The sequence below is a fragment of the Fluviispira vulneris genome (assembly GCF_014281055.1).
GTDB classification, from domain to species: domain Bacteria; phylum Bdellovibrionota_B; class Oligoflexia; order Silvanigrellales; family Silvanigrellaceae; genus Silvanigrella; species Silvanigrella vulneris.
The window spans coordinates 346,030-576,715 of record NZ_JACRSE010000003.1 but is presented as its reverse complement, the minus strand read 5'-3'; the positions used below and the strand labels follow the sequence as shown (position 1 = coordinate 576,715).

The 230,686-nt window shown below is 32.1% G+C and carries 180 protein-coding genes, 7 tRNA genes, 2 other RNA genes and 1 riboswitch (2 of these 190 running past the window's edge); of the genes, 106 read left to right on the top strand and 83 right to left on the bottom strand.

Features of this window, described 5'->3' with window-relative positions; genetic code table 11:
- The 6 genes from H7355_RS09290 to H7355_RS16135 form a co-directional block, all read left to right on the top strand.
- Window positions 1-126, top strand: partial view of a motility protein A gene (locus tag H7355_RS09290; RefSeq protein WP_186646776.1) — the 3' portion only. The gene continues 618 nt to the left of window position 1, outside the view; 126 of the gene's 744 nt are visible here — the last part of the coding sequence; the start codon falls outside the window, past its left edge; the stop codon is at window positions 124-126.
- A gap of 65 nt (window positions 127-191) precedes the next feature.
- Entirely contained in the window at window positions 192-977 is a 786-nt protein-coding gene (locus H7355_RS09285; RefSeq protein ID WP_390808228.1) for an OmpA family protein, read from the top strand.
- Between the two features lie 135 nt (window positions 978-1,112).
- A complete protein-coding gene (locus H7355_RS09280; protein ID WP_186646771.1) occupies window positions 1,113-2,024 on the top strand; it encodes a tetratricopeptide repeat protein in 912 nt (303 codons plus the stop codon).
- Between the two features lie 8 nt (window positions 2,025-2,032).
- A complete protein-coding gene (gene tsaD, locus H7355_RS09275) occupies window positions 2,033-3,130 on the top strand; it encodes a tRNA (adenosine(37)-N6)-threonylcarbamoyltransferase complex transferase subunit TsaD (RefSeq protein WP_186646769.1) in 1,098 nt (365 codons plus the stop codon).
- A 288-nt stretch (window positions 3,131-3,418) separates the two neighbouring features.
- Window positions 3,419-6,928 carry an ATP-binding cassette domain-containing protein gene (locus H7355_RS09270; RefSeq protein WP_186646767.1) on the top strand — a complete coding sequence of 1,170 codons (3,510 nt, stop codon included), beginning with the start codon at window positions 3,419-3,421 and terminating at the stop codon, window positions 6,926-6,928.
- Between the two features lie 409 nt (window positions 6,929-7,337).
- Entirely contained in the window at window positions 7,338-8,006 is a 669-nt protein-coding gene (locus tag H7355_RS16135; RefSeq protein WP_186646763.1) for a M15 family metallopeptidase, read from the top strand.
- Window positions 8,007-8,145: 139 nt separating this feature from the next.
- Here the strand turns inward: H7355_RS16135 and H7355_RS09260 are convergent, their stop codons facing one another.
- The 3 genes from H7355_RS09260 to exaC form a co-directional block, all read right to left on the bottom strand.
- Window positions 8,146-8,556 (bottom strand): hypothetical protein, encoded by a 411-nt coding sequence (locus H7355_RS09260; protein ID WP_186646762.1) that lies wholly within the window; start codon window positions 8,554-8,556, stop codon window positions 8,146-8,148.
- 285 nt (window positions 8,557-8,841) lie between these two features.
- Window positions 8,842-9,312: a hypothetical protein gene (locus H7355_RS09255; RefSeq protein WP_186646761.1), complete on the bottom strand. Its 471-nt coding sequence runs from the start codon at window positions 9,310-9,312 to the stop codon at window positions 8,842-8,844.
- Window positions 9,313-9,381: 69 nt separating this feature from the next.
- Window positions 9,382-10,902, bottom strand: a complete 1,521-nt coding sequence (gene exaC, locus H7355_RS09250) for an acetaldehyde dehydrogenase ExaC (protein WP_186646760.1) — start codon at window positions 10,900-10,902, stop codon at window positions 9,382-9,384.
- A 167-nt stretch (window positions 10,903-11,069) separates the two neighbouring features.
- Here exaC and H7355_RS09245 point away from each other — a divergent pair, with 167 nt between their 5' ends.
- A complete protein-coding gene (locus tag H7355_RS09245) occupies window positions 11,070-11,450 on the top strand; it encodes a VOC family protein (RefSeq protein ID WP_186646758.1) in 381 nt (126 codons plus the stop codon).
- A gap of 2 nt (window positions 11,451-11,452) precedes the next feature.
- On the opposite strand, the gene H7355_RS09240 is transcribed toward H7355_RS09245, so the two are convergent.
- The 3 genes from H7355_RS09240 to H7355_RS09230 form a co-directional block, all read right to left on the bottom strand.
- The gene (locus H7355_RS09240; protein WP_315861831.1) at window positions 11,453-11,818 is read right to left on the bottom strand and encodes a GNAT family N-acetyltransferase; all 366 of its coding nucleotides are present in this window, start codon (window positions 11,816-11,818) and stop codon (window positions 11,453-11,455) included.
- 4 nt (window positions 11,819-11,822) lie between these two features.
- A complete protein-coding gene (locus H7355_RS09235; RefSeq protein WP_186646754.1) occupies window positions 11,823-12,251 on the bottom strand; it encodes a hypothetical protein in 429 nt (142 codons plus the stop codon).
- 67 nt (window positions 12,252-12,318) lie between these two features.
- The gene (locus H7355_RS09230) at window positions 12,319-13,221 is read right to left on the bottom strand and encodes a LysR family transcriptional regulator (protein ID WP_186646752.1); all 903 of its coding nucleotides are present in this window, start codon (window positions 13,219-13,221) and stop codon (window positions 12,319-12,321) included.
- A 118-nt stretch (window positions 13,222-13,339) separates the two neighbouring features.
- On the opposite strand from H7355_RS09230, the gene H7355_RS09225 reads away from it, so the two are divergent.
- Window positions 13,340-14,113 carry an SDR family oxidoreductase gene (locus H7355_RS09225; RefSeq protein ID WP_186646750.1) on the top strand — a complete coding sequence of 258 codons (774 nt, stop codon included), beginning with the start codon at window positions 13,340-13,342 and terminating at the stop codon, window positions 14,111-14,113.
- 31 nt (window positions 14,114-14,144) lie between these two features.
- Here the strand turns inward: H7355_RS09225 and ssrA are convergent.
- Together ssrA and H7355_RS09215 are read right to left on the bottom strand one after the other, a co-directional pair.
- Window positions 14,145-14,507: a transfer-messenger RNA gene (gene ssrA, locus H7355_RS09220) on the bottom strand.
- Window positions 14,508-14,620: 113 nt separating this feature from the next.
- A complete protein-coding gene (locus tag H7355_RS09215) occupies window positions 14,621-16,270 on the bottom strand; it encodes an NAD-dependent aldehyde dehydrogenase (RefSeq protein ID WP_186646748.1) in 1,650 nt (549 codons plus the stop codon).
- 424 nt (window positions 16,271-16,694) lie between these two features.
- On the opposite strand from H7355_RS09215, the gene H7355_RS09210 reads away from it, so the two are divergent.
- Window positions 16,695-16,976, top strand: coding sequence for a hypothetical protein (locus H7355_RS09210; protein WP_186646746.1), 282 nt, complete (start codon window positions 16,695-16,697; stop codon window positions 16,974-16,976).
- Between the two features lie 51 nt (window positions 16,977-17,027).
- Here H7355_RS09210 and H7355_RS09205 read toward each other — a convergent pair whose 3' ends face one another.
- Both H7355_RS09205 and H7355_RS09200 read right to left on the bottom strand, forming a co-directional pair.
- Entirely contained in the window at window positions 17,028-17,696 is a 669-nt protein-coding gene (locus tag H7355_RS09205; protein WP_186646744.1) for a hypothetical protein, read from the bottom strand.
- A 26-nt stretch (window positions 17,697-17,722) separates the two neighbouring features.
- On the bottom strand, window positions 17,723-18,262 hold the full coding sequence (locus H7355_RS09200; RefSeq protein ID WP_186646742.1) for a hypothetical protein: 540 nt from the start codon (window positions 18,260-18,262) through the stop codon (window positions 17,723-17,725).
- A gap of 100 nt (window positions 18,263-18,362) precedes the next feature.
- Between H7355_RS09200 and H7355_RS09195 the strand changes: the two genes are divergently transcribed.
- Genes H7355_RS09195 through H7355_RS09185 form a run of 3 tightly spaced genes read left to right on the top strand, consistent with a single transcriptional unit; the run spans window position 18,363 to window position 22,608 of the window.
- Window positions 18,363-19,163, top strand: a complete 801-nt coding sequence (locus H7355_RS09195) for an inositol monophosphatase family protein (protein ID WP_186646740.1) — start codon at window positions 18,363-18,365, stop codon at window positions 19,161-19,163.
- 57 nt (window positions 19,164-19,220) lie between these two features.
- Window positions 19,221-19,826: a hypothetical protein gene (locus tag H7355_RS09190; protein WP_186646739.1), complete on the top strand. Its 606-nt coding sequence runs from the start codon at window positions 19,221-19,223 to the stop codon at window positions 19,824-19,826.
- 28 nt (window positions 19,827-19,854) lie between these two features.
- Window positions 19,855-22,608 (top strand): DNA topoisomerase 3, encoded by a 2,754-nt coding sequence (locus H7355_RS09185; protein WP_186646738.1) that lies wholly within the window; start codon window positions 19,855-19,857, stop codon window positions 22,606-22,608.
- Window positions 22,609-22,625: 17 nt separating this feature from the next.
- Here the strand turns inward: H7355_RS09185 and H7355_RS09180 are convergent, their stop codons facing one another.
- The 5 genes from H7355_RS09180 to H7355_RS09160 all read right to left on the bottom strand — a co-directional run bounded on the left by H7355_RS09180 (window position 22,626) and on the right by H7355_RS09160 (window position 26,625).
- Window positions 22,626-23,186, bottom strand: coding sequence for a hypothetical protein (locus H7355_RS09180; protein ID WP_186646737.1), 561 nt, complete (start codon window positions 23,184-23,186; stop codon window positions 22,626-22,628).
- A 197-nt stretch (window positions 23,187-23,383) separates the two neighbouring features.
- Window positions 23,384-24,634 (bottom strand): aminotransferase class I/II-fold pyridoxal phosphate-dependent enzyme, encoded by a 1,251-nt coding sequence (locus H7355_RS09175; protein WP_186646736.1) that lies wholly within the window; start codon window positions 24,632-24,634, stop codon window positions 23,384-23,386.
- Window positions 24,635-24,685: 51 nt separating this feature from the next.
- Window positions 24,686-25,225: a cupin domain-containing protein gene (locus H7355_RS09170; RefSeq protein ID WP_186646735.1), complete on the bottom strand. Its 540-nt coding sequence runs from the start codon at window positions 25,223-25,225 to the stop codon at window positions 24,686-24,688.
- Between the two features lie 210 nt (window positions 25,226-25,435).
- On the bottom strand, window positions 25,436-26,266 hold the full coding sequence (locus tag H7355_RS09165) for an IS3 family transposase (protein ID WP_315861830.1): 831 nt from the start codon (window positions 26,264-26,266) through the stop codon (window positions 25,436-25,438).
- The gene (locus H7355_RS09160; RefSeq protein WP_186646734.1) at window positions 26,263-26,625 is read right to left on the bottom strand and encodes a transposase; all 363 of its coding nucleotides are present in this window, start codon (window positions 26,623-26,625) and stop codon (window positions 26,263-26,265) included. The genes H7355_RS09165 and H7355_RS09160 overlap by 4 nt, the downstream gene beginning before the upstream one ends.
- 204 nt (window positions 26,626-26,829) lie before the next feature.
- Here H7355_RS09160 and H7355_RS09155 point away from each other — a divergent pair.
- The 3 genes from H7355_RS09155 to H7355_RS09145 all read left to right on the top strand — a co-directional run bounded on the left by H7355_RS09155 (window position 26,830) and on the right by H7355_RS09145 (window position 28,073).
- Window positions 26,830-26,906, top strand: a tRNA-Met gene (locus tag H7355_RS09155).
- Between the two features lie 274 nt (window positions 26,907-27,180).
- Window positions 27,181-27,621 (top strand): hypothetical protein, encoded by a 441-nt coding sequence (locus tag H7355_RS09150; protein WP_130605800.1) that lies wholly within the window; start codon window positions 27,181-27,183, stop codon window positions 27,619-27,621.
- Between the two features lie 14 nt (window positions 27,622-27,635).
- Window positions 27,636-28,073: a hypothetical protein gene (locus H7355_RS09145; RefSeq protein WP_186646733.1), complete on the top strand. Its 438-nt coding sequence runs from the start codon at window positions 27,636-27,638 to the stop codon at window positions 28,071-28,073.
- Here the strand turns inward: H7355_RS09145 and H7355_RS09140 are convergent.
- A complete protein-coding gene (locus H7355_RS09140) occupies window positions 28,070-29,269 on the bottom strand; it encodes a bifunctional 2-methylcitrate synthase/citrate synthase (RefSeq protein WP_186646731.1) in 1,200 nt (399 codons plus the stop codon). The two genes, H7355_RS09145 and H7355_RS09140, sit on opposite strands and share 4 nt — an antisense overlap.
- 91 nt (window positions 29,270-29,360) lie before the next feature.
- Window positions 29,361-29,518: riboswitch (adenosylcobalamin (AdoCbl) riboswitch) on the bottom strand.
- A gap of 95 nt (window positions 29,519-29,613) precedes the next feature.
- On the opposite strand from H7355_RS09140, the gene H7355_RS09135 reads away from it, so the two are divergent.
- Window positions 29,614-31,119, top strand: coding sequence for an MmgE/PrpD family protein (locus H7355_RS09135; protein ID WP_186646729.1), 1,506 nt, complete (start codon window positions 29,614-29,616; stop codon window positions 31,117-31,119).
- Window positions 31,119-32,021 (top strand): methylisocitrate lyase, encoded by a 903-nt coding sequence (prpB, locus tag H7355_RS09130; protein WP_186646724.1) that lies wholly within the window; start codon window positions 31,119-31,121, stop codon window positions 32,019-32,021. The genes H7355_RS09135 and prpB overlap by 1 nt, the downstream gene beginning before the upstream one ends.
- Window positions 32,022-32,152: 131 nt before the next feature.
- On the opposite strand, the gene H7355_RS09125 is transcribed toward prpB, so the two are convergent.
- Window positions 32,153-34,147 (bottom strand): hypothetical protein, encoded by a 1,995-nt coding sequence (locus tag H7355_RS09125; RefSeq protein ID WP_186646722.1) that lies wholly within the window; start codon window positions 34,145-34,147, stop codon window positions 32,153-32,155.
- Between the two features lie 36 nt (window positions 34,148-34,183).
- Window positions 34,184-34,531, bottom strand: a complete 348-nt coding sequence (locus H7355_RS09120) for a DUF423 domain-containing protein (RefSeq protein ID WP_186646720.1) — start codon at window positions 34,529-34,531, stop codon at window positions 34,184-34,186.
- A 223-nt stretch (window positions 34,532-34,754) separates the two neighbouring features.
- On the opposite strand from H7355_RS09120, the gene H7355_RS09115 reads away from it, so the two are divergent.
- From H7355_RS09115 to H7355_RS09100, 4 genes are all read left to right on the top strand, one after another.
- Window positions 34,755-35,684: a ParA family protein gene (locus H7355_RS09115; RefSeq protein ID WP_186646718.1), complete on the top strand. Its 930-nt coding sequence runs from the start codon at window positions 34,755-34,757 to the stop codon at window positions 35,682-35,684.
- Between the two features lie 57 nt (window positions 35,685-35,741).
- Window positions 35,742-36,626, top strand: a complete 885-nt coding sequence (locus H7355_RS09110; protein ID WP_186646716.1) for a hypothetical protein — start codon at window positions 35,742-35,744, stop codon at window positions 36,624-36,626.
- Window positions 36,616-37,017 (top strand): DUF4870 family protein, encoded by a 402-nt coding sequence (locus H7355_RS09105; RefSeq protein ID WP_186646714.1) that lies wholly within the window; start codon window positions 36,616-36,618, stop codon window positions 37,015-37,017. The genes H7355_RS09110 and H7355_RS09105 overlap by 11 nt, the downstream gene beginning before the upstream one ends.
- Before the next feature lie 348 nt (window positions 37,018-37,365).
- The gene (locus H7355_RS09100; RefSeq protein ID WP_186646713.1) at window positions 37,366-38,238 is read left to right on the top strand and encodes a tRNA threonylcarbamoyladenosine dehydratase; all 873 of its coding nucleotides are present in this window, start codon (window positions 37,366-37,368) and stop codon (window positions 38,236-38,238) included.
- 208 nt (window positions 38,239-38,446) lie between these two features.
- On the opposite strand, the gene H7355_RS09095 is transcribed toward H7355_RS09100, so the two are convergent.
- Window positions 38,447-39,367 carry a hypothetical protein gene (locus H7355_RS09095; protein WP_186646712.1) on the bottom strand — a complete coding sequence of 307 codons (921 nt, stop codon included), beginning with the start codon at window positions 39,365-39,367 and terminating at the stop codon, window positions 38,447-38,449.
- A 673-nt stretch (window positions 39,368-40,040) separates the two neighbouring features.
- On the opposite strand from H7355_RS09095, the gene H7355_RS09090 reads away from it, so the two are divergent.
- Genes H7355_RS09090 through H7355_RS09060 form a run of 7 tightly spaced genes read left to right on the top strand, consistent with a single transcriptional unit; the run spans window position 40,041 to window position 60,309 of the window.
- On the top strand, window positions 40,041-43,238 hold the full coding sequence (locus H7355_RS09090; protein ID WP_186646711.1) for a non-ribosomal peptide synthetase: 3,198 nt from the start codon (window positions 40,041-40,043) through the stop codon (window positions 43,236-43,238).
- Window positions 43,225-47,676 carry a type I polyketide synthase gene (locus tag H7355_RS09085; RefSeq protein ID WP_186646710.1) on the top strand — a complete coding sequence of 1,484 codons (4,452 nt, stop codon included), beginning with the start codon at window positions 43,225-43,227 and terminating at the stop codon, window positions 47,674-47,676. Before H7355_RS09090 ends, H7355_RS09085 begins: the two co-directional genes overlap by 14 nt.
- 34 nt (window positions 47,677-47,710) lie before the next feature.
- Window positions 47,711-54,991 (top strand): non-ribosomal peptide synthetase, encoded by a 7,281-nt coding sequence (locus H7355_RS09080; protein WP_186646709.1) that lies wholly within the window; start codon window positions 47,711-47,713, stop codon window positions 54,989-54,991.
- Between the two features lie 11 nt (window positions 54,992-55,002).
- Window positions 55,003-56,118 carry a pyridoxal-phosphate dependent enzyme gene (locus H7355_RS09075; protein ID WP_186646707.1) on the top strand — a complete coding sequence of 372 codons (1,116 nt, stop codon included), beginning with the start codon at window positions 55,003-55,005 and terminating at the stop codon, window positions 56,116-56,118.
- Entirely contained in the window at window positions 56,108-58,774 is a 2,667-nt protein-coding gene (locus tag H7355_RS09070; RefSeq protein WP_186646705.1) for a lyase family protein, read from the top strand. The genes H7355_RS09075 and H7355_RS09070 overlap by 11 nt, the downstream gene beginning before the upstream one ends.
- A complete protein-coding gene (locus H7355_RS09065) occupies window positions 58,771-59,604 on the top strand; it encodes a class I SAM-dependent methyltransferase (protein ID WP_186646703.1) in 834 nt (277 codons plus the stop codon). Before H7355_RS09070 ends, H7355_RS09065 begins: the two co-directional genes overlap by 4 nt.
- A gap of 42 nt (window positions 59,605-59,646) precedes the next feature.
- Window positions 59,647-60,309 (top strand): hypothetical protein, encoded by a 663-nt coding sequence (locus H7355_RS09060; RefSeq protein ID WP_186646701.1) that lies wholly within the window; start codon window positions 59,647-59,649, stop codon window positions 60,307-60,309.
- Here the strand turns inward: H7355_RS09060 and H7355_RS09055 are convergent.
- Entirely contained in the window at window positions 60,205-61,560 is a 1,356-nt protein-coding gene (locus H7355_RS09055) for an MATE family efflux transporter (protein ID WP_186646699.1), read from the bottom strand. The genes H7355_RS09060 and H7355_RS09055 overlap by 105 nt on opposite strands.
- A gap of 202 nt (window positions 61,561-61,762) precedes the next feature.
- Here H7355_RS09055 and H7355_RS09050 point away from each other — a divergent pair, with 202 nt between their 5' ends.
- Entirely contained in the window at window positions 61,763-61,999 is a 237-nt protein-coding gene (locus H7355_RS09050; protein ID WP_186646697.1) for an MbtH family protein, read from the top strand.
- Window positions 61,983-64,313: a penicillin acylase family protein gene (locus H7355_RS09045; RefSeq protein ID WP_186646695.1), complete on the top strand. Its 2,331-nt coding sequence runs from the start codon at window positions 61,983-61,985 to the stop codon at window positions 64,311-64,313. The genes H7355_RS09050 and H7355_RS09045 overlap by 17 nt, the downstream gene beginning before the upstream one ends.
- 101 nt (window positions 64,314-64,414) lie before the next feature.
- Here H7355_RS09045 and H7355_RS09040 read toward each other — a convergent pair whose 3' ends face one another.
- The 8 genes from H7355_RS09040 to H7355_RS09005 all read right to left on the bottom strand — a co-directional run bounded on the left by H7355_RS09040 (window position 64,415) and on the right by H7355_RS09005 (window position 80,879).
- Window positions 64,415-64,717, bottom strand: coding sequence for an RNA recognition motif domain-containing protein (locus H7355_RS09040; RefSeq protein WP_186646694.1), 303 nt, complete (start codon window positions 64,715-64,717; stop codon window positions 64,415-64,417).
- A 190-nt stretch (window positions 64,718-64,907) separates the two neighbouring features.
- Complete coding sequence (locus H7355_RS09035) at window positions 64,908-66,041, bottom strand: tetratricopeptide repeat protein (RefSeq protein ID WP_186646693.1); 1,134 nt, start codon at window positions 66,039-66,041, stop codon at window positions 64,908-64,910.
- On the bottom strand, window positions 66,038-69,193 hold the full coding sequence (locus H7355_RS09030; protein ID WP_186646692.1) for a tetratricopeptide repeat protein: 3,156 nt from the start codon (window positions 69,191-69,193) through the stop codon (window positions 66,038-66,040). The genes H7355_RS09035 and H7355_RS09030 overlap by 4 nt, the downstream gene beginning before the upstream one ends.
- Entirely contained in the window at window positions 69,190-71,637 is a 2,448-nt protein-coding gene (locus H7355_RS09025) for a hypothetical protein (protein WP_186646691.1), read from the bottom strand. The genes H7355_RS09030 and H7355_RS09025 overlap by 4 nt, the downstream gene beginning before the upstream one ends.
- Before the next feature lie 71 nt (window positions 71,638-71,708).
- On the bottom strand, window positions 71,709-72,338 hold the full coding sequence (locus H7355_RS09020) for a hypothetical protein (RefSeq protein WP_186646690.1): 630 nt from the start codon (window positions 72,336-72,338) through the stop codon (window positions 71,709-71,711).
- A 116-nt stretch (window positions 72,339-72,454) separates the two neighbouring features.
- Complete coding sequence (locus H7355_RS09015) at window positions 72,455-73,534, bottom strand: tRNA dihydrouridine synthase (RefSeq protein WP_186646689.1); 1,080 nt, start codon at window positions 73,532-73,534, stop codon at window positions 72,455-72,457.
- Window positions 73,535-73,552: 18 nt separating this feature from the next.
- The gene (locus H7355_RS09010; protein ID WP_186646687.1) at window positions 73,553-76,702 is read right to left on the bottom strand and encodes a BamA/OMP85 family outer membrane protein; all 3,150 of its coding nucleotides are present in this window, start codon (window positions 76,700-76,702) and stop codon (window positions 73,553-73,555) included.
- Window positions 76,689-80,879, bottom strand: a complete 4,191-nt coding sequence (locus tag H7355_RS09005) for a translocation/assembly module TamB domain-containing protein (protein WP_186646685.1) — start codon at window positions 80,877-80,879, stop codon at window positions 76,689-76,691. The genes H7355_RS09010 and H7355_RS09005 overlap by 14 nt, the downstream gene beginning before the upstream one ends.
- 139 nt (window positions 80,880-81,018) lie before the next feature.
- Between H7355_RS09005 and accD the strand changes: the two genes are divergently transcribed.
- From accD to H7355_RS08980, 5 genes are all read left to right on the top strand, one after another.
- A complete protein-coding gene (accD, locus tag H7355_RS09000) occupies window positions 81,019-81,882 on the top strand; it encodes an acetyl-CoA carboxylase, carboxyltransferase subunit beta (protein ID WP_186646683.1) in 864 nt (287 codons plus the stop codon).
- A 23-nt stretch (window positions 81,883-81,905) separates the two neighbouring features.
- Window positions 81,906-83,261 (top strand): bifunctional folylpolyglutamate synthase/dihydrofolate synthase, encoded by a 1,356-nt coding sequence (locus tag H7355_RS08995; protein WP_186646681.1) that lies wholly within the window; start codon window positions 81,906-81,908, stop codon window positions 83,259-83,261.
- On the top strand, window positions 83,258-86,374 hold the full coding sequence (locus H7355_RS08990; RefSeq protein WP_186646679.1) for a hypothetical protein: 3,117 nt from the start codon (window positions 83,258-83,260) through the stop codon (window positions 86,372-86,374). The genes H7355_RS08995 and H7355_RS08990 overlap by 4 nt, the downstream gene beginning before the upstream one ends.
- An 85-nt stretch (window positions 86,375-86,459) precedes the next feature.
- Window positions 86,460-86,536, top strand: a tRNA-Arg gene (locus H7355_RS08985).
- A 116-nt stretch (window positions 86,537-86,652) separates the two neighbouring features.
- Window positions 86,653-87,654 (top strand): M23 family metallopeptidase, encoded by a 1,002-nt coding sequence (locus tag H7355_RS08980; protein ID WP_186646677.1) that lies wholly within the window; start codon window positions 86,653-86,655, stop codon window positions 87,652-87,654.
- Between the two features lie 3 nt (window positions 87,655-87,657).
- Here the strand turns inward: H7355_RS08980 and H7355_RS08975 are convergent, their stop codons facing one another.
- On the bottom strand, window positions 87,658-89,259 hold the full coding sequence (locus H7355_RS08975) for a hypothetical protein (protein ID WP_186646675.1): 1,602 nt from the start codon (window positions 89,257-89,259) through the stop codon (window positions 87,658-87,660).
- Window positions 89,260-89,399: 140 nt separating this feature from the next.
- On the opposite strand from H7355_RS08975, the gene H7355_RS08970 reads away from it, so the two are divergent.
- Window positions 89,400-89,900: a c-type cytochrome gene (locus H7355_RS08970; RefSeq protein ID WP_186646673.1), complete on the top strand. Its 501-nt coding sequence runs from the start codon at window positions 89,400-89,402 to the stop codon at window positions 89,898-89,900.
- A gap of 70 nt (window positions 89,901-89,970) precedes the next feature.
- Here H7355_RS08970 and H7355_RS08965 read toward each other — a convergent pair whose 3' ends face one another.
- Window positions 89,971-91,092, bottom strand: coding sequence for a hypothetical protein (locus tag H7355_RS08965; protein WP_186646671.1), 1,122 nt, complete (start codon window positions 91,090-91,092; stop codon window positions 89,971-89,973).
- 54 nt (window positions 91,093-91,146) lie between these two features.
- On the bottom strand, window positions 91,147-91,800 hold the full coding sequence (locus tag H7355_RS08960) for a peptide deformylase (protein WP_186646669.1): 654 nt from the start codon (window positions 91,798-91,800) through the stop codon (window positions 91,147-91,149).
- Between the two features lie 291 nt (window positions 91,801-92,091).
- On the opposite strand from H7355_RS08960, the gene pnp reads away from it, so the two are divergent.
- Both pnp and H7355_RS08950 read left to right on the top strand, forming a co-directional pair.
- A complete protein-coding gene (gene pnp / locus H7355_RS08955) occupies window positions 92,092-94,215 on the top strand; it encodes a polyribonucleotide nucleotidyltransferase (RefSeq protein WP_186646667.1) in 2,124 nt (707 codons plus the stop codon).
- A gap of 110 nt (window positions 94,216-94,325) precedes the next feature.
- On the top strand, window positions 94,326-94,634 hold the full coding sequence (locus H7355_RS08950) for a hypothetical protein (protein WP_186646665.1): 309 nt from the start codon (window positions 94,326-94,328) through the stop codon (window positions 94,632-94,634).
- On the opposite strand, the gene H7355_RS08945 is transcribed toward H7355_RS08950, so the two are convergent.
- Window positions 94,631-95,440 carry an alpha/beta fold hydrolase gene (locus H7355_RS08945; protein ID WP_186646663.1) on the bottom strand — a complete coding sequence of 270 codons (810 nt, stop codon included), beginning with the start codon at window positions 95,438-95,440 and terminating at the stop codon, window positions 94,631-94,633. The two genes, H7355_RS08950 and H7355_RS08945, sit on opposite strands and share 4 nt — an antisense overlap.
- A gap of 39 nt (window positions 95,441-95,479) precedes the next feature.
- On the opposite strand from H7355_RS08945, the gene H7355_RS08940 reads away from it, so the two are divergent.
- Both H7355_RS08940 and H7355_RS08935 read left to right on the top strand, forming a co-directional pair.
- Window positions 95,480-95,848: a transposase gene (locus H7355_RS08940; RefSeq protein ID WP_186646661.1), complete on the top strand. Its 369-nt coding sequence runs from the start codon at window positions 95,480-95,482 to the stop codon at window positions 95,846-95,848.
- A gap of 567 nt (window positions 95,849-96,415) precedes the next feature.
- Window positions 96,416-96,814, top strand: coding sequence for a hypothetical protein (locus H7355_RS08935; protein ID WP_186646659.1), 399 nt, complete (start codon window positions 96,416-96,418; stop codon window positions 96,812-96,814).
- A gap of 161 nt (window positions 96,815-96,975) precedes the next feature.
- On the opposite strand, the gene H7355_RS08930 is transcribed toward H7355_RS08935, so the two are convergent.
- Complete coding sequence (locus tag H7355_RS08930) at window positions 96,976-97,131, bottom strand: hypothetical protein (protein WP_186646657.1); 156 nt, start codon at window positions 97,129-97,131, stop codon at window positions 96,976-96,978.
- Between the two features lie 249 nt (window positions 97,132-97,380).
- Window positions 97,381-98,958 carry a hypothetical protein gene (locus H7355_RS08925; RefSeq protein ID WP_186646656.1) on the bottom strand — a complete coding sequence of 526 codons (1,578 nt, stop codon included), beginning with the start codon at window positions 98,956-98,958 and terminating at the stop codon, window positions 97,381-97,383.
- Window positions 98,959-99,018: 60 nt separating this feature from the next.
- On the opposite strand from H7355_RS08925, the gene H7355_RS08920 reads away from it, so the two are divergent.
- The 3 genes from H7355_RS08920 to H7355_RS08910 all read left to right on the top strand — a co-directional run bounded on the left by H7355_RS08920 (window position 99,019) and on the right by H7355_RS08910 (window position 100,965).
- Window positions 99,019-100,464 carry an amidohydrolase family protein gene (locus tag H7355_RS08920; protein WP_186646655.1) on the top strand — a complete coding sequence of 482 codons (1,446 nt, stop codon included), beginning with the start codon at window positions 99,019-99,021 and terminating at the stop codon, window positions 100,462-100,464.
- A gap of 77 nt (window positions 100,465-100,541) precedes the next feature.
- Window positions 100,542-100,615: transfer RNA gene (locus tag H7355_RS08915), tRNA-Gln, on the top strand.
- A 179-nt stretch (window positions 100,616-100,794) separates the two neighbouring features.
- A complete protein-coding gene (locus H7355_RS08910; RefSeq protein ID WP_186646650.1) occupies window positions 100,795-100,965 on the top strand; it encodes a hypothetical protein in 171 nt (56 codons plus the stop codon).
- 88 nt (window positions 100,966-101,053) lie between these two features.
- Here the strand turns inward: H7355_RS08910 and H7355_RS08905 are convergent, their stop codons facing one another.
- Window positions 101,054-101,521, bottom strand: coding sequence for a PH domain-containing protein (locus tag H7355_RS08905; RefSeq protein ID WP_186646648.1), 468 nt, complete (start codon window positions 101,519-101,521; stop codon window positions 101,054-101,056).
- Between the two features lie 222 nt (window positions 101,522-101,743).
- On the opposite strand from H7355_RS08905, the gene H7355_RS08900 reads away from it, so the two are divergent.
- Window positions 101,744-102,931, top strand: a complete 1,188-nt coding sequence (locus tag H7355_RS08900; RefSeq protein WP_186646646.1) for an MFS transporter — start codon at window positions 101,744-101,746, stop codon at window positions 102,929-102,931.
- A 126-nt stretch (window positions 102,932-103,057) separates the two neighbouring features.
- Here H7355_RS08900 and H7355_RS08895 read toward each other — a convergent pair whose 3' ends face one another.
- Window positions 103,058-103,480 carry a nucleotide triphosphate diphosphatase NUDT15 gene (locus H7355_RS08895; protein WP_186646645.1) on the bottom strand — a complete coding sequence of 141 codons (423 nt, stop codon included), beginning with the start codon at window positions 103,478-103,480 and terminating at the stop codon, window positions 103,058-103,060.
- A gap of 171 nt (window positions 103,481-103,651) precedes the next feature.
- Here H7355_RS08895 and H7355_RS08890 point away from each other — a divergent pair, with 171 nt between their 5' ends.
- Window positions 103,652-105,967: an alkaline phosphatase family protein gene (locus H7355_RS08890; protein WP_186646644.1), complete on the top strand. Its 2,316-nt coding sequence runs from the start codon at window positions 103,652-103,654 to the stop codon at window positions 105,965-105,967.
- Here the strand turns inward: H7355_RS08890 and H7355_RS08885 are convergent.
- From H7355_RS08885 to H7355_RS08875, 3 genes are all read right to left on the bottom strand, one after another.
- Window positions 105,956-107,041, bottom strand: coding sequence for an NAD(P)H-dependent flavin oxidoreductase (locus tag H7355_RS08885; RefSeq protein WP_186646641.1), 1,086 nt, complete (start codon window positions 107,039-107,041; stop codon window positions 105,956-105,958). The two genes, H7355_RS08890 and H7355_RS08885, sit on opposite strands and share 12 nt — an antisense overlap.
- Before the next feature lie 133 nt (window positions 107,042-107,174).
- Window positions 107,175-107,251: transfer RNA gene (locus tag H7355_RS08880), tRNA-Gly, on the bottom strand.
- Between the two features lie 92 nt (window positions 107,252-107,343).
- Complete coding sequence (locus H7355_RS08875) at window positions 107,344-108,198, bottom strand: type IV toxin-antitoxin system AbiEi family antitoxin domain-containing protein (protein WP_186646638.1); 855 nt, start codon at window positions 108,196-108,198, stop codon at window positions 107,344-107,346.
- Between the two features lie 106 nt (window positions 108,199-108,304).
- Between H7355_RS08875 and H7355_RS08870 the strand changes: the two genes are divergently transcribed.
- The 3 genes from H7355_RS08870 to nth are packed head-to-tail and all read left to right on the top strand — an operon-like array spanning window position 108,305 to window position 114,071.
- Complete coding sequence (locus H7355_RS08870; protein ID WP_186646636.1) at window positions 108,305-110,524, top strand: sulfatase-like hydrolase/transferase; 2,220 nt, start codon at window positions 108,305-108,307, stop codon at window positions 110,522-110,524.
- A complete protein-coding gene (locus H7355_RS08865; RefSeq protein WP_186646634.1) occupies window positions 110,521-113,415 on the top strand; it encodes a sulfatase in 2,895 nt (964 codons plus the stop codon). Before H7355_RS08870 ends, H7355_RS08865 begins: the two co-directional genes overlap by 4 nt.
- The gene (nth, locus tag H7355_RS08860; protein ID WP_222435692.1) at window positions 113,412-114,071 is read left to right on the top strand and encodes an endonuclease III; all 660 of its coding nucleotides are present in this window, start codon (window positions 113,412-113,414) and stop codon (window positions 114,069-114,071) included. The genes H7355_RS08865 and nth overlap by 4 nt, the downstream gene beginning before the upstream one ends.
- Here nth and ychF read toward each other — a convergent pair.
- Window positions 114,061-115,170: a redox-regulated ATPase YchF gene (gene ychF, locus H7355_RS08855; protein WP_186646632.1), complete on the bottom strand. Its 1,110-nt coding sequence runs from the start codon at window positions 115,168-115,170 to the stop codon at window positions 114,061-114,063. The genes nth and ychF overlap by 11 nt on opposite strands.
- 70 nt (window positions 115,171-115,240) lie before the next feature.
- Window positions 115,241-115,369, bottom strand: a complete 129-nt coding sequence (locus H7355_RS16050) for a hypothetical protein (RefSeq protein ID WP_286190703.1) — start codon at window positions 115,367-115,369, stop codon at window positions 115,241-115,243.
- 47 nt (window positions 115,370-115,416) lie between these two features.
- Between H7355_RS16050 and H7355_RS08850 the strand changes: the two genes are divergently transcribed.
- The 5 genes from H7355_RS08850 to H7355_RS08830 all read left to right on the top strand — a co-directional run bounded on the left by H7355_RS08850 (window position 115,417) and on the right by H7355_RS08830 (window position 121,175).
- The gene (locus H7355_RS08850; RefSeq protein WP_186646630.1) at window positions 115,417-115,884 is read left to right on the top strand and encodes a helix-turn-helix domain-containing protein; all 468 of its coding nucleotides are present in this window, start codon (window positions 115,417-115,419) and stop codon (window positions 115,882-115,884) included.
- Window positions 115,885-115,954: 70 nt separating this feature from the next.
- The gene (dnaB, locus tag H7355_RS08845) at window positions 115,955-117,322 is read left to right on the top strand and encodes a replicative DNA helicase (protein ID WP_186646628.1); all 1,368 of its coding nucleotides are present in this window, start codon (window positions 115,955-115,957) and stop codon (window positions 117,320-117,322) included.
- A gap of 118 nt (window positions 117,323-117,440) precedes the next feature.
- Window positions 117,441-119,528 (top strand): HD domain-containing phosphohydrolase, encoded by a 2,088-nt coding sequence (locus H7355_RS08840; RefSeq protein ID WP_286190724.1) that lies wholly within the window; start codon window positions 117,441-117,443, stop codon window positions 119,526-119,528.
- A gap of 11 nt (window positions 119,529-119,539) precedes the next feature.
- Window positions 119,540-120,349 carry a hypothetical protein gene (locus H7355_RS08835; RefSeq protein WP_186646626.1) on the top strand — a complete coding sequence of 270 codons (810 nt, stop codon included), beginning with the start codon at window positions 119,540-119,542 and terminating at the stop codon, window positions 120,347-120,349.
- A 55-nt stretch (window positions 120,350-120,404) separates the two neighbouring features.
- Entirely contained in the window at window positions 120,405-121,175 is a 771-nt protein-coding gene (locus H7355_RS08830) for a hypothetical protein (protein WP_186646625.1), read from the top strand.
- Between the two features lie 3 nt (window positions 121,176-121,178).
- Here H7355_RS08830 and H7355_RS08825 read toward each other — a convergent pair whose 3' ends face one another.
- The gene (locus tag H7355_RS08825) at window positions 121,179-122,165 is read right to left on the bottom strand and encodes a hypothetical protein (RefSeq protein ID WP_186646624.1); all 987 of its coding nucleotides are present in this window, start codon (window positions 122,163-122,165) and stop codon (window positions 121,179-121,181) included.
- Between the two features lie 267 nt (window positions 122,166-122,432).
- Here H7355_RS08825 and H7355_RS08820 point away from each other — a divergent pair, with 267 nt between their 5' ends.
- Window positions 122,433-122,777 carry a MazG nucleotide pyrophosphohydrolase domain-containing protein gene (locus H7355_RS08820; protein ID WP_186646623.1) on the top strand — a complete coding sequence of 115 codons (345 nt, stop codon included), beginning with the start codon at window positions 122,433-122,435 and terminating at the stop codon, window positions 122,775-122,777.
- Window positions 122,778-122,943: 166 nt separating this feature from the next.
- Here the strand turns inward: H7355_RS08820 and H7355_RS16205 are convergent, their stop codons facing one another.
- Window positions 122,944-123,339 (bottom strand): SdpI family protein, encoded by a 396-nt coding sequence (locus H7355_RS16205; protein ID WP_186646622.1) that lies wholly within the window; start codon window positions 123,337-123,339, stop codon window positions 122,944-122,946.
- A gap of 473 nt (window positions 123,340-123,812) precedes the next feature.
- On the opposite strand from H7355_RS16205, the gene H7355_RS08810 reads away from it, so the two are divergent.
- From H7355_RS08810 to H7355_RS08785, 6 genes are all read left to right on the top strand, one after another.
- On the top strand, window positions 123,813-125,060 hold the full coding sequence (locus H7355_RS08810; RefSeq protein ID WP_186646621.1) for an MFS transporter: 1,248 nt from the start codon (window positions 123,813-123,815) through the stop codon (window positions 125,058-125,060).
- Between the two features lie 370 nt (window positions 125,061-125,430).
- Window positions 125,431-126,522: a HesA/MoeB/ThiF family protein gene (locus H7355_RS08805; RefSeq protein WP_186646620.1), complete on the top strand. Its 1,092-nt coding sequence runs from the start codon at window positions 125,431-125,433 to the stop codon at window positions 126,520-126,522.
- A complete protein-coding gene (locus H7355_RS08800) occupies window positions 126,519-127,733 on the top strand; it encodes an MFS transporter (RefSeq protein ID WP_186646619.1) in 1,215 nt (404 codons plus the stop codon). Before H7355_RS08805 ends, H7355_RS08800 begins: the two co-directional genes overlap by 4 nt.
- Before the next feature lie 17 nt (window positions 127,734-127,750).
- The gene (locus tag H7355_RS08795; protein WP_186646618.1) at window positions 127,751-128,893 is read left to right on the top strand and encodes an iron-containing redox enzyme family protein; all 1,143 of its coding nucleotides are present in this window, start codon (window positions 127,751-127,753) and stop codon (window positions 128,891-128,893) included.
- Between the two features lie 410 nt (window positions 128,894-129,303).
- Window positions 129,304-130,302, top strand: a complete 999-nt coding sequence (locus H7355_RS08790; protein WP_186646617.1) for a sigma 54-interacting transcriptional regulator — start codon at window positions 129,304-129,306, stop codon at window positions 130,300-130,302.
- Window positions 130,280-130,744 carry a helix-turn-helix domain-containing protein gene (locus H7355_RS08785; RefSeq protein WP_186646616.1) on the top strand — a complete coding sequence of 155 codons (465 nt, stop codon included), beginning with the start codon at window positions 130,280-130,282 and terminating at the stop codon, window positions 130,742-130,744. Before H7355_RS08790 ends, H7355_RS08785 begins: the two co-directional genes overlap by 23 nt.
- Before the next feature lie 97 nt (window positions 130,745-130,841).
- Here H7355_RS08785 and H7355_RS08780 read toward each other — a convergent pair whose 3' ends face one another.
- Both H7355_RS08780 and H7355_RS08775 read right to left on the bottom strand, forming a co-directional pair.
- Window positions 130,842-131,387, bottom strand: coding sequence for a GNAT family N-acetyltransferase (locus H7355_RS08780; RefSeq protein ID WP_186646615.1), 546 nt, complete (start codon window positions 131,385-131,387; stop codon window positions 130,842-130,844).
- Window positions 131,388-131,587: 200 nt separating this feature from the next.
- Entirely contained in the window at window positions 131,588-133,864 is a 2,277-nt protein-coding gene (locus H7355_RS08775; protein ID WP_186646806.1) for an aconitate hydratase, read from the bottom strand.
- Window positions 133,865-134,087: 223 nt separating this feature from the next.
- Between H7355_RS08775 and H7355_RS08770 the strand changes: the two genes are divergently transcribed.
- Window positions 134,088-134,163 (top strand) — tRNA-Glu (locus H7355_RS08770).
- Window positions 134,164-134,360: 197 nt separating this feature from the next.
- Window positions 134,361-134,437 (top strand) — tRNA-Glu (locus H7355_RS08765).
- Window positions 134,438-134,534: 97 nt separating this feature from the next.
- Here H7355_RS08765 and H7355_RS08760 read toward each other — a convergent pair.
- Complete coding sequence (locus H7355_RS08760) at window positions 134,535-135,485, bottom strand: HAD family acid phosphatase (RefSeq protein ID WP_186646614.1); 951 nt, start codon at window positions 135,483-135,485, stop codon at window positions 134,535-134,537.
- A 55-nt stretch (window positions 135,486-135,540) separates the two neighbouring features.
- Window positions 135,541-136,389, bottom strand: a complete 849-nt coding sequence (gene folP, locus H7355_RS08755) for a dihydropteroate synthase (protein WP_186646613.1) — start codon at window positions 136,387-136,389, stop codon at window positions 135,541-135,543.
- Window positions 136,390-136,718: 329 nt separating this feature from the next.
- On the opposite strand from folP, the gene H7355_RS08750 reads away from it, so the two are divergent.
- The gene (locus H7355_RS08750; RefSeq protein ID WP_186646612.1) at window positions 136,719-137,417 is read left to right on the top strand and encodes a DUF2652 domain-containing protein; all 699 of its coding nucleotides are present in this window, start codon (window positions 136,719-136,721) and stop codon (window positions 137,415-137,417) included.
- On the opposite strand, the gene H7355_RS08745 is transcribed toward H7355_RS08750, so the two are convergent.
- The 3 genes from H7355_RS08745 to tilS form a co-directional block, all read right to left on the bottom strand.
- Window positions 137,397-139,604 (bottom strand): LTA synthase family protein, encoded by a 2,208-nt coding sequence (locus H7355_RS08745; RefSeq protein ID WP_186646611.1) that lies wholly within the window; start codon window positions 139,602-139,604, stop codon window positions 137,397-137,399. The two genes, H7355_RS08750 and H7355_RS08745, sit on opposite strands and share 21 nt — an antisense overlap.
- Before the next feature lie 215 nt (window positions 139,605-139,819).
- Window positions 139,820-141,793, bottom strand: coding sequence for an ATP-dependent zinc metalloprotease FtsH (ftsH, locus tag H7355_RS08740; protein ID WP_286190702.1), 1,974 nt, complete (start codon window positions 141,791-141,793; stop codon window positions 139,820-139,822).
- Window positions 141,794-141,951: 158 nt separating this feature from the next.
- Window positions 141,952-142,995, bottom strand: a complete 1,044-nt coding sequence (gene tilS / locus H7355_RS08735; protein ID WP_186646610.1) for a tRNA lysidine(34) synthetase TilS — start codon at window positions 142,993-142,995, stop codon at window positions 141,952-141,954.
- 210 nt (window positions 142,996-143,205) lie between these two features.
- Between tilS and H7355_RS08730 the strand changes: the two genes are divergently transcribed.
- A complete protein-coding gene (locus H7355_RS08730) occupies window positions 143,206-144,408 on the top strand; it encodes an aminotransferase class I/II-fold pyridoxal phosphate-dependent enzyme (RefSeq protein ID WP_186646603.1) in 1,203 nt (400 codons plus the stop codon).
- Here the strand turns inward: H7355_RS08730 and H7355_RS08725 are convergent.
- The gene (locus tag H7355_RS08725; RefSeq protein ID WP_186646602.1) at window positions 144,394-145,287 is read right to left on the bottom strand and encodes a shikimate dehydrogenase family protein; all 894 of its coding nucleotides are present in this window, start codon (window positions 145,285-145,287) and stop codon (window positions 144,394-144,396) included. The genes H7355_RS08730 and H7355_RS08725 overlap by 15 nt on opposite strands.
- A 121-nt stretch (window positions 145,288-145,408) precedes the next feature.
- Here H7355_RS08725 and H7355_RS16045 point away from each other — a divergent pair, with 121 nt between their 5' ends.
- Together H7355_RS16045 and H7355_RS08720 are read left to right on the top strand one after the other, a co-directional pair.
- Window positions 145,409-145,540: a hypothetical protein gene (locus H7355_RS16045; RefSeq protein ID WP_286190700.1), complete on the top strand. Its 132-nt coding sequence runs from the start codon at window positions 145,409-145,411 to the stop codon at window positions 145,538-145,540.
- Window positions 145,534-145,944, top strand: a complete 411-nt coding sequence (locus H7355_RS08720) for a hypothetical protein (RefSeq protein ID WP_186646601.1) — start codon at window positions 145,534-145,536, stop codon at window positions 145,942-145,944. The genes H7355_RS16045 and H7355_RS08720 overlap by 7 nt, the downstream gene beginning before the upstream one ends.
- A 119-nt stretch (window positions 145,945-146,063) precedes the next feature.
- On the opposite strand, the gene H7355_RS08715 is transcribed toward H7355_RS08720, so the two are convergent.
- Window positions 146,064-146,267, bottom strand: coding sequence for a hypothetical protein (locus tag H7355_RS08715; RefSeq protein WP_186646600.1), 204 nt, complete (start codon window positions 146,265-146,267; stop codon window positions 146,064-146,066).
- Between the two features lie 461 nt (window positions 146,268-146,728).
- Here H7355_RS08715 and H7355_RS08710 point away from each other — a divergent pair, with 461 nt between their 5' ends.
- Complete coding sequence (locus H7355_RS08710; protein WP_130605649.1) at window positions 146,729-147,373, top strand: hypothetical protein; 645 nt, start codon at window positions 146,729-146,731, stop codon at window positions 147,371-147,373.
- Between the two features lie 5 nt (window positions 147,374-147,378).
- Window positions 147,379-147,843 (top strand): hypothetical protein, encoded by a 465-nt coding sequence (locus tag H7355_RS08705; RefSeq protein ID WP_186646599.1) that lies wholly within the window; start codon window positions 147,379-147,381, stop codon window positions 147,841-147,843.
- On the opposite strand, the gene smpB is transcribed toward H7355_RS08705, so the two are convergent.
- Entirely contained in the window at window positions 147,840-148,304 is a 465-nt protein-coding gene (gene smpB / locus H7355_RS08700; RefSeq protein ID WP_315861829.1) for an SsrA-binding protein SmpB, read from the bottom strand. The two genes, H7355_RS08705 and smpB, sit on opposite strands and share 4 nt — an antisense overlap.
- 92 nt (window positions 148,305-148,396) lie before the next feature.
- Here smpB and H7355_RS08695 point away from each other — a divergent pair, with 92 nt between their 5' ends.
- The 6 genes from H7355_RS08695 (at window position 148,397) to H7355_RS08670 (ending at window position 155,801) form a co-directional block, all read left to right on the top strand.
- Window positions 148,397-149,266: a prepilin peptidase gene (locus H7355_RS08695; RefSeq protein WP_186646595.1), complete on the top strand. Its 870-nt coding sequence runs from the start codon at window positions 148,397-148,399 to the stop codon at window positions 149,264-149,266.
- A gap of 17 nt (window positions 149,267-149,283) precedes the next feature.
- Window positions 149,284-151,296 carry an ATP-dependent helicase gene (locus H7355_RS08690; protein ID WP_186646594.1) on the top strand — a complete coding sequence of 671 codons (2,013 nt, stop codon included), beginning with the start codon at window positions 149,284-149,286 and terminating at the stop codon, window positions 151,294-151,296.
- Between the two features lie 24 nt (window positions 151,297-151,320).
- The gene (locus tag H7355_RS08685) at window positions 151,321-152,925 is read left to right on the top strand and encodes a hypothetical protein (protein ID WP_186646592.1); all 1,605 of its coding nucleotides are present in this window, start codon (window positions 151,321-151,323) and stop codon (window positions 152,923-152,925) included.
- 15 nt (window positions 152,926-152,940) lie between these two features.
- Window positions 152,941-153,783 (top strand): MBL fold metallo-hydrolase, encoded by an 843-nt coding sequence (locus H7355_RS08680; protein ID WP_186646590.1) that lies wholly within the window; start codon window positions 152,941-152,943, stop codon window positions 153,781-153,783.
- Window positions 153,784-153,791: 8 nt separating this feature from the next.
- Window positions 153,792-154,649, top strand: coding sequence for a 16S rRNA (cytidine(1402)-2'-O)-methyltransferase (gene rsmI, locus H7355_RS08675; RefSeq protein ID WP_186646588.1), 858 nt, complete (start codon window positions 153,792-153,794; stop codon window positions 154,647-154,649).
- 204 nt (window positions 154,650-154,853) lie between these two features.
- Entirely contained in the window at window positions 154,854-155,801 is a 948-nt protein-coding gene (locus tag H7355_RS08670) for an acyl-CoA desaturase (protein ID WP_186646587.1), read from the top strand.
- Here the strand turns inward: H7355_RS08670 and H7355_RS08665 are convergent, their stop codons facing one another.
- Window positions 155,802-156,707, bottom strand: coding sequence for a DNA adenine methylase (locus H7355_RS08665; protein ID WP_186646586.1), 906 nt, complete (start codon window positions 156,705-156,707; stop codon window positions 155,802-155,804).
- Between the two features lie 162 nt (window positions 156,708-156,869).
- On the opposite strand from H7355_RS08665, the gene H7355_RS08660 reads away from it, so the two are divergent.
- The 3 genes from H7355_RS08660 (at window position 156,870) to H7355_RS08650 (ending at window position 160,016) form a co-directional block, all read left to right on the top strand.
- Window positions 156,870-157,109, top strand: a complete 240-nt coding sequence (locus tag H7355_RS08660; RefSeq protein WP_186646585.1) for a hypothetical protein — start codon at window positions 156,870-156,872, stop codon at window positions 157,107-157,109.
- Between the two features lie 490 nt (window positions 157,110-157,599).
- Window positions 157,600-158,607, top strand: coding sequence for a hypothetical protein (locus H7355_RS08655; protein WP_186646584.1), 1,008 nt, complete (start codon window positions 157,600-157,602; stop codon window positions 158,605-158,607).
- A gap of 98 nt (window positions 158,608-158,705) precedes the next feature.
- Window positions 158,706-160,016, top strand: coding sequence for a site-specific DNA-methyltransferase (locus tag H7355_RS08650; RefSeq protein ID WP_222435691.1), 1,311 nt, complete (start codon window positions 158,706-158,708; stop codon window positions 160,014-160,016).
- A gap of 19 nt (window positions 160,017-160,035) precedes the next feature.
- Here the strand turns inward: H7355_RS08650 and H7355_RS08645 are convergent.
- A tRNA-Arg gene (locus H7355_RS08645) sits at window positions 160,036-160,112 on the bottom strand.
- Window positions 160,113-160,314: 202 nt separating this feature from the next.
- Between H7355_RS08645 and H7355_RS08640 the strand changes: the two genes are divergently transcribed.
- On the top strand, window positions 160,315-161,481 hold the full coding sequence (locus tag H7355_RS08640; protein WP_186646581.1) for a ComEC/Rec2 family competence protein: 1,167 nt from the start codon (window positions 160,315-160,317) through the stop codon (window positions 161,479-161,481).
- Here the strand turns inward: H7355_RS08640 and ligA are convergent.
- From ligA to H7355_RS08625, 3 genes are all read right to left on the bottom strand, one after another.
- Window positions 161,467-163,437 (bottom strand): NAD-dependent DNA ligase LigA, encoded by a 1,971-nt coding sequence (gene ligA / locus H7355_RS08635; RefSeq protein WP_186646579.1) that lies wholly within the window; start codon window positions 163,435-163,437, stop codon window positions 161,467-161,469. The two genes, H7355_RS08640 and ligA, sit on opposite strands and share 15 nt — an antisense overlap.
- A gap of 76 nt (window positions 163,438-163,513) precedes the next feature.
- Entirely contained in the window at window positions 163,514-164,875 is a 1,362-nt protein-coding gene (locus H7355_RS08630) for a helix-turn-helix domain-containing protein (RefSeq protein ID WP_186646576.1), read from the bottom strand.
- Window positions 164,876-164,902: 27 nt separating this feature from the next.
- Window positions 164,903-167,257, bottom strand: coding sequence for a DNA translocase FtsK (locus tag H7355_RS08625; RefSeq protein WP_186646574.1), 2,355 nt, complete (start codon window positions 167,255-167,257; stop codon window positions 164,903-164,905).
- Between the two features lie 49 nt (window positions 167,258-167,306).
- Here H7355_RS08625 and H7355_RS08620 point away from each other — a divergent pair, with 49 nt between their 5' ends.
- On the top strand, window positions 167,307-168,056 hold the full coding sequence (locus H7355_RS08620) for an EI24 domain-containing protein (RefSeq protein WP_186646572.1): 750 nt from the start codon (window positions 167,307-167,309) through the stop codon (window positions 168,054-168,056).
- A 3-nt stretch (window positions 168,057-168,059) separates the two neighbouring features.
- On the opposite strand, the gene H7355_RS08615 is transcribed toward H7355_RS08620, so the two are convergent.
- Window positions 168,060-168,608: a DUF1003 domain-containing protein gene (locus H7355_RS08615; protein WP_186646570.1), complete on the bottom strand. Its 549-nt coding sequence runs from the start codon at window positions 168,606-168,608 to the stop codon at window positions 168,060-168,062.
- A gap of 294 nt (window positions 168,609-168,902) precedes the next feature.
- Here H7355_RS08615 and leuS point away from each other — a divergent pair, with 294 nt between their 5' ends.
- Entirely contained in the window at window positions 168,903-171,356 is a 2,454-nt protein-coding gene (gene leuS, locus H7355_RS08610) for a leucine--tRNA ligase (protein WP_186646568.1), read from the top strand.
- A gap of 104 nt (window positions 171,357-171,460) precedes the next feature.
- The gene (locus tag H7355_RS08605) at window positions 171,461-172,015 is read left to right on the top strand and encodes a hypothetical protein (protein WP_186646567.1); all 555 of its coding nucleotides are present in this window, start codon (window positions 171,461-171,463) and stop codon (window positions 172,013-172,015) included.
- A gap of 9 nt (window positions 172,016-172,024) precedes the next feature.
- Here H7355_RS08605 and H7355_RS08600 read toward each other — a convergent pair whose 3' ends face one another.
- The 4 genes from H7355_RS08600 to H7355_RS08585 all read right to left on the bottom strand — a co-directional run bounded on the left by H7355_RS08600 (window position 172,025) and on the right by H7355_RS08585 (window position 176,120).
- Window positions 172,025-173,575 (bottom strand): DHA2 family efflux MFS transporter permease subunit, encoded by a 1,551-nt coding sequence (locus H7355_RS08600; RefSeq protein WP_186646565.1) that lies wholly within the window; start codon window positions 173,573-173,575, stop codon window positions 172,025-172,027.
- Between the two features lie 4 nt (window positions 173,576-173,579).
- Complete coding sequence (locus H7355_RS08595; protein WP_186646564.1) at window positions 173,580-174,440, bottom strand: HlyD family secretion protein; 861 nt, start codon at window positions 174,438-174,440, stop codon at window positions 173,580-173,582.
- Window positions 174,441-174,574: 134 nt separating this feature from the next.
- Window positions 174,575-175,387: a Cof-type HAD-IIB family hydrolase gene (locus H7355_RS08590; RefSeq protein WP_186646563.1), complete on the bottom strand. Its 813-nt coding sequence runs from the start codon at window positions 175,385-175,387 to the stop codon at window positions 174,575-174,577.
- Window positions 175,388-175,466: 79 nt separating this feature from the next.
- On the bottom strand, window positions 175,467-176,120 hold the full coding sequence (locus H7355_RS08585) for an NUDIX hydrolase (protein WP_186646562.1): 654 nt from the start codon (window positions 176,118-176,120) through the stop codon (window positions 175,467-175,469).
- 225 nt (window positions 176,121-176,345) lie between these two features.
- On the opposite strand from H7355_RS08585, the gene pepQ reads away from it, so the two are divergent.
- On the top strand, window positions 176,346-177,668 hold the full coding sequence (gene pepQ / locus H7355_RS08580) for a Xaa-Pro dipeptidase (protein WP_186646561.1): 1,323 nt from the start codon (window positions 176,346-176,348) through the stop codon (window positions 177,666-177,668).
- Between the two features lie 53 nt (window positions 177,669-177,721).
- Here pepQ and H7355_RS08575 read toward each other — a convergent pair whose 3' ends face one another.
- A complete protein-coding gene (locus H7355_RS08575) occupies window positions 177,722-179,995 on the bottom strand; it encodes an NADP-dependent malic enzyme (RefSeq protein WP_186646560.1) in 2,274 nt (757 codons plus the stop codon).
- Between the two features lie 133 nt (window positions 179,996-180,128).
- Between H7355_RS08575 and H7355_RS08570 the strand changes: the two genes are divergently transcribed.
- From H7355_RS08570 to H7355_RS08550, 5 genes are all read left to right on the top strand, one after another.
- On the top strand, window positions 180,129-180,482 hold the full coding sequence (locus tag H7355_RS08570) for a response regulator (RefSeq protein ID WP_186646558.1): 354 nt from the start codon (window positions 180,129-180,131) through the stop codon (window positions 180,480-180,482).
- A gap of 4 nt (window positions 180,483-180,486) precedes the next feature.
- Window positions 180,487-180,807, top strand: a complete 321-nt coding sequence (locus tag H7355_RS08565; protein WP_186646557.1) for a hypothetical protein — start codon at window positions 180,487-180,489, stop codon at window positions 180,805-180,807.
- A 244-nt stretch (window positions 180,808-181,051) separates the two neighbouring features.
- Window positions 181,052-182,401: a TolC family protein gene (locus H7355_RS08560; protein ID WP_186646555.1), complete on the top strand. Its 1,350-nt coding sequence runs from the start codon at window positions 181,052-181,054 to the stop codon at window positions 182,399-182,401.
- An 8-nt stretch (window positions 182,402-182,409) separates the two neighbouring features.
- Window positions 182,410-183,339, top strand: a complete 930-nt coding sequence (locus H7355_RS08555; RefSeq protein WP_186646553.1) for an efflux RND transporter periplasmic adaptor subunit — start codon at window positions 182,410-182,412, stop codon at window positions 183,337-183,339.
- Between the two features lie 17 nt (window positions 183,340-183,356).
- Window positions 183,357-186,446 (top strand): efflux RND transporter permease subunit, encoded by a 3,090-nt coding sequence (locus H7355_RS08550; protein ID WP_186646552.1) that lies wholly within the window; start codon window positions 183,357-183,359, stop codon window positions 186,444-186,446.
- Window positions 186,447-186,466: 20 nt separating this feature from the next.
- Here H7355_RS08550 and ubiG read toward each other — a convergent pair whose 3' ends face one another.
- The 5 genes from ubiG to H7355_RS08525 all read right to left on the bottom strand — a co-directional run bounded on the left by ubiG (window position 186,467) and on the right by H7355_RS08525 (window position 190,872).
- Window positions 186,467-187,213 (bottom strand): bifunctional 2-polyprenyl-6-hydroxyphenol methylase/3-demethylubiquinol 3-O-methyltransferase UbiG, encoded by a 747-nt coding sequence (gene ubiG / locus H7355_RS08545; protein ID WP_186646551.1) that lies wholly within the window; start codon window positions 187,211-187,213, stop codon window positions 186,467-186,469.
- Window positions 187,214-187,702: 489 nt separating this feature from the next.
- Window positions 187,703-188,887, bottom strand: coding sequence for a 3-oxoacyl-[acyl-carrier-protein] synthase III C-terminal domain-containing protein (locus H7355_RS08540; protein ID WP_186646550.1), 1,185 nt, complete (start codon window positions 188,885-188,887; stop codon window positions 187,703-187,705).
- A gap of 129 nt (window positions 188,888-189,016) precedes the next feature.
- Window positions 189,017-189,469 carry a GNAT family N-acetyltransferase gene (locus H7355_RS08535; protein WP_186646549.1) on the bottom strand — a complete coding sequence of 151 codons (453 nt, stop codon included), beginning with the start codon at window positions 189,467-189,469 and terminating at the stop codon, window positions 189,017-189,019.
- Window positions 189,470-189,605: 136 nt separating this feature from the next.
- Window positions 189,606-190,265 (bottom strand): hypothetical protein, encoded by a 660-nt coding sequence (locus H7355_RS08530; RefSeq protein WP_186646548.1) that lies wholly within the window; start codon window positions 190,263-190,265, stop codon window positions 189,606-189,608.
- Complete coding sequence (locus H7355_RS08525; RefSeq protein WP_186646546.1) at window positions 190,249-190,872, bottom strand: outer membrane beta-barrel protein; 624 nt, start codon at window positions 190,870-190,872, stop codon at window positions 190,249-190,251. Before H7355_RS08525 ends, H7355_RS08530 begins: the two co-directional genes overlap by 17 nt.
- A gap of 75 nt (window positions 190,873-190,947) precedes the next feature.
- Between H7355_RS08525 and rnhA the strand changes: the two genes are divergently transcribed.
- On the top strand, window positions 190,948-191,406 hold the full coding sequence (gene rnhA / locus H7355_RS08520) for a ribonuclease HI (RefSeq protein ID WP_186646545.1): 459 nt from the start codon (window positions 190,948-190,950) through the stop codon (window positions 191,404-191,406).
- Here the strand turns inward: rnhA and H7355_RS08515 are convergent, their stop codons facing one another.
- The 5 genes from H7355_RS08515 to glyS are packed head-to-tail and all read right to left on the bottom strand — an operon-like array spanning window position 191,407 to window position 201,262.
- Window positions 191,407-193,197 carry a hypothetical protein gene (locus H7355_RS08515; RefSeq protein WP_186646544.1) on the bottom strand — a complete coding sequence of 597 codons (1,791 nt, stop codon included), beginning with the start codon at window positions 193,195-193,197 and terminating at the stop codon, window positions 191,407-191,409.
- Window positions 193,198-193,210: 13 nt separating this feature from the next.
- Window positions 193,211-194,785 carry a Ppx/GppA phosphatase family protein gene (locus tag H7355_RS08510; protein WP_186646543.1) on the bottom strand — a complete coding sequence of 525 codons (1,575 nt, stop codon included), beginning with the start codon at window positions 194,783-194,785 and terminating at the stop codon, window positions 193,211-193,213.
- Window positions 194,785-197,112: a polyphosphate kinase 1 gene (ppk1, locus tag H7355_RS08505; RefSeq protein WP_186646542.1), complete on the bottom strand. Its 2,328-nt coding sequence runs from the start codon at window positions 197,110-197,112 to the stop codon at window positions 194,785-194,787. The genes H7355_RS08510 and ppk1 overlap by 1 nt, the downstream gene beginning before the upstream one ends.
- The gene (ribF, locus tag H7355_RS08500) at window positions 197,096-198,061 is read right to left on the bottom strand and encodes a riboflavin biosynthesis protein RibF (RefSeq protein WP_186646541.1); all 966 of its coding nucleotides are present in this window, start codon (window positions 198,059-198,061) and stop codon (window positions 197,096-197,098) included. Before ribF ends, ppk1 begins: the two co-directional genes overlap by 17 nt.
- 3 nt (window positions 198,062-198,064) lie before the next feature.
- Window positions 198,065-201,262 carry a glycine--tRNA ligase subunit beta gene (gene glyS, locus H7355_RS08495; RefSeq protein ID WP_186646539.1) on the bottom strand — a complete coding sequence of 1,066 codons (3,198 nt, stop codon included), beginning with the start codon at window positions 201,260-201,262 and terminating at the stop codon, window positions 198,065-198,067.
- Window positions 201,263-202,204: 942 nt separating this feature from the next.
- On the opposite strand from glyS, the gene H7355_RS08490 reads away from it, so the two are divergent.
- On the top strand, window positions 202,205-202,780 hold the full coding sequence (locus H7355_RS08490; protein ID WP_186646537.1) for a hypothetical protein: 576 nt from the start codon (window positions 202,205-202,207) through the stop codon (window positions 202,778-202,780).
- Here H7355_RS08490 and H7355_RS08485 read toward each other — a convergent pair.
- Window positions 202,742-204,565, bottom strand: a complete 1,824-nt coding sequence (locus H7355_RS08485; RefSeq protein WP_186646536.1) for an ATP-binding protein — start codon at window positions 204,563-204,565, stop codon at window positions 202,742-202,744. The genes H7355_RS08490 and H7355_RS08485 overlap by 39 nt on opposite strands.
- Window positions 204,525-205,634: an ABC transporter substrate-binding protein gene (locus tag H7355_RS08480; RefSeq protein WP_186646534.1), complete on the bottom strand. Its 1,110-nt coding sequence runs from the start codon at window positions 205,632-205,634 to the stop codon at window positions 204,525-204,527. The genes H7355_RS08485 and H7355_RS08480 overlap by 41 nt, the downstream gene beginning before the upstream one ends.
- Window positions 205,635-206,076: 442 nt before the next feature.
- Here H7355_RS08480 and H7355_RS08475 point away from each other — a divergent pair, with 442 nt between their 5' ends.
- The 14 genes from H7355_RS08475 (at window position 206,077) to pgtP (ending at window position 220,511) form a co-directional block, all read left to right on the top strand.
- Entirely contained in the window at window positions 206,077-207,402 is a 1,326-nt protein-coding gene (locus tag H7355_RS08475; RefSeq protein ID WP_186646533.1) for a lipase family protein, read from the top strand.
- Window positions 207,403-207,849: 447 nt separating this feature from the next.
- Window positions 207,850-208,215, top strand: coding sequence for a lipocalin-like domain-containing protein (locus tag H7355_RS08470; protein ID WP_186646532.1), 366 nt, complete (start codon window positions 207,850-207,852; stop codon window positions 208,213-208,215).
- Window positions 208,212-209,336, top strand: a complete 1,125-nt coding sequence (locus tag H7355_RS08465; protein ID WP_186646528.1) for a hypothetical protein — start codon at window positions 208,212-208,214, stop codon at window positions 209,334-209,336. Before H7355_RS08470 ends, H7355_RS08465 begins: the two co-directional genes overlap by 4 nt.
- The gene (locus H7355_RS08460; RefSeq protein ID WP_186646527.1) at window positions 209,317-211,092 is read left to right on the top strand and encodes a sensor histidine kinase; all 1,776 of its coding nucleotides are present in this window, start codon (window positions 209,317-209,319) and stop codon (window positions 211,090-211,092) included. The genes H7355_RS08465 and H7355_RS08460 overlap by 20 nt, the downstream gene beginning before the upstream one ends.
- A 293-nt stretch (window positions 211,093-211,385) precedes the next feature.
- Window positions 211,386-212,111, top strand: a complete 726-nt coding sequence (locus H7355_RS08455) for a CHAP domain-containing protein (RefSeq protein ID WP_186646526.1) — start codon at window positions 211,386-211,388, stop codon at window positions 212,109-212,111.
- A gap of 323 nt (window positions 212,112-212,434) precedes the next feature.
- Window positions 212,435-212,785, top strand: an RNA gene (gene rnpB, locus H7355_RS08450) — RNase P RNA component class A.
- Window positions 212,786-212,861: 76 nt separating this feature from the next.
- Window positions 212,862-214,106, top strand: coding sequence for a methionine adenosyltransferase (gene metK / locus H7355_RS08445; RefSeq protein WP_186646522.1), 1,245 nt, complete (start codon window positions 212,862-212,864; stop codon window positions 214,104-214,106).
- Window positions 214,107-214,201: 95 nt separating this feature from the next.
- On the top strand, window positions 214,202-215,023 hold the full coding sequence (locus H7355_RS08440; RefSeq protein ID WP_186646521.1) for a hypothetical protein: 822 nt from the start codon (window positions 214,202-214,204) through the stop codon (window positions 215,021-215,023).
- Between the two features lie 73 nt (window positions 215,024-215,096).
- Window positions 215,097-216,212, top strand: coding sequence for a DsbA family protein (locus tag H7355_RS08435; RefSeq protein ID WP_186646520.1), 1,116 nt, complete (start codon window positions 215,097-215,099; stop codon window positions 216,210-216,212).
- A gap of 86 nt (window positions 216,213-216,298) precedes the next feature.
- Window positions 216,299-217,078 (top strand): enoyl-CoA hydratase/isomerase family protein, encoded by a 780-nt coding sequence (locus H7355_RS08430; protein ID WP_186646519.1) that lies wholly within the window; start codon window positions 216,299-216,301, stop codon window positions 217,076-217,078.
- 16 nt (window positions 217,079-217,094) lie between these two features.
- A complete protein-coding gene (locus tag H7355_RS08425) occupies window positions 217,095-217,433 on the top strand; it encodes a 2Fe-2S iron-sulfur cluster-binding protein (protein ID WP_186646517.1) in 339 nt (112 codons plus the stop codon).
- A gap of 92 nt (window positions 217,434-217,525) precedes the next feature.
- Window positions 217,526-218,194: an O-methyltransferase gene (locus H7355_RS08420; RefSeq protein ID WP_186646516.1), complete on the top strand. Its 669-nt coding sequence runs from the start codon at window positions 217,526-217,528 to the stop codon at window positions 218,192-218,194.
- 176 nt (window positions 218,195-218,370) lie between these two features.
- Window positions 218,371-218,694, top strand: coding sequence for a hypothetical protein (locus tag H7355_RS08415; RefSeq protein WP_186646515.1), 324 nt, complete (start codon window positions 218,371-218,373; stop codon window positions 218,692-218,694).
- 434 nt (window positions 218,695-219,128) lie between these two features.
- Window positions 219,129-220,511, top strand: coding sequence for a phosphoglycerate transporter protein PgtP (gene pgtP, locus H7355_RS08410; protein WP_186646514.1), 1,383 nt, complete (start codon window positions 219,129-219,131; stop codon window positions 220,509-220,511).
- A gap of 4 nt (window positions 220,512-220,515) precedes the next feature.
- Here the strand turns inward: pgtP and H7355_RS08405 are convergent, their stop codons facing one another.
- From H7355_RS08405 to H7355_RS08390, 4 genes are all read right to left on the bottom strand, one after another.
- Complete coding sequence (locus H7355_RS08405) at window positions 220,516-221,706, bottom strand: multidrug effflux MFS transporter (RefSeq protein ID WP_186646513.1); 1,191 nt, start codon at window positions 221,704-221,706, stop codon at window positions 220,516-220,518.
- Window positions 221,681-222,622 carry a COX15/CtaA family protein gene (locus H7355_RS08400; protein ID WP_186646512.1) on the bottom strand — a complete coding sequence of 314 codons (942 nt, stop codon included), beginning with the start codon at window positions 222,620-222,622 and terminating at the stop codon, window positions 221,681-221,683. The genes H7355_RS08405 and H7355_RS08400 overlap by 26 nt, the downstream gene beginning before the upstream one ends.
- An 88-nt stretch (window positions 222,623-222,710) precedes the next feature.
- Window positions 222,711-223,208: a hypothetical protein gene (locus tag H7355_RS08395; protein ID WP_186646511.1), complete on the bottom strand. Its 498-nt coding sequence runs from the start codon at window positions 223,206-223,208 to the stop codon at window positions 222,711-222,713.
- Between the two features lie 56 nt (window positions 223,209-223,264).
- Window positions 223,265-223,702, bottom strand: a complete 438-nt coding sequence (locus H7355_RS08390) for a bactofilin family protein (RefSeq protein WP_186646509.1) — start codon at window positions 223,700-223,702, stop codon at window positions 223,265-223,267.
- A 118-nt stretch (window positions 223,703-223,820) separates the two neighbouring features.
- Here H7355_RS08390 and H7355_RS08385 point away from each other — a divergent pair, with 118 nt between their 5' ends.
- From H7355_RS08385 to H7355_RS08375, 3 genes are all read left to right on the top strand, one after another.
- Window positions 223,821-224,504 (top strand): hypothetical protein, encoded by a 684-nt coding sequence (locus H7355_RS08385; protein ID WP_186646506.1) that lies wholly within the window; start codon window positions 223,821-223,823, stop codon window positions 224,502-224,504.
- Between the two features lie 64 nt (window positions 224,505-224,568).
- Window positions 224,569-226,110: a penicillin-binding transpeptidase domain-containing protein gene (locus tag H7355_RS08380; RefSeq protein WP_186646504.1), complete on the top strand. Its 1,542-nt coding sequence runs from the start codon at window positions 224,569-224,571 to the stop codon at window positions 226,108-226,110.
- 79 nt (window positions 226,111-226,189) lie between these two features.
- Window positions 226,190-229,054 (top strand): DEAD/DEAH box helicase, encoded by a 2,865-nt coding sequence (locus H7355_RS08375; RefSeq protein ID WP_186646502.1) that lies wholly within the window; start codon window positions 226,190-226,192, stop codon window positions 229,052-229,054.
- Between the two features lie 7 nt (window positions 229,055-229,061).
- Here the strand turns inward: H7355_RS08375 and H7355_RS08370 are convergent, their stop codons facing one another.
- The 3 genes in view from H7355_RS08370 to nusB are tightly spaced (at most 36 nt apart) and all read right to left on the bottom strand, a layout consistent with a single transcriptional unit that may run on beyond the window.
- Complete coding sequence (locus H7355_RS08370) at window positions 229,062-229,454, bottom strand: PilZ domain-containing protein (protein ID WP_186646500.1); 393 nt, start codon at window positions 229,452-229,454, stop codon at window positions 229,062-229,064.
- Window positions 229,455-229,474: 20 nt separating this feature from the next.
- Window positions 229,475-230,215, bottom strand: a complete 741-nt coding sequence (locus H7355_RS08365; protein WP_186646498.1) for a hypothetical protein — start codon at window positions 230,213-230,215, stop codon at window positions 229,475-229,477.
- A gap of 36 nt (window positions 230,216-230,251) precedes the next feature.
- Window positions 230,252-230,686 carry the 3' portion of a transcription antitermination factor NusB gene (nusB, locus tag H7355_RS08360; RefSeq protein WP_186646496.1) on the bottom strand. It continues 9 nt past the right edge of the window, so only the last 435 of its 444 coding nucleotides appear in the window; its start codon lies off the right edge, out of view — the gene reads right to left on this strand; its stop codon occupies window positions 230,252-230,254.

Genomic DNA, 230,686 nt, shown 5'->3' with positions numbered 1-230,686 from the left:
ATAAAAAGAATGTGTCACCATAAAAAAGTTTTTAGAGAAATGGTTGCAACAGGAATTATAGGGATCGCCCAAGGCACAGCGCCGAAAGTTCTTGTTGAACGCTTGCATGGAATGGTTCATCACTAATGCCAAAGAAAAAGAAGTGCCCCGAATTTGAAAACCATGAACGCTGGCTTGTCGCATTTGCTGACATGATGACACTTCTGTTTGCTCTTTTCGTGGTTTTATATGCAATTGCCGTGGTCAATACTTCAAAAGTCAAACAAGTCACAGAATCCATGCAAACAGCCTTTGGTATAAAAGAGGAAATCCCCAAGGAAGAGGGAACGATTCCGCGGGGGCCAACAGCTACAGAGGGAATTTTCCGCTACATCAAAGGCAATACAAGTCGAGAACAGATTCTCCAAAAAGTTATTCGAGAAAGAGCAGCAATTATCTCAGCTCAGGCAAGAAATGTTGAGCAAAAATTATCGGAACGTTTATATGGAACAAAACAATTTCCAGACAGTGCTAAAAAACCTGTGGATAGAGTTATTTATGTAGCTCGAGATCCTGAAGGCATACGTATAACGTTGCTGGCAAGAATCCTTTTTAAACCAGGCGAATACACTCTCACACCCGAAGCCTATAAAATAATCCAATCAGTTGCAGAGGTTCTTAAAGGAATAGGCCGAGTTATTAGGGTCGAAGGGCATACCGACAATATTCCCTACGAGCGCAATGGCATGTCAAACTGGGAATTGAGCACCCTTAGAGCAACATCAGTGACTAAGTTTTTAATCAATACTAAACTTTTTCCAGTTGGCAGTGTATATCCAGCAGGTTTCGCAGAAACTCGCCCCTTAGCTGAGAATGATTCAGCGGAAAATCGCGCTCTCAATCGTCGGGTGGATTTAAAGATTTTGTACGATAACCCCACGGACTATATCCCCCCGGATGAGCAACTTGGCAATGGTGAAAAATCTACCAAAGAATAATGTTTGAGCATGGGTCAAACTGAGTTATATAATATAGATTCAGGGATTGAAGTGTATTTTTTAAATACATAGTAAGCTGATGAACCAAATTAATCCCTAAATTTTTATTTTTAAAAAACCTTTTTGGAGATTTACATGTCTTTTCTTAATATGAAGAAATATGATTTACTTTTTAATTTGACGAGGTATTTACCTTTAAGCAGTCTCAATAAAAAGTCATTTTTATTTTGTTCAATATCCTCTAGTTTATTTTTAACTGGGTGTATGACTTCATCACGTCAAGATCAACTGCAATCGTCTATTAGCCAATTGCAAGGACAAATTTTTCAAATTCAAGAACAACTCAGTAAACGTGACCAGCAGATTACCAATACAACCCAGACAGCTATTTCATCACAAAATGAAGTTCAGAATTTGCAGACTCAAATACAACTCACTCAAGGAAGTGTCGACGAACTCAAAGCTCGTTTAAAAAGAATGGAAGAAACCGCGGGCAGCACCGGCAATGAACAAAATGTTGTTACATTAAGTAATAGTCCTGAATTTGTAGCATTACAAAGACATATAGCACGCATCGATCTTGTTCTCAATACGAGACTCAATAATCCCAAAAAAGGTAAATTACCAGAAAAACTGAAAACCGTTCAAGCAATCACTAAAAGTTTAAAGAATGATCTTGAACAAAACAAATACAAACAACTTATTGACAATTCTACTGCAATATTAAATGCACACGATGCTTCAGACTCTATGCAACAAATTGCTATCGAATACAGAGCAGAAGCTCGTTTTAAAACACAAGATTATAAAAATGCTGTTCTTGATTTTACATCTTATATTGAAAAATTTCCTGATGCTCCGAAAAATGCAAGAGCACTCTTATTAACAGGGGATAGTTATGTTTACTTAAACAATAACTCAATTGCTAAAACTTATTATCAAGAATGCGCAAAAGTTTATGCTAATATGCCTGAAGGAAAAGCTGCTACAAGTCGCTTAGCTAATCTTATGGCACAAACCACTTCATCTCAAACAAAAGCTCAATAATAATTACTATGCAAAATACAATTCTCGCTATTGAAAGTTCTTGTGACGAAACAGCTGTTTCAATCATCAAAATTAAAAAAAATACACAAGGACAAATTGTTTCTTTAAATATTCTTGCCCACGAAGTTGAATCTCAGACGGAAATACACGCTCCTTTTGGCGGTGTTGTTCCTGAAGTTGCTGCGCGCGATCATTTAGCTAAAATCTATGATATCGCTCATAAAGCCCTCAATGTTTCCAAATTAAAAAAAACCGATCTCACAGCTATTGCGGTGACAATGGGGCCTGGGCTTATTGGTGCTCTCATGGTTGGGGTTTTATTTGCCCGTGGTCTTGCCATGTCCCTCAATATCCCACTTATTTCAGTCAATCACGTCGATGCCCACCTTGCTCCCGTGCTCTTATTAAAACAATTTTCTCCAAAAGATGACTTACGCGCATGGCATGATGTCGAAGTTGTTTCGTTTCCTGCCCTTGCATTGACCGTCAGTGGTGGGCATTGTCATTTAAGTTTATTAGAATCACCTAATGATAGAAAAATATTAGGTAAGTGCCTCGATGACGCTTGTGGAGAAGCTTTCGATAAAGTTGCAAAATTGCTTGGTCTCGCTTATCCAGGGGGCCCATTAATAGAAGATCTTGCCAAACAAGCTGAAAAGTCTGGCAACACAAATGATTTTACTTATCCTTCGAAACCTGCGAATAAAGACAATCGCTACAACTTTAGTTACAGTGGAATTAAAACTGCAGTAATGGAATCCATTCGTAAAGAAACAGGCATTAAAAAAGGAAAAATTACAGGTAAAGATCTTAGCAAAGAAAAAAAACAATCCATTGCCTATGCATTTCAACAGGCAGCTCTTAGTCAATTGCTCAATCGAGTTGAGAATGCTCTGGAAGATTTTCCTGAAATCAAAACAGTGCTTGTTGCTGGTGGAGTTGCGCAAAATAAAAAATTCAAATCTCTTTTTGCAAAATTAAATAAGCCAACATTTTTTGCTCCACCTTCTCTCTGTTCCGACAATGCGACTATGATTGCTCTACAAGCAGCATTGAGTGAAAACACAGATGGGTTCACACAACATCCTTTTGCGAAATACACATAAGATATTATAAACTTGACTCTTTTTTAAATATAATTATAATCAAAACTCTTATTTATATAAATAAGAGTTTCTTTTTGCTTTCTGTTCAATTGATCGAGGAGACAAATATGGTCAGTCACAATTTCAACTTCAATATTATTTCAAATATTTTAATAAAATAATTTGGCAATAAACCTCATAAATAAAAAACAAAACTAAACTTTCTTTACTATTAGAAAGTGCATTTTATTCATATTTTATTGCCAATCTTAAATTTAAAATAAATAAACTTTAAATGGACAAAAAAATATGAATTTTATAAAAACTTTGTTTTTTACTTATTTATCATCTTTATTGAACAAGAAAAATTCAAACTGGAGCAACGCGGATCTTCCTCAACTTGATAGTTCATTTTCTAACGAAAACTTCAATAAAATTAAAGAAAATATAAACTATAAGAATAAATTTTTATTTATAAAAAGTCTTCTTTTCTCATGCAAAAAACAAATAATTATTGCATCAATTTTATTGATTTTAAGAATTATCTTTTCAATACTGCCACTTATTGCTCTCTACTATTTCATAACACAAATCACAGATTTTAAAAACATATTTGAAATTGTATTCTCTGCCATATTATTAACACTAGCGACCTTCTTAAATGGCATTATAACATCGCAATACTTTCAAAAAGTATTTCGCATTCAAGCTCTCGCAAAATATTTTTTGAGTAATTATATCTTTCTGAAGATTCCTATATTTTCTCGATTGAAACAAACAGAATCACATATCATCAACAACACGACAAGTGACATTGACAATTCATGTTCTATTGCTTCTAACTCATTTGAATTTATGCATGACACCTGCGTTATTATTGGCTCGCTCATTCTACTCTTCTATTTTTTAGGAGTTACAGCATTTCTTGCAATTTTTATGCTCTGCATATTTATCCCTTTGGTAAATATACTCATATTAAAAACGTCTTTGAATGATGAAAATATTCAAGAAGAAAAAGACAATCGCATACAAGAATTAGGCTCTCTTTATAGTCAAATAAGAAATATTAAATCTTATTTGCTTGAGAAAATATATGAAAATAAAATAAAAAATATAAGAAGAAAAGAAATATATTTACAAAAGAAAAATATTAAATATTTTGCCCTTACTTATAAGTTTATCTCAATCCTTCAGAGTGGCATATGCATTCTAACTTTCAGTCTCTACATATATTTAGACCATGATATTTCCCTTCCGATTCTTTTCACTTGTATAGGATTATTTAAAACCCTTGAGTCTGCTGTTTTTGATGTTTATGAGTATACTAAACTCTATTCAGGCGCAAAAGCATCATTTAATCGCCTTTTTTCTCTTATAAAAAACTCACAAGAAGAAACTGAAGTTAAAGGCAACCATAAAATAAACAATTCTTCATTTGAAATAAATATTATATCAACAAATATAAAATTATCCTTTAAAAAAGGTGAAAGTGTTGCTGTTATTGGAAAGATTGCCTCTGGTAAAAGTTTATTATTAGAGGCAATCGCAAAATTGTATAGTGAAGAGCAAAAAGATATTCCCGATAATAAAATGGCTTTTATGCCGCAGACCGCATGGATAATGAATGCTTCCGTTAAAGAAAATATTCTCCTCGATCGCTCAGACTTAAGTGCTGAAAAGTATATCCAGCTTGCTTGTCTTGATGAAGATTTAAAGAAAATGCCTGAAGGTGAAAATACACTTATTGGAGAAAATGGCGTCAATCTATCCGGAGGGCAAAAACAACGGATTGCTCTTGCTCGCACAGCCGCGTTAAACTCTGAAATTATTTTGCTTGACGATCCCCTGTCGGCCTTAGATAAAGAAACAGCAAAAAAAATATCCCATAAGCTTATTTTTACGTTTTGGAAAAATAAAAGCATTATTATCTCTACGCATAATTTAGATTATTTGCACTTTTTCGATCGCATTATTCTCCTTGAAAAATGCTCCGTTGTTGCAGATGGAACATATGCAGAACTCTTAAATTCATCTACTGATTTTCGCGACTTTATTCAAAGAATTTCAGAGGAAGAGAATGAAAATATCATTCTGAAAGAAGATAACCCACAATTGCTAGACTCAGAACAAAACATGAATCCTGAGATTGAATTTATAAAAAACCCTCTTAAATCTTATTTAAAATATTTAAAGACACTCTTTTATGAGAATAAAAAACTTAAATTTAAGCTATTTTTTTGCATTTTTTCACTTTTTTTATTGGCTACTTTCCTGCCAAAAATGCAAAATCTATGGCTCAGTTTTTGGACATATAAGAGTATAAAAATTCTAGATTTTACTTTTGTAAACGAACTATCAAATATTTTAAATATATCTATATACGCTATAGTTGGACTTTTTAGCTCAATCTGTATCGCTCTTCTAACCTTAATTTGGGGTTATAAAGGCATTCAGGTTTCAGAAAAATTTCATATAAAAAGCCTCAATAAATTACTTTTATCACCGCTTAAATATATCGATCATTTGACAACAGGAAAAGTTATAAACTGTTTTTCTGTCGATCTCTCCGTCCTAGACGCTAAATTGCCAAAAGATTTCCAAAAATTTCTTCTGGTTCTCTGCGAAATTTTCTTTTTTATTTTTACAGTCCTCATAATAAAACCTCTTTTTCTACTCCTCATACTTCCAATCGTTTTCTTGCAAAAAATAATTTTGACAAAATACGTAAATTTAAACAGAGATTTTAACCGAAAAATAGCACTGCCAAAAGCTTCTGCAATAAATATCATTCGAGAGTTTTATCAAGGTCAAAATATTTTAAGCACTGTTAAAAAGAAAAATTGGTATCAAACAAAGTTTCAAAAGTGCTTAGAAGAAGAACTTAGATTGGAAATCACAGAGTTTGACGTCGACATGTGGCACTGTCTTATGTGTTTTTTAAATAACGCGCTTTTGACTCTAGTAGTGACGCTGGCAGGAATTTATTTTGTCATGAATGGCAGTCTGAATGCCGCAATATTAAGTCTAATGACTACCTGGATCATGATTGATGTTATGCATCTGACATTTAACTTTTCCCATTCCTTTTCCGAAGTCGAACAAGGTCTTATATCCCTTGAAAGAGTGCTAGAATTCAACAAAAATAAAAGCGAATATTCGATCGAAATATCTAAAGAAACAAATAAACATTTTATAGAATTCAAAAATGTTTATATGCAATATGACAAACAAAAAGAATATATTCTAAAAGATTTTTCTGTGTCAATCAATCAAGGTGAAACAGTTGGGATCGTTGGAAAGTCTGGATCGGGTAAAAGTTCTATCATGTCACTCCTCCTGAGGTTTTATGAGCATAAGTCTGGCAAAATATTTTTTGCTGGAAAAAGTTTAAACTCTTACACTCCTATGCAAATTCGCACACAAATTGCACTTGTTTTACAAAACCCACAGTTTTTTTCTGGGAGTATTCGCTTTAATCTCGATCCACACAATGCCCACAAAGATGATGCATTGTATGCTCTCTTAGAAGACCTAGAACTTCTTAAGATCATCCAAGCACTGCCAAAGGGAATTGATACCGACATGGCAAATGAAGCATTAAAATTAAGTTCAGGGCAAAAACAAATATTTGCTTTTGCTCGCGCACTGCTAAAACCCGCAAAGCTTCTTTTATTGGATGAACCAAGTGCAAATGTCGATAATAAAAGTGAAAAAATAATTATGAAAAAAATTGAAGAATTAAAAGGAATAAAAACAGTCATCATAATTGCGCACAGAGGAGAAATATTGAATACAGCAAACAGAGTGATTCAGATTTAATGATTTAAGTATCAGGCTTTCTTGAGACATCTTCAATTGAAGACACAAATGCAGTCGGGGCATTTTTAAGGCATTTCAATCGTATTTTTTTCCAAAATTGCCCGTCACTTTTAGTAAATACTTTTATTTAATTCTCAAGATAATTTTTCATTCGTATATCATTTTAGCTCAAAATAATTCAATGACATAGATTACAATAATACAATTACTTAAATATTAAAGCAATAATTTGACTCTAAACGAAGTTGAAAATAACCTATTTTAGATATAAATTCAAATACTTTACACAAGATAATCATTATGCTAAGAATATTGCACTCATTCTATTTGTTTTAAATTACAAATAACAAGTGAGTCAGTGCATATAAAGATTATTTATATTACATCTTAGTAAAGGAAAAAAAATCCTGTGAAGATTTTAAATTTAATATTATTCAGCTCAGTTGTAACTAATTTTTGCAATAGCGCTTATTCACAAACACAAACTACACTGATTTTTGATTCAAAAATTGATAACATTCCTGAAGAAATTCAAAAAAATATGCAAAAATACACATGGAATCCCAGTTGCCCTGTTTCATTGGGAGAATTAAAATATTTAAGTCTATCTTTTTATGGATTTGACAATAATATTCATAAGGGACATTTAATAGTTCATAAAGAAGTAGCCACCGAAGTTGTCAGTATATTTGAAGAACTATTTAAAAATAAATTTCCAATCGAAAAAATGCAGATAATGGATGATTTTAAAGGTGATGATGATTTATCTATGACAGAAAATAATACTTCCGCTTTTAATTGCCGATCTGTAACAGGAAAACCAGGAATTTTTTCTGTTCATAGCTATGGGAGAGCTATAGACATAAACCCCAAAATAAATCCCTATGTAAAAGGAAATCTTGTTTTACCAAAAAATGGAAAAGAGTTTATAGATCGCACATTGACTTCACCAGGGATAATAAAGTTAAATGATTTTACATATAAAACATTTAATAAAAAAGGTTGGAAATGGGGAGGTTTATGGAAATCTATAAAGGATTATCAACATTTTGAAAAACCAATTTCTAAGAAAAATTAAAATTAAAAAATCTTTTTTTTAGTTTATTGATCTTAAAATTAAATACTTCAAGAAGACAGTCTTAAATACAGAAAAAAATTCTTATACATAAGTCTAAATATATTGGATAAAGAACATCTAATTCCCTGAAATTCAATATTTATCGATTATTTTTAAGATTTACCCGCAATCTAAAATTATCATCAACATAAGTTAGTAGACCTGGAAGTATAATATCTTCATTTTTAGCAAATGGAGCCCATTTATTTGAAAAACTTATCACAGGTTGTGGATAAATAAATTCTCCATTAAATTCATCTATACATTTTTTTTTCAAAACTACATAAGTTTCGACACCTGATTCTAAAATAAAATAGTTAAAATATATTGAAGATGATTGATATTTTCTTTTCCAAGTTCCATTGACTTTTATATCTCCATTTTCAAGCCAATTCCATTCACCTTTTGGATTTGAGCAAATAATATATGTCTCGTCTGCATATAAATTACTCGAAATAAAAGTCATAGAAAGAATGCATAAAAATACAAAATTAATTTTTTCAAAAAACATAAAAATAAATCTCCTATTAAATTTAAATGATATATATGAAATAATCGTATGAATTTTGGAATAAATTGTCAAGTCTATTAGAACTGAAGATGAGTTTTTTAGATTCGCATTTGATATGAATATATATTAACTTCTATTATTCCTTGTTCTAAAAAGGGCACATAAAAGGATTTTGCCTCTTTCTTTAAGGAATGTATTGAACATATGTCAAGGGAGAGGTAATAAAAGGTAATCCGGTTTATTGTTCAATTTAATGGTAGTCTTTCGGAATATTGTCTACTCGTATTACATGCGTACATAATCAATACTTTCATACAAATAACCTTTTCTAGATATTATATTATTATTATTATTATTTTTCGTTCCAAAATAAGCGTAACCTGAAGGAAAAATTCCGATATAATAAAAGATTGGTTGAGCATATATATATTTTTTATTATATTTGCTTTTTTGATTTTTACATCTCTCTTCTAATTCTTTGGCTTTTTCTTCTTCAATTAATAATATATAAATAGAATAACCATTTACACTCGAATATATCCAATCTCCATTTACAATATTTCTTCTAATTTCATCGTATTTTGGATCCCTTAAAGATGTGTACTGGTCGAACTCTAATTGATATTTGTCATATAGCCAATCCCAATTACCATCCTCAGTAACACAATAAGTATATGCTTGCTCAGCATATACATTGATTTTAGAAAAAATAAATAAAAAATACACAAATAACACAACTAAATTCTTAGTTAACATAAAAATTATTTTACCTTTAAAACTTTATAGTTTTTTTAGATGCAGAAAATATTGGATTATAGTATGCAATCAAAACAGACCAAGCGCTTTGTCACTGTAGCTGACTAATAAATTCTTTGTATGCTGATAATGATTCAACATCATTTTATGATTTTCACGTCCTATACCCGATTGTTTGTATCCGCCAAAAGCGGCATGCGCTGGATACAAATGATAACAATTTGTCCAAACGCGGCCTGCCTTTATTTCTCTACCTAATCGATAAGCCAAACCAATATCCCGCGTCCAAATTCCAGCACCTAAACCATAAAGCGTGTCATTTGCTAAATGGAGTGCTTCCTCATCATCTTTAAAGGTTGCAACAGAGACAACTGGGCCAAAAATTTCTTCTTGGAAAACCCGCATATTGTTTGTTCCCTTAAATACCGTTGGCTCAACATAATAACCTTCAGAGAGATCTCCATCTATAATATTTCTTCGTCCACCGGTGAGCAATTTCGCACCTTCTTGTTGACCAATTTCAATATATGATAGAATTTTTTCCATCTGTTCTTTAGAAGCTTGTGCGCCAAGCATGGTTCCTTCATGCAAAGGATTTCCTTGCTTAATTGCTTTTATTCTTTTTAGAGCGCGTTCCATAAATTCTTCATAAATGGATTCATGCACCAATGCTCTCGAAGGACACGTACACACTTCTCCTTGATTGAGGGCAAACATGGCAAAGCCTTCAACTGCTTTATTTAAGTAAGAGTCATCTTTTGCCAGAACGTCTTTAAAGAAAATATTTGGTGATTTACCACCGAGCTCTAAAGTAACTGGAATTAAATTTTGCGAAGCATATTGCATAATCAAACGCCCAGTGGATGTTTCTCCAGTAAATGCAACTTTTGCCACTCTTGAGCTGGATGCCAAAGGTTTACCAGCTTCTAAGCCAAAACCATTGACGATATTGAGCACACCTGGAGGAAGAATATCTTGAATCAATTCCATTAAAACCAAAACCGAAGCTGGAGTCTGCTCAGCCGGTTTTAAAACGACACAGTTCCCCGCTGCAAGGGCAGGAGCCATTTTCCATACAGCCATTAAAATTGGAAAATTCCATGGAATAATTTGTGCCACAACACCAAGCGGTTCATGAAAATGATAAGCGACTGTTTCGTTATCAAGTTCACTTAAACTTCCTTCTTGAGCGCGAACACAGCCTGCAAAATATCTGAAATGATCGATTGCCAATGGAATATCTGCAGCTCTGCTTTCTCTAAGAGGTTTTCCATTATCAATTGTTTCAGCAAGAGCCAATAGATTTAAATTCTCTTCCATTTTATCAGCAATTTTTAAAAGCGCATTTGCTCTATCTTGTGGAGAGTATTTTCCCCATTTTTCTTTTGCAGCATGTGCTGCATTGAGGGCTAATTCAATATCTTCTTCGGAAGATCTTGCAATATGCGAAAATACTTTTCCATAAATTGGAGAAATATTTTCAAAGTATTTTCCATTTACAGGAGGAACCCATTTTCCGCCAATAAAATTGTCATATTTTAAGCGAAACGGATTTTTAAAACCTAATTTTTCAAGATCAGAATTTAACATAATATCCCTTTCTTTAAATAGGAAAACAGTTTAGGTACCGATTGACAGGGATATACTACAGAATTAGAATTAACTTTCAAGACATTTTATTTTTAATTTGTAATTATTTTAATAATTAATTTCTTGAAATAATTTTTCACGAATAATATTCGGTTAAGGAATTTATAATGAAATATCTTCACACAATGCTACGAGTTGGCGATCTTGAAAAATCAATTCAATTTTATTGTGAAATACTAAATTTCGAACTCATTCGCCGTTGTGATTTTCCAGAAGGCCAATTCACTCTGGCATTTTTAAAAGCGAGAGGTGATCAGAATAACACTGCTGAACTCGAACTCACATACAATTGGGGAGTGAATAGATATGAAATTGGCACGGGTTATGGCCATTTAGCTTATCAAGTCGAATCTATCGATGTAATAAAAAATCGATTGAATGATTTTAATTTACAATTGAGTTGGGGACCAGGAAAAACACCAAATGGCAAACAAAAAATGGCTTTTTTAACGGATCCTGATGGGTATAAAATAGAATTGTTGGAATAATTTTAATTATCCCAGACTGATTTCTCATAACGACATAGGCCAAATATTTTTTCTTTATAGGCAAAACCAATGGATTTATACATTTGTATAGCCATTCCACTTTCTTCAGTTTGAATTACAAATCTCTTCTGCTTTGAGTCATGGGCTGCAAAAGCAATTAAAGTTTGTGATATTCCTTTTTTTCTATATTCTTTTTGAGTTTTAATATCACGATAGCGTGCAATTTCGGAGTTCCAATACAAACCCAAATCCGAAACGATTTTGTTATTCAAATAAGCTGCATACCAGTAACCTAGGCCTTTTTCAGAAAAATTCCGAAAGTCTTTCATTTTTTTTATGTTATATGTTTTAAACTTTTTTTCGGATATGGTTTCATTCGTTTTTTTCTTGAAATTCTATGATATTCTCCCAATCTTCATCAGTGACAATTCGTTTACACACAATCTCTGGATTCAGATACTTGCAATGAATATCTTCTTTATTTGCCATTAAAACGATCTTTTCGTTATAGTCAAAGTCAGCATCTTTAAATTTTTCAATTTCTACTTCATTCCCTTTTTCTTCCCAGCTAAAAGTCATATGATAAATATCTTTTACATGCGCAAATTCTTTTTGAAAAGAATCTGTCCACTTTTCAAAATCACCTTTGTTGAGTGGTTTCTTAAAGAGCAAATAATTCCCCCAAAAAAATTCGGGATTATGTGGAGTTTTAAGAACAAAGTAATCGTCTTTTTCAATTTTATTTTTGCTAAAATCAAAAAACATGAGGTCCGTTTTTAGACCAATTGCTATTTCACTCATTTAATAAACTCCTCTAAAAAATGATTTAAAAATTATAATTTTTATATAATATTTATTTTATATTTTGTCAATTAATGCAAAATGAATGAATCAATTCTTTAAACCATTCCATAAAGACATTTAAAGGTTTTATAATATGTTTTCTATGCGGATAAAGAAATGCTATTGGCATAGATTGTGCTTGATAATTCTCTAGAATTTTATAGAGAATATTTTTTTCTATTAAGTTACGTACATCGTATTCAGGTATTTGTATAATCCCTAGATCAGAAACGGCTGCAGAGATATAAGACTCTGCATTATTAACGGTTAATAAAGATTTCATCTTAACTTGATAAGTTTTTTCATTAAAAAAATACTCAAAAGATGGTGACTGAGAATCTGAAGAGGCATAATTGATAATATAGTGCTTAGATAAATCAGCAATACTCTCAGCTTTGCCAAATTGATTGATATAACCCACACTTGCGCAATTAATTATCTTAAGCTCACCAATTGATTTACTAATATACGAAGAATCCTTGAGATCTCCCACTCTCACCACACAGTCATACCCATCCTGTATGAGATTAACATAACAATCAGTTGAGCATAATGATAGTTTAATTTCAGGAAAATTCGAAAAAAACTTAGGTAAATTGGGTATAAGAATAACTCTTGCAATTCTACTAGGTATAGAAATTTTTAAGTGTCCTTTAATTTTGTTCTTATCTTTTTTAAATAAATTTTCTACTTCATTGAGTTGAAATAATAAGCTTAAACAACGATCATAGTATTCTTTACCTTCATAGGTTAAATGTATTTGCCTTGTCGTGCGAAAAAATAATCTCGCACCTACCTGTTCTTCTAATTTTTTGATCCCGAGTGAAACATAAGATTTTGGCATATTTAAATTCATAGCAGCTTTTGTAAAACTGTTATACTTTGCAACTTCAATAAAAATATTTATATTTTTAATAAAATTATCCATTTTACTGAACCACCATTGTTATAAAATGAAATAACAGTCTGTGCAAAATACCATTATTTATCTTTGCTTTAAATCAAAATATATTTTTTTGAACTTAAAGACTGATAAAGGAGACAATATGACTTCAAAACATGATCTAATAGGAAAAGTTGTTTTAATAGGTGGAGGCGCAAAAAATCTAGGTGGATTAATAAGCAGAACTTTTGCAAAAGACGGGGCAAAAATAATTGTTCACTACAATAGCCATATCTCCAAAAAAGATGCTGAAGCAACTGTCGCAGAAATTAAAAAGAATGGTGGAGAGGCATTTGAAATTCAAGGAGATTTTACAAAGGCAAATGAAGTCACAAAAGTTTTTGCAGAGGGCAAAAATAAATTTGGACGGATAGATATAGCAATAAATACTGTGGGTAAAGTTTTAAAAAAACCTATCGTTGAAGTCACAGAAGAAGAATACGAATCCATGGCCGATATAAACGGAAAAGCCGCTTATTTTTTCTTAAAAGAAGCAGGAAAACATTTAAGTGACAATGGAAAAATCTGTACAATTGTAACATCTCTTCTCTCTGCTTACACGCCTTATTATTCAAGTTATGCTGGGACAAAAGCTCCAGTTGAACATTTTACCCGAGCAGCTTCATTTGAATTTGGACAAAGAGGAATTTCAGTGACTGCTGTGGGTCCAGGACCAATGGACACTCCATTTTTTTATGGACAAGAAACAAAAGATGCTGTTGAGTATCATAAAAGCGCACCTGCGCTTGCGAAATTTAGCAAGACTGGTCTGACAGATATTGAGGACATCGTTCCCTTAATTAAATTTTTAGTGACAGATGGATGGTGGATAACAGGACAAACGATCCTAGCCAATGGTGGGTACACAGCCAGATAAGTTTTCACTTTTTAATTTTCTAACATATATATGGTGGAGGTGCCGGGGATCGAACCCGGGTCCGAAAAGGAATCACAATTGGCGCCACATGCTTCTTCTGTCATTAGATCTCACTTGCTAGCCGGGGAAAGACACCCTACCAAACAAGCCAGTTCGATTGCTAGGTAAACTCAACTCCGAACAGAAGCTGACGATTGCCCGCACGTAAATTAACGGCGATTTTGAATGCACGTGCTGCCACACCCAAGTCACCGGCTCTGTGCTTAATTAGGCAGCGAGAGCGTTAAGTTTTTGGTTGCCACTTCTGGCTGACACAACGTTTTGAAGAGGTGCTGTAACCAACCCCTGCATGCTCCTTTTGCTCAACTCTCTCCGTCGAGACCAGTTCACCCCCATAAGAAATAAATCCCTCAAAACATCCTATCCTGAGGGAACATTATACTAATTCTGATTTATTTAATTAGCAAGTATTTTTGATGATTTATTAAGATTATTAAATTTAAGCAGCTAGCCCTTCGTGGCTGCAAAAATTAATTTTAAGAAATCAAATGGATTTTGTGAATATTCAAATTGAATCAGTTTTTTTGCAATCTCACGAATATTTTTATTATTATAAAACCAAACAGGCGTTGGTTTTATAATAAAAGGAGCATCGATTACTGACTTTTCAGGAAAATCAATAAGGTAACCATTATGCACTGCACCAATACCAGATTGTATATCATCCAAGGTATGCCCTGGGTAAGCTCCCCAAGTCGTTGAGGCAAATGCATAAGAAAGAGCTGACCAACAATTAATACCGATTGCACCGTAACGGAGTTCCTCTATGCAATCTTCTATTTCTTGAAAATATTCTTTCCTTGTAAATGGATCTACAATCACCGAGCAACTGAGAGTACCCCAGACTTCATTATTACAAAAATCTGTTGCCGCTCGAATAAAAGAAGGGATATCATCTGCAACAATTGCTGTTTCAGAAATAATTCCACAAAATGCCTCTTCATTGAATGCATATTCGTTCTCAGACTTTTTTATATCTGCAATGAATGTCCATGGTATACAACCAACTTTTTTTTCTCCTAATACTTCTGCTTGTGGGTATCTTTTTAAAAATTCATTATATCGATTTTGCGCACCTGGATAATATGCTTTTCTATTTTTTAATAGAGATAATTCTTTCCTTATTTGTTTTAAAAAAAGCTCTCTTTGCTGCCACCCTTTACAAGTAACAATTAACTTCATTGCATTGCAATTGAAGCTCCCATTATTTTCAACTGCACTTGCAATTTGTCTTGCATGGTATTCCAATTGCTCATCACTCCACATACCAGGTATTAAAATAACCGGAGTTACGCAGCCTAATTCCGATGTGATATTTTTATTATTTTTAATTTTATTCATATCTATTGGCTTTGGAGGAGTTTCATCCCCCCAAACTATTTTATTATGTGTTTTATGAGAACCCGTGATGTGTATGTCATCTACTAGTGGATGATTGCACAGCCACTCCGATGTTTCAGAATCGCCTTTGATAAAAGCTAGAAATCCTTCTTTTATCAAATCATCAAAAACATTATTGAAGATATCTAAGAGATAATCATTAACAGGATTTAATTTTACAAGACAAACTTTACCTTCGATGAAAAGTTTATGCAGAGCATCTAAAGGAGAAATACTTGAAACATTCCCTGCACCAAGCACAAGACTTAAAGAGCCTGTTACCTTGTCCTTTCTATAAAACATTCCTTGCGTAGGTTCTTTATTCTTTAGAATTCTTACTTCCGCTGTGAAACCTCCCCACATTACTTTGTCATAGACGTTTGCAGGAACGACTCTTGCGATATATTGATTTGCTTTAGACTTATAGATTTTTGGGATTTTTGGGCAGCCGTTCGCATCTAATGCTTTTATAAAAAGTCTCAACTGTTTCATAACTATGGCTGGCCCTAGCAAATACTCTTGTCCTGAAATTTCAGATAGCTCATCTAACCCTTTTGCTCTAATGCAGGAATCGGCCCATTGTTTGGATTCAGTCAATAAAATATTCATTGCATTATTTAAATAATTTTTTTTCTCGCTCAATTTTAACTCAGCCCAACGGTTTTTATTCTCACTTAATTTGAGCAATAGGTTCTCAATTTTTTTTCTATCATTCATAAAACTCACTTCCCTGTATAAAATGTTTTGGATAAAATTATTTGATAATATCCATTACTACAATTTGTCACAAAAGAATAGGTTCGATCTTAATTTCATATTATATAGGCAGTAATTTAAATTTTTTCAAGAAAAATATAATTTCTCATATGGTCTAGCAATTGAATTTAGAAATAGGTCAGTCTTTAAAAATAATTCTGAAGAGAAATAAGTAACAGTTCCTTCTTTGCCAAAAAAAATAAATGAAAATTTGATTTAAAGTCCCAAGTTCAAATAAAAATTGCACTTCGCTATTTACATAACGCATAATATTTCGCTATAGTTACCCAGTTGGAAAAAGTAAGACCATTACTGTTAGTTTACTCAACACATAGTGTAAATGGCTGCTTTTTCTTTTTCCTTCTTTTTCAATGGAGAAAATGATATGAAGTTAAAAGCTATACCTCTCGTTGCTCTTTCTGCTCTTTTACTTTCTAGCTGTACAAGTACTTGCGGCTCAAAATCGGAAGCTCCTGCTGCCGATGCTACAGCTCAAGCTCCTGCTGCCGATGCTACAGCTCAAACTCCTACAGCTGATGCCTCTGCACCTGCTGCAACACCAGAAGCATCTGCCGCTGCACCTGCTGCTGACGCAACTGCTCAAGCTCCTGCTGCAACACCAGAAGCAACAGCTGCTGCGCCTGCTGCTGAACCAGCTACTAAATAATAAGTAATTATTAAAAAAGGTCAGAGTTTTCACTCTGACCTTTTTTTTATTTTAAAAATAGCACTTACTATTTTGTAATGAATTATTATTTTTATTCTTATTTATTGTGCAAAAATCTCGGCCAAGATATCTATCTAATTCATAATTAAAACCTGCATTATTCTCACACCAATATGAATAATTTTTGTTCCAAGTGATTGTGAGATTTCTACTTATTTTATTTAATTTGTCAGGTGTAGAAACAGAAATAAGGACAACACACGACTCTCTTGGCAACATACTAAAGCTGTTAACTAAAATAAAATCTTTATTTTTACTTAATTTAAAATATAGACCTCTGCACGATGTGATATTAAAATCAGTTTTGAATGTAATTTTATATTCTGTATTAGGTACATTATCAGGAGAATCTATTTTTATTGGAATTCCAGGATACTCTTCATTAAAAACATGTAGATTTTCATTTCTTGAAATCCCGTTCGTCTTCATTTCATTCGAGTATTTCAATTTTCCTTCATCCCAAAAGTATTCAAAGGTAGCCATTTTAAAATAATGTGGGAGACCAGTACTCGGTTTTTCATTGTGAATTAAAATATCTTTGGGAATTTCATAACCATTTTCATTTCGCGATAAGATATTTTTACCAGATTTTTTACTACATGATATAGAAAAAAAAATTAAAAAAATTAAATTTATAAAACCCTTAATTATTGAATTCATCAACATATCATAACCACACAAATTTATTAAATCGAGATCTTATTGTCGATCCAATCTCTTATACTAGATAATTCTTCTTGAAATTGATTAGATAGACGGAGCTTTATGTACTCTTTATAAAGCTCATCGATTAAATCTGTTAACAATTGCATATAGATAATTCTTTGAGATATATGAGCTCTTGAATCAGCTTCCGAAACAGCTGGTAGTCGAATAGCCCGCAATGAAAGATCTTCCCCTAAAATAGAAAAGCACCATTGTTTTTCAGAATCTTGTAAAATAAATTTTGCTTCATGCACAAGTTTTCCAGAACCCAATGCACTCCCTGCTTCATAAGCATAAGCAGGAGTTCCTCCTTTTAAACTATTTTCTCTGACAGAACCGCTTGAACTGCTTAAAACTAACTTATCATCAATAAATAGATGATAATTTTCATAATTCTTAAGCATTATTTTATGATTTTGTGTTTCACTCTTAAACCATAACCAAGTTAAAAACTCTCTTCCTAAAAAAGCTCTATTTGTTTGGAGAAAACTTAATCCTTCGTGTAAAAGCTCATTTGACATTGAATACCCTTCCTCCATTGCAACGCAATTTTGCGTTTTGTGCGAGGATACACTAATACTCGCAAAGATGTTGAGCAATACAATTGAAAGGATTTTTAATATGGAATCACTCGAAAAGATCTTTAATACAGCTCAGCTATGTTCTGAAATCGCAACAAAAATGAGTTTGAATTTCAAACATGGCATTGATCCACAAAGTTTAAAGAATGACAAATCTTGGGTGACTTCAGCGGATCAACAAATAGAAAAAGAATTAAGAAAAATTATCCTGAAAAATCATCCAACTCATTTTATTTTTGGTGAAGAAGAAGGGGGGGAACTCGGGAAAGATGAAGATGCCTATACTTGGATCCTAGATCCTATAGATGGAACATTTAGCTTTGTACACAATATCCCGTTTTATTCTTCTCTTATCGCTGTATTAAAGGGTAAAACTCCGATTATAGGTTTTGCTTGCTTACCTGCAATGGGTATTACAATGAGTGCACTTAAGGGGCAGGGTGCTTTTATTAATGGTGAAAAATATATTAAGCCACCCCTCGTCGGAAATCCAAATATAGAGATTGTTGCAACAGCCGATCCCTATCGCTTTTACATTGAGCAGAAGGGTGAAATATTACAAACCTTATATGGACCTCAGAAAAAAACGAGAACGTATCCCGATGCTCTTGGCTATTATATGTTGTTAAAGGGTTCCGTGCGTGCCTTTATCGATCCTAAAGTTGAAATTTGGGATGTTGCTCCCTTTCATGTCATTATGCCAGAAGCAGGATTCGCCATTCAGAGTTGGAGTGAAAGCAAAGATCTACAAAGGGGAAGCAGCATTGCATTTCCTGTCGACCTGCAAAAAATGCCCATAAATTGCTCAGATATACTTGAACTCACCAAAAGATTTGCTTAAAGTACAATAACGATAAATATTTGCCTATATAAAGTGCAAATAACCATAGGAGTCGTTATGAAAAAAATAAATTCTTTGCCTTTCAAAACGATTTTTATTGTTTTTATTTTAGCAATCAATGCATGCGTATCTTTAACAAATAAAGAAATTACTCTTGAGAAAAGCGAGCAGCAAACTCCCAGTTGGGTGAATACAAACGAGCCGCTCACTGACAATGAAACTGTTCTATTTACATATAAAAAAAATGATGTATTCAATCTAAATTTGGGAATTAAACAGATACAAGCTGCAGCCCAATCACAAATAACATTTTTAGTAATGGAAAAAATCCAAAAAACTTTACTGAACTCTCTTCCAGCCTCTTCCAATATTTCCAATAAAGAGAGAAACTCACTCGTCAATGAGCTTTCTGAGGCTGTCAGCAAGAATAGGTTTAAATTAAACTTTAAACCTTCCTTGCCAAAGGCTATATATTGGGAGTATCGCCAAAAGGATACGGAAAATGGACTAGAAAAATATTATGTTATCTGGGTTTTACTTTCAGTACCAACTTCAGATTATAAAGCTGCATTGATTTCAACTGCACTCACTTTAACAAAATCTTCTTCTTCAGAAGCTGTTGATTTGGGGCATAACATTCTACAGGAAATGAATCATCATTAAAGAATGATTCACAGATACAAGGTGAGATATGGATAAAGCTTCAAAGTGGCTCGTCGTTACAGAAAAACCATCCGTCGCTGGTGATTTAGCAAAAGCACTCGGTGGATTTGAAAAAAAAGGCGACCACTATGAGTCTCCAAAATACTACATCACATGGGCTGTCGGCCATCTGCTTGAGCTACTCGAACCAGAAGAACTCGATCCCAAATACAAAAGATGGCTCTTACAAGATCTCCCAATTCTCCCGCAAGAATTTCAATACAAACCTAAAAAAGGTCAAACTGAACGTTTAAATCATATAAAGAGTCTAGCTAAAAAATCTGACGTCACCGGAATTATAAATGCATGCGATGCAGGACGTGAAGGTGAACTTATTTTTCGTGAAATTTATGACTATTGTGGAATAAACAAAACTTTTAAGCGTATCTGGTTACAGAGTATGACTCCAGAAGCCATTCGTAAAGAGTTCCAGACTCTAAAATCTGGCCATGATTATGACAACTTAGGTGATGCCGCACGCTGCAGAGCGGAGAGTGACTGGCTCATAGGTATGAATGCAACCCGAGCTGTGACGAAAAGACTTAAAACCCGTAATACAAAAGGTGTTTGGTCAGTCGGTAGAGTGCAGACACCAACTTTAGCACTTATTGCCAAAAGAGAACTTGATTATTTAAAGCACCGACCAGAACCCTTTTTTAATCTTGAAGGCCGTTTTTCCACAACGACCCATGAGTACTCAGGACTTTGGTTCGATCCTAAGTTTAAAAAACCTCAAGCAGCCGAAGATGACGAATCTATTGTTTCGCGTGAAAAAGAAGACAGAATTTTTTCTCAACAAAAACTAGATGAAATTTTAAAAAATTTTAATGACAATAAATCCCAAGCTAAAGCAAGTGAAACTCGAAAAGAATCGAAAGAAATTGCTCCCCAGCTCTTCGATCTGACTCTCTTGCAAAGAGAGGCCAATAGAAAATTTGGCATGCCTGCTTCAAGAACACTCCAAGCAGCGCAAAGATTGTATGAAAAACATAAACTTTTAACGTATCCACGTACGGACTCACGCTATTTACCCGAAGATTATGTTGAAAATGTTAAGAATATTCTAAAAGAGTTTTCAGCTATTCCAACTGAATATTCAAAAGCCTGCCAAAAAATATTAAAGCTTGGTCTGTTAAATAAGGACAGAGTTTTTAATAATAAACATGTCTCAGACCACTTTGCTATTATTCCAACAGGACAATTTCCATCTGAAAAACTTGATGGTGATGATGCCCGTATTTTTGATCTCGTTTTGAAGCGTTTTATTGCTGCATTTATGCCGCATGCTATATGGGCAAAAGTTGAGCGAATAACGGTTGTAGGCGAGCAAAACTTTCGCACGCGCGTGCAAGATTTACAAGAACCAGGCTGGCGCGAAGTCTATGGTCTTGATAGTGAGGAAGAAAGTAAACTTCCTAAATTAAATGAGAAAAATCCAGAGGCGCAGACGCCTGTGCAAACGGAAGGAGTTAATCCAATCCAAAATGCGACCAAACCTCCTCCTCGTTATACCGAAGCCAAGCTTTTATCTTTAATGGAACACTGTGGTAAATCAGTAGTTGATGAAGAGATTGCTGAAGTTTTAAAAGACAAAGGTATCGGTACCCCAGCAACTCGAGCAGATATTATAGAAAATCTAATATCAAAAGAATATGTCAGCCGTTATGGCAAAGCATTGAGAGCAACATCAAAAGGCATCCGTTTGGTTGACGTATTGAGTCGTATACCTATTGATATTCTCTCGAAAGTTGATCTCACTGGAGAAATTGAAGCCGGCCTGCGTAAAATGGAAAAGGGACAAGAAAAACGTTCTGAATTCATGCAAAATATGTTCGATTTTACTTCGACAATTGTAGATAAAGCTAGAACATTTGAGTACGATGCTATTTATAAAAATGATCCACCACTCGGCTCATGTCCTGTTTGCAAAATTGGTAAAGTCAATGAAGGATTTTGGGGTTATAAATGCAGCCGTGCTGGAAACAGCAAAGAAGTCACTGCTGATCAATGCAGTTTCATTATTTGGAAAGAAAAAAACCAGCGCTATATTGACCGCAGTATCGTGGAAGAAGTGCTACAAAAACAAGTTGTAGGCCCCTTTGAATTTAGCAACTCAACTGGCACGTCACATTATGATGAATACTTAACTATATCTCCGCAAAAAGGAATTATTTTTTGTACTGAGCAAGGCGAAGCTAAGGAATCCGCTACAGGATACGATGCTGTCGTTCTTCATGAAGAGCTTCTGAGTGAAACTTTCTTAAAAATGCCTGGCACTGTTAAAGTAACAGAAATGGCTTATCTCTGTGAATTCGGTAATCTTCCCACTGAAACTAAAGAAGAAGCCTCTAAACCAAAGAGAAAATCGAAAAAAGCATCTGGCGAAGATTCAGAAAAAAAGAAAAAGGTAACAAAACCCAAAAAAGTCAAACGCCTTATTTCAAGAATGCCTCGAATTTTATGCGGGCGAGAAATGAGTTTAGACGATTATAAATCTTTTATTCTCACTGGTTCTACACCACCCATTGCTGATTTTAAATCTAAAAAAGGACGCCCATTTGCAGCTGCCTTGCATTTAAAAGAAAATGGAAATTTCGAATTTAAATTTGTCTCACGTAAAGCCTTGCTTGGAGAAGATACAACTGAAAGCAAGCCTAAAAAAGAAGCAAAAAAAGCTACAACTAAGGCTAAAGTAGTAAAAAAGTCAAAGAAAACAGAAAGCTTAACTGAATCTGAAATATAAAGTATGAAGAGAAGTCTTTAACTTCTCTTCATACTTGGAAGCTTAAACTCATTTAAATATTTCTTCATACATTCAATCATTTCCTGTTCAAATTTCCAAAACCAACGGCCTTGCCGCGTACTGGAGTTTAGATCAACTTCAAAGAGAAAGTCCTTTTTTTCTCTTCCATATAAGCAAATAAAGCAATAAGTATTCGTTAGTTGTATCGTTCGATACATACCACTATTAACATTAAAGAGTGTGCTTCTATCTCTATTTAAAATAACACCCACTCGCTCAGAAGTCTCTGGCATCTTTATCTGACTCAATTCCAGTTCTTTATAATGGTAAGTTTGCATACGGAGATTTTTGAATTGATGCAAAAAAGGATCTCTTTTTAGATAATTTTTTTCAATATAATATTCAGATAAACCAAGATTATCTATTCCGAGATTAATATGAATTCCCGTCTTCAAATTGACTATATTTGGATCAATGTAACAAAAATAATCATAAGCCTTGTTTCTGAATATGATTTCGTTGATATTTTGGTTAACATAGTCTTTTTTCAATAAATATATACTGTCTCTAAAATCCATAATAATTCCAAAATATACAAAATAGAAACCTAATAAGGTGCTTTCTAGTGCTATTCTTCTCAAAAATTATAAAATATTGAGACAGAATTAAACATATTTATAAATCGCTTATAGTTTTCTATCAAGCATATTAAATTTTATTTTTAATAAACTAATTACTTATTTTAATTAGAGACTTATAATCTTTCAATTTTGGATCATAGCTGAGTATTTAATTTAAACTCATTAATAATACTGCAAAACTTAAAAATATGTTCCTTTTTATGATCAGCAGCAAAAGCAAATCTAAGCATGCTTCTTCCTTTAGCGACAGTAGGATACATTGCAGTTAAAACAAAAAATCCGTTTTTCCTCAAGATTTCTGCACATTGAATTGCTTTTTCTTCATCCCCTATTAATAATCCACGAATCGGAATCTTTAGCTTTCTATTGATGACACAGTTTTCTTCCACTAAAGCATCAAAGTAACTGACATTTTCCCAAAGTTTATTTTGTAGTTCCGTTAATTCATCAGAAAGGTGTATTTCTGCAGATTTAATAGCAGCATTAACTATCGAGAGAGCAGGAGGATTGCTAAAAAGATAAGGTGTACAAAACTGCTTAACTGTTTCTTTATCTGCGCTGGTTGGAAGCAAAAGAGCTGCCGCATTGGCACCAAAACCTTTTGACAGTGAAGAGCATAAAATAAGTCTTCTAGGAAATTTATTGTTTAAATAATCAAGAACAAAACCACAGCCATTTTTCCCGTAGATTGATGTACCATGAGCATCATCTAGATAGACATAGCCATTATATTCTTCTGCAAGATTAAAAAGATGTGTAAGTGGGACAATTCCACCCATAGAACCAACGCTATCTGATAATGAAATCGGTGTCATTTCATTCTTATATGCAAAAGCAAATGCATTAGACAATTCTTTATCATTTTGAAAGTCGACAACTAGCACAATCCCAAATTGCTCCATAAGTCCTCTATTGATCTGAATTGAAGCATGCGCAGTTTTATCAACTATAAAATAAACACCATTTTTTTTCACAGGAAAGCTTGGCATTTCACCTGAAGACAATAAAGGAATAAATCCAAGATGGGTCAAGTGCAAAGAAGAAAACAAGGTAACAAATGAATCGCAAAATATTTTTTGTAATAAGTCTTCTAGGATAACAAAACTTTTTACTCGCAATCTTGTTCTCGCTATTGCAAAATTTACTCCAAAATTCTCTAATTCATGTTGTGATGCTTCAATCACTCTTTCATCTAAATCTAAACCAAGATAGGAGCATGAGGCAAAATCAATAAGCTTTTCTCGACTTTCTAAATGTATTATTCTTCCTCTTTCTCTTTTTATAACCACTGAGTCATTAATATACTTAAAAGCTTTTACTTGATGATTTTTTGCATTTAATATTTTTTTCTTTTGCCAATTATCTTCATTTGATTTTATTTTCATATTAACATCCTTTTATTTATTATTATTTTCTCAAACGAAAGAATATGAATTTTATAATTCTCTTCCTGAAATAGGATCTTGAAATGATTTAATCTTAAAAGATTTTGGAACATGTGCTCCAAGCATAACAAACACCATAACTGCTGGTTCAGAACTAATATTTATCCACCCATGGACAGTTGCCTTTTGTACTAAACAATCTCCTTCATTTAATTTTACTATTCCATTCTCTGTAGTTAGTTGCATTTGTCCTTTAACAACAACAGCAAAATCAATTGTTGTGGTACTATGTAATCCATATGTATTAGCGTCAATCGTACACGAATTTTCTTTTGCAAAGACCTCAATCTCAGAAAATGGAGGGAATATTGTTTTAATAAATTGGACTGCACCGGGCTTAATATTAAAATTAAACTGCTCTAATTTATCTTGCTCCCCATTAGGTTCATTGGGAGTTTTTTCATTATACCACAATTGAGTTATTTTATGTCCATCTGGTAATTCAATTATGGGATTTATATTTTTATCTTCTACGATAGAAGAGGTGTTATTTCCAATATTATCTACAATAACAAGCCTGGAATTATACATATTTTCGTCCTTGAAAATTATTATACAGAAATATAGAGCATGTGAATTATATTTTACTTAAAATTTTAAGTAAAATATAAATTATAATATATTATGAATATTTAATAAATAGTCATAATACCACATGGCACTTCAACTACTACATCCTAATTAACGAGTCAACAAAACTATTTTATGATATGCAATGGCCCCAATTCAGTTGACACATGATTAATGTGAATTTTGATACTGCACAGGACTCATCATAGCAAGTCCTGAATGAGGTGCGTAATGATTATAATCGTAAAACCATTCTTCTAAATGCTCTATAACCCAATAAGTAGAATAACAATCATTGATATAAACATAATCTCTTTTAAATGTTCCTACAAATGCTTCAGCCATTCCATTGCTAGAAGGGCTATATGGAGCAGTATAGCAAGGTTTTAATCCAAGTGTTCTAGCTATATTTTGAACCGATTTATCTCTATAAATCGAGCCTCGATCACTGAGCCATTCTATTTGCCGCTGAGCCTTGTAACTTTTAAATCTTTTTTCCACCGAGCGTATCATTAATTCTTGAATAGATTTTCCTAATAATGGTTCCTTTGACGCAACGTAACTAATCGCTTCTCTATCTTTACAGTCTAAAGAAAACGCAACATAAAATTTTTCATCGTTAAAACAGCGAATTTCGAATGCGTCTGAACACCATCTAGTATTTGAATGAAGAGTTACAATTTTTCCTGTGCCTGTATGATTTGTTCTTTGCACTTGATTTTTAGGAAGGAGGAGACCATTTAATTTCATTATCCGATATATTCTTTTTTTATTTATTCTCTCACTTTTAGAGTCTTTAAGCACATTATTAACCATGGCTGTTACTCTTTTATAGCCATACGTAGGCCTTCTTTCTACGACCTTTTTTATTAGAGGTAACATGATTTTATCATCTTTTTTAAGATAATTTTTCATTAAGACCACCCTGTCTTTATGTCTGTAAGTCGATTGTCTTGAAATGTTTAAATTTCGACTTACAGAAGATACCGAATATTTATTTATTTTGATGACTTCATTTGCTGTTTCAACAAGGCTCTCTGTTGGCTCTTTTTTTTAAGAATTTCAATAGCATCAGTTAATATAGCTTTATCCACTGTTAAAGTTGAAACCGCTCTAGCCAAATGCTTATTTTCTTTTCGCAATCGCTCCATTTCAGCTAGAATTTCTTCCATATTATCCTTTGATTTTATTGTATTATCAGTCATGCTTAAGCTCCTTTTCCAGCTATACAGAGTAACAGGGTGGATCTGGTGCTTACGGGAAAGTATTGATAAACTCAACCCCAAATTGAAATGTTCCTCCAATATTGCACGTTTTTCATGGTACCCGAATCGCCTACGTGGCTCTGCTAACTTGTCCATTGTCTCCCCTTTCCTTGGTAAAAAAGTGTCAACTTGAAATAGAGGTTATGATCAGATATTATTGATTTTTATTTCCAATTTTATGTATCTATGCCAGTTTTATCTATTTCATCATTTCCGCTAGAGAATCTATGTGCTCAAGCAAATTTTATAGATCTCCGCTTGACTTTTCCTAATGCCCATACTAATTGCTTCATTCACGATGGCAGGGTAGCTCAGCTGGTTAGAGCGGAGGTCTCATAATCCTCAGGTCGGTGGTTCAAGTCCACTCCTTGTCACCATTTAACTTCATGTAATTATTAGCTTATCCAAATCAAGCCCAAACTTCCACAATAATAAAAAATGTAGTTAAATAAGTAATGTTAGCATGTTATATTTGATTTTAACTCTCTATATTGTCCTACGCAGTCTCTTCTCCACAAGTATCAGCAAATATTGCCGGAGACATGATAGCCAAGTCCCGATCTTGATTGTTGAATATGAAAAAGGTTAACGTCATCCTTGATTGAGATAATTTTCACAATCGTATTCTACTCTCATTAAAGGCTTGCCCCTATGGAAAAAAACAACCGTGTAAAACTCTATTTTAACAACAGTTGTGGATTTCTTGCTCTTTTATCTCCATTGCTCCCTTGGATGTCTTATGGAGTGGGTTCTAAAACAGGTATAGATATTGGTGATAAACCTTCTTATATTATCCTAATCTCTGCAATTTGCCTTATTTTAATCTCATCAATTTTGTATAAAACGGATAGATTTAGGAAAGTACTTTTATTTTTTGCACTCTCAGCCTCGCTCATACTTTTATCTTTGTATTTATATGAAATAATTAGTATCGCTTACCAAACAATGATTGCGAAAAGCCTTCCTACCGAAATGTTTGGAGTTGTCTCTCTCTCAGCAAGCCAAATCAAGGTTGGATATGGACTTTGGCTAGGAGGATTCGCTTCCTTAATGTCTACAATTATTAACTTCATTTCAATACGCTTAAAATAGGCTAGGAAAGACTTATGGAGTTTATAGAAGTAGAAAATATTTTTGATTTATACCCTGAAGCTATTGCGCATCCTGTTAATTGCATTGGATTATCTCACGACCCTTTTACAAAGAAAATAAAAAAAGTTTGGTCAGATTATTATAGAAATTATGCAAGAGCTTGTTTAAGAAAACAGCTCACACCTTATAAAGCTTATTATCACTCTATTGAAGCTCTTTTTGGTACAAAACATATTGTTACGTTGACAATCCGCAACAATTGGCAAGAACGCTTAAAAAAAGAATCTATGAAAGAAATTTTAAATGCTCTAGCGCTTCATTGCAAAAAAGAAAATATATTATCAATTGCTTTACCAGAAATTGAAGGTGTACCAATCTCATGGCTTAAGCTGGAGCTTGAAAATTCTTTTCAAGATTATCCGATAAAGATTTATTTATTTAAAAATATTTAGCTCCGTTCCTTTAATGGAATTATTTTTCGTTGACTCTCACCAACGTATTCACTTAAAGGTCGTATAAGTCTGTTATTATTATGTTGCTCAATTATATGTGCTGACCATCCAGCTGTGCGTGCTATAACAAAAATAGGTGTAAAAAAATCAATATCAAAACCCATCATATAATATGCTGGACCCGTAGGAAAATCGAGATTAGGATAAATATTTTTTTTCTCAACCATAACTTTTTCTAAAGCATCATACATTTTTATCCATTTTAATTCGTTTTTTACATTACTGACAACTTGCAAATATTTTTTCATAGTAGGAACGCGTGAATCACCTGATTTATAAACACGATGGCCAAAACCCATAACCTTCTTTTTTAGAATAAGCGCATCATTCATCCATTTTTCAGCTTTATTTGGATCATCAATTTCAAGCATCATATACATGACTTGTTCATTTGCTCCACCATGCAACGAACCTTTCAATGCTCCAATTCCAGCAACAGTTGCAGAATAAATATCTGATTGGGTTGAAGTAACAACACGAGTTGTAAAAGTTGAAGCATTGAAACTGTGTTCAGCATAAAGAATTAAAGAAACATCAAATGCCTTTACAATTTCTTTTGCAGGTATTTCTTGAAAACACATATGGAAAAAATTTTCAGCAAATGAAAGATCTTTTCTTGGATTTATAACAGATTTACCTTGTCGCAAGCGATAATGAGCTGCAACCATAGTTGGAATTTTTGCTAAAATTTGTATTGCCTTCTCAAAATTAACATCTTGTGATTGACTCGAGTCTTTTTTTATATCTTCACACCCTAGTATAGAAACAGATGTTCGAATAGCATCCATCGGATGTGTTTCTTTAGGTAATGATTTTAATGTATTTAAAATAGTTTTCGAAATACATCTCTGCTGACTTTCTGTTTCTTTAAAAGATTTTAATTGACTGAGAGTTGGCAGTTCTCCTTGCAGTAAAAGATAAGCTACTTCTTCAAAAGAACAATTTTCAGCTAAGTCTTGAACAGGATAACCTCTATAGATGAGCGAATTCGATTCTGGATTGACTTTTGAAATTTTGGTTGTATCAATTACAGCCCCTTCCAATCCCTTTTTTACATTAACTTTTTCAGGTTCTGGAACATAATCTGGATTGATATGAATATTTTTTTGTACGCCAATATCTTCCAAATTGTTCATAACTTTTCCTCCGAAAGAGCTTGGCTTTTTTTATCAGCAGGAAAAGAAAGACAACCTCAAAATAGAGTCTTTTGTGTAAGATTATATTTTGATGACGTGTCCTCTCTTTACTCCGAAGAGAAAGCCACAAGCATTGGTTTTACTCAACAAAGCGATCGGACTTAGAAAAAAAATTTTTCTTTACCGTTGCGGGACAGTGCCGGAGTTTCACCGGACTTCAGCTTTCATTGAGTGATTGAATGATCTCAGAAGGCTAAGTTAATTTGAACCTTGATGTCAATGAGAGCTTGACGAGATTTCAACTCACCAGTAATTTTAAAGAAATTTTTTAAGAAGGAAAGAGCATGAAAAAACACCTTGTTCGTGTCCATCAGTCAAAAGAAAAAATTGACAGAAAAGATCAACTCGCTTGGAAAATTGCTGAATTAGCATCAGATTCTTATAAAATGAATAACAATGTTTTAGATATGGTCATAAATAGAATAATCGACAATGCTTCAGTTGCTATTGCATCCCTTAACAGGACACCTGTCGCAACGGCGCGCGCGATGGCTATTGCCCATCCAAGAAAAAATGGTTCCACTGTTTTTGGTATGCCAAATGAATATCAATTCGATTGCGAATGGGCTGCTTGGGCCAATGGTACAGCAGTAAGAGAACTCGACTATCACGATACCTTTCTAGCCGCAGACTACTCACACCCTGGGGACAATATCCCTCCAATTTTATCTGTCGCTCAACAAATGAATATGCCCGGAAAAGATCTTTTAAAAGGAATTGTTATAGGCTATGAAGTGCATGTAAATCTTGTAAAAGCAATTTGTCTGCATGAATTTAAAAAAGATCACATTGCACATCTTTGTCCTGCTCAAGCTGCTGGCATTGGGGCAATGCTCAATCTCCCCACAGAAATTATTTTTCAAGCTGTACAACAGGCCGTTCACGTCTCGTTTACAACACGCCAATCGCGCAAAGGCGAAATCTCTTCTTGGAAAGCATTTGCGCCAGCACACGCAGGAAAATTAGCAATCGAAGCCGTAGATCGTGCCATGCGAGGCGAGGGGAGCCCATCGCCAATTTATGAAGGAGAAGACTCAGTCATAGCCTATATGTTAAGAGGGAAAGAAGCGGTTTATGAAGTTCCTTTACCTGAATTAGGTGAAGAAAAATTAGCTATTTTAGAAACCTATACAAAAGAACACTCAGCGGAGTACCAATCTCAAGCTCTCATCGATCTTGCACGCAGAATGAAACAAAAAATTACAAATTATGAAGACATTGATAGTATTCAAATTTATACATCTCATCATACGCATTATGTGATTGGCACAGGTGCAAATGATCCACAAAAAATGGATCCAAATGCCTCACGCGAAACTCTCGATCATTCTATTATGTATATTTTTGCTGTTGCCCTGCAAGATGGTACTTGGCATCATATTCATTCCTATGCTCGTGAAAGAGCACAAAGAGCAGATACAATTCGTCTCTGGCATAAAATTTCAACTATTGAAGATCCTGAGTGGACTCGTAAATATCACGAACAAGATGCAAATAAAAAACAATTTGGTGGACGGGTCGAAATCAAATTCAAAAATGGTGAAAAACTGATTGATGAACTGGGCGTTGCTGATGCACATCCGAATGGCTCACGCCCCTTTAAGAGAAAAAATTATATTGATAAGTTTGACAGTTTATCTGAAGGAATTATTACAAAAGAAGAAAGAAACCGTTTTATATCTCTCGTTGAAAATTTAGCAGATCTCACAGACAAAGAAGTCAAACTGTTAAATGTACAAGTTGAAATGCAAAATTTAGATCATAAAACGCAAGCAAAGGGGATATTTTAATGCTTTTTCCCGAATGCACGCCTATTGAAAAAAGAAAGACTTTGCGAACTGCGTTGAAGTCAGGCAAGCTTTTGCAATTCCCAGGATCCTGGTCTCCCTTAATCAGCATGGCTATCGAAAAGCAAAACTTTGATGGAATTTACATATCAGGTTCAGTTCTTTCAAATGATCTTGGTTACCCTGACATTGGGATGACAACATTAAGCGAAGTCGCCCAACGTGGGCGCCAGATTGCACGCACAACAAAACTACCGACACTCATAGATATCGACACAGGTTTTGGTGAGCCCATGAATGTCACACGCTCTGTGCAAGAAATGATAGAGATGGGATTGGCGGGTTGCCATATTGAAGATCAAGTAAATCCTAAACGCTGCGGGCATTTAGATGGAAAGTCCATCATTGGACAAGAAGAAATGCTTAGAAAAGTAAAAGCCGCTGTTCATGGTAAAAAACTAGATGAAAACTTTTTTATTATTGCACGCACAGATGCACGTGCCACAGAAGGACTCGACAAGGCTATTGAACGTGCAAAAGCCTATGTCGATGCAGGTGCAGAATGTATTTTTATAGAAGCACTTGAGAATGAAAAAGAATTTGAATTATTTCGCAAAGCAATCTCTGCACCTCTGCTGGTCAATATGACAGAATTTGGAAAATCAAAATTATTCACTTACAACCAACTTTCCAATCTTGGTTATAATATTGTTATATATCCTGTCACTACATTTCGTTTAGCAATGAAAGCATCTATAGATGGTTTAATAGAAATTAAAAATAAAGGGACACAAGAAGATATATTAGACAAAATGCAACACAGAAAAGATTTATATTCGCTAACAAAATATGAAAATTATAATGAATTCGATCAAGATATATTTAATTTTAAATTAAAGAATTAGTTTTTATTTTAGTGCTGTATGATCTATTTTATTTTAAAACGGAGCTACACGATTTCTTTTTTGCCTTTGCTGTGAATTATAATATTTAACTAAACATAATTCAGTGAATAATAATTTATAATGATAAATTATTATTCCGACATTAAAAAGATCACAGGTCTGATATCATCTTCCTCAGTTGACTCCCAGTACTGAACAAGAACTTTATAGGTGATTATACCTATTTCTCCCTCACCAAAGAGTACATAAAAAATCGCTTGTTCCATCGCATTTTTTCTTGCTAGTCCTAAATAAATAGCTATAGGATCTATTTGTTCACTAATATATGCCACTGTATTTGGAATTGCCACAGCTCCACTAACTTCAATAAAATAATTGCTTGAATTGTCATCCATTTTTGCGACTTTAATAAATAATGGAGCGACAAATTCACTTCTATCATCTCGCAAAGTAACAGAAAGAAAGGCGAGGGGTTCTGTGCATTTATAATGCTTCTTAATTTTCTCTTCTTTCCGCTTAAACCATGTTTTATCACCTGAAGAAATAGGCACCAAATTAACTTTTTTATTTGTAATAGTTGACCACAAAGCAATAGATTCATCATTTATAAATTTATGAGATTCAACTCTCAGTTCAAAAGCCCTCCGCCAACGACTGATTGCACTTGCAAATAAAATTGCAATAAAAAATACAAACGCAATGATCATACCATCAGGTCGAGATGAAACATTATCAATTAATGTGAATGCAAATACTGCTGAAACAAGCCAAAAGTAATAAGATTTAATGCGGATTTTAAAATTTTTCAGTAAAATACTATCTTTTCTTATTGAAAGAGCTACGGCAACTGATGCAGATAAAATCAAAGCAAGTACACCTGTCGCATATGCTCCAGCTTGCGCATTCACATTGGCATTGAAAATAATCAGTATGATTAGACTTATTAGAGTGATTAAAACCACCAAAGGTCTACGCATTTCAACCCATCGAGGCGCCATGCCGAACCTTGGTAAATAACGAGGAATAACATTTAATAAACCCGCCATTGCAGAAGCACCGGCAAACCATAAAATGATTATTGTACTTATATCATACACTGTCCCAAAGACACTGCCTATATGTTTATGTGCTAAATATGAAAGAGCTCTGCCAGAAGCTTCGGCTCCATCCATTACTTGGGATTGTTTTAATAAAATAGAAGTGACAACACTTGAAGCGATAAGATAAACAGACATTATGATAGCCGAGCAAAGCAATAACTTTCGAGTCCCTTCAATTCTTTTTAAAGGAGGACGTTGAACGGCTTCAGGTCCTTTGCCATTGTGAATAAGAGGCATGACAGCGACACCTGTCTCAAAGCCGCTTAAGCCAAGAGCAAGTTTTGGAAAGGCCAAAGCAGAAATACAAAAGAGTCCAAGCCAATCCACTTTAAATATGGGATTAGAAATCCATTCATAGATTAAATAAGGATCCTGATAAATTACATATGTTGATTTCACTACTACAATCAAAGTTAATATTAAAAAAGGAATTGTACTTGCAATTGCTACATTTATTGCTTCTTTAAAACCTATAAAAAAAACAATTCCTAATAAAATGATAAGACATATTGAAATATTTAATGTTGAATGACCTAAGTAAACATTTATAAGAGGATTTTCTATGATATGTGAAGCCGCATCTGAGGCAGAGAGTGTCATCGTTATGAAGAAATCTGTTACTGCAAAAGCGATTAACGCAAGAACTACAAATTTCCCACTCCATCCACCCAGCAAATTTTCTAACATCGCGATTGAGCCTTGCCCTGTATATGAACGTTTCGCAACTTCAATATATGTAGGGACTGCACCAAATAATGTAAGCAAAACAAGCAAGAGAGTGGCAAAAGGGGCAAGCACCGCGACAGCCATCAAAGCAATTCCAGGTTGATAGGCTAAGGTCGAAAAATAATCTACACCTGTAAGGCACAACACATTGAACCAATGATGCGTTCTTTCGACTTTTTTGGGTGATGTATCATTTTTTATATAAAAACTTTTCGATAGAAAATAAGACAATTTTGAGATAAAAGGATGAGACTGAGCTTCAGTTTTTTTCTCATTCTTATTAGTTTTATTTTGATCCATAATTCCTCTTAATACTTTATAAACATAAAATAAATATTATTTTTTTATGTTTATATCAATAAACAAAAAGACCCAACCTACCATAAAACAGACTCCGCCAACTGGAGTCACCGCACCTAGTATTGGGAGATTTAATATAACTAATAAAAATAATGAACCTGAAAATATAATACAGCCTAATAAAAAAAATAATTGCGATCTTTTCTTATGAGTCAGATAACATGATATTAAACCAGCAAGAACATGAATAAAAAGATAAAGTGTTGCCGTCTTCCAATTTTCCATATATGCAGCAGAAACTTTTTCTTTTATACTATGCGCACCAAAAGCACCAAGAGCAACAGCAAAAAATCCTAAAATAGAAAATATTTTTGGGTAAAACATGCGGGATCCTTTAATTTAAGATAATATCGCAACGTCAAAATTTTGACGATATTCGTTTAAATCTGAGCAAATAAACAAAAACAACAAATTTTATTTGCAAAGTATACTATTTATTAAGGGAGCATTTCTCATTGGACTACCTCAATAGAAATCAGCATAAAATAGAATTGAAGAAGCAGACAGCAAATTGGTGACTATATTTTATCTTATTTAAGGAGCCTCTATGTCAGATAAAAAAATTAAAAGAGTCGGCGCTACAAAATCAAATATTCCAAAATCAAATATTCCAAAATCAGAATTTAAAAATTATGAGCGTCCTAAAAGTATAAGAATTATATCAGTCTGCAATCAAAAGGGAGGCTGCGGAAAGACGACGACTGTCATTAATGTTGCAACTGCAATTGCTAAACTTGGACAAAGAGTTCTAGTTGTTGATCTTGACTCACAGTGCAATGCGACTTCTGGCTTAGGAATTGAACTCTCTGAAATTGAAAAAAGTATATTTGAATTAATCGTTGAACCAAAAAAAACTAATTTAGAAGATGTTATTCTTGAAACACAATATGAAAACTTGCATATAGCACCAGGCTCGATTGAACTATCCGAATTTGAAAGTAGAATGGCAGGTGAAATTGGGCGGGAAAATCGACTCAAAAAAGCTCTTTTACCTCTTCACAATCTTTATGACTTTATTATTATCGACACCCCACCTAGTTTAGGATTATTAAGTATCAATGCACTCAATGCATCCAATGAAGTGCATATTGCCCTGCAAGCACATCCATTTGCTTTTGATGGTTTAAATTTATTGTTAGAAACTATTTCCTTGATAAAAGAAGAGCTAAATCCAAAATTAAAAATCACTGGTTTAGTTATGACTATGTTTGATTCCAGAACAAAGTTATCGAGAGAAATTGTTGATAAAGTTAATTCCATTGAAGAACTTAAAAATAGTATTTTTAAGACATGCATACGTCAAAATGTAAAATTAGCCGAAGCTGCAAAAGCCAGAAAATCTGTGTTAACTTATGATCCATCTTGCACAGGAGCAATTGACTATATTGCTTTAGGCAAAGAAGTCTGCATGCAGAACATACAAATATCCGAACAAAGAAAAAATGAAAACATTACAATTGATACAGTCGTTATTTAGATTGATGTGACGACACATCATCTCAACAATTAAAATATTTTGTAAAGGAACTCAAAAATGAATCAAGCAAAACCCAAAAAAGCATTGAGAGGATTATTTACTAAAACCGAACCAGATCATACTACCAATGTTACCTTCCCAGAAAAAATCGTTTCTGATTCTGTAATTGAAAATAGAGACTCAAACCATGATGAACCATATAAAAATCAAGAAGACATTCATTTAGATTCTAATAATTCAATTAGTAAAAAGGAAAATGAATATACAATAACTAAAATTCAATACAACTTTGATCGTTTGCGTTCTGAGAGAAACAATTGGAGTCAAAGCGAATATGTATCTTTTCTTAATAGAATTGATAATGCTCAAACTGAAGCCTTTTTCTTAAAAGGAAAATTAATTGCCGAAGTGAAAAACAGGTTCTTTGAAGGCAACAAAACAGGCTGGAAAAATTTTTGTGAAGATACATTGAATATAAATTACACAACTGCAAATCAGTATATACGTGTTGCCCAAGAATTTGATGTGGCATCACATCAACGAACAGATTTTGGTTTTGAACATTTTAAAGCTTTACTTCCTTTACCTTCATCTGATCGTCAGCAAGTAATTGCTTCTTTGCCCGAAACTATAAGCGTAAAATCGCTCAGAAATCTTGTAGCTCACAAACTTGAAAAAAAGTTTTTACCGAAAGACACCCATAACAATAAAGTAAAATTAAAAAATATTACAGATAATTTAGAAAAGATTAAATTACAGCTTGATAATTTAGACCTAAACTCCTTAGATCAGGCTGAAAAATGGAGTTTATTAGGTGCATTCCGCAGTCTCTCTGTAGAAATGTCAGACTTAGCAGAACTTCTTTCAAAATCTCAGGAATCAAGATATACAAGAAATAGCGGCGCGTCTGCTTTGCAAAATGAGGAAGATTATGTCACGTAAAGATTTTTTCAAAAACAATTCAAATGGTACTGATTTACCTGCATTGAACTCAAATAAAAATATAGTTTCATTAGTCTATATAATACAATTTTTATCCTTATTTACTGCCGGCACTCTCTTGCTCGTACCACTATTTATGAATTATATTTTTAGGCATAGAACAAGATACACTTGGCTTGACTCCCATTTCCGTTGGCAAATCCAAACTTTCTGGTTTGCCACGTTGTTCTATATCATTGCTTTAGTTTTCGGAGTTATTCCTTTTTTGGGGTGGATAATATCAGCTCCATGTTTTGTTATAGCGACTCTTATAATTATTTTCCGCACTTATAAGGGATGGACAACATTATCCAAAGAATTACCAGCTTTGCCTGAAAACGAAACGACATAACCCCTAACAGCTATTTACCCTGAATCTACAGTACGGCAAGCCCCCAGGCTGCACCCAAAATGTCATTAAATGCTATCGTTTGCTCCCTATTTCAAAAGTATGACAAGCCACAACTGCACAAAAGGAAGAATCACCTAAGATTTTAAACTTAATTTTCATAATTCTTTAAAACATTTCTTTGCACAAAAATTCAATTTGCAAAATACGTCCAAGGTTCATCTAAGCACATAAATTCAAATATAAAATTTTTTGTATAAAAAAGAGAAAAATTTTGTGGCAGAATACTATGTTTGACATTATGTAGTTGATTCAGGTTTTTTCCAAATGAGTGCTTCAGAAGGAATCACAATGTCATTTCGCAATCATAGATTTAGTAGACTTGAGCTCCTTGTCGGACGCGAAGGTTTAGGACGTTTTAGAAATCTACATATATTAATTGTGGGCGCTGGAGGTGTAGGCAGCTTTGCTGCTGAAGCCATCGCACGCTCAGCCATTGGTAAAGTCACAATTGTTGACCATGATGAGGTCTGCGTGACAAATGTAAACAGACAGCTCCATGCATTCACTGATACTGTTGGCAAAAAGAAAGTTGAGCTTCTTGTTGAGAGATTAAAAAAAATCAATCCGTTAGCAGGTTATTTTGGCATAGCTGAACACCACCATCCTGATAAAGAAAATTTTATCTTTGAGGAAGCTGAACGTCTGGCAGGACAACCCGTAGATGCAGTGATTGATTGCATAGACACTTTGATCCCTAAAGTTGATCTCTTGGCACGTTCGCTCAAACTTGGCATACCAATTTGGAGCTCAATGGGCTCAGCCAGTCGCCTAGATCCAGCGCAAATTCGATGTGCAGATATTTCTGAAACTAGAGTCGATCCGTTTGCAAAACAAATACGAGCAAAATTACGTGAAATTGGCATTTCAGAAGGCATTAGAGCTGTCTTTTCAATAGAAGAGCCCATAGATCCAGAACAAGCTGTGCCAGGTACAGAATGGCATTGTATCTGCCCAACAATTGAAAAAGAATTTGGCGCATGTCAGCATAAAAGAGTTATGTTAGGCACAATCAGTTACTTGCCACCGATTTTCGGAATGTGGCTTGCGGGTGATCTTTTGCAACATTTTTTAAAAGGTATTGATTTTAAAAAAAGAGATACTTTTGAAAAAATACCTACGTATGATGAATTTAAAAAGGTTTTAACGCTAGGAAAACAATAAAAAACCTAATATTTTTAAATTTTCATCCAAATATTAAAAAAACAATGATGTGATATCACATCATTGTTTTTTTAATATTTTCTTTGCATTTTTAACAAATCCAAAGAAGTCAAATTAAAATGTCAAAAAATGGGGCATAGGAAAATTTTACCGTAAAATAGAAAAAAACACTTAAAAAACACCCTAGGAAGCATAAAATCTAATATTTTTAATTTTTTTGAAATCTGAAAGTGTTGTAAGAATTATAACCATCTTTGCTTGTTCTAAAAATAAAATAAACTTTTTGATCTGAAAAATTATTCCAGTTTCCAAAATTATTCAATGCGACAGCAGATGCACAGGAAGTAGGAGCAGCATTATAAGCTTCTTCGGTGAGATAATAATCTTCCAAATTACTGCTTGCAATAAAATTACTTAACTGAGAACTTTGATTAGGCATATTTTCATAAATAATTTTACAGTTGTCTTTAAATAATTTATTTGTTTCTTCAGTTAAATTAGCACGCAGGGTGTATAAATCCATTGTTCCTTTGTTAGACAATTTAGTTAATGAAAAATCAAATAAGCAATTAATATCTATTTTATCTAAATTAACGAACTTTGGAATCAAATGAAATTCTGGTTCCAATGAAATATCAATATCATTTAAATTATTTCTTTCAATTTCGAATATGACTTCATTTTTATTAACTATAGGATTTATTTGCAGCAGGGAGTTTTGTGTTTGATCTTTATACCCAACTTTTCCAACTCTAATTAAATCAATATTAACTTTATCGGCATTGTATGTAATAGCAAACGTTATGTTATCAGACCCATTAGAAACATATTCGCTCGTTTCCTCTTTGTCAGTTAAAGTTATTTTATTCACTGAGACTTGGCATACAGTTTCTTTTGGAATCGAGAGACTCAAATCACGATTATTTAATTCTTTATTAAAACTATAACCCGGACAGTTCAAACTTATAGCAATTGAGTATTTTAGATCTCGCTCTTCTGCAGAACTCAATTTAAAATTGTATTTAAATGACGATTTTTCTTCTTCTGTTTGATCGATGACTTTAGTTCCACAACCTGTAATTGCTAATAGACTGACAGATGCAAATGCTGCTTTCAAAAATTGATTCATAATAACTCCATTTAAACAAAATACAATTTATAAAAATCAACGAATTTATTAAATACAATAATATGTTATCAATGATTATTGTATTTATTTTTTTATTTATAGGATTTAATTAATTTTTTATAATAAATCCTTTACATAAAGGTATATAGCAATTTTTTTTATTATTACAACTTTTTTTGATAATTTTTTGTATTTTTTTTATTTTTATATTTATTTCTATTATGTTTTAAATATTTGCTCAATTTTTGCTCAATTTTCGTTTGATCAAATCAAAGTCGCATTTTTGCTCCTTTAGGAGCGAATCAGTCACTTAAACTAGATTCAAGCCATAAAAACATTTTTATCACATCAAGCGTATGTTCTCGATGTGATAAAGATTATTGAACAAAAAGACCTTGTCTGAGTGTAGTTTGAGCCTGATGACTATTGCGCTAACGTACAGATGCTCAAGTAAAAAGCATAATATTGAAAAAAATTAAGCTCTTTATATATAAAAACTTTAAGTCACATTTGTTGCAGAGAAAAAAAAAATAGTTTAATACAAAAATATAGTTATCCAATTATCAATCTAGGTTTATCAGGGAAATAACTTTTAAATTAATTAAATAGTTCAAAAAATATGCAATAGGTATTTTTAGAAAATTGATTATATTATTTAATTAAGGGGATTCTTATGAGAATAATAGAGCTTTCATACTATCAAAAGCGTTTTTGGCTTGAATGGAAATTGAACCCTCATAATATTGCATACAATACACCAATTATTTTTGATTTGAAAGGCTCAATTAATGTCGAAGCAATTATTTTCTCATTAGAAAGTTATGTGAATCATTATGCAGAGGGGTGTAGATCGTTTATACTAGAAGAAAATGGAAAATTAAGTCAAATAATATTAGATAAAGTTGCACTTAATTTAGAAATCAAATATTTAGATGAAAATGAAGAGCACGTTAATGACAAGATTGATAGATATATCGAACAAATAAGCTCCTATGCATTTAACTTAAATAAACTATCTTTATATAAATTTGGATTATTGCACATAAATAAGCACCACTGCGTACTCGTATTAAATATACATCACATCATTTCAGACGCAATTACAGCAAGTAAATTTGTTAATATATTTTCTTATTTATATAACTCTTATTTAATAAATGGAAAAAATTTAGAACATTTATATTTACCTCAATTTTCAAATTATATAGAACATGAAAAGAATACATATTCTCAATATCACATAGAGAAAGATTTAGATTATTGGGAAAATCTTTTAAAAGATAGTCAATTGAGTTTGGACTTCAAAGAAAAAAATGTACTTACTAAAGAGTCAAAATCCATTTTTTTCCGGTTAGAAAGCGAAAAATATCAAAGATTGAAATCAATTATTAAAGCAGAAAGAACCTCATTATTTATTTTCTTATCAACACTTTTTGGTAGTTTTTTGTTAAGATATGTTGGACAAAAATCAGTTGTTTTAAATTACCCAGTAAATATGAGGCCATCTGGCTATCAAGATTGTATTGGTTGCTTCGTAAATAATATTTTATTTCAAATATCAATTGATCCAAGTAAATCATTTAGAAATTTATTAATCGAATTAACAAATCAACGCAGACAATCCAAGCAGCATCAGAGATGCACACTGACAGATATTGTAGAAAGATTAAGAAAAAAAAATATATTAAAAGGTCAACAATTTTTCAATGTCGATCTCTTTGAAGCTTTTTTAGGGGCAGTTTCATTTAATTTAAAAGATATTGAAGTAAAATCTATTAAATATGAAGCAAAAAAAATTCAAAATGATATTGGTATGGCATATCAAATTCATCCAGACATGATTGAATTTAAAATTGAATATAATTCTGCAAAATTTAGCGATCACTTTATTGATAATTTTAAAAATTCTTTTTTACATTATTACGATAATGTCATAAAAAATTTAGACTCTCTTATTTATGAGTTACCAATTATTTCTGAGATTGAAAGAAATAAATTAATTGAGTGGAATATTAATAAAAAAAGAAATACATTAAAGACTCCTGTAACAAATTATATAATTGAAACTGTGAGAAAATATCCGAATAAAATCGCATTAATTGAAAATAACAAAGAAATTACTTATGAAGAACTCGATAAAAGATCAAATCAAGTCGCAAATTTTATTAATAGCCAAAATTTAGGGTGTGAGAATTTCATTGGAGTCTATTTATCAAGATCGATCGAAGCAATTATTGTGATTTTAGGAGTGCTGAAGTCAGGAGCAGCATATGTTCCTCTTGACCCAGAGTATCCTAAAGAAAGGATTGAATATATAATTCAAGATGCAAAATTAAATTATATTATTGATAAAGATAGCATATTTAAAATTATTAGTTATTCAGAAGAAAGTGTTAATAAAATAAATCTATTAGACTCCGCAGCTTATGTTATTTACACTTCAGGTTCCACTGGAAAACCGAAAGGTGTAGTTATAAATCATAGTTCTTTAGTCAATCATAGTTTATTTGTGCAAAACCAGTATGAAATTACAAACAGCGATAAGGTATTACAATTAAGCTCAATAAATTTTGATTTATCTATCGAGGAAATTTTTCCGACTTTGATAAGTGGTGCAACTTTAATATTATATCCACATGAGATTGGTATCTCTATTGCAAATTTTCAAAGTATTATTTTTAAATATAAAATATCAATTCTAAACTTGCCGACTGCATTTTGGCATTCTTGGGTTTGTCATCTTGATTCATATAAAACATATGAATCCGTTCGCCTTGTTATCGTCGGTGGAGAGCAAGCAAATTACTTATCCTTTGTTAAGTGGAATCAATTTTTTAGAGATAAAGTAAAATGGATCAATACCTATGGTCCAACAGAAGGAACAATCATTTCATCCATTTGGAAATATTCACACAATGCATTCAATTCTCTAACGGATCCTCAAATCCCAATTGGCTCCCCAATTGATGGATGCCAATTGTACATAGTAGACTCATACTTAAATTTGCTTCCTCTCGGACAAGTTGGTGAACTACTCATATCTGGAGAAAATTTAGCACGCTGCTATTTAAATAAACCTGATTTGACTGCGGAAAGATTTATACCAAATCCATTTAACCCGGATGAGTGTAACCGGCTTTATCGCACAGGAGATCTTGCTCGCCGTTTAATTAATGGACAAATTGAATTTGTTGGAAGAATAGATGAACAAATTAAGATTCGCGGCTATCGCATAGAGTTAGGTGAAATTGAAAATGTTATTGTCAAGTATTTAAATGTATTAAATGCAGTGGTTTTAGCAGAAAAAAATAACAGCAATGAAAATTTATTAATCGCATACATTGTCAATCACAATCAAAGAAATTTTACAGATAAAGATATTAGAGAGATTTTAAAAAATTATTTACCTGATTATATGATTCCTACCTATTATGTATTTTTAGATGATATTCCACTAAATAAAAATGGAAAGGTTGACAAAGATCAGCTTAGAAAAATGCAATACAAAATGAGTCAAAATAGCAATGTACTTAAACCTAGAAGCGATTTTGAAAAACAAATAGCTCAAATCTGGCAAGAAGCACTAGGTGTAAAGGAAATAAGCATTGAAGAAAACTTTTTTGATCTTGGAGCTCATTCTTTAATGATATTATCCGTTCATAAAAAAATAGAAGATCTTATAAAAAATAAACTGGACGTAATAACGCTTTTTAATTATCCTACAGTGAAAAGTTTGTCTCAATATTTAAATTCCCAATTTAAAAAATCAAATATCGATGAATATATGATTAATTCTGCACAAAAACAACGTCAAGCTATCCAAAATCAAAGAAATTCTATGAATATAAGGAAATCGCATGTCAAATCTTGATTTAGATGAATATGTAGGATCAATTGCAGTCATTGGCTTGAGTGGAAGATTTCCAGAAGCAGAAAATATTGAGGAGTTTTGGCATAATCTTTCGCAAGGAAAAGAATCCATAAGAAAAATAGAAGGACTCAAAACTAAAAATAAAAATCATATAAATGCATATGGATTCTTAAATGGAATTGATTATTTTGATGCAGAGTACTTTGGGTTTTCTCCAAGAGAAGCAGAAATAATGGATCCTCAGCAAAGATTGGTGCTAGAATGTGCCGTCAATGCTCTTGAGCACAGTGGTTATGTAAGTAATAAATACAAAGGTAAAATATCAGTTTACTTGGGTTCTGCTATAAGTTCATACTTACTTTTTAATATTCTGCCAAGAAAAGATTTAATAAACACACATGGATTATTACAAATTTCAAATGGGAATGATTCAGTCTCGACAGTTGTTTCATATAAACTTAACTTAACAGGACCAAGTATTGATGTGAACACTACCTGTTCAACTTCATTGATTGCGGTTCATCAAGCGTGTAGAAGCCTTCTAAATTTTGAAAGCGATATCTCTTTGGCTGGCGGTGTTTCCATCAATGTCACACAAGATGAAGGATATATATATCAAGAGGGAAGCATTCTTTCACCTGATGGTCATTGCAAACCTTTTGATGAAAATGCCCAAGGGACCGTAGAGGGCAATGGAATCGGAATCATTGTCCTAAAACGTTTAGAAGAAGCTCTCGCCGACAATGACACAATTCATTGTATCATTCGCTCAAGCGCAGCCAACAATGATGGATCGGAAAAGATTGGATACACTGCGCCCAGTCCGCAGGGGCAAGCACGCGTCATTGCAGATGCTCTTGAAATAGCAAATATACCATCGGATCATATTTCTTACGTAGAGGCTCATGGCACAGGCACTCTCTTAGGAGATCCAATTGAAATCAGTGCTCTCAAAGAGGCATTTGAAAGTAAAAAAATAAATCATATCGATTGTGGAATTGGGTCAGTTAAAACAAATATAGGTCATTTGAATACAGCGTCTGGTATTGCAGGACTGATCAAAGTTATTTTATCATTAAAAAATAAAAAAATACCACCAAATATTCATTTTAAGAAACCAAACCCCAAAATTGATTTAAATAACTCTGGATTTTATATAAATAAAAAATTGAAAGATTGGGATAATTGCTTTCTCCCTCGAAGAGCAGGCGTGAGTTCTTTTGGGATTGGTGGAACAAATGCACATGTCATAGTTGAAGAAGCTCCAACAAAAAATAGCAGTGAATCATTTCTTTTCCAACATATATTTATTACTTCTGCAAAATCAGAAGAAGCTTTGAGAGAGACAAATTTAAATTTAGCAAATTATTTAACTAAAAATGAAGAAAATATTGCGGATATAGCTTATACCTTGCAAATGGGTCGTAATGAATATAAATTTAGAAGTTTTTTTATTGCAACTGACAGAAAAGAATGTATTGATAAAATCTTAAATCAAAATAATACATATATTTATTCCAATAAAACGCCACAACATAAAATAGATCTCGCATTTATGTTCCCAGGGCAAGGGACTCAATATATAAATATGGCTTATAACTTATATAATGAAGAAAAAATATTTAGAGAAAATTTTGAAACTTGTAGCTTGTTTATTGAAAAGTATTTAAATTTAAACATTACAAATATTTTATTTTCTGAGAGTCTTGATAAAAATGAAATTTTGCATCAAACATTTGTAACACAGCCAGCTTTATTTACAATTGAATATTGTTTAGCAAAACTTTTGCTACATTTTGGTATAAAACCAGACGCAATGATTGGGCACAGTATTGGTGAATATGTTGCAGCCTGTATTGCTGAAGTATTTAGTTTACAAGATGCGCTTAAAATTGTTTGCTTGCGCGGAAAATACATGCAGGAATTAGAAAATGGAAAAATGCTTTCCGTCGCAATGAATGAAAATGAATTAAAAAATTATTTAGAAAATGACCTCTCATTAGCTGCAGTGAATAGTAAAAACGCATGTGTCGTTTCTGGTTCTAATAAAGCTATAGAGCATTTGCAAAAGATACTTTCAGCTCAGAATATTGAAACAAAAATGTTAAATACTTCTCATGCTTTTCACTCTCAACAAATGGAAAAAATGCTGCCAAAATTTAAAGAAGTTTTAAAAACACTTCAATTTAATTTGCCTAAAATACGCTTTATTTCAAATATATCAGGCAACTGGATATCTGATGAAGAAGCAATAAATTTGGATTATTGGGCACAGCATATTCTAAAAACAGTAAGGTTTTATGATGGTCTTACAACGTTAATTCAAAACGATATGAAAATTTTTATTGAAGTTGGTCCTGGCCGGTCGTTGATGAATATGCTAAAAAGTTCATTTAATTCAGATGTTATTACACTAAACACTATCCCACATGCAAAAGAAGATAAATCAAGTTCGCTTACTTTTTTGGAAACTATCGGAAAACTGTGGCTGAATGGTGTCGCCATAAAATGGGAAAATATCTATAATCGTGAACAGCGAAGACGTATTCCTTTACCAACTTATCCATTTCAGAGAAAAAGATTTTGGATTGATAAAACTGAGAGCACAAATATTCGCAAAGAATCTGTAGATTGGTTGTATGGAAAGGAATGGAATAGTCGGTCTTTTGAAGAAATACCTGCAAATAAAATTGAAGAAAAGAAAAATATTAAATACTTATTCTTTCTTAATAATGAATATTTAAAAGAATTAAAAAATTTAACTGGTAACAATAGAGACTCTTTTTTTGCTGTACAAAGTGAGCATTTTGCACAGCAAGAAGCGTATTTATACGCACTAGATTTTTCGCAAGCGAGTCAATGCGAAACTCTTCTAAAACAGCTTAATTTAGAACGAAATGATGTATTAAGAGTTGTTTTTATTTTTAAAAATATTAATATTAATTATATTTTAAATATGATAAAATCCCTAAATAAATGTAAAATTTATAATAAAACTCAACTTACCTGCGTAACAGAGCAAGCATATTTTGTAAATGGGCTCGAGAAGAATCTTAGTTATGACAAATCACTTTTCGTAGGAATTCTAAAAGCTGCTGTGCAAGAATATTCAAATATGAATTACTTGCATTTAGATTTTGATGATTTAAATAACAATATAAATCATATAATTCCAATTATAAATAAAGAATTTTCATCTGAAAAATTGAATAATATTAAAGCGTATCGGAATAATATTGTCTGGATACCACATTTTGATAAGATTAAATTACCGAAGAATCAAAACATCAGTCATCATTTAAAATCAGGTGGAGTATACTTAATAACAGGTGGTGTTGGTAAAATTGGTTTATCTTTAGCAGAAACCCTTGGTAAAAAATTTAATGCAAAAATCATACTAATTTCTAAAACAGAATTTCCAAAGGAAGAAAATTGGCATAAGATTACTGAATGCAATGATACTTCAAATACTTTATTGAACAAAATAAAAGTTCTCAGAAGATTAAAAGATGAGGGAATCGATATACTTGTATTGCAGGCAAATGTTGCAAATTATATCGAAATGAAGAATGCATTTACTCAAGCTGAAGCCACTTTTGGGACTATCAATGGAATTATTCATGCAGCTGGAAATTTAAATGAAGACTCATTTAAAATTATCGAAAATCTAGATGAAACTGCTATTCAAAGTCATTTTGAAACAAAAGTAGAGGGTGTAAAAGTTCTCGAAAAAATATTAAGTTTAAAAACATTTGATTTTTGCTGCTTGTTTTCATCTATTTCTTCAATTTTGGCTGGTCTGGGGCATGCTGCTTATGCTGCAGCAAATATATATATAGATGAATTTGTTCTTATGAATAAATGTTATTATTTAAACACACCTTTGCTTTCAATAAACTGGGATGCTTGGTATTTCTCAGATAAAAATTTGTCCCATTTTGAAGAAAAATTAATTGAGTTAACCATTTCAAAGGAAGAAGGATGCCAAATTTTCTTAGATATTATGACGTCAGGATATTTAGGAAGAATCATCGTCTCAACCCATGATCTTGATGAGCGTATCGAGAAATGGGAAAATCCTATAAATAAAGTAGATCAAATTAGTGAAAAAAATCTTGATGCTAACCACAGTCGACCCAATTTATTTAATCAATATGTAGCTCCTCGTAATGAAATAGAAATTAATATTATTCAAATATTAGAGTCCCTCCTAGGAATTAAAGGAATAGGAATAACAGACAATTTTTTTGAACTCGGAGGTCATTCTCTTTTGGCAACAAAATTGACTTCGCAAATTAGAGATAATTTCAAAATTGAATTTTCGTTACAAAATTTATTTGAAAATCCAACCACAATAAAAATTGCTGAAATTGTGCTGCAAAAAAAACTGACTGAAATAGATGAAGAATTATTAAATAAATTAATCGAAGATTTATAAAATAAAACATTTAGAAGAAAGTGTTAAAATATCTATGAATAAGAGTAAATTTGATTCTCTAAGTCCAGAGCAAAAAGCAGAATTGATTAAAAAATTACAATCTATAAAAAATTTAGAAAACAATAAAAATCCTGTTTTATCAAATGAAATACCCAAAATAAATCGTTCAGAAAACAAGTTTCAACTTTCTTTTGCCCAAAAAAGATTGTGGTTTATTGGTAAAATGCAAGAAAATTCCGCATTATATAATATCCCTTTTTTCCTGCGTTTAAAGGGCAATTTAAACATAGAAGCTCTCAACGCCAGTTTTAATGCGATTATAGAACGGCATGAAATCCTTAGGACAAACTTTAAAGAAGAAAATGGTATTCCTTATCAAGTTATAAGCCCTAAAAAAGTGATTCAACTTCATCCAGAAAACATATTTGAATCAAATTTAAAACAGATTTCAATCGATGAAATTCACAGGCCATTTAATCTTGAAAATGATATGCTTTTGCGCCTTCTATTATTAAAAATATCCGAAAATTATTATGTATTATTAATGACTATTCATCATATTATTTCAGATGGCTGGTCAACTGGTGTTATCTGCAATGAATTATCAAAAATATATAATGGGATTATAAAATCAGAAAAATATACATTGCCCGACTTGAGTATTCAATACGCAGATTTCTCAGTTTGGCAACATGATACGCTGACTGGGCAAAAGCTAAATGAACTTTTAGCTTATTGGAAAAATCATTTGCATGATTTACCTCCGGTCTTAGACTTACCAACTGAATTTGTTCGACCATCAATTCAAACATATAGAGGACAATCTTTTTCATTTATTATTGAAAAGAATCTTGAAAAGGAATTAATAAAAATTGCTAATAACAATTCATCAACTCTCTTTATGGTGACGCTTACTGCTTTTTATATATTGCTCATGAATTATACTAAGCAAAGAGACATCACAGTAGGGACCACAATAGCAAATAGAAACCATAAAGATTTAGAAAATTTAATAGGATTTTTTGTAAATACGATCGCCTTAAGATTGAAGCTTGATAAGCACGATAGTTTTACTGATTTATTAAAAAAGACAAGGGCAATGACCATAGGTGCATATGAAAATCAAGATCTCCCATTTGAACTTCTAGTTAAAGAAGTTCAACCTGAACGCAGTTTGAGCCATTCTCCCCTTTTCCAAGTTATGTTTGAGCTGCAAAATGATGCTATAGAAAATTTCTCTTTGAACAATTTAGAAATTAGTTTAATCGAACAAGATTTGAACCTTGCAAAATTTGACATCACATTAACTTTACAAAGTCGTGAGAGCGATCTTTATGGTGTTGTAGAATTTAATACCGATCTATTTACAAAAAAATATATGGATCAATTTGTAAATAATTATGTTACTCTCCTAAAAAATATCTGTCTGAACTCAGATTTAAATATCGATAGTTATGAAATTCTAAGAGAAAATGAAAAAAGTGACTTGATAAATATATATAATATATCAGAAAAAGAATTTCCTCTTCAAAAATGTGTGCATGAATTATTTGACGAGCAAGTAAATAAAACGCCTTATCGAATAGCTGCAAGTTGTGATGGATCCAACCTAACTTATCTAGCACTACAAGAAAAATCAAATCAATTAGCGCATTACTTAAAAAGCATGGGCTCACAAATTGAAGACAGGATTGCGTTGTATCTTGATCGCGGATTTGATTATTTAATAAGTATGTTAGGTGTATTAAAAGCTGGCGCTGCATTTGTTCCTTTGGAGCCAGGAGCAAATGACAAAAGAGCATATGAGATCGTTGAACAGTGTAAACCACATTTTATCATCACTACAAATACCCTTTTTGATAACGCTAATAAATTATTTAATTCAAATGAAAAAATAATTAATTTAAAAAATTCATTTGATAAAATTTATCCAAAAGAATCGCCCAAAAATTTATCTGTCCCAAATAATTTAGCATATTTAATTTTTACCTCAGGTTCTACTGGTAAACCAAAAGGTGCGATGCTTGAACATAAAGGAATGGTGAATCACTTATTTGGAAAAATTAGTGATTTAAAAATTGATCAAAATGATGTCATTGGACAGATTGCAGTACAAACCTTTGATGTTTCTATTTGGCAATTTATCTGCCCTCTTCTAGTCGGTGGAAGAACAGCAATTTTCACAGGAAATTCCGCTTGGGAACCAAACCTTTTGATAAATAAAATAAATGAAGAAAAGGTAACAATTCTTGAATCAGTGCCTTCCCATACTAAGGTTATATTAGATGCATTGGAGAGTAACCATAAGTCTCAGCTCAAACCGCTGAGGATTTATATCACAAATGGAGAGCCTCTTACTTTAGAGCAATGTCAAAGGTGGTTTAAATTAAATTCAGATATTATTTTTGTAAACGCATATGGGGCAACTGAATGCTCTGATGATTCTCATCATTTACACTTTATAAACCCTCCAAACACGCAAATGCCTTACATGCCAGTTAAATTGCCTTTGCCCAATCAACAGACATTTATTTTAGATGAAAAGCTTGAAGCCGTTCCATATGGCGTACGCGGCGAAATATACTTTGCCGGTTTTGGTGTCGGTCGAGGCTATTTAAACGATCCTCAAAAAACAGCTTCGAGCTTTCTACCAAACCCATTTGCAAAAACTTTGGGAGAAAGGCTTTATAAAACAGGTGACATTGCTCGAAGGCATTTTGATGGCTCAATAGAGTTTTTAGGTCGTTCTGATTTTCAAGTTAAAATTCGTGGATTCAGAATTGAGGTTGGAGAGATAGAAGCTAAGTTAAGCGAACACCATAATATTGCGAGTTGTGTTGTTTTAGCAAACAAAAACAATACTAATAATAATTATTATTTGAGTGCATATATTATTCCAAAAAAATTTCCTGCTCCCACTATATTCGATATCAAACAATTTTGTATTAATAATTTAGTGGAATATATGGTACCAGAAGCATATATCATAATGGATGATTTTCCTTTATCGAGCAATGGAAAAGTGGATCGGAAAAAATTACCTACCCCCTCAGAACAAGACTTTATTCAAGAGCAAAAATATGTTCCTCCTCGGAATTCACTTGAAACTAAAATTTCAGAAGTTTGGACAAAAGTATTAGGCCGAGAAAAAATTGGTATATATGATAATTTCTTTAAAATAGGTGGACATTCTTTGCTTGCAGCTGAAGTTATTATTAAACTGCAAAAAGAATTAAATGTAAAAATTGAGCTAAAAAAATTATTTGAATTTCCAACTATAGAATCTTTAGGGCAGTCAATACTTAAGATCGATAAAGAGCTTGATATTCTAGAAACATCATCAGTTAAATCGTATCCTTATATGAAATATTACGATCTTGCTCCATGTCAGATTCCTGAATGGTATTCTTATCAAATTGATAGAACGAGTCCCGTATATAATATTAGCTTTAATGATCTTTTTTTTAGAAATATAAATGTGGATATATTTATAAAATCATGGCAATGTATTTTAGATAGGCACTTAAATTTTAGAATTTATTTTGATTATATTGATGGCAAACCTGTTCAAAAATTACTAAACAAATTGGTCTTACAAAAAAATGAGATATTAATAGACAATACACAAATAGATGTTGAGAACTTGGACTCAATCGCAAATAATTTAGCTTGTAAATATAGCAATAAAGCTTTTGATTTTGAGAATGGACCTTTATTTGTATTAAAAATTGCAGAATACCCTGATAAAACTTTTCAACTTATATTTGTAATACACCATATAATATGGGATGAAACTAGCACCATAAATCTTTTTAATGAATTATCTTCAATTTATAATGCATATTTAAAAAATGAAATTCCTGATTTACCTGAAATAAAATTAAATTATTTTGACTACTCTCAATGGATCAATGAATCTATTCAATCTGGTAAATTCGTAAAACATAAAGAGTATTGGATGAAAGAATTTAAAACCTTACCACCCGCCCTCAATCTTCAGACAGATTTTTCAAGACCTTCCATGCAGACTTATAATGGAAACTCAATATCAACATGGATACCGCGCAACAGTATCCGTAAAATAAATAACTTTATAGAAAATAATAATGTAACATTATTTATGTTTATGATGTCGATTATAGATTTATATTTTTTTAGAACTACGGGACAAAAGGATATTGTCATTGGCAGTCCTATCGCAGGAAGAGATCATGATGATTTCAAATTAATTCTTGGCCTTTTTGCAACGCCTCTCCCAATTCGCTGCCAAATTGATGAAGAAATGACATTTGAAAGTTTATTATTTCAAATAAAAGAAAAGTCACTTTTAGCTTTTGAACATCATTATTATCCATGCAATCTTGTGATAGAAGAATTGAATCATGTTAAAGATCTCTCCCGCCCTAAATTATTTTCAGTCATGTATGGTGTGCAAAATAATAAAACACAAGCCTATGAAGCGACACAATTTCATGGAGCAGAAAGGTTCTTAAAAAATCTATATGGAGCAGAAGCAAACGCAGCTCGCTTTGACTTAACGCTCGTTGTTGATCAGTGGGGAAGTGATATTGCTTTTAATTGCATTTATAATACAGATCTTTTTAAAAAATGCTCCATCGAAAGAATGCTTGAGGATATGGTTTATATTGTTGATGAGGTGATCAAAAATCCACGTTTGCTCCTCACAGAATATTCAATTTTTTCAGATGAAAAAAGAAAGTATTTAATTGATAGCATAAATAATACAAATATAAATTATGAAAAAAATAATATTGTTCAATTACTTGAGAAACAGTTAAAACGCTCGCCTGAGAGTATTGCAATTTCTGAAGAAAAGAATTCAATCACATATAAGGAATTACATAATTCTTCAAATAAATTAGCAAATTTCTTAATACAAAGCGGAATACAGGCTGAAGACACTGTCGCTCTCTCCATGAAGCCATCAATCCAGATGGTAGTGAGCCTTTTAGCAATTTTAAAGTTGTCCGCCCATTATGTCCCAATTTCAATTGAAAATCCTTTGGCTCGTACCGAAAGTATTTTAGAACATTCAAAAGCAAAATTTTTAATAATTGACTCTGGATTTTCACATGAAAGTTTGTCCTTTAGCGGTTTAATTTTAAATATGTGTGAATTAAAAAATAAAATCAAAAATTTTAGTTCAGAATTTATTTATAGAGAATTAAAGCAGGATATATTAATATATATTATATATACTTCTGGCACAACAGGATTACCCAAAGGAATTCCAATTCAAAATGATGGCATTGTGAATTTAATTCAAGATACACAAAGACGATATAATTTGAATCAGCTTGATAAAATATTAATGATAACACCCTATACTTTTGATGCATCTATTATAGATATTTTCTGGCCACTTTCTTTTGGCGGAGAATTAATCATACCTAACTTTGAAAAAAATAAAGATCCATATGCAATTGCTAAATTAATAACAGAAAAGCAAATTAGCATTTTACAATGTGTACCGATTATGCTTGATGCCCTGATAGAGGCAAATATTAATTCTAATTATTTGCGACTCGTTTTATCCGGAGGAGCACAATTATCCAAAATAATAAGAGATAAATTTTTTGCAAAATATCAATGCCAATTGATGAATCATTATGGACCTACTGAAATTACAGTTGATGCTACCATTTTTGATTGTTCGCAATCATTTTATGGTGACGTCGTACCTATAGGTAAGCCAATTGGGAATGTTAAAATTTTTATTCTCGATCCTTATTTAAATCTAGTTCCTCAAGGTGTGGTTGGAGAAATTTATATACATTCCCCAGGAATAATGAAAGGGTATTTAAATGAGCATAAAAAAACGCAGCAGGCAATTATTGAGAAAGAAATTGATGGTAAAATTTATCGATTATATAAATCGGGTGATTTAGGAAAAATTGCCGACGATGGGAATATTTATTATTTAGGAAGAATTGATAAACAAGTAAAAGTAAGAGGAAATAGAGTTGAACTAGAAGAAATTAACAATGCTATATTAAAAATTCCTTATATTAAAAACTCTGTTGTTAAAGTATATACTGATGAAATTATTTCAGCATACATTGAAATAAAAGATGAAATTAATAAAGTTAACATAAATAACTCAAATTATAGAATATATACCTTAGCACAACGTCCTGAATTGCTGAGGAAACTCAATATAATTCATGCTCAATCCTGGCCAAAGTATTTTGAAGGAAGTGCAATCCTCGTTGACCTATGGCCTAAAATTTATTCTGAATTTTCTGAGTATCAAATATTAATCGTGGATGAAAAAGATGAAATTGCTGCAATCGGTAACTCAATTCCCATTTATTGGGATGGGACATGCAAAAATTTGCCGAATGGCTGGGACGGTGCTCTAGAAAGTGCGTTTAAGGAAACTCAAACTGAATCGAATACATTGCTTATATTAGCGGGTATAGTTGCAAAACCCTATCAATCAAGAGGGTTGAGTAGTGAAATCTTAAAATTATTTAAAATAATTGCGCAAGCAAATGAATTGGAAAAAATATTAGTTGCAGTTCGACCAACAGGCAAAGCTCAATTTCCCGAAATAAAATTTACTGACTGGTGCTCTCTGCGTAGAGAAGATGGACAGCTTAAAGACAATTGGTTTCGAATGCACGAGCGAATTGGTGGTAAAATATTAAAAATAGATCTGAATTCACAATTTATAAAAGCTAGAATTGATGAATGGGAAAGCTGGACTCAATTTCATATTATGAATTCAGGTCCTATTCATTTACCAGAGACCTTACAAGAGGCAGTGGTTGATTTTTCAGATAACTCTGTAACTTATTATGATCCTGCAGTTTGGGTTGAACATTTTTTTACAAATAATGAAAATGCTCTCTGGCCAAAAATTAATGGAAATCAAATTAAACACTTATTAAATCAAACTTTACCTTCATATATGGTTCCAGATCATTACATTTTTATTGCAGAAATGCCTTTATTTGAGAATGGTAAAATCAATGAAAGCGCATTGGTTAATAATATAACTGAAAAGAATTTCCATTTAGACCCAGCTAAAACGAAAATGCAAAAAGAAATATCGGAAATTTGGAAAAATGTTTTGAAGATTGATTCAATCGGTGTAAGTGATGATTTTTTTAATTTGGGTGGGCAGTCTTTAAAAGTAATTCAAATGCTATCCTTATTGGCAAATAAATATCAAATAAAAATTCCACTCTGTAATTTCTATAAAACTCCTACAATTCTTGGTCTTGAAAAAATGATGAGCGAAAAATTATTAGGGAAAGAATTAATTTGCGAATATAATTTAAAAAAATGAGGAATAACTTCATGTCAGTTGCACAAGCATTCCAAATAGATTGCTTAAATGTGGGAAGTGAAAATAATTTTAAGAATTTTCATCTTTATAATCATGGAAAAATTTATAAATCCTATTCAGATTCAATTCTTTTACCCAATATTATTCAAATAGAAAAAAACTTATTTATGGCTTCATTTCAACTCATGAAACTTATGCCAGCAAAATATGTGATAGAAAAAGCACTTGCAGAAAAAAGAATCAATCCTAAATATCCGATCATTGAAACTTCAAGTGGAACATATGCTCTGGGATTAGGAATAATCTGCGCAGAAATGGGGCTGCCATTTCGCATTATAAGCGATCAAGCAATAGATGATGATTTAAAAAGAAGACTAGAAGATTTAGGTGGTTATGTCCAAATTCTCTCTCAAACCTTGAGTTCAGAAAATCCTCAAATATTTCGTTTAAATACTCTTAAAGAGTATCTCGCAAACAATCCTCAAAGTTTTTGGCCTCAGCAATATAACAATCCAGAAAATCAGACAGCTTATACTATTTTTGCTGAATACTTAATTAAGCAATTGGGGAATAACTTAACATTGGTTGGTTCAGTTGGATCGGGAGGATCGACTTGTGGGACAATTAAATGCTTAAGAGAAAATAATCCATTCAATCGATTAGTGGGTGTTGATACATTTGGCAGCGTATTATTTGGTTTAATTAATGAAAAAAGAATATTACGTGGATTGGGAAATTCTCTGATGCCACAAAATTTAGAGCATTGTCTTTTTGATGAAGTACATTGGGTATCTGCATGTGATGCCTATTTGCAAACGCGTAAATTGCATTCACTCTACTCAAGCTTTCACGGACCAACTAGTGGTGCTGCTTATCATGTTGCAAAGTGGGTTAGCCATCAAAATAAGGATGAAAAAGTTGTTTTTATCGCCCCCGACACAGGACATAGATATTTATCTTCAGTGTATAACAATCAATATCTCAAAGAAATGTCGTTTTTCGATAAAGAAATTTCATCTTCACCTTTGAAAGTTATGGATCCTTCTGAAGTCAATAATAAATGGACTTACTTAAATTGGAATAGAAGAACATATAAAGAAATTATGGAAGTTAAAAATGGAAATTGAAAAAATTGTTTTTATTGAAAGTAATACGACAGGCACAGGTGAGTTATTTATTCAAAAAGCTCTTGAAAAAAATTATCAAGTCTTATTTTTAGCAGCAGATCCATATAAGTATTCTTTCTTAAATAAATATCTTATATCACCAATTATATTGGACACATCTAATAAAGATTCTATTTTAAAAGCACTCGAAAATGAAAAAAATATTGTTGGCGTATTTTCAAGTTCTGAGTATTTCATAGAAATAGCTGCAAGAATAGCAGACACGTTTTCATTGCCATGTAATTCTGCACAGGCAATTCACAATTGTCGGAATAAAGATATTCTCGCAGGAATTCTTACTAAATTTGATATTCCAATTCCGTTTACATTTCTTATTAAAAATCAAAATGAACTTATATCCATCCAAGAGAAGATAAATTTCCCAGTAATAGTTAAACCTGCCGCTGGAAGTGGGAGTATTGGAGTTAAACTTTGCAAGAATGTTAATGAATTATTGAAACATTCGAATCAACTTTTAAATCTTAGAGAAAATGAACGGGGTAACGCGATTGAAACAAAAATACTCGTTCAACAATATATTGAAGGTCAAGAGTATTCTGTTGAAGTCTTAAAGACGGATAAAAATTTTGAAATTTTAGGCATTACACAAAAATATTTGGGAGAAAAACCATTTTTTGTGGAGACGGGTCATGATTTTCCAGCAGAATTAAAAGAAGATATAGCCCTAAAAATTAAAGAGATTGTTTTACGGTCATTGAATGCAGTAAACTTTAATTTTGGTGCTGCACATATTGAATTGCGTGTGCACAATAATACTCCTTATATTATTGAAATAAACCCTAGACTCGCAGGTGGAATGATTCCAGAACTCATTAAAAAATCCAATGGTATTGATCTAATAGACATACTCTTAGATTTATATTGCGGAAAGAAATTTGATCTTAGTTTTAAGTCAAAGAGATATTCATCTATACGTTTCTTAATTCCAGATAAAGCAGGCGTCATTGCAAAAATTGATGGTTTTTCCACGTTGGAAAATTTAGATAACTATTATTTAGCAAAAAAAATTGGTGATATATGCTCTCAGTTTGGCGATTTTAGAGATCGTATTGGCTATTTAATTTCTTCTGGAGATACTATTTATGAATCTAGATTAAAGGTAAATAATAATCTGGAAAAAATTAAAATTCATATTGAGGACATGGATGAAAAAATTGCTTTAAATCAAAGCACAGGTCGCATTGGAAAAACAATTCATTCAGATGCACAAGCAATAGTTCTAAAAAAGAAAAATAAATATAATTTTTTAAAGGAACTAGAAAATATTGCAAATATTGATGAAGCACATATTTTAATGCTTTTTGAAAAGAAAATCATTTCAAAGAAAATAACAGATAAAATTTTGCGACAAATAAAATTATTTAGACAGAGCAAATTTTCAGAATTTATGAATAAAGATGCATTGCGAGGGTCATACCTTCTATATGAGAATATAATGATCGAAAAACTTGGTATGAAAATAGGCGGAGTGATCCATACAGGCCGCTCCCGAAATGATATGAATGCAACTCTTTTTAAATTAAATGCACGAGAATATTTTGAAAATTTATACAGCGCATGTTGGAGATTGCGTAACTGCATTTTACTACAGTCTCATTCTTATAATTTTTTAAAGATGCCAATATACAGTCAATTTCAACCTGCTTTTGAAGGCTCTTATGCATTTTATCTCTTAGCAATAGAAGAATCTTTAACAAAAGAACAGAACAAATTGAAAGCATGTTTTGATAATCTTATGGAATGCCCATTAGGTGCGGGTGCGGGTTGTGGTACAAGTTTTCCAATAGATACAAGTATAACTGCCAAATATTTAGGTTTCAAAACTTCATTTGTCAATTCCCTAGATGCTGTTGCAAATCGTGATTTAGCTCTCAACCTTTTGTCCGTCTTGAGTATAATGGGGACGATATTAAGCCGTATTGCTCAAGATTTTCAACTCTGGACAACTCAAGAATTTTGTTTTTTTGATCTTCCAGATGAGCTTTGTGGGGGATCTTCAATGATGCCACAAAAAAAGAATCCATTTTTACTGGAAAAAATTAAAGGTAAATCTATCATTCCGAGCGGAATATTAATGTCAAGTTTAGCAATTACTCACAAAACTCCTTTTTCGAATTCCGTCGAAGTAGGAACAGAATCTTTAGTCGATTTTGAAAGAGGATTTATAGAAATTATTGAGTCTATGCAGCTTCTCGAGCTTATTATAAAAAATGCAAAACCAAATGATGAAAACATGATGCGGAGTAGCCAAAATGGACTCACAATTTCACTTGCAATAGCAGAAAAATTAGTAAAGTTAGGATTACCATTTCGTGAGTCCCATTTTAAAGTAGGTGAGACAATTCAAAAAGCACTCGATTCAAAGCAAAATCCTTTAGAAGCCATTTCGAAACTTCTTCCAGAAAACTGCCGAATTGATGACTTTGATTTCGGTGGAGGATCATCCCAGTTTTCTGTTAATAAACAAAGATTAAATGCTGTTCAGCGGCACAGAGAAGATGGATTTTGGCTACAAGAAAAAATTAATTTTTGGCAACAATCTTTAGAAATTAAGAATAAACAAATTGATAATATCTTAAAAGAGGATCTGGAATGACTACAAATTTTTTAACAAAAGAAGATCTACTTAAAAATAATCGTTCTTTATGGAATAGTTGGACAAAAATTAATGCTAAGTCAACTTTCTATGATCTTGAAGGATTTAAATCTAACAAAAATTCTCTTAAAAATATAGAAATAAAAGAAATGGGATCTGTACATGGCAAAACATTACTCCATTTGCAGTGTCATTTTGGTCTTGACACATTATCATGGGCAAATAAAGGCGCTAAAGTAACTGGAGTCGATTTTTCAGATGAGGGAATAAAACTTGCAAAAGAATTAAGTGACCAATTAAATATCCCAGCACACTTTATCTGTTCTGATATTTTTGAGCTTCCTATGTTATTAGAGCAAAAATTTGATATTGTTTATACTTCCTATGGAGTTCTTACATGGCTGCATAATTTAAATACTTGGGGAAAAACAATAGCACATTTTTTAAAGCCAGGAGGCACTTTTTACATAATAGAATTTCACCCATTTATAAATATGTTAAATAGTGAATGGACTGAGTTTTCTGAACCTTATTTTTATAAAGGTAATTCTATCTGTTCAGTTGAAAGTGGAAGTTATGCAGATACGAATGAGAAATTTATTCATTCGGCCTATGAATGGCCGCACTCCATGAGTGAAATTATTTGTTCGCTTAGACAAGCTGGTCTTTTAATTGAGTATTTAAATGAATTTCCCTATTCCAGTTTTAATTGCTTTCCAAATTTAGTTGAATATGGACCCGATCAATATGTATTAAAAGACAAACAAGATTCTTTGCCCTTGATGTTTTCAATCAAAGCCACATATATGCCTGAGTTATTAAACATTTAGAAAGATTTTTCAATATTTTCATTTTTTAACTTAGGAAAAGAAATGGCACTCATTAATTTTAAAATTAAAAGCATTGATCATAAAAATTATTTTTATATTTTTGAAAAACTCTACAAAATAGAACCTAAATTGTATTATTGGATAAACTCTTTTCCGCATAAAGAAGAACGGTACATATTAACTCAATTTAGACATCAAAATTTTCTAAAATATAACGGCCTTGAAATCGCTATTATTAATAAGGAGATAATGACCTATCATCGTCTTCCTGGAGCAAAACCAAATGGAAATGGGAATGTTAAATGCGGAACTCACTCCATTCAAATAAATAGTATGAATGATATTGAGGTAAGTTACTTTTGCATACAAAAAACAAACAATTTTGATATAACTTATAGACCTATTATTTTGACACATGAAAAGAAAAGCATTTTTACTCATCTGCCATGCCGTAAACTCAATTATCATCTTTTTATTCCTGAATTATCTGAGATTATCGTGCATGGATTAGAGGTACATTATCAGAACATTTTATTAAATAATAATTTTAATTATATTGATAAGCTTTCTAAGATAATTGACGAAATTTTAATTTCTGATTTAGATTTTCGAATCAAGGCTATAAGCAAAAGAATTCAAGCGATTTTGCCTCATTTCGCTTTTATAAAAGAGATAGAGAATAAAGGCGTTGACAATACTGTATAAGACTATAAAAAGCCATATAAAACTCTCAGTTCCACCATAATATTCAACATAAAAGTAAATTGGGAGAACTGCTATAAACCAAATTGTCAATAAATTAGTCAACATAACATAAGTAGTTTTTTTAAGTGATATCAATAAGCTCGCAATGATCCATTTGATTCCATCGCAGACAAAGAAAAGCCAAAACCAATTCAGAGCATTTTGTGCTGTATAATTAATATTATTGGTATTTATTTCTGAGCTATGGATAAAAGATTTTATTATCAAATCAGCACAAAATATAAAAGGTATTAAGAGAATTAAAGCAATAAATATTTGCACTTTTATGCTCTCAAGAAATAATTTTTTAAATTTAAACCAGTTATTTTCACCAATATAATTAGATGCTAAGACAATAATAGCTTTTTGCAATCCTTCTGATATAAAAGTAAAAAGTATAAAAAGACTCTGACCGATAGCAAATGCTGTTAAATATTTTTGACCTGATGCAGATAGAATACGTATAATCATAGCCCATCCACCTAATTCCACTATATAAGCGATCGCCATTGGAAGCCCTATATTTAAATTTTCCAAAAAAAGTTTAATATTAAAGCTGATTTTTGAAGAGCCGAAAGTATTTCTATTTTCTCGTTTAAGAAATAGACTAAATAAAATGACTCCTTGCAATATTTGCGCCATAATTGTCGAAAGAGCTGCACCCGTAGGACCCATTTTAAATTTTAAAATAAAAATATATGCTAAAATTAAGTTAAATATATTTCCAATCAAATTTGTGCATATAATTATTTTTGTCTTGCCACGACCTATAAAAAATGCAGAGAGTGCCATAACAAAAGGGAAAATTGGACCACAAAACATATACAACTTATAAAACATGGTTCCATTTTCTTTATATTGTTCAGGAATAAAAATATTTTGCCCGTATATTGCAAGAGGAATAAAAATAATAAATGTCATACATGAAAACCATATCATCTGCCAGACGGGTTCTCCTATTTTTTTTAAATTATGAGAACCATTTGCTCTTCCTACGAAGACCTCTGCACTAGCCGCAATAGATGTCATTGCAAAATGAAAAATATTGCATGAAATTCCAATTGTGATTGCAGCATTCATGGCATGGGTAGAATCATTCGCTAGGATGAGTCGATCAAAAAATAACATGAGGTTTGTAGATAAATTATTTAACATGAGGGGAAATGCTAAATATATAAGCTGTATCAGTCCATCCATTTTTATTAATTTCACTTTAATCACCTTTATCTTATGTGGAAATGAAATCTAACCGAGTTAGAATTAAATAAAAAGGATTTTTTTGCTTCAAATTTAAAATTTAAGTTGAATTTTTAAAATAATAATAATATAATTCCGAAACAACTTAATCAACTGATTAAATAATATTTAAAATAGCTAATTTTGTTTATTTAATCAAAATTAAAAAGGAAATAAAATGCAAGATAAAAACATTAAAAATTTATTCGATAATTATAAAGTCGTTATGAATCATGAGGAGCAGTATTCTCTTTGGGATTTTTCAAGAGATAACCCAAAAGGATGGGTTGACGCAGGATTTACTGGGACTCAGAATGAGTGTCTTGAATATATTAAAAATGTTTGGGTTGATATGAGACCTTTGAGCGTAAGAAAACATATTGAAAAAGTTGATAACAATGAAAAAAGCAATTAAATATATAGGCATATCAATTTTACTGTTAATATCTGCCCTGTCCATATTCATTTATTTTATCTATAGAGGTACCCAAAATACTCTTAAAGGAAATTTAAAAATAAATGGTTTATTAGACAAAGTCATCGTGCATCGAGACCAATATGGCGTTCCGCATATTGAAGCGGAAAATGATAGCGATGCTTTTTTTGCCCTTGGATATACACATGCTCAGGATCGCATGTGGCAGATGGAAATACAAAGACACTTGGCTCGAGGATCGCTCAGTGAAATGTTTGGTGAAGTCACAATTATGCAAGATAAAACTTTGCGAACTTTAGGTTTTTATCGTGCTGCCCAATCAGCTTATCTTTCTCTCCCAAAAGAAAGTCAGCATATCGTTGAGAGTTATACTAAAGGAGTTAACTTCTTTATTCAGACTGGAAATATGCCGCTTCAATTTAAGCTTATAGGATATAAGCCAAGCGTTTGGACAAATGTAGATAGTATATCTTTTCAGAAAATGATGGCTTGGGATTTAAACGAAACATGGCGGGACAAAATTTTAAATCATATTATAGCTTCTTTATATGGACGAGAGAAAATGAGTATATTTTCTCCGCAATATCCTGACAGTGCTCCTCTTGTATTGCAAGATAGTGAAATAAATTTAACTAAAAAAATGACTCAAAATTATCTTGAGAAAGAAAATTATTCTGGCAAATTAAGGAAACAAGATATTTACCCAAATAAAGAATTTAATAAAGCTTCTCCCCCAGGCAAAGGATCAAATAATTGGGTTGTCTCAGGCAAGTTAACAAATACAAATAAACCTATTTTAGCAAATGACCCACATTTATCAATTGCTTCTCCATTACTATGGTATTTAGCAGATATAAAAACGAAAAACTTTCATAGTATTGGAGCCACTCTGCCTGGCTTACCTGGTGTCATTATTGGACACAATCAATTCATTGCTTGGGGAGTCACCAACGGATGTATTGATGCACAAGATCTTTATATAGAATCTGATGACAAGGACATAACTACTATTAATGAAGTTATAAAAGTAAAAAATAGTAAAGATGTTATTTTTCCAATTGAAATAAGTCCACATGGCCCAATAATCAGTGATATCACTGAAGCCAGACGAGTTGGCAAGAAGGTTGCATTAAAATGGACTGGTTTTTTAGAAAAAGATACAACATTGCATTCATTTATTTTGCTTAATTATTCAAAAAATTGGGAAAGTTTTAAAAATGCTCTAAGCTATTTTGTAGTTCCTGCACAAAATTATGTCTATGCAGATAACAAAGGGAATATAGGGTATTATTTAGCAGGGAAAATTCCAATTCGCGATCAGTGGTCTGGATTGTATCCAGTTGAAAGTAAAAAAGAATTTGAATGGAAGAGTTTTATCCCCTTTGAAGAGATGCCGCATACGATGAATCCGTCTAAAGGCTATATCGTATCAGCGAATAATAAAATTGTTTCTAACAACTATCCTTATTCACTCACTCCAAATTGCAAGACAGCACCTTATCGAGCATCTCGAATCATTGACTTATTGCAACGTAAAGAAAAATTAACATCAATTGATTTTCAGAAAATTCAGAATGATACAGTTAGTTATCTTTGGAATGATTTTAAAACAATTCTATTAAAAACAATTCCTGCAAGCGATACAGAAAAAGATGTGCTTAAAATCCTAAAAGACTGGAATGGAAATATGAATATCAATAGTCAGGAAGCAACGCTTTTTGCATATTGGTTTCGAGAGTTAGCAGAAATGGTCCCAAAGGAACTCAAAGTATTTTCTCAATGGCCAGAGCCATTATTTATTAAAAATCAATTACTAAGTGATGGAAAATATTGTCGAATTAATAATGCAAGAAATTGTAAAGAATTCTTAAGCAATACTCTCACAAAAACTTTAAATGCTATTGTAAAAAATATTGGAGAAAAACCAAAAAATTGGAATTGGGGTTATACTCATAAAGCAGTCTTTAATGAATTAGGTTTTTCTGAAAATAAATATTTAAATTGGTTTTGGCATCGTAGTATTTCATCACCTGGTGACGGATTTACAATTAATGTTGGCTCGTATGAATTTGATAATTTATCACAAATTGCTGGACCAGGCTATAGACAAATTGTTGATTTTAATAACTTAGAAGATAGTATTTATATCCAGGCTTTAGGACAATCAGGAAATATTTTTAGTAAAAACTACGATAATCTCATGCCTCTTTGGCGTGATGGAAAATATATCCCTATGAGTTCAGAAAAAAACCGTTGGGGTAAATATGAAACATTAATTTTAGAACCCATTTAAAATATAAGAAATGTTAAAAAAGTAACAAAAAAATACATTCTTATCCATAAAAAAAAGAGCCCAAATAGAAGGGCTCTTTTTAAAATCTTGTTGGACTGATTTTAGGTGCGTGCGTCATAGCCTCTACGATTGTATCCGCCTTCACGTTTTCCTTCTTCACGAGGACGAGCTTCATTTACAGTGAGTGGACGTCCCATAAATGGTTTTCCATTTAAACTCTGAACTGCACTGAGAGCATCACCATCCAGTTCCATTTCTACGAAACCAAATCCTTTACTCCGACCTGTTTCACGATCGGTAACAACACGTGCACTTGCAACATTCCCAAACTGAGTAAAAGCTTGAGAAAGATCTGCATCGGTGCAACTAAAAGGAAGGTTTCCTACATATAACTTCTTAGCCATGAGACAAGCCTCCAAGGAGCGCCCTCGAAACGAGGAAAAACGCAAAATCACTAAAACACCAACCGAAAACGCCATTTCAGAAATTCATGTGATAAGTCACGAAATGAGCGTGCTGGTAATATAAATACTACAAATCAAAAGAAAAAAAGTCAAACCTTTCTGATAGATTCTAAGGCGAATTAGGTAATTTTTACTCTTCTTCCTTGCTTCTCTCTAGATAACTCATTTGTGAAAGCTTAAACTTAATCAATTTATAATTTGCATCATCCTGTTTTGCTAAACTCAAAAAAGTTTGCCAAGATTTTTGTGCCGCAAAAAAATGTTTTCTTGCTTCTTCAATAATTCCATTCGTATAATATAATTTAGGATTTGATGGATTTGAAGCTATTGCTATTTGCATAATTTTATTTGCTTGATCTAGTTGATTCGATTGCAACAAGCAAACTGCATAATTATGCGCGAGAGAAGAGTTGCTATTATCCAATTCAAAAGCTTGTTGTAGCAATTGACAGCCTTTTAAATAATTCTTCTCATCAAACTCTATAACACCCATCCAAGAAATCAATTCATTATTATTTGGAAATAATATACGACCTCTATTAATTGCTTGACGTGCTTGTATTAGATTTTTTTTCCCTCGATATGCTCTTGCTAATGAAACATAGAGACTTGGATGAGTGGGCTCTGCAAAATCAATTCCTTTTAATGCGACTATTTTAGCTAATTCAAATGCACCTTGTTCCAGATAATAATCACTTAGAACAATATAAGGCTGAGCCCAAAATGCAGATGCTAATATTAATTTTTCTAAAATTGCAACAGCATCAGAATTATTTCCATCATGTAGAAGAGAAAGAGCAAGAACCAAATATGCTTCTCTATATGGGCTCAATGCTAAATCTTCTGAAAGAGTCTTTGATCTATTTTTTTCTAAAATATTTAAAACATTGTTAATTTTTTCCACAGATTTTTGTGAATCGCCACGCTTTAAATCTTGAAATGCAAAGGCTATGACCTCAATGATCGTTGGTGTTTTTAAATTATTTTGAGAAGAGTCGTCTATTTGAATTTTACTATTATTATTTTCAATCTCTTTAGAATTTAAATATTTTGTTACATCTGGAGTAATAAATTTTTCAGCAAAAATCATTCTTTGTTCAGGTTGTGTCGAGTCTGGATAGACTAAAATCGATTCTTGAAATGGTAAATTAAGAATAGATGAACCGAACTGAAAGGATTCCACATTCTCTTCTTTGCTTACACAGGAAAAAGTGAATATTTGAATGAATATTAAAATCATATAAACTTTAAATGATTTTATCATTTTTTCTCTTCATCCTTAACTAAAAAATTGAAAGAATTCAAATTCTCGGAAATAGAATTATAAAGCGCTGAATCAGAAGAAAAATCTTCTATATTTATCTCAGGCGGAATTGCAAAGTCTCTTTTACCAAATTTTGAAAGCTCGATTGAAATTAAAAGTTTTTGATCTGAACTCAGTTGATCACTCATTAGGGCATTATAGAAATGCTGTCTTGCAGACAAATTAAATTGGTTTGCTTTAAGTAAATAATTATCATTCGCTTTTTTATTATAATAAAACTGACTATATAAATCCGCTAACTTGGTTAATAATTTCGCATACAATATTTCAGTATTATTTGCTTCTTTTACAAGATCTTTAGACTTACTAATAATTTTAAATCTTTTCCCAATAAAATTTTTTATATTTTCAATATTCATTAATCTATTTAAAGAAAAATCATTCTTAAACATAATCTCTTCATTTTTGAAATTTTCTTCATCAAAATTATTCACTTCAACTAGCAATGAAGTTAAAAGATAAAAATCAATGTCGTCTTTATTTTTATCTTTTAAAACTGAATTATTTTCAATAAACTTCAAAATATCATCCTCATACTTCCTTGATTTTTTATTGATATATAAGTTAGCTTTTAACAAACCAACTAATATTTTATTATTTATTTTTTTGCTCATCTTCTTTCTTTTTATTGCAGAATATAAGATATCTCTTGACTGAGCATATTGAGAGTTTAAAAATAGTAATTCAGCAAAATCAATTTCATATTGAGCAATTTTTAACTGATCTTTTTCAAACTTTAAGATAACCGAATACAATTTATGCGAAACTCTAGCTTGCTCATCAATACTATTAAGATATGAAAATAGCTCAGACGACCTTGTTAAGCTCGATCGTATTAAATTAATATCATATTTTTTATTATTTTTGACCGTATCAAAAACTTTTTCATATGTTAAAGCTGCTGTTTTAAATTGCAATAACATATCTTGAGCTTTAGCTTGCCAAAACAACAAAGCGGATAAATTACTTCGATCTAAAATTATATTTTGAAAATTTAAAGTTATATTTAATATATGCTCCCAATCTTGCAGTTGTGCAAATTCAGAAATTGATTGCAAAAGAACTAAGGGCATTTCTGGATTTTGTGAATAATTTCTCGACCACATTTCCAAAAATTTTGCGGCATCACGAATTTTTCCATCTCCTTTTAATTTCTTAGCATATTCTAATGCTATCGTTTGATTCGTCATACGCACGACATCTTCTGCCATCTTTGTCACAGTATAATCTTTAATATAATTTTCTAAATTTCCAGCCGAATCCATAATATCTTTATTCTCGACACCCATTTTTTTTAATAATAAAGCAAGTGCTAATGAAACCTTATTTTTTTCATTATTTGATTGCTCTTGATTTTCTAAGGGTGGACTCGATAATATTCTTTCATATCTGTCCTTTGCATTCAAAAGATCACCTAAAAACTCAGCCCTTTTAGCGCTTTCAAATAAAGCTAATCTACTTTCTGGATCCAATGGAAAGTATGCTACAAATCCATCCACAAATTTCTCATACATTAAATACTCTTTACTTTTGGTTTCTACACTATTTTCACTTTTTGCACGAGATATATTTATTAATTGAAACCAACTCACTTTTTTTAGGTAGTCTTCCAATGGATATTTTAAACTTTCTTCACTTGCTTTTATTGCTAGGTCATACTCTTGGGCTTGATAAAGGGATTGAGCATAAGACTGCAAAAGAATTCCTTTTGAATCTGATCTAAAGTTTTCGTTTAAACGTGCACTATAAATGTCTGCACTCTTTAAAAATTCAATCCTAGAGTGATTTTGCAAACCCAAATTATAAAAATATTTAGCAGAATCTTCGGAAAGTTCAGATATTAATTCGCGACGAGCTTCTTCTTCTTCTTGAGATAAAACAAATCTAGATTTCCAAATTGAATCTTTAGAAATATAGGCTGTCCCATAATATGAAATTTCAAAGTATTTATTCGTATTATTTATTTTTTTTAAAGCAAATAAATAAGATTTAACGAAGCCAACCAATTCCCTTGAAGAATAAAATTTATCTATTACAGCATTTGCATATCTTTCAACTTGATTTGCATAGCCTGCTGCTGAAAAATAATAAAATGATTTTAACACCATTTTTTTAGCAAAATCTCCAGCAAAAAGATCTGATGAAATCTTTTTATAGAACTCTATATCTTTTCTTTCATATAATGATATTGCACCCACACGAATAATATCATTTAAGATATTATCTTTAAAATATTTTTCGTAGCGAACTTTATCTCTAGCTAACTGATATGCATACTCAGAAGCTTGAACATAATCAGCACTTCTAAATGTTGCCCACAGAAGACGAATCTTTATCTCAGCAAGCAAAAACGCAAGCCTGTCTTCATCAAGCAACCAACCAGCTTTAGCAACATCTTGTGCATGCAAGTACGAATTTCCTGCTTTCTTGAATTGAAAGCGAGCATAATAAGTGTCACCCAATCCCACATAACTTCTAACAAGTTCCTCACGAAAAACATTTGCATTTACTTTTTGTAAGACAATAGCTTCATAGTATTTCTGTGCTTCATCATACCTTTCATTTGCTAATAAAAGATCCGCTGTAAACAAGCTCATTCTTATAAATAAACGCATATTTTCAGGATCTATTGGGAATTTATGAAGACCTTTTTGCAAGACTTCTATAGCTTTATTAGCATCCATTTTTTTTGCGAAATAAGAATATAGAGCCAATTTAAATGACGCTTCTGCTTGAATAATTTTATTATGATTTATTTCAATCCGCTGAGATAAAAACTCAATTACTTTGTTAAACTTTTCTTCTTTTACCCTATTATTTTCTTCTATAACCATTTTTTCATTGCTTGCACTTTTGAAATCTTCATATTCAATTTCTCTATTAAATTCTTCTTTCCAATTTTTAAAATGAAGATCAAATATATTTCTAAAGATTAATTTTTCATGTTCCATTTGCTCAATATTTAGATATTTTTTGGGATCCACCGTCTCTGATTTTTCTGGAATTTTAGGAATAAAAATATTTTCATCAGCATAAATATACTTTGGAAATATTGAAATTATAATCAAAAACAATAAAATTATAATATTCATCTAATTAGATCCCATTTTGAAGTGTCTCTTAAAGTATTCAACCACCTCACTCTCTCTTCGGCTGATTTTTCTATCTCTTTGTTACTTTCAATTTTAAAGTTATAAATATCTTTATTATGATTTGCTAATTCAATTTTTATATACTCTTTAAAACTAATAACTCTTGGAATTAGTAATTTTACTATATCCTTAGAAATATTTTGAAACTCATCATACGTTAAATTCTTTAATTTTTCATATTGGTATTCTTGAGCAGATAAATGCTGATTTATAAACTCAACTTTTTCCAAAATCTCTTTTCTTTCACTTATTATTCTTTCTTTTATGTTATCAACAGTAATACTTAACATTTTATATACAGCTATTATATTTGTCCATGAACTATCTAGTGATTTATAAAACTCAATATCACCAATAGAATTTGATTTTAATCTATTTCTTCTATGTAAATCATACATTTCAGAGAAACTTTTTTCAAGAATTTTCTCTTTTATTTGAAATTGAAAGGTTGTGTTTTCTTGTAAATTTCTAGATAATTGAAATATTCTATTATCAATAGTAAGCTTTATAAATTCCTCGCTGAGCTTTTCTCTCTCAAAATTTGCAAATTCATTATCTAAGAATTCTAATAAATCTGATGGTATATCTTGCGGTATTTTTTTATCATTCGCTTGGAATAAAAAATTTACTGCCGCCATTTGAGCAGATAATTCATTAATATTTTCTCCAACTAATTGAAATGATCCTGGTAGTTTTGGCTTATAAATCTTACTTTCAACTTTTTCTTTTAATTTATATTTACTTATTTCATCATCCATTGCATTGAGTCTTCTTAATATTTCTATACGATTTTTTTTGGCAAAATCAAGTCCTACATTACTTTGATCCCATAAACCACTTTCAATCTTATCTAAGGTGAGAAGTATTTGTTTCAGATTATTTAGAATGGGGGCTAATTTCATAAGCGCAGAAATAGCTTTGGTTTCTATAATGCCAGTATAAGTATAATCAGCTGCATTGAGTGCATTGGCAAGATCAGTTCGCATGGAATCAATCTCACTTTTTGTAGTCGACAAGGCATTCCTAAATTTCATTGCATTTTCGGTTTCTTTACTATTCACTCCATATTCCAAAGATAGACTTGCCAAAGCAAATAAACTTTGTAGGAGTTCTTCTGTATTGTCTTTACTTAAGTTTTTTATATTATTTAAAAAATCGAGATCAGCTTCGGTATACCCTAACAATTCAAGGAGCTGACCTTCTGCTTGAAAGTTCTTTTGCGAAGTTTTTGACAGAATTTTTGCTAACATAATATTTGAAGTTCTAATTTTTTTACTATTTTCATCAAACTGTTTATTTATAATAAAATTATGATCATAAAAAGTATCCTTTAAAGATAATTTATATTGCCTTGCACTTTCCAAATATTTTTTCTGAGAATATAAGATTTGCGCGAATTCCCAATATGTTTTTTTCTTTTCATTTTTCACAAAATCATTTCCAGAAATTTTATTTTCAAGTAAAACATCTCTATACCAAGTTTCTGCCGCATTTAAATTCCCAACAGATGCTTGATATCTTGCAAGACAAAGTCTAGCAATTTGTATACTTGCCTCATCACTTTCAAAATATTTTACACGAGCTCCATATCCCTTAAAATTTCCAGATAAAAAGCGAAGCAATGACAGTGCTTCATCTTTATTATTGTTCTCATATTTTAATAGAGCTAAGGCTAAGTATGCACGACTTAAATTTTTATTACCATTCTTTATATGAGTAATTGCGCTTTCTAAATATTGTATAGATATATTTTTATTGGCATAAATCTTTCTTAACGCCAATGCAATATAGACTGCGCTCAGTGGCATATAGTGTGAATCTCGTTTAACAAGCGGTGAGTTACTCCATGCTCTTAAGCTATTTTTAAGATTATCCTTAATATATTTTTTATTTTCAATTTTTGCTTCTTTAAAAAATTCTAAAGAACAAGACAATTTCCATTTATCTGAAAAAGAATCTTTATCTTCACCATAAATAGAGAGCATTTTTAAGCAAATATTAATTGCCTCTTCATGCTTTTTTAAATATCTATTCGCTTCAAAAAGTATTTTATATGACCACACTAAATTTTCTTTATTTCTTGTGTCAAAATTCTTAATATCTTTTAAAATCAGATCTTTAGCAATTAACGGATCGCCTAATTGAAGATGGTCTTGAGCTCTTAATAAATTCATTTCATCTCGCAAAACATTTTGCCCAAGTCCAATTTCATTTATTCGCAGAAATTTTGACTTACCAGTTACATCTGATGTATTTGAAAAAAAGGAAAGACTTGTAATATTACTAAATATTTTGTCGATTTCTGTATCGACTCTTCTTAAGTTTTTCCATTGCTCTACTCGGTTTTTCTCAATATCTGAAAAAACATTTAATTCAGATGGCAAGAAATTTAACTCCTGAGCAATTAGCAATTTACAACAAATATTAAGAATAATTATTATTATATAAACAACTCTCATTCCAAATTTTCCTCAGATAAATCTTGAGTTGTTTCAAATTTTGGCACCCCACTGTTTGAATCCGCTTTGAGAATTATATTTATTTTTTGAATCGGATTACTAATCGTACCATTAACAGTTATCTTTTTATCTAAAGTCCATTTGCCCTGAGGAAGAACGTATGGCCAATTGTTACTTTGTTGCCCAACAATTGCATGCACATTAATTTCATACTTTCCTACCGGAAGAGGTCCATAAAATACCGGCAAATTCATATTTTTTTCAAATAGTATTGGTTTGTTATAATTTATAATGGATATATTATTTAAAGTTGCATTTAACTCTATAATTCCAAATTGTGGCAATTCTTTTTTCTGTTCCGATATTATATTGACTTTCAGTTCAATTCTATCTTTGAATTTTGCGACTAGTATATCTTGAAGCGATAATATCTTAGCCCGAATTTCTTTATTTTTATCCTGCAATTGTGATAATTTATTCGCAATTTCTTCTGCTTTTGTTGTATCAAAACTATCTCCTGTAATTAAAAATGGATCAGGAGGAATATATTCTGGATCAGAAAAAGCTTTGCATGCAAAATTTATAGTTAATAAGTATATTGATGTTTTTAAGAAAAATTTTCTCATAAGTACCTCAATATATTATTATTTCACTTTTGCTTATAAAGAGTTGAATAATTTTTGCAATATACGCTTTGATTTTGACACAACCGGTGGGAAATATTTTGTTCTCATTAATATTATCAAATCATTTTTATCTTTTTAGACATTGTATTTTGATTATTTTCTGAGAATTCAACAATACTTTTTCTTAAATCTGCTACATTTTTTGCTCTCATTGTCAGTCGCCAAAAATGATGACCGAATTGAAACCAGCGCGCACCAGTTGCAGCAAAAAATCTGAATTTTTCTAAAATATAAGCTTCATCCTGAAAGTAATCTACCATAATGGATAACATTTTTAAGCACGCCGCTAAATACTCAGCACCCTCTTCCTCAGCTGTGCTAGGCGCTTTCCTCCCCTCAAATCCCTCTGGTACTTCTGTATTGCCAAGGAGTTCAGATATTTGCCACAATATCCAGGGGCGCGCAGTGGCTGCTCGCGCAATCATTGCTCCATCCACTCCATAATTTTGGATGAGCTCAACTGCATCCTGAGCGGTTTGAATATTCCCATTGGCTATGATTGGAATCGACATCTTATTGCGAATATCTGCAACCAATTGCCAATTTGCATCTCCACTGTGCTTTTGCGCACGTGTACGAGCATGAATAGTTAGAAAGTCGGCTCCACCATCCGCTAATGCACTTACAAATGAATATAGATAATCAAAATCTTCGTCTTCTCCTAATCCACCACGCAATTTGACACTGACGGGCACAGAGGAATATTTTTTCACAATCTTAACGATTTGCGCTGCGTAGTCCTTTGATCCCATAAGCCGCACACCCCAATTGTGTTTCAAAGTGTGAGAGACAGGGCAACCCATATTAATATCAAAGCCCCAAGGTTTTTTTATAAGCAACTTTTCTATGCTCGGAGCGATAAACTTTTCTTCATTACCTAGCAGTTGAGGAATAAAAAAAGCTTCATTGCGTGCAGTTTTCAACTCATGGGTTGTTTCTAATTTTTCATTTGGAATTCTTCGCGTGGAAAGCATTTCTGTGAAGCGAAGTGCATTTATATTTTTCGGAGTATAACTTTTAATCAGCTCACGGAATGCAACATGTGAAAGACCAACCATAGGCGCTATCATAAACGGAAAATCTATCCCCAATTTATTAAAACGAGTCTGCAAAACATAAGGGACATTTTCAGGCATTATAACTCCAAATCGATTCTAAAACTGAGCACCAACTTTTAGATGCAATGCTCCTTTAAATTGAATCGCATTATTAATATAAGCAGATTCTTGAATTCTTGTCACACAACGTGGTGGAGTCGATGCATTCAAAGCTTCTGCAGGTGATACACAGCCTGTTTCATTTGAGGAAGGATCCTTTAAAGGATAGCCATAATCCAAGCTAATCGTAGCATAATTGCTTACTATATAACGAAAACCAAATCCAGTTGAAACATAAGCTTGCTTCCAATATTGCTCTATAAAACTTGCGTTTTTTAACTCCACTGAACCCGTCGAAATGAGCGCCGCCTGATCAGGAACACAGTCTGTTGTTGAAGGCACGGAACTGACTCGGTTTTGAATAAATTTATTAATATTACTTATCTCTGCTGAAGTGAAATAATTCGTTGCGGTGTCTAAAAATGCAACAAAACCGATATTATCGCTAAAGCGGTAGCGAGCTTCGGCTTTAAAATAAACTAAATTCGTAGCTCCGATTGAAGTTAATTGTGTTGGGCAATTTAATGCAGGATTACTTTGATTATAATGAACCCAAAGGAGAGGCCCTGGTGCTGCTGAACCATATGTTTCTGGGAATCCACGAACAAGCGCTGTGTCAGTCAATGTTTCACGCCTTGATGCAGGAGGTGTCACAGTATCTCCACTTTTATTAACAGTATCAACAATAAATTTTCCTCCTAAAGTAATCGCTCCACTCAATTTTTTATACAGTGGAAAATATAAGTCCGTGGAAAGCACATAGCGATTGTATTGAACTTCTGAACCAAGTCCAAATCGCGCAAAACTTACCTGCAAATTATGCCGACTTCCTTTAGTAGGCCATGCTGGATTATCTGTATTATCTAAAGATACACTGCTAGTTAATTCACGAATGATAATGGAAGGGCTATCTAATACCTGAACAATAGCACTTTCTGAACTTGTTGAATTTGAAGATTCATGAGTAACAGATTGACTTAAATTCCAATTTAAATCAAAAAAGGAAGGTTTCCAATCCGCTTTTAAGTTGACTGTGAAATATTCACGATTTGTTAATGTTTCTGCAATGACTTTATAACCAACAGAAGCCGTTGCATCAAAAGGCGTGCGCAACGGACCAATTTTAAAAAGCGGTTCTGAAAATCCCAAGGTGATTTGTCTACCTAATATCTGTCTTGTTTCTGTAGATGCAAAATTTTGTTGTTGCCTTTCTTGACTCACAGAAGCAGAAGATATCAATTTAAGTCCATCATTATTTAAACGATTTAATGTAAAATCGATACCGAAGTTATAGCCTCTTAGGGTTCCATATCCGGGAGATATTCCTAAGGTATAACCAGAACGTGAACGTGCATGAATGATAATATCAACCCTCAATTCTTTTCTCTCAATTGAATTAATATCTAATGGTTCAATTGATACAGTTGAAAATAATTCATGGCGAATTAAACTTTGTCTTGCAACATCAAAACTTTCTTGTGAGAAAATATCTCCTGACTCTAAACCCGAAGCAGATAAAATTGATAATTCTTTGCCAAAAAAGTCTGAATCAATATAAATTTTTCGAATTCTTACAATCTGACCGGGATCTATCTTAACAACTATATTAACAAATTTTTCATATTTATTCTCAGGTAAAATTGCATGTTCAATTTTTACCTCATTATATAGATATCCTGCTGATAAAAGTTGCCTTTTTACTTCGTTCAATAAGTTCTGCAAAATATCTATACTATAGATTGTACCATACTGAGCAATTTTCAATAATTTATCATTATCAAATTCAAAATCAGATGGATTACCTTGAAATGAAATACTGTTTATTAGATATTTTATTCCTTTATCAACGCGGAAAACAAGATTCATCTCTGTATTTGATTCATTTGGTACATAGTCTGGATTGGAAACTTGCGCCTCTAAATACCCTCTAGATAATAAGAACTTCTTGAGATTATCACGGTAAATATTTAAATTATCCTGATAAAATGGAATTGAACCAGAAAAAAAACTAGAACTTAAACCCATTTCTTGTAAAACTTTGGATTCACTTTCAGGCAATGTTCCGATAAAAGTTACTTTACCGATTTTAACATATGCTCCCTTTTTCAAAAGAAACTTCAAAGTAGTATTACCATTTTTATCAATAATTCTTTCAGGATCACTTATATTTACAAAAGCATAGCCCTGTTTTTTATAAAAATCAGTTAAAATAACATTTAAATCAGCATCCGATAATAATATAATATCAGAATAAGTTAATCCCTGTTTTGATACTAAAAAATCATTATTCATGAGTTGACTGTCTTCATCAAAAATTTGAAAAGTTGTTTTCCTTCCTTTTTCAATTTGCAATGTAATTTTTGCACTTTCCCTATTTGAAGAATAGGAAATTTCTTGTAATTTAACGATAGCTTCTAGAAAACCTTGTTCCCAATAGTTTTCTTTCAATTGATCCAACGACTCATTTATGGCTGCTAAGTTACAAATTGAGCCTGTTTCTATTGGAATTGTCAAAAAGTTTAAAACATTAGATAAAGAATCTTGAACAGTCACTTGATCTATATGACAAGGATTACCTTTTTCAATTTCAAAATTGAGTCTAATAGAATCAGGAGAAAGTTCTTTAATCGAATATTTTAAAACTTTTGCATTTGGATATCCTTTTTGAATAAGACTCTTTTCAATTGCTTTTGAATCAGCATTCGCAGATGATGCTTTAAATGGACGCCCTCTTTGCGAAACTATAATTCTTTCGAACTCTAAACTTTCAGATGATGAAAGCCCTGAAAAGATTACATCTTGAATACGTTTGATAGTTTTCGCATTCACAATAAAAATATGTCCTTTTTTATCTAATTTTCCTTTATTAATTGTTATTTCTTGATAAATTCCAGTATCTACCAATTTAGTTATTATAGCATCATCTAATTCATAAAAAGGGACTGCACCTAAATCATTTAAAATTTCCTGAGGAAACTCCTGCTCTTTTCCATCAATATAAAAACGAATTTCAACATTTGTTTGTTCAAATGCTGAACCAATTGCGGTTACTTTATTTATTTGAGCATTTGCATAAGAAGTAAAAAAATTAAATGTAAGAAATATACACATCAAAAAGTATAAATTATATTTTTTATTGACTGCCAAAACGAAACCTCAATCCAGTTGTCCACTCTGTTGTAATAGCCTGTTGAGTCAGAGCATTATTATCATATGAACCAAAAATGCTTACAGTATCATTTAAACTAAAAGTTGCATATGCCGAACTACGCGTGCCAATATCTCCCGCCTCATAGCTCACACCTAAATTTAATCTCTGCGATAATGTTCGTGATGCTGTTGCTCTCCAGCTCACTTGCCCATTTTGGGTCGTAGGCGATACAGTTACATTATCAATAATCCCACCCGTAACAGTACTCACGGTATTGTTGAGAAGCGAGTTTTCAGAAAAATTTCCATAACCTATAAACGGAAAAAGACTTGTAGAAGCTGTGAGCAAGTTTGCACTTGAGCTCTGCGCAGGAACCTGCCCAGTAGAAATCATTGAAATAATATCTGGTTGGGTGATTCTATCCCCATTGGGTAATGTGGACGGACTTGCTGAGAGATCCAAACGGCTTTTACTCAAACGACCATTGATACTGACACTGATTGTTTCACTTGCAACTCTTGCTTCCATAAAAATATCTACATTGGGATCATATTTTTGTAACTCTATAAAAGTAAATTCTGCCTTTTTTACTTCAAATCGACTCTTTAATAAAATTAGACTGGCAGAGTCCGTTGTTATTTTACCAGTAATAATAGGCTCACTTGAAGTTCCATTTATATTAATTAGAGGTGAAGTAGAAAATCTCCCACGAATACATTGACTCTGAATTGTAAAAGTACTCATAGCATGAATGTTAACATTTAAAGCTAAAAATGGATTTTGAGTCGTAGTTACTTTCTGTGAATTATTTAAAGCAAATAATTGACTTGATATAGATTCACAATTGATATCTTTAAACAATCGTAATTTTTTTAAATTTACTTCTCCAGATAATTGATAAGGTATATCAGTGCCTGCTAATGTCAATTCCGAATCTACAGTTAAATCTGCGATTTGGAAAATAGGTATAAGCAACCTGATATCTGCTTTTTTAGAAACTATCTTAAAAGTCACTTCAGGATATTTTGGATTTTCAGAAAAGACTGGTGAAAAATCAATACTTCCACTTGCAGAAAGATTTCCTTCTCCTTTTTCAGAAAAAAAGTTTTGAATTTCAAGCTTTTTACCTTTGAATTTGAACTCAGCATTTAAATTATTGAATGCAGGTTGCAATGATTTTACAAATAATGTCTTTGCACCAAGATATAGACTTCCTGAAATTCCAGGATCATATAAGGATCCGGCAATAGAAAACTGTCCACTTAAGTCTCCTTCAGAAGGGCCGAATGCATCTGAAAGCAAATCAAACTTGCCTAAATTAAAATCAAGATTAAAGGATGAATAAATAGTTTTTTTAGTAAAATTTAAATTTGTTTTCCCAAATTGAAAGCGACCTATTTTTCCACCAAGATTAAATGCATCTAATTTTATTTCATCTCCATCAAAATCAATATTTTGACTCTGTGCTAATTCAAATATAGCTTTTCCTACTTGGAAAGAAGCAGAATTTATTTTTCCACTTCCTTTCCAGTATTGATACCATTTTTTATTATTATCCTTTGCAAAAGGGGCAATACCTTCAAATCTCATAGTTGCATTTATTTGAGAAAATAAGCTATTTTTTGCTCTAGTCTCATTATCTATCATAAAAAAAGCATTTAAATTCACTAAATTTATATTTAATAAGCCGTTACCTTCTAAACCTTGCTGCATGATATAAGATGCACTTAACTGATTACTAAATGCATTGAGATCTATCTTGATCTTATTTTTCTCATATGGGTTTAATTGCAGATTGAAATCACCAAGTTCAGATTTATCTAAATGTATTTTATAAGCATTTAAATTTGCAAAGCCTTCAATATTATTCCACTTCCCTTTAAATTGGATATTAGAATTCAGAACTCCTGATATTTTTTTATCAAATATTTTTGCAAACATGCCAAGAGGAAGTTTAAATATTTTACCTCTTACACCAGCATTTTCAAATGACAAATCATACATTTCAAATATAGCGAAAGAAGTATTATCTTCATCACTATTCTCAATTTCTTCTGTTGTTTTTATATCCAAAAATGAAATTAATGAATCTGTGCACAATCCAGATTTGCAATTAAAATCAATTATATTTTCATGAATAACAGAATCTAATAATTTAATATTTTCTAACTTGGACTTTAGTGTTAAATCCCAAGAAGATAAATGAAAAAAAAGACCTTTCTGTTTGATTTCTAAATTTTTAATATCCGCATCTGTATCTGATAAACTTTTTGGTAACCAATACTGTGCAGCATATATTACGTTATTTAACTTACCATTTATTTTCGCATTTATATTTGAATGCATATCTCCAAAACTAAAATCGAAATTATTCAAATGCAGAGTTGATTTATTTAAATTTTCAGCTTTACCTACTATTATATTAGCATTTTTTATCCAAACGCCTTTTGTATTTAATCCCCATTTTCCATTAAAATCATCAAACTGCAAACCAAATATTTCACCCTTGTAAACTTTTGATTGAGAAGAAAATTCTATCTCGTTTGTTTTTCGATCTAATTTCAATTCACCTGTAAAATCAGCTATACCTGCAGTGGGAAATTTTAAAAAATATTCCGCTATTGATATATCAATATTCTTACCTGTCATTTTAAAATTAACACCTACCCCTGTCTTAGGAGTAAAATCTATATATCCATCATCGACCACAAGCTTAGCTAAATTAAAAGTTTTTAAATTTTTAACTGTTCCTTCTGTTTTTGTTAAAGACAAACCTAAAGCACTTGCGCTGAGATCAAGATTGATATTTATGTCAGGAATTGGTTTTCTACCCTCTTGATCCGGAAAAGAATTTACATACAGTTTTTGCGCTTTCGCTTCACCTTTAGCAAAAAGTTCAAACGATTTTTTCTTATTATTACTTAGGATATAACCTGATACTTTTAAATTATCTGAACTGAGTTTAAAATCGACTGGCGTTTTTTCTACTTTAAGACCTTTTAATAACTCAGAAAAATTTAGATTTTCAACATTTGCTATATTTTCAAAATAAAAATTCTTGTAAAATTGAAATTCTCCTTTAGCATGAATTTTACCTTCTAATGGCGTTTTAATTTCAGCACTTTCGTATTCTATTTTTCTAGAATCATAAACAATATTAGCTTTACCTGAATATATATCAAAAGACTCTAAAGTTAAATTTTTCCATTGAGCGACCCCTTTAAAAGTAGGATCCTCAGTCAAAACTTTTCCTGATTCTACTTGTCCTTTTAAAAGCACTTTTCCAGAAGACTCCATTTGCAGTAAGTCAAATGCCTCTTTTCCATCAATTTCTAACATTTCAATTCGAGCTTTATATTTGGTATTTTTAAAATTTTTCCCAATGTTTCCCATTATATTTGCATTTAAATTTGCCAAATTACTCTGTAAATCTAATTCATTTATCTTAAAGTCACCTTTTTCATTTAGTAATATCTGAGTTCTTAAATAACTGAGTGTGATTAATTTATCAATTGCAGGAAATTTAAACGCAGAATCGCCTAATAGTATTTCTGTTTGAAATGCTGGAATATTATTTTTATCTTTTATTTTTTTAAATTCAGCATGTGATAAGGATATTTTTTGGTAGTTATTTCTATTAGCCTCTCCCAGCTGAAGAACAATATTAATAATTTCTAAATCAAATTGTACTTCAGGCATCATTTTTTTTATTAATTCAGGTATATTAATAGGCTCTTCAGACTCTTGGTCTTTCTCTTTTGGAATTAAATATTTTGGTAATATAAGTTCTCCGTTTTCATCATATTTTATATTTAAATTTAGACCTCGCAAAAGTATTTTTCTAATTACAAAAGTTCTTTTAACATAAGATGATGTTAAATTAAGAGAAATCGATAATTGATTCAAGCCAATAAAGTTTTCTTTACTATCATTGTTCTCCTTTATTTTCTCTTTTATATAGACTTCGTTTAAATTTAGTGTTCCTGTAAAAAAGCTTAGACTCAATGAGCCTAAACTCAATTCAAGGTTTTGCTTATTGAAGTAGTTTACATTGATATACTCAACAATTGCATGTTGAACTGTTTGACTATTTAGGATAAAAAAAACAGCTACATTCATAGATACGAACGTAGCTATGAAAAATAAAATGATTCGCTTAAAAAACTTGATCACGAAGATTTTCCTTCATTAGGGCTGTCATCTATCAATTATGATAGCATCTGAAATCATTTTTGCTACGCCATAAGTTTTGACCTTATGCGTATGCTTTGTTATGGACTACCAACTGCATTCTGTCGAGGAGGTGACTTAAATGGGATGGCTATCGCGGGAACCCGCAAAACTTCAAGATATATCTGAAAAAAAATCTTTTCCATCCGGAGTATGGCATAAATGCCCTTCTTGCTCTGAAATTGTACTTGTGTCAGATTTAGAAGAAAATCATCTTGTCTGTCCATCTTGCAGTTATCACCACAGATTCCCTGGGGAACAAAGAATTGAACTGCTGATAGATAATAATACATTTTTCGAATGGGATCACACGTTGTGTAGCACAAATCCCCTTGAATTTGATGACGGTCGCTCTTATGAAGATCGTCTAAAAAATATGGCTAAAAAAACCAAACGTTATGATGCTGTCATCACCGGAGCTGGTCTTTTAAATGGCAGAGCCGTTGCTCTTGGTGTTTTAGATTTCTTTTGGATGGGTGGAAGCATGGGTTCCGTCGTCGGCGAAAGAATCATGCGGATGTTCACACGCGCACGCAAACTTGGTTTACCTGTCATTATGGTCAGCAGCAGCGGCGGTGCTCGCATGCACGAAGGACTCATTTCACTTATGCAAATGGCTAAGACTTCGACCGCGATCGGTCTACATAAAGATGCAGGCCTCCCATATATCAGTGTTCTTTGCGACCCAACAACAGGTGGGGTTGCTGCAAGTTATGCTATGCTTGGTGATGTTCACTTTGCCGAACCTAGAGCAACGATCGGCTTTGCGGGCAGACGAGTTATAGAAAGTATTATTCGCCAGAAACTACCTGATGATTTTCAAACGGCTGAGTTTTGTTTTGAACATGGGGTGGTCGATAAAATTGTAAAAAGATCAGAGATGAAAGAAATCATTTCAAGAACTTTAAATATTTTATGCGCTCCAGAGCAAAAAAAAAGAAAGTAAATTAATAAAATTTAAACATTAAAATGACTTATAAACTCCCTCTTGAAAGAAAATTAGAAGTTAAATCCTCGTTGGAGCCTTTTTTTCAAAAAGTTCGCGGCGCCATTGTTCCTGGCGCTTTTCGTTTGCAAAAATTGCTAACAGATTGGCTAGCTCAGGGCATACTCAATATTCCTTCAATATTAGTAACTGGCAGCAATGGGAAAGGAACAACTTGTTCTTTTGTAGAATCAATTCTTAGAGAACATGGCTTGAAAACCGGTTTGTATACCTCTCCCCACCTGATTCATCCAAACGAACGGATGCGAATTAATGGTGAGCCCATTTCAGAAACTATTCTTGAAGAAAACATTGATATTATTAAAGAAGCTACGAAGAAATATCTACCCGATGCGAGCTTTTTTGAAATATCTACAGCCACTGCACTGCTTATATTTTTAAAACAAAATGTTGAATTTCTGGTTTGTGAAGTTGGGCTGGGAGGTAAATTTGATAGCACGAATGCAATTGCTCCAATTGCAAGTGCTTTAACAAATGTTAGCCTTGAGCATACGGATTATTTAGGTGACACACTATATAAAATTGCTTATGATAAATCACATGTCTCTAGAAGAAATAAACCCTTTATTATTGGCGAATTACCAGCAGAGGCCAGACAAGGCGTATATGACGCATGCAATTTAATTGGATCAAATATTTTTGAGTCTGCATTTAATTTAAACAAAAAATATAAAAATATACTCAATAATATTGAAAACTCAAATGACAATGATGAATTTAATTTCCCAAAAATGAATATTAAAAATTTGCGTTTATCTTTAACAATTATAAATGAATTAGAAAAAACTGATAATTTAAAATATAATTTCTCAGAAAATAAAATAAGCAAGGCAATTTCTAAAACTTATTGGCCAGGACGCTTTGATATTCGCACGATTCACAATCGTAAAGTCATTTTTGATGCCTCACACAATCCGGAAGGTTTTGCTTATTTTACACAGCAGTATCAGCAGTCTTTATTTAAAGACAAAAACTGCGTCCTTGTATTTGCAAGTTTAAATGATAAAAACTGGAAAAAATCTTTAGAAATTATGCCAAAAATATCAAAAAATATTATTTTCACTCAAATCGCTTCAGAAAGATCTGAATCTATTGAGCATTTTTCCCAGTATATTGAAAAAGCAAACTTAGAAAACAATAAATTTGCGCTTTCTCCTCAGGGAGATATAACATGTCAGTACTTTTATAATTTGGATTCTGCTTTAGAAACTGCCATGAATCATTTAGCAGACCTCCCGCTTGTAATAACAGGTTCAATTGCTTTTATTGGAACAGTCATGCAACGATTTGGATTATCCATTTTTAGAGGAAATGAGTGAAAAATATACTCTTAAGATTCTTGTTTGTTTTTTTATCAATTCTGCATATAAAAACATACTCGCAATCACAAAGTGATAATCTGCAATTACCAAATCTAATATATTACGATGCCAATAATATAATTATTAATAAAGAATCACAAAGTATTACATTGAATGACGATGCTACATTTCTTATTGGAAATAGCTATTTATCTGCAAAAAAAATCATCTTTCAAAAAAATATTGGGCTTGTTACAGCTAACGGTGATGTAAAACTCATAAATAATAAACAAAAAATTACTGCCTCCAATATAATTATAGATATTAACACTAAACAAATGCGAATGGATAACGCAAAAATATATTCAGACCCTTCTCTTACAGAATTAAATGTAAGCGAAGAAACGCTCGGTTTTAGCAAGGCAGAAATTGCTTTCGATTTAGCTAAAAATACAAGAAAGAAAGAGCTGGAAAATGAATTAAAAGCGATGCGTGAAGAATATATAAACTTAAAAAATTTATATTCTATAAAAGGAAATAAATCAGAAGATATTGCAATTAAAATGAATGACATAATGAAACATTATAGTCGTTTATTGGCAAGACTTACTCGCACTCAATATCAACCCAATGCAATTTTAGCATCACTGCCAGAAAAAATACGTGAAAAGCTTATAGAAAGAAGAGCTGCTGTAGAAAAATTTAACAAAGAAAATCCTGAAATTTCCAATAAGATAACAAATTTCACGTCTATTAAAGGCTATGTAAAAATAGCTGCAGCCCAAATTATTCAAAAAGATCAAGATACTTTTATTCTTAATAATGCCATTATCACTCCATGTAAATGCAGTGATTTTAATGAACCTCCTGTCTATGGTTTTAGTTCACAAAATGCAACTATTGAACTGAACGAATATATAACAATGCGCGATGTTTCTATCGACTTATTATCCATTCCTATTTTTTATTCACCTTGGCTAAAATTTCCAATTAAGAGTAAAAGAGAAACCGGATTCCTTCTCCCAAGCGGTTATATGAGTAATAATGCGGGACAAGAATTCTCTTTTCCTTTTTTTGTTACCCTAGGACCTCACGCTGACAGCACTTTGACTTATGAATATTTTAGTATGAGAGGATCTCAGTTTTCTGGTGAATTTAGACTCCGTCTCGAAGAAAATAGCACTTTAAAGACTGAAGGAAAGTTCATAAAAGATAAGATAAATCAAACAAATTGGGAAAATAATCAGTCGAATATAACATCTTCGCTCATCCCAACCCCCGCATCTGTAAATGAAGAAATTATAAATCAAAGATACAAAAGTTATTTGGGTTCAAATAAGGAAAACAGATGGTATTCAAACAATTCAATAAATATCCCTATTGGTCAATCATTTTCCCTAAAAGGCAATGCCCAATTAGTCAGTGACAATAACTATATTTCTGATTTTTCAGATAATAATATCAATATAAATCCCTTGGCTTCCGTTTATGGCGACACTTCTCCTGCATCAAGAAGATTTTTAAATCAAGAAGTGGATGCTGAGTATTATGGTCATAATTATATTCTCTCCATTCGTGGGCAAGGATTAAAAGATTTATTTGCAGATTCACAATCGAATACTCCTCTTCGTTTGCCACGAGTTGAATTTCATCTTTTGCCAGATCATTATTTCAATGTACCATTTTCTTTTAGTAATGAAACTGCTTGGGAAAATGTAGATAGAATCAATGGAACGAATTTTATTTCTATGAATCAGAATAGTTCTTCTCCACAAGGAACAAGTGTACTTTTTGATCCAAATGCAAATAAGAGTATTACTGATCCTTATGCAAGTGGCTATCGCCTCAATACTTCTTCTAAAATTATATTACCATTAAAATCGAACGATTATATAAATGCCAATATCTCAGTTAAAGGAACAGGAACACAATATTATTTTCCAAAATCTGCTCCTTATAATACTACCCAACCATTTTTATCATATCTTCAATATGGATCACATATAGAAATTCCTATTTATGCTAATCTAAAAAATGCCTATTTAGATGCAAAAAATATAGCTATTACACAAAACATTAAACCATTTGCAGATTTTTCATATATCCCTAATGTAACTAAAAGCTCTAATTTTCCGTCAACATATCAGCTATGGTACGCTGAAGATAATGTATTAAGTAATGCTACATTAACGTTAGGAATAGAAACTTCATGGACAATAAAAAAAGAAAATTATAAATTATCAAAAGCACCTATTGCTCGTATTCCAAAAAGACAAGATTTAGGAGTTGGCAATATACAATATTTCTATGAAAGTATTAAAGATAAAAATTTAAATTCACCTCCTGACACGAAAGAAATTTTTCAATTTACCTCAGAAGCTGAAGCAACAAAAGTATTCGATCTTTGGGCACAAAAAGAATTAAATGACTATTCAGATAAAGTCAGTTCGTATGAATTAAAACAAAACTATATTTGGCCAGAAGGCAATTACTTTCAAAAAGAAACTCTCTGGACAATGACTCCTCTGACCTTGTCAATTGCAACTGGCTACAACCTGTTGGCAGAAAGAACTGCTGATGAAGCAAATCAAAATGCAGGGAGTTCTGTTGTTCCTATTCCTGTGCAGAAATACACGGATATCATTGCGTCAGGAAAAATAAACTTAGCTCCTTTTATCCCCATAGATGGAACTCTCACAACCTCATATAGCCAATATTATCAAAGAATAAATTCTTTGAGTTTTTCATCTAACGCAAATTTTCCTTTTGGGATCAAACTTTCTTATTCAAATAATCAACAATTTGTGCTTGATTCCAAGAATACAAATCAATTTATAAAGAAAACTCAGGAATCTTATGGTATAACTTATTTACCTTACAATTGGTTAAAATTAAATTATGAATGGGCACAAAACACTGACCCTTCCGCTCCAGCTGGAACCGATTTTTCTAACGGCCGTAATTATGCTTCGACCAAGAATATATCTTTGTTAAATATTCAGGATTGTCTCGATTTAATTTTTGCAATAAACAAACCTGCAGGAATTCCTGAAAGCAACCCTACTTATGTCATATCGATGAATTTAAAAATCTTTGGCTATGAAAAAAAATTCGACAAATCTGATTGGTAAAGAGTCAAAAAAAGCTTTTACAAGCCTTTTTCTAGGAAAAGCTTTACAACAATATTCGCTTATGCTAACCAAAATGACGTGTGTTCTGGCCGTAGCTCAGCTGGATAGAGCATCGGATTTCTAATCCGATGGTCGCGTGTTCGAATCGCGCCGGCCAGGCCACACAAAAATTTCCTACCCAATGATTTCTGAAGAAATTAGGCAAATATTACTCGATTTACAAAAGAATTCTTCCGATATAAGCAGTGTAATCCGTTTATACTGGAGGAATTTTTTGAGTGCTTTTTTCAAAAAAACGAAAAAATAAACTAACAGCCCAAAAAAAGCTTAGAACTTCCATATTAGAGTCACACACTGTTTTATATATATCCAAAACAACTGGAAAAACACATATTTACAGAATTCCTGGATTCATCCCTCCTTTGTTTTTTATTCTCTCAGCCATGATAATAACTGTCGCAATTGCAATGACAGTGAATTACTTATCCGTTAGAAAAATCGCTCTAGAGCTCGAACAAGCACGGGACGATAGCAGAGGGTTGCAAAGCGAAGTCGATGCGCTGAACTCCCGTATTCACAGCATCCAAGAGTCAGTTAATCAAGTTACGAATTACTCAGAGAAAATCAAAAAAGTAACGACAAGAACTGATGACCGAAAACCAAACAAAAATAAGACTCAAAATAATCCAACTGAGCAAAATGGCATAGGCCCTTTGACACGAGAAGAGTTCGCTCAAAGGAATAAAATCACAGGTTTAAAAATAGAAAGTTTAGAGCTCAAGTCTTTATTTGACATTGTACAAGAGTCAGAACTCAAGACGACCAAACAACTAAATGATTTAAAAAGATTTTTAGTTGAAGCACAAAAAAATGCTTTAAAACTTCAATCAATCCCTGACATTTCACCCGTTCGGGGCAGACTCACTTCTATCTTTGGCTGGAGAACGAGCCCTATCTCAGGCCAAGCACGCATTCACTATGGAATAGATGTTGCTGCACCTGCTGGCTCACCTATTTATGCAACAGCTAATGGTGTGGTCACAAAGGTCAATCGCACAGAAGATTATGGGAAATTTGTAGAGATACAGCATGAAAGAAAAATGATAACACGATATGCTCACACAAGTGCAATTTATGTAAAAGAAGGGGCAAAAGTAAAAAAAGGCGATATTATTGCCGCAGTTGGAAACACAGGTCATAGCACCGGTCCACATGTGCATTATGAAATAGAAGTGAGTGGGAAACGTTATGACCCTGAAAACTTTATTGTTATTTGGTAGAAATCAAAATTCTGTAGAGATAGAAGCACGCAAACCGTAATTCCCATCAGGAGTTGTGAAATTTCCATTCGAGTCTCGAATTTTCCATGCCTGACCCACAAACCAGTAACCTGCATCGAGGCCAAATGTCACACGGTCAAGAGTCGTATAACGATAAGACATATCAATTTCTACGCCAAGATCGCGCTCATAGCCAACACAAAGTTTGTTAACAGATGAAGTTGCACTTGGTTCGTTAGCGCAATTATTACTTGTTTGTGTCAAATCGTTTAATTTATTGAGCATTGCCCAAACCACGGTTGGGCCAAAAGAACCGATACCAGGGGATTCATAAGTATAATCTAAGCGCACGAAAGTTGTGTTGGTTATTGCACCACCAGGCATACCGTTGATGGCAGGCATTGTGTTGTTAAACATTAAAAATGAAGGTTGTATATTTGAATTCATAACAGCCGCAGTGATATCGCTGCCCGTTGTCGAAGTGTAAAATTGATTGGAACCACCGCTTGCATATCCAGCCCATAAACCTACGACATGGGACTCTTCACGATCTGAAGTGCCGATTAATTTTTGAGATTTTTCTATGGCTGCTATGGATGAATTGTCTTTACCACCAATTTGATATTTCATTTTTAAAAGAGCAGCAAATGCACTTTGTATAGTTTGTGGAAGAGCTGTTCGCGCTGCATTGGTTGTAGAAGCAACTGAGTCTCCACCTAAGTTCTGATAATTCAAGCTTTGTGTCGTACCGCTTGGGTACAAAACCTCTGTTCCAAGAAAAAATTTAGATAAATAAAACTTTGAATAAACATCTAAAATATTCAGTGAAGTATTTGAATTATTATGGGAAAACTTGGAATAAGTTATACCAATTTCTTGGCTCACTCCTGAACTAGCGACGTCTGACGTGTCTGATTTTAAGCGCGCTTCTATCGTATAAGCATTGGCATCCCCATCATTTGATGTCCCTCCGGTTAATTCACCATATTTATCAATATAAATCGCTACGTCAAAGGCATTAAAGTCTGTATAGAGCGAAATAGAGTCGGTTGTTGTCGGCAATGAGCTATAAGGTGACCATTCCGCATTGCGCCAAATACCTAAACCCCAATTGCGAGGCATGCGCCCAGCACTGAATAACCCAACTGCTGTTTGATAACTGAAATAGGCTTGAGTCAAGGTCGGAACATCCGTATTTTGTGAGTAAGCAGTTGATCCATTGACGGAGTTTGAAAAGGGAAAAAATGAGTAAGCATTTGTTTTATCATCACTTGAATGGGCAGTTGCTTGCGCGTTCTGCCCCAATAATGTGCTTGGACCTGGATAATTGTTATAAGCATATTCAAGACCCAAAAAGAGTGAAAAATTATCAGTTGGGCGCGCTTCAAATAATAAACCGATAGGCACACGAAACGCTGAGTAAGTAGATTGCTTAGGAGGAGTGCTATAAGTTGCTTGCCCAACCACACCTGCATGCCCGCTCACCATCAGAGAGGTGGATGCTTTTGCGTTATAATGAGCGAAAAAGAGAGGGGATGCAGAAAATATAAGGGTGAAATTTAATAACTTTTTAATTCTACATTTGTCTTGAATTCTTTTAATCATTTACTTCTCCAAAACGAATTCACTGAGAAAACAATGCCATCGGGGGCAAACCATAGCATGTAAAAATTGAAAATGCAGTTTTTTAAAGATAAAAGAACTCAGGTTTACAAATTAGATACCGCAACAATGAGGTTAAGTAAATGAAACATAAATCGACTCGCAATAACAAAAGAAATGGGATTCCAATCAAAGCAATCACGGGGATATTTATATTATTATTTTTCATTTTAATTGCAGTATTTATGATTATTCCTGCATATTTCGACAAATCTCCTCTGGGAAAACTTTTTCAAAACTCACCCGCCCCCTGGGCAATTACTGAAGAAGAAAAAAAGAATTTTAATTTTACTGATAAACAATTGTTAGGAAGAAATGCATTTATTGAGTACTGCGCAAACTGTCATGGACCAAGCGGTAAAGGTGATGGTCCCCTCTCAGTTACCTTAAGAAAGAGGGCCCCTAATTTTCTTGATCCATCTTCCAATTATATTAATGGTTTTAGCAAAGAGAGTTTATTTAAAACTATAGATTTAGGCATTCCAAAAAGTGAAATGCCTGAATTTTATTTTTTACCAAGAGAAACAAAAGAAAACATTATCGAGTTTCTTTTACATTTGCATGAAAATGCAAATTTATACTAGAATGTATCCTCAAATTTTTGCTTACATGAACACCAAAAATGAAATTTTCATCATTTTTTGCGAAGGCACCCTAATTACTTATATTTGAAAATAAAAATAAATATCCATTATTTTCAATATCATTTTTCATAGCTAATTGTTCATCTTCTGTTTCAATTAGACTAATATGGGTATCTTCATGTTTGTACCAGTTATTATCATCTGACTTAATATAAGCAACATAATGTCCATTTTTTAAATCATTACCATAGTGAACGACAGCACCATTTAATCTATAATAACCAGTTATTTTTTCAGATAAATTCATACTAAAGAAATCGATATTGATATTTTTAGTTAAAGAAATATTGCTATTAATTTTAAATGATTTTCCATATAAGTCATAAGTAAATCTTTTTAATCCAAAGAATAATTTATCTGGAACTTTATTCATATCTTTCAAAGTAAAGTATGTGTTTTTTGTAATATTATGTACGATACCATTAACTTTATAATCATCAATTTCTGTAGTTAAGTTTTTCAAAAGCAATTGATCGAATGAGTGGATATCATGTTGTATATTTATAGGAAAATAAATTATATCATCAGGGTTACCATCTTTTTTAGTCGTTTCCGCTTGTGCAGGCAATTTTGATCCGTCTTCTAATACAATTTGTGTTGAAATAGTCAGCGATGGTAAAACAGAATTGAAATCTAGCAGTTCTATTAATTTAACAAAATACTCCTCAGCATCCATCTGATCTTTTTTAAGTGAATATCCAGAAATAGTTCCATCACCTCCTTGAGATATTAACTCATTTTGAATATTTTCAAATAAATTATTTAATTGATCATTATAGTAAGGATCTTTTGCATTCTCAAAAGTTACTTGAGAAGGATCTGAATATAATAAGTTATTTTTTTTATTCATTTTATCCATGAAATCATAAAATGATTTCTGAACATTACTATTTTTTATTTTATTCGGATTTACTTTAGGATTACGTAAGTACTCCCATAGCAATTTATGAACAGAATTGGCAAAACATGTATTGCCCAAATTCACTGTTCCTAATGCCTCAGAATAAAGTGCTTTGTTAATCGGTTTGTTAATTACTATATTGTTATTATGTGTTGATTTACTAGATTTATCACAACCTATTAAAAATAAAAAACAAAAAAGAAAGCTGTGCTTTAGGATTTTAAATTTCAATTTCCACCTACAAATTAAATACTTACTATTGATAATTATTTTCATACACTTTAATTAAATAAAATCATATTTTAATTTATGCGCTTCAATAACTTTTAATTTTTTCATGCGCTTTCTTTCTTTAGGATCATTTTCAAAATCTTTGATATCTAAAATAATATTTTCTTCAAAGAAACTTTTTTTATTCCATCTATCGGGTAACATAATACCATCTAAATGATCATATTCATGTTGAAAACATACACTTGCATATAGATGTGTAGATTTAACAGAAAATTTTTCGCCAAATTCATTTTGAGCATGAATTTCAACATTTAAAAAACGTTGTGTTTCAAAAGATTCTACATTCGGAAAAGACAAACAACCTTCCCAATTCACTTTAATGGGTTCAGTCATTGCAACAAGTTCTGGGTTCACAAACACCATTGGAAAAATTGCAGGTATTTCATTGTTATCTTTATCAAATACTTTAAAGCTATTTTCCTTATTTTCAAATTTATCACTTTCAAAGACAGCTTTGAAATCTACTACAAAAAAACGTTTTGCAATTCCGACCTGAGGAGCAGCAAGTCCACCTCCATCAAATTCATACATTGTCGCTATAAAGTTCTTTAAGAATAAGCGAAAGTTATCAGAAAAATTGGTAATAGGCGTCCCTTTTTTGCGCAAAAGAACATGTGGATAGTGTAAAACTTTGAATAACGACATGGAAAATATCTCCAATATAAAGACTAGACATTCCTTCCAAAGAAGAGAAAAGAGCCAAAACTTCAAACCCGTTAGACCACCAAATGCAAAGACTTTCAACCAAAATAGAATGAAAAAGCTTTTTAATAACTTTAATCTCTGCTAATATCTTTGATCGACGAACGGGACACACTCAAGCTGGTGCATGGTGCACTGGGACTCTCGGATTGGCCGTGAGGATAAACATCAATAAAATATCCCCTCATATATCCCGATTTTGAGTGGAATATTTATGTTTTTTAAGGTTATTTCATGTTCAAAATTACAGAAAAGTCCGTCAAAATTGGCGACGACCAAATCCACATTGAAACAGGTCGCATTGCTCGCCAAGCTGGCGGATCTGTTCTTATCACTTGCGGTGGTACACAAGTCCTTGTCTCTGCAACTGCAGCAAAACAAGCACAAGCGACAGCTTCATTTTTCCCTTTATCAGTAGATTATATAGAAAAGTTTTATTCTGCTGGCCGTATACCTGGCGGGTATATTAAGAGAGAAACAAGACCATCTGACCGCGAGATTCTTACCAGTCGTCTGATTGACCGCCCTATCCGCCCTCTTTTTCCAGAAACTTATCTTGTTGAGACACAGGTTATTGCCACAGTTGTCTCTCTTGACCCTAAAGTTTCCCCTGCACAACTCGCTATTCTTGGTGCAAGCTGCGCTCTGCATATTTCAGACATTCCTTTTGCTGGACCTGTGGCAGGAGTGCGCGTTGGTTTTAAAAATGGAAAATACCTAATTAACCCTCCTGAAGCAGAGCTACCTGAAAGCGATCTCGATCTTGTTGTTGCCGGAACAAGCGAAGCCATTTTAATGGTTGAAGCCGCAGTTAATTTTCTCTCAGAAGAACAAGTTCTTGAAGCTATTGAAATTGGTCACAAAGAAATTAAAAAACTCTGTGCTGTACAAGAAGAAATACGTTCAATTTGCGGAAAAGAAAAAAGAGCTGTGCCAAGCGCGCCAGAAAATGCTGATATGAAAGCAACTCTCGCTAAAAAATATGCAAAACCACTCCGTGATGCATATGCAATTGCAGGAAAAGCTGAACGTAAAAGCGAAATAGACAAAATCAAGCAAGAAGCAAAAGCTGCTCTTGTTGAAGAAGGAAATGCTGAATCTGAAAAAGCATTTAGTTACCTTTTCGAAATGCAAGAATATAAAACCTTACGCACAAGTATTATTAAAGACAATAGACGTGTTGATGGGCGTTCAACAAAAGATATACGCAATATCGATTGTCAAACGAGTGTATTAAAAAGAACGCATGGTTCAGCGCTCTTTACCCGTGGTGAAACTCAATCCCTTGGTGTAGTTACTTTAGGAACCAGCGATGATTCGCAAAAAAGCGAATCAATTATGAATGTTCTTGAAGAAAAAACTTTCATGCTTCATTACAATATGCCGGGCTATTCCGTAGGTGAAGTCAAACGCTTAGGCTCTCCAGCTCGCCGTGAAGTGGGACATGGAAACTTAGCCGAAAGAGCTCTTAAAGCCGCTCTCCCAGCACGCAATCGTTTTCCTTATTCTATCCGTATCGTTTCTGAAATCACAGAAAGCAATGGTTCAAGTTCAATGGCTTCTGTCTGCTCAGGCACACTTTCCATGCTCGACGCTGGCGTTCCTCTAAAAGAACCTATTGCTGGTATTGCAATGGGCCTTATTTTAGAAGGCAAAGAATTTGCAATCCTTTCTGACATTTTAGGCGACGAAGATCACCTAGGAGATATGGATTTTAAAGTTGCTGGAAGTAAATCAGGAATAACAGCTTTGCAAATGGATATTAAAATCGAAGGAATTTCCATGGAAATTCTTAGACAAGCCCTTGCCCAAGCTAAAGAAGGTCGTACACATATTCTTGACAGAATGCTCCATACAATTGCGCGTCCAAACGATTTAAGTCAATTGGCTCCACGCATTGAACAGATTAAAATTAAACCTGAAAGAGTGCGTGATCTCATTGGCCCAGGTGGTAAAAACATTAAGAAAATCGTTGCTGATACAGGTTGTAAACTCGAAGTCAACGATGAAGGCATCGTGAGCGTTGCATCGACAGATGGAACTGCTGCTGCAAAAGCAAAACGCATGATCAACTATCTAACCACTGACCCAGAAATTGGCGAAATTTATCTTGGAATTGTCAAGAAAACTGCTGATTTTGGCGCATTTGTTGAAATTAAACCTGGAATTGAAGGCCTCGTACATATTTCACAATTGGCTGCAACACGCGTTAATAAAACTGAAGAAGTTGTTAAAGAAGGCGATGAAATCATGGTTAAAGTCATCGAACTCGATCGCACTGGCCGCATAAAGTTGAGCCGCAAGGATGCAATTGGCAAAACACCTTCCAACGAAGGAACGCGCCCTTGGGTTTTATAGAACCTAAATAGGGTCATTTTTTCAGTATCTTAACTCTGTCTTTTCGCATTTAAGACTTGGAACTCATCTTCCGAAAAGTCTTAATAAATGCTAAGGACAGAGTTTTTTTTATGAAAAAAATCTTAATCATTTTTATTACTATTCTAATTATCTCAATACCATTCAACCCCAAATCTTATGCAGAAGGTTTTAGTGCCAATTGGGTTGATATTATGATCCTCCACAATGGTAAATACAGAGTTATTATCAAATACACTAATGTTCAAATTGGTGAATATAGAGAAGCCTACGTTGATTTTGAATCGAAAAAAGAGGCCATAGAAGTTTTTCAAAAACTCGCCCTTGGCGCAGATTTTTACTGGGGCGACAGAAAAACAATTCATTTCCATAAAACTCCAGACAAACCAAAACCGTATTAAATTTTTAAATTAAATTTTTTTAAATCCTGCACAAATGAAATTATAATCTTCGCAATATAATCTGAATATTCAGTGAGATGAGCATGATGACCATGAGTTAAATGCAATTCAGTTATATTTTCACACATTGGTAAAAAATTATATGCATTTTGTAGAGGGAAAACCTGATCATTTCGCCCGTGAATAATACAGACAGGTTGAGATATTTTTTGTGAATATAAACTCTCTTCTTTGAAAAAGTTCATGATAAGTTCAGTTTGCTTCTTTTCTACGTCTTTTGATATATTTAACACATCTCTAGACAAATAAGATTCATTTAAAACATCAAGCCCAATATTTTTACCATACATAAGTTTTATATATGCTGGACTTTCAGAATCTTCATTATTAAGGATATGATAAATATCTCTATTTAACACAACTCTCTTTTGCCCACCTGGTGAAGTATTATTAAAAATAACTGCTTTTGGCATAGGGCAATTGTTTAAAGATAGATAAGATCGAACAACATATCCTCCCATTGAGTGACCAAAAAAGTAAAAATCATCTTTTCCATCCAAATCAAGCATATCTATGGCAAATTTTGCGTAGTCTTCAATTTTTTCAATTTGTTCATATTTGGACTGACCAATTTCAGGATAATTAAAACAAACCACTGTAAAATATTTCGATAAATTTTCTATAAATTGCTTATTCCATCGGTTTATACTCGATTTAAAATCTGTAAATAAAATAATTTTTTCTGTATGCTCTCCAAGTTGAAAATATTCAAATACGCAGTTCTTTTTCTTTATAATCTTGTACATTACTTTTTCCTATGTATTTTAAAGAAGTTCTCCTTAACGATGAGAGTAAAGTTATATAAAACTTACGGAGTGTTCTCAAATAATGAAGAATTCTTTATTTCTGGCAGATTTCCTGCAAAAGTTGGATTACGAAGCCTAACAAAAGAGGGAAATATGTTGAGGCTGATGATAATAGCTCCAATGTGGTCTAAGCAAGTGCCATTGGTTAAAGAATTTAAGATTCATTTTTCAAATAGAATTAGGATTTTTACGGAAGCCGTTTTTTGGAAGCTACGAACAGGAGCTCCAAGGAGGGATCTACCAACGGAGTTTGGTTCATTTTCAACAGTATTTAATAAATTTAATCGTTGGTCAAAACTAGGAAGTTGGGCGCGAGCTATTATTAAAAATTCGAGGAGAATTAGATAATGGATGGAATTTTATAGATTCAACATTAGCGAAAGCACATCAGCATTCTGTAAATTCAAAATGCAAAAAAGTAGAATGTATTGGTCAAGCTGTTTGTGAAAATTCCAGTTATATATAATTTATGATTTCTGACTCATATGGAGACCCTCTAATTTTTATTTTAAGTGAAAGACAAGATCACGATAGAAGAATAGGAAATCAACTCAACGAATCGACGTTTGGTAGAAAATCTATTTGTTAGATTAAAACAGTTTAGAAGCATTACCCCCGTTTCGATAAATGAAAAATAACTTTGCTTCAATGATTTACAAAAGGTGTTATATCGTTTTGGAAAATCTCGAGAATTCATAATGCTTTTATTTATTCTAAAAAAAAATAGAAATATTGTTGAGAAAAAAAATTATATGTAGTAGGACAAATATTAATGAACTTTCATTTTCAGATCTTTCGTAGCTGAAGTCATGTTAATTTTTTCAATAAATTTTTTAAAAATTGAAGCTATTGCTTCAGTCTTTATAGTGCTTTTTATATTTTTTTTATGCGAATTATGAATTATAAGGAGATTCAATGAACAAACAAAAATTATTTTTCTATTTCATTTTTATGATATCATTTTTATTACATGAAAGACATTCTGTTGCTGAAGAAGTAAAAGTTATTTGTTCAAATAAAAATCAGAAATGGGAATTACTTGATAAAGGAAATACTAAAGTACAAGGAAAATGGCAATCAATGCCCATAGACGAAAATCAATATTTTGTTCATTTTGTAATTGAAAATGACATTTCTCAAGTCATAGCATTGAAAGAAAAATGTATAGAGGAATTTGGAAAAGAATTTTATTATGCACAACCCTTTAGCGGAATTTGGACTCCATTTTCAACAAATAACTGCGAATTTCTTGATGGACACATTACATCATTACAAGAAGAAGAGCCTGGTCATTCATTTTTACGCTTCGGATAATTTTTTTTAGTATCTAAAAATTTATTAAATATTTGTCAAATAAATATAATATTTTATTTTGGAAAAAATTTCTCCTTTTACAACATTCTTATTGAAAAGAGACTTTAACTAAACGGTATTATACTTCATTTAAATTTCTTGCCTCTTCTGAAACATGATTTTTAATTTTTCGATAGTTGAGAGAGTTTGTTCAATTCTTCTGATACCTCCCTAATTTCACCTAAAACTTCTTTAACACCCAAAAGATAACGTTTAAATTTTTGAGAAATAAAAATTGCTGGAATTCCAATTGCAGAAGCAAACTGAAGTTCTGTCATGCCACCTTCCAGTTTTTTTTTAATTTCTTAACCACACTATTTTCAGCAATTATTGAATGAATAATCTCTGGAATATTTCCAATGCCTAACGATTTAGAAGATGTTTGATTATATTTTCTCTTTTATGTGCTGTAAAATGGTGACCTATGGCAAGACTGAGTAAAACTCCTAAGGGAATAGCTCATATTAATAATATTACAATTTTTATTTTCCTGAAATATTTTTTCCCATAAAATCTCATCAATTGTATTACAAACTTTCAAATGTTATATTTGCTATAAAAGGAGGATTAACAGCTTTTGAGAATTTAAAATTTCGTAACTTTAGATCTAAACAATTTTTTACAATCTCTTGTGATTTGCCATTTATATTAAATGTAATATCATTTTTTGAAAAATCGACTGAATTCGATCTTTTTTTCGTGTTTTTTATTTTTATAACACCATTCAAAACCATAAGTGGATCTTGAATTTCTTGATCAGAAACACAAGATGCAAGCTCTTGAGTGGAATAGGTTTTTAATTCTGCTAAATATTTGTCTTGAATTCGTTTTACCCTTTCATTCCCAATAAGTTCAATTTTTAAATTAATCGTTCCTATTATCCTATCTTTTTTCATTATTTCACTTGTATAAGCATTATAAACGCGCTTTGCTGAAAAAAGTTTTCGCACATCTATTATTTCATAATTTCTTTTAAAATATATTAAATAGTTTTCTTTAGAAATACTATCTTTGTTTTTTTTAATTTCAGAACTTCCTAGAAAATACACTCCGTCAGGATCACGTTTAGAATTCAAATTAATTTCAATTATTTTTGTTAACGCTCTTTCCTTAATATTTGACGATTCATAATATAAATCATTTAAATTAAAATAATACTTGGTAATTCTACTTTTTTTCAATAATTCATATGTATTAAAATTATTTATCTTTTTGTTGGTAGATATAACATTCATCGATTGTAGCATCCAATTTCCTTCTGGAAAGTAAAATTTTTGTGGTACAAATTTTTCATCTTTGCATTTGATTGCTGCATGATTGACTCTCATAAGAAATGAGTACTGTATAGGTTCAGTTTTATTAACCCAGATAAAACGCAATGTGCCTTTTACTTCACATGGAATATCCAATATTAGCCCTAAATAATAAGCTTTAGATGATTTAAGAAAATTGCCAGAACTCTGTAAGGGTGGAAAGGAAAGATTCGCTATTTGAAATCCAGAGAAATTCCTATGAAAAGTTCTTCCTAGTTTTTTGATATATTCACGGATGGGATCAATATATATGACATCATCGTCAATAATATCAAATAACGTTTTTTGTTCGAGTTTTTTATTGATAAAATAAATTTTTGATTCAGCAGATAGAGAAGGGAAGGGAGAAATATTATTTTTCCCAACATTGAATTGAATTTTTTGTGCAACTTTATTTATAAATGGATCGTAAAAAGGAATATCAATTTCAGTAAATTCATTGATACCATTTTTTATCTCTGCGCTTACCCCAACGAATTCATATTTCCCTTCTGGAAGTTTTAGTAGTTTTGCTGAATAAACTGTTTTTATTATATTTTTATTTGTAAGAATAAATTGTTTTTGATTTTTTAAAGGAAGATCTAAACTTGAGTAAATATATTTATTTTGACTTAATTCTCTAAAATTTAACCGTATTGAGCGAATTGTTAAATTTAGATTCGAACTGTTTCCTTCGCCCAGTGAAAATGACCACGCAACTGGGAACCAAATATATCCATAATCTTCAGCATATAAAATATTTGTATAGAAAATAAAGATAACATAGGTTATAAATGAAATTATCTTTATCATATTTTCTCTTGCAGTTTGTAAGTTTTATTTATAAAACATTTTTTTACTTTGGAGAATACCGTGCTAAAAAAAATGTTGATCCTCTCAAGCCAAGTTCTCCTAAGAGAAAATTCTGAGTTTATTATTTGCCCAGCTTTCATAGAAATCTCTGGTATTCATATTACCAAGGTTAAAAAACACACATTAAAATCTTATCAAGAACATAAGAAAAAAGAAAAGCAAAACAACCAATACGAAATCCATGATTTTGGCGATCGTTTGATTTCACCCTCTTTCGTTAATTGCCACACTCATATCGCAATGTGTTTCTTTAGAGCAATTTTAAGTAATAGAAGTCAAACAAAAAACTTAGTCGAAGACTTATTCTTTAAAGCAGAATCCCACTTATCAGCCGCAGATGTACTAGCATTTGCACGTATGGGCGTTTACGAAAATATTTTAAATGGCAATGCTCTTATTTGGGATCATTATTACCACGGTATTTCTTTGGCTCAAGCGTGTTTAGAGATTGGCATTAGCGCTGTAATTTCTCCAACTTTACAAGACCTGTCTGGGCCTGGTGTAGCACTTTGTGAACGTGCTTTTCAAGAGACACTCACAATTCATGAAAGTTCACAATATTCAAATGCTGGAATATTTTCTGCATTTGGTCCTCATGCAACAGATACTGTCAGTGAAAATTTATGGGAACAAATTCGACAGGCAGCTCTCGAACACAATCTACCCATACATTCGCATGTTGCTCAATCATATGAAGAAGTGAAAAGAATTTATGCACGACATCATTTAACTCCAATTGGATTTCTAAATAAACTCAAAATTTTTGATGAAAATATTAATTCATTACTTGTACATGGGATTTATTTAAATAAAGGTGATTTAAAGAAAATTCACCGAAAAAATTGTGCTCTCGTTTATTGTCCATTTTCCCAAATGATCTTTCAGTTTCCTGCAAATATTTTAGAATGGGAAAAATATGACGCACAATGGTTTATTGGAACAGATTGCGTGGCAAGCAACGACTCCATGAATGTACAAAAAGAAATGCGCTTTGTGGGCGGCTTTCCTTCTCTCAACAATACTTTTGGTAATTTTTCCAAAATATTGAATAAAAAGCTAGGCAAAGAAAATAATATATTTATAAAAAACAGGATTAAAACAAAAATACTAGAAGACAAATTTTCAAATTTAAATTTCTTATTAAATAAAGTTTTATCAGGCCCAGGAAATTTTCATCCGCATTTTGTAGCAGGGACGATTGAGAAAGAAGCATTAGCTAATCTCACTGTTTGGGAAACAAACCATCCTTGTTTCTGGCCTCCTTCAGATCTTTTAAGATCTTTAAGTATGGGTGATACAACAGGAGCTATATATAACATGTGTATAAATGGAAAATGGTATGGTAAAAATGGTGAGTTTACCCAAAGCATTCTTGAAAGCCACAAATATAAAGAGTCTTTAAATGAAGCAAATGATAGACTAAGACTCTTAATTAAAAAAATTTAATCCCAAATTTAAAATAATCCCAGTTTCTCGACTTGAAGATTTTTTTTCACTAGGATATAGCTCAGCTCACTCTATCTTGGGGAATCGTCTAATGGCAGGACGACGGGTTCTGACTCCGTTAGTCTAGGTTCGAGTCCTAGTTCCCCAGCCACTCATAAACAAATAATTTATAATTTTTTATAAATTTCTTAGAGTTCATTAAATGCCTTTAAATAAAATTAATAGAATCTTTCTAAAAACTGCTAACAGAAATTTTTTAAACTGTGCTATTATAGTGATAAATTGTGAAAAGATTTCCAATCAGCTTTTAGCTTGAATAGGGCAAATATTATGAATAAGAAATCTCAAACAGATACAGCACCTTTAACTTCCCAAACTCAAAATGAGCTTATTCAGTTACTTTTAAAGAAAAATCAGGAGAATAAGCAAAAAGAACTTTTAAAAAAGCTTTTAAAAATAAATTCTGAAAAAAAGGCGAAGTATAGAAACTGTCAATCATGATTTTCTTGAAATATAAAATTCTTTAGTTATTTACAAATTTAATTTCTGATAAAAAAAAGTATTCATCTACCATATCAGAATTCTATATTTATACAGGATTTATTGCTTTTTGTGAAATAACACCTGTAATTTCACTCATATTATTTTTAAAATCATCTGGATTTTTTATATTTCTTAAAATTGTCGGTTTGTCATTTCCTGTTAACACGTGAACGTTCCCTGCTCCAAATATCCTTTGAATAATTCCTTGATTTATTTCAAAATCATTGATTTTTTGCACAGGAATCTCTCTCTTTGTCTTAGCTAAAATCCCATCTTCAATGTATAATCTTTGATTTGTAAGTGAATATTCTTTACAATAATTAACTAACATTTTATAAAGCAAAGGTAACAAACCTATTATTAAAGATAATAATAAATGAGAGTCTTTTGAGGCAAGGGTTGTTAATCCGTATAAAGTGAATAATACTCCAAATAAAATTTGAAAAGTATAAGACAGCCAGTGTATTTTTGCTTTTAACTTTAATTTTTCATTTTCCCTTAAATTTAAAGCCATTATTCACTCCTCCATTTAATCACTTGTTAAAATTTTGCTAACAGAAAAGATTCTTACACTTTTATTTAATAATGTAAATTACTTATGTAAATATATTTAAAAAAAAATTTTTATTTCCATAAAATAATTATATTTTTAGTCATTATTAAAAGAATAAATTGACAAATTTAAATATAAGAATTAATTTTTATATATATCTTAATAAATTCACAAGGAGGAAAAGTGCGCTATTTAAACCTTGCAATCAATGAGCTCGATCTTTATCTTGACTATACAGTTTTTTCTATAATGGCAATTTATGTATTATCAAGTAATAGTTTAGAAATTGGCATTATGGGAACCTGCTTTACGGCACCTCAAATCATATTTAGTAAAACAATTGGCAAAGCTGCAGACAAAAAAGCAACCCATAACATTCGCATTATAAGTTTTTCCTTCATGCTGATCGCCATGCTCCTGTCACTGTATATTGCAAATATATTTTTTCTTTGTTCAATTGTCTTTTTAAAGAATATTGGTCGCTTTGGCAATTCTGTTACAGTCTCTAAAATGTTATTGCCTACTGAAACTTCAGCTCAATTTTATGAAAAATATGGTTATATCGTTAACTCAAGTCGAATATGCATGCCAATCCTTTGTGTATTATTATATAATAATATTGGGCTATCATCCTTACTCTATCTATCCATTTTTTTAAATTTAATTGGATTATATACATCCATCAGAATGAATGTCGTGGAAAAATCGGTACAACTTGCAAAAGCTGATTGCGCAAAAAGCAACGGTGCAGATACAAAAATCAGCAACGATAGGCTTTTATTGTTTGCTATCACATGCCTTATTTTATCTTCACTTTCTCTTTATCTAAGTAATGATCTTATATCCTTTTTATTTATGAGTTTTGGTGCATCCGAAACAAGCATTGGAGTGCTGATCTCAGTTTTAGGACTTGGAGGAATCATGGGGGTCAGGATTGCAAAATTCCTCTTTCATTCACTGAGTCCTGAAAAAGTCATGCTATTGGCTTTACTCATGAACTCAATTTCTTTTTTCCTCTTCGGCTATGCGACTCAAAGTTGGCCCATATCACCCTTGCTCGCTTTTTATGTAGCAATGGGTTTCACGGGTTTAGCTTCTAGTATTTTAAGTTTAAGTTTCAAAACCATTTTGCAAGATCGCATTCCTTTTGCTCGAATCGGCAGAGCAACAGCAAAGATTCAAACCATCGCGGCCATCGTTGCAACAACACTTCCATTTCTTGGTGGTGCACTGGCAAAGTTTACAAATATCCAAATGCCATTTAAAGTGAGTTTTTTATTCTTTGCAAGTGTGCTTTGTTGCACGACTTTCATTATTAATTTCTATAAAAATTTATTGATAAATAAAAATCAAGTCATAAATAATTATTGATTAAAATATTCCTTGAAATTAAATTCGAGGTATAAACATTCACAAATTAAAATTGTTCTTATAAAGTTTTTTATAGGGAAAATTTCCAATATTTTTTTTGTATCATTTTCGCACGAGAAAATTATTTTATAAAGAAATCTTTCTCACTAAATATTCTCGAATTCCCAATTCACTCCCTTCAAAATGGGGTAGGGGAATATCTGCAAACTTTTCTATACATACCCAAGAAAAATCTATAAACTTATCCGCTTCCATAACTTTTAACTGACCTGTAAAGCAATTACAATATAAAATGATAGAGATATTATGCACGCCTTCTTCTTTAAATGTTTCTATATTATTAGTAACACAAAAAAAGTCTGCATTTTCGATTTGTAAATTTGTTTCCTCAAATATTTCTCTCTTTGCACACTCTAAGAAACTTTCACCAGCCTCAAGCATGCCACCAGGAATAGAATAGTATCCATTGCCATGCTTACCAATTCTTTTTCCTATCAGTATTTTCTGATCTTTTTCTAATATAACTCCAATACCTACACCTGGTTTCATAATACACTCCTGTTTTTATGAAAACGTATTAAAAATTTAATACTATCAATGTTCAGAAAAATCAATATCATAACTGCTCTCAATTTTTATTATGAAAAAATATCTTTATTTAATTTGTAAATTTAAAATTTTACCCGTATAAGTTAATTGTATTTTAATATGGAGGAGCATATGTTTATAAGATCGAATAAGTTTAATTATTTTGTAACATGTTTATCTATTGTAACAATTACTTCATGTCAAACTCACAAAAATGTTTCAGAAATGTCACAAGAAAAAAACAATCTTGCGTCAAAAAATAAAATTATACTTTATGTTTGGGATGGTTTGCGTCCAGATGTTTTAACCGATCCAAAAGCTAAAGATCTTATCCCTAACTTAATTCAATTAGCTAAAAATGGCGTTGAATTTAAAAATAATCATTCATCTTATCCTACATTCACAATGCTAAATGCCCAAGTTTTTGCTACGGGGAGCAATGCTGGAAAAAGCGGTTTTTATGGGAATACACTTTATTATCCATGGCGTGCTCTCAATAAAAATATTAAAGAACAAGCGCGCGATGCAAATGGAACTGATATCACAAGTTCTTTTTTAGAACCTTTTTTCACTCAAGATTATAAAATTTTACAAAGTATTGATCAGCCCCAAGTAGATGAACCCCTTATTCAGGTCACAACTCTTATGCAAGAAGCGCAAAAAAATGGACTTGTAACTGCAGTTGTCGGTAAATCAGGATCTGCATTTATCCAAGATTATAAAGCACAAGGATATATTCTAGATGAAAAGCATGCATGGCCACTTGAATTTGCAAAAGAGCTGCAAGAAAAAAATATTAGTTTACCTAAATACACAGCTAATGCATATAATCCTGGGCAACTCATTCTCTCAGAAAACAACGGAGATCCAATTAAAAAGGATAAAGTTTATTATTTAGGTGATGTAAGTGAAGGCACAGATCCAATAAAAGGTAATAAATCACCTTATAATGCACAAAATGAATATATGTCTAATATCTTTATTAATAATATAATACCTGATAAAAGCCCAGATTTAAGCGTCCTCTGGTTAAGAAATCCCGATTCAACAGAGCATGCTTATGGACCAGGCTCAAGTGCATATTATGACGCATTGTCTGCCAATGATAAAATACTAGGAAAACTTGTTACAAAACTTAAAGAGCTTAATCTAGATAAAAAAACAAATATAATAATTGTTTCAGACCATTCACATAGTAATATTTTAGCGACAAAGAGAGATGATGAAAATGGCTTTCCACAGCTTATGTATGACTTACATCAATTGGTAAGTGATGAAAATGGAAATCATAAAATCGGTCCAGCAACTCAATCTGAAAAAGTGCATTCGAAGAAAAATAATGAAAAATTATTAATTACAAATGGCATATCTGTATCTGGCACTATTCGAACTGCTGACCTCATAACTAAAGCAAAATTAAAAACAAAAGATGGTTATTTAATTGCAGCATACGACGGAGGTGATTGCAGTTTTAATGCTGGATTATCTGGAATAAGAAAATCAGATGGACAAATTCATACTTCATCTCTCGGTTACAATAAGCCAGATGCAATTTGTAAAGACAAATCTGGAAAAAATTTAGCTTTTACTTCTCCAGCATATCCTGTACCAAGTGATCTTTCTAACTCTGATAAAGTTGAAAAAATCGTGATTGCTCCCAATGGAGGTACAGATTATATTTATCTACCTAATCACAATCCAGAAGTATTAAAAGAATTGACTCGCTTTTTCCAAAGACGCCAAGAATACAGTGCTATTTTTGTTGATGATCTCAGATATAAACTCGGTTCTCATTTTCCCAATGGAGCACTGCCACTATCATATGTAAAATTAGCAAATACATCTGGTAGAAACCCAGATATCATTGTGAGCTTGACTAGTAATTCCAATGTGATTGTCAATGGTTTAAAGGGCACTGAATACGATTCGACTGATGGAGATTGGCAAAGAGGAAATCATGGTTCATTCGGCAAAATAGATATTCACAATACTTTATTAGCTTTTGGACCCGATTTTAAAGAAAAAACATCAATTGATTTACCTACTGGAAATGTTGACGTGGCGCCAACAATTGCGACTCTATTAGGCTTGAAGTTAGGGCAGACCGATGGTAGACCACTATTAGAAGCACTTAAGAATTCAAATGTGAGTGAAAGTAATATCAATGTAACAAGTATGAATTTAACATCTTCTGCTGTTTGCGATCTAGAGATATATCATCCAACAACTCATCCATTTGATTTCGATTCCAAAGTTAAAAATGATTTTATTGATCGAGATGTCAACAGCTATTATACTGAATTAAATGTTAAAGTTTTAACTACTCACAATGGAAATCGTTATGTCTATTTTGATGAAGCTTCTGCAAAGAGACAAAAAGGTTGTCCAAAGGTTGGATTTACTCAGTTTGATTCAGAATATAAATCTAAAGTTGCATTAACTGATTGAAAAATTATTTGCAGCAGATAAATATTCCACTTTTAAATTATTTATAAATTCTTCTACTGTTAATTCTTTTTTAATTAAATGTATGGATTGTCCACACCATAAAGACAAATAGTCGCTCTTATTTTTCTTTTGTGAGTGAGAGCGAATTTCCTTTGTCATTTGATTTTGAATTGGAAATGGGTGAGTTTTATTTTGCGCAGCATTTAATTCAATTATAAATCTGTTACATATTCCTCGAGCCTTTTTTCCTGAGATCTTATCTGTCACAATTGTTTCATGCGCATATGAATTTAATAATGCTTTTTTATATGCACTTACTGCTGAACATTCTCGTGTGAGTAAAAATCCTGTACCAATCTGCACAGCTGTAGCACCTAAAATTCTTGAAGCCAATATTCCTTTACCAGTTACTATACCTCCTGCAGCTATAATAGGAATTTTAATATTTTCTGAAACTTCCTGTAATAATGAGAATAACCCTATTTCATCATTTAATTTTAGAAAAGAACTTCTATGCCCGCCAGTTTCAATTCCTTGCACCACTATGGCATCTAGTCCCATTTTTTCAACAGCTTTAGCTTCTTCAATATTTGTACAACTTCCTACTAAGTAAACATTATTATCTCTTAACTTTTCCACCCATTTTTTTTTTGGTAAGCCAAAAGTAAAACTCACTAATTTTACGCCTTGCTTTAATATAATGTCTATTTTCGCATCATTATCTTCATTAACTGCAAAATTTATTTTTTTTTGAATCGGAATTTTTAATTTTTTTTCAATTTTCGCTAAAATTTCTGGTTTATTATAAATTACTGCCTTTTTTTTATCCACCATAAATAAGTTTACACCAAATAAACCGTTAGCTGCATTTTTAACTTCAACTATTTGCTTCTCCAAAACTTGAGCTGAAAGATATCCTGCAGCTAAAAACCCAATGCAATTATTTTTTATGACTGCTGATACAAGTGGAGGCAAAGAAAAACCACCCGCCATTGGTCCTTGTATAACAGGAATTTTTATATTGTGTTGCGCATAAAAATCATGACTGAGGAATTTTGGCATTGCAGAATTCATACTCATTTTCCTTTAAGTTGTATAAAAGAAAATATTAGAATGTTACTATATTATATTCAAGTTTTAAAAAAGTGCGTTTTTTATATAAATAAAAACAAAAATCCCCAGTTTATTATAAACTGGGGATTTTAATTGGAGCGGGAAAAGGGACTCGAACCCTCGACCCTCGCCATGGCAAGGCGATGCTCTAGCCAACTGAGCTACTCCCGCACCTGAGAGTGTTTTTTTATCTACAGAAAGAGACTCTGAGAGTCAAGAGATTTCAAAGAAAAAAATCAAATGAATCAATACATGCATTTAAGTTATTGATTATTAACAGAAAATTGAACCTTCCAGCGATTGCGCAATTCAAATGCCTGCATATTTTGAGAATCAGCAGGGTGCTGAACCGGCTTTCCAGCATATGAAAAGGGAGTCTCGAGCGTGGCTTTCGTCTGTGCTTCATACAAAATAGGCCATTCGGTTTGCTTTCGACTCATTTTCCCTTCTATTTGTTTGAAGTATTCCTCTTGAATTTTCCAATAGGCCAAACTTTTTTCGAATAAAAATCCCAACCTATTGAATAGTGCTTGAACATTGCAATCCGAAGCATAACGTAGGATCTTCTCAAAATCTGGAGAAATTGTTATTTTTTTACAGAGCCTTACAAGCTCATGAAAAGGAGGACAATGGGCTGGTCGTTTCAAACAATCCACAAGAGATTTTTCAAAATTTGAAGCCAATAATGGAAATTCAAGTTCTCCATTATGCAATAGATAAGTTTCAAGCCCATGAGGTTCTGGACTTTGGCACCAAAAATAATAAACCCCTTCAAACTTAAAAGAATTAAACTTTGTTGGACTTACGACAAAAATAGTATCATTTTCTTTTGGTGTTTCTTTTGCATGAAGTTGCAGAGCTGAGTGAAAACCGACATAACAATAGGGCGTAAGTTTGGATGCTATAGCAAAAGGTGAACTTTTCTCACGTTCAGGTCGCTCGCCAATTTTAGAAACACGGTAGAGCCCTTGTCGAATGGGAAATATATATCCTCTCGTTGCAAGTTCGCTCAATCGTTTGCGTAAGGTATTGCCAGTGGTTTTTAATTTTTCTCGGGCCTCTTCAATTGTGAAGATTTGTCCTTGTTTAAAATGTTCATAAATTCTTGGTAACTTCATGCATAATTCTCCAAATAGGCACTTATTTTTTTTATTAAGTACCAAATAAAGGATACTTTTGGGAGTTTAGCACGCATGTTACTTAACATTAGAAATAGGTGTTAATATGTTGACGGTAAAGAATTGGCGAAATTTTTGGATTCGATATTTATTAGGGAGTTTGATTTTTTTCGTCCCTTTTTTTGTTATCTCGATAATATTCTCATCTGGATTTGTTTATTTAGGGGAAAATACATTTTCATTATTTTTAATTGTAATAAAAAGTCACCCATTACTTGTTGCATCCATTTTACTAAAAATCTTATTTATTTCATGGATAATTTGCTTAGGTCTTCAATTTATTACTTCATCATTCAAATATAAATACAAAATTATTTTTGGCTTTATATTTTTTATTTGCTGTATAATCAGAATCAGCTCAATGTATCCAGCTGTGACAGAAAACTGGTTGATAGTACAAAATTTCGATTTTGCGAGAAAGATTGTCCAAAATTTATCTACTCTTTCAGAAATATCAAGGAGAAAATCATTCGCAGAATGGCTTCCATTTATAGCGTTATCTATTGCATTTTGCATTAATTTTATTATTCATATGAAATTTTTAATTCTCCAAAGTCGAAGAGTAAAAAAAGCTCGTTCAGGGATTCAAGTCGAAGAGCTTGATATTGAATCAAGAATTTTTTCAATACAAGGTGTTTCTTTTGTTATATTCTTCATATTTGGTAGTATTTTTCTTATAAATATGAATTCTTCAATGAAAATAAATTTACCACAAAACAATACAAGGCAACATCGACCAAATGTCTTTATTTTTGCCAGTGATAGTTTACGTTATGATCGCTTAACTGAAAATAAATATGCAAATGTTATGCCATTTTTAAGAACTAAACTAAATGAAGCAGAGTTATTTAAACCTATGCTAGTAGGAATTCCACGCACTTTTCCGAGTTGGGTTGAAATAGCTACTGGGATTTACTCTTCCAATAATGGCGTGAGAACTATGTTTCCTTCTAGAAATACAAGAATTGGAAAAAAACAAACAATTTTTGAAACAGCAAGAGAAAGTGGCTATTCAACAATTTTTGTCTCTGATTTTGCAGGTGATATATTTCCTAGATATCCATTTGGAGCAGATGAAATCAATGCGCCAACCTCAAATTTACAATCCATGGTTGAAAATGGAATGATCTCGGGTATCAGTGTCATTCAAGCTATTTTAACCTTACCCAAAATGCACCGCATTCTTCCCTCATTGCTTGAGTCACCAGAAATATCAGATCCGCGCTTAGTTGCAAAAGCTTTTTCAGAAAGTCTTTCCCATGTCTCAGAAATCTCTCGACCTGTATTTATGACAACATTTTTTTCCACTGCTCATTTTCCGTATGCAGCACCCGGTCCATGGTTTGCTAAATTTCAAGATAAAGATGAAAATGGAAACTATAAATTTAGAAAAATTCCCGATCAAACCGTGATTGATAATTCTAAATCTAATAATATTTCTACCACTTCAATAAAGCAAACAGTTGCATTATATGATGGTTCATTAAATGCAATTGATAGTACTTTAAAAGATTTATTTCATGAACTCGAAAGTAAAGGATGGCTTAGAAATTCTATTATTCTTTTTTTTGGGGACCATGGAGAAAATCTTTATGAAGGTAATTTAGGAATGGGACATGGAGATGGTGTTTCAGGTGAATACTCTAATGTAACACCACTCATTATTTTAACAAAAGGTAACACAGTCCCAATTCAGTCACAAAAACCTATTAAAAACATAGTTCGAACGATAGATATTGCTCCTACAATTGCAAGAAGAATTAATGTCAATTTTCCAGAAAATGATTTAGATGGAGAACCTCTTCTCGACCTAACTGAGAAACTACCAAATTTTCCAGCGGGACTTGCCTATATGGAAACAGGTATTTGGTTTACAACTGGAAAGTTAACACCAGAGAATCAACCAAGAGTTATTTATCCAAGCGTTACATCTCTTTTAGATATAGATGAAGGTATGAATTTTGAATTTTATGTCAGACCAAGTTACTCACAAGCAATACCTGGTGTAAAAGAAAGAGCATGGGTGAACGATAAATATAAATTAATTGCGAGAACAACACGTTATGGCGTGCAAACATCTTTGTATTTTCGTACTGACAAAGCTTCAGAAACTGATTTATTAGCAGATCCAAAAAGTTTTGAAGATTATAAAGCAATTGCTATGGAAATGCTTAATCAAATGAATAAATACTTATTATCGAGAGGTGTTGAAATTGTACCTAATGGTAAAGGTTCATTCTTTTATTCGGAGAATATTACTCAATGAAAAAACTTAAGCGTCAATATATTCGAATAATATTAAGACCATTAAAAGCCCTTCGCCTTTCTTTAATCTATTTTTATGGGCGAATTGCATTGTCCTTAGCCTTAAGAGGTATAAAAGTTCCTGGCCTCGATAAAATTAAAAAACGAATGCCACAGAGTGCTCTAGGAGCTTATGAAAGAAGGGTACTTATATATGAAATTAAAGGAGAAAGATATTCTTTTCGCAAAGGTCCAATATGGATAAGAATTGTTTACGAAACACTTTCATATTTTTTATCAAGAAATCGATTTTGGTTATTAATTTTAGTGAAAACAACTATTGCTTTTCTTATCATTGCCATACCAATTCTTATTTTTATTTTAATTCGCGGTGTTTTACCGGTTCCAGAACGCGTTCCTTATGTTCAAATTAATACAAAATTAAATGAAACCTCACAAATTCGAACGGATTGGCTTTATACAGAAGCACCATTTAATGATGAAGACTTAAAAACGCCGTTCAATTATATCGATCCAGATAATGCAAGAGGAGTCACTATAACTCCTGTAATAGAACCAGGAGCTCCTGCTGGCTTAATACATTTTGGCATTGGTTATTATCCAATGAAATTAAATTTATTACGAGGATTTTTAGTTAGCAATCAAGCACCTTTAGTTGTTACAAGAAAAAGAAATATTAAAATTGATGTAGAAGATGGTAACAAAATAAGAATTCAATATTATTTATTTCCAAAAAATAATAATTTACAAACGCAATGCAAAATTCAAATAAAAGATCAAAATGGAAATATAATTGCCAGCACAGTAGAAACGACTCCAACTCGTTTAAAAACCCGTGTTGCTAACTCTATCTCTGCAGCCTGGAATGAGCGATTTCTTCCAAATACTATTCCAAATTATGGAAAAATTGGTGAGTTTATAATTAATGTTAAGACACCTCCACAAAAAATAATTGCGCATGTCACTAGCCTCTCAGATGAACGAGAAAAAGATAATGAAAACAATAATTCGATAAATGAAAATATCGTAAAGCAATTTAATATCAACCAACCAGAAAAAGCCGGAGTCGATCTCAGCAATGACTCATGTATTTTTGCATTAGGTGATTTTAGTCTTGAAAGAACGGTTGTAAAACCTCCAAAAAGAAGAGGTATAATTTTTATATTAATTGATACACTTAGAGCAGATACTGCCTATGATTCACAATTAATGCCAAATTTAAATGACTTTGCCAAAACTCAAAGTATAAAATTTTTAGAACACAGAGCACAAGGTAACATGACGGTTCCAAGTATATTACCTCTTATGACTTCTCACTATTCGCGCGAAATAGGATCTGTTGCATTTACTTATGCTGCGGATCAAAAAATGAAAAAGAATTTTTATGATAAAAAATACCCTATGCTTGCTACATCCATGCAAAACTTAGGATATCGTGTTGGTGCCATTGGATGGTTATCTCTTTTTACAGAAGCAATGGAAGGCGGAGTTGATCTCGGTTTTCACAATGCTATTGTTTCAGAAACTCCAGAATACGAAGCGCGGCAAATTACGGAACAAATGGGTACTTGGCTGGAAAATTATGGTGATGCCCCTTTCTTTTTATATTTGCATTACAATACAACCCATGGCCCATATAAACCACCCCTTGAAGAAATTGATTTAAAAAAGTTTTTATCAAAACCATTTGGCTTGAATCAAAAAAGACAATTGTATAATGGAGCAGCTCGTTATTGGGATACCGAATTTTTATATATAGTGCAGAAATTAAAAGACTTAGGTATATATGATAATGTTGATATTATTGTAACCTCAGATCATGGCGCTCAACTCGATCGTCAACCTTGGAATTATTTTCAAGGTGTTCCACAAAATATTGATGGAGGCTATGCTGATAAAGGCAACTCTTTATTTGATGAAGAAGTGAGAGTCCCTCTTATAATAAAACTCGCAGATAATTTTAAGGGTATTGGTGAAACTGTAAGTATCCCAACCGCTCATGTCGATATGCTACCAACTTTATATAGCCTTGCTGGTGGATTAGATATAAGTAAACAATGGCGTGGGTTAGATTTTTCTCCTGCAATGAAAACAAGTTCTAAACTCACTTTCCCCGATATTTTACAAGAGCGGAAAAGCATATATTTTGATGGACATAAGTATGCAGGAATCCTTTATTGGGGGGGAGAATTTAAAGATAAACCCATGAAGTATATGCGACAACTTACTCCAGATAGAGTTAAACTTTATTTAACTCATAATCCTTGGAGCCAAGTGATCAATTGGTATCAACCTGAAATTTTTTCATCTGTTAATTTTAGCACGCATACAGAAGATATTTTAGCTAATGTACAGAATAATAAATTAAAAGAATTGCGCAGCGCATACTATCAAAACTCTCCTTCTGATAAAGTGCTTCGTTTCATCGCAAAGTATAAAGGTCAATTTACGATGTCCTTAAATTTGAAAAATAAAGAAAAAAATAATTTAGCAAAAATATCTTTAATTCCAGAGAATATTAAATACACAGAGAAAAAAATAAATGACTCTGTTCTATTCGATTTTAAAGGAGAAATTAACCCAGACGAAAGTATATGGATTAACTTAGGTAATAGCTCAATAGAAGATATAAAATTAAATGAAAATATAACTCCGGTTATTTGCCCAAACGGAAATAAAATTGAAACAGAATATTTAGTAAATTCTTTACAAAATAATATTTGTTCTTTTTTTGCTCCTCCTGATGGAATCATAGAACGCAATTATACCAATAAAGACCAAGTTCTCATTATACAAAAAAGCTTATCCAATGAACAAGTCGAGCAAATAGAAGGAACAGGTGGAGGAGCTGCTCTGCAAAATGCTTTGCGTGAATGGGGATATGCAAAGTGAAAGAAGTTAAGTTAATTAATAAAAAACAATGCGATGAGATCTTTAAAATACTTTCTCAAACTTGGCCTCAAGCTCAGTGTGAATTGCTCCACAATAATCCTTTTCAACTATTAATTGCTGTGGTTTTAAGCGCTCAAGCAACAGATAAATCTGTTAACAAAGCGCTCGAACCACTTCTTCAGCAAGCACCCAATTTTTCAGCAACAGATCTCTTAGACATGGGCGAAGAATCATTTCTAAACGTGATAAAAAGCATTGGACTTGCACCAACTAAAGCACGCAATTGTTTTAAATTAGCAAAAATTTTACAAGAAAAGTACCAAGGGAGTGTTCCTCTCGAAAGAGAAAAACTTGAAGAATTGCCTGGAGTCGGGCGTAAAACGGCAAATGTAATCTTAAATGTTCTCTGTAATCTTCCCACAATGGCTGTTGACACCCATGTTGAAAGATTATCGCAAAGAATTGGCCTCGTTTTGCAAACAAAAGATCGGCTAAAAATTGAAGAGGAACTCTTAAAAAGAGTTCCTCAAAAGTATGCTGTGAAAGCACATCATATTCTTATTTTTCACGGTAGATATCACTGTGTGGCTAGAAAACCAAAATGTGAACTCTGTCCAATTGAGCATTTATGCCTAAAAGTTGGAGTTACACATTGAATAAAAAGTTCATGATATCTCCATCTTTACACAGATAATCACGGCCTTCTTTGCGGTACAAACCAGCTTCTTTGACTTTTGCTTCGCTACCTAAACGAATAAGGTCATCATATGCGTAGACTTCTGCACAAATAAATCCTTTTTCAAAGTCAGAGTGAATAACTCCCGCAGCTTGGGGTGCTTTACACTCCTTTGGTATAGTCCAAGCTCTTATTTCCTGAACACCTGCTGTAAAATAAGTCATAAGTCCTAAAATTGAATAACCAGCTTTTATCAAACGATCGAGTCCTGATTCTTTAATTTTGAGATCATCCATATAAACCTGAGCATCTTCCGGTTCAAGCTGTCCTAATTCTTCTTCAAGGCGAGCTGAAACAACGACTACTTGTGCACCCTCTTTGGCCGCAATATCTCTCAAAACTTTAACATGTTTAGAGTTTTCACCATTGTCGGCAAGTTCGTTTTCATTCACATTGGCAGCATAAAGAACTTGTTTTTTCGTTATTAAATGCAAACTTCTTAAGTAGTCTTCTTCATCTTCATTTTTCACTGAAAACGTTCGTGCAGGTTTAAGCTGTTCTAAATGATCTTTAAGACGCACACCGCATTCATGTGCAATCAATATTTTTTTATCATTGTTTTTTAACAAGCGTGCCATTTTATCGACACTTTTTGTCACAGTTTCAAAGTCGCAATAAATGAGTTCGGTGTTAATGGTGTCAACATCTCTAGCGGGATCGGTATTTCCATCAACATGTGTGATATTCGAATCTTCAAAGCAACGAACCACATGCACGATGGCATCAACCTGTTTTATATGCCCTAGAAATTGATTTCCGAGCCCTTCTCCGCGGCTAGCACCCTTAACGAGGCCAGCGATATCAACAAACTCCATGAAAGTTGGAACAATTTTTTTTGCTTTAATAATAGCATTAATTTTTTCCATTCTTTCATCAGGAACAGCAACTCGTCCAACATTCGGCTCAATTGTGCAAAAAGGGTAATTGGCCGCTTGGGCATTTGCTGTTCGAGTTACTGCATTAAATAATGTTGATTTTCCTACGTTTGGAAGGCCTACTATTCCACAATTAAAACCCATGTTTTTCCCTCTTCTTGATAAAGCTTTGCCTTCAAAAACGGCAGGGGGTAACATTAAGATGATTTTAGTTCTAAGGCAAGATCGAAAGAGAAGGTTGTGCCACATTGGTTGACAGTTCTGTAGCTCGTGTTAAACCAATGCCTGAGCCTATGGTTGGAGTTGACATGTGTTGAGGGCATGGTCTCTTCTTAGTTGACACTTTCCTGCTACGACTGAGAATTTACATTTGTTTTAAAGGAATATGACATGAATTCTGAAAATCTTAATAGAACAATAGAGGGAGCAACTGTTCAAGGACCAACAGACGACTCAGATAATACTGCTATAACGAATGAAAAACTTCTTAGTTTTTCATCGTGTCCTGAAGAGTTTAAATTATTTATTGAAGATACAAGCTTAGAAAAACTTGTCTATTGGAAACTTCATAATCTTTTTGAAAAATTCGATGAAGACTCACCAAATGATATTTTGAAGACTGTATTGGCGCATGTTGAAAGACCTCTTTTTGCACTTGTACTCAAAAAAACAAAAGGCAATCAAAGCAAAGCGGCTGATGTTTTAGGCTGCAACAGAAATACTTTGCACAGAAAATTAAAAGAATTTTCTATAGAGCCACGTGATTTACGTCGTGCTTTACGCAATTCTGAACGCTCATCGACAAAATCAACATTCAATGCGCGCTTAGAAGAAAACACTGTCGAAGCAAGACAATAATTTTATTTTGCTGCGTGTATAATATCTATCCGAGATTAAATTATTTTCGGATAGTTAAATAGGTTTTACAATGAATTCTACACCACAAAATACCCCTAGCATTGCTGGTTTACCTCATTCAAGAGAAGCTGAACAAGCAGTACTTGGCACTATCCTTGCCACACCTTCCAGTGTTTTTGGTCATACAGATAAGCTTATACCCGAATATTTTTTCGATCCACAACATCGAGTTATTGTTACTGCTATGCGCGAACTCGTAGCAGAAAACACTCCCGCAGATGTTACTTTAGTTTATGGTAAATTACGAGAAAAAGGTGATAATTTAAAAGCTGGAGATCTTGAAGGCGTTCGTAGACTTCTTGAATTTAATGCCCGACCTGAATTACTTGGCTATTGGCTAGATGAAGTTAAAAAATATTGGGAATTGCGCCTTGTCATTGAAGCATGTGCCGAAATAGTCGGTCGAGGAAAAAAAGTTGCGGGTGCAAATGTAGAGGAATTTTTAAGTTATGCAGAATCAAAATTCACTCAATTAGCAGAGTCAAGAATAACGACTGGACTTATACCTTCTGCTAGCGTCGTTAAAGAAACAATTCTTGATCTCGAAAAATTATTTCAAAATCCTGGCAAAATTACAGGAATCCCTAGTGGATTTACAGATCTTGATCGCATAACGGCTGGATTTCAACCATCAGACTTAATTATTCTTGCAGCAAGACCCGCAATGGGAAAAACATCTTTAGCATTAAACTTTGCCGCCAATGCTGTCTTTCTTCATCAAAAATCCGTGGCTTTTTTTAGTCTTGAAATGAGCAATTCACAGCTGATGCAACGCATGCTTGCAACTGCTGCCAAAATTGAATCACATAAATTCCGAGATGGTAAGATGACAAGCGAAGAACTTGCTCGCCTTTATCCTGAAGCTGCAGCATTTCAAACGGACAAGCTGTTATTGGATGACTCCCCTGGTATTAGTATTATTGACCTTGCCAGCCGCTGTCGAAAGGTGAAAAGAGAACGTGGAGCGCTCGATCTTATTATTGTTGACTACCTGCAACTTATGTCTGCGGGATCTTCCCATGGAAAAGCTTCTCAGAGTCGTGAAAGAGAAATTTCAATCATAAGTATGGGGCTAAAAGCATTGGCAAAAGAACTCAATTGCCCTGTAATAGCCTTGTCACAGCTCAATCGCGGTCTTGAACAAAGACCCGATAAAAGACCTCGTCCTTCAGACTTACGCGAATCGGGCTCTATTGAGCAGGATGCTGACCAAATTATGTTTGTTTATCGTGACGAGGTGTATAACAAAGACACGACCGATAAAGGTATTGCTGAAATAATTATTGGTAAAAATAGACATGGTGCAATTGACACTGTAAAACTTGCCTTCCAAAATAGCTTCACTTCATTTCATAATCTTGCACGTTTTGATAGTTAATATTTGCCTATTTTGTTATTAAATAATCTTAAAAAGTTGAATTTATCTTTTTTATCTATTCTCCGATGAATTAAAGACTCAATACATTCTTTCCAAACGGAGAGTGAATTTTGTGAATATGTCACCGTTCGAAAAAATAGATGTCTTCTTTATTTACAAACCATTTGATATTCATATTCCAATTAACGATTTAAATCAGTTAAAAATTAATTTTATTACAAGTTCACTGAATGAAGCATTTTCTGCAAAAAAACTTGACTCTGAAAATCTTAAACTTTTTGTTCTTACTTTAAAACAATTCAACGATTACCATACGCAAATTAAAAGCTTTTTACGCCACGGAGCAAATGCTAAGCATTCCGGATTTTTCATACTTGAGTCTAATAACTTAATAATTAAAGAAAGAAAATCTAACAACAAAAATAAGAATAAAGTTGAAAATATCTTATGCGAGTTATCTGGCTCGATAAATAAAAATCAATTTACACAAGAGTTAAAAAACTCGATATATTCATTATTTATTTATGCCAGTTCAGACTTTCTCTCTTCATTTTCAATATTAAGAGATATAGAAAGCAATGCACTTAAAGAAATCAGCCAAGCAATGACGAGTAAATCATTTCTTGCAGGTGATTTTTTAAACTTAGTTCTAAAAAAGAGCATGAAAATTTCTGCAGCTGACTCAGGATTTATTATTATAAAAAAAGGATTATTTGACGAAAAAAATGATATTAGAGACTCGAACAAACTAAATTTAATAAAAAATCAAAAATTTATTTTAAAGTACAAAATCAACAATAGCCAAAAAATTTCTCTCAAAAAAGAAATATTTGACCCTAAAAAATCAAAAATAACCAAAATAATCTGTGATGAAATGGTCGGAGTCTCGTGGCATGAAGAAAGTAAATTAATTGTATCAAAAAATAAAAAGGTACAATCCGCATCTAACCAATTATCGGAACTTATTTTTGATCCCAAAACATACAAAATCAAATCTTACTGCGTATTTCCAATACGACTTCCCTCTTCAGAAGTGGATGGATTTATACTTTTAATAAATAAAAAAATATCCGATGAAATAATTTTAGATAAGAGAACAGACATCGATAACTCAGTTATTCCATTCCCTTCTCATGATCTAAATTTGCTTGAATCTCTAACCAATCAAGCTGGCATTGCACTTGAACATGCAAAACTCATTCATGATTTAAAACAGGTATTCGAGTCATTCACTGCCGCAAGTATCATAGCCATTGAATCTCGCGACCCTTCTACTAAGGGGCACAGTGAAAGAGTCGCTACATTAACCGTGGGCTTAGCAGATGCCATCAATCAAACCCAAACCGGTTTGTATGGAAACTTACAATTTTCAAAAATACAAATTGAAGAAATAAAATATGCTTCACTTTTGCATGACTTTGGGAAAATTGGTGTACGAGAACACATACTGCAAAAGGAAAAAAAATTATTTCCTTATGAGCTTGAAAGAATTCAAATTCGCTTTGCTTCAATTCAAGATAGAATGTATGCCAATATTCTTGAATCCTACATCAACAGTCTTATGATCAAAAACCAAGCACCTTCAGAAAATGAAATAGCAAAAATTAAATTAGAAGTAAAAAAAGTATCTGAGAAATTAGAAAATTATTGGAAGATAATTCTTGACGTCAATGAACCAGCTGTCTTAAGCGAAGAAACCTTCGAAAAAATTGCAGAGATTGCTGGTACACAAATCATAATTGGGGATAGCCCCGTTCCTTTATTGACACCCCATGAAATAAATCTGTTGAGCATAAAAAGAGGATCTCTTAGCCAACAGGAACGCTTAGAAATAGAAAGTCATGTGACACACTCATTTAATTTCCTTGTAAAGATTCCTTGGTCAAAGGAGTTAAAAGATCTGCCAGAAATTGTCTACGGCCATCACGAACGTCTCGATGGCTCTGGCTACCCAAGAAAGTTAAAAAGCAAAGACATACCAGTCCAAGCCAAAATGATGGCGATAACAGATATTTTCGATGCTCTCGTTGCCCGTGATAGACCTTATAAAAAGGCCATTCCTTATGACAGAGCACTCAATATTTTGGAGTCTGAAGTAAAACTTGGTAAGCTGGATGCAGCTCTCTTTAAAATATTTGTTGAAGCCAAAGTTGGAGAGTTGACACTTGAGGCAAGCATAGATGAAAGATCGACATCAGTAGCTTAATCGAGGAAATTATGAAATTTCTTTCTTTTTTCATTTTTATATTTTTAATTTTTCCATCAAATTTATTTGCACAAAATAAAATCATTAAAGCTTGTTCTGATAATAGGGGCGAATATCCGAATATAAATTTTGTCAAAGGAAAAACTTTTGGAGTCTGGGTTGATATTATTAATGAAGCTTTAGTACGTTTGAAAAGTGAAAATGAAAAATATAATTATTCTTTGTCGATTACAGGAATTCCAATTACAAAATGCCAAAGCGAACTGATTAAAGGAAAGTACGATATCATGCTCACTTCATCGTACAATAAAAGAAGATCAAGTTTTTTTTATTTCCCACCAGGTTCTGAAAAAGAAAATAAACCCTGCTCGTCTCCATTTAAGTTCGCTTGCAATGGCTTTGTTGTTATATCTCCCAAAAAAATAAATAATGAAGAAAATAAATACGTCTTTAACGGAAAAATAGATCATCTCCCTGACCTTGTCTTTATTGATAAAGGGAGAACGATTATGGGTGACCTAGAGGAAAAAGGCATCGTACCAGAAGTTTCTGAAAAAATTGAAGTCAGTATTAATAGAATGCTAAAAGAAGGTGGAGTTGCAATCACAAGTGTACATACAGGAATTACTTTGTTACAGGATGCAAAATACAGTGACAAAATAATTTTACAGAAAATACCACTTAACATCACATCATACTATATACCATTTTCTAAAAAATCAAAATTCACTGAAGATGAAAGGCTTTTATTCTGGAAAAGCATTACAGCTGTCAGTAAAGATAAAAATTTTCTTGCTAAAATAAATAATCAGTATAAATAAAATGTTATTTTTAAATTTAAAGTTCTCATTTGTCTAATATGAATTGGGTAAATTTATGCTATTAAAAATCTTTATAATTTTATTATCACTTGTTCACTGCAATTTATTTTGCAAGCAGATTATAAAATTAGGTGTTGAAGATATAAATTATTACCCAATCTATGGCGCTTATAATTTTGATGGTATTAAAATGAAAGACTACGAAGGACTAGTAGCTGATATTCTAAAATTTTACAACAAATCACAAAATGATTTTGAAATTGTTTTCAATCCAAGACCAATAAAAAGACTTTATATGGAATTTTTAGATAGCAAATCAGATCTTGATGCTAAATTTCCTGATAATCCACTATGGAAAGATAAATTAAAAATTCAATCTAAACAAAAAATATTATATAGCGATCCCATTTTAGAATATACTGATGGGGCTTTTGTATTCCACGAAAACAAAAAAATTGCATTAAATGAAATTAGAAAAATAGGGACTTTATCAGGTTTCGATCTCATTAATTATGATACATTAATTAACAATAAAAAAACAATCCTAGAGGAATATAATAACGTTAATATATTATTCGAAAAACTTTTAACAAAAAGTGTTGATATGATTTACCTAAACAAATCTCTAGTTGAATGCTTTTGTCAAAGAGAGAAAAAAAATTCCCAAATTCTTTTTAGAAGCGATTTCCCGAACAGTAAAGGATATTACTACATATCTACATTTAAATACCCTCAATTTATAAAATCTTTTAATCTTTTTATTAAACAAAAAAAAGGGGATATAAACAATATAAATCAATATTATAAGAAATATAAGTGCAATTAATTTTTAAGTAATTTCATCTGGCCACATATTTAATTCTACTAAATGTTTTTTCCAAAAATTAGGAACTTGACTCTTCCAATAGAGCAAAGAATAATTATAATTTAATTTATCTGAATTATATTTACCTTTAATTTGCACAAACTGAATATATTTATCACACTTTGTATCATCTGAACGCATTTTAAAGTTTGTTATTTTCATGCGAGCGAGAGCTTTTGCTGTAGCAGAAATAGGATTTTTATCTGCGTATTGAAGCAAATCATCGATTGAAAAATCTACTTTCCCATTCCAACATTTATGATTATTTGTCATAGAACGCTGAATTTTTCTCAATCTTCCTATAAATGATTTATAAAATTGTAAAAATATTTTTCTAAATTGAACGATATTTTCTGCATAGCTGTTTATTAATAACTGTTGCTTATAATCCAAATCAGGAAGTTTAGAGTCATTTTTTATTTCATCGGGCAATTGCAAAATAGGCGGTTGTGGGGCAATAGCTAACGGGTGATGAGGGGTAAAACATTTTCCTTTACTTGCTCCCCAGAAACCACCGACCATACTATTAAAAAACTTTAAATTCACATTGTCACAATTGCCATGACTTCGATTGCCCTCACCAGATAAATGAGCCCCCGGAATTTCTAATGTCATACCATCTTTACAAGTCCCATACGCTGCAAAATGAAAGGCCGCATTTTTCATAGTCTCAGCATCATTAAAGTTATATCCGCGACGAAAAAGTGCTTCACAATAGATTGGCAGCTCACTACGAACACTATTAAACCAATTGCTCGTGGCATAGTCCCACTTAACATATGAGCGAAGATTCCTTTTAATTATTTCTACATATTCAATTATATTTTCTGATTTTCCTGAATTACTTTTCCCTTCATGATTCTTCAAAGACTCAAGACTTCTTCCAACATTATAGGGCATTTCCCAATAAAAATCTAAGACATCTAAGATGGACATGATTGAACCTTTCATGTAATAATCCAAATCAACATTTATAGAATAAATTAGAATTTATGATTAACAAATATTATTTAAACTGTAATTTATTTGGACATATTCTAATGTTTATATATTTAAATAATCTGTCAATATAGATCTAAAACCTATAAATATCATGAACTTGATCAAGCGAATTCTTTGCTATATATAAAAAATCAAGAAACTCCCTCAGTTTTCTTTGGGAATAGACATACATTTGTGTTTTTTTGCAATAAATTCATTCATAAAAAGGATTCAACATTGAACTTTAAAAATAAAGATTTAACTTTACAAGAGTGTGTTTATTTAGTGAACGAACATTTAGGAAAAATTGGTTATTATAAGATAGAAAAGACTCCAGAACATGCCTTTATGCACTTAATAGAAGAAGTGGGCGAACTTTCAAGAGCGCTTTCATACGAATTTACCGATAGAAAGTCTTTAAAGAAAAATGCTCAGGAAGAATCCGTAAGCGATGAGCTTGCTGACGTATTCTGGCAAGTTATAAAATTATCTCTCTATTTAAAAATAGATTTGAATGAAGCTTTCTGCAATAAGTATCGGAAAAATTTGGCGAAAGGTTTTCCTAAGGAGAGCGTTCTATAGAAAATTGGTGGCTGTTAAAAATCATCTTTATTTATAGCTAAAGATATTCAAAAGATACAAAAAAGTGAATTATAATTAATAAAAATAATCCCATATTTAATTAACTTTAATTTAAAAGCAATAAATAATAAGCACAGAAATATTATGACTTTTTAATATTATTTAACTAACCATTTACTTTGTTAAATTTATACTTTTTTATTAATCTTCTTTCAATTTTTTTCATATAAATTATAACCAATAAAAAACCTATTAGAATTTCAATAGACGATAAAACATTTAAAAACAATACAATATTTTTATCCTCACTACGTTTATACAAAAATAATTTTAACATTGCAGATCCTATATTTAATACATTAAAAATATGCATCATATATAAAGCATATTTACAGAAATAAAGATTTAATATTTTCCAATTCTTTCTTGAATTCAATGAAACTCGAGTCCTGTATCCATAAAGACCATTCGGTTCACTATTTCTAATAGCATATATAATAAAGCAAATTATAATATAAGAAAAAAATTGCAGAATATTATCAATAAATATTTCAAACTTCATTATTTTTTGCTCCTATATCGATAGATTTAATTCTTAAATTTTAAAATATATTTATTTTATAATAAAAATATTACTAATTATTCATTATTTTTTTTAACTTAAAATAAAAAAATATCTTTGTCAATAATAGAATATTATAAATACATTATAATCATGAGAAAAATTAATTTTATTAAAAAATAACTCACATATTAATAGGAAATACAGCCTTACAAATATCAGATAACTAGGTATTCTGCTTAAGTTATACCCATATAAAATCAATGCTTAACATCTAAACTTCTCAACAGTGAATCGATTGCTTCTGGATTATGCTCATATTTGACAATTTTTTTTATTTACTATATTAAATTTTTAAAGTTTATAAATCTTTCCTTAAAATAGCATTAGCTTCAACTTATGCAGCAAAAACCCTAAGAAAGATTATAAAACGTCCTCTCTCACATACATTATTCAGAGGATAAAATTGCTTTATGTTTAATCAAGCTTTGATCCAAAATGATTTTTTTAATTTTCGCATCAGCGAATTTCTGAATATATTGAGCCTCAACGTTGTCATGATTGCAATCACATGGTGGATCCTAGAAGACGCACCAAGTTCATTGCCACTCGTCCTAAGTTTAAGCGCAGGCTTTCGCATATTGTCTTATGCATTGTTGAACTTTCTCGGCGATAGCGTTCCTTATAAAAAAATATTGATCACAACGAAAGTCATTAATTTAGCCTTTATTGTTTTAATCATGATCTTTTTTAGCACGTCCAAATTTTCTATTTATTATGCTTTGCCTATTCTTGGTATGTCTATCATAGAGGGAATAACTATGCCCATTGTGATGAGCATTCCACCCAAAATGGTCACAAAGGAACAACTTGGAAGCGCTATGCGTTTTGAAGGCATGCTGCAGTCCCTGAGTTTTATTTTAGGGAAGGTCATGGGCGGAGCTATCATTGGTATTCTAGGCATACTTTTAAGCTTTATTTCCACAGTAGTTGGATTTATTATTTCTATTATTTTTTGCTCAATGACAAAATTCCCTGCATTAAATAACAACTCAACAGAGAAGTGGCATAAAAAGTTGCTCAATGGCTACACTATGTTGATTAAAAACCCTATAGAGCTTGGAATGGCTCTCACCCTCACTTTGGTTAATTTTTCTTTTACGCCCTTTATTTTGCTGGGCATACCGCTCCTTGTAAAAGATGTCTTCCATGCTTCTGCGCTTTATCTCGGTATACTTGAAGCTTCTATTGCCGTTGGCATTTTTTTTGGTTCCACCTTCACTGCAAAGTTTCTTGCTAAAAAATTCTCCGATGATATTTTATGCACATTCTGCATAATAATAGCTGCTTTTTGTCTAGCTCTGCACTCTGTTATAGAAAATGTCTGGGTCAGTCTGTTTTGTTTATTTATCTTAGGGCAAGCGATGATCACTTTTAATATAACCTCTAACACCAAACGTATGCTCGCTATGCCTGACAATTATCGTTCCCGCTTAATAGGCTGTACAAAAATATTTATTGAGGGAGGTATTCCTTTAGGCTTTTTAGCTCTCGGCTTTCTGGTTGAGAAATTTGGTATAAAAGCTGCGCTCATTGTGTTTGGCTGCATTCCTCTTCTCACACCCTTTATTTTATATCAGGTACCAAACTTCAAAAAATTAATGCGCTCAGAGCTCAAGGATGCGGAGAACTTTTATATAAAGCAAGGTTATGTGAGTTGATATATGTATGTAAAAAAATTACGACGCACTTGTAACAAAAAAATTACACTTTTTAAAAAAAACATAATTTAAAAAAAGTTTCTCACGTATAATATAGGCTTTAAAAATATACATAGTCTACTCCTTTGCGCAACAAAAACCACTCATATATCTTGTATTTAATCACTCATAAAAGTGAGATCTCATGCATGAGAATAAAAGAAGGGGGGTGATTAGCATGAAGTTTAAAGTCAAAAAAACTCCATTATCGAGCGCAGGCATGTCAAATGTAGGCTAATTAATTAGACTCTGCGAGAAATATTAAAAAAATTTCTCGCAGAATTCTCTATGTTTTTTATTCATTATATAAATTTAATATAAAGATTAATATATGTCAATTTTAAAATTTAAAAATACAATTGAAGTATTTTATAAAGATAATATCATTTCTTTTGTGAGTAGCGGATCTTCTATTGAAGTTGAAGACAATCAAGGAATTTTAAAATTTCTTTGCGATCATATAAGTAAATCAATTAAAATAGATGAATTTGAAAAAATAACAAAAAATTCACCTTATAGTATAGAATGCATAAATGATGCACTAAACCTACTTGATGAAAATCTTTTATTAGAAACCGAAAATCGCAGTTTTTATAATCTTACTGATAATGATATACTTCGATTTAGTAGAAATTTTGATTTCTTCAACTCATTTATCACGAAAAATGACAGCAAATATCTTTATCAAGATAAATTAAAAAAATCTAAAGTTGCCCTGCTTGGTGTTGGGGGCTTAGGCAGTCATATTTTATATGATCTTGTTGCCTTAGGTGTTCATAATATAACCGCAGTAGATTTCGATGTCGTTGAATTGTCAAATCTGAATCGTCAGATACTCTATCGTGAAAAAGACATAGGCCAAAGAAAAATAAAAGCAGCTGAAAAAAATATATTGGAATTCAATAAAAATATAAATATTAATTTTATAGATACAAAGTTGGATTCATCAAGTAAAATTTCTAGCATAATAAAAAATCATGATATAGTTATTTGTGTTGCAGACAAACCTCGTTTTGAAATCCCTTATTGGTTAAATGAGGCTTGCTTGCAAGAAAATATTCCATTCATAAACGGGGGTATTTCCGTTCAGCAGGCATCATTTTATTCCGTAATCCCATATAAATCAGGTTGTGTAGAATGTTGGAAAAAGGAAAGTATTAAAAAAGGATTATCTCTTCAAAGCACTCTTCAAAATAATCAAAAAATTTATGAATCAGAATTCCCAGCCCCTGCTTTCGTCCCCCTCGTGTCAATTTTGACAGGAATGATGCTAAGTGAATTTACTAAAATAATAACAGGTATATCAAAACCTATAAGTCTTAATAATTATCTCTCATTTCATTTTCAAACCCTCAAGATTGATGTAATAGAGTCATGGGAAAGAAATATTGATTGCAATTTATGTGGGAATAATAAAGTATGAATTTTAATTTCTTTTATCTGTTTTCTGGTTATAGCATATCACTTGGTGCCAACTGGATATATCGTATTGCACTTCCACTATACATCCTTAAGCAAACAAATTCGGCAATTAGTATGTCAATAACCTTTGCTATAACCTTCCTACCATATTTAATTTTTACACCTTTCGGTGGTGCGATAGCAGATGCTTTTGATAAAAGAAAAATACTTATTATTGGAGATTTATTAACATTTATTTTTTCACTAGCAATTACTTCTTACATTTTTTTTGATATCAACAACTTATACTTATTTTTTATTCTTGTTTTTTTAATTTCTTCAATTCCTCCTATATATCATCCAGCTCTTCAAAGTTTTATACCCAATATAGTTAAAACAGAAAAACTAGCTAGCGCAAATGCTCTCATTTCATCTTCCGATAATATTGTGAATGCAATGGGGCCTATTTTATGTGGATTATTGATTACAATTATTGATTTAGAAAAGTTAATTATGATTTCATGCATTATTTACTTAGCGGCATTTATCCTAGTTTTATGCATAAAAACAAACAAAATCAATACTATTAATAATAATTTTAGCATTAAACAAACATTTTTAAATATATCTGAAGGATTTAAATATACGATACAAAGTAGAGTAATTTTTGGATGCAGTATTTTATTTCTGTTTATTAATTTTTCTGTTAATTTAATTATGTCTAATTTAATATATATTTTGAAATCAAACTTCAATGCAACATCACTTGAAATTGGTATTTCATTTTCAATAATGGGTGTAATGGGGGCATTAGGAGCATATATTGCAAAAATAATTATAGGTAAAATCTACTATGGGAAAACCATTCTTATTAGTGCATTTTTAATGAGTGTTATATTCATATCTATTTCACTAATTAATACTAAATTGTTAATCGTATTTTCTCTTTTATGGGGATCAATAATGTTATTTAACTCCATAATAGTAGTCAATTTTTTTACAATGCGACAAAGAATAATTCCAATTTTATATTTAGGCAGAGTTATTGCAACAACAAGACTTATTTCATTTACCTCTATCCCATTTGCATCTATACTTGGTGGGTATTTGATTCAAAAAAATTTCTCTTTTCAAAATCTTGCAATTATAAGCGCTGTATTTTTAATTACAAGCTCTCTCTTAGGCTTTAAAAGTCCTATTTATAATAAGGAAAATATTTTACCTTCAGAATAATATTGGAGATTATTTCAATGATTAAAATTACAACGATTTTAGAAGAGTTAAAAAATATATCTGATAATCATACAATTTGGAATTCGGAGCTTCTAGAACAAATTCAAAATGAGAAAATTGATAGAAATCAATACAAGTTTATTTTCTCTCAATATCTCTATTATTCTAAGAATTTTTCTCGTCTTTTATCATCATTGATGATGACTTGCAGCTGCGATAAATTAAGAGCAGAATTGACAAAAAATCTTTGGGAGGAAAGTGGCGGCTGTGATTTGGAGGAAAGACATTCCAATTTATTTAAGAAATTTTTATGCAAATTGGATGTAGATGAAGAGAAAATAATTTTTGAAGACTTTTCAATAGATTTCTTTGAAAATTATTTGAAACTTTTAAATGAGTGCAGCTTATTTGAAAAAGCCACCGTTCTTTCTTTTGGAACAGAATATATTATCCCTAGGTTATATAAAATTTTTATAAATGGACTTAAATCTTCTGGATTTTCAGAATCAGATTTAAAATTTTTTACACTTCATGTTGATTGTGATGAAGAACATGCAAAAACAATCGAAAAAATACTTATTTATTCAATAGAAAATGAAAAAAAATTAGATTTAGATCGAATAAAATATAAACTCGATCAATGTCTAAAATTGCGAGAAGATTTCTTTGATCAAATATTTAATAAAATTAAAATACTTAGATTTGAAAATATATTTGAAAATATAATAGACAATAAAAAAGCAATATTTAATCCTGATAATCTATATTTTTCAAAAAATAAGAAACCAATCAATTTATACTCGAATAAAAATACTGAATACAATTTTGAAGTTGGAAGAATTCCTTTTTTATGTGATTCATTTGATCCAAGATTATTAAAAATTCTACCTTCTGGCTCAAATGAACTGCATAAACATGCACATGAAACAATTTATTTTGTACTAGAGGGTTCAGGAGTAGCTTCAATTGAAAACGTAAGAATTGATATTCAAAAAGGAGATTTTCTTCATATTCCAAGATGGGTGTTGCATCAGACAACCAATACCAGTCGAATTGAAAATCTTGAAATTTTAGCCATTACTGATTTTAATTTAACAAAAAAAATTACAGGTAACTTAGATAAATCTTACCGAAAAAATAAATCATATGAGATTAATTGATTTTACACTTTAGAAAAACCTCATCTATTTACTATATATTTATAATAAAAATCACGACATATGCATAATTTATTAAATACAAAAAAATTTAAAAATATCGATTGTTTGAGTTCCTTTTTAAATGAACAATATATGAAAAGCATTCTTGCAAATGCCTTGATTATGATATACAGATTTTGTCATCACAGCAAAAAGCTTAGAAGAGGCATTATTTTCAAGAATAAACCGTAGGTATTAGTGAGGCATCATTTTACAGAAAGAAGTTTTTTTTAAAAGTAAATATAGAAGCGAAATACTAATGAGTTTTAATACTTAATAAAGTGCTGAAAAGAATGAACCAACTTGAGTACGCTGGAAAAGCGGTTATAGAAATAAATAAAAATTTCAACGACAATAAAGACTCTTGAGCTATGTTTAGTAAAATAAAAAAAATTATCCTTATAGATGATGAGCAAAGTGAAATTGAATTTATTGAACAAGCAATCTTTGATATATATGATTTCAACAGTCTAAAATATCCACAAGTCGTCAGGATTAAGTGTCTCAAAGATCTTGAAGTGCTTCTTAAAAGACGAAAATTTGATTTTTGTATTTTGGCTTGCTTTTATATGGACAAATCTCACAAAGATTATGGAATTTTAGCAAAATTAAGAAAGTATTACCCTTCATTACCGGTACTTGTTTGCACGTCTTCACAAGATAATGCGCTTCCAATCACCGTAATACGGCATGGCGCAGATATGTTTTTAAACAAAGATCCAAATATTTTGACATTTTCTAAATATTTAAGTTCTGCAATTATACAAACATATGAACATCGTCGTTCTATTTCACATGAAATCGCTAGAAAAAACGTAGATTTTCAGTTACCATATTCAAAAGAATTAAATAATGAAATATTCCATGCAGTGCAGAGAAAACGTGATCGTATTTTAATTTCAGGAGACTTAGGAACTGGCAAAACATCTTTAGCACACTACCTAGCAAATTTGTTTTGTGAGACTCATTCCATAGAAAAAAATATAGTCTATGTAGATTGTGAACAATATTCTCAATCTGCTCTTGAAAAATTGTTCTTATTTCACGAATGTTCTGATCAGAATGATGAAATTGAATTGAATATTTTTGAAAAAGCAATTGATGGTGTTTTAATTTTAGACAACATTCATTCTTTACCAAATTACATCCAAAATTTATTTTATTCATATACCAATAAATACAGTTTTAATAATAAATCTGAAGATATATTTGATAAAATAAAATTTATTTTTACTACTAAGTTAATAATTTATAAAGAAAGCGAATCATCGATATTTATTGAAAGCATCATTAATAGAGAAATCGCGCTGATTTCAATTCAATCCTATAATTATACTGATTTGAAAAATGTTTTTAATTGCTATGATTGATAAAGAAGTTTCAGAAAAAAATCTGGATGAATCCAGCTTTAATTCTAAGTGTATAGATGTATTCTTAAATGAAATTCATAAAGTTGAGTTTTCAGCTAATTTAAAAAGTCTAAGAGTTTTAATAGAAAATTGCCTTTCATTTCTCCAAGAAGAGAAAAGAAAGTATCTTCTCCCTGAAGATATATCCTTTGTGGTAAATCAATATAAAAGAAGAAAATTTATTCGAAATGAACAAGTCCACTATAAGAAAATAATTAACTATATCTTATCATCTAAAAATGGTGAAGAATTACTTAAACAAATCGAAGCTTGCAATAACTATAAAGAAATTAAAAATACTTTTCAAAAAGTTCTTATTGATCTTGCTATTCAAAAATACGGGAACAAAGCAACAGCAGCTGAAATGCTTGGGATTGCGCGACAAAGTATGTATAGAATTTGATCTACTTTTTCTTAAAGCATTCAGTTAAAAATAAAAAGCACACCGTATTTAAATAGGTGTGCTTAAATAAGTCATTATATTGCTATAACCTTTATCCTCACTTATCAGGATTGAAATTCAACCACATCAAGTGCATATCATAATATTTATCGTCATATTTTATAGCACGAGGGTCGGTTCCATAAATTTCGAAACCTTGTTTTTTATACATACGCAATGCTGATTCATTGTTTACTACACACCCTAAATGAATTTGTGTTACAAATTTTGAAGCATCTTTTATAACAGCTGCAATAAGTTTTGATCCAATTCCCTTACCTGCAAATTCAGGCTTTGTATACACTCCTGAAATGTGACCTCGATGACATTCTTTTTCTCGAGACTCCTGTCTAAAAGTGGCAACTGAAACCAGTTCCCCATTACAAAAAGCACCATAAATTTTACTTTCTTCAACTATTTCTTGAAAGAATGTATCAGGTTTGTTAGAGAGCTCTTTAAATGATGACGCAAATGCAGTCGGCGCATTTTTTAGGCTTTCCAAACGTATTTTTTTCCAAGTCTGCCATTCACTTTTATTTAATATTTTTATTTTCGTTTCCAGAATATTAGAAGTGCATATATTTTCTATATTTGATACAACCATATTTTTCAATTCCTATTGAGGATATTTTTGAAAACAAGTTTTATAGTATAATAATATTTATTTTTAATCAAATAAATCCTGTTCAAATGAAGATATCCAACTTAAGTTTACAGAAGATAGGGAATTTATATTTGTGAAAAAATAAAAGCAGATCTATTTTTTACAATAGATCTGCTTTAAAGAAAATAATTTTTAAAAAATCACTTCTTGCTTGATGCCGCAATTAAGTTCAACGCACTGCCTGCTTTAAACCAGCCGATTTGTTGCTCATTGAATGTATGATTCAACATAATATCTTCAGTCTTGCCATCTGCATGTTTCACAGTCAGAGTTAACTGCTTGCCAGGCGCAAGATCTTTTGGATTCAGCGCAAAGGTGTCATCTTCACGAATTTTGTCATAATCCGCAGGTGTTGCGAAAGTTAATGGCAACATACCTTGTTTTTTAAGGTTTGTTTCATGAATACGAGCAAAGCTTTTCACAATAATTGCTTTACCACCAAGGTGACGTGGTTCAAGCGCTGCGTGCTCACGGGAGCTGCCTTCACCATAGTTTTCTTCACCCACAACGATCCAACCAATTCCCTTCGCTTTATAATCACGTGCAGTTGCTGGCACTGCTCCATGCACTCCTGAAACTTGATTTTTTACCTTATTGGCTTCGCCGTTAAAGCTATTGATGGCACCGATCAAAAGGTTATTGGAGATATTATCCAAGTGACCACGGAACTTGAGCCAGCTTCCCGCCATAGAAATATGGTCTGTTGTACATTTGCCTTTTGCTTTGATCAGCAAACGCAAACCACTGAAGTCAGAATTGACGTTTGGTGCAGTAAAAGGATTTAAAGCTTGCAAACGATCGCTTTGTGGGTTGATGCTCACAGAAACCTTTGAACCATCTTTTTCAGGCTCAACATAACCATGCTCATCCTTCACAAAACCTTTGTCAGGCAGGTCAAGTCCTTTAGGTGGTTGAAGCATAATCTTCTCACCTTTGTCGTTGGTGATAGGCTCCTTGGTGAAATCAACCGTTAAATCGCCTGTTAAAGCAAAACCAATCACAGTTTCTGGTGAAGCAACAAAGGCATGTGTTTTTGGGTTGCCGTCGTTACGCGCCGTAAAGTTACGGTTGAAACTTGTAATAATTGAGTTCTTTTCAAGCGCACCATGCCGTTTCCATTGCCCAATGCAAGGACCACACGCATTGGCCATAACATTCGCGCCCATTTGCGAAAGCACACCGAGTTGTCCATCACGTTCAATTGTGGCACGCACTTGCTCACTACCAGGAGTGATTAAAAACTCACATTTTGCTTTCGCACCTTGACTAAGGGCTTGCTTAGCAACTGTTGTTACACGGTCAATGTCTTCGTATGAAGAGTTTGTGCAAGAACCAATGAGAGCAGCACTGAGTTTTTCAGGCCAACCATTTTGCTTAACAGCCTTGGCAAACTCAGAAATTGGAGTCGCAAGGTCAGGAGTAAAGGGACCATTGATATGTGGTTCAAGCGTGTCTAAGTCGATTGTCACAACTTGATCATAGAATTTTTCAGGGTTCTTTTCGACATCGACATCGGCTTTTAAGTAATCAGCCACTTCATCTGCTAATTTTGCAATTTCTGCTCTGTCTGTCTTTTTAAGATAATCCGCCATACGGGAGTCATAAGGGAAGAGTGAGGTTGTGGCCCCAATTTCAGCACCCATATTGCAGATTGTGCCTTTGCCTGTGCAAGAAAGAGAAGCTGTACCAGAGCCAAAGTACTCAACAATTGCGCCCGTACCGCCTTTTACAGTTAAAATCCCTGCTAGCTTTAAAATAATATCTTTTGCTGAAGCCCAGCCTTTTAGACTGCCTGTGAGCTTCACACCGATAAGTTTAGGAAATTTAAGTTCCCAAGGAATACCTGCCATCACGTCAACGGCATCGGCACCACCCACACCAATAGCAACCATACCAAGGCCACCCGCGTTTGGTGTGTGAGAGTCTGTACCGATCATCATTCCGCCTGGAAATGCATAGTTTTCAAGGACAACTTGGTGAATAATCCCTGCGCCTGGCTTCCAAAAGCCAATGCCATATTTTCTGGAAACATTTGCTAAGAATTCATAAACCTCTGCATTGTCGCGGTTTGCAGTGGCAAGGTCGGTTGCGGCATTGACTTCTGCTTGTATAAGGTGGTCACAGTGCACTGTGGAAGGCACAGCAACTTTTGGAATCCCCGCTGACATGAACTGCAAGAGGGCCATTTGCGCCGTTGCGTCTTGCATTGCTACGCGGTCAGGAAAGAAATCCACATAGTCTTTTCCTCTGCCAAAGTTCTTAAGTTCCGTTCCTTGTCCCCCATTTGCGGGTTTGAGGTGAGAGTAAAGAATCTTTTCTGTATACGTCATCGGACGTCCAAGAAGTTTGCGTGCAGAGTCCACGTTTGATTTGAAGTTTGAATAAACTTTTTTCATCATATCAAGATCTTGTACCATAAAAATTCCTCCATCAAAAACACAAGAAAGGGCATGATTCACATGCTTCTCTCCTATAGCTATGCTCTTCTCGGATCTTTTGGAACAAAGCGTGAAGCAAAAATTTTTTTAGAGCCATAAAAAAAGTCAATATCTCCAAGGAAATGGCAAAACGAAAAAAAAAATTTCAAAACTGCTTGACTCTTTTCTTGCGAAAGAATACCTACCTTTTCACGGAAGAAGTGGCCCTATCGTCTAGAGGCCTAGGACACCGCCCTTTCACGGCGGTAACACCGGTTCGAATCCGGTTAGGGTCACCATATTTTTCCTAACTTTGAATAAGCCGACCACATAGGTTGGCTTTTTTTTATTGCCACAATCGCAAAGAAAAATAAGCAAAAACAAAATCACATAAATATTAAAAATTGTTTTAAACTCAGCTTCAGGCCAAGAAATTTGCTTTTCATGCAATGTTGTTATTAAAAATTGTTTTTGCTAGGTATATATTTATGCGAATGACCCTTTCGTCTAGCAGGTCCAGGACACCACCCTTTCATGGTGGCAACAGGGGTTCAAATCCCTTAAGGGTCACCAATTTCTTTTCTTAAATAAAAGACTCATTTAAACTTATAAGTGAATCACTCGCCCCTAAAGGAGCGAGAATGCAGCCTTGTTTCGTTCATACAGAATATCAAAATTCAAAACGAGAAACACGATAAATAGGCAAATCGAGCGCTGGGGTCTGTCGACCAGAGTGGTGAGAATCAACGATAACATTAATAGCATCACGCGCTTCAAGCGACATAAATGCAATATTTAAATATTCATTTTCAAAGTTACCCACAACTTCATATTCTTGTGCTATTTTTCGCACTTGCTCGGCTTTAAAGATTTGATCATCTGCATGAGGATTGTGCTTTAAAATTAATTTATTTTTATCAAAAGGAAAATTAAAATTCAACAACTGTTGTTCTGTTCCTTTAGCCATTGAATGAAAATATCGACCTGTCAAATAAAATATTTCGATATTATTTTCACTCAATTTTTGTACAAATATATCTGCATTTTCCATAATTTTATCGTACTTCACTAAAGAAGCCCCATCAAAGAATTTCTTCTTCCAATATCTTTCTACAGAAGAAAATAAGCTCATTGTCTCTTGATTTCTTAAATCAAAACCTGAGTTTTCAAACGCATGTGATAAACTGTAACCAATATGATTATAATTTAATTTTGCAATCTTCTGCAAAAGTCTTTTATCAAAATGTTTTGCGGCATCGGAAGCCAACCATTCATTTAAAATACCAAGAGTTCTATAGCCGACATCAAATAAAGTGCCATCTAAATCGAAGACACACGCCGGTTTTTTTTGCGCATTTTTTGCTTTTTTCTTTATAAGATCGAGTATTTCATGTGAAGAACTCTCATAGATTTCCCAAGTTTTAGGCTCAGACCGATAAATGCGGCTGCGTGGGTGAGGGTGGGGAAGCCCTGCAGTGACTTGCTCACTTAAATAATTTTCAATTGTTTCTTTAAGTGCCTCTAAAGCTCTTTCCAGAACAGGATGATGGCTCGAGTCAGACTCTTTTTTAATTGTATCCATTTGCATCTGAAGAAGATGCCACAGTTCATTTGTATCCATTATTTTATTCCCAATATTAGAAATTTTAGCAAAGCAAATTTATTTTATAATACTTTTAATTAAAATTTAACTCACTTGGCATAATATGCGAACGAATTATTTTTGCTCCAAATTGGAGACATTTTTTTTCAAACTCTTTGCTCGCACAATCACGCATAACTGGTTCTGTCAGATTGGGATAAATTTTTCCTAAAAATGACTTTCGCGATAAACCAATTAAAATAGGCTTATTCAACTCTTTTAAGCAATCAATTCCTTTTTGTGAAAGCAATTCTAAATTATTCTCGAGTGATTTTCCAAAACCTATACCAGGGTCGATTGCAATTGATTCCACACCACATTTTTCAGCGAAGAGAATTCTTTCCTGCAAAAAGCCTTTTACTTCAGATAAACAATTACTATATTTAGGATTTATCTGCATATTTTCAGGTATCCCCTGCATATGCATCAAAATATATCCTAGCTTGTACTCAGCAGCTATTTCAGCTGTATTTCGCATGACTCCATTTGTGGCTTCAGTCCGTAAACCAGAAAAAATATCATTCACTAGGTCGATAAGCCCTTCCTCTGCAAGCTTTTGTGCCACTCGAGGAGAGTAGGTATCGAGGCTAATTAAAACCCCCTCTGGAATTCTTTTTCTAGCTTCTAAAATCACCTGATAAATGCGTTCAAGCTCCTCTTCAGGAGTGATTAAGGGGGAATTGGGTCGACTTGAAGCTCCGCCAAAGTCGAGAATATGCGCCCCATTTTTTACCAATGCATCAATACGAGACATGGCTTTATCGACTGAAAAATATTCTCCTCCATCGCTAAAGCTGTCGGGAGTCAAGTTGACAATACCCATCCATAAATTACTATTTTCTGAGCATATTCTACTAAATTTCTCTGCGCCAGATAATTTCATTTTTTAACCTTATAAAAAAAAGAATAAACCCATGTCTATTCAGACAAGCTAACCTCATTTTTTACACGAAATCTGCTTAAAATCAAACCTAAAATCTAAGTCAGAATCAAATATTAAATGTATCGAGAGTTAATCGATATTCTCAGCTTATGCATCTATACTTAAAATAAAAATATATAGTATTGATAAAACATATACATATTAATCTTAAATTTCGATAGCATATTTACTCCTTGTTAAATTTTTGCGATTGAAAAAACTTTATTTTAAAATAATTGTCACTTTTTTGACTTTCATTTTTTTACATTAATTTTGTTATATTTATAAGCATGGAAAATAATATCATTCAGCAAAACGAAGCCATGTTACTGTTCGCTGATATCAGCGGTTACACTCAATTTGTTAAAAAGCACGGTTTTGAATGGGCGCATGGACAATTTATAATTTCAGAGTTTCTAAAATCTTTATTAAACGAAATCAAAGACCCTTTTAAAGTCGCAAAACTTGAAGGTGATGCCATTTTTATCTATATGCCTGAAACAGATCATATTCGTGCTGCTATTTTCATGGACAATATTTTAAATTTTTTTAAAGCTTTTGAGAATACAAAAAGCAAATTAGCATCAGTAAATACATGCAAATGTAAAAGCTGTTGTTCTCTTGAATCTTTACATTTAAAACTCATCATTCATTCGGGTAAAATTCTTTTCTATAATATAAATCAATATCAAGAATTATCTGGTATAGATGTTATCATGTTGCATAGATTATCAAAAAATTCTGTAACAGGTAAAAAATATATTCTCATTACAGAACAAGCCTTTAATAAAATAGGATCACTGAATGACTTAGAATTTATTAAAGGCAAAGAAAAATATGATGAAATTGGCGAAATAAAAACATTTATCCATTATCCAAATATTAAGTTAAACGAAAATCTTATTTATGTTAAAAAGCCTCTTAGAATACTAAAAATATTTTTTAAAATAAAATTATTATTTTACACATTAATTAAAGGCTTTAACTAAAATAACGTTCTCAGTATTATTTTCTTCATTTTTAATGATATTCCCATTAAATAATAAAAACTGAGAAGATTTAAATAATGCAAGTGCCGTATTATAATAATCATAATTCATATTATTTTGCATAGAATCGGTTCTAGATCTAAGAGCATCTTTTCTTGTCCAAACCATCCCTGTTCCAACTTCATAAGGTGAAGGAGCAAAAACATAATCTCCTAGATCTACCATAACAGGCCACCTTCTTTTATTGGCAAATAAGGAATCGGACAGTGAATAAATATTTTTAAAATCAAAGAAATCAAGAATTGTAGGATAGATGTCAGCCTGACTTGCTAAGTTTGGAATTTTAACACCATTTCTATTTTTATAAAGTGAATTTTTTTGCAAAGTTTTTTCTACAATTCCACCATTGATAACTAAATTCGCCTGACTCTTCTTTATTGCTAAAATCACATTATTTTTAGCACTAATCCCCCAGGCAATATCATCAGGATAAGGTAAAGATGGTTTAGCATGCCCATGATCGTTTACAAAAAAGATGATTGAGTTATCCCAATATGTTTCACCTTGTGAATGCGGATATTTTTTAGTTTTAAGAAATCCAACAAACTCTTCTAAAGCCTCATCTGTATAAGATGTTGTGATTTGTGGAGGGAGATATAATTGCTCTTTATGCTTTTGTAATAATTCTGTTGTTGCGTCTTTAGGGAGGTGCCAAGGGTCATGATTTGTGACAGTTAACACCGTGTGAAATTGAATTTTATTTTGATTTGCTAAAGTGATAGTATCTAAATCGTGAGCAACTCTTCTTAAAAGGACTTTATCTGACATTCCCCATGGAGTTTTTGGGAGATTCAAGTCAAAGTTTTCCTTAGTTATAACTAAATCCATGCCATGTTTTTTCCAGAAAATTCCTTGACCATCAAAGTCAAAACGTCCTCCATGCCAAAATGCAGAAAAGACATTCTCATGATATTTTCTTTTCAATAGTTCTGGTAAACATTCAGGGTTTATATTAGGGAGCTCTTGCATAGCAGCTGTATATTCCCCAACCCACGATCCACAAAGACTTCCTTCTTGCCCAGCGCGGGTAACTCCTCCAACAGTCCAAGCATTGGTAAAGGCTATTCCAGAAGCAGATAAAGAGTCATAAAAAGGCTGAAATGTCTTTTGACTATTTGGGTAATGAAACTTTCCATCTTCAGGCTTGAAACTTTCAATAATGACAACCCACACTAATAAAGGATTTTTATTTTTAATTCTTGTTTGAATTTGATGTTTAAGATCTTTACCCAAGCGATCTTCAGATTTTAAGGAAGAATCTAATAACAGGCTTTCCCATTTAGATTGGTTCAATTCATTTTCTTTAGTGACATTTTTTATATTGAGTATTTTTGGAACTTCTCCTTCTTTATCAAGATAATTCTCTAAATTTTTATAATCTTCTTTTGAAAGATCACCAATTGCATAAGATTTGCTGAATATATAAGCAGAAAATAGGTTTCCAATAAAATTGGCTTTTAAATGAACAGGGGTCCACACTCGACCTGATCGATTCAATTCTTCATTTAATTTTTTAGCTCCATACATGAGGCACAATAAAGAAATAAAAATGATTTTAAAATACTTTAATCGAGCTGGTATTTTTAAAATAAAATAGACGATAAGAAATAAACACGCAGGAATAAAAAAAGCTATTAAAACCCGATAATCCAATACAGACGCTGCACTTGCTTCTAAAAAAGTAGGATCAATTAAGTATTTCAAATGAAATGGAGTTATAAGACTAGAATAAAAACTGACATATGGAATATGAAAAGATAATAAAAATAAGAATAAAAATGAAGCCATAAAAAATAAAGTGACTTTGATTCTTTGAGAAACTTTTTTCAAATATTTATTAAAAATAAATTTATTAGAGATAAAGACAAGAGTAATAAATATAATTGAAACTATACCCGTTACAAAAAGATCTGAAAGTATTCCAGAAACGATGGCATGAACTTTCAACTCTGTAGAATTGAGTAGATTGATCCCTAGATATTTTTCAGTAAAATATCTAATAATAGAAAAGTTTGCTATCAATGCTAAGAAGAAAGCACTGAAAAAAATACAACATAATTTCTCTCTATCTATAAAAGAATTAATATTCATAAACAATAATGACAATTTTTTTCTAATTATTTTCATTCAAAGTTCCTCTTAAATAACCGAACGAAAAAAAACATAGCAAAAAAATTTAGACAGTCCAACAAATTTAATTAAGCCAATATTACTAAGATATTAAAGATTACGATAAACAAGTATAAAATTAATTACTGTAATATTAGATATATACAAAAAAGTGAAGGCTAGGAAAAATTTCGCTTTCCTAGCCTTCACTTTTACCTAAGCTTATTTGTGAGTTAAGCTGGTGTCGGAGTGGTGTTCAATGGGTTTATCGCACTCGTGTTTGTCGCGTCTAACTTTGAACCTGAAGCATCACTTCCATCGCTGTTGCCACTTAATGTTTTGCTCAGCTGGATTTCTTTAATTTTCTCAGCGCTTGCGTTGTTATTGATAATTTCAAGAAACTCTTCACTGTCCAGAGTTTCAACTTCAAGCAGAATATTAGAAACTTTTTCAAATATATCCATGTGCTCAACAAGAACTTGTTTTGCTAATTCATATTGAGTGTTGATAATTTTAGAAACTTCCATGTCAATTTCGTGCGCTAGAGTTTCAGAATAATTACGAGACTCACCCCAGTCACGGCCTAAAAATGGATTTTCACTTTTTTGTCCAAAGTTTATAGGTCCAAGACGGCTCATACCAAACTGACAAACCATACGGCGGGCAAGATCTGTAGCTTTTTGAATATCGTTTGAAGCGCCGGTTGTGAATTGTGAAAACTTAATTTCTTCAGCGGCACGTCCACCCATCGCATAAGCAATCGTCGTCAATAAATCTTCTTTGGAATAGCCATAGACATCTTCTTTGGGCAGATACGCAGTCACACCAAGGGCTTGTCCACGTGGAATCACAGTAATTTTATGTACGTTTTCCCGTGACTTTAAAAAATGCGAAACCAGTGCGTGCCCAGTTTCATGATATGCAGTAACACGAATAGTTTCCTTAGGTAGAACAGCACTTCTCCGCTCTGGCCCCATTAGAATTTTATCTTTTGCAGCTTCAAAATCTTTTTCAATCACACGTTTCATGCCGTTACGCGCAGCCATCAGGGCAGCTTCATTGCAAAGATTTTCTAGATCAGCACCTGAAAAACCTGGTGTACCTAAAGCAATTCGTTCAACGTTAATATCTTCAGCATGTTTAATTTTTTTCATGTGCACGTTAAGAATTTCTTTACGCCCACGAACATCAGGTAATCCAACCATAACGCGTCTATCAAAACGGCCGGGTCTTAACAAAGCGGGATCGAGGACATCGGGACGATTTGTGGCTGCAATGATAATGACAGCGTCGTTTGCTTCGAAACCATCCATTTCAACCAACAATTGATTGAGAGTTTGCTCTCTTTCATCATGTCCACCGCCCACACCTGCACCACGATGGCGACCGACGGCATCGATCTCATCGATAAATATAATGCAAGGTGAGTTTTTCTTGGCATTTTCAAATAAATCACGCACGCGTGATGCACCAACACCAACAAACATTTCAACGAAATCTGAGCCAGAAATTGTAAAGAAAGGAACTCCTGCTTCACCCGCAATCGCGCGCGCTAAAAGAGTTTTACCTGTTCCTGGTGCTCCCATCATAAGAACTCCCTTGGGAATTCTTGCTCCGATGTCTTGGAACTTTTTATGATCCTTTAGGAAGGCAACAATTTCAGAACATTCTTGCTTAACTTCTTCAATACCAGCAACGTCTTTAAATGTGACTTTATTTGCACCTTCAGACTGAAGCTTTGCTCTACTTTTGCCAAAAGACATGGCTTTGCCGCCTGCACCTTGCATATTGCGAAGAAACATCAGCACAAGTCCAACAATTAATAGTGCAGGTAGCCACATCGTAATGAGGCTCACCCACCAAACACTGCTGTCATCTGGTTTTTCATAATTGATAGGAATTTTTTTAGCTTCCAGTTCTTTACGTAACTGAGAGCGCACGCCATCGTCGGCGGGACCATAGGTCGTAACAGTTGAGTTGTCTTTGAGTTTTGCTATAATTTCATCGCCACGGAGATTATCAGAACGAACTGTCACACTCACAATACTCTGTTGGTCGCCCAAAGATTTTTCAATATAACTTTGAAATTGTGGGTATGTTTTTTGAACATCTTCGTGGGGTTTGTATAATAATTTAAAACACAAAGCAAATAAAACGATCATCGCTGCCCACACCAGCGCGGCTTTTAACCAAGATTCTTTACCCATTCGAGCTCCTTACCTTTCACTTTAGCCTCTGGTTTGGTTGGAGGCGATCAAGTATCATATTATGCTACTAAACGGGCGATCTCTACACCCTTTTAAACAGTTTGCAACGGTACCACACTAAGTCAAGTCATTCCTTATCGGATACTTTCTTAACTCTTCTATAATTTTTCTCTAAAAACATCTATCTCAATGTTTTTATTATTATTTGACAAATGAATTTTCCATCCTGAACTTATTTTAATCTCTTTTTTTATTATCTTCTTTTTAAACATAAGCTCCACTTCATAGAGAATATTGTCTATACAGTTTTTTGTCACAACCCCTAACAATTTTTTCTCTTTCTGGATAAGAATATGAAAAAGCTCAGAAGATCTTGTTCCCTTATCAATTACAAAATTGCCCTGCAAACTTGAATTAAGAAATGTTTCATTAAGCATCAATTGCTCAATTGCATGTTCTGACAATTTATGAAATGCTTGCTGATAATTTGGTCTTAACTTTTTCAAATGCCCGAGAATATGATTTCTGATATAATTTCTATCATAATCATCAGATAAATTCGACATATCTACTCTATATTTAATATCAAATTCTTTTGAGTATTCTTCAATTTCCTCAAAATTAATTTTTGCAAACGGCCTATAAAAAAGTTTATCATCAGAAAGTTTTTGAATCCCTTTTAAACCCTGCAGAGCAGAACCCCTTAATACATGTAATAATACGGTCTCTACATGATCGCGCGCATGATGCGCTGTTACGATATAAAAATGCTCACAACTCAATTCACTCTTTATTTTTTCAGATAATGCTAAAGCTTTATTTTTTCGCCATTTCCGCGCGCTGTTTTGAAAATTTTTTTCTCCATCACTAAAGGTTTTTTCTTCTGCGATTTCAAGATAAAGTGGAACACCAGTTTCTAAGCAAATTTTTTGGATCAGTTCTGCATCTTGATCCGATTCATCTCCACGCTTTTTATGATTAAAATGCTGGGCTATTAACTTAAACTGATTTTTTGTTTTAAAAAGTTTTGAATGCAAAACTTTAGTCAAAGCATGCAAAAGGCACATGCTATCCATACCACCTGAAACTTGTAGATTCAGTAAAATACTTTTTCCAGAATAATCTAAATTTTTTTCTAAATGAAGCAAATCGGATAACAATTTATACTCAAATGGGTTTAAATTATGCCCTCTCTTCTTCATTATAGCCTCTTCAATAATATTATTATATCTATATAGTTCTCGAAATTTTAAGAAATCAGGCACAAACTTGATAGAAAAGTGGTTTCCTGATAACACAAATTGATAGCTCCTCTTTTAAAGGCTCGCTTTCACAACTTGCCAATAAAGCATATTTTAAAGCTGTTTTATAGCATGAATGTGTGAAAATTATTAAAATTATCTAAAGGTATTATGATGCAAACCACAAACAGAATTGCAAAACGTTGGAGTGCGACCCAAAAAAGCATTTTTTCAGAAATGACTGCATTATCAAAGCTTTACAACGCCGTAAACCTTGGCCAAGGATTTCCTGATTTTTATGGTCCTACCCGCTTGCTTGATTCCATCGCTAAACAAGTATTGTCATGCCACAATCAATACTCACCTTCCCAAGGAGAAGAAGCATTAAGAAGGGAAGTTTCTTATTATGTGGAATCAACTACTGGAGTTATTTATGACCCAGAAAGTGAAATAACAATTACAACTGGCGCATCAGAAGCCCTGTATAGCGCTATCAATGCTTTTATCAATCCTGGCGATAGAGTGATCGTTTTTGAACCCGCATTCGATCTCTATTATCAAGCAATTGCTAATGCAGGAGGCGAAGTTGTTCCCATTAGATTGCATTCTCCTGACACGCCCATTGGTGTAAGGGGAGGGGGCTGGACAATTGATTGGAGTGAATTCGATGCTGCTGCAGCTGGGGGATTTTCACTTCTTATTTTTAATTCACCTCACAACCCAACAGGAAAAGTTTTTAGCGAAGATGAAATTGATCGCATTTCATCAAAGGTTTTAAAAAATAATGCAATCGTATTAAGTGATGAAGTTTATGAAAATTTAACCTATGCCTCACATAAACATATTTCTCTCTGCACAATCCCAAAGATTCAACATCTTGTTGCAAGAATCAGTTCCGCTGCAAAAACATTTGGCTTTACCGGACTGAAAACAGGGTGGATTTGTGCTCCAGCTAACTTAACAAATGCCATTCGTATCGTTCATCAAGCAACCGTTTTTTGCACAAGCCCATTCACACAACTTGGATTGGCAGATGTCATGTCTGATAAAAAATGGTTTGAAAACTATTTGTCTGAGCAGAAGAAAAGTTATGAAATAAAAAGAAATTATTTGAAATCCGTGCTTGAGAGAGCTGGTTACCACACAAGCAGTTGTGAAGGTACATTTTTCTTAACAGCGAATTTTGAAGGACTGGCGGGAGATATGTCTGATGTGTTATATGCACGTCAACTTGTTGAAACTCATAGAGTAACAACAATCCCCGTTTCAGTATTTTACAAGCAACCACCTAAAAGCTTGCCATGGGTACGCTTTGCTTTTTGCAAGAAAGATGAAACTCTGCATACAGTAGCTGATTTATTACTTAACTCTTAAAAGTTGTTCTCGCCAAAGAGCAAAGCTTTTCTTTGCTTGCTCTTCTAGCATTTTTTTCCCATTGATGGCTTTTATTTTATTCTTTTTTGCAAATGATGTTGCTACAGTATCAGTATAAATCATATCAAAATAAAAAATATAATTTTTCTTCATATTAAGAAGAGCGCGCTCAATCACATAGTGCACAAATAAATTCTTTTCGCCTGATGAGAAACCAATTGGCAGAGAATTGATAATTACAAGATTAACTTTTTCCTGAGAGATTTGCTCTATCGTTTTATTGAGTTCTTCATTTACTAGAAAATGCACTGCAACATTCCTTTGCTGCGTAAGAAGAGGAAAGCAAGCAATTGTTTTAGACGGATTTCGAGTAAAACAAATACTTTTTAAGCAGTTCTTATCTTGACTGCAATTATATAATGCGGCAGCGGCTGCACCCCCTCCACCTAAAACAAGTGCATAGTACTTTTCTTCTTTAGTTATAAGATGTTGAATTGATTTTTTAACCCCAAAAATATCTGTGTTTTCAAGGCACCAGTTTCCTCTATTATTTCGGTATATTGTATTTGCAGCCTGTATTGCTTGCACACTTTCTGTCATTTCAAAAATATTCATATTCACTATGCTATTTTTATATGGAGAAGTGATATTTCCTCCAATAAATCCTTCTGTCTCAACGAGATTTAATACTAATGCAGAAAATAAATCTACGGTTGTAACTGGCATGGGAAGATAAATGCAATTCAAATTTTCTTTCTGAAACCAATTCGTGTGAAGACCTGGAGAAAGAGATTTTTCAATTGATGCGCCAAAAAGAAAACAATATTTTGTTTTCCCATCTGGAACAAAAGAAGTTGTCACTGAATTCACTTTACTCATTTAAACACCTGATTTTATTGTACTTTAACAAATTATTCAAAGCTATTTTTTTCATTCTTTAGCCAAAAAGTTGTTTACTCTGCATGCAGACTCACAAAATAAACTCAAGGTATTTTTACCGATGACGATAAAAATTGAAAGCGCAAAAAGAATGCGTCGTGATGATGCTCGATTGCGCAATAGACGCGTCGAGAGACGCTATGTGGCAAAAATAAACGTCTTCAGTGATGTGAGAGAGGAAACGTCATGGTAACGAGAAGAAAAAAAGCTGGCACTAAAACTAAAACTGCTGGTAAAAAACGTAGAAAGACATCTGGCAAAAAAACGACAGCTACGAAAAGAAAACGTAAAAAAACTGCTGGCAAGAAAACGACTGCTACGAAAAGAAAACGTAAAAAAACTGCTGGCAAGAAAACAACTGCTACGAAAAGAAAACGTAGAAAAACTGCTGGCAAAAAAACAACTGCTACGAAAAGAAAACGTAGAAAAACAAGTGCAAAAAAAACTGGCGTAAAAAAGACTAAAAGAAAAGCTAAGAGAAAGACTAAGCTTTCAGTAGTCTCAAAAACTCGCAAACGGAAAGCAAAAAGAAAAACAACAGCTAGAAAAGTAGTTGCAAGAAAAACTTCTGACAAACATCTCAAAAAAGCAGGTTAATTAATTTTAACCTGTTTCTTTAAATGCAGAATTGTTTTTAAGACAATCTGACCCGCCTCATAAGCCTGATGGAGAATTCTTTCAGGCTTTTTCAGTTTTTTATTTTTAATAATTTATACTTATTTTTTTTCAAGTCGATTTCTTAAATCATCTGTTAATTTATTCAGAATTTCTGATGAAACGGCAACGATATCCTTGTCTGCAAAACCATGAGATTTTAAATCTTTAAATATACTTTCCGCAATTAATTTAGTCATATTTGCAGATGTTCCTAAATTTGAACTTTGGTTCATGTTTTTTATTGTATTCAAAAGTGTATGCATGTATATCCCCTTTATTAGGTTAAACGCAATAAATTTGTCTCGACAAAGTTTGCAACTAAAATCAACAAGCAAAAATTATGCCAGTTTTTTTATAAATAAATCTTTAGTTTTTTTAGTCTGTTCTGCTTTTTTTTATGAGAAAGTGTGTCTTTTCTGATTCACTCTTTTTTAAAAAAGAGATAACCGAAACTGTGCTTATTTTTTAAACAAAACAAAATTCACTTAAGTTGTTCTTATGAAATGTACATAAATTTGTTTGACATTGCTTTTCATGTAGTTAGCAGCCAAATATTCTGATAACCTATTTGTATTCAAGGAATCTAAACCAAAGAGATTGAAGCAGAGACAAAAAATTGTCTTGACCGTTGCAATCTAAAGTCGCATGTATTTGTTGGCCAATGTTTAAGGGCTTGTTGTTTGCTGTATTGTATTAAATGAGAAGAAGCCATCAAGGAGAAGCTATGGATATGCACGAACTGATTAGGCAAATGGAACGAGCTGAAAGAGTATGGCCTGATGAGAGGCCATGGGCTATACAAGTCCTCGCAAGCTACTTACACGTTCAACCTTCAGAGTTGCTGAGTCTTTTTCGTCAAATCAACCCAACTCTTGAAACCGAACGAGATCAAGTACTTCCAGAAGATTTACGCCTCCTAAAAGCTTATTGTGAACGGATCATTGAGAGAAATTCACAAGAAAGCATAGAGGACAAACGAAGAGAACAGGTCCGCGCTCGCAAGACAATTCAATCACTTTCACCTAAAATTGCAGAAATGATTGCTGCACGCGATCATGTGCGAGCTCTCAATTCTTATATCTACTTACTTGGGGAAAGCGGTGAATACGCTCTGCCAGAAGAAAAGGCACAATGGTATGAAGAAATGGGTCGCTTGTGCCTAAAAGTAAAACGCCATCCCAATGAAGCAGCACGCTATTTCCGCTCAGCAGTAAATGCTTTGAGTCTGCTGGAAGACGCAGATGGGATTCAAGATCTTTTGGAAACATATGATGAAGAGTTTCAAGGTGATGAAGCTCGTCGCTCATGGGATTCCGTTTTGCTTACAGGGAAAGAATCATTAACCAAACTAACTTGTAGCATGAGTTAAAATTTATGAAAAAGTATATTACAATGGCAAGTCTACTTTTATCTGCACCTTTTGCACTCAGTAGCTGTATTTCATCCTCAAGCAATACAAATATGCCCTCAAATGAAGAAATACAAAGATATAAAATCAATGGCTATTTGGTTGTTGATGGTGTCGACAAAGACACTGTTTCAGTAAGTATTGATAAAGACGAAAAAATTGCGCTGGTTGTCAGGGATATAAGCACTACAGCATATTCATATTTAGAGCCGCGCTACAACAATGCTTTTGTCAATTATGAAGGCAAAGCCTCCTGTTGTACCCCTAAAAATGGTCTCATAGGAGCCTCTGGAAGCGCAATTTACAAATTTGCTTTTATTGGCAAAGGAAAAACAGCAATAAAAATTGTTGCAAGACAAAAAGGACTGCTCACAACAGCCAATAGTTTTGATACAGATAAAGAGTTTATTCTAAACGTGGAAGTCGATTAATATCTCTTCATTGCTTTTTGTGCCTCTTTTTTAGCATCTTTTTGCTTTTCCGCATCACGCTTGTCGTGATGCGCTTTGCCTTTCGCAAGACCAAGTTCAATTTTCACCCGATTATTATCATCAAAATAGATTTCAAGCGGAATGAGTGTATAGCCTTTTTGCCGAGTTGCTGCATCGAGGCGTTCGATTTGATTTCTGTGTAAGAGAAGTCTCCTATCTCTTCTTTCGCTATGATTTAAGTAACTTGCATGTTTTAGCGATGGAATATAAGCATTCACAAGCCAAGCTTGTCCATCACGCACCATAGCGTATCCTTCGACGATACTCCCATGCCCATCACGTAATACTTTTACTTCACTGCCTTTTAAACTCACACCTGCTTCTATCTTTTCTTCAATATAGTAGTCGTGCCAAGCTTTTCTGTTTTTTGAGATTGATTTCATAGTTTTCTCATGTTCAATTCTATTGTTTAGCCTTTTGCTGTAATTTATAAGGCAGAAACTATCCTTTAGAATAGTTGATTGAAGACTCTTAATTTGTCAAGGAAAAACAAATGCCATACGAATTAAATACATTGAATATTATTTTCGGAATATTTGTTTTTATTTTTGGAATAAGTATTGGCAGTTTTTTAAATGTTGTTATTTATCGTCTGCCGAATAATATTTCACTTATATTACCAAGAAGTTCATGCCCATCATGTAAAAAAACAATTTCTCTAATAGCTCTCATTCCAATAATAGGTTATATTTATACTAAAGGGAAATGTGAAAACTGTAATACAAAAATATCATTGCAATATCCATTTGTAGAATTTTTATGCGGATTTTTAACCGTATTTATCTTTTTTAAATTTTTAAACCCTTATATTATTATTGATTCATTTCCATTTTTATTTTCTAATAATTTTTTTCAGTTTGGTCGTTTTCACTACTCAGGTTACGCCCCTTTCTTTATTTCACTATGGCTTTTATATACTGGAATACCTTTATCTTTTATTGATATTAAATACAGAATTTTGCCAAACTCAATCACACTTCCAGGAATCATAGTTGGTTTTTTAATCAGTTTTCTAAATCCAGAGATGGGCTGGGTAGAAAGTTTAATAGGTATAGCAATTGGTGGCGGTGGATTATTTTGTATTTCAAAACTTTATGAATTTTTACGCCACAAAGAAGGAATGGGAATGGGAGATATCAAATATCTTGCATTTATTGGAGCTGTACTTGGATGGAAAGGAGTTTTATTGACTTTGTTTTTAGCTTGTATAATTGGGGCTATTATTGGAATTATAATTGGAATTTATTCAAAAAAAGGCCTCTCTATTGCAATTCCTTTCGGTCCGTTTTTAGCTATATCATCTCTGACAATCAGTATTTATGGAAATGATATTAACTCATTTTTATTTATTGGTGCATTTTAATAGGTAAATTATTTTTTATGCAACATATTTTAAATCAACTTAATAATGAGCAAAAAGAAGCTGTTATATCTTCAAAAGGAGCATTACTTGTTCTTGCTGGAGCAGGGACTGGTAAAACAAAGGTTATTACCTCGCGTATTGCTTGGATGATTCACTCAGGCATACGCCCAGAAAGTATCGTGGCTGTTAGTTTTACCAACAAAGCCGCAAAAGAAATGCAAGAAAGATTAGCTACGATTGTCAGTGAAAAATTAGCAAAAAAAGTTGAACTCTCAACCTTTCACTCATTTGCCTTAAAATTGCTAAGAAATAATCATGCTGAATTTGGCTTACAAAAAAATTTTTCAATATCAGATGAAAGCGAAAGTAAAAATCTTTTACGAGAATCTATTCGCGAGTTCCATCTTGAAGACATACTTTCTCTCCAAGATGCAGCCCAAAAAATTTCACATTTTAAAGATTGCCTTTATACTGATGAAGACTTTCAACTCAAAAAAAATATTTTCGATAGCAAAATTTTAAAACAATTATTTAACTCATACAACCGTAGATTAAGATTATATAATTTAGTAGATTTTGACGACATTGTGTACTTAGCTGTCATTGGATTTAAAAAAAATCCTCAACTTTTAGAAAGAATACAAAATAATATTTCATTTTTTATGGTTGATGAATATCAAGACACGAGCCATGCACAATTTGAATTTATTTGTATGCTCTCTTCAAAATCAAGAAATGTATGCGTTGTAGGAGATGATGATCAAAGTATTTATTCTTGGCGAGGAGCTAAGCCATCTGTCATTTCCGATTTCTTATTGGCATTTCCAGAAGCTAAAAAAGTTACCTTAGAACAAAATTATCGTTGCAGCCCAAATATCTTGAACGCAGCCAATAGTGTGATTAGAGAAAATACGGAGCGATTAGGAAAAGAATTGTGGAGCCAACAAGAAAATAAATACTCTATTATTATTCAAGAATGCGAAAATGAGAGAGATGAGGCTCTTTTTGTTGCAGAAAATATATTAAAATTAAGATCATCCTGTCAGAATTTCAACCTCGATCAAATAGCAATTTTAGTGAGATCAAACAGTCAATCACTTCCACTTGAACAAGTTTTCACTGAAAAGAAAATCCCTTATCATATTCATGGTGGCACCCAATTTTTTGACCGCAAAGAAGTTAGAGATCTCTTTTCTTATCTGAAACTTGCCCACAATAGTTCAGATTTAAACAGCTTATTTCGCATATTAAATTTACCTTCAAGAGGAGTTGGAATAGCAACTCTTGAAAAAATTAAAGAAATATATTTACAATCTCAGAAAACAAAATCGAATGTTTCTTTTTTAGATGCTTTAAAACAATTCTCCAATACACACAAAGGGGTTTTAGAATTTGTGCATTTATGGGATAATTTTGGTGCAAAACTAAAATACTCTGAAGGAATAGTTGATATTTCATCTTCTCTCAGACAATGTTATGAGAATATTGGCCTGAAAAAAGATATTTTAGTATCTTCTGCTAATATGCAGATTGCACAATTTCGGATGGATATTGTTGAAAGAGTTTTAAAAGTTATAGAAAAGCTTGAACTTGAAAAAGAAAATATTCAATCTGTCATTGATGCTCTCCATCTCGATGAAGCAAAATTTGAGTCTGCAAATGACACTTCTGGGAAAGTTCAGATCATGACGATTCACTCATCAAAGGGACTTGAATTTCCAAATGTTTTTCTTATTGGTGTTGAAGAAGGAATTTTACCACATGAAAGAAGTATTGCAGTAAAAAATGGTGAACAAGAAGAGCGAAGATTATTTTATGTTGCTATAACGAGGGCTAAATACAGATTGTATATATCTCACTGTGGATTCCGAAAAAAAGGACGTTCCTGCAATGCAGAAAGAGAACCAAAACCATCACGTTTTTTATCTGCTATTCCAACAGATCTAGTGGAATTTTGCAGAACCGATCCCCAATCAGAAGAAGCAAAAAGGATGGAAGCTGCAAGGAAATTATTTGAACTTTTTCGTTAATTACAATTAGGGTTTGGGTGATTTATGAAAAATTTTTCAAAAATAATTAAGTATACAATTGGGATCCTAATTATTATTTCTTTAGTCATAGGCTCACTTATCTTTTATTTATTTGAAAATTCTAAAAATAATACACTTGAAATCTCTTCACTTGCAAAAAAAGTTGGGAAAACTGCATTTGCTGCTTCTTTTAATTACCCGCAAAATATCGATGAAAAGTTTTCTTTAATACTGAAAAATGAAAAGAGTGAAGAAGCAAATAATTTAAAAATGGCCACAGACAAAAACATTGGCGCTTCTGGTTTTGTTATATTAGATTTGAAACCTCAACATAGCAATCGTTCCATTAAAAAACTCGATGAGGTTTTAAGTGATTACCTTAACTTTATCGAAGAAGAATCGAGTGATGAAAATGAAATATTTGACCCGAAATTATACGGATATCAGAAAGAAAACAATATAATTTTATCAAATTTGGAGAAAATCACACCCCAGAACAGTGAATCATTTTTACTTGAAAATGAAAACAGTCCTTTTTCTAAACCTTTATCTTCCTTATTAGAAGAACTTTGGAATGGACAAATATTGTTATTAGGCGGCGCTATACAGCTTAATCTATCTGCTAAAAACACTTTTTTATTAGCATTATCACCTTATTTAAATAAAACAAATCTATTACAAGAGATCTTAATTAACAAAACTAACAAAGAAGTAGAAAATTATCTAAAAAAATATTCTATAGATATTTCAGTTGAAACTTTAAATACAAATACAGATCAAAGCATAAAAGAATCGCATATAAGTTTGTCAGTAACAGATCCTCAACAACTTTTAAATACTATTTGTTCAATCAAAATTAATCCTTGGGATTATTGCGGAAGATTATCAATTAAAAGAGACACTTTTAGAAAGAATTTTTCAGAATTAATAGAATTCATCAATACGGATTTTAAATTAAAATTAAAAGTTTTTTGGGCTCTAAAAGGTAAAACTTTAGTTTACTCCAACAATTTATCTTTTATAGAAAAACTTCTAACCCCCCAAAAGAATAGTGACGAAGATAATACTTTAAAATCTACTACTTCAATAGGCAAAGATTATTTGTTAGAAAATCATACTGCTAAAAATATTTTAAGCGTCTCATTTTTATTTGACATGATAAGAATACAAAATGAGCTGATCGATTTTTCAGAAAGAATTCGCCAAAATTCCAATATATTATCTGATTATTTTTCATCCCCATCTGGAGAGGCTTATTTTTCATCCTTTGAAAACAAAATTAATAAGATTACGGGTTATTCAGAAAAAGCAGTAATAAAGTTTGAATCTGATGGGGTAAAGTTAGTTCCTGAATTGAAACTATATTCTCCAACGGGTGATTTATTTCAAAATGACGGTAAAGAATTAAGACCTGAAGTTTTAAATTCTATTGAAACATTTATATTAAAGACTTTATTATTTAGGAATAATATTTCTTCTAAAGAAACTTTTCCTCTTCCAAATCCGAATATTCAACGTCAAGGAAAATGGGTAATCATTAACACTGAAATTATGTTGAATAAAATTCTACCTTTTTTACAATTAAAAAAACCTTATTTTGATCAAAATTATGAACCAACAAATTTATGAAAATTGGAGCTGAAAATGAAGATTATTCCAATCGAAGGAAATACCCAAAAATTGGATGGCGGCGCTATGTTTGGTAACGCTCCTAAAGCTATGTGGGAAACATGGGTTGAATGTGATCAAGATAATAAAATTAATTTAGCTTGTAGAGCTTTACTCATTCAAGATAATACAGGTAAAAATATTTTATTTGAGACAGGCGTTGGAGCTTTTTTTGAACCCAAGCTGAAAGAAAGATATGGAGTCATTGAAAGTGAGCACATTCTCATAAAAAATTTAAATAAAAATAATTTTACCCATGAACAAATAGATGCAGTGGTTCTATCTCATTTACATTTCGACCATGCAGGTGGGCTCCTTTCTGCATTTGGAGACGGTAATTTAAGACTTTTATTTCCAAATGCTAAATATTATGTAGGAAAAGAGCAATGGTTAAGAGCTCAAAACCCTCACCCGCGAGACAAAGCCTCATATATTCCAGAGTTAAATAAATTGCTTGATAATTCAGGCCGGCTTGTTTTAGTTGATAGTGATGGGAAATGTGATTTAAATCCCTTGGTCACTTTTCGTTTTTCACATGGGCATACTCCAGGTCTAATGCTTGCAGAAATTCACTTAGACAATGACTTAGTTGTTTTTGCGAGTGATCTCATACCGGGTTTTGCTTGGATGCATATACCAATATCCATGGGATATGATCGTTTTCCAGAACTTGTGATAAATGAAAAAAAGATTTTATTAGATGATCTTTATTCTAAAAATGCGAAGTTATTTTTTACCCACGATGTTAAACATCCTTTTGGCACGATTAAGCGAGATGAAAAAGGCAAATATAGTGCAGAAGTTTTTAAATTTAATTAAGGAAAATAATGTCTGAACCTGTTCTTTATATCGTAGCGACTCCCATTGGTACTTTAAGTGATTTTTCTCAACGCGCTCAAAGTATTTTATCTTCTGTTAGTTTTATTGCCTGTGAAGACACACGACATACAAGCAAATTATTGCATAATTTTGGTATAAAATCTTCTCTTGAAAGTCTTCATGTTCATAATGAAAAAGAAAAATCTGAATATTTAATTAATAAATTATTAAATTCAGACTCCAAAAGCGCTGCCGTTGTTTCTGACGCTGGGACTCCTTGCATCTCAGATCCGGGTTGTTTTTTCATACGGTCAGCTCATAAACATGGAATTCGGATATTAAGTATTCCTGGCCCAAGTAGTATGACTTCTGCACTTGCAGCGAGTGGATTTATTCAACCTCGCACAATTTTTTCAGGCTTTTTAGAACGAAACAAAAAAGATCAGTGTAAGGAATTTGCACGCTGGAAAACAATTGCTCCATGTATTGCTGTTTTTTTTGAGAGCCCAAAAAGAATTATAGATACATTAAAAAATATAAAAGAATACTTTATCAATGAGCCAATTCAATTAACGCTCTCCAGAGAAATATCTAAAAAATTTGAAGAACATATTAATGGTAATATTGATGATATATTACAAAAAGTGGAAAAAAAATCTGAAATTCAAGGAGAATTTGTGATTACCGTTAATATTGAGCAAATCTTAGATGAAGAATTAGATAAATCTCTAGAAGAAATAGCCTTTGAAAGCTTGGAGTTAGTAAAAAAAGGAATACATATAAAAGAAGCCTGTAAAATCTTAGCAGAAAAATACGAGCAAAGTTCAAAAGATATTTACAATGAATACTTAAAAATCAAGTCCTAACAGGGATTTAAAAAAATATACTTAAATTACAAATATATAGAATTCCTTAATAATCAAGCCGATCATAATATAGATAATCAAATAAATTCATACACTTAAACATCTTTACAGTTCTTTTACGTTTAAAGCCTTCACAATGCTTTAGAATTGCCGTTAGAACTCATGAAGAGTGGGTAACACTTTTTTCAAATTTTAGAGGTATTTATGAAATTAAGAGAATCTGCATCAATAACGAAATTTAATTGGAGAAACTTCATTTGGATTTCCGCAGTGCACATCATAGCATTGACCTTGTGCTGGTACTATTTTACTTGGCAAGCTTTCATTGTATTTGCTGTAATGCATTACCTTGCAGGTATGGTGGGTATTACCTTTGGTTTCCATAGACTTCTCAGCCATAAAGGCTTTAAAGCAAATTCAATTATTCAAAACTTTGCAGCCTTTTGCGGGACTCTTGCCTGCCAAGGCGGACCCATCTCTTGGGTTGGACAGCATAGAGTCCACCATGCATATTCGGATACTAAATATGACCCACATGACATGAATTTAGGCTTCTGGCATTCGCATATTGGCTTTATTTTCAATAGACGTGCTGACTTAAATTCCATTGAAGAGGTTTCACACTACTGTCCTGATATTGCAAAAGTTAAATATTTCATGTTCTTAGAAAAAAACATGATCCTAATTCAAATTGCAGTGGGTCTTGCTTTATTTGCTCTTGGCGGAGTTCTAGGCAGTGCAGCTGGATTTGACTGGTATAACGGAATGAGCTTCATAATATGGGGTATTTTCGTAAGACTTGTTTCGGGTTACCATGTAACTTGGTTTGTAAACTCTGCAACCCACAAATGGGGGACTCGCCCACACAACACCAATGATGATTCCCGTAACAATTGGTGGGTAGGTATCCTTGCGTTTGGCGAAGGTTGGCACAATAATCACCATGCCCAACCAAGAGCCGCTCGTCACGGATGGGAATGGTGGCAACTTGACCAAACTTGGATTATGATCTCCACTCTAAAAAAACTTGGCCTTGTTACTGATATTAAGTTGCCAAATAGAGTTTCTAAGAAGGATGACGTTCTTAAAAACGACCAAGAAACTGCTTCCAAAGTCGCTCCAGATCTTATTCCTCACAAAAAAGCAGTTTAATTAAGTAAGAGAGCATTCTGTTGAATTTCTTATATCTTGATTGAAATAAAAACTCGAATAGCTCTCTTCGCAAATCAATACAAGAATCTCCTCAATCCTTCCTCTTTTATTTCCATCCGAGTTTATTGCTCTTTTAGCAAATAACTTATTAATTAAAAAATCATCGTATAAATTTAAAATAAAATTTGAATTAGAATTTGAAATTGCAACACAAGCACCTCTTTTAGATGCCCGCACACAGGCTTCAAATAATCGAATTTGCTGTTTTCTATTGAAGCCAATGCTATTGTAGGAATTAAAAGAAGAAGTAATAGATAGAGGTTCGTAAGGCGGATCACAATAGACAAAATCTCCTAATCCCGATTGATCGATAATCATCTCAAAATCATCATTTAGAATCTGTGCATATTTAAGCCTCTCAGAGACCTTAAACAAATTGTCCCATTCATAAAGGCTTGGACAAGAGAGTCTTTTTCCAAACGGTACATTAAAATCACCTTTAGAGTTTTGCCTATAGAGACCATTAAATCCAGTTTTATTCAAAAAAATTGTTCGAGCCATTTTTTCGTATTTATTTTCTGGAATTTCTTTTCTTAATTTATAATAAAATTCTTCAGAATATAGAGAAGAAAATGAGTCTAAATATTTTGCAATCTCTGCCGGATTTTCTCGAACACCAATATATAAATTAAAAATTTCTTCATTATAATCATTAATAATAGCTGAAGTGCCTTTTTTCAATGACAAGAAAACCGCACCACCACCAATAAATGGCTCAATATATCTTTTAAAATTCTTAGGAAAAACTTTAATAAGCTGAGGTAATAAATTTGTTTTTCCACCCGCCCACTTTAAAATTGGTTTCGATTTCTCTTTTAATGGAAAGAGAAAATTAGAATCTTTCATAGCCAAACTCCAAAATGGAAGCAGTGAAAAATGGATTCACCATTGAGAATTCTTTTTACTAGCACATAAGCTCAAACTAAGAGTATCTATAATTCAATGTAGAAAACGGGAAGCAAGTTATGCTATAGAGTTTTCTATGCAATACCCAAATAAGGAGGCTTTATGTCTGAAAAAATTGCATCTGTATCGCATCAAAAGGATATCACTCTTAAAACGTGCCGAGATGGATTCAATAAATACCATCACATGGTGACCCCAAAAGCCGAATATTCTGGCATTGGTTGGTTCCTTGTTACATTTGGTATTACCATACGTCCCAAAAAAATAAAGTATATGTGTAGAAAGTGTAATGAGATCTTTGATGAAAGCTCCTCTAAAGAAGATCTAGATAGAAATACTTAATATTATTAAATACTTAAACTAATAGTTCGTATTGATTTTTTCCTAGAGATTTCCTCCAGCTCATTTTTCATTGCATAATTTATAGATAAAAATTTAATAAATACTTATCCATATATTAAAAGAATAATTATATATAATTTAAGTGTATTTTCATAAAAAAATACGGTTTATCAAAATAAATCGATTTTGATAAACTAAAGATAAATGTTCCACTTGTCTTAGTATTAGATGGAGTCCATTCTCAAACTAAGAAAATGAATTTTGCTAAAATAGACGAGATAAATTGATCATTTTAGCATTAATTAATAATAAAAATAATGGAGAAAATCACATTTATTTAACTTCAACATTGATATCCAATATTGATAAAATACATCAGAATTTAGCATCAGAAATATATAAAAGAATTTTAGCTTGGATAATTATTTTGTATATTATAAAAATAGCAATATAATCTTTCCGTGTAACTATATACAGAGAGAAACAAACAATGTTTAATGACTCATATCCATCACTTATACAATATGTCGAAGAAATTTCTTCTGTTCAGACAAGACCTACAAATAAAAGATCAATTTTCAAATCATATAGTTGGATTTTATATTTTGTTGGATTTCTTTTAGCATTTAATATTCTTCCAATTGTTTTAAAGTCACTTTTTGATTATAACTCTTTTTTAATAAATTTTTTATTTTTTATTGTTTTTTCAAAAATTATTTATAATATCAGAAAACAGCAGTTTCAAAAAAAATCTGCATATCCATATGGAGACCAATTCCAACAAATTAAAGATACAATAAAAGAAAATGGATTTTATAAAACCGCTCAAGATTTAGATGATATCTTAAATTATGCACCTATAGTCCATAAATCTAACAAAGAACTTGTTTTAATTACAAATATTCCTTTAAAAGAATATATACAAACTCTTATAAGTATTACACAATTGATAGATAATAAAAAACACGAAAGCAAAAATCAATCGGTAAATCCGATTAAAAACATATTTACATTTTTCGAAAAAAATCTGGCTAAAATCAATGGAGCCATTATTTATCATAATAATGATTTTAAAGGCATTCACATAGTAAATATTGTACGAATTGGTTCTGGTAAGCAATTTGAAGGTATTGAAATTCTAAATGGATTTATATTAATCGGTAGAAATGAATACTTTGATGGACTCATTATTGGAGAAATAAAATTTGGAAAAGTTCTAAAAAATAATTTGCAAAATAAAAAATATAAGGAATACTTAAACTCGAAGAGTACAGATAATATATTAAAAGAAAATACTTATGAAAAACTGATAAATCTTAATAATACCAGTCTAAAAGAAACGGCTTTATTTGCATGCAATGAAATCGCTTCTATACGCTTACATTTCAATGAATTCATTTCGAATGACATTAAAAATAACTTGAAACGCACGAGTACCCAACTTAAAGAAAAAATTGATACCGAAAAAAGAATTCATGAAGAACTGAATAGATTATAAAAAACAAATATATTCCAAAGGTTGGATCTTGCTATTCATTCATAAATATTTGATAATAGTAAGAACTCAATTTTATATAAATTTCTTAGGAATATATGTTGCAAAATAAACAGGATATAAGAAAATCTAAAAATATTGTATACAATATTTCGAGTCAAAAACTGACTTACCATCTATTGGAGGATACGAATCTTTCACAAAATTCAAAAGACACACAAAATTTACTTATACATGGCGATAATCTTGATGTTTTAAAACACCTGCAAGATTCATTTAAAAATACAATCAAATGCATATATCTCGACCCTCCTTTCAATACTGGAGTGAGCATCAATTCCAAAGGTATGAAACTTAAATATTGTGATGAGTTTGATCATGAAAGATGGATTGAATTTATGCGACAACGGCTAATAGCCTGCAGAATCCTTCTGAATGAAGAAGGCTGCTTATTTCTCCATTTAGATGATAATGAATTTGCTTATGCAAAAGTCTTGCTTGATAATATATTTGGCAGGGAAAACTATATAAATACTATAACTGTCAAAACACATGATCCCTCAGGTTTTAAAGTCACTGGGAAAGTTTTATTTTCATGTGCAAATTATTTACTACTTTATGCAAAAAATAAAAACAAACTAAAACTAAATCCTGTTTATTTAGAAAAAGAGTACGATAAATTTTACTCATATTGGTTATACAATAGGGAAGAGAACCATTCACTTTGGAAATTTGAAAATATCAAAGATGCGTTTGTAAAATTAAAATTCAATAAAAGCTCATTTAAATCATTGATTCAAACCACGCAAATTAACAAAAAAGAACTTGAAAAAGACATCGCAAATTTTGCAATCTCGAATCCAAAACAAGTTTTTCGCCTAGCACCTATTGGAGGAGGAGCAAAATTAAAAAGAAATGAACTCATTGAACATTCAAAAGCACATAAGGGAGTTGTTTTCAAATCATCATGCGAAAGTAAGGATGATTTCTTTCTTTTAAATGGCAATCAAATTATATTTTATGACAAAAGGTTTCAATATATTAATGGAAAATTTAAGCCATCTGAAATTTTAACTGACATTTGGACTGACATTCCGTGGAATGGAATTGCCAGAGAGGGAGGCGTTTCATTTTGTAATGGCAAAAAGCCAGAAGCTCTCATAAAACGTATTCTATCAATCGCAACATTAGAAAATGAATGGGTATTAGATTGCTTTCTCGGCTCAGGCACAACAGCTGCTGTAGCTCATAAGATGCAAAGAAAATGGATTGGTATTGAAAAAGAAGAGCAGATTTACACTCATGCACATACGCGGTTGTGCAAAGTTATAAAAGGAAATGATTTGCATGGAATATCACGCGAACTTACTTGGAATGGAGGAGGAGGATTTAAATTTCTTGAACTGCGTTAAAAATTCAAATAAATAAAAATGGCGTCACCAGTAGGACTCTAACCTACGACCCCATCTTTAGGAAAGATGTGCTCTATACAACTGAGCTATGGCGACATTTCCTTTATCTTTGACAAAAAAAGAGCTCTCCGTCAAGTCTATATGTGAGACTCTGGCATATGTTGAAATTATGACAGATTTTGGACATATCACTCCAATAACTGAACACCTCCTTTTTTTAATGAAATAACCAACTCACAAGAATATAACTCAGAAATTGAGGAAGCTTTATTGCATATGGCTAGACATTGGAGACAGTTTGAAGTTCTCAAAGTTAAAAATTCTACAAGATGGAAATTATGTCTTTCAATATTCGCAAGGCATTATTCATGCTCTTATTACGTATACTTTTCTTTTTATAATTATTCACAACACAATATACTTTTTCTCTGACACCGGAATCATTGAAAATACCTTCAATCTTTCCTCACGCATAAAACAAAAGTCACAAAATATAGCTATTGCCATGCAGGAGAAAAACTTAGCATTAAATTTTTTAGCAAATATACGAAAACTTTCCTTTTTTGAGGCAAAGCAATTTCAATCTTCAGGACTTATTCACTTATTAGCTATATCTGGTGGACAAGTTGTTCCTCTCGCAAGTGGATTTGGGAAAATCATATCTTACTCTCTCTATTATTCATTACGTAATTCAATAACTCCCTTTCTTCTCATAGATATTATAAATAAATTTAGAACATTTTTTGCTGTAATTATTTCATTATTTTTGTGTCATATGTTTGGTTGTACGGGAGCACTAATCCGAGTTTCTTCTTTAACGTATTTGATTAAAATTAAAAATTTACAGGCTCAACATTTATTTTTTTTTCCTTTCTTTCCATACATTCCTAGCTCAACATTCACCAGATTTTTTGTTTTAATTCTTATTTCAATATTTTTTGGTAATATTTTATATAATTTCTCATTTCTTCTCTCTGCAATAGGAGCTACCTGCGCAGAAATTTCAATTTATCTTTCATATTTTTTTATTAAAAAATCAAAATTATTAGTTGCACTTGCAAGCACATGTTTAACATCTATCTTTACTGGAATTATTTTATCACCATTTTCTTCTATTCATCTACTCAACTCATGTCTGGCAAACATACTTGCTCTCCCAATAGTTTGTTTTTTAATCACTCCACTGACTTTAATTATTTTAATAATACCTGAAGATTTTTTATATTATAAACATTTTATAAATATTTTCGATCTTTCACTAAAAATTCTGAAACAGATCTCTATCGCATTTTCTGATCCATATAATATAAAAAATCCTTACGACAGAAATAACCCACTTTTTAAATTGGAGGGACTTCTATATTTAAGCATTGTTCTTGTTGTGCTTTGGGTAATTTTAGATCTCTATAAGGAAAGAAAAATCTTTTATACGAGATATCATTTTCAGAAATTAAAGTTGCGCTGAAAACTCAGATTCAGTTAGTATTTTTACATTATGTTTTAGAGCATCTTTATATTTTGAAGAGCTTGAGCTTTCATTGCAAACTAAAAAATCAGTTTTTGAACTCACTGCACTTACAAGTTTTGCGCCTGCTTTTTCGAGCATAGCTTTATATTCTTCTCGCGGCCTAGATAAAGCTCCGGTTATACATATATTTTTTCCAAAATACGGATGATTTTTTTGTTCCTCACTTAGAACACCAGAGTTATCATTGATAATTGTAACAAATTCTAATAAATTTTGAATTATCTTTTCTTTATTTACAAGAGAATCTATAAAATCTTCCGCAGATTTTTGTGCCCAACCTTTTTCAGTTAGTAAATCCTCAACCTTTAATTTTAAAACATTATTTAAAGTCTTACATTTTTTTGCAACTTCTTGGCATTTAACAGAGCCTCCTCTTTTTAAACCCAACGCAGTCAAAAACTTTGCTAATGGAATTTTTCTAGAACCTTGAATTGCTGCTATAACATTTTCTGATGATTTTTGTGCAAATCCCTCAATTTGTAAAAGATCTTCTACCGTTAATTTATAAAAATCGGCGGGTTCTTGGACTAAACCAGCTTCACGAATTTTTAATACAATTTTGTCTGAAACACCCATTATATCTAATGAAGATACATAATAAACTAAACTCTCTTGGTCTTTGTAAGTGCAATTGGGATTTTCAAGACAAAATAAATCTGGACCTTTTCGCACCAAAGGAAAACCACATAAACATTTGGTTGGAAGTTTAAATTTCTTTTCTGCTGGCTCAATTAAACGAAGTATGGCAGGAATAACTTCTCCACTGCGTATGATCTCAACTTTTGCTCCGACTGCATAGTTACCATTTTCAATGAACTCAGCATTATGTAAGGTTGCGTAAGAAATTTTAGCTCCAGATAAATAAACAGGAGTTAACTTTGCACGAAAAGAAATTTTTCCACTTCGCCCAACATTGACTTCAATCTCTTGTATTTCTGTTTCTGCAGTATCTCCGGCTTGTTTAAATGCTAAACTTCCTCTTGGGTGATGAGCTGTATTTCCGAGTGATTCCCAGATAATTTCATCTCTTAAACGGAAGACAATACCGTCAATTTGATAATCCCTTCTTGAGGAATACAAATTATTTAAAAATTCTTTTAATTTATCGATTTCATTTAAATTAACAATTTCCTTAACATGTGATATAGAAGTATAAAAGCCAATTTTATCCAGAAATTTTAATTTAGAATAATAATCTGGCTCAATGGAAAATATCTCGCTAAAATCACGTGCTGATATATAATTATTATTCTTATCAAAAGCAATAATATCATATACACAAAATTTTAAAATGCGTAAAACATCGAGCGCCCCTTCAACATCTTTTCTCCCTAATGTCCCTGGAACAGCATTTCTAAAACTATCAAACCTTTCTGTAAATTTAGGAAACTCTGAAAGTGGAAAATAAACTTCCCCTCTAATTTCAATTTTTATTTTTCCTACATTATTTGCTAAATTAATTTTTTTATTGATATCTTTTATATGATAAACATGTTCAGTTACATCTTCTCCATATTTTCCGTTTCCACGTGTAGATGCGCGCAAAAAATTTCCATTCTCATCATATTCAATTGATAAAGCCATTCCATCAATTTTATCCAAAGCAATACATTTATTTTTGCATATAAAATCAAATAGGTCTTCTACAGAATATGTTTTTGCTAAAGAAAGCATAGCTATGGAATGGGATATTTTATTATTAGTCTCTTCAAAAGGATAACCAACTAGGTTTAAAACAGGATGATCTGCACATAAATTTGTTAATCTATTTTCAAGAGCATCATATTCAGCATCACTTATTATACTTTTTCCTTTATAATATAATTTTTTATGATAAAGAATTTGTGATGCTAAATTTTCAATTTCATTTTTTGCATTTATTTTTAATGACACGTAAAAAACCTCCCTTAGAGTCAAGAGAGGTTATAACAATCTTATTCAACAACAATCAAGCTTTTCATTTTATGATTTATTCAACATAGGGTTGGGCATTTAAAATAATCTTTCTTTTTCTACCCACATAACCAAGAGGACCATGATCCCAGCCTTCATAAGTTAATGATGCTTTTGAAGCATCACTTATCGTGATTTCTGCTTTTTGTTTAAAAGGAATTTCAAAAACTCCAACTGGATGGGTTCCTGAATATATTTGCTTTCCATCAGATTCAACAATGATATTTACTTTACTTGTCACATTCAGTTTTGCCGTGTGTTCAATAATCATTGAGTTTGAAACTTTTTGTGATGAAATACTCATCCCACCTGCTGCCACTGTTTGTGTTTGCCCAGCAGTCTCTGTAGATTCATGCGTGTCTTTATTTTGTTGAATATTTGGCTCAACAACACTCGAAGGGATAGGCTCTGCTACTTCTACATTATTTTCTATAGATTTTGCATTTAAATTAGTTACTTTATTTTGATGTGAATTTTTTGAACTTAAAAAGAGTGTAATAAAGCCAAATATTGCAAAAAAAGCTAAGCCTAAAACGATGCGCATTGGAGCTAAATCAACAGAACCTCTTTTTTTCTCAGTTTCTACTTTAAACTCCTGACTATCATTTTGAATATTTTCAACTCTAGTGTGATAAATTGGTTCACTTTCAGTATATTTTACTTCAATTGCGCTTTCTTTTACAACCGAATAATTATTCTCTGGCATAGCTCGTTTAACAGGTTCAGCTCTTGGCAGAGGTGCGGATTCTGCATAACTGCTATAATTTGTTTTATGTCCTTGGAAATTGGATTTTTCTTCAACCTCAATTCCTAGTACTTCGAAAGCATTTGGGGTGACAATTGCATTTGAATGCGGACGCTGTGGAATATATGCTGGTCGATTGTAGGATTTAGCTTGAGAATTTTCATCTGTTGAAGCAGCTGCAGGCGAATTAAAATCTGCAGGAACATCACCCCCAGTTACTTTTTGAAAGTCTCTTCTTGAAATAGAGCGAATCACTTCAGCAGATTCTTCCGCAGCTGGATGATATTTAGATTTTTTTGTTGAAGAGGACATTAAACTTTCTGATTGTCTTTCCACTCTTACTGTTTGCAAATGTTGAAAAGATTCAAATTCAGGAATGTGGACTGAAAGTTCTCTCGCATAAAGACGTATCAATCCTCTACCATTTAATCCAGGTGGCAATACATCCCAATCACCAGCTTCAATGGCTTCAATGTACCTATCTCTGATTTTTACCCGTGCTGAAACTTGGGAATGAGATAACCTTCGACTTTCACGAGCTTGCTTCAATCGACTTCCGACAATATTTGCCGTTTCGTAAGTAACGCCAAGAGCATTCTTGTCATTTGGAGATGCGACTTGCGTTATATTCATATCCACAGTCCTTTTTAGATTTCAGCCCTAAAATCTTTTTAATACGGGTCTAGGCTTGCCAGTTGCTTCCGACTGTCCAACAATCCCCTCGCGTATCATTCTATCCATCAATCGAGCTGCTCGGTTATAACCTATTCGGAATTCTCTCTGAATACTTGACGTACTTACGTTTCCGCATTCACGAGCAAACTCAACAGCTTTATCATAGAGAGTATTTTCATCTATCGTCTCATTATCTCCCAAGATTGAGGGCATACTTAATGAGCTTACTTTGTCATTTTTTTGTCTTAAATCTTGTGATGCTCTTTCAATATCTTGCATAACATTCGCTTCATAAAATGTAGGATATAATTTTTGCAATTTGTTGGATAAAGCATTTATCTCTTTATCATTAACAAATGCACATTGTGCTCGTATGACTTTACTAATACCAGGCGGTAAAAAGAGCATATCACCCTTTCCAAGCAAACGTTCTGCACCAATATTTTCAATTATTGTTCTACTATCATGCCGAGAAGACACTTGAAAACTCAAGCGGCAGGGGAGATTTGCTTTAATAACACCAGTCAAAACATCCACACTTGGCCTTTGTGTTGCAAGTATAAGATGAATCCCAGCAGCACGTGCTTTTTGTGCTAATCTTTGGATACTATCTTCAACGTCCTTGGGGGCAGTCATCATAAGATCGCTTAATTCGTCAACGACAACAACAATGTATGGTAAATAATCGAGAGCTTTATTGCTCTCTAAATCTTTAATTTCACCCTTTTCAATCCCATTATTAAATGCCATGACATTACGGACTTGGTAATTTTTCATCAAACGATAACGCCGCTCCATTTCCTCAATTGCCCATTTTAAAGCACCAGCCGCTTTATCTGGTTCAGTGACAACTGGCATAAGTAAATGACCAATTCCGTCATAATTTGAGAGCTCTAACATTTTTGGATCGACTAATAGCAGTCTTAATTGGCGAGGTGTTTTACTCATCATAAGACTTAAAAGCATTGAATTAATACAAACACTTTTGCCTGAGCCTGTTGAACCTGCAACTAATAAATGCGGCATAGCTGATAAATCAGCTATCAGTGGTGTTCCATCCACATTTTTACCCAATGCAACTGGCAAAGGAATTTTAGGATTTTGAAAGAGTGGAGATTCCATAATTTCTTTAAGAGAAACCGTTTCTCTAATTGATGCAGGAATTTCGATACCAAGTGCACTTTTCCCAGGTTGTAGACCAATTAAAACGCTTTGTGCACGCAAAGCCAATGTTAGATCATCTTGCAAAGAAAGAACTTTATTTACTTTAATTCCAGCTGCAGGTTCAAACTCATGGACGTTAATGACAGGACCATTCTGGCTTTTTATCACTGTTCCTTTTACCCCAAATGAGGCTAATTTTTCTTCAATTTGACTAGCTTCAGCCTTTAATTTTTGATTTTCAAGTTCTACGTTTTTTTTAGGAAAATTAGATTTATGATACTCAAGTAAATTTACTAAGGAGTCATAATCTGATTTTGCAATTGAAAATGCAGAATTTATAATATTTAGAGATGATGTATTTTCAATTTCTGAAATTGGTGGATTATTTTTTATTTGATTTTCACTTTGCCCTGAATTTTTAAGACTATTTTCACTCAAATTTTTCTTTATCTCTTCACGATTACGTCTAAATATTTCTTCATGAGTGAGTTGCACATGTTCCTTTTCATTTTCGGGTAATTCATCAGAAACAACACCTACAAAATTTTTTGTTGAGTTAAAAGGTAACAATGCCAGTAAATATGAAACTGTTGCAATGGGTCTTATTCCTAAAGATAAGGTCAAACTCGCTAAGCCTGCTATTGATAAAGAAATTATTGCACCTGATTTACCAACCAACATAGTTGTGAAATGAGCAATACTCGATCCGAGCAAACCGCCAGTGTAGATATCAATTCCTCTAAAATGAGTTTCTGGTAAAATTAAGGATAATAATCCTAAGTAACAGGCAATGAGCTGTGGATAGCCAAATATTCTTAAAATAAATCTACTTTTTTGTTTGGGCTTGCGAAATGTATTTAAAAGTTGAGCAATAAATACCATTGAAAATACGATAGAACCTAAACCAAATACCTGGAAACACCAGTCCGCTATGGATGCACCTATAGGCCCAAAAGTATTTGTGATTTCTGCAAGTTTATTTGTCACTTGTGAACTTATATTAAAAGAACTTGGATCTGCTGGATTATATGTAATAATTGAGACGAATATACAAAAAGTAATCCCTAACAGGAGTACATGTATATATTCTTTAAAATATTCCTGATTATTTGCTGTATTTTTTTGCATAACAGAGGAATTCTGATTTTTATTTTGTAACTCAGAGGACATTGCCATTGAGAGTCTCCATAAGTCGAACTATTCTTAAATTATAAAGGAGGACCTAATGTCCCATTCACCCATCCAACAAATAATCATAGGATTTAAGGCCCCGTTCCATTCTGTCAGATTTTTTAAACTCAATAAAGGTATGCTTTTATTAGGGGTAAGTCCCCACATACTGAATCTCCTCTTATACACTTGGCTAATTAGAAATATAGTCATAGCAAAATGGATTCACCCTTTGTTCAATTCACTATCATTAAAGTGGCAAGATTCATTTATCGCCCCTATTTTTAATCCCACCTTTATCGAAATTGTAGTTTGGATAGTTGGGTTTTTATTTTATGGGGTGTTTGGCACTGCATTTGTAAATGCCTATGCAAGCCCACTTTACGATATTATTGCACAAAAAGCATTCGAAAAAACATCTGGTACTCTTATGCGCAAACAAGGTTTAATGGATTTTATTGACAGCATCATATCAGAGTTTACAAAAGGCATTATCGTTATAAGCATTATTATAATATCATTTTTTGTCCAGATTTTTGCTCCTCTCGTTTTTTTTATAGGAATTTGGTATTTAGGCTGGAGTAGCATTGATCGAACCCTACTTCTTATGAATTTACCTTTGAGAAAAAGATTTATTTTTGGCATTCGCAATTGGGGACTTTGTGTTGGCCTAGGAATATGGAATTATATACCACTCATTGGAGCAATTTTTTCTTTTGCCATGGCTGCTGCTGGTGCAATTGTAGTTGCTGAAAGCAAAGCGGGAGAAGCTTATGTTGACGATCAAAATGATTTAACTTTATAAGAGTTAAGCAGATATTTTCTCCCCATTCTCTATTTTCTCTGATTTTTTATTATTTAATATTTCATTTTTTTGGATTTCTACTTTAAGCAAATCTTTATTTTCTATTTTATTATTATCTAATATTTTAACTTTTCTCTTTTTTGAAGACATCTTTCGTGTAAGACGTGTAATTTGTTTGAATTCTTTTAAATACATTTCTCTATCGTGCTTAATTTCAGATTCAATGATTTCTATTTTCTTAAAAATCTTTTTTTCGAGTTCGTAGTCTTGTTCAAGCAAAGATTTTCTATAATCAGTCGATTTGCGGCTGTAGAGCAAAAGTATAGGGGTTTGGATAGCACCTAATAAAGCCAATACCGTACGCAAACCGTTATAGGGGTAGGGATCGAATTTTAAATTTGGAACCATAAAAGTATTCCAAATAACGCAACCCCCCACAAGTGATATAAAAAACAGCAAAGCCCACCATGAGGTTGAAAACTCATAAAAGCTATTGCCGGATTTATCACGAATTTCTTTGAAAGATTTTAATTTCTTCTTAGCCAACTGCATTAGAATCACCTGCTTATGTCAATTTTGTTACGATGAGAAGCAAAGCATTTCCTGAGTTTACACAATCGTCACGTACTTGTAAATATTTTGTGACTTTTTTGTGACATCGTAGTTTCTTCAGTCATCAAAAAACTTTATAAAAATGAGTGCTTTAAAAAAAACACATAATTATTAACCCTGTATTAGGAAACTCTCTTCCACTTAATGCTGTTCTTTGTTACAAATGAGCTCGATTTATCTGCACCCTATGGGTAAAAAGGGTGGGTTTTATAACACTTACTGTCGAGGATTGACATGGCGTACCAACATAAGCAACTTGAACCGCGCTGGCAAAAATACTGGAAAGATAAAAACATTTTCAAAACAAATGAAGATAAATCTAAACCAAAGTATTATGCTCTCGACATGTTCCCATATCCAAGCGCTTCAGGATTACACGTAGGGCACCCGCTTGGTTATACAGCGACAGATATCACATCACGCTACTACCGCATGAAAGGGTATAATGTTTTGCACCCCATGGGCTGGGATGCCTTTGGCTTACCAGCAGAGCAACATGCAATAGATACAGGGGAACACCCAGCAAAGTTAACATATGCGTCCATTGAGAACTTTAAAAAACAACTCGATAGTATTGGATTTTCTTATGACTGGAGCAGAGAAGTTGCTACCTGCGACCCAAAATTCTTTCATTGGACACAATGGATTTTCACTAAGTTATTCGAAAAAGGTTTAGCGTACCAAGCTGAAGTTTTCGTTAATTGGTGTCCAGAGCTAAAGACAGTGCTTGCAAATGAAGAAGTTATAGAAGGAAAAAGTGAGCGCGGTGGACATCCTGTCTTTCGCGTCCCCATGAAACAATGGATGCTTAAAATAACTTCCTATGCAGAGCGCCTTTTAGAAGATCTAGACGATCTCGATTGGCCAGAATCAACCAAAGAAATTCAAAGAAATTGGATAGGAAAATCCATTGGCGCAAAAGTAAAATTTGCTATTGAAAATTTCGAGTCAGAAAAAATTGAAATTTTTACAACTCGCCCAGATACTTTGTTTGGCGCAACTTATATGGTACTTGCACCTGAACATCCACTCGTAAATACCATTACTCTTGAAGAAAATAAAGCGCATGTCGCAGAATATCGTGAATTTGCTTCGCGTAAGAGTGATCTTGACAGAACAGAATTAAATAAAGAAAAAACAGGTGTATTCACAGGTTCATATGCAATAAATCCTGTAAATAATGAAAAAATTCCAATTTGGATCAGTGATTATGTCATGATGGGGTATGGCACTGGAGCAATTATGGCAGTTCCTGCTCACGACACACGAGATCATGAATTTGCTCTCAAATTTAACTTAAAAATCATTCAAGTTGTTGCTGCACAAAATAACTCTTTTGATATTCAAAAAGAAGCATATACAGATGATGGGGAAATCATAAATTCTCAATTCCTTAATGGTTTAAATATTGAAGCTGCAAAAGAAAAAATCATTCAATATTTATCAGAAAAAAATCTTGGGGAAAAAAGTATCACTTATAAATTAAGGGACTGGGTTTTCAGTCGGCAAAGATATTGGGGAGAACCTATTCCAATTATGAAAGATTCTCAAGGCAATGTCCTAAGAGCTTTCAAAGAGTCCGAACTCCCTTTAACTTTACCAGAAGTCCAAAGTTATGAACCCACAGGAGATGGCAAAAGTCCTTTATCTGCAATTACAAGTTGGGTGCAAAAGAAAACAAAAGATGGAACATTAGAATTTGTTGAGACAGACACAATGCCTGGCAGCGCTGGTAGCAGTTGGTATTTTTTAAGATATGTAGACCCATTCAACAGCAAGCAATTAGCAGATTTCGAAAAACTCAAATATTGGATGCCAGTTGACCTTTATATAGGCGGACAAGAACATGCGGTCGGACATTTGCTGTATTCAAGATTCTGGACAAAAGTTTTATATGATATTGGTGTTTGTCCAGTAAAAGAGCCTTACCAAAAATTGGTTCACCAAGGCATGATTTGCAAAAATGGGGCCAAAATGTCTAAATCTAAAGGCAACGGTTTAAGCCCTGACGAAGTGATCGAACAGTATGGGGCGGATTCACTTAGAGTCTACGAAATGTTTATGGGGCCACTCACCCAAACAAAAGAATGGGATGACAGCAACCTAGCGGGTGTGCATCGTTTCTTAAGTCGGGTAGAACGCTTTTATCTTTCAGATGATGGAAAGAGTTTATTAAATACAGAACCTGCTACTCAGCAAGATTACAAAATACTGCATAAAACGATCAAAAAAGTCACTGAAGATATTGAAAATTTAAGTTTCAATACAGCTATTGCACAAATGATGATCTTCTTAAATTCAGTTGCAGAATCACAATGCAAAAATAAAGAAATATTAAGTAAATTTTTACAAATTCTTTCACCATTTGCACCGCATTTATCTGAAGAACTTTGGTATAAATGTTTTGTAGAAGAAAAAATTTCACCGGATAGTAGCAAATATGAATTTATTTCATTGAGTGAATGGCCTACATATAACCCAGAGTTTATTATCGATAACGAAATAAAAATTGGCGTCCAAGTGAATGGCAAACATAGAGGTGAGATAACAATCCCGTTAAATGCAAGCCAAGAGATCGCTGTAGCAGCAGCCATGGAAAATAGTAATGTTAAAGCTACTCTCGAAGGAAAAACTTTAAGAAAAACTATATATGTTGCAAATAGAATATTGAACTTTGTGGCAACGTAAAAGAGTCAATTTTTAAACCAAAAATAATTGACTTCTCACATCTTCCCTCTGCCCTCTGCTAGTATCAGACTAAGTTATATGCAGAACCCATCAGCGAGGGAAGAATGGAAGCACAAATTGCAATTGACACTCATATATCAAATATTATGCAAATATTTTCACAAAGAGTTTCTTCAATTTCAGAACAAGCCGTTCTTAATATTGGGGATTATTTTCAAAAATTAAGCACTCTGACTGAAGAACAAAAAGAAATGCTCAATAAATTAACCAAAATCACAATTTCTAAAATTGAAAATATTGCTATCCATGAAAGCCTACAAGAATCTGAATTACGCAGAACTATCCTGGATATGAAAGAAAAAAATAGTCACTTAATGGAAATTGTAGGGCCAATTATAATGTTACTGCAATTTCAAGACCGAATGAGTCAAGAGCTAAATGGTTTATTAAACTCTTTAAAAAATATTATTGAATATATAAAAACAAGTGCTAATACCAATTTACCTGTTCCTAATGATGAATTTTGGGTTGAAACTTCCAAGAATTTCACGAACTATGAATCAAGAAATTTATTTTTAAAAATAATTTTTGGCGATGATTATAATTTACAAGAAGAATCGATTCCAACTGCAAAAACAGTAGATGATTATTTCTTTTAAAAAGCATTTTTAGTGAGAATCTACAGGATTTACTTTCTTTTTAATCTTAACCAACATAAGTGGAATAAAAGATAAACTAAAAATGCACATCATAATTACGACAAGTTGTAAAAAACTTAAGGTAAAAGCTTGTGCTTGTACTCTCTGATACAAATTCTTTAAAGCAGCTTCTGAACTATCAGCCATACCTATACTTGAGTTAAATTTAAATGCTAAATTATTTGTTGTTGAAATAAATACATCCTGTACATTCACATCTAAAAGAGATATTTTACTAATTAAATTTAAATAATTAATATCTATATTTCGCGATAATAATGTATCGATAAGTGCTATTCCCATACTTCCACCCACTTGCCTAAACAAATTCATCAGACCTGCAACTTGACCCAGTTCGTATCCAGAAAACTGACTCAATATAGAAGAATTTATTGGTATAAAAAGAAAAGCCATCGCTATTCCTCGAATAAATAACATTCCCAATAATTCATTTTGAGAAGTGAGTGGAGAAAAATAAGTCATAGAATAGAGACAAAGTTCCACAAAAATTAATCCAATCACAATTAGAAATCTTGGATCAGATATTTTTTGCATACTTTTCCCAACAAACGGCATTAAAATCGCAGTCAAAAGTGAACCTGGAATAAATAAAACACCGATTTGCGTAGCTGTATAATGAAAAATATTATTTACAAAAACTGGAAGTACAAAGACAATCCCATATAAAAAAAATCCAAGACACGCCATAAGGAGAACGCCACCCACGACAATAGGATTGGCAAATAATTTTATGTTGATAATGGGTTCTTTGACTTTTAATTCCCACCAAATAAAAAGAAATATTGAGATAAAAGAAACGATAGCGCAAGCCGTAATTATTTTAGAAGAAAACCAATCATCGGCTTGTCCTCTTTCCAATAAAAATTGGAGACAACCAACACCAAAAATAAGCAGTATCAATCCAATTGTGTCTAAATTTGATTTTCTTGCTTTTTGTGAGTCTGTCCTATCTTGAATACAAATCATTCCAACAAATAAAGTTAATAAACCTATTGGTAAGTTGATATTAAAAATAGATCTCCAACCATACTCATCAGTTAAATAGCCACCTAAAACGGGTCCAAGTGTCGGCCCAATCATGACGCTCATACCAAAAATGGCTCCTGCCATTCCTGCTTTTTCTTTAGGAAATTGTTCAAAAATTAAAGCTTGTGACGTTGGTAAAAGTGCACCACCAGCCAAACCTTGTAAAATTCTAAAGATAATTAATGATGTTAAATTTGGAGCTAAACCACATGCAACAGAGGTAATTGTAAAGACAATAATACAACCTAAATAATAATTTCTTCGCCCAATTCTTTCACCAAGCCATGCAGAAGCTGGTAATACAATAGCATTTGCGACAGTATAACCCGTTACAATCATGCTTGCGTCTTCGAGGGTAGCCCCTAAATTTCCCATAATTGTAGGAATAGCTATATTTACAATAGATGTATCGATAATTTCTAAGAGTGATGCTAATACAGCTACAAAAACAATTAATTTTGAATTTAAAGTCATTTTATTAACCAGATGATTTTTTAATTTTTACTAATGCTGAAAGCCCTGATCTTAATAATTCAATGTCTTTATCAGTTAATTTCTCAAATTTAATTCTAATAGGTACTCTTTGCACAACTTTTGTAAAATTCCCTGTGGCATTATCAGGTGGTAATAAAGTAAATGTTGCACCCGTAGCTGAACTTATGGAATAAACAGATCCTTCATATTTTTTACTTGAAATTGCATCCACTTCTATTAGCACACTTGTACCGATACGAATAGATTCAATTTCTGTTTCTTTAAAGTTTGCGGTAATCCAGCGCTCTTCTGAGTCAACAAATCCTATTAAAGGAACTCCTGGACTTGCGAATTGTCCTTGTTCAACAGAAGATTTTGCAATTATACCATTTGTCGGAGCCTTTATTTTTGTAAATTCAAGAATGAGTTCTGCTTGTAAAACTTGGGTATGTACACTATCGTATTGTGCTTTTGTATCAGTATAATTTGCTAAACTTGTATCATATTGTTGTTGAGTTGTTGCACCTGATTTATATAGTTTTTCTGATCTTCTAAAATTTCTTTCAGAATCCTTGAGCTTTGCTTCGAGCGAAATTAAATTCGATTTTACTTGTTTTAAAGTATTTTGATAGTCTCTGTCATCAATTTCAACTAAAATATCCCCTTTCTTTACTTTTTGTCCTTGAATTACATTCACTTTAGTGATGTAACCACTTATTTTAGACGCAAGTAAGACTGCATGTCCTTCCACTTGAGCATTATCAGTCGATACATAAAAAATATTTTGCAATATAAAATATGAAATTATGACTAAACCAATTGAAGCTGCTATAGAAAAAAAAATCTTTTTAGGAGATATATTCACTTTAAATCCTTTTTAAATTATTAAAGCAAATAAAGTTTGATTCCTTTAATAATAAAATAGCTTATTTAAAATAAATAGTATTAATCTTTCAAAAGTATGACAACAGGTAATATTTACCAGATATATATAATATTTTAATTATTTAATGAAAAATATTTTCGCAAAAAATACGCAACACCATCTTGATCATTAGAAAGAGTCACTTCTTTTGCTGCATTTTTTGCCGCTATAGAGGCATTGGCCATTGCAACACCAAATCCGCAATTTTTAAGCATAGCTTCGTCATTATCACCATCACCAATGCAAATAAATTCATCAATCGCTAAGTTATTTATTTTAGCAAATTCTAAAACTCCTGTGTATTTAGAAACACCGTAAGCATTTATTTCCAAAGAATCTGGCTTTGATAAAACTATACCAAGATGACTAAATTTCTCTATTAAAAAATTTGAAAATTGTTTTAATATAATTGGTTCAGATACGATCATTATTTTTTCTGCATTTTCGATTTCATAAGCTTCTTCACCAATTATATTTGGTAAAAATCCTATTATTCTCGCTTCTTCTTGTGCTTTTTGACTATTCCATGGAACAAGCCAATTAAATTCACTGTATATGTGCATAGTCAATTTTTCTTTTACATATTGAGCAGTAAATTCTTTATAAATTTTAAAAATATGATCTAAATCAGCTTTTTCTATAGATTTTTTATAAAGAATTTTATGATCTTTCTGTGCTATAATAGCACCATTTCCAGCAATCATCATTTCATTTTTTAAACCAATACTTTGTGCAATTTTTAACACGGATTGTATAGGTCTTGCACTTGCTAAAACAACTTTTATCCCCGAATTTTCCAATTCTAAGAGTGTTTTTATTGCTAAAGGGGAGACAGAGTGCGAAGAATTTAATAACGTGCCATCAAGATCTAAAGCCACAGCTTTCATTTATTCACCCAAATCAAATTAATCTGTTATAAAATGGAAAGAATTTTTTCTTCCATTTCTATATTCAATTTATAAAATATTATAGTGATTGAATCAATATATTTAATTTTTTAAACTGTCTAATTGTACTATATTCATTAGTATAGCTTTGAATTTCATGAATTGGGATCCACTTCAAATCTAACGATTCTTCAGAAATTAAAATATCATCTTCTTTTTCTGCTAAAATTAAATAACGAATATCATAATGAAGATGAGTTGGTTCTGCCAACCTTGCAGGAATTTCATGTATATCTAAATCAAACGGAATAATATTTTCAAAATCATGCATATTGTATTTTTGTGGGAAAGCAAAATAGTTTAATAAATGAAGAAGATTTGAACCAGACTCCTCATTTGCTTCCCGCAGAGCGACCTGGTGCACTAAATGATCGCCATCACAGTGTCCTCCTAATTGCAACCATTTCTTTAATTTTGCATGAAAAGTCATCAAAACTTTTGTGAAATCTTTATTGACTACCAATGATGAGCCAGTCACATGTCCACTTAAATTGCTCCTTTGAAAACAATTTTCTTCCCCTTTAATAAAATCGGTCAACCGTGACAAAGCAAACAATTGCTCTTCTGTTTGTTCTTCGTAACTCTTAAATATTCCAAGAATTGATTGATCTTTATATCTTTCTAATGCTCTCAAAATGATTTCACGTTTTCCGTATTTATTTATTTCACTCATTTTTTTACTTCCATTCATATCTAAGAACAAATAACTTATAAAACAAGGACATATAGCACAAATTTCTTTTTTATAAAAGCTTAACTCAAATTTTTAACAAAATACTCTAGACTAACTGTTTTCCTAGCAACAAGAATAAAGAAAAAATGAATCTATTTCATTTTCAATTAGAATTGTTTAGATTATGCTCTTGAAAAGAACTTCTCTAAATCAAAAGGAAATTCTATGAACAACCTGACCACACTTTTTTCAGAGCATATTAAACAAAGAATGACGGATGCTGCTGAAGCACTCAATGCTCTCAACTACCGCGCACTTATATTAGGAGCTGGAGAGCCTTTTACATATTTCACCGACGATGTAAATGCATTGTTCCGTCCAAATCCACATTTTGCCCATTGGTGTCCTGCAAAAGGTGCTCACCACGTTATAAAATACGAGCCAGGAAAAAAACCCCTTCTCATTTATTATGCGCCTGATGATTTTTGGCACTACCATGAACTTTTTGGCAATCCATTTTGGGCAAACGAATTTGAAGTTATAGAAGTCAATTCTATTGATAAAATTTGGTCACAACTTGGTGATCTTAGCTTTTCTGTTTTTATCGGCAATGAGACAAAATACGCAGCCGTTCACAATGTTCGAATCAATTGTGAGCTTATGACCTCTCGATTAAATTGGTACAGACGATCAAAATCAAATTATGAAATTTATTGTATGTCTGAAGCAAATAGACTTGCTGCTAAAGGACATATTGCTGCAAAAAACGCATTTTTGAATGGTGCATCAGAATATGAAATTCACATGACGTATTTGCATGCAATGGATTGTGTCGATGCCGATCTTCCCTACACAGGAATTGTTGCTCTCAATAAAAATGGTGCTATTTTGCATTATCACAATCGTGAAACAATTAAAAATGGTAAAGTACTTTTAATAGATTCTGGTGCTTCATTTAATAATTACCCATCAGATATTACAAGAACATATACTCAGAATAAAGCAGATATCGTTTTTCAAGATCTCCTAAATCAAACTGAAAAAATGCAAATTGAATTGTGTTCTCAAGTAAAGACGGGGTTATATTTTCCTGATTTACATACAAATTGTCATCTCAAAATTGCTGAAATTTTAGAAAATTTAGGCGTACTCAATATTTCTGGTGATTACGAAAGTGCAGTAAATGAAGGAATTACAAAAGTATTTTTTCCACATGGCTTAGGACATATGCTTGGCATTCAAGTCCACGATATTGGTGGAAAACAATTGGATGTACAAGGAAATCCCGCGCCTAAAAATCCAAAAGTTATTTTTAGTAATTTACGTTTTGTTGGAACCCTTGAACAAAATATGGTTGTTACTATTGAACCAGGAATATATTTTATTCCAATACTATTAAATAATTTTAGAAGTAATAGTTCTTTTGCAGATAAAGTAAATTGGAATCTAGTTGAAAGACTTATCCCATTTGGAGGAATTAGAATAGAAGATGATGTTGTCGCACAAGGGCATTCTCAAAGAAATTTAACAAGAGAATTTCTTCCATAAAAAAAGATCTCAAAACTTGAGATCTTTTTTTTTTAATTACTTACGCAGTAAAATTACATTCCATTTTGCGCCCTATGCACAGTAAATGTAATTAAGTTTACAATTTCTTCAATATCAGAATTACGCGCTAAAACATTTACTGGCTTTTTGATACCAGTCAATATAGGACCAATTGTTGTTGCCCCTCCCAATTTTCCTAGTAATTTATATGCAACATTTCCTGAAGTGAGATCTGGAAAAATAAGGACATTTGCAGGACCTTTTAAAGTAGAGAAGCCGTAGGAGCGCTCCAATAACTCCGATGATAATGCAAAATCAGCTTGCATTTCTCCATCGATTTCAATATCAGGGCGCAATTTCTTCACAATTTCGGTTGCTCTACAAACTTTTTCTGATTCAGGATGTTTCGTGCTACCAAAATTACTAAAGCTGAGCATAGCAACTCTAGGATGTTCGCTTAAATATATTTTTGCAATATCATGTGTCTGAATAGCTATTTGCGCCAATTGTTCAGCACTTGGATTGATATTAACAGTTGCATCCGCTACAAAAATACTTCTTTCTTTCCATAGAAGCATATAAATTCCAGCAAGAACTTTATCTGTTTGCACTCCAAAAATTTGTAAAGCAGGTCTAAGAGCATCGCCGTAATTATGATGAACTCCAGAACAAAATGCATCAGCATGACCCGACTCAACCATCATCGCTGCATAATAATGGTGATCACCGGATATGAGTTCTTGCGCACCCATCCTTGTCACACCTTTTCTTGCACGCTTCTCAAGTAATACAGATGCATAAACATCTGTATTTTTATCCACTGCAGGATCGATAATCGTTACCTGATCAAGATTTTTTTCTAATTTTGCTTCTCGAATAAGATCATGAATCTTATTCACATTACCCAACAAAATGGGTTCACAAATTCCTTCACTCCGCACTATTTCTGCAGCTTTTAAAATTTTTGGGCTTGTTCCTTCAGGCAAAACCACCCGCATTTTCTTTCCATTTGCTCTATTGGCAATAACAACTCCACGTTTAATTTTTCGAGTCACGGATTGCAAAACACCTAAACGGGATTCTAATTGATCAACATAAATGTCAAGGTCAATTTTTTTACGAGCAACATTTGTCTCCATAGCTGCTTTTGCAACCGCAGGAGCAACTCTTAATAATAAACGAGGATCGAATGGCTTAGGAATTAGATATTCACGACCAAAACCTGAAATACTTTCATATGAACGTGTTACACTTTCGGGAATATCTTCTTTTGCAAGTCCTGCGATTGCATAGACAGCAGCCATTTTCATTTCTTCATTTATTCTTCTAGATAGAACGTCCATACATCCTCTAAATATATAAGGATATCCTAGAACGTTATTCACTTGATTCGGATAATCTGAGCGACCAGTTGCAATAATTGCATCGGAGCGAACTGATTTTATATCTTTAGGGCTGATTTCGGGATCCGGATTTGCCATGGCAAATATAATTGGATTTTTGGCCATGCTTGCAACCATTTCTTTAGAAACTGCGCCAGCAACACTCAACCCACAAAAGACATCAGCCCCATCAATTGCTTCAGCTAAAGTTCGTTTTTTAGTTTCGTTTGCAAATCTTTCTTTATATTTATTCATTCCTTCCGTGCGTCCTTTATAAACCACACCTTTGGAATCACATAGAAAAAGATTTTCCTTTTTTAAGCCGATATTAATGTACATTTGTGCACAAGCAATCGCAGCTGCTCCTGCACCATTTACGACACATATGACATCAGCAATATTACGTCCTGTTATTTCACAAGCATTGATCAATGCGGCTGCGCTGACAATTGCTGTTCCATGCTGATCGTCGTGAAAAACAGGAATATCAAGTTCTTCACGCAATTGCTCTTCCACTTCAAAGCATTCGGGTGCTTTGATATCTTCGAGATTAATTCCACCAAAAGTAGGTTCAAGCATTCGGCATGCAGAAATGATTTCTTCAGGTGTTTTTGCATTCAATTCAATGTCGTAACAATCAATATCTGCAAACATTTTAAATAGAACCGCTTTTCCTTCCATTACAGGTTTACCTGCCATGGGACCAATCGCACCTAAACCAAGAACTGCAGTCCCATTGGTCACAACTGCAACTAAATTTCCTTTTGCTGTATATTCATAAACAAGAGAAGGATCCCTTGCTATTTCTTTACATGGTTCAGCGACTCCTGGAGAATATGCAAGAGTGATATCTTTTTGATTTTTACACTCCTTTGTAATTCCTGTTTCAATTTTGCCTTTGCGGCCTTTGCTATGATAATTTAGTGCATCTTCTCTCAAACCCATGTATATTCCTTTCCTCTAAATGATGTCATGGGAACAACCTCAGTCTACGGTACCCTTTATATTTAAAGCATGCAATGTGCTATTCTATCAGTGAACTATGTGCAAAAACCGTAAAAAAAGGTAATAACTCATTATGAAAGTTCTAATTATTGACGATGATTCAGATTTACTTGAGATGGCAGCACGTAGAATGAAAAAAAAAGGTATTGATGTTTTGACAGCACTTAATCTCAGTGACGCTTTTGAGATTTTAAAAAAAACCACTGAAATAAATGCAATAATATGCGATCTTTTCCTAGCAAATGGTGAAAATGGAATTGATTTCTTTGAAAATGAATTAAATCATATATTTAAAGAAAAATTTATCTTGACCACAGGCGATGATTCTGCCGACAATCGAATTGAAAAATTAAAAAATTCATATTCTAACTTTTCGTGCATGCAAAAACCTTATTCAATCGACGAACTCCTTAAATATTTAGGATAACAATATGGCAAAAAAATTATCAGCAAAAATGAAAGAGATAAATGAGCCAGGCCATTGGCTCAAACTCAATGAAGCAGCACAACTTTTACAAACATCAGAAATAACACTGAGAAGAAAATTAAAATCTGGCAAAATAAGATCTGAATTTCGTGATGGTAAATACTATGTTTTTATAAAAGATGAATTATATAATGAAAAAAAAGAAGAAATAATACAATTTGAAAGCTATTTAAAAGAAAAAGAAATTGAATTGCGAGAACTAAAAAAGCAAATTATTGATCAAAAGATACTGATAGAAATATTAGAAAAAAAATTAGATTTATAATAATTTATTTTTCTTGACAAGCAATTTTATGTTTGTTAAACAATCCCAATATTGAAAATGAATATTTTAATAATTTAATTAATTTAAATATTCAATCTAAAAAATATTGCAAATATAAGATAACCCTACTGTTTAATTTTTGTGTACTTTTATTGAAAATAAATTGAGCATAGCGTAATTTCACATTTGTGAGTGAGGGATATTTCTTAATAAGCAACATAGCAAGGAGAGCTCACCGATAATTATGCAAGTTATTAAATATATTTTTTTAGTTATTTTTTTGTCATTTATAAAAAACTCAAGTATTTCCCAATCTAAAATAAATAGTAATTTACCAACGAATATCACGCTTGAAAAAGCTATGGATTTAGCTGAAATAAATTCTTATAAAGTGAAAGCTGCTACTCAAGATTTAGACTATTATGACAAATCTGAAACACTCTCCTACTTTAATTTCGGTCCAAGTCTAAGCATCTCTGGAGATCTTACTTTTGCAGATGATCAAAGGCAGAACTATAATTCCAATATTCCCTCACAGAGCGAAAGCATTGCTCTAGAGCTAAGTCAACCATTAACAGGTCTCATTACAGAGTTACCCAACTTAATGGCGAAAAAAGAGTTTAAAAAAGCGGCAAGCTTTGATCTTTTGGCAGAGAGAATAAAAGCTCGAGAAAAAGCAGCTGAATATTTTTTAAATGTTCAACAAGCTTATCGGAATATTGAAATAAAAAAAACTGAATTAACAAGTGTAGCTGATCAATTAAAAGAAACCAAAATCCTTTTTGAAAGTGGAGATGAAAATAAAACAAAAATAGATCTTTTGCAATTCCAAGCAAAATATATTGAAAGTGAAATAAAACTCAGTCAAGCTGAAAACGAATTACAAAATAAAATTAATGAACTAAAAACTTTTTTAAATATACATAGCAACCTTACACTCTCATATGAAAATAAATCTTATTTTGAGTTAAGAAATAAACCATTAGAATCTCTTGAAAGTATCATTAAAAAAGGAAAAAACAATAGAAATGAATTAAAAAGTCTTGATAATAAAATCAGTGCTGAAAAATATAATTTATTACATTCATCAGCAGCATATTTACCAGAGATAAATGTTTTTGCTAGAAACAGCTATGAAAAATCCTCTCAAGAGGCTAGCCCAAATGATCCAAATTATATCTATTATCCTCAAACAAAATTCACTTATGGGTTGAGCTTGAACTGGAAAATTTGGGATGGTGGTGTTATAGCTGACAATCAAATGTCTATATTAAATAGAAAAAGAAAACTCATTCTTGATAAAGAAGAGTCAGAAATAAATATCAATCAAGAAATTATTCTAGCATACAATAATTTTAAGAACTTTAACGAAAATCTGATAAAATCTAAAGATGCAGTCAATATTTCGGAAGAAGCTTTAAAATTATCACTGCTAAAATACCAGACAGGTGATCTATCAGCTTCAGAGCTTATATTAGTGCAAAATAGTTTAACAAATTCAAAAATTAATTTAGCAGAAATGAGAAATAATCTTGATATTTCATGGCTCAAGTTACAAGCTGCATTAGGCGATATTCCAAAAATTACTCAATAAGGTGCTCTATGTGTCATAAAAAAGTTAAAATTTTTAGCTCAATAATTCTCATGAGTCTATTTGGCCTTTTCATATCATGTAAAAAACAAGGCACTGAAAAAGTTTCATTACCAGCAACAAACTCGACACCGACTCAAGAAAAAACCTCTCAACCAGCACAAGAAGCTGCAAAACAAAGTGATATTCTCCATGATATAAAAACGAACATCATTGACACTTCTCTGGACGCAAGCAGTGTGCCAAGAATTCCGGCTTCAATTAAAGCGGAAAATCAAAGCTCAATTGGTTTTTTGACTTCAGGCACAATCAGCAATATTTATGTAAAAGCCGGCGAAGAAGTCAAGCAAGGTCAATTGCTAGCTTCCTTAGCGGAAAAACAAGCATCTATAGATGTTCGCTCTGCGCAGATTGAAGTTGAAAATAAAAAATTATTACTCGAGCAACAAGAAAAAAAATTACTTCGTGTTACTCAGCAGCAAAAAAATGGGATTATCAATACAACAACATTAGAAAATGAAAAAATAAATACCAAAGCTGCAATTCTAAATTTAAAAAATGCACAAGCAACTTTAGAGGGTAAAGAATTTATCCTTAAAGCAAATAAACTCTACGCACCGTATTCAGGAGTTATTTCTAAGGTATTAAAAAATGTTGGAGATTATCTCTCTGAAGGAACACCTGCATTACAAATTACACAAATGAAAAATCTTAGTTTATTTACTCAAATGCCGATTACCTATTTTAATCAAGTAAAACTTGGAATGAAATTTGATGTAATAAATCCAATATCTGGCGAAAAAGGGACTGCAATTATAAAAAGAATTGTCCCAGTAATTGATCAATCAACAAGAACCTTTGATGTTTATGCAGATGTAAAAAATTATACAGGTACGCTTGTGCCAGGTACTTTTTTAGAAATCAAACTTAAATCCAACTAATTTTAAGAGAAACTGAAATGCTACTCTCAAAAGTCTCTATCAAAAGACCTTATTTTTCATCTATTTTGAATCTATTAATCATAATATTTGGCCTTATGTCCTATCCTAAACTAGGGATAGAAGACAAACCTAATATTGAATTGCCGTTTATAACCGTGAGTGTTGCCTATTCAGGATCAAATCCCTCTACTTCTGAGGAACTCCTTTTAAAACCTATGGAAAAAAGTTTTCGAAGTATCACTGGTCTCAAAAATATGAATGGCTCAGCATATCAAAACGGTGCAAGTGTTTCACTCGAATTTGATCTCGAAGTAAAACCAGATAGAGCCATTGAAGATGTGAGAAATAAAGTAAGCCAAATATATTTTCCTAAGGATGCAGATACTCCAATTGTTGAAAAATATGAAATGAATGGTGATAGCATTTTGGGATTAACTTTATCATCAACAAAGCTATCTAAAAAAGAACTTTCAAACTATGCCATTTTTGAATTAAAACCTTTAATTCAACAAATAAAAGGTGTTGGAGAAATTGATGTAATAGGTTCACAAGAAAGAGAAGTACATATAGAGTTGAATTCCGCTCTCATAAATTCGATGCAATTATCACCGATTAAGATAAAAAATCAAATTGCCAGCCAAATTGTTACCTTACCAGCTGGACTTCTGCGCACACCGACGAGTGTCACAGGTATGTCTACTCAAAATATACCAACATCCATTGATAGCATTGCAAAAATACCATTAGAATTAAATCCTAATAATATTCTCCGTGTAGAAGATATTGCAGAAGTAAAAGACAGCGTTGTCGAGGCAAGATCCTATGGGGAATTCAATGGTAAACAATCTATTTTTATTTATATCGGAAAAAAACCTCAATCTAATATGGTTGAAGTTTCTAACGATATTCGTGATCTGATTAAAAAGATTAATATTTCCCAAAGAGAAAATCTCAATCTTTCGGTCATTTTTGACGATTCAACATGGATTTCATCATCCATTGAATCAGTTAAATTTGACCTCTTACTTGGTGCCATACTTGCAGTCTTCGTCGTCTTTATCTTTCTTCATGATTGGCGCAATACTATTATTTGTGCTGTTTCCATACCAACTTCAATTATAGGAACATTTATAGTTGCAAATGCGTTAAACTTTACTTTAAATAACTTAACAATGTTAGCACTAACTCTTTCAATAGGAATACTTGTAGACGACTCAATTGTTGTTATTGAAAATATTCATAGACATAGAACTCTTGGTAAAAACATTTTCACTGCTGCGTATGATGGCACAGCTGAAATAGGTTTAGCTGCGATTGCTGTTACATTAGCAATTGTTGCCGTTTTTATTCCTGTAGCATTTATGGAAGGGATTATTGGAAAATTCTTTTTTGAATTTGGTATCACCGTAGCAACCTCAGTGCTAATTTCACTTTTTGTTGCATTTACCTTAGTTCCTATGATGAGTAGCCGCATATTGAAAGATGAAAATCATTTAAGCACTCAAAAAAATAAATATGCTGAACTATTTGATAAAAAATTTGCTGAATTTCAAAAAAAATATCAGAATACATTACGTTTTTTATTGAGATATAAGAAATCGACTCTTTCAGCAGCCCTTGTAATACTAATCTTAAGCGTCATTTTGTTAAAATTTGTACCGATGACTCTCAATATTGATGAAGATAATGGTAAAACGAGAATATCATTTACTCTTGCAAAGGATACTCCATTAGCAGTTTCTACTAAAAGAGCCCAGGAAATCGAAAAATATATCCTTTCCTATCCTGGAGTTGAGAGCGTTCTTATGCGAGTTGGCGGAGGTCAGTTTGGTGTTGCAAGTGATATTAATTACAATATTACATTAATAGATCCCAAAAAAAGAACTTTTACAACTGCTCAATTCAAACAAAATATATCTGAAAATTTAAAACGATTTATTCAAAATCCAGAAGAAAAAGTTGGTTTCGGCTCACGAGATTATCCTCTGCAAATCAGTCTTCTCTCTAGTAACACCCAAACACTTGAAATGTATTCACAGAAACTGATTGAATTTATGAATACCCTTCCAGATGTAAAAGATGCTTCTAGCAATGCAGATGACTCTACCTATGAATATAAAATTATTCCAAATCGAATTAAAGCCGCGAGTTTAGGAATAACATCTCAAGATATTGCAAGTACATTAAAATATTTATATGCAGGAGAAAAAGTAGGAGATTTTTATGCTGATGGCCGCTTTTATGACATAAAAATTATGTTACCAAACAATAATAATCAAACACTTAATTCCCTAGCTGGCGTTTTTATTCCAACACGCAATGACAACTCTGTGCTACTATCGACAATTGCAACAATTGAAAAAGTAAAAGTTGAATCTGTTATTCGCCATTTAAATGGGGAAAAAGAAATTACAATTAAAGCAAAATATTTTGGAAAAAACTTAGCGGGAGTAACCTCTCAAATAAATGATTATATGAAAGAAACTATGCCATTTGAAATTAAAAATAAATTAGGGGGTGATACAGAATTTTTGAATGAAAGTATTAAAATAATTTCATCGACACTTTTACTCGCTGTTCTTTTTATTTTCATGGTGCTTTGCGCACAGTTCGAAAATTTTATGGGGCCATTCTCCATCATGCTCAGTGTTCCGCTTGCATTTTCAGGATCATTTTTAGCATTAATTATAACAAGACAACCCATGTCTATAAACGCTATTATTGGTATTATTATGCTGATGGGACTCGTGACAAAAAATGCAATTTTATTGATAGAATTTGCTCAACAAAAAGCCAGAGAAGGTATGTCAGTCAATGAAAGCTTGCTCGAATCAGCATACGTCCGTTTTAGACCTATTTTAATGACAACATTAACAATGGTGGCTGGTATGATACCACTCATTTTAAGCACAGGACCAGGGCATGAGAGTAGAGCAAATATGGGTATAACTGTCGTTGGAGGGCTCATCTCATCTGCTATTTTAACTTTATTAATAGTGCCATGTTTTTATAGTTTTATAAATGAAACTAAAATGAAGCTAAAAAATATTTTGCATAAAATAAGACCCCATTCTCGCACCCTAAAAGAAAGAAGAACAAACGACTGAATGAGGCAGATTCAATTCTGTTAATTTAACTTTTCTGCGTAACCAATATATCCAGAAATTAATGAGTTTGTTAGCTTAAATTCAAATTTATCATCAATCTCCCCTTTAAATATTAATTTCATAAATTCTTTTGAAAATATTTTAGGGTTTAAGCCTTTAATTTCTTTTAAATTGCAGTTTAATTCCATTAATATATTTCTAATCTCTTTAGGTTTAATAAACAAGTGATGAACATGTAAGTTTTTAGGAGTGTTTTTAACAAATATTTCCATTCCCTTTATAACAAATAAAAAAGAAAATATATTTCTATTAAATGTATGATAAAAAATATAACCTCCTTTTTTTAAGCAACGCACGCATTCGTTTAATACCTGAATGTAATTATCCACATGTTCAAGAACATCTAATATACAGACGACATCAAAATTAGCATCAGGAAATGGAAGAGCATGAGCATCGGCATACTGATATTTTACAGTTCCTGTCTTGTCATATTTTTTTCCTACATTTAGAACTTCTGGGTGAATATCTACACCGGTGACATTATAATTCATATTAGCTAATTCATTTGCAAGCAATCCTCCACCGCAACCAACATCTAATACAGAAATGTTTTCATTTTTTACCAATTCATTTATTTTTTTACTAACCCATGGATTGCGTGCCCTTGCTTCAGCTCGCAGAAGAGCCACATAATTATCACTTACGTACCACTCATCTCCCATTTGCTTATAAATTTCATTGTTTATTTGATATTTTTTCAGCATATTTACGACCTTTCCATATTATATTCCAATATAAAATTTGGTACAATAAAAACAAATTAATTGATACAAACTGGAATATAATTATGTTTTTTAAAAAAATTAAATCCACATGTAATAAAAAACTAAAATATGATTTAGAGAATGCTGACCAAAATACAAAAATAAATATCAACATTATGGGATGACAAATAAATAAAAAAGCGTGCAATAGATGCTCAATTTTACTACAGTATTTTGCATGAACAAATTCGTCTTTAGTAATCAATGCACAAGAGATGATAGCCAGAAATAAAAAAATAATCATATTTATTTTTGTCATTGGAAGAAAAATGATGACAAAGAAGCAAAGAAGTGTTGACAGAGTATCTAATGGATGACCAATCCTTTCCCATTTAGTCAAACCTCTTTTCCTATGAAAATAAAACTCATCTATAAGCATAATTATTGAATGAAATATTATAAAAATTAAAAATGTAATATCTACGATTATCATATGACTCTCATTATTGAGCCAGACATTGTGAGTCCTGGCCCAAATGCTAAACTCACTACAAGCATGCCTATGACTTCTTTTGTTTGAGATATTCGTTCCCAAATATGTGGAAGAGTTGCCGAAGACATATTACCATATTCAAATAAAATAGATTGACTGTACTTTATTTGCTGTGCCGATAAATTCAAAATATCTCTTATATATTCAATAATTTTTGGTCCTCCTGGATGAATAGCAAAAATAACTTTTTCTTTTTCGTCACTAAAATTCATTCCAGCTTTGTCAAATAAATTATTAAGAAATACTTCAATATTTTCGGCAATTATTGATGGAACTTTTCTTGAAATGGTCATTTGAAAACCAAAATCTGAAAGTCGCCAGGTCATTGCGTCAAAAGACTCAGCATACAAATTCTCTTGCTCAACAATAATTTCAAATGCATTTTGCGTATCGTTAGCTGAATAATCATTAGATTCGCATATCGAATATTTTATATGACCATCCGCAAATAAACTCTGGACAACAATTTGTTCAGGGTCGTGAGCCGCTGGGTTAAAATGGAGTGTACACAATTCATTATGAATAATATCAACTTTTTTCTTAACTTTTTCATTTATAGCTTGATGTCTATTCTCATTTTGCAAAAATCCTTTTCCCATTCTTATTGCAGGTAAAGAAGCGTAACAGCCCATATGATAAGCATGTGTCACTTGGCAAAAACTTCCCCAACCACGCTCTGCCACTAGTTTTTGTGGTGCAGATGGTGATACATAGCCGGTGCAGGAAACATGAATTAGATTTTGCGGCGCATGATAAACATCTTTATAAAAAATTTGTAAAATATTTTGAATTTTATATTCAAAAAACTGCATACGTTGATGCATAAAAACACCTGACGCACTTTTATTAAGATTAAATATTTCCATTGCATCCCAATTAGTATGAAGAAAATCTGAAATATCCGATCCACGTTTACTAATTTTTTCTGGCTTGCAAGCAAATCTGAGAACAATTTTTTGAATGAGATCATAATACTCATCAATATTTTTTCTACGTCCCTGCGCTAAACTCTCTTTATACTTAGAAAAAGCATGTGCTTGCGCTATCCAATTTAGCGCATCTCCCTGAATTGATTCATATTGTGGGCGAATAATATGAAAATCGTATAGAATGAATCGCATAGGCTCACCTCACAAAAAAATGCATAAAGATCGTTTTCTGGATATTAGCAAATATTCATATTTTGATACATACTTGGAACGCTATTTTTATAATAGAGGTTGGATTAACAATATATAAAAACAATAATTCTAAAGATTCTTTTCCATAACAAAAGCATTTTCCATATTTTTATAATACTTTTTGCGAACTGAAATTTTTATAAAACCAGTCTTTAAATAAAAAGATAAAGCGGGTGTATTATTTTCTCCAACTTCTAAAATAATTTTGCTAACTTGATGATTTCCAATATATTTATTTGAATATTCGAAAATACTTAATAACAAATTTGATAACCCTTGCCTTCTATAGTCATTAGAGACAAATAAATAATCCATTTCCGCTTCATTCATAATAATATTCATATTTAAAAATGAAATTAATTTTTTATCTTCAAATATTGCATAGAAATTTGAAAAATACTTTTCATTTGTTGCATGAACACAATGACTAAAGAAATTTTCAAAAGAATTTAAAGATTGTGAGTAAGCATCTGCCAAAGAGATTTCATACATTTGTTTAGCAATGAATAATTCGTCTGCCATATTAAAAAAAGGATTTTCATCAAACTCATTTAGTAAAACTAAATTTGAAAGAAATGAATCGAAGTATTCATGCTCTAAATATTCTTCTTTTATAAAAGCTGAAAAAATATTACCAGCCCATGAAAATAATATATTTTTAATCTTTCTTCTCCAATTCGCTATTAATATCTTTTTCTTTCGTATTGATAACTCGCCAAGTAAAAGGAGTTGACCATAAAGTTGGATTTTTTTCGAAACCTCCTTTAATAGATTTGTAAACGTTAGAACGAAGAATTATATAAACAAAATCATACAGTGTTGCTTCTGAAAAATGATCAAGTTGATATGCTTCTTCCTGACTTAAACTCTGCCATGGTCTATTTGTTTTAACTGATTTTGTGATATTTTCGATAGCCTCTTTAGGAATTGAAAAGAGTTTTAATTGAAAACTTTCATTCCAAGTTGTGCAAATATAAAGAATACGTCTAATATCTTCTGGAAAATTTCCAATATCTCTCTCATTTAAACCAGATGAAGTGGGATTATAAGTCATTGGTAAAAATGTATTCCAATCAGTTGTCATAGCAACTTTTTCATCTGAAAGAAAATTTGCAATCGATAAAATTGCTTTAATATCCAAGGAAGAATAAATATATAAATCGGATCTATCACCACAATTCATAATCGATTTATTTACAGAAATTAGCTTATATTCAGGAAGATTTTCACCGACAGGATTAGAAAATATGACACTTTGTCCATAGGCTTTCCATGGGAAAAATAATAAAATTAATAAAAATTTAAATATTATCGACATCCCCAAATACCAACTCCAATCGGATAATTTGTGCTTGATAATCCGCAGTCTGGATGCCCCGCCAACGCTCATACGAAAATTTAAGGGCAATTGATTTAGGAAAAGTAACACGAATTCCAACTCCATATGTTGCAGAAATTTGACCAAAAGCTGTTTTTGCACGAGCTGCAAATAAAGATCTTTCATCAAAAAATATAGTATATCCTATTCCACCAGTAAAATAGGGGCGAAACATATTTCCTAAATCATTTCCTAGCAAAAAATTTAAGCGTGGTGTCCCTTCAATTTTAGAGTAAATCGACAATGGACTTGTATTCGAATCTTGAGAAGTATTGTTTGCAAGCCAGTCAGACCATCTAATATCAATTCCTCCACTCCACATGCCTCTAATATGATGTTGCATTCCCAAAGAGTATCCATATCCGGAAGTCGTATACGCATCTGAAGTGGATGAAAGTACATTTTCATTATAAACACCAAATGAAAATACTGTTTGAGGAAACGTCATATTCTCTGTTCTGAGAGGTACAAGTTGTGCTGATATCCCATCGACCATAGGATAGGTATCAATGTGATTATTTTGAACCGGTGGCGTTTCAGCTAGCATTCGAATATTCTTTCATGTCAACATTTTCAAAAGCATTTGCATAAACTTTAGCAATGGCTTTAAGAGAGCAGATAAATGACTTCACACGTAACACTTTACACAGATGGCGCTTGTTCTGGAAATCCTGGACCAGGCGGTTGGGGCTGCGTTCTTCTATATGGAGAACATAAAAGAAGATTTTCTGGTTATGAGATTCAAACAACAAACAATAAAATGGAACTTATGGGAGTCATCAAGGGGCTCGAAAGTTTATTGCGCCCTATGCCTGTCCTTATTATCACTGACAGCCAATATGTCAAAAATGCTTTTACCGAAGGTTGGTTAGAGAACTGGCAAAAAAATGGGTGGAAAACCAAAAATGGAAAACCTGTAAAAAATCAAGAAGAATGGCTTGCCTTGAGTTTGCTCCAAAGGAAACACATTCTTTCATGGCAATGGGTCAAAGGGCATTCTGGGGACAAATACAATGAAATGTGTGATGAACTTGCTAGAAATGCAATTACAAATAAAAAAGGAATAGATGAAAAATTCTGACTAACTGTCTCCTTTGTCATCTGCAAATAAAAAATCAAGTGGTGATTTTTTATTTAATTGCTCAACTTTATCATTGTTAATTTTACATAAATCATCAATATTTACACGATTAAATAAATTATTAAAGCCAAAATCAGAGCCATTCAAATAAGCATTATAAGAATTTAAAAAAATACTCTCTAATATTTCACTATTTCCATAAATATCAAAATTCACATCAGCATGCTGTAAATAATTATCATTGTCATTCCAATTTGAATTTACAATATAAACCATATTTGGATCAAAAGCTATCTCGTCAGATTGTTGCAAAACTTTCTCCAAATTAATTTCATCTATAATAACTTGAGTCTTATTTGGTACTGACTGAACTAAAGTGGTATAAATTATAAGTTGCGTCATATTATCCACAACAAATAACTGATAAAACCCAGGCGGGATATTATAGAAAAAACCCATTAAATCATTATTAAATTTATTTTTTATAGAAAAGAAATCGAAATTGCTATTCCCCTTAAAATCTCTTAAAAAAACAGATACATTATTCGCAGAAAAATTTTCATTTAATTTAAGCGCTAAAAATGAGCCCCCTAAATCCTGAGTCATCAATGGATTGAGATATTCTTTATTGTCTTTTATAAAATTTGGATTAAATATTTTTAACAATAAAGGTGACGTTTTGTCTACATAAATTTGCCCAGGTTTATATTCAGCCTGCAAAGAAAGCAGATTTTTTGTATATAATTCTGCATTTGTTTTCAATATGAAGAATTGCCCTTTTTTTTCAAAAGGCAATTTATAATCAATTGTCAAAAGATCATTCCCAAGAGGAAAATAAACTAACTGATTTTTCATCTCATTAGAAATTTGGACTGATGAATAATTAGGTGATGTCTTTAAAGATAAATTTGTGGAATTTTTGTAAGATATACTTTGTCCACCACTCAATTCCTTAATATTTACTGGTCTAAAAATAGAAGTCTTTAAGTCAAAAAGTAAATCATCTGAAAATGAAAAAGGAGATAACAACAAATCAAAGCTAAATTTCTCACCGTTCTGTAGAGTGATATTTAATTTATAATTATCTGACTCTAGATTACATTGCATTTCATCATTGCTACAAGTATTTACATTAAAGAAACAAAAATGACCACTTTGAGTCATAGCACTCAATTCACGAGAAGGTAAATCATCTGCGGTAAAATATTTTGCCGTAAATATTTTACCGTAGTTATTTTGCAAATATGCTTGTGATCCAGATATATGTATAGGATTAACTCCGTCAATATATCCGCACATTCCTGTATTTTCAAAATGCTGTTTTTTATCTTCACTGAATAATTCAGCTAAAGCGGCAGTATACGCATGCGTTTTTAAAATAACATTATAATAATTTGGCACATCAGCCACATATACTGGAAGAATTCTTTTATTTAATTGACCACTTTGATCCCAAAAATATAAACTAAAAGAGCTGCCAGAAGGGACAAAGTTTTTTGGAATAGAAAAACATCCATTGTTATCAGGATAAAATTCAAAAGAGTAACTTTCAGCCCCAGTGTATTGAATACCACCTATTCTGATAATAATATTATTGCTATATTTTTTAAAATAATTTTCATCTTCAGGAATGGTTATTTGACCTGAAAGAGCACCGATTCTTGGACATAAATTTTCTTTTTGATATGGATTTTGATTTATATTTCCTTCGTTAACAAATGCGAAAACATCTAATCCATTCGTAGAAAAAGTAAATAAAAATAATATTTGTGTAAAATATTTTAGCTTCAAGATCCATTACCTTTCAATGCTCTAAAACAATCTCCAGAGAACTCGAAAAAACATTTTCAAATGCTTTCTTTTCAATTGCTGCTTCATACATTTCTAGCTCAATATCCTGACCAGCTCGCATATAAAGGGAAAGACTCATTTTCTCCATAAACAAATCGTTGATTTTAATTTCATGAATTTTACCTTGACGCCCTCTATCTAAGCTTACTGCCAGACGCAAAATGGATGCACAAATATTCACAGCCTTTTGAATATCTTTATCAAAGTCACAATATACTTCATCATTTTCACGAGGCATGCGTTTGCGATGATATCGTACGATTGTTGCAATTATTTGCATCTCACGAGTTGTAAAACCAGGCAAGGTCGCATTTCGAATAAAATAAAAGGTATGTTTATGATGCCCAGTGTGGCCGATAAATAAGCCACATTCATGCAAATATGCTGCAGAGCGTAAATACTCACGCCAAGAATTAGATAAATTATGTTTTTCATATAATTGATCAAAAAGACTTACGGAAAATGATGTAATATGAAAGGCATGCGCTTCATCGATATGAAACTTTTGTCCAAAAGAACGAACTGAGCGCCACCGAATATCACTTGTATCGCCTTGTAACCATACACCATCTCTCAGCATAGTATCGTACAAGATTCCCTCACGAATTGCGGTTAAGGAAATCATCCACTCACGAATTCCTAATATTTTAGTGATTGCACTGAGAACAAATATTCCAGCGACAATAATATCAGCTCTTTTTGAATCTAAACCAGGCAATTGTTTTCTATCTTTTAATGAGCGCGACCTAAGAATTGCTTCTTTTGCTATCCAGATTTCTTTTGCTGTTAAGATAGAACCATGAAGTGAAGGAGGAACTTCTGCATTGGTTAAACCCAAAACCAAAGATTTAACCGCTTTTATTGTTCCTGATGATCCGACTGCACAATCAAAACCAACCCTCTCAACCTCAGACAAAACAGGCTCAAGTCGTGTATTAATATAAAGTTCGAGCGATCTTAAATTTTCATCACTCAAAGGATCACTTTGAATAAATCCCTGTGTTAAACGAACGGAACCTAATTTTAATGATGTGGCAAAACGCTCCTCACCCCACTGACCCACAACAATCTCAGTCGAGCCACCACCAATATCTACAATTAAAGTTGATTTATCCTGTATAGGCAGACCTTGCTGTACACCTAAGTAAACAAGACGAGCTTCTTCATGCCCAGATATTATTTCGATATCAATTCCTGTTTTCTTATATATTTTAGCAACAAAGTCATTGGCATTTTTAGCTTCTCGCAATGCACTTGTACCAACAGCACGTATCTGTGCACCATGAAAATCTGCAATTTCTTTCATTTTTTTTAATACAGAAAGCAAACGATTGAGAGCATCACTATTTAAATTGCCGTCAGAGTCAATAGAGGCAGCTAAACGCACTTGCTCTTTTTCTGAATCAATAATTTTATATTCTTCAGGTGATTCCATTTCAACTAAAAGCATATGAACGCTATTTGAGCCAACATCAATTGCTGCAATTCTTTTTTTTTCAAACATATTTCTGAGAGGCAAATTTAACATTACTTTTTCTTCTTTTTCTTAGTCACGTTTTTCTTCTGCTCTTCGACTACTAAAGATGGTATAAAACGCTCAGGAATACGTTCAAAATCTTTTTTATCGAAAAGCGGTTTTATTGCCTGGTCATACGCAATTGATTTTACCCCATACCTTCTTGCCTCTTCAATAAATTTTTCTTGACATCGGAAAGATGCTTCTCCGTTTTGAATTTGACTTTTAATATATGTGCCGTTACTTTGCATATAATGGCTTTTACAATTATCTTTTAAGAAATTATTTAAAATTCCGGTAATTTTTAATTTTAATTCTAGAGGCTCAATTGGCCAAACAATTTCAATACGCTTATCCATATTCCGCTGCATAAAATCTGCACTACCACAATAAATAAGTGGATTTCCATTATTTTTAAACCAAAATATTCTTGAATGCTCTAAAAATCTATCAATGATACTAATAACTTTTATATTATCAGAAATGCCATGAATACCTGGTCTTAAAATACAAACACCTCGTATAATCAAATCAATTTTTACACCTTTTTGACTAGCTTTGTAAAGTGCATGACAAAGCTTCGTATCAACCAAAGAATTCATTTTTAGAATGATATGGGCAGGATTATCCTGTGTATGCAATTTCTTTTCGTGATCTATGAGTTGAATAATTTGTTCCCTTAAGCGAAAGGGAGCTACTTTTATCTTTTCAAAATCGGGAGCGCGAAAGCGGGTTTTCTCTTGATCTCTCAAAATATTAAATCCAGTGAGAAAATTAAAAAGATTTGCGACATCATCACATAAAGCAGCATCTGAAGTTAAATGCCCAATATCGGTATAAAGCTTTGCTGTTGCACTGTTATAATTTCCTGTTGATAAATGTACATATTTCTGTAGATAATTATTTTTTTCTTTTCTTACCACTAATGTACATTTCGCATGTGTTTTTAAATCAATAAAACCAAAAACCACATGTGCGCCCGCTCGCTCAAGTCTTTTTGCCCATTCAATATTATTTGCTTCATCAAATCTAGCTTTTAATTCTACGACAACAGTAACTTGCTTTCCTCTTTCCGCAGCATTCACAAGAGCTTCTATAATTGGAGAGTCACCTCCTGAACGATAAAGTGTTTGCTTAATTGCTAATACTTTTTCATCTTTTGCTGCACTTCTTAGAAAATCGAGAACACTTGCAAATGAATCATAGGGATGATGCAATAAAATATCTTTTTCACGTATAATATCAAATATATCACGACTTTCATCGACGAGTGAAATATTTAATCTAGGATTAAATGAAGGATCTTTTAACTCTGGATCCACACGCTCAAGTTTTAAAAGTGCTGCAAGATCTCGATAATTAAGCATACCATCAATTTCATAAAGATCAGAAGAATCAAGTTCTAAAACAGCTGCTAGTTTATTACGTAACCAATCAGGCATATTTTTTTCATATTCAAGCCTCACAACAGTTTTTTGCTCTCTATCTTTCAACTCATACTCAATAGATTTCATAAGATCTTTGACTTCACCCTCAAGAAGTTGATAGTCAAGATTTCTTGTTACTCTAAATGAATAGGTACCTATAACTTTAGTCCAAGGAAATAAGGCGGGCATATAACTTTTTATAAGTTCTTCAACAAGAAAAAATCTATGTTTATTCGCTTTTATTGTTATAGGAATGAGTCTTTGAATTTTTTGAGGAATTTCAACTAAAGCTAAGAGTGGTTCTCCATTTTCAGAAACACCTTCAAAAGTTACAGCTAAATATAAAGATAAATTCGATAAGTAAGGGAAAGGATGCGCGGGATCAATTGCGAGAGGAGTGAGAACTGGAAAAACTTGGCTTTCAAAATGTGCGTCTAATTTCTCTTCTTCCGATCGAGTCAATTCATCCAAGTTTGCAATAGAAATATGGTGATTTGCTAGCATTGGAAAAATTTGTGTATACAAACATCGCTCTGCGCGCTTTATCAGTCCCCTAACTTTAATTGCAACTTCATCTAATGTTTCGTCAAATTCATCTTCATCCGGATAAATATTGTTTGGTTTAACAACAAGTTTTAATAAGCCAGATAATCTGACCATGAAAAATTCATCTAAGTTTGAAGCAAAAATTGTACAAAATTTTATTTTTTCAAATAAAGGAACATTTTTATTTTCTGCTTCTGTTAATACTCGTTCATTAAAAGACAACCAAGCAATTTCTCTATTAAGATAAAGATCATGATCATCTAAATGAATTTGTTTTAATTGTACCAGTTCTTTTATTTGGTTTTGACTAGAATAGGGAATAATATTTTTGTTTTTTTTTATGTCAGGATTAGATATTTTGCTCATTTCGGTCATCCATAAAATAAGATCTTGTTTTTTGGACGTCCTTTGCAATTTGCTCTTTCAATTGCTCAATTCCATTAAATTTCATTTCACCTCTTAAAAATTTCTTAATATGAAATTTAATTTTTCGGGTGTAAATGTCTTCAGAGAAATCAAGAATATGAGCTTCAATTTGTAATTTCAAGCCACTTGCAATAGTTGGACGAACACCACAGTTCATTACAGCTTGTAATAATTTCCCATTTGAATCTATTTCAACGTAACAAGCATATACCCCATGTTTTGGGACTACGAGATTGTCATCGAGTAAAATATTCGCAGTTGGAAAACCAATTAAACGGCCACGCTGATCTCCCTTAACTACCATGCCTGACAAAAAATAGGAATGGCCTAAAAGCTTCTCAGCATATTCCGCATCACCTTGTAATAAAGCTTCACGCACAGCAGACGAAGAAACAGTTTTTCCATCAAATAATTTGAAAGCAGAAGCTTGTTTAATTGTCCATCCTACATTTTCTGCAAAGCATTTCATATGTATAAAATTACCTTTTCTTTGTCTTCCATAACAAAAATCATGACCAATTAATATAGTATCAATTTGGAAAAGATCCTTTAACCACAAACAAAAATCATCTGCACTTAATAAAGAAAATTCTTGTGAAAATGTTTGTACCATGACAAGATCAACTCCAGCATTTAATAATAAAGCTATTTTTTCGTTTAAAGATGTCAATAGAGGTTTTGCGTTGTCATGGGAGAAAAAATTTGCGGGATGAGGATCGAAGGTTAAAAGCGCAATTTTTGTATCTGGCGAGCTTTTCTTTAATTCATTAATTAAATATAAATGACCAGAATGAACGCCATCAAAATTCCCAATTGTTAATGAGAATCTTTCCTTTTTATCGAAAGATTCTCTGTCTCCAAATATCTGAAATGAGTCTTTTAAAGACATAAATTATTGTACCTGAATGAGAGAAAAATCTGCCACGTCCTCATAAAGAGAGCGAATTCTCATTAAAAGGCATAGTCTGTTTTTCTTCAAATCACCATCAGGATCATTTACCATAACATTGTCGAAAAAAGCGGCCATTGGCTCTGTTAAACTTGCCAGCGCAATGAGCATTTCTTCGAACTTTGCCTTTGCATGAAGTTCTTTTATAGTTAACTCAAGATTGGTAAGTTTTTCAAATAAAATTGACTCTTCCTTTTCCTTAAAGAGTGAAATGCTTACATTTTTATCATTCCAGTTTAAAGTCAAATTTCTTGCCCTGCGATAGGGATTTAGAGCTTCAAGCAAGGACCCTTTTCCTGTTTGCTGAAGCGCAAGTGCAATTGCCTCTGCTAAACTTCTCACTTTGTAAAGAGGTTCTGAAATAAGCTGCTGGGAAAGAGCCTCTAAAGAACGCACATCGAAATCTTCTTTTAAAGTGGCTTTCATTCTTTCAACAATAAAATTATTAATTTTACTTACGCTATCAGCTACTAATGTACTATTTGTTTCTTTTAAGACTTTGAGAGTCAAATCAACTGCCTGTTTAAGAGATATGTATAGACAGTTTTCTTCATTTTTAAGACCTAATAGACGCGCTATACCAAGTGCTAAGCGGCGCATACCATAAGGATCCTTGTTGCCTTTTACTTCAGCACCATGGCTAATCATGATACATAATGAATCAAGTTTATCCGCTAAAGCTAAAATTGAACCTAACTTACTTGTTGGCAATGAAGATTGAGCTCCAATAGGCATATAATGTTCTTCGATTGCTTGAGCAACGAGAGATGATCGATGGCTATCATTTAAAACATTTTGTTCTCGAACAAGAACTCCCCCCATAATACCTTGCATTTCATCGGGGAATTCTTGTACACATCCTGATTTTAAATCAGCCTTGCATAATTCTGCTGCTTTTTCAATCAAGACAATATCAATATTTTTTAAATCGGCTGCAGAATCTGCTTCTAGTAACAAATAAATTTGTTTTGCAATTTGTTTTACACGTTCTGATTTATCAAAAAGAGTTCCCATTCCATCCTGAAAAAGCTGATCACTTAATTTTTTTCTAAAATCATAAATTGGTGTTGAAAGGTCAGTGTCATAATAAAAAGCACCATCTTCTAGTCTACCAATAACAACTGTTTTAGTTCCTTCAATCATTGCATTTATATCTGAACATTTATAATTAGCAACACCTATATAATATGGAAGTATTTCACTGCCATCCTTTGAAGTTACTGAAAAATAGTTCATATGTTCGCGCAAGACACCAGATATCAAACATTTTGGTAAACGCAAATATTTTTTATCGAACTCTGCAATGAAAATCTCTGGATTTTCAAATAAACCAACACATTTTTGCAATAACTCTTCATCATAAAATAATTTTCCATTTACTTTATCAGCGAGTTTATTGGCTTGTTTTAAAATTAAATCTTCTCGATCCTCAACAGAACTTAATACAAATACTTTTTCAAGAGACTTTTTATAATCTAGAACATCTTTTATAATTATTGGTTCAGGATGTAAAATCCTTTGACCATATGTTTCACGTCCTGATTTAATACCAAACATGTCCAGTGGAATCACTTTATTTTCAACCAGAGCTAACACCCACCTTACGGGGCGAATAAAGGTTGGACTCAAGTCACTTGGTAACCATTTCATTTTCAAAGGCGCGCTCAGATCATAGCACCATTCTTTAAAATTTTGCCCTAATAAAGTTGGGAAATCGCTACCTTCCATTTCTTTTTCTGCATAAAGAAAAATACCGTTTGCCTTTTCTCTAAACTGAACAAAAGAAGGTTCTATGTTATTTTTCTTACAAAAACCCATTCCAGCTTGGGATAAATTGCCATCAGCAGCTTTTGCTACCCTTTCAACTGGTCCCCATAATTCTATCGTCTGCCTTGGCTCTGATTTAGGAATATTTTCAAAGAAAATACTTAAACGTCTTGACGATATTTGCACAGAATATTTTATATCTTTTAAGATAGAGACATACTCCGCAATATTTTTCGGCATGTCTTTTTCAGATTGATAAGATTTATATATTTTTGCTGTCATTTGCTTAAAAAAATCAGCGATTTTTTGCACTAATTCTTCACGCGCAGAAGATTGAAATGCAGGTGGCATTTCCTCTACACCAAGTTCAAATAATACATTTAAAGTTTTCTTATTAGTAAAATCTTTCTCTAAATTATAAATGTCTTCAGGCTGACTTTCTTTTATATTTATAATCGCATTTTTATTCAATAAAGGTTTTCTTGCATCAGTATCGAGCTTATTTAGCATAGGAAAACCAAGCTTTTCTCTTTCAGCACGATATTGCACAGCACATTTTTTTGCACAGTCTCTCACTCGACCGATATAGCGCTGTCTTTCACTAACTGAAATTGCACCACGGGCATCAAGAATATTAAAAGCATGAGAAGCCTGTAACACATAATCGTATGCTGGTAAAACAAGTCCTTTCTCACAGAGCTCAAAAACACGCTGTTCATATTTATTAAAATTTTCTAATAACTCTTTGGAATTAGCTTCTTTAAAATTATAGTGAGAGAATTCATACTCATTTTGGTAAAAGATATCTCCGTATGTATAGTGCTCATTAAAAGGCATTTCGAGAGCATTTTTATAGCCTTTTGCATACATAAAAAGACGCTCGAGTCCATATGTGATTTCCCCACATACAACGTCTATATCAAGACCACCGAGTTGCTGAAAATATGTAAATTGTGTAACTTCCTGCCCATTGGCGCGCACTTCCCAGCCTAGTCCCCAAGCACCCAGAGTTGGACCTTTCCAATCATCTTCGAGCAGTCCAATATCATTATTCTTTAAATTTATTCCCACATATTCCAGGGATTTTAGAAAAATATCGACAATATTAGAGGGTGAGGGTTTTAATAGAACTTGCAATTGATAATAATGTTGAAAACGGTATGGACTTTTTCCATAGCGACCATCTACAGGTCGGCGGCAAGGTTGCACGTAAACAGAGCGCCATGGTTCTGGACCCACGCCTTTCAAGAATGTATGTGGATGAAATGTACCTGCGCCCATATTCGCATCATATGGCTGACTTAATATACAGCCATGATCGACCCAGTAGTTGCAAAGAGCAATAATAAATTCTTGAAAGTTTCTAATTTCCACAAGCCTCACCTTTTACAAGAGAAATACTTTAATTTAACAATTTCCACTATTTGGGCAGAAAAACTATAACACATTAAAATAACAAGAATACTTTTTATGTTTTTTAAAATCCTAACAACATCCATGTAGAAACAATCTTGAAACTGATTGCAGTTCAAAGAATTCCATTTGATTGAAAGCAAAATTTGTACCAATCTAATATAGAAGTCTTTTAAAAATGTAAAGACCATTTTTTGCATAAAAATATTACATAATGAACTATTCATAATATTGAGAATGCTTTCTTTGCCGTCGTTCATAAACTAATGTCTATTTCATGCTTAACTGATAGATTTCCAAAAAAATACGAGAGATAGATAAAATCAAGTTATATACAATTATTATTTTCAGGATATTTTAATTGAGAGTTATACAATACTCATATTAATATATCTTAATTAATTTCATATATCATAACTTAAATTATTCATATCAAATTTAAATAAATGAAAAAATATCAATAATACTTTATTTTTATTAAATTATTCTAAATAAAATAAAATATTTAATAAAAATAATTTATTTTATAAAACACAACAATTGCATTCCTTATCATTATCAATAAGAAAATCTCCTAAAAATATTGGATATTATTTTATATTTGCGAATGAGTGCAATACACCCTTGCGGGGATTAATATACCACATGTAGTTCTGTCAATGGTTTTTAATACCTCAAATCACGCTCCAACCCTTACTTTATTTATTTATTTCATCATCTTACATAGAAACGCCCTATACAAATCAATTTATATAAAAAATATTAATGACTTATCTGATTTTCATTTTTAACAATAGGAATATTTTTCTACACTTTTTGAAAATTTTTTATAAAAATTGTATCCTTTCAGGCCGCCTTAAATGGCATCGATTTTGTATTTAATAGACATAATGAGAGAGTTCTATGCTAACTATCAATGAGAAAGAAGAAGAAGCTAAACATTTAAGAACACTTGGACATTATTTAGAAAAGTTTCATAATAGCACCGGATATAGTAACAAAGATGTAGCTGATATTCTGAAACTCGATAGAAGCTATTATAATAAAATCCGTCTCAAGAAATACTCGCCATTAACCGCAAGCATAATAAATATAAAAAAGTTTGCCTCTTTAACAAATGAAAATATTTTTAATTTCCTTTACCAAATTGAAGAAATTCCTTCTGAAACAAAAGAAAAAGACAATCAATGGATAGATATTTTGAAAAAAACATTTTTAGAGAGTGGGCCAATTTTAAGAAGAGCATTAATTCATAAGCGAATTAAAAATATTCTTAATAAAGATGACAAAATATCAAAGGAAAAAACTACCAAAATATTTACCTTAACAGCACTATTGATTGATATATCAGAATCTGAAGATTGGTTGTCCATAATATATCAATTTGTTTTAAAAATACATGAGCAGATGAATTTAGAAAAAGAAAGCGATCTAAAAGAGCTAATCAGATTCATTGAAATTATTAAAAATAAAAAATAACTTCTCTTTATTATAAAAGATATCCTTTGATTCAAAAATATAATCAAATATATTATTATGGTCTGTATAGTTTTTAATACAAGTATGTAAAAATATTTTCCCCCGAAACCCCATAACTACTTTTAAAAAATCAAAGTCCAATAATTTATCTACCGGATTATTATTAAAATAATAGTCAGTTATTATTAAATTAGTCTTAGAAACACCTATCTTATCTTTATAATCTAAAGTAAAATCTTGAGGGTCTTCATAATAATAAACATTATTATCGCCCAGTATCTCTTTCCATTTCATTAATAAAAACTTATCATCCTCAAGAACTGAAATAACAAGGTTTTCTATACATTGATATTTACTCATTTCATCTTGTGTTTTATTTTGTTGACTAATATTTATAGATGGCACATTCACTAAATTACTAAATGCAGGAATCTCAATTTTTAATTGAAAAAAAGATTCATTCAAATTATTATTTTCTTTAGATTTATAACTAACTTTCCCTCCGTAACTTTCAATAACATTTTTACAAAAATAAAGACCCGTTCCAAATTTTTTGTTTTTAATTTCATGCGAAGTATAATTTTTAGAAAATATTGAATCCTTTGCATTTATATCTACAAATGAACCGGTATTCCTAACTACAAACACATAAAATATATTATTCCCTATCGTTTGTAAATTAGTTCTTATAAAAACCTGAGCAAGAGCAACATATGAGTGTTCTATAATGTTAGAAAAAATATTAATAAAAACCTGACTCATTGCGTTTTCATTACCAACAAAAATATGACTTTTTATTTTTGATAAATCAATTTCTATTTTATTTGCAATTAATACCGAAGCCCCTTCGATGATACACTTACGAATATCGAATTTACTTATAGTATCATAATTTTGTCTTAAAAGATTCCTCATATTCATAATAAAGCTTTTCATTAAGTCATAATCGAAATTATCCCTTGTTAAATCTAAAGGTATACAATTTATAAACTTAGAAAGATCATGTATAACAACAGATTTTTTTTCTACTTCATTTGTTATCATCCGCTTCTTTTGATTAAAAATTGATATCTTCAAGATTGCATTATATAACTCATAAATTGAAATTTTATTTATTATTTCATTTGCTCTTTTATAATCACCCTTATTTATAAGAGAAAGACAAACGTTAAAGCGTTTTGAATCAATATTTATTTTCTGTAATTTTTTATTTTTAGAAACCAAATATAGACTCAATAAAATAGAAAGCAGTATGAAAAAAAAGAAAACAGAAACAATCTGTAAATAAATTACATATCTACTATCATACTTTTCTTTTATTATATAATAAAAAATATTTCTAGAAAAACTAACCTTTTTTATATAACAAATATATGAATTACTAACATAAATATTAAAAATATCCGGATCTATACAATCATTTATTTTAGCAATATCAGCTATATTATCTGCATAGACTTTAACTGATATTTTATTAACATCTTCGATTGTATAGCCTTCTTTCTTATAATAAAACTCGCTTTTATTATAAGAAATAATAATTGAATTTTCATAGAATTTTGAAAGCGTACTAATTCTTAACAGATTAGATCTTATCTGCTTATTATTATTATATGCATATATTATAAAAATAAAGATTAAAGCCATCAAGGCTATAATGACAGATGGAAAAACAATTGACTTTTTTAATATTGTATATAAGACCGTATTTAATAAATCTTTTTTCTTTTTTATCTTAAGTTCTTTACTTCTTCTCATTAACATGTACCCAAAAACTTCTTTCAAATACAAGATCGCCTTCATTCAAATTATAAACAGCAAACTCATATTTCTTATTCTTAAAAATTTGTTTTTCCTTTAATATTTGATAAAATTCACTCTTATTTTTTGGCTTATATTTACACAATGTATTAGTAACAGACTCTATAAAAAATTTCATATAATAAGGATTATCGATCATCCGCTTTGTTTGGAAATTATTATCTATTACCCGCAATTTTATTGTGTTGTAACCTCCAGGTGGCAAAGGACGAACTGTTAAGCCATTCATACTTTTTAAATTAAAATTTAATGCAGGACTGCTACCGACATCGTCTCCCCAAATTTTTGTTCCAAGAAAAAAAGTATTTAATGCTTTTGATTTTGACATAAATGAACCTGAGTCTGCTGCTTTTACGTTTAAAAATACAAAGTCTGGTTTTTTTGCTGCAATAAGAGTGTTTAATTTATCTATACTATTGAACCTATATGGAAAACTTTCTAATAAATGAAATCCCATTGATTTTGCTTTTTTCAAAATAGATTCTTGATATTCCTTACACATCCCACATAAATTATCATAAATAATTACAAAGTTTTTCTTATAACCTTTTTGTTTTGCCGCTGTGAATAGTGCTTCAATTTCGATGTCTGCATCTGGTGAAAGAGTAAAATTATTACCATTACTTTTCAGCAATGAAAAAGAACTTACGTGTGGTATTTCAGAATTTAGTCTTGAATTTACTAGAGAATAAGCTGTATTCTTTTCTGGACCAAAGACAACCCAAGGGGAATCATAATTGATTTTTGCTACACATTGCACTAAATCTTCATGGTCATACATATTAAATCCACTTGTCTTATAGCTAAAGTAATATCCACATTTTTCCGCTTTATCTTGGTAGTACATTAGTGCCATCGGGATACCAGCAAAGATTTGCAAACGCAAACTTGGTGGGTAGTAAACATGATCAACAGTTGAATGGTTTAAAAAAAATGGATAAATAGCATGTATTCTAACTTCTTTTAATGAGAAGCATTCTTTTGAAAAAAGGGTGATCAAAAATATTAAACAAAGCTTTGGTAATAAATACATAAAAAACTCTTATGAATAAAAATATTTCGGTAAATTTAAGAAATATTTCTCTTTTAAAGAATGTTAAAAGAGAAATTAATATTTAGATAAATTCAATAAATAAAACCAAAAAAATAATTGAATTAAATAACTTAAGATAAAACCCCTCCGTTATTTCTTATATATTTACAAAAATATACATATGAGTCAATCTTTAGTTTTGCAAAATATTTTCATTTTAAGGATAAACCTTGCTAAACGAGCTTCACCAAATAAAAGATCTCATTTTTACAATTTTTACTTTTGCAATTAATATTTAATTGAAAATTCAGCATCTTAAACAAATTTATTGGTGAATACAAAATTAAGCTTTAATATACCTGATTCCCACATGTTAAAATTATGACATTGCTATCAGAACTCTTTTATATTAAATTATACTTAAACTGCATAAAGTGCGCTAATGAAAATACTATTTTATTCCATACTTATTATTTCTTTTTACTCTTTTAGCAAAAAAGCAATTGCTAATGAAAATTATTTATTCTGTAGTAAAATTGATTGGGTGGATGTCTCAACCAGCTGGGTACTCTTTAACGATGGGAACTATAAAACTGTTTCAGGAAAATGGATAAAGCCAAATCTATTTAAATCAGATGAGACTATAAGTGATTTAAAGAAAGTTTGTAGTAGAGTATTTCGCAATACTGACCCAAATCAAATAAGCGTATCTATTAAAAACAGAAGTCTATCATGGCAACAATCCATAATTGATGCTGAAGATAATTCAATTGTATACAGAACAGATATGAGCAAATTAAACTATAAAGATGTATTAGATTATCGCTTTTTACTTGCTCTTATCTACGTTTCACACTTCGCTTATCGCACTGAATCAGGCCAAAAAGAAGCCGATAAAGAGTTTAATCCTTATGATTTAGATTATATTTACAATAAAACTGGTTATAAAATAATTCCTTATTCAGTTTTTAAAACAAAAAAAGCAAATATCCACTCAGTTGCATTTATTAATCACATTGATAAAGTGATAATCTTAGGATATAAAGGAACAAGTAATCAAATTGATATAAAAATAGACGCCCAACTAATGGGTTCAAATGTATTTCAATTTCAAAAATTTAAACAAGCTATCAAAGAAGCATTGCAAACTCATAAAGACACAGTTAAACTCGTAAAAAATATTTACCCGAATTATAAAGAATATAAATTTGTTTTAACTGGACATTCACTCGGTGGTTTTTATGCATCTATAGTTGCTGCTAACAAAGGACTTCCTGCACGTGTATTTTCATCACCATCTACTCACTTTAATTCGGGATCTTTATTCAATTTATTTAATATATTTAAGAAGTATCAATTTGACAACGTAATAAATTTTGTAAGATATTCCGATCCAGTTAATGCATTTTCAGGACGACATGTAGAAAATAGAGTATATTTCTATCAATCTAATCAAGTTAATATTCTTCAAAATCATTCTTTAATTGCATTTATAAATGAAATCTTTGAGAAAAAAATTGCACCGTATTACTACGATCTTCAACCAACCTATTCCAAAGTGAAAATGCCGAATAATTCTTCATATTTTGGGTTAAAGAAATTAGTAAGTTTCAGAGGATACGCTTCACCAAATATGTTTACAAATATAAGAGAAAAATATCTCAATGTATGTGAACAAGATTTTAATATTAGAGAAGAACAAGATGATTTTTTAATTATTGACAACCCAAATAAATATAGAAACTATAAAAATCCAACTTGCCAATAATTTTTTTTATCTGATTGTTTATTCACTTTAAAATATTTCACAACACTTTATATATATTATATTTTTAGCACTTTTATTTCATCTGAATAAATTGACTTTCTCCCCAAATATTTAAAATGTGCAAAACAACTAAACCATCTTACAGTTCAGCTTAATTAAATGTTTGCACATCATTTTCTTCATGAATATTTTTTACTTATTAAATTACATCTTATTATCTATATATTTATAACATTGACATGTTATATCATATTTATTATAATTAAATAATAAATATATTTATCATTAATGATTACAATATCTTTAAATAGATCCAAAATAATTTGTTATTTGGAAAAAATTCTGTGAAAATATCTCTTGCTTTCATGCAACTAAATAATATATATAAAAATGGCATTTAATAGAATTTAAATGCAAGGTGCAGTGAGGTATGAAATGAGGGTAAAAATGGAAAAAAATATAGTTGGAACCTGGATTCTTAAAAAATTTCAAATAAAAAATAACGACGGTATTAGAGATTGGCGATCAAACTCTCATGGCACACTTATATATACATCAGATGGATATGTAAGTGTTAATATTAATTCTGATTTTAAAAATAATGATGAATATATGGATTCAATTTTAAGTTATTCAGGTAAATATAAAATGACTGAAAACAAAATTATACACACTGTCACCAATGCAAGTTTATTCGAAAGAATTGGAAAAATAATGGAGAGAGATTATTTAATAGATGGAAATATTCTTACTTTAATTGGAAAAGGTGATTTTGGAGAAGCTATTTTACAATGGGAAAGAGTTGCAAATTGAAATTTATATTTTTATTGACAATAATAACCCTCTTCGCTACATCAAATACTTATTGCAAAGAAAAAGAGTTAATTGAAGTAAAAATTGGTGCTATTGCAGCATTAAATCCTTTAAATAATACGTTTTCTGAACGATTTAAATTCGGTTATTTATCTGCACTTGATTACGCTAAATCAGATACAGAAGAGCAATTAGCAAAATGCGGTTATAAATATGTTTTTAATTTTGAATCATATCAAACGAATGATCAAATAGATGTTATTAAAGCTGCAAATAAACTTTCTTATGATTCTTGGGCCGTGATTGGACCGGATCACAGCAATGAATTCATTCTAGTCCAAAAAATACTAAATAATACACCAATCGTATCAGTATTAGCTTCTTCAAAAGAGGTTTCTGAATTACCCCCACCTGTATTTACTATGTCATTACCAATTGATCAAATGGCTTATTTAACTACTAAAATTGTAGAAAAATCAAAATATGGTATGAATTATGGAGCTGTTGTAGACTTAAATTGTAAAGTTTGTCAACAATTTTCAGATTACTTCCATTCTCATAGTAAAAGTAAATATAAAAAATTATTTGATATAAAAGTTACAGGGAATACACCAGATTTAACTGAATTAGTTGACAAGTTAAAGACGATTGAAGTTGATTTTTTATTACTGCCAAACTTCTCAAAGCAATCAGGATATATAATATCATATCTTAATAATGATTATTCACATATCAAATTTGTTGGCAGTGACGGATGGGGTGACGATGAATTTGGCTATTTAACTAAATTTTCAATTGGAAAAAATCAGCAAGGAATAACATTGAGAAATGGCGATCTTTACACCGAAAAAATTGAAAAATTTAAACTTAAAAATTTTGTCTTGAATTGGAAAGATGAATCTTTAAAAATCTCTGATACTTATTTTGGTATCATTCATTTTTTAAGAATGCAAGCCAATTTATTGTGCGAGAAAAAACCGAAGAGTAGATCAATTTTTATAGAACATATGAAAAGTTTACCAAAAAATAGTTTTATCTTGTCTTCCAATGCTAATGTTTATTTTCTTGAGAATACACAATTATTGTTTGGATACTCTTATAATGAAAAAAAGAAAAATTAGCTATTCTTTTGAAAAAAAAACCTTATCTCCTCTCCTTTGGATTTGGGTTATTTCATTTTTAACATTAGTATTATTATCTATATCAATTATTTTTAGAGAAGTGAATGAAGAAATTAAGATTGAGTATGCACGATTAGAAGCAATTTTACCTTTAATTACAAAATCACTAATTGGTGAAATATTACTTGAAAACAAAGGTGAGTTTAATTTAATAAAAAATTATTTAAGAGCAGCATATAATTTAGACGATATTATATTATCTAGTGGCATAGATAGTTGTAAAAATAAATCCATTTATTTTTTTAAATCAGTACAATTATGTACTTCGGTTGAATTACCATATTTAAAAGAAAAAAAATTTCTTTCTCTATATAGACAATTCAATAATCCTATAAACAAAATATTGGTAAATATTTTATTGTTTTCTTTTCTTCCATTATTTTTATTATGCGCTATTTCATATTATGTTTTAAGAGCTTCATTGTATAGAAATATAATAATGCCAATTAAAAAATTAGAAGTTCAAATTATAGACAGAGTAGAAGAATATTTAAAGAGCAGTAATGATATTAAATTTAATAGGCCAAAAATAGATACATCTTTTGAATTAGAGAAATTTATAGAATTACTTTGTACGACAGCAGAAAGATTGAAGGAAACACAAAAAATTCTTATTAAACAAGCCCAAAATGAAACTCTTACAAAAATATCTACTCAAGTAGCTCATGATATTTGTTCACCATTAACAGTTTTAAAGATAATTCTAAAAAGAATTACAACAATTCCTGAAAATGATCTGCTATTAGTACAAAACTCAATTGAGAGAATAGATAATATCGCCAGTAATCTACTAAATAAATTCAAAGAAAATTTATATTTAGAGAAATTGCCAAATTCAAAAGAAATCCTTCCTATTCATATAGATCAAATTATTTCTGAAAAAAAACAACAATATTTTAATTACAATATCTGTTTTAATTTATCCTTAGAAAAAGAAACTTATTTATTATTTACAGAAGTAAACATCACTCAATTTCAATCTATATTATCAAATTTAATAAACAATGCAGTTGAAGCGATTGAAAGGGAAGGAATTATTAATATATCTCTTTCTTTTGAATTAGGTAAATTAATATTAACTATCATTGATAATGGCTGTGGAATGGATGAGCTCATATTAAAAAAGGCTCAGCTAGGAGGATTCACTACAAAAAGTAATGGGCATGGCATAGGCCTTGCAAGTTCAATAGATATTTTAAGAAATTGGGGAGCAGATTTTGGCATGACTTCTAAACCCAAAAAAGGCACTAAAGTTGTTATTAAATTTGCAACATGCCCTCCACCTTTTTGGTACCCTGGAAAAATGAAAATCGAAAAAGAAACTATTATTTGTATTTTTAATGATGATTTAATTTATAATAGTAATTTTAGAAAAAGCATAAACTTCCAATTAAAAACCTCTCAGCCTAAAAAAATAATTTTCATAAGAGATATTATTGAATTTATTGATTTTTATAATTTTTATTACTCACGAAATAATATTATATTTTTTATTGATTATGCCATTAAAAAATCTGTAAAAACAGGAATAGAAATAATTGAGGAATATAATATTTCTCATAACTCAATTCTTATTACGAATTCTTATAGTCAGCCAGAAATTTTGAATAAGTGCCAAAAGTTAAACATTAAAATAATACCAAAAGATTCTGTTTTTTACATCGCAAATAAAATTTTGATTTCATCCTGCTTGTGAATAAAAAGTAATCATAGCTATAAAAGACTTACTATCTGTTATTTTTTGTTAGAATCGGACTATGAATTTCTGTAAGGGCTCATACATGCTATATATTTATTGGAGCAATTATGTAACTACAGTCCATTAGCTCGCACTTCTAATAGACCAGAGTCTTACTCCAAGACCTACCCTTGCAATGGTCTATCTATACTTTGAACAAATCCATGATAAAGCTTTGGAATTTATTTTATTAAAAAAATATTTACAAGTCATTTTTTTTTATTTATGGTCATTTTTTGTTGGAGGAACCCATGAAATTATTGCATATTGTTACATTATTCGTTTTTATTTCCACTCAATTTAAGGCTTTTTCTCATTCATTTGAAGTACCTCGCTTCGAAGCGACATCCCCTAACTGCACTGTCGATTGTGTTGTCCCATTTGGGGATTTCATAGGTAGCAGTAGAGAAGTTAAAGCCTATTCAAACTGTAATTCATCTTGCATATATAAAAATGCTACGGAAGGTATTACTTTTTTAGCTAAAGATACTGGCCTTTCTAGTGATGTTTGGATTGGCATACCGTGGCAGTGTGTTGAGTATGCTAGAAGATGGGTTCTACAAAACCAAAATATTGTTATTCATTCTGTGGACTCAGCCTTTGAAATATGGAATCAAAATGAAACTAAGGATTTATTGAATAATAAAAATTTATACTTTGATAACTTTGTCAACGGCAATTCAACTCCCCCAGCTGAAGGTGATATATTAATCTATGGAAAGAGTTCCGAGCTCCACTATGGACATGTTGCTATCATAGTCAACGTAGACCTTGAGAATTTATTTGTAGACATAGCCGAAGAAAATTATCAAAACAAAAAATGGGAAAACACAAATCTCTATTCACGTAGAGTAATACTAAATCATGAAAACAATACGTATTATATAACAGACTTAAGCTATGAAACAAAAGAAAAGTATTTTAAAAATGATGACGTTAATATTATTGGCTGGAAACGATTAATAAAGAATATTTGATTTTGAAGCAAAGATATTAATGATTTTAAAAAACTATAAAAGAAGTAGAAAGAATATTTAAATTTGTAGCACACAATTGGCTTTAAGTTTTAGAATATTCTTTTTTTGATAAAATATTTTGTAAGATTATTCAAAAATAACTATATTATTCTGTTCAGAGCCCAATTAAATAATCATTAATTAAACAAATCAATTGACAAAAAATGCTTCCGACTCGATGTATTCTCCTAATATTCAAATCATTTACGCAAATCTTCTCCATTTTAAGAAAATATTTTGAAACTGTCTTGCTTTGAAGTGGGAGAGATTATATGAATCTCAACTCGGGTAATTGAACTACAGCGCGACCTGCCAAACAGGAGCGAGGAAAGTCCGGACTTCAAAGAGCAGAGTGCTGGCTAACGGCCAGGCGGGGTAACTCGACGGAAAGTGCAACAGAAAACAAACAGCCTAAGCCGCAAGGCCGGCAATGGTGAAAACGTGAGGTAAGAGCTCACGGATGCGGTTGGTGACAATCGGTCTGGCAAACCCCACTCGAAGCAAAGTCAAATAGGGGTGGAGAGCCTGCTCGGCTCGCTATCACACTCGGGTTGACTGCAAAGAATGTTACGGCAACGTAGCATCAAGAGAAATTGTAGTAGAAACAGAATCCGGCTTATAAATTGCCCGAATTAATTTTTTTTGTTACCTTTTGTAGAATAAATAAAGGTAACCTTGTTCGCAGCGGTTGATATGAAAGGAAATCATAATATGTTTCAACGCTCGCTTTTCTTGACCTCTTCTTCTTCACCAGAAATTACATATTTTACTTCTGAAAGTGTCAGCGAAGGACATCCAGATAAAGTTGCCGATCAAATATCTGACGGGATTCTTGATGAATTATTGACCTTCGACCCTAAAGCTCGAGTCGCATGTGAAGCCTTGTGCAAAACAGGACTCGTCGTTATTGCAGGTGAGATCACATTAAATACGGAAACTGTCCACAGTAACGAGAAAAAACTCTCACGTAAAATGCAAAGTTATTCTGATATAGCACGTAATGTTATTAAGAAAATCGGCTATGACGACCCTAATAATGGTTTTGAATATAGAAGCTGTGGTGTGATTGTTTCTATCGATCAACAATCTCCTGACATTGCCCAGGGCGTAAATGAAGGCGAAGGGTTACATAAAGAACAAGGTGCCGGCGATCAAGGTATGATGTTTGGATATGCTACAAATGAAACTCCTGAATACATGCCTGCGACTCTCCAATATGCTCACTCAGTTTTGCGCAATCTTTCGAAGGCAAGAAAAGAAGGCAGTGTCAATTGGCTACGCCCAGACGCAAAATCTCAAGTGACTGTTGAATATCACAATGGAAAAATGAAGAGAATTGACACTGTCGTTGTAAGCACAATGCACGCAGATGGTGTTTCCCAAGAAACTATAAGAAATTTTGTAATTGAAAATATTATTAAAAAAACTATTCCTTCAAATCTGCTAGACTCAAATACAAAATACCATATAAATCCTACTGGAAAATTTGTAATTGGTGGCCCACAGGGAGATTGCGGATTAACAGGACGTAAAATTATTGTTGATACTTATGGTGGTCATGGTGCACATGGTGGTGGAGCATTTTCAGGAAAAGATCCCTCTAAAGTGGATCGTTCTGCAGCTTATATGGGCCGCTATATCGCTAAAAATATCGTCGCTGCGGGCTTAGCAGAAAGAGCTCTCGTACAAATTGCTTATGCAATCGGCGTAGCTCAACCTGTGAGCGTGAATGTAAATACCTATGGGACAGAAAAAGTTGAAAGAGCAAAAATTGAAAATGCTGTGAGAAAAGTATTTGATATGACTCCTTCAGGTATCGTAAAAACTTTTGATCTGTTAAATCCACAAAATAATAATTTCACATATCATGAAACCGCGTCCTACGGTCATTTTGGTAGGAATCATTTTCCTTGGGAAAAGCTAAATAAAATTGATGACCTTAAACACTGTGTTTAATTAATTTTTAGTAAATTAAATTATTTACAGCCTTTGAAAAAAAATATACCCTATCGAAATTGAATTAATTTCTCAAATTGTCGATAGGGGTACAAATGTTTTTTCCTTTATATAATTCAAATATAAAAAATATTATATTATCTACAGCTGTCTTATTTTCAAGTGCATTTCCTTTGAGCTCTTTTGCAAATGATTTAGACACAAATCAAAAAACCGATCAAATTAAATTTACATATTCAATTCAGCATCTCGATCTCTTGTGGGAAAAACGACATGGTGAATCCACAGAAAAAGAAATAGCAGTTCTTCTTAAAGCAAGACATAAAGTACCAAATGATTTTGAAATAGCTTGGAGAATTGCTAGATTAGCATATTACGGTGGAAATTTTATACTTCGTGAAAATTTTACGAGCGATGACAAAATTAAAATATTTAAATTTGGCTATGAAGCTGGGGAAATTGCAAGAAAAATAAATCCAAAGCGTGTAGAAGGACATTATTGGTATGCAATCGATCTTGGATCTTTCGGACTTGAAAAAGGAATTTTTACTGCATTAAGCAATGCAAAACCAGGAAGAGATGCATTAATTGAAGCTGCAAATATTGATCCTAACTACCACTGGGCGGGGCCATATAGAATTCTTGGCCGATATTATCAAGAATTACCTGGTGGCATTATTTCTTTTGGTGATAAAAAAATTGCAGAAGAATATTTTAATAAAGCAATAAAAACAAGTCCAAAATTTCGCTTAAATACAATGTATCTTGGGATCCTTAAAGAAAAAACAGGCGACAAAAATATGGCCTTGGAACTTTTTAAAAAAGCTGAAACACTGCCAAATATTGATGGGACGACTGAAGAATCACGTTACGCTAAAGAACTTGCTGAAAATATCAAAAGCGTGCAAAATAAATAGAGACCTTGAACTGCCCTTCTTAAGAGCAACAGAAGGAACCAGTTCAATTCGTATGTATTCATAAGGAGTTTTCATGTCATCAGGAAAATTTATCATTGGTGGAGTCTTTATTATAGCGGCTATAGCAGGCTCAATTCCTCTTTTTTTTCACGACTACAAAAGATTTTCCAATTCAAACTCAACGACTCCAAGTGCTGTGAGCATACCAAAAAGCTTAGATTTTTCACAAAACTTTTCTGCTGACTCCTTAGGAACATATAGCAATACAATCTTAAAACGTTCAGAATTATCTTCTCAAGAGCGTCAAAGTCTATTTGACGCAGAGAGTAAAGTGTATACTATAGTTGAAGAATTATTAGCAAAAAGATATTTTGATAATGTCATTAAAGACTATATGAAGAAAAAAAATATCGCAAGTTTATCCACTGCACAACAGATGTTTCTCGAAGAAATTCAAACTGTATCCCCAGAAGAAATCAAATCTTTTATAACACAAAATGCTGACCACCCCCGCTTAAAAGGAAAACCTTTTAACGAACAAGCTGCTATGGTCCGTAATTATTTAAGTGAAGAAAAAAGAAATACATATTTTAAAAACTTTATAGCCGATGCGAGCGCAAAAGGGATAATTGAAGTCACAGGAATGCCAAAACCATTTCAGCCCAAAGTAAAAATTGATGTCGGAAACTCACCAAGTAGGGGTGCAAACGATGCGCCTATTACAATCGTTGAATTTGCCGATTTTCAATGTCCTTTCTGTGCAAATGCCAATAAAGTTGTAGAAGAAATATTAAAAGAGTATAAAGGCAAAGTACGCTTTGTCTTTAAAAATTTTCCAATTACACAAATTCACCCTGAAGCAATGAATTCAGCCATTGCAGCAGAATGCGCTTACCAACAAAATAAGTATTGGCAAATGCATGAAGCTTTATTCGCAAACAACACAAAACTTGGGCCAGCATTGTACAATAAAATTGCACAAAATATTGGTCTAAATTTAAATGAATTCAATAAATGCAAAAATGATTCTTCAGTTAAAGAAAAAATTGTAAGTGAAATTGAATATGGACAGAAACTTGGTATCAACGCAACACCTGCGTTTTATATCAACGGAACTCAACTCATGGGAGCACAGCCTAAAATTGAATTCGACCAAATTATCAAAAAAGAACTTGCTGCAAAAAATTAAAAATTCAAATAGCAGATCTTTAAAATATAAAATAATATAGACCAAAGTTTTCTAAGACTGTAGTCTATATTATTTTGGAGAATTATATGTCAGAAAATATTATTCAATTTGAAATAAAAGATAAAAAGGCATATTTAGAAATCAATCGTCCCAAAGCATTAAATGCATTAAATAAAAATGTATTAGCTGAAATAAAGAAATATTGCGAAATTTTAAAAAATAATAAATCAGTTCATGTCTTGATTGTAAGTGGATCTGGTGACAAATCTTTTGTTGCTGGCGCAGATATAAAAGAGTTACAAGAATTGCATAATAAAAATAGAGAAGGAGAAAACTTCTCCAAGTGGGGAGCAGAAATATTTAATTCACTCGAACAACTCCCCCAAATTACTATTGCAAGGGTACAAGGTTATGCCCTAGGAGGGGGACTTGAACTTGCTCTTGCATGCGATTTTATAATTGCTTCAGAGAATGCACGATTTTCTTTGCCTGAAGTGACTCTTGGACTTATTCCAGGGTTTTCTGGAACGCAACGACTAAGAAAACGAATAGGAACAGCAAGGGCCATTGAATGGATTGCAACTGCAGAAAGATATTCAGCCTCAGAAGCATATACTTTTGGTTTAATCAATCATGTTGTAAAGCATGAAGATCTTCATGCTTTTACTGAACAAATCGCTGATAAAATAATTAAAAATTCACCTTTAGCTGTAAAAGCTGCAAAACACGTTATACGCTCTGGTGAAAACTGTAATTTTCAAGAGGCTTGTGATATAGAATCGCATCATTTTGGTAACTTATTAAACCAAACTGAGTCGATCGAAGGGATCAGTGCGTTTATTGAAAAAAGACCTGCTCAATTTTGATATGAATGAGAAGTGAATGGAAAAAGTCCCAAGCAAAGAAATTCTTGCAAAATTAATTACAGTAACAGTCTTAAATAGAACTGGGAAAAAAATAGATGAGTTTCAAATGCGTGGAGGCTCAAATTTATGGGTATTTATCAGGAAAAGGGGATTGCCTATAGGCTCAGCTTGCTCTGGCGTTGGTGTTTGTGGAGCTTGTCATCTTAAAGTAACAGAAAAATATCCCTCTTCTATCTCAGAAAAAAATGATTTTGAAAAAGAAACCCTTACAAAAAATCAAAAATCACCTGACGAAAGATTAGCCTGCCTATGTAGAGTCAAAGGTGATATCACAATTCAAGCTGATTATTGGTAAATTGCCATATTCAATCTTTTATGATATATGAATAATTGCTCTACACATTTTGTTCTTAATGAAGAATTCTGATTTTAATAAATGAGGGACATATGCAAAAAGAATTTTCTCAAAATGATAAAAATATTGCGGCTTATGCTTTAAATACTTTCAAACCTGAAGACAATATTTTAAAAGAAATTCGTGAAAGAGCAAAAAAATTGGATATTCCGGGAATTCATGTCAATGACATGGATGGGAAACACTTAGAAATTCTTATATCCATGGCAAAAGCTGAAAAAATTGTAGAAATAGGAACTCTTGCTGGATACTCAGGAATTTGTATTGCAAGAGGTATGAGAAATAAAGGAATTTTACACACAATTGAAATCGAGCAAAAACACTATGATGCAGCAGCACAATCTTTTAAAAATGCAAAAGTAGATCACTTGGTAAAACAACATCTAGGCTCAGCAATCACTGTTCTTGCAAAGCTTGAGAAAGAAGCTCCATTTGATGCCATTTTCATCGATGCTGACAAGGTTTCTTATCCAGATTATCTCACTTGGGCTGAAAAAAATATTAAAATTGGCGGGGTGATAATAGCAGACAATACCTTTGCTTGGGGCCATATTAACGACAATCATTTTGAGACTTTAGAATTAGAAAAACAAGTTAAGAGCATTCGTGAATTTAACCATAGAATTGCTAATAATTCACAATTTATTGCTACAATTCTTCCAACAGGTGAAGGTTTGACGGTCGGTGTGCGCGTCTCTTAAAACCATCCATTGATATCATATAGTTATACCAATAAATATTATTTCGCATTATTTTATTGCATTTTTCCTTGGTTTTCCCTAGCATCTCTGACGCATGGATGAATTCTAGGGATTAATTTCCGTAAATTTCACTTTAATTACAGAATATTATACAAAAACCTTATAAAGGACTCATAGTGAAACTAATATTTATTTTGGCCAGTTGTGTGAGCTTAAATTTTCTTTGCTCTTGCGAATATAAGCTATCTAAAGCAGAAGTTAAGCATACAAATCTTTCTTTTGAAAATGAATCTCATATTCTGCAAGAAACTGAGAATAATGAAAAGGCAGATCAAAGTGATTTTAGCACTTCAGTTCAAGAAGATCTTTTTGATATTGATAATCCTTTGCTGAATGAAATCGATGAAAATGATCTCCTAAAGGATTTTGAGCAGCAAAAATCAAAAGAAAATAAAAATAAAAATTTATGCCTAATAAAATTTCGTGGAGCTTTAATATAGGTTCTTCCTGAGCCAATCTGCAAATGTCTCATGCATTTCGTTAAATTTTTTACCCGTGGATAGAAATGATTGGAATCTATTTCTATGCGCGGCTTTTTTTATAGAAATTCACACCCACATTTTCTTGCACAAGAAAGCTTGTTATATAATAAAATTTATAGTTTTATTATATTATTTTTATATTTAAAATGTATTTACAAAAAATAACCTATGATATTAATTATAATTCTAATTATTTACAATAATATTTTAATACATAAATATTATCTAGTGAGTATATTATTAGCAAATTTTCCTGTCTAGCTATGGTTATTTTCAAAAGAGTGCATTAAGAGTGTAATTCCAGATGTTTTTTTAACACCTGTCTAACAGATGTTTTGATAACTCTTTAATAATAAATGATGTTTTAAAAAAGCTTCCCCGTAGGAGTTTCTATGGCTAAATTTTCTGCTTTATTTTCTTCGCTAAAGCAACCTAAACCTCTACCTGAAATAACTGATGCAAGAACTATAGACAATGACTACAAACATTGGCGAATAAGAATCTTTTACTCAATGTATTTCGGCTATGCAGTCTATTACGTCACGCGAAAATCTTTTACTTTTGCCATACCAAGTTTAGCTGTGGATTTAAATATGGACAAAGCAAGTTTAGGCTGGATTGGCAGTATTATGGCTATTAGCTATGGGTTGAGTAAATTCATCAGCGGTATGCTTTCTGACAATGCGAATGCAAGATTTTTTATGGCCATTGGTCTCATCTTAACCGGAGTTTTAAATATTATATTTGGTACGGCTTCATCTTTTTGGATTTTTGCTATGTGCTGGATGCTCAATGGCTGGTTTCAAGGATTCGGCTGGCCTCCCTGCGCAAAATTTCTAACCTATTGGTATTCTCAATCTGAGCGTGGACGCTGGTGGGGAGCCTGGAATACATCACACAATTTAGGAGGAGCGCTTGTACCTCTACTCATAGCGTTTTGTGTGGAATATTGGGGATGGCGTTCCTCAATGTATGTTGCTGGAGGAATAGCTATTGTCAGTGGATTGTTGCTTATCAATCGCTTGCGCGATACACCTGCTACTTTAGGCTTGCCTCCAATTGAAAAGTATAAAAATGAAGAATTACTTTCTACGCAGTTAAAAGAAAATGCAGAAAAAACAATTACTGTAAAAGAAATATTTATGAAGTATATTTTGAGAAATAAATATATCTGGATTTTGGCTGGAGCATACTTCTTTATTTACATTATAAGAGTTGCGATTAATGATTGGACGATGCCATATTTAATGAAACAAAAAGGCTATACGAGCTCTATGGATGCAGGAAAAGTTATTTTTGCTTTTGAGATTGGTGGAGTCTTTGGCAGTCTTGCTGCAGGTTGGTTATCTGATAAATTATTTAAAGGCGGAAGAGGACCAGTTAATTTCCTATACACAGTTTTCGTTACTATATTAATTTCTATTTTCTGGCAGATGTCAGTATCGAATTTGTATTTAGATATTCTTATTGTTGGTGCACTTGGCTTCTTTATTTTTGGTCCACAGATGCTAATCGGTATTGCAGCAGTTGAACTATCACACAAGAAAGCTGCAGCAACTTCAACTGGATTTATTGGATGGATAGGCTATTTAGGTGCATTTGTTGCTGGTGGCCCTGTTGGTATTATAATTGATAAATTTGGTTGGAATAGTTTTTTTATTGTCACTATTGCTTGCGGTATTTTTGCTTGCTTATTCTTATCTTTCTTATATGCAGCTCGCAGCTATAACCCAAATAAAGATTCTGTATTATTAAAAAAAGAAAAGGTCGCTTAACGCACTAAGTGGCTTTTTTTCTCATAATTAAAAGATAATAAAAAACAACTAAAAAAGTCGAAGATATAAACATCACAGTCGCCATTGGAATTTGATTGTCGGATTTAAACGATCCTGAAATATATCCAGCAAATACCCCAAACATGATTTCAATAAAAAAGAATAAACCAGAAGCAATTCCTAACATTTTAGGAAAGAGATCCATCATGCCAACCTGTGTCAATGGAAAAATAATACCTATACCAAACATTAAGACAATTATAGGAGGCAAAATAGCTAATACTGAAACATAATTTAACAATGCAAAAATTATTAACATTAAAGAACTTAGAAAGCATATGATAGTAGCAAAACTAAGAACATAATTTAAATGATATTTTGCTGATAATTTTCTCGCCATTATTGTCCCAAAAACATATCCTAAAGAGACCATAGCAAATATGATTCCATAAAGAACTGATGACACACCTATTATATCTTGGAAAATAAAAGAAGAAGACGATATAAATGAAAAATACGCACACCATGCAAAAGAAATAGTTAGAGTATAGCCTAGATATGTTCTATTTGATAAAATTTCTTTATAGTTTTTAAATAATGCTCTGAGATGTGTTGCTTTTGGATTTAAATTTTTATTTGTTTCTTCGATCTTAAAATATACTAATGCTAATATTATTGCAGATAATAGAATTAATAATACAAATGAGGATCTCCATCCAAAGTAGGTTTGAAGAATCCCTCCTATAATTGGTGCGATAGCGGGTGATATTGCCATACCTGTTGCCATATATGTTAATACTTTGACTTGATCCTTTTTCTCAAATGAATCTCGAACAATTGTTCGCCCTAAAACGATTCCGCAGCAGCCTCCAAGCGCTTGAAAGAAGCGAGCAATAATTAAAAACCAAACATTTTGTGCAAAAACACATGCAAACGAAGCTATTAAAAATAAAGAGAGGCCAATTAATAAAATAGGTCTTCTCCCAAAACGATCAGATAAAGATCCACATGTTAACATAGAGATAGCAAAACCAATCATATAAAAACTGAGTGTCAATTGTATGAGTGGTTGAGTTGTATTTAAGTCTTCAACCATGTGCGGAAGGGATGGAATATAAGAATCAGTCGAAAAGGAAGGTAGAGAAATAACCAAAATCAAAATAAAAATCTTAAGAATATCGGAACACTTTTTCAAGAAATTTCTCCTCAGAAAGAACCTCATTGCAAAATAAGATACAGGCAACCCAAACGATATCACCCGTTAATAAATGTACAATTTGCATCCACACAGGTGCTAATAAAGCAATATTAATAAAACCACACAAGATTTGAACTACAATAATAAACGTAATAAAGTAAGCAAATTTTTTAATTCTTTTTGTAGAATTTTTATGAGCAAAGTTCCAAGTAATTACAATGATATAGAATGAAATTAATACCGCAAAAATAGGATGATAGATTCGTAATGATTTTAAAAAGTGAGTCGTCCCTTCATTTTCTGCAAATAACCCTTCACCAACATAATTGGGTTTGAAGAGAGTGTCCCCTAAAGCAGTGATAGCACCGCTCACTCCTATAAAAAATAGTCCTAAAATTGCAATAGCAATAAAAAATAATTTCTTATTTTGTCCACGGAGCTGTGCAACTCCAAAACCAGAAGAATAATAAGCTGTTAAAGCAATTGAAGCGAGCAATAGAAAAGTACTTATCAAATGCAGAGACATAACATAGGCTCTAAAAACAGAAGAGTTATTTGCCACTAAACCAAATAGCACAAGGCCTGCCCCTAATAGGGCTTCGAATACCATTAAGCAAAAAGCACATAACGCTGTCTTTCGAATAGGGCTCCCTTTTTGCGTTACTTTAAAAGACCAAGCAAGCAAAACGATTGCGCCTATTCCAGCAAGCCCGCTCAATGTTCTGTGGGAAAATTCAACAATTGTATGAACCTTTGCAAAATCAGGTATAAACTGGCCATTGCAGAGTGGCCAATGCTCACCACAACCCGCTCCTGAACCCGTGGCACGTACAAAGGCACCATTTAGAACAACAAAAAAATTAAAAACAAGGAAAGCCCAACTATAAAATGCAAAATTTTTAATATTTTTCATAAAATTTCCGTTTTGGCGATTGAATAAAAACCAGTCAAAAACGGACAATAACGAAGAGACAGTTGAGAATCAATAAGCAGCTTGAAAATTAACTTGATTTTAAAAGATTATCAATCATACCATCCACATCTTCTTGATCGAGTTTTTTATTGCGCGGATCAGGCAAACTTGAAATCATTGTTATATAATTTCTATAAATTTCATCTTCTTCAGAAGAAAATTGTTTTCTTCTTAAATCTCTATGTAAAAATGAATGAAGAATTTCTGCGCCTTTTCTCACAACATACAAAGGATTCGGATAAAGTGCTTCATTTTTAATTAAAAACTCTTTATTAAATGCACAATTCATCCAATTTGAAATTTCAACAATAGCATTTCGGTATTGATTCTCTGACTCAAATTGCGCTGAACTCATAATACTGTTTATTAAATTAGAAATTGCCGCAAAAGATTTATCATCAGGTAATGGATTGATTTTTTCAGGTTCATAGCGCCCAAACATACTCAATATCAATCTAATTCTCTGCTTAGCTTCATTATAAAGTTCTTTAATAGATTCTTTGCCTGCAACATTATCTGAATTCAACCGCATTCTCCTTTTGCAGAGAAAGGAATTAAAAAATAAAACATGCATTCATATTATTAAGAAACAACACTCAAAACAATTTCATCAACTGAGTGTCTTGGAGCTTCTAAACACGAGAGTTTTCCTCGCAATTTAGCACCTTCTTCAACTATTAATTTATAGGAAGATATTTCGCCTTCCACGCGAGCTGAAGAAGTGAGTCTTAAAGTGTCAGCCGCATAAAGGTTGCCTTCAAAAATACCGCTAATTTCAACAATGACACCATGAATTTCACCTTTTATCAGAGCTGATTCTTCTAAAATCAAGATATCTTCTGAAATAATCGTGCCTTCAACATGCCCTGCCAAACGTGCTTCACCTTTTAAAATAACTTTTCCTTGAAAAAATGTTTGGCTGCCTAAAAGAGAAAATGGCACACCTTTATATTTTTTTGAAGAATTCTCAATACCTTGCACTGACGACAAGACTTTAGCATCTTTCACTTTTGAAAACACCTTTTGACTCCTAAAATGATAAGATTGAGGTATATTGAAACCACATATAGAATCGACATCTTAAAAATATAAATTTGCAGAAAATTCTGCGAGCCCAAAAATGGCATAGGACAACATTATGACTCATGAAGTACGAATTGCCGCAAATAAATTATTTGACTCTTTGCCTCATCTAAAACTGTTACCTAATATTTGGAAAGATAATTTATTACTTAATAACCTTGTCAAAAAAAGAAAATTAAAATGTCACTGTGATGATAATATTGACATGAATATACCCCTATTTTATCCTATTTTTCCGAGCACAGGAGAATCAATTAGAGGCCTTTATGATTCATTACCTTTTGCTTATATTTCATGGAAAGTAAATTCTAAAGCCCTCCCTTATATTGAAGTTATTGAAGTCCCAATTTATTTTGATGATTTGCAATTTAAATGCCAAGAAAAGGAAATCATTGAAAAAGGTTTAGCACCCCATGGAAAAGTGGTTATTGGTAGCTATAATAAGGTTACAGATGATAATTTTAAAAACGAAATAATATCATTGCGTAAGCGTGCTTTAACAAAAATTTACGAATTCAGTCCAAACGCTACTTATATTTGTCTTTCTATTTTTTCGAATCTGCCGAAAAGTCTTGTTGAGGAGAACAAATCAAGATATTTAACTGCGATTGACTATCTTGAAAAGCAAATTTCATGGGAGTTTCAATCTGAACGATTTATACCGATAAAGTACCAGAATAAAGTTTTGCTCACGGTATTAAAAAGCTGGATCCTAACCCAAAAAGATTTAAAGCTATAATACTTTGAACAAAACTAAACGGGTTTATGGTACACTATAAAAAACGGAGTTTGAGGATACAAAAATGGATTTTTCTTTTTCTAATATTATAAAAAAGCCTCTTCATTCTCTTATTGTTTCTTTATTTTTTTTCTCTGCACCAATACATGCGCAAGTGAAAAATGCGAATATCAATTCAATATCTCAAAAATCTGTCGCAAATTTAGCCAAAGTTAAGAAATTAAATAAACAAAAAGTTAATCAGAATAAATTCAAATACAAAAAAGCATCTAGACAGAATACAAAATCAAGATACAAAGCAAGCAATTATGAACGTTACGGGAAAAATGATTTAAAAACTAATTATGTCACAGCTCAACCCGTGCTTTTTTCTGCGTATTCTAGCTCATACTTAATTAATGCTAAAAAATTAAATCCAAACACTGTTAAAGTAAAGGCTTACACTGATCCAAGAGAATCATTAAATAATAACGGAACACCATTGAACACACCGTTTGGTCAAGTTGAATGGCCTGAAATCTCAAATAAAATGTTTTTAAAAAATGGAAAAATTTATTCATATTATAAAAATTATAAATTGGAATTAACGATCGACCCTCAACTGCAAGACGCTTCAGAAAAGTACTTAAGTCAATCTAGAATTATAAATGGTTCAACAGCTATTATTGATCCTAAATCAGGAAAGATCCTTGCTCTTTCGCAAAATGGCGGAAACAGAAATGCCAGTGTTTCAGTCAGTTCGCGTGCCCCTGCAGCAAGTTTAATGAAAATTATCACAGCATCTGCCGCCATAGAAAAAAGAAATTTAAATCCATATGATGAAATTTCATTTCGAGGAGGTTGCGGTAATCTCAGAAATGGCAATTGGCTAGCGGATCCATCTCGAGACAAACAAAAAATGACTTTTGCTAAAGCTTTTGGCTCAAGCTGTAATACTGCTTTCGCCCGCTTAGCACTTTATGAAGTAGGTTTAGCTTCACTCAAGTCATATGCTGAAAAGTTTATGTTTAATAAACCAATTCCAAGTGATTTGAAGCTACAAACAAGTATGTTTTTGCTCCCTGACCCTGATACAGCAACTCCTCAGGAGGTGGCTGAAGCCGGTGCAGGATTTGGCGCAACGAAATTAAACCCAGTACATGCGGCTCTTCTTTCTGCAACTGTTAATAATCATGGTATAATGATGGCACCTTATTTAGTAGAGGCTGCTTACAATTCAGACGGAAAGGAAGTTTACAGAGCAAAACCTATGCAAATCGGACGAATAATCTCTCAACAAACTGCTTTAAAAATAGAAACCTTGATGTTAGCAACAATATCATCGGGTACAAGCCGTAGAACTTTTCATAAGGCAGGAACTCGAGCTGACGCTAATGAAATTGGCGGTAAAACAGGAACTTTGCTCGATCCAGAAAATAGAGATGTTCTTTACACTTGGTTTAGTGGTATTGCTCCACTCAACTCTCCGAATAGCATAGCTATTGGAACTGTGGTGGCAAGCCCACAAAATTGGGTCGTCAGAGCAAGTTCAGTTGCTCAAACAACTCTTGCAGACTACTTAAAGTTTGAAAAAAATGACAGTCGAGTAGCGAGTCGCAGTAATTAATTCGCTACTCTAATTCCTATTATCACCATATGTTTTTAGTAAATTATTTACTAAAAGCAAAAATTTAGACAGAATAAAAATGACTTCTCATTCGTTTATTGATTTTGTTTTCCCACAATTCCTTGCTAACAATTGGCAAAATGGAATTTCAATTTATAGATCTGGTGGAGTTTATAATTTCAACTCCTACGGAGAGCTTTTAAGCGGAAAAGTTAAGGCAGGTATTGGTGAAAATTATGAAGTGCGGATGAAAATTCATGCGCATGGAAAATTTGTTCAATGGATGGAATGTACTTGTCAAGCAAATAGAAGAAGAGCTGAGAAATGCGCACATATTGCTGCATTTTGTATTTACTTAGATCAAGAAAAAGCTCTTTATTTACAGAAATTTAATTTAGGTACAGGTGGTTCTGAACTTTATTTAAATAGCACAGCCAGCAAACCAAGACTTACCCAAACAGATGAAAATAAAACGAGCACATTCAATGCCCAAGAGAAATGGGAAATAATAAATGATGCTAAGCAAACATTAGAAAGCAATAGTTTTGAAAATATTTTTACTTCCAACGTTTTGGAAATTATTTCTATTGATTTAGACAAAGAAGAACCGTGGTTAAATGTTCTTGTTAAGCTGGATGCTTCAAAAAAATTAAATTATCGTTTTGGAATTGATGACACTTGCAAACTATTATTCAATACCAACCAATACGAAAAAGCGACTAAAAGCGTTCTTAAACTCATTGACCATGGTGTAACGGCAAAAAGATATTTTGATATTAAAAATCATAAAAACTCCGGTTTTTTAATTCAAAAAAATATAAATATTTTTAAAAATAATAATTCAATTAAAAAAATTGTATTAAGCGATCTACAAACATCACATGTTGGAAAACATGGAATATTTTATGCTAAAATCGGTTATATTCCTTTTGTCGACAAAATGAATGCAACTCAGATTTCACGTTGGCAAGAATATCCTAAATCTGGAATTGTAGAAGGAGATACAGCAGCAACTTTGATTGAAAGTGAATTTACACGTCTTAAAGAAACTGCTGAAGTTGTTTTACATAATAATCTTTCAAAAGTTAAAGTTTTTAATAAAACTATTATTCCTGAATTCACTCTAAATAAAGATTTAGATGGAGCTATTTTAATCGATGCTAAATTTAATTCTAAAGCTGAAGATAAAATAGATGGAAATACTTCAGGTACACTCTTGCAAATATTAAGAGCTCGCGCCGAAGGTAAACAGTATCTGCAAACAGAAAAAGGATTTGTTAAGATTAACGCTGAGTTTGACTGGCTACAAAACAAAATCCAGCAAGATGGACAAATTAAACTTTCAACTCTTGAATTCATACGTTTTCATGAACAATTTGGCACAGAAAGCAAAGTCAAAGGCAAAGCGGATATTATTAATAAAATTCGTGCAGGTCTTATTTCAAGAGAAAAATTATCTTTACCATCTTTAAAAGAAACACAACTTAATTTACGCCCATATCAAGAAGATGGATTAAAATGGCTTTGGTGGCTTTATAGCAACCAACTTGGTGGACTTCTTGCAGATGAAATGGGACTCGGTAAAACGCACCAAGCGATGGGACTCATATCAAGTATTGCTAAACGCGATGATTTTTCGATATCTTTAGTAGTGTGCCCGACCAGTGTGATCGACCATTGGCTTGATAAAATGAGTAAGTATATTCCGAAAGTTAAATGCATCTGTTATCATGGATCTCTGCGAAAAAACTATTTAATGGATTTACAAAAAAATATAAAAGGTCATTTTGTTTTTGTAACAAGTTACGGAATCCTATTAAGAGATATTCAACTGATAATGCAAAAAAAATGGAATTTAGTTATTTTGGATGAAGCTCATTTAGTAAAAAATCAAAGCACGCGAACATACAAAGCAGCTTGCAAAATTGAAAGCAATATGCGCCTATGTTTGACAGGGACACCGCTTGAAAATGATTTAATGGAACTTAAAAACTTATTCGATTATATAGCTCCAAGTTATTTAGGCAGTGATAGTGAATTTAAAAAGAAATATATGTCAAATGATGAAATTCATAATCCAATCGCAGATATTGAATTGCATCGACTGATTCATCCTTTTAAAATGCGTAGAAATAAACTTGATGTACTTACTGATCTTCCAGATAAAGTTGAAGATATTCGCTATTGTCATTTAAATTTAGCACAAAAAAAGCTCTATAATGAAGTGTTAAATTTAAAAGGAAAAAAATTAATCGATGATTTACAAAATGAAAAAAGCCCTGTTCCATATATCCATATATTCAGCTTAATAAGTCTTTTAAAACAAATTTGTGATGATCCCTCTATCATTGATCCAAGATATTCACAGTTAGGCAGTGGTAAGTTAAAAGTATTTGATGAATTGCTAGGAGAAGCTCTTGAAAGTAATCAAAAAGTAGTCGTATTTTCCCAATATGCAAAAATGGTTACTAAACTTTCTGAAAGACTGAATGCTCAAGGAATTCAGCATGTGATTTTAACAGGACAATCTGTCAATAGAGGGAGTATTGTTAAAGAATTTCAAGAAAATAAAGATGTAAAAGTATTTATTGGTTCATTATTAGCTGGTGGAACAGGGATAGATTTAACTTCAGCAAGTGTTGTTATTCACTTTGACAGATGGTGGAATGCTGCAAAAGAAAATCAAGCTACCGATAGAATTCACCGCATTGGCCAGATAAGGAATGTTCAAGTTTATAAACTTGTCACAAGGGGAACATTAGAAGAAAGAATTGATGACATTATCAGTAGGAAAAGGATGATTTTTGAAAGATTTGTTGAACAAGATGAAGAAGTCTTTAAACATCTTTCACGTGATGATCTTTTACAATTACTAAAAGCTCCTTCGGATGATACTGAGATCGAGTCGAATGACGAAGACAGCATAGAAGTATATAATATATAAAAAAAAGTTATTTAGAAAGCTGCCAAGTCTGAGGGAACTTTTTTAAAATCACTCCATTTTCGATAATATATTTTATTACTTTTACATTATTTTCACTAAGATTTTTAAACTCAATCCCTGCATAAAATATATTTTCTTTATCCAAATATTTAATAACACCAATAATTGGTTCAATATTAATTTCTAGATTTTTTTTAAGAAAATTTTCTTCAACATGCAACTCTACAACGTCATTGACTTGAAAACTATGATTATTAGAAATATATATTGCACAACCATTTAAAGAAAAATCTTTAACTGAATTGTGGAGAGCTATAGGCTTTTTATTTTGAAAAATTGATATTATAAAGTTTATATCATGTCTCTTACTTTTTCTTTTTTCATAACTTTTTTTTACCATATTTATCACCTATGATAAAATTAAAACTTGAATAAAGTCTCTTCAGTTAAATTACCTTGTTTTCTTAAAACACGAGCGGAGTGGATAAGAAAATCAAAACATTTTTGGGTAGATGGAAAAACCCCAATGCAAGGGTGTAATGCTGAATCTGCTAGGAACCAAAGAAATTCTTCCGTTACTTTTTTTTGTAAATCCATTTCTGAATAATTTAATATAGACTCTTTCAAACCTACTAATTCATATTTATCTATAAGCCACATAAAAAATGAACGAATATAATCGCAAAGCATTTTTATATCAAAGAGAAACAAAATAGATTGAGCTCTGACTTCTTGAATATTTGGAAATAAATAACTTAAATAAACTTGCATAAACTCTTCAGGAGTTCTGACTCCCATAAGTTCTTTAAGTGGCAAATATCTAAGCACATCGATACGAGGAGAGGAAAATAAGCTTAGATGTTGACCAACGAGAAACCATCTCGAAATAGGTAATGATTTATGGCCTTCTTCGTTTACTTGTAATAAAAGTGATTCTTGTTCAAAAACTGAGAAATGACCTAGAATAACACTTTCAGATAATTCTTTCTCAAGAAAAGCTGGACTTGCTTGAATAAAAATACCTTTTTTTTGATCTTTTAAAACTTGACTAGAAAATGTGCCGATACCTAAAAAAGTCTCTAAAGAATATCCTTGAGCAACACGCTCAGAAATAAATCGTGCACAGGCTTCGATATTTTCTAGGAGGTAAATTTCTCTCATTTCAATTATTCGCCTTTTTGATTAATAAATATTCAATCAAGCAGAACGTACAGTTTTAGCAATCGCATCGAGAATACCGTTTACAAATGAAGCTGAGTTTGAAGAGCCATATTCTTGCGCAATAGAAGCTGCTTCAGAAATAACAACTCCAATATCTGTATCGGTTCGCTCTAAAAGCTCAACTGTTGCAATTCTAAGAACCGCTAAATCAACTCGAGCAATGCGCGAAATTTTCCAATTTTTTGCATTTTTTTCGATTAAATCATCGACTATTTTGCTTTTCTCAAATACAGCCGCTAATAAAGAACGCAAAAAAGCTCTTTGATTCTCAGACACTTCAGATTGTTTAATAAACTGTTCTAAAACACTTTTTTGCATAACATATTGTTGATTTACATCTTGCTGATAAGCAAATTGAACCGCAAACCTTCTCACTTGCTTAAAATCGGCTGGTTTGAGTCCAGTTACACC

Bases quoted from the DNA above. Each gene is read 5' to 3' on its own strand.
- H7355_RS09040 (WP_186646694.1), bottom strand. From the start codon at position 64,717: ATGGCTAAGAAGTTATATGTAGGAAACCTTCCTTTTAGTTGCACCGAT.
- H7355_RS08435 (WP_186646520.1), top strand. From the start codon at position 215,097: ATGTCATCAGGAAAATTTATCATTGGTGGAGTCTTTATTATAGCGGCT.
- pgtP (WP_186646514.1), top strand. From the start codon at position 219,129: ATGGCTAAATTTTCTGCTTTATTTTCTTCGCTAAAGCAACCTAAACCT.
- H7355_RS08810 (WP_186646621.1), top strand. From the start codon at position 123,813: ATGTTTAATCAAGCTTTGATCCAAAATGATTTTTTTAATTTTCGCATC.
- H7355_RS08535 (WP_186646549.1), bottom strand. From the start codon at position 189,469: ATGGCAGACGAATTATTCATTGCTAAACAAATGTATGAAATCTCTTTG.
- H7355_RS08760 (WP_186646614.1), bottom strand. From the start codon at position 135,485: ATGGATACAAATGAACTGTGGCATCTTCTTCAGATGCAAATGGATACA.
- ftsH (WP_286190702.1), bottom strand. From the start codon at position 141,793: ATGGGTAAAGAATCTTGGTTAAAAGCCGCGCTGGTGTGGGCAGCGATG.
- H7355_RS09215 (WP_186646748.1), bottom strand. From the start codon at position 16,270: ATGAATGATAGAAAAAAAATTGAGAACCTATTGCTCAAATTAAGTGAG.
- H7355_RS08705 (WP_186646599.1), top strand. From the start codon at position 147,379: ATGAAAAAGTATATTACAATGGCAAGTCTACTTTTATCTGCACCTTTT.
- H7355_RS09085 (WP_186646710.1), top strand. From the start codon at position 43,225: ATGTCAAATCTTGATTTAGATGAATATGTAGGATCAATTGCAGTCATT.
- rsmI (WP_186646588.1), top strand. From the start codon at position 153,792: ATGTCTGAACCTGTTCTTTATATCGTAGCGACTCCCATTGGTACTTTA.
- accD (WP_186646683.1), top strand. From the start codon at position 81,019: ATGGGATGGCTATCGCGGGAACCCGCAAAACTTCAAGATATATCTGAA.
- H7355_RS08510 (WP_186646543.1), bottom strand. From the start codon at position 194,785: ATGTTAAATTTGCCTCTCAGAAATATGTTTGAAAAAAAAAGAATTGCA.
- H7355_RS08590 (WP_186646563.1), bottom strand. From the start codon at position 175,387: ATGAAAGCTGTGGCTTTAGATCTTGATGGCACGTTATTAAATTCTTCG.
- H7355_RS09030 (WP_186646692.1), bottom strand. From the start codon at position 69,193: ATGAATATTATAATTTTATTGTTTTTGATTATAATTTCAATATTTCCA.
- ribF (WP_186646541.1), bottom strand. From the start codon at position 198,061: ATGTCTTTAAAAGACTCATTTCAGATATTTGGAGACAGAGAATCTTTC.
- H7355_RS08455 (WP_186646526.1), top strand. From the start codon at position 211,386: ATGAAATTATTGCATATTGTTACATTATTCGTTTTTATTTCCACTCAA.
- prpB (WP_186646724.1), top strand. From the start codon at position 31,119: ATGCTTTTTCCCGAATGCACGCCTATTGAAAAAAGAAAGACTTTGCGA.
- H7355_RS08730 (WP_186646603.1), top strand. From the start codon at position 143,206: ATGATGCAAACCACAAACAGAATTGCAAAACGTTGGAGTGCGACCCAA.
- H7355_RS08945 (WP_186646663.1), bottom strand. From the start codon at position 95,440: ATGTACAAGATTATAAAGAAAAAGAACTGCGTATTTGAATATTTTCAA.
- H7355_RS08975 (WP_186646675.1), bottom strand. From the start codon at position 89,259: ATGATTAAAAGAATTCAAGACAAATGTAGAATTAAAAAGTTATTAAAT.
- H7355_RS08370 (WP_186646500.1), bottom strand. From the start codon at position 229,454: ATGGTAAAAAAAAGTTATGAAAAAAGAAAAAGTAAGAGACATGATATA.
- H7355_RS08690 (WP_186646594.1), top strand. From the start codon at position 149,284: ATGCAACATATTTTAAATCAACTTAATAATGAGCAAAAAGAAGCTGTT.
- H7355_RS09180 (WP_186646737.1), bottom strand. From the start codon at position 23,186: ATGGATTTTAGAGACAGTATATATTTATTGAAAAAAGACTATGTTAAC.
- H7355_RS08775 (WP_186646806.1), bottom strand. From the start codon at position 133,864: ATGGTACAAGATCTTGATATGATGAAAAAAGTTTATTCAAACTTCAAA.
- H7355_RS08875 (WP_186646638.1), bottom strand. From the start codon at position 108,198: ATGAAGTTACCAAGAATTTATGAACATTTTAAACAAGGACAAATCTTC.
- H7355_RS09060 (WP_186646701.1), top strand. From the start codon at position 59,647: ATGGCACTCATTAATTTTAAAATTAAAAGCATTGATCATAAAAATTAT.
- H7355_RS08425 (WP_186646517.1), top strand. From the start codon at position 217,095: ATGGAAAAAGTCCCAAGCAAAGAAATTCTTGCAAAATTAATTACAGTA.
- H7355_RS09065 (WP_186646703.1), top strand. From the start codon at position 58,771: ATGACTACAAATTTTTTAACAAAAGAAGATCTACTTAAAAATAATCGT.
- H7355_RS09205 (WP_186646744.1), bottom strand. From the start codon at position 17,696: ATGAATTCAATAATTAAGGGTTTTATAAATTTAATTTTTTTAATTTTT.
- H7355_RS09125 (WP_186646722.1), bottom strand. From the start codon at position 34,147: ATGGATCAAAATAAAACTAATAAGAATGAGAAAAAAACTGAAGCTCAG.
- H7355_RS09185 (WP_186646738.1), top strand. From the start codon at position 19,855: ATGGATAAAGCTTCAAAGTGGCTCGTCGTTACAGAAAAACCATCCGTC.
- tsaD (WP_186646769.1), top strand. From the start codon at position 2,033: ATGCAAAATACAATTCTCGCTATTGAAAGTTCTTGTGACGAAACAGCT.
- H7355_RS08885 (WP_186646641.1), bottom strand. From the start codon at position 107,041: ATGAATTCTGCAATGCCAAAATTCCTCAGTCATGATTTTTATGCGCAA.
- H7355_RS08570 (WP_186646558.1), top strand. From the start codon at position 180,129: ATGAAAGTTCTAATTATTGACGATGATTCAGATTTACTTGAGATGGCA.
- H7355_RS08525 (WP_186646546.1), bottom strand. From the start codon at position 190,872: ATGCTAGCTGAAACGCCACCGGTTCAAAATAATCACATTGATACCTAT.
- H7355_RS09190 (WP_186646739.1), top strand. From the start codon at position 19,221: ATGAAAAAAATAAATTCTTTGCCTTTCAAAACGATTTTTATTGTTTTT.
- H7355_RS09230 (WP_186646752.1), bottom strand. From the start codon at position 13,221: ATGGATAATTTTATTAAAAATATAAATATTTTTATTGAAGTTGCAAAG.
- H7355_RS08935 (WP_186646659.1), top strand. From the start codon at position 96,416: ATGAACAAACAAAAATTATTTTTCTATTTCATTTTTATGATATCATTT.
- H7355_RS08870 (WP_186646636.1), top strand. From the start codon at position 108,305: ATGTTGACGGTAAAGAATTGGCGAAATTTTTGGATTCGATATTTATTA.
- H7355_RS09145 (WP_186646733.1), top strand. From the start codon at position 27,636: ATGGAGTTTATAGAAGTAGAAAATATTTTTGATTTATACCCTGAAGCT.
- H7355_RS09235 (WP_186646754.1), bottom strand. From the start codon at position 12,251: ATGAGTGAAATAGCAATTGGTCTAAAAACGGACCTCATGTTTTTTGAT.
- tilS (WP_186646610.1), bottom strand. From the start codon at position 142,995: ATGAAGAAGAGAGGGCATAATTTAAACCCATTTGAGTATAAATTGTTA.
- H7355_RS09285 (WP_390808228.1), top strand. From the start codon at position 192: ATGATGACACTTCTGTTTGCTCTTTTCGTGGTTTTATATGCAATTGCC.
- H7355_RS09210 (WP_186646746.1), top strand. From the start codon at position 16,695: ATGAAGTTAAAAGCTATACCTCTCGTTGCTCTTTCTGCTCTTTTACTT.
- H7355_RS08385 (WP_186646506.1), top strand. From the start codon at position 223,821: ATGACTCATGAAGTACGAATTGCCGCAAATAAATTATTTGACTCTTTG.
- H7355_RS08725 (WP_186646602.1), bottom strand. From the start codon at position 145,287: ATGAGTAAAGTGAATTCAGTGACAACTTCTTTTGTTCCAGATGGGAAA.
- H7355_RS09260 (WP_186646762.1), bottom strand. From the start codon at position 8,556: ATGTTTTTTGAAAAAATTAATTTTGTATTTTTATGCATTCTTTCTATG.
- H7355_RS09175 (WP_186646736.1), bottom strand. From the start codon at position 24,634: ATGAAAATAAAATCAAATGAAGATAATTGGCAAAAGAAAAAAATATTA.
- H7355_RS09255 (WP_186646761.1), bottom strand. From the start codon at position 9,312: ATGTTAACTAAGAATTTAGTTGTGTTATTTGTGTATTTTTTATTTATT.
- H7355_RS08665 (WP_186646586.1), bottom strand. From the start codon at position 156,707: ATGAAAGATTCTAATTTTCTCTTTCCATTAAAAGAGAAATCGAAACCA.
- H7355_RS08460 (WP_186646527.1), top strand. From the start codon at position 209,317: ATGAAAAAAAGAAAAATTAGCTATTCTTTTGAAAAAAAAACCTTATCT.
- H7355_RS16045 (WP_286190700.1), top strand. From the start codon at position 145,409: ATGACGATAAAAATTGAAAGCGCAAAAAGAATGCGTCGTGATGATGCT.
- H7355_RS09020 (WP_186646690.1), bottom strand. From the start codon at position 72,338: ATGAGAAAATTTTTCTTAAAAACATCAATATACTTATTAACTATAAAT.
- H7355_RS09100 (WP_186646713.1), top strand. From the start codon at position 37,366: ATGTCATTTCGCAATCATAGATTTAGTAGACTTGAGCTCCTTGTCGGA.
- ubiG (WP_186646551.1), bottom strand. From the start codon at position 187,213: ATGCTGAAAAAATATCAAATAAACAATGAAATTTATAAGCAAATGGGA.
- H7355_RS08715 (WP_186646600.1), bottom strand. From the start codon at position 146,267: ATGCATACACTTTTGAATACAATAAAAAACATGAACCAAAGTTCAAAT.
- H7355_RS08785 (WP_186646616.1), top strand. From the start codon at position 130,280: ATGTTTTTAATTGCTATGATTGATAAAGAAGTTTCAGAAAAAAATCTG.
- H7355_RS08605 (WP_186646567.1), top strand. From the start codon at position 171,461: ATGGAAGCACAAATTGCAATTGACACTCATATATCAAATATTATGCAA.
- H7355_RS09090 (WP_186646711.1), top strand. From the start codon at position 40,041: ATGAGAATAATAGAGCTTTCATACTATCAAAAGCGTTTTTGGCTTGAA.
- H7355_RS08670 (WP_186646587.1), top strand. From the start codon at position 154,854: ATGAAATTAAGAGAATCTGCATCAATAACGAAATTTAATTGGAGAAAC.
- H7355_RS08930 (WP_186646657.1), bottom strand. From the start codon at position 97,131: ATGACAGAACTTCAGTTTGCTTCTGCAATTGGAATTCCAGCAATTTTT.
- H7355_RS09110 (WP_186646716.1), top strand. From the start codon at position 35,742: ATGAATCAAGCAAAACCCAAAAAAGCATTGAGAGGATTATTTACTAAA.
- rnhA (WP_186646545.1), top strand. From the start codon at position 190,948: ATGACTTCACACGTAACACTTTACACAGATGGCGCTTGTTCTGGAAAT.
- H7355_RS09280 (WP_186646771.1), top strand. From the start codon at position 1,113: ATGTCTTTTCTTAATATGAAGAAATATGATTTACTTTTTAATTTGACG.
- ychF (WP_186646632.1), bottom strand. From the start codon at position 115,170: ATGGGTTTTAATTGTGGAATAGTAGGCCTTCCAAACGTAGGAAAATCA.
- H7355_RS09195 (WP_186646740.1), top strand. From the start codon at position 18,363: ATGGAATCACTCGAAAAGATCTTTAATACAGCTCAGCTATGTTCTGAA.
- H7355_RS08380 (WP_186646504.1), top strand. From the start codon at position 224,569: ATGGATTTTTCTTTTTCTAATATTATAAAAAAGCCTCTTCATTCTCTT.
- H7355_RS08630 (WP_186646576.1), bottom strand. From the start codon at position 164,875: ATGAATATAACGCAAGTCGCATCTCCAAATGACAAGAATGCTCTTGGC.
- H7355_RS08475 (WP_186646533.1), top strand. From the start codon at position 206,077: ATGAAAATACTATTTTATTCCATACTTATTATTTCTTTTTACTCTTTT.
- H7355_RS08470 (WP_186646532.1), top strand. From the start codon at position 207,850: ATGGAAAAAAATATAGTTGGAACCTGGATTCTTAAAAAATTTCAAATA.
- H7355_RS08585 (WP_186646562.1), bottom strand. From the start codon at position 176,120: ATGAGTGAAATAAATAAATACGGAAAACGTGAAATCATTTTGAGAGCA.
- H7355_RS08830 (WP_186646625.1), top strand. From the start codon at position 120,405: ATGCTATTAAAAATCTTTATAATTTTATTATCACTTGTTCACTGCAAT.
- H7355_RS08420 (WP_186646516.1), top strand. From the start codon at position 217,526: ATGCAAAAAGAATTTTCTCAAAATGATAAAAATATTGCGGCTTATGCT.
- H7355_RS08925 (WP_186646656.1), bottom strand. From the start codon at position 98,958: ATGATAAAGATAATTTCATTTATAACCTATGTTATCTTTATTTTCTAT.
- H7355_RS09140 (WP_186646731.1), bottom strand. From the start codon at position 29,269: ATGAACAATTTGGAAGATATTGGCGTACAAAAAAATATTCATATCAAT.
- H7355_RS08430 (WP_186646519.1), top strand. From the start codon at position 216,299: ATGTCAGAAAATATTATTCAATTTGAAATAAAAGATAAAAAGGCATAT.
- H7355_RS09160 (WP_186646734.1), bottom strand. From the start codon at position 26,625: ATGGACAAGTTAGCAGAGCCACGTAGGCGATTCGGGTACCATGAAAAA.
- H7355_RS08555 (WP_186646553.1), top strand. From the start codon at position 182,410: ATGTGTCATAAAAAAGTTAAAATTTTTAGCTCAATAATTCTCATGAGT.
- H7355_RS09015 (WP_186646689.1), bottom strand. From the start codon at position 73,534: ATGCCTGAAAATGTCCCTTATGTTTTGCAGACTCGTTTTAATAAATTG.
- H7355_RS08530 (WP_186646548.1), bottom strand. From the start codon at position 190,265: ATGTCGATAATATTTAAATTTTTATTAATTTTATTATTTTTCCCATGG.
- metK (WP_186646522.1), top strand. From the start codon at position 212,862: ATGTTTCAACGCTCGCTTTTCTTGACCTCTTCTTCTTCACCAGAAATT.
- H7355_RS08480 (WP_186646534.1), bottom strand. From the start codon at position 205,634: ATGTATTTATTACCAAAGCTTTGTTTAATATTTTTGATCACCCTTTTT.
- H7355_RS08895 (WP_186646645.1), bottom strand. From the start codon at position 103,480: ATGAAACCAGGTGTAGGTATTGGAGTTATATTAGAAAAAGATCAGAAA.
- H7355_RS09095 (WP_186646712.1), bottom strand. From the start codon at position 39,367: ATGAATCAATTTTTGAAAGCAGCATTTGCATCTGTCAGTCTATTAGCA.
- H7355_RS08550 (WP_186646552.1), top strand. From the start codon at position 183,357: ATGCTACTCTCAAAAGTCTCTATCAAAAGACCTTATTTTTCATCTATT.
- H7355_RS08440 (WP_186646521.1), top strand. From the start codon at position 214,202: ATGTTTTTTCCTTTATATAATTCAAATATAAAAAATATTATATTATCT.
- H7355_RS08910 (WP_186646650.1), top strand. From the start codon at position 100,795: ATGAATAAGAAATCTCAAACAGATACAGCACCTTTAACTTCCCAAACT.
- H7355_RS08795 (WP_186646618.1), top strand. From the start codon at position 127,751: ATGATTAAAATTACAACGATTTTAGAAGAGTTAAAAAATATATCTGAT.
- H7355_RS08840 (WP_286190724.1), top strand. From the start codon at position 117,441: ATGTCACCGTTCGAAAAAATAGATGTCTTCTTTATTTACAAACCATTT.
- H7355_RS08995 (WP_186646681.1), top strand. From the start codon at position 81,906: ATGACTTATAAACTCCCTCTTGAAAGAAAATTAGAAGTTAAATCCTCG.
- H7355_RS08655 (WP_186646584.1), top strand. From the start codon at position 157,600: ATGTTTAATGACTCATATCCATCACTTATACAATATGTCGAAGAAATT.
- H7355_RS08890 (WP_186646644.1), top strand. From the start codon at position 103,652: ATGTTTATAAGATCGAATAAGTTTAATTATTTTGTAACATGTTTATCT.
- H7355_RS08805 (WP_186646620.1), top strand. From the start codon at position 125,431: ATGTCAATTTTAAAATTTAAAAATACAATTGAAGTATTTTATAAAGAT.
- H7355_RS08490 (WP_186646537.1), top strand. From the start codon at position 202,205: ATGCTAACTATCAATGAGAAAGAAGAAGAAGCTAAACATTTAAGAACA.
- H7355_RS08565 (WP_186646557.1), top strand. From the start codon at position 180,487: ATGGCAAAAAAATTATCAGCAAAAATGAAAGAGATAAATGAGCCAGGC.
- H7355_RS08560 (WP_186646555.1), top strand. From the start codon at position 181,052: ATGCAAGTTATTAAATATATTTTTTTAGTTATTTTTTTGTCATTTATA.
- H7355_RS08835 (WP_186646626.1), top strand. From the start codon at position 119,540: ATGAAATTTCTTTCTTTTTTCATTTTTATATTTTTAATTTTTCCATCA.
- leuS (WP_186646568.1), top strand. From the start codon at position 168,903: ATGGCGTACCAACATAAGCAACTTGAACCGCGCTGGCAAAAATACTGG.
- H7355_RS09170 (WP_186646735.1), bottom strand. From the start codon at position 25,225: ATGTATAATTCCAGGCTTGTTATTGTAGATAATATTGGAAATAACACC.
- H7355_RS08615 (WP_186646570.1), bottom strand. From the start codon at position 168,608: ATGCAGTTGGCTAAGAAGAAATTAAAATCTTTCAAAGAAATTCGTGAT.
- H7355_RS09245 (WP_186646758.1), top strand. From the start codon at position 11,070: ATGAAATATCTTCACACAATGCTACGAGTTGGCGATCTTGAAAAATCA.
- H7355_RS09070 (WP_186646705.1), top strand. From the start codon at position 56,108: ATGGAAATTGAAAAAATTGTTTTTATTGAAAGTAATACGACAGGCACA.
- ppk1 (WP_186646542.1), bottom strand. From the start codon at position 197,112: ATGAGCAAAATATCTAATCCTGACATAAAAAAAAACAAAAATATTATT.
- pnp (WP_186646667.1), top strand. From the start codon at position 92,092: ATGTTCAAAATTACAGAAAAGTCCGTCAAAATTGGCGACGACCAAATC.
- H7355_RS08575 (WP_186646560.1), bottom strand. From the start codon at position 179,995: ATGGGTTTGAGAGAAGATGCACTAAATTATCATAGCAAAGGCCGCAAA.
- H7355_RS08400 (WP_186646512.1), bottom strand. From the start codon at position 222,622: ATGAAAAATATTAAAAATTTTGCATTTTATAGTTGGGCTTTCCTTGTT.
- H7355_RS09225 (WP_186646750.1), top strand. From the start codon at position 13,340: ATGACTTCAAAACATGATCTAATAGGAAAAGTTGTTTTAATAGGTGGA.
- H7355_RS09050 (WP_186646697.1), top strand. From the start codon at position 61,763: ATGCAAGATAAAAACATTAAAAATTTATTCGATAATTATAAAGTCGTT.
- H7355_RS08745 (WP_186646611.1), bottom strand. From the start codon at position 139,604: ATGAAAATAATTAGAAAAAAATTGTCATTATTGTTTATGAATATTAAT.
- H7355_RS08620 (WP_186646572.1), top strand. From the start codon at position 167,307: ATGTCCCATTCACCCATCCAACAAATAATCATAGGATTTAAGGCCCCG.
- H7355_RS08850 (WP_186646630.1), top strand. From the start codon at position 115,417: ATGAATTCTGAAAATCTTAATAGAACAATAGAGGGAGCAACTGTTCAA.
- H7355_RS08825 (WP_186646624.1), bottom strand. From the start codon at position 122,165: ATGAAAGGTTCAATCATGTCCATCTTAGATGTCTTAGATTTTTATTGG.
- H7355_RS08780 (WP_186646615.1), bottom strand. From the start codon at position 131,387: ATGGTTGTATCAAATATAGAAAATATATGCACTTCTAATATTCTGGAA.
- H7355_RS09105 (WP_186646714.1), top strand. From the start codon at position 36,616: ATGTCACGTAAAGATTTTTTCAAAAACAATTCAAATGGTACTGATTTA.
- H7355_RS08365 (WP_186646498.1), bottom strand. From the start codon at position 230,215: ATGAGAGAAATTTACCTCCTAGAAAATATCGAAGCCTGTGCACGATTT.
- H7355_RS09135 (WP_186646729.1), top strand. From the start codon at position 29,614: ATGAAAAAACACCTTGTTCGTGTCCATCAGTCAAAAGAAAAAATTGAC.
- H7355_RS09150 (WP_130605800.1), top strand. From the start codon at position 27,181: ATGGAAAAAAACAACCGTGTAAAACTCTATTTTAACAACAGTTGTGGA.
- H7355_RS08695 (WP_186646595.1), top strand. From the start codon at position 148,397: ATGCCATACGAATTAAATACATTGAATATTATTTTCGGAATATTTGTT.
- H7355_RS08865 (WP_186646634.1), top strand. From the start codon at position 110,521: ATGAAAAAACTTAAGCGTCAATATATTCGAATAATATTAAGACCATTA.
- H7355_RS09115 (WP_186646718.1), top strand. From the start codon at position 34,755: ATGTCAGATAAAAAAATTAAAAGAGTCGGCGCTACAAAATCAAATATT.
- H7355_RS09045 (WP_186646695.1), top strand. From the start codon at position 61,983: ATGAAAAAAGCAATTAAATATATAGGCATATCAATTTTACTGTTAATA.
- H7355_RS08660 (WP_186646585.1), top strand. From the start codon at position 156,870: ATGTCTGAAAAAATTGCATCTGTATCGCATCAAAAGGATATCACTCTT.
- H7355_RS09120 (WP_186646720.1), bottom strand. From the start codon at position 34,531: ATGTTTTACCCAAAAATATTTTCTATTTTAGGATTTTTTGCTGTTGCT.
- H7355_RS09075 (WP_186646707.1), top strand. From the start codon at position 55,003: ATGTCAGTTGCACAAGCATTCCAAATAGATTGCTTAAATGTGGGAAGT.
- dnaB (WP_186646628.1), top strand. From the start codon at position 115,955: ATGAATTCTACACCACAAAATACCCCTAGCATTGCTGGTTTACCTCAT.
- H7355_RS08375 (WP_186646502.1), top strand. From the start codon at position 226,190: ATGACTTCTCATTCGTTTATTGATTTTGTTTTCCCACAATTCCTTGCT.
- exaC (WP_186646760.1), bottom strand. From the start codon at position 10,902: ATGTTAAATTCTGATCTTGAAAAATTAGGTTTTAAAAATCCGTTTCGC.
- folP (WP_186646613.1), bottom strand. From the start codon at position 136,389: ATGAAATTATCTGGCGCAGAGAAATTTAGTAGAATATGCTCAGAAAAT.
- H7355_RS08685 (WP_186646592.1), top strand. From the start codon at position 151,321: ATGAAAAATTTTTCAAAAATAATTAAGTATACAATTGGGATCCTAATT.
- H7355_RS08625 (WP_186646574.1), bottom strand. From the start codon at position 167,257: ATGGCAATGTCCTCTGAGTTACAAAATAAAAATCAGAATTCCTCTGTT.
- H7355_RS08790 (WP_186646617.1), top strand. From the start codon at position 129,304: ATGTTTAGTAAAATAAAAAAAATTATCCTTATAGATGATGAGCAAAGT.
- H7355_RS08960 (WP_186646669.1), bottom strand. From the start codon at position 91,800: ATGTCGTTATTCAAAGTTTTACACTATCCACATGTTCTTTTGCGCAAA.
- H7355_RS08970 (WP_186646673.1), top strand. From the start codon at position 89,400: ATGAAACATAAATCGACTCGCAATAACAAAAGAAATGGGATTCCAATC.
- H7355_RS08905 (WP_186646648.1), bottom strand. From the start codon at position 101,521: ATGGCTTTAAATTTAAGGGAAAATGAAAAATTAAAGTTAAAAGCAAAA.
- H7355_RS09200 (WP_186646742.1), bottom strand. From the start codon at position 18,262: ATGTCAAATGAGCTTTTACACGAAGGATTAAGTTTTCTCCAAACAAAT.
- H7355_RS16205 (WP_186646622.1), bottom strand. From the start codon at position 123,339: ATGAAGTTTGAAATATTTATTGATAATATTCTGCAATTTTTTTCTTAT.
- pepQ (WP_186646561.1), top strand. From the start codon at position 176,346: ATGAACAACCTGACCACACTTTTTTCAGAGCATATTAAACAAAGAATG.
- H7355_RS09035 (WP_186646693.1), bottom strand. From the start codon at position 66,041: ATGATAAAATCATTTAAAGTTTATATGATTTTAATATTCATTCAAATA.
- H7355_RS08540 (WP_186646550.1), bottom strand. From the start codon at position 188,887: ATGCGATTCATTCTATACGATTTTCATATTATTCGCCCACAATATGAA.
- H7355_RS08720 (WP_186646601.1), top strand. From the start codon at position 145,534: ATGGTAACGAGAAGAAAAAAAGCTGGCACTAAAACTAAAACTGCTGGT.
- H7355_RS08710 (WP_130605649.1), top strand. From the start codon at position 146,729: ATGGATATGCACGAACTGATTAGGCAAATGGAACGAGCTGAAAGAGTA.
- H7355_RS08950 (WP_186646665.1), top strand. From the start codon at position 94,326: ATGAAAAAAATCTTAATCATTTTTATTACTATTCTAATTATCTCAATA.
- H7355_RS08600 (WP_186646565.1), bottom strand. From the start codon at position 173,575: ATGACTTTAAATTCAAAATTAATTGTTTTTGTAGCTGTATTAGCATCA.
- H7355_RS08800 (WP_186646619.1), top strand. From the start codon at position 126,519: ATGAATTTTAATTTCTTTTATCTGTTTTCTGGTTATAGCATATCACTT.
- H7355_RS09270 (WP_186646767.1), top strand. From the start codon at position 3,419: ATGAATTTTATAAAAACTTTGTTTTTTACTTATTTATCATCTTTATTG.
- H7355_RS08750 (WP_186646612.1), top strand. From the start codon at position 136,719: ATGGAAAATAATATCATTCAGCAAAACGAAGCCATGTTACTGTTCGCT.
- H7355_RS08940 (WP_186646661.1), top strand. From the start codon at position 95,480: ATGAGAGTAAAGTTATATAAAACTTACGGAGTGTTCTCAAATAATGAA.
- H7355_RS08680 (WP_186646590.1), top strand. From the start codon at position 152,941: ATGAAGATTATTCCAATCGAAGGAAATACCCAAAAATTGGATGGCGGC.
- H7355_RS09080 (WP_186646709.1), top strand. From the start codon at position 47,711: ATGAATAAGAGTAAATTTGATTCTCTAAGTCCAGAGCAAAAAGCAGAA.